Below are 175,982 nucleotides of genomic sequence, written 5' to 3' on the forward strand. Positions count from 1 at the left end.
ACCCCCTGTCTCGCCGCGCGCCGGCTCTGCCTGCTCTCTCCCGCTCCAGCTGATGTTTCTTCGCACGTCCATCCAGCTCCGCCATAGGCCCGTAGGGAAGTAGTCGGCGTGCCGCGGTCCCCTTGTCCGTGCCTGTGACCTGCCTGTTTGGCTTCAAGCGACTCGAATGGAAGGGGACTCCAAACGGGACCCGAAACGGAACCTCAAAGAGGACTCCAAACGGGACTCCAAAGGGAACCCCAAACGGAACCACTCTGTTCGCTCCCGGCCGGCGTGGTCCCGAGCCCTCCGCTTGGGGGGAGATATCTCCCCCCAAGCGGAGGAGCGGCCATGAGTCCTGCCGCCGGCCACAGGGAGGAGATATCACTCCCCCGCCCTCGGCGCTTCCTTCCTGCTCCGCGCAGCGGGGAGAGATCACTCCCCATCGCGGACGCATGCTGGGTGCCCGCCCGGTCGCCGGGGGTGGGGAGAGATCTCCTCCCCGATCGGACGCTCAGGGTGGAGGGGAGAGATCTCCCCGGACGCGCGGTCCACGGGCCGGTTCTGTTGCTTCCACGGCCACTTCCTGTCGCAGCTGTCCAAGGCGTCTTCGCAGGTGGCGGATGGACCTGTATTCGTCTGCTGCTCGTCCGTCGAGGCACGACACGCTCAGGAGGGCGAACAGCAGACAGTCTTCGGACAAGCAGTGCGCGGCCATGGGCCAGGCTCTCCCTGGCTGTAGCTGACCGGCGGGCGCTGGTAGCCCTGGCTCGGGTGGCCAGCCGTCCCGTGGGCCGGCCAGTACGGGCAGATGCCGATGCGGCGGTGCCCCAGGTCGAGACCTGGGGCACCGCCGCATCGGCATCGCAAGGGGCAGGGGTCAGCGGAGAATGCCCTGCTCTCGAGCTGCCTTGATCCACTTCGGGAACTCGCCCATCAGCTGGGAGTAGAGGTAGCTGTCCGTCAGGGCGCTGGGGTTGTCTCCGGCGGCGAAGAATCCCGCGTTGTCGACGATTCGGGCCGCGGGGACCGGCATGTCGTCCAGGCTCCGGAGGTAGGTGAACGGGTCGTTGCCGAAGCCGATGAACTGCCAGAAGATGGGGAGCTTCGCCGCCTCCTTGAGCAGCTTGGTGGTGGCGGGCTTGTCTTCCGGGGCTCCGTCGGTCTGAAAGATGACGAAGGCCGGAGCAGTGGTCTTGCTCTGCTGGTAGTGCTCGATGACCGCTTCCATCCCGCTCGCGTAGTAGGTGCGGCCCATGTGGCCGAGGCCGTTGTGGATCGCGTCGACGCGGCCCTGGTAGTTGTCCAGGGAGAGGTCGGTGGTCTTCTCGCTGCGGTGCAGCAGGCCGCGGTGGACCTTGTGGGTGTGTACTCCGGTGGAGAAGAACGTGAGGGGCACGATGCCGTCGTCGTCGAAGTGGGCGGCCAGGCCGAGCGCCTGCTCGGACAGGCGCTGGACGCTGCCGTCGTTGTAGAACTCGCGCATGGAGCCGGAGCGGTCCAGGACGAGGTAGACGGCGGCTCGTAGGCCCAGGAGGTCGGTCTTCCTGAGAGTGGCCTCGGCCGACTTGTAGGTGTCGATCAGGCCGGGTGCGGTGCCGGTGATCTTCTCCAGGCTGATGGCGGAGGTCTTGGTCAGGCTGGGGATGGACATGGTGCTCCTTGTACGTGCCGAAGACCCGCTTCTGCGGGTTCGGGCAATAGAGGTGTGCTGGTGGGGGTCGGTGTGACGCCGTTGATGAGCGGTGCCCGGCGTCCCAGCGTTGCCCGCAGGGCAAACATAACCTTAACTCACAGACTTAAGCAACTCGTGTTGTCACTCCAGGGACTCACGCAGGTCGGCAAGGCGGTAGCCCGTCGGCTTGCCCGCCAGATCGGTGAGGCGGCGCGAGGTGAGCGTGAGGCCTGAGGTGCGCAACGCTCGCGCGAGGGCCTTGCCGGCTTCGCGGAGCCGGGTGCTCTCCTCGCGGTCGTCCCAGCGTTCCCATCCCTCGGGGTCGGCCTGTCGCAGGTGGTCGAGGATCTGGGCCACGGTGAGGTGGGGCGGGTTGCCGTGCTCGGCGAAGGCGCCCAGCAGGTGTCGCGCGATCGCGGGCTGCGCCACTGCAGGGGCGCCAGTCGCCCCGGCGAGTCGGAGAAGCTCCCCCCAGGTGGGCGGTTCACTGAGTCGGTCGTCGGCGACGCCGGTGACGAAGTCCGGCAGTGGGGCGCCCAGAGCGGCGGCGAGGCTGGTCTCGTCGATCTCGACGAGACCAGCCTCAGCCCGTTCAGCTGCGCGGCGCTTCGCTTCGTCGAGGGTAATGTGGTGGATCTTGTGGATCATGGGGTCGTCCGGCATTCCGGGCGCGCCTTCAATGTAGACCTGTGCGCACTGCCGCAGGTCGTCGCCGGACTTGCCGTTGAGGCGGTGCGGAAGCCAGCCTTCGTCCATCATGCCGCCGCCGAGGGCGGCCTTGACGTCCACATCTCGGCACGGGCCGAGGATCTTCAGGGCCGGCTGCTGGGCCAGGTTGGAGCCGAGGAAGGCTGTGGTGGCGCCCTGCGCGGCGAAGACGACCCAGACCCCCTCCTTGCGGCCGATAAGCAGGAGGGATGCGACAAGCATCTTGGAAAGGTCGGTCAGCTTGGGGAATTCGTCGATGAATACAAGGACTGCTGGATGTTCAGGGGACGGTTGCCAGGCGTCACCCATACCGAGGCCGCGGCGGATGCGGGCGCGGCCGGCGGCCAGGCAGTGCAGCCACAGCAGCGTGCGCTCGATGGTCGCGGGGTCGAGGCTGGTGAGCCGGATCGCGTCTTCGTACGGACCGGGTCCGTCGCCGCTGGGGTCGAGGAAGAACGTGACCGCGTCGCGGCATGCCGTGGCGACGTCGACGAGCGCGCGCAGCAGGGTGGACTTGCCGCCGCCGGATCGGGCGATGACCTCGCCCATGAGGCCGGCCAGGGGGAAGGCGAGGGGCCGGCCGTTGGCGGAGCCGCCGTAGACGGAGGAGTCGGTGATGCTGATCGACTTCGGCGCGAGGTAGGGCGCAGGTGGTAGATCGGCGAACATGTCGCCTTGGCGTAGCAGGAGGGTCGCGCAGGCCGTGCGGTTCTTCAGCGGCTGGACGATGACGTCGCCCTTGCCGAGGTCGAAGAGCGTCTCGAGGTCGGGGGCCTTGTCGATGATCGCGGCAGGGGTGCCTTTGGAGACACGGACGGTGGACTGCCAGCCCCAGGGCTGCTGCTTGACGTCGGTGATCTCGGCGACGGGGATGTTCTCGGCTCGCAGGGCGCGCAGGATGCACTCTGCTGCTTCATCTGTGGTGGTCGCTCGGGCGATGGGGTACGGGGTGGTGTCGAGCTGGGTTGCGCCGGCTACGCCGGGGGCTGGCTCGGGCACGGGGAATCCGAGGCGGGGCGGCGGGGGGTTCAGCATGGTGGGCCGACGCCCTTGGATCCAGGCGGCTGCCCCTGCCAGCAGGACGGCGGGGGCGCCGGTGTAGGCGGCGGGGGCGGGGTTCTGTGTGGCGAGCGCGACGGAGATGGCGACCAGCACGGTGGTGCCCAGGCGCCGGTTGCGGGCCCGGGAGGTGCGGGTGGCGGCGAGGTCGGCGCCGCTGGGCGGGCGGGGGGTGAACGTTTCACCGCGGACGGCGTTCGCCTCGCGGGAGTAGAGGGCGCGCTGGCGGTGTGCCTGATGGTCGCTGGAGTTCTTCCAGTGCTTGAGCTGGGTGTTGATCTCCCGCAGGTCGGCGGTGCGGCGGTCCTTCCACTGGGTGTGCTGGTGGTTGAGGTGGAAGGCGGTCAGGTACTCCGGGGAGAGGTCCTGGGCGTTCCACCAGCGGCTCAGCTGCCGCGCGGTGTGGCGGGTCCCGGTGGCGAGGACGGAGCGCTCCCGGATGGCGATCTTGTGTACGTACGCGGTGAGGGCGGCGCCTCGGGCGGGCCGGTCCGGTAGCGGCGGCTCGTTGGGATCGTCGCGGGGGCCGGAGTCGACGGCTTCCTTGTCGGACTCGTCGAAGGATGCGGGGGAGGCGGACATGCTGCTGCTCCTGGCGGTGCCGCGGTTGCCGGCCGGGCTGGCGGCGGCAACCGCGGCGTGGATCAGTTGAAGGCGCCGGTGATCTGGATGCCGATGCCGTTGACGAGGGGGACGAGGGTGGCGGCGGCCAGGCCCGCGCCACCTGCGGACAGTCCGAGTCCGCTGCCGGAGGCGGCGCCGAGCCCGAAGTCGAGGGAGACGGACTTGGTGATCGACTTCCAGGCGGTGGCGAGGCCCACGCAGAGCAGCACCAGCACCATGGCGCCGGACGGGGTGATCACTCCGGGGTGGGCACCGCCGTGGATTGCGGGGGTGGCCGATCCGGTCGCGCCGGACAGAACCTTGTCGCCGCCCATGTTCATGATGTGGGCGACGAAGCCGAAGAGGTACCCGAGCGCTCCCCCGGTGCACAGGACGGACAGCATGCCGAGTGCTTGGCCGAGGAGGAAGGGGATCAAGGCCTTCCAGCTGCGCAGGTCGTGGCGGAAGAAGCGCACCCCGCGCCAGACGAGGAAGGAGAGGGCCACGGTGAGGCCGCCGATCGTGACGTACGTGGCGGTGGTGAACATCAGGAGGCTCCGGTCAGGGCGGTGACGATCAGGAGGAAGGTGGGTCCGTAGAGCACGGCGGCGGAGACGTTCAGGGTGAACAGCCATCGGGTGATCGCGCCGGGGTAGCGCAGCCGCCATGAGCCCGTGATCAGGGCGGCCATGAACGCCATGCCGACGGGTGCGGCCGTGCCGGCGTCGTGGGCCAGGGTGTAGAGGGCGGGCTGGATCAGCGCCCCTGCGGCCACTGCGCTCAGGCGGGCCTTGTCCGCGACGATCCAGGAAAAGTCGAACGTCCGGTCCCGGCCGGCGGTCGGGGCCTGCGTCTCGGCGTAGTAGTAGTGGTGGTGATGGACCTCCGCCCCGGGGGCGACGGCTGGGGATTCTCCTTCTCCCTCGGCGGCGGTGTGGTGGTTCCGCCGAGTCGGGGTGAGGGTGTCCGTCTCCCCCAGGGCGGCCTTCACGTAGGCCCGGGCCCTGAGCTCGTCTCCGCCGATCGCGGCGGAGTCGGCTCCGAGCTGGCTCCGGGGTGCGGCGGCGGGTTCTGCTCGGCGGCGCCCGGTCGAGATCATCTTCATCGGCGGGCCTCGCGGTCCTCGGCGGCGCGGCTGGTCAGAGGCGGGACGAGCGTGAGGTGCGGGCGTCCGACGTGTCGCGGGCGCGCGGGGACACGCGGGGAGAGCGCGGGCCGCCGGTCGGCGACAAGAGCGAGCACGTCCGCGACGTGGTCGTCGAAGGACTGGTCCGGCGTGTTGGCGTGGCTGGGCATGGCTGGGTCCTCACGAGAATTCGAGAGCTCGCGGGCGGCCGGGGCCGGCGTCCGCAGAGCGAGGCAGGTGGGGCGGGTCAGCGTCGGCCGGCGCCCGCAGGGACGAGGAGCTTCGAGCCGGGAAGCACCTGGTAGCCGTCGGCCAGGCCGGCGAGCAGGAGCTCGTCGTCGAAGGTCTGGGCTGTCGGCCGGCCCTCGGTGTCGGGTGCTTCGGGAGCCGCGTTGGCCAGAGCCAGGGCCTGGTCGACGTGCCGTTCCAGCGGGGCTGCCGTGCTGGCGCCATACCGGGTCACCGCGGCCGGAAGCCAGGTGTCCTGGGACTTGTGGAACTTGCGGGCGCGGGGTGTGCCGATGCCGACGGCGCTGGCGCACTTGTTGATGCCCCACGCGAGCTTGCCGTCGCTGCGTAGGGGCACGAGGCGGACGAACCGCTCCTCCACCTCCGCGTCCGTCAGGACGTCGGTCATACTGTCGGCGGCCCCCATACCGCTCCCCACCTGCGGTTCTTCTGGGGAGGCCGGGTCGTCCGGGGTGCCGGTATGGGTGGTGCCGGTATGAGGTGGAACGGCTCCAACAGCTCCGATCAGCGTGCTGCGCATGGCTTCGAAGGCCGCTGCGGAGCGTAGGTTCATACCGGCCCATTCCGCTTGCCGGACGCGAAGCTGCAGTCGGCCGACGACCTGTTCCAGCACGGCCGGGTCGGCGCACCGGGCGCGCTCGCTGGCGGTCTGTGCGCGGCTGTCGGCCCGTGCCTCCAGGAGCCGGTATGCCCAGCGGGTCGGTCGGCCGGCTTTGCGGACCGCTTCTTGGGCGCGACGCAGCCGGTACCAGCGGAAGGCCGCCCGGGAGACGCGGACCTCGGCGGTGGCCTCTTCCTGGGCCAGGTCCTGGCGGGCGGCCAGGAGCAGGGCGACGCGGACGGCCTCGACGGGGTGGAAGAGGCGGACCAGCGCCAGACGGCGGTCCGGGCGGGCGCGGCTGCTGCGGGCGGCGCGGCGCTCCTCCAGGGAACCGAGTTCCCACAGGACCGCGGCCAGGATCGGCCACACGGCGCGGACGACCGCGCCGAGCAGCGAGGCGGCTTCGGCCGCGGAGAACAGGGAGCTGGTGCCGGCCAGTACCCAGAAGAGGACACCGGACAGCCCTGGTCCTTCGCCCGCTCGGGCGCGGCGGCGCGCGCGCCTGCCGCAGACCATCGCGGCGACGTCGAGGGCGACGAAGGGCAAAAGGTCGAACGGGTCGCTCAGGCCCATCTGGTGACGGCCCACACGGCGGAGCCCGGTCGCCGACAGGGCCGCTGCCGCAGCGGCGATGACCATGGTCAGGCGGTCTTCGAGACGGCGTCCGTTCAGGTCGGCGGCAGCGGAGCGCTGCTTGTCGTCGAGGGCGGCGTGGACGGCCCTGCGTCGGCGCAGGGCGAGCGCCGGGCCGAGGGTGAGAACGACCGCGCCGGCGACGAACTGCCAGGAGGTGAGCAGCTCAGTGATGGGGAGCGTCGTTCCCGGGAGCTGGTCGAAGGTCACGGGCTGTCCCTCCGGGCGGCCTCGCTGGCGGCCTCGGCGGCGCGTGCCTGCAGCTCTGCGGTAGTGACGAGGGCGGGCTCCTCGGTGACCCAGGTGCGAAACGCCTCGCGCTCGAGGGCGGCCTGGTGCCACAGCGCGAGCAGCAGGAGTGTCAGCGGGCCGATCTGGTCGGTGCCGGCCGTGGCGGGGACCGGCACGACCAGGATCTGGGCGGGTTCGCGCCGGGCGAGGTGGCTGATCAGGCGGCGGTGGCGGCTGCGCAGTTCGGTCAGCTCGCGGCGGGCGGTTCGGGCCTCGTGGCGCGCGGTCGCCGCCGTCCGGAGCAGGCCGGCGAGGGTGCTCGCGCGGATGAAGCGGATCATCGGTCACCTCCGCGGCACGGCCGGCCGGTCGGCTGCTGGGTGGTCACGCCGGCGCGGTAGGGGGTCGAGGACGTCACGGCAGTGCGGGGGTCCAGGTGGTGGATCACGCCGCCTCCGTCCAGCCGGCCGCGACCCGGTGGGTGCGGCGGAGGTTGTCGCGGTGCTGGACCGCAGCGAGGATCGCGGCCGTGTTCTCGGCTCGTCTGGTGGCCGGGACGGAGGTGCCGGTGTACTGCTGGGCGATGCGCTGGACATCGGCGCCGGCCTGGATCCGGTCGGTCTGGGCGAGGGCGGATCGTGTGTCCTCGGCGCGGGCGCTCGCCAGTCGCGCTTGCTCGGTCTTGAGGCGGACGGCGAGCTTCTGCTGGGACAGGCCGCCGCGGACGCCGTGCGGGTCGTCGTCCCGGAGGGCGAGCTCGGCGCATACGGCGCGGACGGGGCAGACCGAGCAGTGGTCGCGGATGGTGGCGGCCCTGCGGCGGCGCCAGGTGGCGTCGGGCTCTTCGTCGCCCTGGTAGAAGTGGTCGGGATCGGGAGCCACCGTGTGGCAGACGGAGTGTTCCAGGGCCTTGCGCAGCTGCGGCCGGCGCAGCTCTCGGGCGATGAGGTTGCCGTCGCGGCCGGTGAGGTATCCGTCGGCGGCGAGGACGTCGATCGGGTCCGCCTGGGCGAGGTAGAGGGCGATGTCCGCCTCGTCGGTGCCGTTGGCGGTCGATCGCGTCTCGGCAGGGGCCGGCTGGCCTGCCATCATGATGCTGTTCATGGATTGTCGTCTCCTGTGAAGCGGGGGGCGGCGCGCTCCGCACGGCCTCCGGGGGTCCAGCCCCGGAGGCCGCTTGCGTGGAGCGCGCGGGTCGGTCGGGTCGGTCGGCGGTGTCGGTGGCCGCCCCGGCCCGCGCCGTGCTTGGGCACGGCCTGAGGTCAGCGCGTGGTGCAGCGCGGGTCGTTCGGGGCGACGGCGACGGAGCCGTACTTGTCGTTGCCGTGGAAGATCACGTACACGCGGTTCGGCCCGTCGCACTTCGCGCCGACGTTGGAGAAGCCGTCGCTCATCACGACGATGTCCATCGGCTGCTTGTTGATCGCGCCCTTCGGTGCGTCCATGAAGGGCTGGTCGGCCTTGCTTCCGTTCAGGGCGCAGCCGGTGGCGCCGAGGGCCAGCACTGCGGTGAGGGCGGCGGCAACGGCGGTTCGGATTCGGGCGTTCATGGCGGGCTCCATCACTCATAGGCACATCTGGCTCATCTGGCTCGTTCCAGTTGAGCCAGATGTGTGATAATGGTGCACCTGAAGATCGACCACGTCAAGGGGGATGCCCGATGAAGCGGACCAGGGCCCGGGGCCGCCCGCGCCGGTACGGCAAGATGTGCCTCATGTCGCAGCCGAGCCAGCAGGACAAGGTCACTGCCGAACTGCGCCGCGCAATCGCGGCCGGCGAGTTCGCCCCAGGCAGCTTCCTGCCGTCCAGCCGCGTGCTCGCCCCACGGTTCGGCGTGGTCCGGAACACGCTCATGGCCGGCATCGCGACGCTGGTCGAGGACGGGCTGGTGGAGTCACTCCCCAAGCGCGGCTACCGGGTGGTCGGCACCCCTTCGGCGTTCGAGGTCGTCTGGACGCAGGGCGGGCAGCTTCTGCCCGCCGGCGAGGAACAGCTCGGCCACGGCGAGGAGCTGCGCGCGGAAGTTCGCCAAGCACCGGGCGCGGTCGCCCACCTCCTCCAGGGCCCGGACGGGATGACGGTGACGGTGCGCAGCACCGTGCACCGCCACGGGGGGGCGCCCTGGGCGCTTCGGGAGTTCTTCACCCCGCGGTCGGTGGCCGACGTGGCCCGCCGGCTCCTGGAACCGGAGGCCATCGACGAGGAGCGCCTGCTCGCGGAGCACGGGATGGGGCAGGACGGCGTCCGCAGTTGCTGGTCGACCAGGGGCGCAACTGCCGACGAGGCTCGCGTTCTGAAGTCCGGCCCCGCTCCCGTGCACTTCATCCAGCGGACCGGCTTCCACGAGGGCGAACCTGTCTTCTGCGAGCTGACGGTGGTTCGCGCCGATCGCGTGCATCTGTCGCGATCAGTCGGGACTCCGCCTGAAATGCCCGAACCATGACAGGTTTTTGGTGTGTGCGCGCCATGTGCGGCGACCATCAATCGGCTGTCCACATACGACAGGTATGGGGATAAGGTGACATCCAGTCGATCTAGCATCGGCCCCGAAAATGCACGATGCCCCCGCGACCTTGAGCAAGTCGCGGGGGCTTATCGAACCGAGAACCGATAAGGCGGTGTCTCGTGGTGAAGCGTACCCGCACCCACGCGCAAGCACTCAGTCAGCCTGCTGATCGAGCGGCGTCTTCGACGTCGCCACGGCGGGCTGTTCTGCTGTGCGGCTCGCGCGATGGGCGCACCGCCCCGGTTGAGGGGGGCGGGATGTCGTAGTTCGCCGGGCGGGCGCCTTTTGCCAGGCCGCTCCTCGCCCTTCTCCGCCGGTCCCGGAGTTTGCCGCTCCTCGACCCGGCCTTCACCGCTCAGCAGGAGTTTGCCGCTCCCCTGAGCGAGGTTCAGACCTCGCGGTCTGATGATCACTGCCTCACCAGCAGCCGCCCCAAGCGGGGCTTTGTCGTACCCCGGGCCAGGCCCGGAGAGGACGGAGTACATCTTGCAGTACCGTCATGCCCTTTGTCAGCTCAGGCCCCGCCAGCGGGGTCTGATCCCGGCCACTGTCCCGGCCCGCGTGACTCGATCCGCGCGCTGCGGCTCCCCGCGCATGCCCGTCACCGGGACGCACATGCCCGCCCTGGTACGGCTTCTCGCCTCAGCCGGCACCCCTTGTCCGGCTGCCGGCGGCCTCCCACGACGCCGTCTCCGGCACACGGTTCGTCCCGCTCTCGGCTGACTCGCCGGCTCGTACGGCGGACAAGGGGAGACCGGCCCTGCCGCACCCCCTTGTCCTGCAGGTCAGCCCCTGGTTCCGGCCAGGTCCGAGAGGCGCCGAGGAGGCGGTGGGGTCCGCTGTGGACAAGGGGTGCCGAATTCTTCTGCCTTCCCCGTCACACCGAACCGGGCCCGCACACCTCTATGGCCGACACCCACCTCTGACAGGCCGAGGACCACGCCCACATCGACAACACAACAGCCCCCTCTGCGACCGGCGGGGGCTGCGAAACCCAGCGCAGCGAGCCGTGTGCCGCTGCGCCAGGAGAAGTGTGCCCACCACCGCTCTTTGCTCTGATTCACCGCTCGCCTCGGGCGAGCACCCCGCTCCGGCGGCGGCAGCGGGACCCGCCGCGGCGCACTGTGGCGCGCCCGTCCGGCGGCAGCGGGTGAAGGTGCCGATGCGGCTGGTCACCTCGCCCTTTTACGCGGACATCGCGCTGGCGGTGTACGTGAAGGTGAAGGCGCTCGGCATGCGCGAGGAGGGCTGCCAGGCGAGGTCGTCGACGATCGCCGCGTACCTGCACCTCTCGAAGGCCTCCGTGGAGAGAGGACTCGCGCAGTTGTCGCGGCCCGCTCCGGACCAGGTTGTGGAGCTGCTCTCCCAGCGGCGCACGCTGCGCGGCGGGCAAGGGACCTCGGCGCTCCGCCGGACCAGGCCCGTGTCGCGGACGGAGACCTTCGTGTGGGTGCCGGTGGCGGCCGCGGAGGACCTCACGCCCCGCCAGCTGCGTGCGTACGCGATCATCGCGTACGCGCAGGCGGTGGGGATCCCGCTGACCGAGGGGGAGCTCGCCGGCTCCCTGTTCCACCACTCCGGCAAGAAGGCCGGCCAGCAGCTGACCGTGACGGCGGCCGGCCAGGTGGTCGACGAGCTCGAGGCGGCACGGTGGCTGACGGTTCGGCGCCGCGCCGGAGCCCGCGGACGCCACCTGTTCTCCGCTCACGACATCGCTCCTACCGCTGCTCCGCGGGAAGAAGAGGTCTCCAGCCCGGCCGATCCGGCCTCCGGCGGCGACGCGGAACAGGCCCGGCAGGGGCGCACGGGCGTCCTTCCCGCTGAGGCGGACAGTCCTCCGGTTGGTGAGGGTTCGGGTCCGCTGGCTGATGAGGGATCCCTCGCGAATGAGGAAACACTTAGGACTGACCGACCGGAGGACGCGGGTGCGCTTGACTCATCCGCCGTAGGCGAGATTGAGGTAGTAGAGGGCGCAGCGCCTGTGGAAAACCCGCCGATCCCCAAGCCACGTGGCAGGACTTCGGCGGTTCTCGCGCTGCGCGCGGATGCACACAATCAGCCCGTCATCCCCAAGCCGAGGACTAGCCGATCGACGGAGGACCAGCGGACGTACAGCGGCCCCCAGCTGACGCTGAGCCCGGCGATCTACGCGGTGCTGGAGCCGGTCCACTGGCTGCTGGAGCGGGTCGACAGCGCGTTCGTCGCACGGAAGATCGCCCGGGAGGTCGGCCGACAGCTGCGCGAGGGGATGGCCGCAGAGCGGATCAGCCACCGCCTCACCATCCGCGCGGCCCGGACGATGGCCTCGGAGATCCGCGATCCGGGCCGCTGGCTGCTCGGCGTGGCTCTTCCGCGTTGGGGCTGCGGACACCAGGACTGCGAGAGCGGCGTCATGTGGTCGAACGGGCAGCGCTGCGATGTGTGTGCGGAAGTCGTCGCCGACCGGGCCGCGGCGCGTCAACGCGATCAGCGCCTGGCGGAGGGCTTGTGTCCTGAGCACGGCACCCGGCCTGGGCCTGCCGGAGCCTGCACGGACTGCGTCCTGGACCACGCCATCCGCCACCCTGTCCCGGCCCCTCGGCCTGAGCCCGTCGGACCGCCGCGCGGAGCGTGCACCGGGTGCGGTGCCCGGATCTTCCTGATCGGTCAGGCCATGGTCGACAGCTCCTGCCAGCTCTGCCGCTGCGAGGTGTCCGGGCTGCCGCCGGTCGCGGCGCGCTCCTCCCGTCCGGCCGTCGAACCCGCGACGTGCGTCGGCGGTACGGACGGTTCGGCGTGCGACCGCCCCGCGCTCCCGGCCCGCAACGTCTGTGTCCGCCACCGGATCGTGGAGATCGCCACCGCGGTCTGACGCGCACACCCGGACCTGATCCGGACCAGCCACCCCCGGACCGGGACGGCCCGGCTGGGGGCGGTGCGGCCGGTGGTGCGGGTGGTGCGGGTGCTCCGCACCACCCGCGGCCGTCGCAGGACCGCCGATCGGCCGAAGGCCGCACCACCGCACCACGGGGCCCGAGGCACGGACCGATGGTGCGGTGCGCCGGCCGGTCGGGTGCCTGCGGCTCGACCGCACCGCACCTCCGCACCAGGGGATGCGGTGCGGTGGTGCGGTGCGGTGCGGTCGAGGCCGGTTCGGACGGTGCGGTGCCCCCCAGCGGGCCGACCGCACCGCGTGTGGTGCGGTGCGGTGGTGCGGTGGTGCGGCGGGCAACCGGGCCCGTCGACAGCCCCGTGCGCGGGAGCGAACCTCCCTCCCTGCTCGGTATCGGTGACTGCGGAACGTAGTCGCCAGCCCCCTTGTCCGAGAGCGGTGCTCACTAGTCACCCCCTTGTCCAGCTCCAGGCAGCACCCCTTGTCCAGCTTGACCGCCGTCGGCCGCACCCCCTTGTCCGGGTCCCGGCAGGTGCCCGGACCCCCTTGTCCAGCGTCTGACCGCCCCCCTTGTCCTGGTCAGCCCCAGCCACGTTTCTCCTGGACAGGGTCAGCTCCCGCCCGTCCGGACGTCCGCCCGGCCCGCCCGGCGCCCGCAGCCGCGAAGGCGCCGGCCCGGGCCGGAAGCTCCTCGCCCGGGGAGAGATCTCTCCCTCCGGTCACCCTCCGCGTCCACCACGGCTCCTCCAGCCCGGGCCGTCTTGTGCCGGACCCGGTGCGGTACAGCGTCCGCACCGCACAACCGCACCACCGCACCACCGCACCGCACCCAGGACGACGCCCTGGATCGCGGTGGTGCGGAACGGCGACCGCACCTCCCGCACCACCACCACCGCACCGCACCCATCAGCGGACCGCACCCCGGTGGTGCGGTGCGGTCGGGGCCGGCGGTGCGGTGCGGACCCCTTGTCCGCGCACCGCACCGCACCGCACCCCCTTGTCCGCGCACCCCCTTGTCCAGCCGGACCGCGCCTGCGATTCCCCTGGACCGCACCGGCCGCGGAAGGCGATCAGGCCGCGGACAAGGGGGGTGCGAAGAGCGTGAGCGACATCAGCCAGATGACGCGAAAGGACGGGCACGGACGTGGCCACCAAGAACCGCACCGCCTCTGCCACTGCTCTCCCCGGGTCCGGGTACGGCGCCCTGCAGCGCATGAACCGCGACTGGGAGGTCCTCAGCCGCGACCCCCGCGCTGCCGACCGGATCGCTTGCTGGGCGGAGGAGGACGACCAGTTCGCCGGCGTCCGTACCCCCCAGGACGTCGTCGAGCGCCTGGTCCAGCTCTTCCGCCGCGGTGACTGGGCCGGACACGACCAGGCCCTGGCCGCGCTGCTGCGGCGGGCGACCACCGACGACTTCGACGGGCAGGTGGCCTGGCGGGTCGCCGTCCGCATCCTCCTGCCCAAGGCGATCTTGATGGCCAAGACCCAGCTGCGGCCCGGGGTCGACTGGGAGGTCATCTTCAGCACGGTCCTGAGCGCGCTGTTCGAGGTGGTGCGCACCTACCCGCTGGCCCGCCGTCCCCGGGCGATCTTCGCGAACCTGTCGATGGACACGCTGATGCTGGCCCAGAGCACGCTGGCCGACGACTTCGACGACCGCCGCGAGCTCCGCAAGATCACCCGGTCGCTGGCGCCGCTGGCCGGTGACCCGCAGGTGCCGCTGATCGGCACCGAGGCGCCGGACCCCCTCCTTCAGTTCGAGCTCGCCGACCTCCTGGCGCACGCCGCCGAGCTTGAGCTCGTCAGCCAGGACGAGCCGGAGCTGACCGACGGCGACGCCCGTACCGAGCTCCTGGCCTTGGTCATGTGGGCGGTCGACATCCAGGCGCTGAAGGTCTCCGACGCCCAGCGGATCACGGAGTACTACCTCAGCACCTCGCTCGACCCCGACCAGGCGTTCCGCACCACCCGCGCCATGGGGACCGAGGGCGCCAGGCTCCGCCAGCGCGCCAGCCGAGCGGTCCGCCCGCTGCGCGACGCCGATCTGAAGAACGGCTACCTCGCCACCGTCTGAAGTTCCCGGCCGCCAACCGTCACACCGCGGCCCCGATCGGCACCTCTAGTGGCGATCCGCATCCACGACCTCTTTCCGCCCCCTCCACCGAGACCGGGAGTACCACTGTGTCCACTTCCCTCGCCGGCCCGCACGGACCCTCCGACTCTCTCCTCGACGAGGACGAGACCCGCGTCGCCCGAGCCCGTCGCCAGCTGACCGAGCTGGGCACCGCGCTCGTCCTTGCCCCACTCGACCGCGGGGTGCACCAGGCCCTGCGCCGCTTCATGGAGCGCGACTCCGAGCCCGCCCTGCAGTCCTGGGAGTCGATGCTCCAGCGCACCCCCGATGAGCTGCGCGAGCGGATCCGTGCCGTCATCACGGCCCAGGCCGAGCGGAGGGCGTCGTGAAGCTCCGCCGCCGTCGGCCGGCGGCCGAGGACGAGACGTGGGACGACGTCCCTGCAGCGCAGCCGGAGCCGGACCTCGTCGACAGCGAGGACGAGACCGGCTGGCAGACCAGCACCGTCAGCCTGTCCGGCGCCGCACGGCTCGCCCGCATCGGGGCCTGGGTCCTGATCGCCTCCGGCCCGCTGCTGGGGGTCGCATCACTGCTCGGCACCTCCGCTCCGGCCCAGAGCGCGCCCGCCGCGGCACCGGCCGCGCAGTCGGTCGCCGACACCGGGCCCAGCGGATTCGCGCAGCTGTACGTGGCGGCCTACATCGAGGCCGGGCAGGGCACCGAGAACTCGCTCAGCCCCTACTTCGCCGGGTCGATCACGCTGACCAGCCAGCCGGGGACCCGCAGCACCACACGCACCGTGGCGGTGGCCAGCCGTGAGGTGCAGCCGGGGTACTGGACGGTGACCGTCGCGGCCCGGGTGGCGCAGAAGGACTCCAAGGGCGCCTGGACCGACTCCGGCCTGCAGTACTTCCAGGTCCCCGTCCAGGTGCTGGGTCCCCTGTCCGCGGGCGGGAGCAAGAAGTCCGAGGACGGGGCGGCGGGCTACGCGGCGACGGCCCTGCCGGCACAGGTCGCCGCACCGGGCGCGCTGAAGCCCAGCGGGCTCGGCTACGGAACCGACCGCGGCAGCAACCCGGCCGACCCCGCGACGCAGACGATCGCCGGGTTCCTCAGCGCGTACCTCGCCGGCAAGGGCGAGCTCGACCGGTACACCTCTCCCGGTGTCACCCTGCGGGCCATCGCCCCGGCGCCGTACGCCGGCGTCGAGATCACCGATGTCGCCGACGACTCGGGTAACGCCAGCAACACGACGGTCCCCACCGACGGCGCCGTCCGCCAGGCCCTGGCCACGGTCACCGCCAAGGACGCCTCCGGCGCGACGTACCCGCTGACCTACGCGCTGACGCTGCGCTCGCGCGGCGGCCGCTGGGAGGTCGCCTCCCTCGGGTCCGCCCCGGTGCTCCAGCGCGGAGGCGCACCAGAGCTGGCCTCCCCCTCCCCCAACTCCGGCGGCACGGACGACACGGGGGCCAGCTCCTCCCCGTCGCCGTCGCCGTCGAGCTCCTAACCCTGTGATCCAGAGAGAAGAACGATGCACACCACCACCGACCCGAACACCGTCCTGCTGGCCGGCGACATCCTCACCTGGGCCACGACCAAGACCAACCAGATAGGCACCCTGGTCAAGCTGGTCGCCGGCGTCCTGGTCGTCGTCGCCATCATCGGCGCCTACTGGCGCACTAAGAGCTGGGTCGCCACTGCCGTCGCGTTTCTGCTCGGCGCCCTTGTCCTGTGGGGCATCGCCAACATGCCCAGCCTCCAGGGCAAGGTCGGCTCCGAGATCAACGACACCGGCACCAAGGCCATCCACCTCGTGGTCCCGCCGGTGACCAAGCCGGCCGCCGTCGGCGACGGGCCCGTGCTGTGAGCGCCGACGAGGAGCAGCTGATCGGGCACTCCTACACCCGGGCGCGCAAGCATCCGTTGGTGATCGGGAAGCTCCCGGGCGCCGGTCGGCTCCCCGGCGGCCCGTACACGATCACGCAGATCGTGACGATGGTCGCCACCTTCCTGCTCCTGATCATCACCCGGCAGCTGTGGGCCCACTTCGGCGTCATGAACGTCCTGGCGATGGTCATCCTGCCCTGGGGCATGGCCTGGGTCCTGCGATACGCCCGCCTGGACGGACGCGATCCCGCCCGGGCGCTGCGCAGCCTCCTGGTCTACGCGTCGACCCCGGCCGACGGCCGGCTGGCGGGCTCGCCCCAGCACCGGAGCCGGCCGCGGCTGGCTGGCGTCACCTGCACCGTCCACGTGCGCACTCCCCCTCGGTCCGCTCAGGCCAAGCCAGTCCCGGCGGCCGTCCCCCCGGCCCGGAAGCCGGCACCCCGGCCGGCACCCGCCGCACAGCCCGCTCCGGTCGCAGCCTCGCCGGCGCCCCGGACCCGCCCGCCGGCCAGGTCCGGCCTGCAGGCACTGCTCGCCTCGCTCGACGAGCGATGACCCCTACTTCCGAAGGACTACCCGTATGAACACCATCTCCCCGGCCTCCCTCGTCCCGGCCGCCTCCTGCGAGCACGTGCGCAGGGTCGCCCTCATCGAGACGCCGTTGATCACTGATCTGGTCGCCGCGATGGCGCACCTCGAAGCGGCCGCCGCGCGGGCCGGCAGCCCTGCGGAGGAGGCCCGAGCCTGCCGCGGCCAGGTGAGCGAGGAGGTCTTCGCCTCCTGGATCACGGGCAACGCCGCGCGCGTCCGCGCCGCCCTGAACCGGATCACCGCTCCCTACGAGGCCCCGGCCGGCACCGTCCCGGCTCCCTGACCTCTTCACCACTCGCCGCGCCGGCCCGGCCTCCGGAGCCGACCGGCGCGGCACCCCCTCGTACTTCGCACCGAAAGCAGGAATCTCATGCGCCTCCCCGTCCGGCACATCAGCGGCCACCTCCTCTGGACCAAGAACGCCGCCGTGTGGGGCGTGTGGAAGGTGGACTCCGAGAACTACACCCACGCCTCGCGGGCCACGAAGAGGGAGCGGCTGGACGCCCTCGAAGCGCTCTTCAAGTCGCTGCGCGGCGAGGTCCTGCTGCTGTCGCTGTGCCCGCAGGTGGACGCGGCGTCGGTGGTCACGCGCATGACCTCCGGGGTGGACCTCGACAAGTCGCCCGAGTACATCGACCTGTCGCTGAAGGTCCTCGACCAGCTGGAGGACTGGGAGCTGACGGGCCGGGTGGACTTCATCGCGGTTCCGCTGCCGGCCGCCGACTTCAAGGAGTCGGCGAAGGCCGTGTTCGCCTCCGCCCAGGGGGAGCTGCTCTCCACGCTCGGCATGCCGGTGCCGCCGGTGAGCGTCACCGAGGAGGAGAAACGATTCGCCGATGCCCGGCGGATGGCCGCCTCCTGGCCGACCGGGATCAAGATGAGGCCGGCCACCGAGGCCGAGATCCTCTGGATATACGGACACAGCGCCCGTCGCGGCGTCAGCGAGCCGCTCCTGCCCGAAGAGGGCGCCGCCCGCTCCCTGCGCGGCCGCGGCCACACGGTCACCGCCCACACCCAGGTGATCCTGGACGAGGGGGCCCGCAGCGACAACGGGTCCAAGGCGCCGGTCAACCCGTTCCGCCGCCGCTACCTGAAGTCGTCGACCGAGCACGGCGACTCGTACCAGGCTTTCTGCGTCCTGTCCGAGATGCCGGAGAGCTTCGTCTTCCCGGGCTCCGAATACCTCAGCGCGCTCGACGACTTCGGATTTCCGGTCGACTGGGCGGTCCGCCTGCACATCGAGGCCGGCTCCAAGGCCGAGCCGCGCTCGCGCCGGCAGCAGCGCGAGCTCGCCCACCAGCGAGGCGAGTACGAGGGCGAGACGGCGGGCGTGCCGGCCTCCCTGGACAAGGCCTCGTTCCAGCTGGACGAGTACCGCGACCGCCTGACCTCCTCCTCGACCGAGGTCGAGATCCGGGCAACCGTCATGACGTGCGTGTGGGGCGCCGACGCGGACGAGGCCAACGAGAAGGCGAGCAGCCTGGCGGCCCACTTCGGCGGCAACGACTACACGCTGGTGCGGCCGGTCGGCGACCAGGCCGCGCTCTTCCACGCGATGCTCCCCGGCGTCCCTACGCCCAAGCCCGTCATGGACTACACCCAGTACCTCCTCGCCAGGGACTTCGCGATGGCGCTCCCGTTCTGCGGTGCGGCACTCGGCGACGACACCGGCAGCCTGTACGGCCTGCAGCTCAACGGCGGCGGCGTGCGGCCGGTCTTGGTCGACTTCAGCCACGGCCCCCGGGTCAACGCGAGCGCCTCCGCGGCGTTCGTCGGCGAACTCGGCTCCGGCAAGAGCGTGGCCATGAAGTCCGCCATGCACTCGATCCTGGCCACCGGCCATCGTGAGGGGACCGCGGGGAGCCGGGGCCGGGCGCTGGTGATCGACCGGACCCCACAGCAGGAATGGAGCCGGTTCGCCGCCGCGTGCCCGGGCACCACTCAGATCATCCGGGTCGACGAGACGGCCGGCATATCCCTCGACCCCCTGCGGGTCTTCCGCGGACCGCGGGCAGCGCGGTACTGCGAGTCCTTCCTGACCCCGCTGCTGGGCATCGGCTCCATGAGCGTCGAAGGCGTCACCTTGGCCGAGGCCATCGAGGCGACCCGCCTCGCCCCGAACCCGAGCATGAACGCCCTGGTCGAGACGCTGGCCCGGCGCGCCAAGACCCCCGACCCGGACGAGCCCAATGACGCCGCGGTGCGCGCCTCCGCCTCGGAGCTGGTGCGCACCCTGCGCGCGCTGGCCAAGAAGGACCTGGGCAAGGTGATATTCGACCCGACGCTGCCGGTCGTCCAGATCACCAACGCCGACAGCATCGTGTTCGCGGTCGACCGCATCGGCCTGCCGACGAAGGAGGAGCTCGCCGAGCACCGGCTCGGCAGCCTGGAGATCGAAAAGCTCTTCGGCTGGCGCCTGATGTACCTCATCACCGCGCTCTGCAGGGAGATCGCCTTCTCCAACCCGGCCGAGTTCACGGGTGTCTTCCTGGACGAGTGCTGGTGGCTGACCTCGAGCGCGGAGGGCTCCAACCTCCTCTTGGAAATCATCGCGGACGGCCGCAAACACTTCGCGGGCGTCTTCGCCGGCAGCCACGACCCGTACGACATCGGGCCGCGGAACGAGATCGGCGACAAGATCAGGTCGCTGCTGTCCCACATCTTCGTCTTCCGCCACCGCGGCAAGACCCTGGCGGGCCGCTGCCTCGAGTTCCTGGACCTCGACCCGGCCGACCCGCAGATGCTCAAGGTCATCACGGAGAACCTGAGCCCGATCAACGTCTCCGACACCGAGAGGCTGCTGCGGGCCGGCGAGTGCCTGTACCGCGACCTGCGCAAGCGGATCGGCGGCATGAAGGTCCTGATCCCGGCGGATGAGCGCGCGGCCGACGCGATCCACACCACCCCTGGCGGCAAGGACGCCGACGTCGAAGAGCTGGACGCGGTCCCGGTGCTTGAGAAGAGCTTTGCATGAGCGCCCGCCGCGCAACCGTGCGCCGCCCGCGCCCGCAGACCGGCCGTCGCCGGGTCTGGCTCCTCGCGATTCCGATCGCCGTCTTCCTCGCGCTGTTCGCCGCCCTGGCATGGGCCGACCCGGTCCCGACGCCGTCGCCGGGCCCGGCCCCCTCCGCTCCGGGCTCCACGCCGACGGCCAAGCCGACGCCGACGCCCAGCCCGACGCCGACGAACCCGATCACCGAGCCGCGGCCGGGCCTGACCCCGGCGCCGCCGGACGGCAAGCCCGTCGACGACCTGAGCACGCCACCGGCGGACGGCTCCGACGGCCTCCTTCAGCCCTTCAACGTCAAGGACCAGTACGGCGTCCCGATCTCCGCCTACACCGTCAGCGCGGACACCGGGGGCTGGACCGACATCGACCTGAAGATCTGGAACATCCTGGCGCAGTTGTTCTTCGGCGTCGCGAAGTGGTTCATCGGCTTCGCCTGCTGGTTGATCAAGTGGGCGTTGGATTTCGGCCTGGCCAAGATCCTCGTCGGCCCGGTCGACCACATCGCCACGACGATCCGCGACCAGGTGATCAACAGGTTGGGCCTGCCGGGGCTGTTCCTGACGTTCGCGGGCGTCTACGCGGGCTGGCACATCATGTTCAAGCAGAAGTCGCGAGGCTTCGCCGAGGCAGGGATGTCCCTGGTCGTGGCCGCGATCGCCACCACGGTGCTGCTCTCGCCGGCCCAGGTGCTGCTCGGGACCCAGGACCAGCCCAGCCCCGGCGGGTCGACGATGCTGCTGTCCCAGGAAGGCCTGCTGGGCAAGGCGAAGGACCTGTCCCTGCAGATCTCCAGCCTGGTGCTGTCCGAGGACCCCAGCCGTACTCAGGCCCAGACCGCCACCGTCAGCAAGCCGATCACCGACGCCCTCGTCGATGCCTTCATCGTCAAGCCGACCCAGCTGATGCTCTACGGGCAGGTCTTCGACGGGAAGTGCGCCGAGGCGTTCGCCAAGGCCAAGCTCGTTGAGTACAACTGGCAGCAGAAGGGCCTCAACTTCTGGGAGGCCACCCGGGCGAACCCCGGCGGCGCGTCCTACAGCGACCAGCTCCTCAACGCCGGCGACCAGTTCACCAAGGCGTGCCAGGGCCAGAACACGAAGATCCAGGCGAAGAAGGCGTCCGCCGACCTCACCTTCAGCGCCGCGTTCGTCGCCCTGGCCGCGATCATCGTCTCGGTCCTGGTGGTCCTGGTCACCGGCGGCTTCCTGACCGCGCAGGGCTGGATCGCCTTCGAAGGCATCCGCGGCCACTGGGCGCTGTGCGCCGGCATCCTGCCCGGCGGCGGGCGCGCCGTCCTGTGGCGCTGGGTGTCGGCGATCACCAAGGCCGTACTGGCCGTGGTCCTGTCGATCCTCTTCTTGGCGATCTTCATCCTGATCATCATCGCGCTCGTCCGCGCCGACACCGGCAGCGTCCTGGCGGTCAAGTTCATCGCCATCGACATCACCGCGATCGCCGGGCTGGCCGGGCACAAGAAGATCAAGGAGACCGCCCGGCAGATCAGCGTCAACCTCAACCGGCGCCTGGCCAACGCGCGCGTCGGCGGCTCGCGCCAGAGCGTCTTCAACACCCCTGGCCGGTACGCCGAGACCGCCCCCGGCCTGAAGCAGGTCTGGGGTGAGGCCCGCGGTGAAGCGCGGAAGGTCACCCAGCCGCTCAGCAAGGTCGGCCGCACCGCCAAGCAGCTGTGGACCGGGCCGCCGCAGGCCGGGAAGAAGGGCGGGCGGGTACGCGCGGCCGCGAGGCTGGCCACCAACGTCGCGACCGCGGTCGGCACCGGCGGCACCGCGACGGCGGCGAAGATCGCCGCACAGAACGTGGCGAAGCAGACCTTGAAGAAGCGCCTGGCCACGACCGCCGCGAACAAGATGTCCCAGACCAGGGGCGGCCGGGCCACCATGGCCACCGGCAAGGTGGCGGCCGCGGCCGGCAAGTACGGGTGGAAGGCCACCAAGTTCACCGCCCTGGCCACCGTCGGCGCACCGGTCGGGATTCCGCGGGGAGTTGCCGCGGCCAAGCGGGGAACGGCGGCCGCGAATGCCCGCAAGGACCAGGTCAAGGGCCAGCTCACCGCAGCCATGAACCGCACGTCCACCCGGGTGGACAAGAAGTTCGGCGAGGCCAAGGCGTTCAAGGACGAGTACGTGCGAAACGTCGCGACGGCCAGCCGGTTCGTGGGACGCCACGGCGCGAACATCCAACTCGGGATGGCGCAGCCCACGGCACCGCCCAAGCCGTCCACGCCGATGGGGACGAGGGTCGCGGCCACCGCTCCCCGCGTTCCCGGAACGGCCCCGCGCCCGGGCTCATCCGCGCCGAAGGCCGCGCCCAAGGCTGCTTCGAAGAGCACGCCGGCGGCGCCGCCGAAGGGCCAGCCCGCAGGCGGCCCGGCTTCGGTTCCGGCCCTGCCCAACCCGCCGAAGGCGGCGGCGCCCAAGGCGTCCGACCCGGGCACCGGCAGCACGCGGGCCGCTTCGAGCTCCAGCTCAGGACCACCGCGCCGCATGCGCCGCGCCACCCGGCCTGCCGGACCGCCGAACTCCTGATCCCGCTGGTGGGGCCCGCCCCGCGGGCCCCACCAGCCCCGCTCCCTTCTCGCGCCGTCGTCGCGCGACCACTTCGAACCACCAGACGGGGTACCCCCATGCCGCACACCGATCGCCAGCGACGCCCCCGCACCGCGGGCACTGTGGCCCTGCTCGCGGCGTCAGCCCTTCTCGCCTGCGTCGGCATCGCGCTGCTGACCCACGGACCGTCGTCCGCTCCGAGGTCGGCCTCGGCACCGACGGCGGCCGGGACCCGGGCGGAGAGCAGCACCGAGCCTTCGGGCAGCGCCCCAAGCCGCCCGGCGGCGACGCCTTCCTCCAGCGCCAGCCCCTCCCCGTCGCCGGCCGGCGACGATGCCCCGAGCGTCGCTCCGGTCCCGGAAGACGTCGCCACCGCCTCCCGCCGGTTCGTCCTCGCCTGGACCGGGCACGACGCCCGGTCGGGGAAGGACCGCTCCTACGACGACGCCGCCCGCCGCGCCGGCGCCTACGTCAGCAAGGACTTGGCCGAGCAGCTGACCACCACCTCCGCCGGCAGCGCACGCCAGTGGCAGCAGTGGACCCAGGCCCAGTCGCTCGTCGCAGCGGAGATCTCCCGCGTCGCCGTTCCCGACGGAGCCCCCGCTCCGACGGCCGACACGGCCTGGGTGCGGGTGTGGTACCGGCTGACCATCACCCCTGCGGCCGGCAAGCCGACCGGCACGGACGAACAGGTCGCCCTCAAGCTCCAGCGCAACCAGGCCGGCACCTGGCTGGTCACCGCGCTGCCCGACGCGTGAGCAGGCGGCGCAGATGAAGAAGGTCATGTTCGCCCTGACCAGCCTGGGCGCCCTCCTGATCACCATCGTCATCGCCGCGGTCGTCGCGGTCGCGATGGCCATGGGAAGCGACAACACCAGCGGCGGGATGGAGAACGCCGGCTTCGGAGGCGGCATCGCGGACAACGCACCCGTGCCCGCCGAGTACAGGGCGCTCATCCTCAACAACATCGGGAAGTACGGGTGCGCCGAGGTGACCGCGTCCTTGATCGCCGCGCAGATCTACAGCGAGAGCAGCTTCGACCCGACCGCCCAGTCCTTCGAATGGGTGGAGGACCCCAAGACGGGCGAGAAGGTCAAGAAGCCGATCGCCGACGGCATCGCGCAGTTCATCCCCACCACCTGGGCCGAGCACGGCGTCGACGGCAACGGCGACGGCGTCAAGGACGTCTGGAACCCCCAGGACGCCATCCCTGCGGCGATCGCCTACGACTGCTACCTCGCCGACCAGGTGAAGGACGTCGCCGGTGACAAGACCGACAACATGCTCGCCGCCTACAACGCCGGCGCCTACGCCGTGCAGAAGGCCGGCGGCATCCCGCCGATCACCGAGACCCGCAACTACGTCAAGGCGATCCGGGACCTGGCCGGGAAGTGGGCCGCCCTCGACAGCGGCGGGAACGTTCCCTTGCCCCAGGGATCGGGCGGCGCCGCGCAGGCGATCGCCACCGCCAAGACCGCGCTCGACACGATGTACCAGTGGGGCGGGAACTGTAAGCCGCCCTTCGACCACGGCCGTAGCAACGGCTGTGACTGCTCCTCTCTTATGCAGTTCGCCTGGGGCAGCGCGGGCGTGAACCTTCCCCGAGTCACCTACGACCAGGTTCGTCAGGGGTCGCCCGTCGCGAGCGTCAGCCAGCTCCGGCCCGGCGATCTTCTGTTCAGCCGGCCCGGCCCCTCGGGTCCCGAGCACGTCGGCATGTACATAGGGCTCAACGCGAAGGGGGAGCCGGAGGTGATTGAGGCTCCGAAGACCGGGTTGCCGGTTCGGATCAAGCCGCTCAGCGACTGGACCCCGCAGATCATCGCGATGCGGCACATCGGCTGAGTCCTCCGCTGGAGCCGGGGTCCGCACAGGCGGACCCCGGCTCCTCTGCTGTCCCACCGCGCAGCGCAGAACTTCTTTCCGCGGGCTGTCACACCCCGGGGCTCTTCAACACCTCTATGTGCATCCGCCGAACTCCGACCGATGCCACGTGGAGCCGTCCCATGCCCGAGTACCCGAACACCGCCCCGCCGAGCAGCCAAGCCGAGCGCCGATGACGACCAACGACGTGATCGACGAGCTCATCTCCGGCGTCGGTGACCTCCCCGAACTCGCCCAGCAGGCCCAGGACTGGGCCATGAACAACCTGTGGTGGGTCGCCATCTGCGCCCTCGTCATAGCCGTCGCCATCAGCTCGGTGCAGCGGCTGATGAGCCGCTCCACCCTGGGCAACCGCACCGCGTTCGAGGTGCTCCCCACCAACGGCTTCGACCCGGCGCTCGAGGACGTCCTGCGCTTCGCGAAGCAGATCGCGCAGGCCCAGCGCAGCACCTCCCGCTGGGCATTGCCGGCCCGCGGCACCGCGATGCGGGTGCGGCTGATGTCCGTCGGCGGCCCGCTGACCCTGCGCGTCGAGGGGCCCGCCCGCGCCACGACCGTGCTGCGCCACCAGGGCTACGCCCAGTGCGAGCTGCGCGCCGTCACCGGCCAGGAGAGCAAGCCCGAGCGCCCGAAGATCCAGCTCGGCGTCCACAACGACAGCACCGGCACCTCGACCGTCGCCGCCGCCTGACCGCCCGTACGAAGGAAAACGATCATGAGCAAGCCGTCCGACTCCGACGCGGCCGTGAGCCTGTCCAAGAACACCCCGCCGGCCGCCGAGCGCCGACTCTATGTCGCGCGCGCCGAACTGGCCCTGGCGCTGCCGGACCACCTGGCCCTGCGGGACGTCCCGCTGAAGCCCGACCCGCTCGAGGCCCTGGCTGCCGCGGTCGCCGATGTCCGTGCCTCCCTCCAGGAGCGAGCCGACCTCGTCCTGGACCTGGTCCCCGTCGCCGCGGGCAAGGTCGCCCGCCGGCGCAGCCGGCTGCTGGCCGCCGCCCGGCGCTCGACGAACGGTATGCCCGCCATCCCCGGGATGCCGCGCCAGGGTGGGGGCGGCTCCGGCTTCAGCCTCGACCGGCTGTCCTCGATCGGCTCGGAGATCGCCGCCGAGATGCGCGGCGCCCAGGCGCAGCGTCCTTCCGCGGGCAACCGCCCCCAGGCGCAGCGCATGCTCAACACGACCGACATGAAGGCCGCGATGGGGAAGTTCCACCCGGGCGTCAACCCGGTCTTCGACCTTCAGCTGCTCCTGCGCACCTGCTCCACCGACCCGCACCGACCGCGTCTTCTGCTGGACCAGCTCCTCGCGGCCTTGGAGGGCTGGGCGGGCGACAACTACCTGCGGCCTGTCGGGCTGAACCTCGGCCTCACCCGGCTGCGCGCCGACTCGGTTTTCTACCGTCAGCACTTCGACCGGCGCTTTGAGACGGGGCTCTTCGCCCCGCGCCGACGCGGGTGGGTGACCGGTGAGGAGATCGCCGGGCTGCTGAAGCCCCCGACCAAGCACAATTCCGCGGCGAACGTGATGCGCTCCGGCGGTGTGGTCCCGCCGCCTCACCCGGGGCTGCCCTCGTGGACCGGCCAGCCCGACCTGCTTCCGCTCGGCTGGGTCTCCCGGCCCGGCGGCGGAGAGCGCCTGGCCGGCATCCCGCTGCGCTACCTGCTCTTCGCTCTGTTCCTCGGCAAGGCTGGCTACGGCAAGACGGAGATGTCACTGGTCCAGGCGATCGCGTTGGCCCACAACGGGCACGGCATCCTGTTTCTGGATCCGCATGGGGACGGCTGGCAGAGGGCTCGCCCGTACCTCGCGCACCGTGAGCTCGCGCCGCGGATCTGGGAGATCGACCTGACCTCGCCCGACATGAACGCCATGGTCGCGTCCTGGAACCCGCTGTCGATGCAGAACCGCAAAGAGGAGGACATCCCCGACATCGTCCAGTACGTAGTCACTGGTTTCTCCAGCGCGTTGAACTGGAGTGACTCGGCGGGCCGCGCCAAGACGATCCTCACCCGCTCGGTCGAGTCGCTCGTGGAGCTGTCTCTGCTGCTCGCGAAGGCCGGAAAGCCCGAACTCGCTCCGACGATTTTCCAGATCCGCACGATCCTCACCGACGAGGAGTGGCGCGATGCGGTCGTCCCCTACCTGTCGAAGAACCTGAGGGACTTCTGGGAGAAGACCTACAAGAAGTACCCGGGCGAGGCGACGCCGGTCGTCACCAACATCATCGAGCGCCTCGACAGCAGCAACGCCGTGAAGGCCTTCCTCGGCTCGTCGCTGTCCACCTACGACATCCGCACCGCCATGGACCAGGGCAAGGTGGTCTTCATCTGCCCGTCGGGCACGGGCGACACCGACCGGATCGTTTCGTGCCTGCTGATCTACGACCTGTTCCGGGCCGGCCTGTCTCGCCGGGACATACCCGTGGCGGACCGTAAGGACTTCTACTGCTTCATCGACGAGCTCACCGCGGTCGACGGTGCGAGCAAGGGCACGTTGGCGGCGATTGCTGAGCAGTTGAGGAAGTTCCGGGTCAAGCTCTTGGCGATGACGCAGATGGCGCAGCGTCTGACCCCGACGACCAGGCAGGGGCTGCTGCAGAACTTGTCGGTGCTCTCGACGACCGCCAGCGACATCGACGAGGCGCTGCTGGTGACCCGGCGCTGGGGCAAGAAGGTCGATCCGGACACCATCACCGCCCTGCGGCCGTACAACTACGTGATGTCGGTGACCCTGGGCGACGGGCGCACAGACCCGTTCCGGGTACGGGGCGCCAGCGTCGAGGAGCTGTACGAGGACTACCACCGTCCCGACGATCTGCCGAAGCTGTCGGCGTCCGTCGACCAGAACCTGCGCCGGCGCCCGGTCCGGGACATCCTCGACGACCTCCGTCGGCTCGACAACCGCATCATGCGTGCCCTCACCTCGATCGAGGTGCAGCCGGACGATGACGAGGACGTGCCCCGCGATCAGGGGGGCGCCGCAGACAACGGCGCCCCTGCCCAGGCCGAGGACGCGGCCGAGAGCGGGCGGGTTCGGATCAGCAAGGACCCGGGCACTGTGATCAGCGGCTCCCACGACGAGGAACCGCCGTACGACGAGGAAGAGCCGCCGTACGACGAGGACGGCGGCCCGGCCGGCGGGTCGGTGGTCGTATGACCATGATCAGCGAAGCCCCCGCTCCGATCGCGGAGCAGCGCGCCAGCTTCCACTCCATCGGCACCCGGGTACTCCATGTGCTGTACCAGCACCGGGTGATGTCCACCGATCAGCTGCAGCGGCTGCTGCTGCCGGCGGCGAGCGCCTCCTACCTGCGCCGTCAGCTCCGCGGCCTCCTGGCGGCCGGCCTGGTCCAGCGCATCTGGGCCGGCCACCAGCCCCAGGCGGCCGGGCAAGGGGAGCGCAAGACGCGGCGCCCGACCAAGCCGCCGTACCTGTGGTTCCTGACCGAGGAGGGCGCGCAGTCCGTGGAGGACGGCGGGGAGCTTCACCCGCGGCCCTACCGGATCACGCCGGAGGCGGTCGCTGGTGCCCGGCAGCAGCACACCCTGGCGGTCAACGAGACGGGCATCGCCTTCGCGCGGCACGCGGCTCGGCTGGGGCACGAGTGCGGCCCCCTCGACTGGACACCGGAGGTCGCCCACCGGATCCGGGATGGGCAGCGCCGTTTCGAAGATGATCATGTCATTAGCGATGCGGTCCTCAGCTACGTGCATGTGCGCCGGGGGCAGCGGGCGATGATGACGCTGTTCCTGGAGCTGGACCGCGCCACGATGACCGCTGCCCGGCTGGCGGCCAAGATCGCGGCGTACGGCCGGATGCACGAGTACGTGCCGCAGCACCCCGACCGGGCCCGCCGGTCGGCGGCTTCGAGCCGGCCGGCGTGGCAGTACACCTACCCCGTCTTCCCCCGGCTCCTCGTGGTCCTGGACGGCAGGCCCTCGCCCACGCTCGCCTCCCGGCTCGCCGCGCGGACCGAAGACCTCTACACCCTGACCCGGGCGGATCCTCGGCTCTCGCGTCTGGCCGGCCGGCTGTCGATCGGCGTGACCACCCTGCAGCTCTTGCAGGAGCGGGGCCCGTTCGAGCCGATCTTCACGCCGCTCCTGCGCGGCACCCCCGAGCAGCGGCCTCCGCTGACCGACCTGTACCTCAAGACCGCTCAGTGAGCCGGCGCGGCCCACACGGCCGCGCCGCCACCGCACGAAGGACACCAGCTCATGACCATCGCCACGGTGGAAGACACGCCGCCCGAGGGCGGCAGCATGATCCAGCTGACCGAGATCCTGCACCGCAGCACCAAGCTGAGGCAGCGCCGCTTCGAGATGCTGCCGATGCGCGGACCGGGCAGTCCGTTCACCGAACCCCAAGGGCGCAAGCCCGGCGACGTGACCGCCCCGGAGGAGCTGTCCGACCTCATCTCGTCGATGTCGGTCGTGGGCATGCTCGAACCCGTCCTGGCAGAGGAGATCACCGTCGCCGGCCGCGCCCCGACCATCCGCTTGGTCACCGGCGAGCGCCGCCTGCGGGCCATGCGCTGGGGTGCTCAGAACCTTCCGGACAACCCGCACTTCGCGGCGCTGGCCGCCGTCGTGTGCCCGGGCCCGCTCAGCGACGAAGAGCGGCATATGTGGAGATTTGTGGAAAATTTCGCCCGGGAGCCTCTGCGGCCGGGTGAGCAGGCCGCTGCCCTGATGTACCAGCGGTGCGCCGTGCTGGTCGGCAAGCTGCTGCGGGCCGGCAAGCCCGTCCCAGGCCACGTCTACGCCATCACCGACAGCGTCGAGCGTTTCAAGGCGTTGGAGAAGATCCGCGGTACGGACCAGAGCTGCGCGGCTCCCTGGACTGAGGTCCTCGGCCGCCTCGGCCTCCAGCTCACCGAGCGCAAGGCCACCGAACTCGTTCGCGCCTTCCGGGAGCTGCCCCGGGAGCTGACCGAGGAGATGGACGAGGAGGCCGTCCGTCTCAACACCAGGATCAGGTTCGCGGCGCTGCGCCGCGGGCGGGAGGGCGCGGCGGCCGATATCTGGGCGGCGCTGAAGGGCAGCAGCCGACTGCACCTGCTGCCCAGTGCCGTCGACATCGGCCTGACGGCACCGGAGCTCGAGCCGGACGAGGTGATCGAGGCCGCGGAGGACCGTCTGGAGCGGGCAAACGCAGGCCGCCGCCGCGCGCTCACCCGCGTCCCCGAGCCCCTCAACCCCGCGGACACGGAGACCGACGGAGGGGACGACGCCCAGGGGCCCGCCGACCAGGTCGAGCGCCCAGCTGTCGCCGCCGTTCTCGCTCCCCCCGCACAGGACACGCCACCGGCTCCGCCACCGGCTCCCGCTGCGGACTCCCAGGTGGTCCGCAGCGCCCTCGACGGACTCCGCGGCCTGCTGGCCGAGGTCCGCGCGGGACGTGAAGTCGCCCGGTACGACCGGGGGTCGCTGCGCCTAGCCCTCCGCGAACTCGAACAGCACCTGGCCGACGCGGCCAACCTCACCACGACCCAAGAGAGCGAGACCGCCGCATGACCACCGTTTCCCTTCAGATGCCCCGAGTCGGCCAGCCGCTGCCCCTGCCCGGCCGCGGATGCGACTGCCGCGCCTGCGCGTTCTGGGCCGGCCCGGACGGACGGGGCGGCCCGGCGACCGTCGAACCGCTCTGCTCGGGCACCAACTCGGACTGCTCGTACTGCGGCTGCGCCGCGACTGAGGCGGGTTCACCCGCCGGTGCCTGCGGCGGCTGCCCGATCCGCTGCGGATCGCGGACGGACATCGCCCAGTGGATGGCCGATGTGGGCGGAACTCTCACGTTCGACGACATCACCATCGACGGCACCCTGCCCGAGCTTCCGGCCTTCATCCCGATGACCGACGGCTCGGCCGTCACCCAGCTGGACGCCAGCCTGCGCTGGCCCGCGTACGGGGTTGGCCTCCGCCGCGTGTTCTCCCCCGACACGCACTCGATCTACCCCCGTTTCGCCGGCAAGCAGGCCCGCGAGGTCCTCGCTCTGCGCGGGGAGCAGAAGGCCGTCCTCGTCGGCTACGGGGAGGACCCGCTGGTCGAGGCGCTCTGGACGTACCGCAAGCGTGACGGCCTGATCGAGGAGATCGCCGCCCAAGGCTGGGACCTGGTGCTGGCCCCGAACTTTTCGATCTACGGCAACTGGCCGCGGACCGAGCACCTGCTCAACATGCGCCGATGCCTGCTGATCGCCCAGGAGCTGGCCGACGCCGGTGTGCCGACCGTCCCGAACATCTACTGGTTCCGGCTGGAGGACCTGAAGCGTTACACCTCCTGGATCGAGGACGCTCCGCCGCCCGCGATCGCCGTCAACCTGCAGACCGTCAGGGAGAACTCCAACTGGGACACGTGGGCTTTGCCCGGCCTGTACTGGCTGGCGGAGAACCTGCCGGCGGACATGCCGATCATCCTCACCGGGCTGTCGCGGATCGACCGGATCGCCCAGGTGGTCTCCCTCTTCGGCAATCGTCTGACCCTGGTCAGCCAGAATCCGCACCAGTACGCGCTGCACGGCGCGATCATGACCGCGAACGGCCGTGAGGACGTCCACGCCCGGCCGGGCGACGCCTTCGCCTCCACGGTCCAGTTCATGGCCTCACTCCTGCCACCGCGGTGAACGGCCGTCACACGAAGGCCCCGCTCGGCACCTCTATTGCCGATCCCCGCCCAGAGCTTCCGCAGGCCAGCTCCACCGGGCGCCACCACGACCGCATGCCCTGCCACGCGCCCCAGCCGAAGGGACACCGACGATGAACAAGTACGACGCTCTCAGGGCCGCCCGGCCCGAATGGTTCAAGAACACCCCCGGCGGGATCGACATCGAGACCTCCCCCGAAGCTGTCGCCCGCGCCGGAGGTGTCATCTACCAGGACACCAGGCGGATCGTGCTCTGCGACGCCGTGACCTTCCCCGGCGGCGCGCCCGGGACCTACCTGCGCACGATGAGCGCCTCCCATCAGCCCGGTGCCGCTGTCCTCCCGGTGCTTCCCGACGGGACGGTCGTGCTCGTCGAGCACTTTCGGCATGCCACCCGGTCCTGGCATCTGGAAGCGCCCCGCGGGTTCGGCGCGGCGGGTCTGACCTCGACCGACACCGCGGCCAAGGAGCTGGGCGAGGAGATCGGAGCGCACGCCCCCGAGCTGCTCGCCCTCGGCCGGGTCCACCCCGACACCGGTGCCCTGGGCGACGAGGTCCGCCTCTTCGCCGCGCTCATCACCTCGGTCGGCGCACTCGCCACAGCCGAAGGCATCCGCAAGGCGATTGCCCTGACGTTCGAGGAGGCCGAAGGGATGGTCCGCGACGGCCAGATCACCGACGGTCTGACCATCGCGCTGTTGTACCGGGCCCGGCTGCACGGCCTGGCCTCCCCCGCTGCTCGCCTGTACACCGCCTCGAAGCCCGCGGGCCGGCACAGGGCGGTGGCCGGCGTGTGATCCAGCCGCCCCGCGCCCGCCCCCCGAACCCGCCCGCCGACCGGTCCCGGTCGGCGGGCGGTCGCGCTTCCTGCGGCGGGTGGAGATCTCTCCCCGGGTCTCGGTCACACGGAGGCCGGGTTCGACACCTCTATCCGTCGAACCCGAAAAAGGAGGGCTTCCGTCATGTCGACACCACCCGAGCCGCAGCAGGAGAGCACCACGCCCGACGCCGAGACCACCTGGAAGCTGTGGATCCTGATGGTCTGGCACCCCGCCCTGGGGATGCCCGTCGACCCCGTCGCCATCCTCGCGCTGGACACCGCCGAAGATGCCGAACCGGCGCAGCACGTCGTCTGGGTGCCCCTGGTCTACGACGAGGCCAACCCCTGGCGCGAGCGGCTGGCCGAGGGAGTCTCACCCGAGCGGATCGCCCGGTGGGAGTCCGAGGCTGGCGCATGCCAGATCGCCGCGGCCGACCTGCCCGAGGGCGCCCTGGACCTGCGGCACGCCGCCGATCTGCTCCTCGACGAGCTGCTCGGTGAGGTCATCCCCGCGCTGCCCCCGCGGACCGGTGCGTGATGGGCACCAACTCCAAGAGCTCCCACTCCTCCTACGCCATAGCACCGGCCGGCGCTCCGGAGACCGCCGAGGGGAGTGAGGAGCTCGGCCTGGCCGCCGCGCCGGCGGAGCCCGAGCTCAGCGACGGCCTCGTCAAGGCGACGACCGACCTGATGGTCGCCATGGACAACCTGGACGCTCTCGCCGTCGGCAACGGCGTGGCGACCGGCAACTACCCGGAGCTGCCCGACGACCCGGTCGAGCGGTACGACATCTTCGCCGACCAGATCATGGCCGCTCGGGAGGCCATCGAGAAGCTGAAGGAGGAGGGCGCCTCCGAGGAGGAGGTCAAGGCGCAGCTCGACGCCCTGCGTGCGCAGTCCCTGGCCTACCTCACCGCGCTCGACCCCGAAGAGCTGCAGCAGATCGCCGCCGCCAAGGGGTTCGAACACCCTGCCCTGGTCGGCCTGTCCGGAAAGGGCCAGCACCCCCTCGTCCACTGGCTCGACCCCTACTACAACGACGACATCCCGTCCAAGCAGAAGATCCAGGCAGCCGCGCAGACGCGGTACGCGCAGCTCGCCGCCGGGCAGACCGTCGGCGGGATGACCCTGGCGGACCTCCAGCAGATCGAGGGCACCAGCGGCGCCCCCGACGCGCCGGCCGGAACGTGGGCAGCGACGCCGGATCAGTTCAATGCCGCGGTGGACGCGTGGAACCAGGCGAGCCACGAGGCGGCCTACGCCAAGGGGGTGCTGGACAGCGACAAGCTGAAGAACCTCCTCGACGCGGAGAAGCAGGTCCTGACCGCGCACTCGCCCGACACCCCTGGCCTGGAGACGAAGAAGAACGAGATCCAGGTGTGGACCGGCGACCCCCTGGCGGTCGCCAAGATCAACCAGTCGACCGTGATGCCGCTGGTCCAGGAGGCGCTGGCGTCGGGGGACATGTCCCTGACCGAGGCCCAGCACCTCAAGCCAGTCGAGCTCGTCGGGCTGCTGCGCACGGGGACGCCCGAGGCTGAGAAGGAGGCGCTGAAGGCGACCGCTCAGGCGCGGAAGGACCAGCTCAAGGCGCTCGACAACGCGCTGGACGTCCATCAGGGCGGCAAGCAGGACATCCACACCGAGCTGACGCTGCCCGACCTGGCCGGCAGCCCCGAGGCCGCGGCCCAGGTCGCCTCGTGGGCGAAGAGCAGCGGCGAGCTGCACACGCTGCAGCAGGAGGCGCAGGGGTGGATCCACGAGACCCTGCAGTCTCCCGTCGACATCGGTTTCGCCAACCCCGCGCTCCTCAACACCCACCAGGTCGACCCGAAGGCGCTGACCACCGAGTTCAACGCGTGGGCGAAGAACCAGAAGGTCGGGGATCTGCGTGCGGTGGCCGGCGAACTGGGGATGCCGGACCCGGGCAAGGCCAACCGTGCCCAGCTCCAGGGGTACATCGCCGCCAGCTTCAACCCCGCGCTGGACAAGGACGCGATCAACGCGAAGGTCCAGGCGACGGTGGCCAAGAAGCAGGCGGCCGCGGCCGCCAAGGCCGCGTCTCCGCTCGCCTCCGACGAGGCGGTCAACGCCCTCAAGTCCAAGCTCGCGAGCAGCACGGGCACTGCGTCCTCCCCGCCCGCGGTCGCCGCGGGTGCTGCGGGTTCCGGCGGTCTGACCCAGGAGAGCAAGGTCGAGGCCGCGATCAAGATGGGCGCCAGCCCCGTGCAGGCGCAGAAGCTGGCTCAGGCCGCCGCGGCGGGACCGGCGAAGCCGATCCCGAAGGCCCCGAAGAAGCCGGCCGCTCCGGGTTCGTTCAACGGGAAGGTCCAGGCGCTGATCGCCGGCCTCCAGCAGGTCAAGGCCACCGCTCAGGACGTGCCGGCCCGGATCGACTCCGATGTCGTCGGCTCGTGGGCCTTCGGTGCCGGGACGCCTGCCAACCTCGGGGGCACCTACAGCAAGTCCCTCCACGCCGCGCCGGACGGCTCCAGCTGGCTGTTCAAGGCGGACCACAACGGCGGGGTGATCGCCCACTCGGAGGCGGCCGCCTCCCACGCGCTCTCGCTGGGCGGTGTCCCGGCGGTCCCGGTGTATGTCAAGGAAGTGGGCGGCAAGGTCGGCAGTGTCCAGCCGATGCTCAAGGGCGCCAGTCACTTCGCCTCCGACCCGCACAAGTGGTCGCAGTCGGACGTCGACTCGATCGTGCGCTCCCACGTCGGCTCATGGATCGTCGGCGACCACGACGGCCACCCGGCCAACGTGCTGCGGACCGCCTCGGGCGGCCTGGTGCAGATCGACCGAGGGCAGGCGTTCAAGCACTGGGGCAGCGACAAGCTCTCCCTCGGCTACGCCCCCTCCGGCGGAGGGTCGTACGACCCGGTCCACCAGAAGCTCTACTCCGCGGCGCTCGGCGGCGGCCTGGCCGACGGCGTCAAGGTGAATCACGCCGTCGTGCAGCCGGTGATCAAGAACTTCGAGGCGATCCCGGACAGCCAGTGGCGCTCCATGCTGCACTCCACCGCGTACGAGGGCGCGAAGGCCGGCAGCGGCGTGCACTGGGTGCCCGCGATGCGCAAGCAGGCCGCCAAAAAGCACGGCATCGCGGCCGCGAAGGTCAGCACCGAGCAGATCGCCGAGGCGTTCCTCGACCACGCCGTCGAGCGCAAGCAGAACCTCCGCAAGGCGTTCGCGGAGTTCTTCGTCAAGGACCTGAAGATGCCGCAGGCGGCGTCGCTGAAGCACGGAGCTGAGTGATGGGCACCAACTCGAAGAGCAGCCACGAGTCCTACGCTGTCTCCCCGACCGTTTCGACCGAGGCACCCCCGGCGGCGCCGAACCTCTCGGCTACCGGCCCCGAGCCGGTGAGCGAGATTGACCCGGCGCTGCTGGCGTCGATGCTGATGCCCGACTTCACCAGCGATGTGCCGCTCGCCGAGCAGGGCGGTGCATGGACAACCGACGGCGAGCCGGTGTTCGGCGGGCAGGCGGGCGGTGAGATGCCGCCGGCCGCAGAGCCCGAGGAGCAGCAGCCGGAGGCCGCGGGCGGTCCCGTGGACGAGGCTGATGAACACGAGGCCGCGCACGAGCCGGCCGAGGAGGAGAGCGCCGACCTCGCTCCCGCCGCCGAGGAGGACGCCGAAGGCGCAGCCGGAGCCGGGCCCGCGTTCGAGGAGGAGGTCGAGGACGAGCCGGAGGAGGAGCCGGAGGACGCCGATCCGCCGCTGACGCCCGTTCCGGATGCTCCGGTGGCCGGCGCAGCCCTCGGCACGCCGATCCTGGTCGGAGGCGAGGACTTCCTCAACTCGCAGGCGGCGCTGGTCTCCTACATCTCCCCCGACGGTCCCCGCGAGGTGCTGCTCGCGCACGTCAGTGAGGAGGCCGAGGGCAAGCTGCTCGACGCGCTGAGCGTGTCGGGGACCAAGATGGTGAACGTCCAGGTCGAGGAGGAGACCAAGGAGCGGCTGGCGCTGGACAAGAAGGCCCAGCTCGCCGAGCTGGTGACCGCGGCGACGACCTCGGTTCAGCACAAGCTCAAGGGCGGCGACCCGATGTCCGAGGCTTCGATCCAGAAGCACCAGAAAGCCCTCGACGCCGTCAACGCAGTCCTTGCCTCGCCGAACCTGACGGACGACGAGAAGGCCATGGCCCAGTACTACCTGGACCAGGTCAACACCGTCGGCGAGAAGATCCAGAACGGCGGTGCGCCGATGGCGCACTTCGATCCGCACGGCCTGCCGGTCACCAAGATGGTGACCAAGCAGATACCGGCGCCGGCGGACGAGCCGGAGCCGGGAATGCTCACCGCGCAACTGCGCTCCGCCAGCCGCATCCAGGCCTCGCTCGACGGGCAGAGCGGCGAGTCGTCCTGGGACGGCAAGAGCCGCAACAAGGCCAACGGGAAGGAATACGCGATCGACCTGGGCGACGGCTGGAGCGCGGTGTACCGGCCGTACGCGGCCAACGACCCGCACAGCACCGAGTTCTCGATGCGTGGCCAGCTCGAGGTCCACGCCCCGGTCGGCGCCGGCCACGGCAAGCAGCTCGTCGACCGGCTAGAGCAACTGCACCTGGTCAACGCCCCGATGACGGCCGCCGAGGGTGAATGGACCTATCTGTCCAATAATGTGACCGCACAGAACCTGGCGGCCGCTCCCGGGATGAAGGCGGCCTTCGAAGAGGCCAAGGGGCTGGAGGACCTGCAGGTCCAGGAGATCGTGCACCAGCGAGCCGAGACGCTGATCGGCCTGGGGGAGGACGAGCTCCACTACCAGGTCAAGCGCATCCAGCTGGAAGCCGCGCAGAAGGTCCTGCCGAAGAAGGTGAAGGTGCTCAGGGAGGCCATCGCCAAGGCGACCGGCTTCGACAGCGGGGACGCGCTGGCGGCCAGCGCCGGGTACGACCCCACGCCCGCGACGTCCGGTGGCTGGCTGACGTGGTCCCGGTTCGACGTCACGGGCAAGACGGCGCAGATCAAGGAGGCGTACAAGGGCCGGTCGCTGACGCACAGCATCGGCAGCGGCGACATGGTCGCCCTGTTCGGCACCGGGGTGCTGGCCTCCACGGAGAAGCGCGCGGTCATGGGCATCGGCGGCGGGATCGGCATGTCCGAGCAGGCCGACAAGTACACGGGCGGGGCGAACTCCGTCTTCCTCCGCGTCTCGAACACCCCGGCGTCGGGCTACGGCGGCCAGTTGATCTGGGACGACCCGTCCGTCCTGATGCGCCGGTCCGACTACTACGCCTACAACGGCGACAAGTACGGGGTCAGCCCGGACAAGAAAAAGGCGTCGGGACTGACCCGCGACCCTCTGAAGATCGCCACGCACAGCGCGTCCAACAACGAGATCATGTTCCGCGACGGCGTCGACTTGTTGGGCGCGGAGGCGCCCAGCCGCATCGTCTGCCACTACGCGCACCAGCGCACCGCGCTGCTGGAGTCGTTCAAGGCCCGCGGCATCACCCACCTCGGCGGCAAGCCCGTCGAGGACGTCGTCAAGAGCAACCACTGAGGCCATCGGCCCGTCCCGCCCAGAAGGAGAATGTCCACATGAGCACTACCTGGCAGACCCGGCTCGCTGATGTCATCGCCGGCCGTCACAGCAGCAGCGGGGATCCGGTCGACGCCGGCGCGCAGCTGAGGGTGTTCGACGACGAGGGCACCGAGGTGTTCCTGCAGGCCCTCGCCCGTCACCACCGCGTCGACGAGGACGACCCGCAGTTGATATGGATACGGCCGCTGGTCGGCGGCGCGGAGTCCGCGGAACTCGGCTACCTGTTCAACCTCAGCGCGACCCGGCGCCGGGGCCTGAGCTGGACGCGGGCCCACCTGGAGGAGAACGGCGACGTCGCACTGCTCCTGCGGTCCGGCGAGACCGCGATCGTGCAGCCGGCCGAAGGCGACCTCCTGGCCGAGCTGCAGCGCTGGGACCGCTTCACCGACCGGCTCACCCGCGAGGAGGAAGCACAGCTCGACGCCCTGGACTCCGACTCGTGGCACGGGCAGTTCTCGTGACCGCGGCCACGGCATCCGGCCGGCCCGGAGCGTCTTGGCATGATGGTCCCGCCGCCGGCACCTCGCTGGCGGCGCTCCGCCGGCGCCCGGGCCGGCGCCGAAGGAACGGAGGAGGTACCAGCATGCGGACCACGCGACGCGGCGTCAGCAGCTTCGACGGCCGGCGCCTGGCGCTGGCCCGCGGTGGGCGTGGATTGACACCGAGCCAGCTGGCCTCCAAGGCCGCCGTCACCGTGACGGTCCTGAACCAGTACGAGGCCGAGGAGCGTCTGCCGGATCCGGGCACGCTCTTGCGCCTGGCCAAGGCCCTCGACTGCCAGGTCGCCGACCTGTGCCGGCCGACCGTCGTGACGCTGCGGGAGCTGCGCGAGCGCTCGGGCGCCAGCCAGCCGGAGGCGGCCACGGCCGCTGGGCACAAGCGCAGCGCGTACGCGATGCTCGAGCAGGGACGCACCAAGACTCTGGCGCCGCAGGCGGCCGAGGGTCTCGCCGCGCTCCTCGGAGTGGAACGCGATGCCGTGGAGGCCGCCCACGCCGCCTCGGTGGCCGGCCAGGCATCTCGGCCGGCGCCCCTTGTCCTGGAGGGGACTCTTCTGGACGGCCTGGCGGACCACTTCGGGATGGCCCCCGAGGACCTGCTCCACCTGGCACAGCGCGTCGCGGCCGGCGAGGGCGGTGAGTCACGATGACCTACCACCGCGGTCACCCGCTGACCGTCGCCCGGCACGAGGCCCTGCTCAGCCGGCTCCCTCCCTGCGAGGCCCAGCTGCCGGTGGACACGCGTTGGCTCCGGGAGCGTGCCGAGCTGTTCCGCCAGGCGGCGGAGCGGCCGTTCGCCCTCACCTTCGACACGGCCTGGTATGCCGAGGTCACCGGCCTGGCCTTCCACCCCCACTACGTTGCCCAGGTCTACCGGGGGGAGACCGGCGCCCGCCTTGAGACGCCGCTCATGGTGATGAGCCTGAACATGGTGCCGACGAGGGAGGACGCCGATCGCGTGCTCGCCCACGAGTGCATGCACTTGAGGGTTCCCTCCTACGGGCACAAGCGGGAAGCGTTCGCCTGCGCGCAGGAGATCTTGGACCGGGTCGGTTCGCTCGCTGCATAGCCTGCGCGGCACCCCCGTGCTCGGTGGCCTCCGGCCCGCGGAGGCACCGAGCACGGCCCGGCCCGGCTCCTGGAGTGCGGACCAGCGCTGGCAGTTCCGCCGGAAACAACAGCCCCGAGCATTGCTTAATTCCATGAGTGTGCGTATAGTCATTGCTGTGAGGGCGGGAGAGCACCTCACAGCGAAAACCACTCCGTAGGAGCCGCCTCGCGCGGCTCGCCCCTCCGCCACTCCCCCCGGGCGGCGGGGCCACGAGGCCCGGACCAGGCCACCCCCTCCCGGCCGGTCCGGGCCTCGCCCCCCTTCCGTGATCCCCGTCGAGGAGACGACATGCCCGGAACCATCAGCCCTGATCTGGACGCGATAGAGGACGCCGCTGTCCGGGCCGCCATCGCCCGCGCGACCGGCCTGGAATGCGGCACCCCGTCCGGCCCGGAGCCCACGATCCTGGACTCGGACTCCGACTCCGAACTGGAGGGCGTGGCCGCACTGCTCCGCCACCGGCTCGGGCTGGACGACAGCACCCGGCTGAGCGTGTACGAGGACGCCAACCACCCGCTGTTCCCCGGCGCGCAGCACTACCGCGCGGCCCGCGTCCAGCTCTCGCACGGCCGACGGCGCTACTTCTTCATCGCCGCCTACGAAGCCGGGACCGCCCGGCTGGCCTTCAGCGCGATCGCGCCGTGCTACGCCTGCCTCTCTCCGGTCCCCTCCGTCGCGATCGACTCCCTGGCGGACTTCGGCGACTTGCTCATGCACGCCCGGGACCAGCGCGAGGCCCCGCAGTTCCGCTCCTCGCCCGTCCACCGCGCCCACTGCCCGGTGCGCGGCGACTGACCGGCTCGCCCCCGGCACCGCCCCCGGTGCCCCAGTACGTCCCAGGTGCCCTCGGCTCTTCGAGCCGGGGGCACCCTGCATGAACGGCGCGCCGCACCCCCTACGCCGGCGCATCCCATCTGGTGTGGAACCCGTCCGGGCCGCGAGCGCTGACCTGTCCCCGTCGCGGCAGCGAGCCGACGTCGCCCGCCTCCACAAGAAGCGAGAGCAGCAGTGAACCCCTCTGCCCCTGCCACCGTCGTTGTGCATGTGAAGGCGGCCCGGACCGCCCTCTACGACCTCACCCTCCTCCTCAGCCTGCCCGAAGGTTCGAGCGCCGATCGCGCGGCGATCCGCAGCTACGTCGAAGACCTCCAGCCGGGCGTCCTGTCCGCCGCGTGCACCGACACCACGCTGGACCGGGTCACCGATGTCGTGCTCGTCGACGTCCTCGGCATCGAGCCGTCAGGCCACGGCGCCGACCCGGGAGCCCGCGATGACCGGTGACTCCCACGGCCCCTTCGGCCTCGTACTTCTCGACCCCAAGGCCCGGACCGGTGCGCCGTCGGATGACGGGTTCCGTAAGCGGTTGGCCGACTGGCTGCTGTTCATGGTCCCGATGTTCATCGCGGAGCAGCGGAACGCGACTGCCGACGAGATCGACCGCGCCCGCTCCGACGCTCTGGAGCAGATCGCCTCCCATGGCGACGACCTCCAGTTCGGGGGCAGGTACCAGAGCTCGTCCCGGACCGCACTGGCCAAGGGCTTCGCCGTCCTGGCCCGCGCCGAGGGCGGGGTCACCGCGCTCGGCGTGCACGCCTGCACCGCCCCGCACCCCTACTGCCCCGGCGAGCGAGCCACCACCCCCGACCTCTGCGAGACGATGAAATGACCACAACGCTGGCAACCGCCCCGGCAAAGAAGAAGCCTGCCGAGAAAAGGCTTCTCACGCAGAATTCACAGCTACGCAAGGAGGGTATCTTCAACTGGACTCTCCCGGCCTTCGTCATCAAACTTCCCGACGGCAAGAATTTCAATGTGTGCAGCCAGGCCGGCGCGTGCGCATCTCTTTGCTACGCCCGAGTCGGGGCCTACAGGTTCAAGAACGTCCGCGCCGCTCATATTCGCAATCTTCTGCTGTGCCGGGACTCTCCGAAGGAATGGGAGGAGCGTATGGCGAAGGAGTTGACGCACTCCCGCTACGACGGCAAGTGGATTCGCTTGCACGATTCCGGAGATTTTTTCTCGGACGATTACTTGTCGGCATGGATGCGCATTATGAGGGGAGCGCCGACCGTTCGCTTCTACTGCTACACCAAGGAAATTTCCCGGTTCCGACGGCTGGTGGAGAGCGACGCCCCCGACAATTTCCTTTGGTGTTACAGCCTCGGCGGACGCGAGGATCACCTCATCGACCTCAAGAACGAGAGGCATGCCGACGTCTTCCCCGATGTGGAGGCGCTCATCGCCGCCGGATATTCCGACCAGACCGAGTCCGACCTCCTGTCGGTGCTCAGCGATTCACCCCTCGTCGGAATTCCAGCCAATCGGATTCCGCATCTTCTCAAGCTCCAGGGCGCGGACACATTCTCCAGCCGCCAGCGAGCCCTGGATGAGAAGAAAAGCCAGCGCACGACCGAGAAGGCATACCGCCTGGCAACGTGACCGGATGCCCGACACCGGCGCGAGGGCGGGTCCAGCACTCAGCTGGGCCCGCCCTCGCGGCGTTCCGTGCTGCGGGGACACAGCACGCCCCGTCACATTGCGGAAGTCTATGAGTTTGGGTAATGTCGCTGGCGGGGTCGCTCCCTGCGGCTCTCGGCCAGCGCACAAGAGCTGCCGGCGGACGGATCCGCCGGCCGTGACCACAGACAGAGCCCGGTCGCCCCCGTGGGCAGTCCGGTACTACCGCCGGCCCAGCTGGCCCGATGGAGCGATCATGATTCCCGCAGGTTACGAGCGCAAGCACACCAACTTCGACAGGATGGCGGAGCGGTACAACGTAGACCGGACGTCGGGCGCCAAATGGTCCCAGGAGGAAGGCTTCCCGGAGGTCCTCTTCACGGCCGGCCAGGGCGAACAGCAGATCTACGACGAGGACGAGGTCGATGAGTGGCTGCGCGAGCACCACTTCGGCACGTGGGTGCAGTCGCAACAGGGCAAGACGAACCCGTTCGACCTGCCCAAGGGCGGTCCTCGTGATCTCCTGACGCTGCGCCGCATCGGCGAGCTCGAGGGTCGGGCCCTGAAGCGGGACGCCACTCCGGTCACCACCCTGCGCACCTACCTGTCCAAGAAGATCCTCGCGCCGGCTGACCGCACCCCGGACGACGGCGGCCAGCCGACCGTCACCGAGCCGATGTGGTTCCGCGAGACCGCTTACGCCTACATCACCCGGCCGCGGCGCACGCGCCGGGCGACCAAGGGGGAAGCGGCCGAGCGGCCGGCCGCGCCGAAGCAGAGCGCCGACACCGGCGACCTGCTCGACCTGGACCTGCCGGCGGGTGCGGACACAGACCTGTTCACCCTGCAGGAGATCGGCGAACTCGACGGCGAGGCCCGCGGGCGGGGCAAGGCCACCAGCGTCGGCACCATGAAGAACTACCTGTCGCAGAAGCTGCTGGCGCCGGCCGACCGGACGCCGGGCGACGGGCAGGAGCCGGCCGTTGACGAGCGCAAGTGGTACCGCTCGACGGCCTACACCTTCATCCGCCGCCCCGGGCGCCTGGGAGCGGCGGCTCGTGCTCTCCGACGGGATGCCGAGGCTCCGGGGCCGCTGCGGGACGATCTGAAGCTGCCGGCGGGCGCGGACACCGATCTGTTCACCCTGCAGGAGATCGGCAAGCTCGACGGGAAGGTGCGCGGGCGGGGCAAGGCCACCACCGTGGCGTCGATGCGGACGTACCTGTACGGCGGGCTGCTGGCGCCGGCCGACCGGATGCCGGGCGACGGGCAGGAGCCGGCCGTCGACGAGCCCAAGTGGTACCGCTCGACCGCCTATACCTTCATCCGCCGTCCCGGCAAGCTCGGCGGAGCCCGCTGATGGCAGACACCGCTCCGGCCCCCGCGGTCGGCACTCGGCACGACAGGACGGTGGAGTGATGAGCACCAGCAAGTCCCCTGCGGCGCGGCTGACCCGCGCGGGGATCGGGGAGACCTACGGCGAGGGCGTGCGGACGGTCGACGCCTGGGTGAGGTTGCTGAACTTTCCCGCCCCGGTCGCTGACGGGGAGTGGGACGCGGAGCAGGTCGATGCCTGGGTCAAGGTCAGCCGGCCGCAGTCCTGGCCCGGCCGGGCCGTTGCCTCCGCGGCGGACACCCCTGCGGCCGCGCAGGCGGAGACCGCCGGCGCGGCCGGAGCGGAGGAGGCTGCCGAAGAGGTCGAGCTGCTGGGGAAGTCCGGCCTGGCGCTGCGGTACAAGGTCTCCGAGACGACGGTGGACACCTGGACCAAGGTCGAGGGCTTCCCGGACGAGGCGGAACCCGGCCGGTGGCGTTCCCACGAGGTCGACACCTGGGTTGAGGATCACCGGGCGCACGTCTGGGCGGAGTTCAAGGGCGAGGGCCCCAAGGTCGTCATCCCGCCTCCGGAGGGCGACCCGAAGGACCTCTACGACGTCAGCGGCTACGGGGTGATCCTCGGCAACGCGACCCGGGGCGAGCCGCTGCCCCGGACGACGGCGCAGAACTACAAGCGGCAAGGCCACCTGGAGCCACCGGATCGGACCCCGGGGGACCGGAAGCGGCCCGAGGTGTTCGAGGACATGTGGTACCTGGAGACGATCACCCGGCACGTGTACTCCCGCAGGGGGCAGGGACGGGTGCGTGCCGGCCGGACGCGGCGTACGAACCGGAAGAAGAGCTGACCGCTGGAAGGCGGGGCATGGAAACGGGGTGTGGCTCCCAGGGAATCTTCCCTGGGAGCCACACCCCGTTTCCGCAGCTCAGCTGCACTGTGTTTCAGCGACGGTGGATCAGCTCGCGCCACCGCGACCGCCGAGCCGGGCGGAAGGCGGCCCGCTGGGGCTCCTCACCGGCCAGCTGGAAGACCGCGTCGAGCATTTCGGGGTGGTTCGGCAGCGTCCAGTAGGTGCCGAGTGCCCGGTTGACCTCTTGCAGCGCGTCCAGGGGCGGCACGCCGTCGGCGAGGTGGCTGTACAGGGCCGCGATGGCGGGGGTGCGGCTGCGTCCGGCCACGCAGTGGAGCAGGACGCGCTTGCCCTCCTGCCGGAGCCGCAGGACCTCGCGGGCGGCCTGGTCGAGGGTGAAGTGGAGGTGCGAGTTCGCGCCGGACTTGTCGACCAGCCACACCCGGGAGTGCTCGACATGGGCGCCGATCAGGATCGGGTCGGAGCCGACACGGCATAGGGAGACCACCGCGTCGACCGGCGCGGGACCGGTGTACTCGGTCAGGGCCAGGTTGCCCAGGAAGAGCCCGGGGTCGCGGGGGTGCCGGACGGAGAACGCCTTGCCCGAGGAGAGCGGCGTGGTGACCCGGGGTGCGGAGGGCCAGCCGTCGCGGTCGCTCTGCCCGGCGCGGGCCGTCAGCACAGCGAGACGGACAAGGTCGGCGCTGGTGTTGGACGGCCAGCCGTGGACCTTTCGCTGCCAGGCCAGCGGGATGGCCGAGCAGCCCCAGCGTGCGCCGAGCAGAGCACCGGCGATGGCGGCGACGGTGTCGGTGTCGCGGCCGCTGCGCACGGCGGCCTCCAGCGCGAGCTGGAAGTGCTGCGCGGCGAAGCGGCCCTGCCCCGGCTGGTCCTCGGGCACCGGCGTGCGGACGATGGCGGACCACGCGGCCTGGAGGGCTTCGACCACCCAGCCGTTGCGCTGGAAGTGGCGCGGGGGGTGGGCCTCGGCCTCGTCCAGGCGGGCCGCCCACACGCCCCGGCGTGCCTCGGGCAGGAGCTCAAGGCCCTCGCGGACGCCATCGAAGGTGCCGGTCAGGACGGCGGTCCTGATGCCGGAGCACCACAGGATGCACGCCTCGGCGCAGTCGGGGTCGGCGTGGGTCAGCTCGCTGACCAGCTTCGCGGCTTCGGCCATGGCGTTCGCGTCGTCCAGGTAGGCGAGCGCGACGGCGCCGGTCCTCATAAGCGAGCCGTTCCCGGCGCTGCTCTTCGGGTTGGCGGCCGCGTACCGGCGAGAGACGGTCAGCATCACCTCGGAGGGTGAGTCCCCCTTGCCCCGCGCTGTGGCGCTCAGGACGCTGCGCGTCTGGTTGCCCACGTCGGCCGGTCCGCCGCCGTACCAGCGGAGGAAGTTCGTGGCGATCGCGTCCAGTGCTTCCGGGGTGCGCAGATCGGCGCCGGTCGCGGCGACCTCGGCGATGCACACGTGCATCTGGGTGTCGTCGCTGTACTCACCGGGGGCGAAGTTGAAGGGGCCGCCGCCCTTCATCTCCGGGAACTGGCTGTCGCTCATGCTGGGCTTGAACTCGTACGGGACGCCCAACGCATCGCCCGACGCCGCGCCGAGGATGACGCCGGCGACACGGTCCATGGCCTTCTCGTCCAGGCGCGGCGCGGGGTCGGTGGCTGTGGGCCACGGCCCGAGGTCGGTGTAGGGGCGGGGGGAGGCGGAGGAAGAAGGCATGGGGGTCTCTTTCTGCGGGGCCGCTGGGGCCTGGGGCGGCGACCGCACACGGGCGGAGCCGGGAAGGAAGGGGCGCGGCGCGGGAAGTGGCCGGGCGGGGTCGCGGACTGTCCGCCGCGACGCATTGACAAGTTGTCATAGCGTCACGGCGCACGTCAAGGACATTGGCGAAGTTGCGTAAATCTATGAGTCTGCGTATGGTCGAGAACATCTGGAACGGCGAAGAGCTCCCGGATGCCCCTGTAACTCAGCTGAGCGGGCTGCAACTTGCAGATACGCGAGCGGCAGTCGGCTCCTCCCGGGGGCGTTCTCGCCCCCGGCGGCTGGCTGGAGCTGTGCCGCCCCGAGATCAACCGGAGTACGTCATGCTCGTCCCCGACCTGGCCCGGCTCGTCCGCGAGGCGGACCGCGACCAGCTCGCGGCCGCTGTCCTGGCGGCCGCTGACACCGTCTCCTGGTACACGCCGGCCCCGAAGCCCGACTACGGAGACACCGACCACAGCATCACTCGCAGCGCGGCGAAGGCCGAACTGGCCGAAGAGGTCGTGGACTCCGTGGTGCTCGCCCTGAGCGCGAGCGTCATCACAGACCCCGCGGGTGCGGGGGGCAGCATCGCGCACCCGGAGTCGCCCAGCCCCTCGACGGAGGAATGACCTTGACCGCCCACTGGCGATCCATCCCCATGCCGCCGAACATCGCGCGGCTCCCGCGCAACACCGCCGGGCGCCCGGTCCCCAGAAACACGCCCTGGCACGAGCCCGCCAGCAGCGGGGGACAGCTGGCCGTCAGGTCCAGCGTCGAACTGGGCGAGCATGTGGTGTGCCCGTGCGAGCCCGGTCGTGGAACGGCCGCGTTCGGCGACCAGTGCCCGCCCCGTCAGAGGGAGTTGATGTCGCAGCGCCTCTGCGGGATCTGCGGAAGAGCGATCAAGGCGACGAGCCGCCTGGTGTTCATCGGAGGCCCGAACGCCACCTTCTACATCGAGCCCCCGGTCCATCCCCGGTGTGCGGCGTACGCGCTGATGGTCTGTCCGACGCTGGCGGCTGCCGAGGACGTCGAGCTGACGATCGCCCGCACCTACAGCCTCCGCGAGCGCCGCATGACCGGCGTCTCCGCCGAGTACACGCTCATCTACGACCTGTTCCCGTACGGGGACCCCGCCGCCCGCCGCAGGGGGCCGCTGGACTTCTACCTGGCCTTCCCCGAGAACGCCTACCGGAACGCCGCCAAGGAGTGGCTGGCCGGTCACGCCCCCACGCTGTAGCCCGCCACCGAACGGGCGCGCAGGCGCCCCTGATGACGAGAGAGCCATGACGTGCAAGTGCGGGGCCCGTACGTACGAGGGCCACCTGGCGAAGACGCGGGCCGGCTACCCCGGCCACGCCTACCGCGGCGCTGTCTGGCGGCCCGGCCCCTGAAGGTCCGCAGCCGCCCCGATCGAGAGGAAGTACCGAACGATGCGAACCCCCGCCGACTCCCGCGCGGACGCCCAACGTCTGATCGAGGCCCTGGCCGCCCCCCTGCCCCTGAACGACGGGCGCCGCGCCAACGCCGTGCAGTCCGCCCTCATGGACAGCGGGCTGCTGAACCGGGACGACCTCGGCAGCTCACCCGCCGTCGCGGCCGCCGCCCGGGACGGCCTCACCAGCCTCGCCCACCTTCTGGACGCCCGCGTCCAGGGGCAGGGAGGCGGCCGGCTGCTGTTGCTCCTCCTCGCCGAACGCGAGCGGTTCACGCCGCACCCCGTGCCTGATGAAGCCGAGCTCCGCATCCGGGGAGCAGCCAGCGCCCTGTTGCACCTCGGCCTGTGGCACGTTGACGACACGCTGCGGCTCCTGGGCGGCGCTCTGCAGGTCCACTCCGAGGAAGCGCGTAATGCCGCAGGCGGCGACGCGCCGTTCCCCGCCCCCGGGGCCGGCCTCGTCCCGGTCACGCCGGGGCTGAGCACGGACGGCAGGGAGCTGCACCTGGCCGTCGGGGCGTTCGACGCCGACGGCGCCCTCTCCGTCTGCGGACGATGGCTGTCCGAGCGAGTGATCGACGACGCCAGCGATACCGTCCCGCCCAAGTGCGACACCTGCTTCGGCCTGTCCGCGCAGGGTCCGGCGCTCATCTTCACCGGCGAGGAACACGACGCGTGGACCGCCTTCACCGGGGCTCATCGCGGGGAGGAAGCGTGAGCGCCGACTCCGGCTCCGCGATCGAGCGCCGCCTCGCGGCTCAACTGCCGGACCCGATCGCCGCCCGGCCGAAGGACGCGCGCGGCTATCCGATCAGCTTCGTCACCGCACTGGGGGCCGGAGGGATGCCGGACTTCACCGAACTCGACGGACCCCGGCGCGCCAAGGCGATCATCGAGCACCTGTGCGGCCTGTGCGGGCAGCCGCTGCCGCTGGTCCGGGCGGTGATCGGAGGGCCGCAGGTGGTCGAGCACCACCTCGCGATGGATCCACCGATGTGCGTTCCGTGCGCGGTCTTCGCCGCCACCCACCCTGCGGCCGGCTGCCCGTTCCTCCTGAATCCGAGCGCGCGCTACCGCAAGGACCGGGCCACCCGGCCATCGTCACCGCTGGTGGCCCAGGAGCGACCGCAGCGCATGTACCTGGCTCGCACCTTTGCCCATGAGGCGATCCGGCTGGCACTGCCCGACGGATCGGAGGAGGTCATGGCGCGGTGTGCCCGCTGGACCAGCCTTGAGGAGATCCGCGCCGGGCAGCTGGTCGACGTCCGGCACCTCATTAGCCGTTGATTGCTTAACGCTATGAGTTCATATATGGTTATGGAGTTAGTGGCGGCGCGCGCCCCGCCACCCATCTCCGCGCTCCACCGTCCATCCCCTGGAGTACGCCATGCCGAGCACCGTCATGTCCGAAGTCGACGCGAACAGCCTCCTCGGCCTTCTGCGCAGCGCCCCCTTCTCCGCCCCGTACCTCGGCGAGACCATCGACTGGATCCGCCGGTCGGTACAGCAGGAGGCCGAGCAGGGCCGGGGCTCGCTCGACGTTGACACCGAGGCGCTGCGCCGCCTGGACGCGTACGCGACGGGCCTGGGTTCGGGCGCCGCCGAGCTCAGGCGCAGGCTCTCCGATGTCCGCCATGCGCTGGAGGCCGTCCGGCACGACCACTACCTCCGGTTGGTGGTCGGCCAGGGCGCCGGCGGCGGCACGGCGCAGGTCTCCCGTCGCGCCGAGCTCCTCAAGCTCGCCACCGCCGTCGGCAGTTCCCGCGTCGCCGCCGGGCCCACGGGGGCGATCGTGATCACCTCTGTGGGCTCCGGCAGCGTGGTCTTCCGGCCCGTCAGCCCGGAGGTCGCCCACCAGCTGAGGGGCGCAGCCCGCGAGCGCAAGGAAGCGATGGTGCGCCGCATCGCCGCCGTCCGCGATCTGCTCGCCCAGCATGTCCGGATGGTCGACTGGAGCGATCCGCGCACGGTCGGAGTCGTGGTCGACGGCAGCGACACGACGGTGACCGTGTCGTGGTGGGAATCGCACGTGGCGGGTGGCCCGAGCCTCTGGGTCGAAGGAGGGGTGCGGCTCCTGTGCGCGGCGCTCCTTTCCGATCGCGGTTACACGGTGACCCTGGCCTGCGACGGCGCCCTCCACATCGGCGCGTGACGGGCGTCGACGCGGTTCACCCCCACGCGGCGCCGGTTCGGCGGCTCTGCGATCAGCCCGGTAGCAGCCGGCCTGGCCTCCCGGACCGCTCCGCGGCGTCGAACCTCCCAGGACCGCCGACTGCGGCGCCCTGCCCGCGCTCTACGACCGACGACGGTGTGTGGGATGAACAATCGAGATTGCTTAAGTCTACGAATTCAGGTAACGTGTCTATTGTGCCGCTGATCCATCCGCGGGCGACCATCCGGTGGTCGTCGAGCCGGATGCCGTGCCCGCGGTATTGCCGCTGATCGGCCCCGATCCCGCGCCAGCGTGGAGGAATTCTCATGCCCAGCACCATTTCCGAAGCCTCATCACAACACCCTGCCTCACCGCCGTGCCCGGCATCAGGCGGGCGCGCGGTTAAGGCCGCGGGGCCGCCGGTGCCCATCCGGTGCCGCTCCCGGCAGCGCGTGGGCGGCCTCGTCGTCCCCTGGATCTCCTACCAGCACGGTGGGTACTCCGCCTTCGGCACCATCGACGCTGTCAGGGCTCAGCAGGCACTGACCGGGCGGCTGTGCCAGGTCTGCGGAGAACAGCTGGAGGAGCGCTTCTGTCTGGCGGTCCGGCCGATGGACGTCCGGGTCGGCTTCGCGTCCGAACCCGCACTCCACCCGGAGTGCCTGGCCTACAGCAAGCAGCGGTGCCCCATGCTCAACGGGACCGCCGCGTCGTATCGCACGAGTTCCGCACTCGCCAGGCATCCGGCGGGACGTCCGTGCGAGGACCCCGGCTGCCCTTGCCGGGAGGTCTCACCGGACCAGGGCCACTCCGCGCGCTCGGGTCGTCCCGCGGACGACTTCGACGCCTGGATGATCGACGCCGCCCACTACCGGATCAAGACGGCCCCGGAGCGGCCGAGCGTGCTGCTCGGGGTGGACCTGGCGGTCCCGGTCCTCCGCATCCGGCCTATCCGGAGGAACCCCCGGCCCGAACTGGACCGGCTCCGGGCCCTGATCAGCGCCCTGGGCCTGTAGCGCCCCACGCAGCCCCGCCCGCCCCGAGATCCCGGAGATACCTCCCATGACCACGACCACCCCCGAACCCCCAACGCAGAGGGCCGTCACGCACCTCAAGACCGCGTGCTTCGACCCGAACGGCCGGCTTCCCGACAAGATCAGCATGAAGATCCTCCACGCGCTGCTGACCGACGGATACGCCTACCGCCCGGACCGCGACGGCTACCGCCTCTCGGTCAAGGACGCGCTCGCCGAGACCGCGGGACCGGTCTTCATTACGGTGGAGGGCCGCAGAGCCGTCCTGAGCACACCGCAGCTGTACGCCCTGACCCGGCACGTCGAACCGAGCGGCCGTCTGGCGCCGAACGTGACCTGGCAGACGGCAAGCTCCCTCGTCGACCTCGGACTCGCCGAGTACCGCGACGCGAACGGGAACCCCAAACCGACCGACGGCGACACCGGCGTCTCCGGTGCAGTCCACTACCCGTTCCGCACCGGCCTCGGTCAGCAGGTCGCCGAAGTTCCGGCGCAGTCCGCCCGCTGACCCGTCCTCACACGGCGCCCGGCCACCGCCAGGCCGGGCGCCAACCCCGCCCACCAGCCACCTCCAGGAGGCACTGATCATGTTCAGCCCTTGCCCGAAGTGCGGTGAAACCATTCCCTCCATCGCCACCACGGCATGGATCAACCTCGTCGACGCCGACAACCCCAGCGCAACGCGCATGGAGATCACCGACATCCAGACCGACGAGGTCCAGCTTCACTGCGCGAACTGCAGCCACGCGCTCCCGCTGCGCGAGCAGCCCGCTGCGGACCTGGTCATCTCCCTGTTCATCAGCCTGTTCGAGGCCCACGGCCTCGACCCCGACCGGATCGGCACGCTGGTCCTCTCCGAGGAGGTGATCCCTTGAACATCGAGCACAGCGCCGAAACCGCCGAGCAGATGCGCGCCGACCTCGCCGACTTCTTCGGCAAACCTGTCCGCGGCCTGCCCGTGGCCCTGGACTTCATCCAGGCCATGCACCTGAGCCGGACCAGCAAGGACATCGGGGACAACCGGCGGGCCGTCGAGCTCCACCGGGACTGGGTCCTCGAGATGGCCAAGAACCTCGAACAGGCGCAGGTGTGGGTCGCCTCGCCGTCCCTCACCTCGGCCATCACCGACCACGAGCTGGTCACCAGCCCCGACGGCTACCTCCTGGAGAACACCGACGAGGCCCCCGCGCCGGTCGGCGTCGTGCACTTCCCCGTGCCGATCACTGCCGCCTCCGAACTCCCCATTTACGGCCTGGCTTGGGAATCCGAAGGAAGCGGGGACCAGCTCCAGCTGTCCGTGACCGCGCTCACCAGCACACCCGACCTGTACGAGGCCCTTCCTCCGCCCCTCCTCCCCTCCCACTGGGCCCGCAGCCCCTACGCCCCGAACGCCATGGTCCTGGCCGTCCCTCAGATCAGCACAAAGATCCAGGGTTACGGACACCACCCCCACTGGGGCGCGGCACCGGCGTCCATCCTGGTCGGCCTCCTCCTCGCGTTCTGGTCGCTGCGGCCCGCGTTCGAGCACGACGAACAGACCGTGGCGCGGAAGACCGGCAAGGGCCGCAAGCTCCGCGTGAAGTTCCGGCCGGTCCGAGTGATCCGCGAGGTCGCGACTCGCTTCACCGGCGAGCACGTACCGGCCGAGCACGATCGCAGGTGGGCTGACGAGACGCTGCGCTGGAGCGTCGACGCCCGGTGGAGCTGGCGCTGCTCGAACCCCCGCGACCACAAGGCCATCGTCGAAGCCGGGGGGACCTGTCCCAAGATCAAGGTCCGGGTCAAGGCACACGTCAACGGCCCCAAGGGCCGAGGTCTCGACACCCGTCGTACCGCCCGGATCAGCACGATCAGCACCAGAGCAGCCGGAGCCTGAGAAGCCCCCACCCCTGGGTCTGCTGTACGAGCGGCTCGCTCTCAACGTCGACTTGAACAGTTCGGAGGCGGTCTCCGCGGCACCTGGCGCGGAGACCGCCTCCGAGCGAAAGGAACCCCGTGTCTTCTTCCGCAGCACTCTCCCCTCGGGCCTGCGAGCGCCTGATCGCCGATCTCACCGGCGAGGTCGGCGCCAAGGCCGCAGTCTCCTGGGCCCACGCGGCCGCCCTGGTCAAGCACGCCACCGCGCACGGCCTCGTCGCCGCGCTGCGCCAGGGCAGTGCCGGCCCCGATCACACCAGGCGCGTCCTGGGCGCGCTGGCCAGCTCGCACCCGGCGCTCGAACCGCTCGCCGACCCGCAGGTCGTCCCCCTCTGGGAGAACCCGATCAGCCCGGCCGGCTGGGAGCTGATCGCCCGGCTGTGGAGCGCCGCACCGATCGGCGACGACGGTCACCGCATCGACGGATACCGCTTGGGAGACGCCTACCAGGCGTTGTCGGCCGACGCCCGGAAGTCGAGGGCGCTGTGCCAGACCCCTCCCTGGGTAGCGGAGCTGCTGCTCGATCTCTCCCTCGAGCTGGCGCTCGACGACGTCGGCGCGGACCACGTCCGGATGATCGACCCGGCCTGCGGGACCGGGCACATCCTGGTATCCGCCCTCCACCGTGTCCGGGCCTACCGGCCGCGGGGGCGGGCCCCGTACGCCGGGGCGACGGTCGAGCGCTCCCTGGAGCGTGCCCTGCAGGCCGTGCACGGTGTCGACCTCGACCCCTACGCGGCCGCTCTGACGCGGTACCGGCTCCTCGCGACGACCGCCGGCATCCTGGGCGGCCCCATCGCGGCCGTGCCCGCCAGCTGGCCCGTGCAGGTCGCCGCGGCCGACGCGCTGCTCGACACCGACGAGCCGTTGCTTCAGCCGGGCCGCTACCACGCGGTGGTGGGCAACCCGCCCTACATCACGGTCCGCGACCCCCAGGTGCGCGAGCAGATCCGGCGCGCCTACCCGCAGGTGTGCAGCGGCAAGTACAGCCTCGCGCTGCCCTTCACCGCGCTGATGACCAAGCTGGCCCAGCCGGCCGGAACGATCGCGCAGCTCACGGCCAACTCGTTCATGAAGCGTGAGTTCGGCAAGAAGTACATCGAGGAGTACCTCTCCCGCCTGGATCTGACCTGGGTGATCGACACATCGGGGGCGTATATCCCCGGCCACGGGACGCCCACACTGATCATGGTCCACAGGGCGAGGCCGCCGCAGGGGGACACCGTGATCGCCATCCGCGGCAACCGAGGCGAGCCCGGGGTGCCGGAGGACCCGTCCCAAGGCCTGGTGTGGAGAGCGATCGAGGAGGCGGTCCACCAGCGACTGGCACTCGACCGCCTGCGCCGGGGGTTCGAGACGCACCGCAAGGGAGGTGAACCCATCCCGGACATTGCTTAACACTATGACTTAGATTATGGTCTTAGTTGTGCGCCACAGTGGCCCACCTTCCCCATGGAGTGATCCCCTTGAGCAAGAGCACCGCGAACATCGCGCTGGACGCCTTCCGCTATCTCGCATGGATGGCCGCCGCGGGGTTGTTCATCTACAGCCAGTTCGAACTGATGTGGCTGGCCGTCGTGGTGGCCATCGGCCTCGGCGAGTGGCAGAGCACCCATTGAGCACGCCGCCCGACGTCATCCAGCCTCCCGCGCCGCCGCCGAACAGTGCAGGCGGCGACAGGACGGGCAGGGCAGAGGGGATCTCCGTAGCCCGACTGGCCCTCAGCGAGCGCGACTCCGCCCTCCTGGACTTCGAGCACGGGCACTGGCCCAGGTCGACTCCCGCCGCCCCGGGACCAAAGGAAGCGGCGATCCGGCAGGAACTCGGCATCTCGCCGACGCGCTACTACCAGCTGCTCAACGGCCTGCTGGACAGCGAAGCGGCCCTCGCCCGCCACCCCGTGATGATCAATCGTCTGCGAGCCGTACGAGAAAGTCGGCGGATCGCGCGGCAGTAGTCCAGTCATGCCGGTCGCGGCCGGCGCCCCACGGGCGGCTCGGACGGGGAGACCTCCGGCCGCAGCCGCCCTTCGTCGACCCGCGGACATCCCGACGTTGTATTGCTTAAGTCTATGATTTTCGTTATGGTTATGGCATCACGGGGCGCCACTCCGGAAGTCGGCTGGCGATCCGAATCCGAACCAAACGACAGCACACCTGAGGAAGGCCGACGACCGTGAGCACCGACGCCGTGAGCGCCCTCGACGCTGCCCGTACTGCCCTCGTCCCCGTCGCGCAGCAGCTCACGGACGCCGTGGCCGCTGTTCTGGCCGCCCTCTACCCCGAGGCGACCTACGTCACCGTCCACGTCCACCAGGGCCAGGCGTGCATCGGCGAGGTCTACGCGGCCGATGGCCGCCGACACGGGGGGCCCTACCGCTCCGGCCGTGCGCTCTACCCGACGCACCGCATCGGCGGTTGGCCGCTCGCCCGGCTGCCCAAGCGCGCCGCCCGGCCCCACGTCGGCCCACACGCCGACGACGCCAAGCGCACCCTCGACATGCTGCTCACCGACGCCTGGCGCTGCGGGGCCCGCTTCACCCGCGGCTACATCGGCCGCCACTACGCCACGTACGTCAAGCTCCGCTGACCCGACCCCGGCCATACCGGCCAGCTTCGCGCCGATGAGCCGCAGTGGTGCCCGGCGACCGTGCCGAGGAGCGCTGCCTCCGCCGCGACCACCGCACAGCACCAACCAGGGCCAAGCCCGCCCATCACCCATCCCCACCAGTACCTTTCAAAGGAGCGCAGCCACATGAGCCTGACCATTCCGCCGGCGGTCGTCGGTCGCGGAGCGATACGGATCAATCTGGACCGCGGCATCCACCCGGCCACCCTCAAGCCGCTGTTGGAGCCCGGCACCATCACCCCGGCCTCCCGCTGCGGGACGTGCACCTTCTTGGTGGAACGGGTCGCCGGCGACGGCAAGGCGCGGATGAAGTGCGCCATCAAGGCCCAGCGTCGGCGAGGGCCGGACATCAAGCCGGACTTCCCGGCGTGCGTCGAGTTCCGCACCGCCGCCGCATAGCGGCAATCGCCATCCGACCGGCGGGGCGCGGCCATGAGGTCGTGCCCCCGGAGCCCGATCCTGCCCCAACGTCAAGAGGTGTCTTCATGGCGAGCGTCGACCGAACCCTGGGCGAGCTCATCCGCGCGTTCCCCTGTTCATACCCCACCCGGACTCAGGCCCTCCATCAGGTCTTGGTGGTGCTCGGCGCCGGGTATGAGTGGCAGGGTGGTGAGGTCGTCCAGCGGTTCGACTCGGATGAGCTCGGCTGCCTGGCCGTGCACAACCAGTTCAAGCTGTCGGAGGAGCAGATTCGCCACCTCCGTGAGCGCGGGGCGCAAGTCGCGCAGGAGCGCGTCGACGGAACCTGCCCGGCCGAGCTCCTCCGCCCGCTGGCCGCCGAGCTGGCCCGGACCCCGGCGCCGCTGGGCAGGGACCCCTATCCGGCAAGCACGCTCGCCCCGCTGTTCAACATCCCGCAGGACGCCGCCGCGGACTGGGTCGACGCGGCTCGGGAGATCGCCTCGGTGGTCGTCCCGCTCTGGGCGGACCCGTCCGACTACGAGCTGGCGACCAGGTCCTCGTTCACTCCCGGCCAACGCGCGTACGTCGACGGCGAGCGGGATCGGGCGCTGCGTCTCCTCGAACTCCGCCTCGGGCCCCAGACTCTGTTGGACGGGGGGCACTGATGGCGACCGAGCCCACCCTCTCCCGCGGTGAACCGTGCATCGGCTGCGGGGTGCAGGTCGGCGAGGAGCACTCGGCCGGCTGCCGGGAGACCCACTGCCCGCAGACCGGCCTCCCGCAGGCCATCTGCCCTGGCCGGCACGGCCACAGCGGCGGCGGCGTGTGGACCGGACTCGTACCAGGCGAGGAAGCCGCGGTGAGCTTCGGCTGGTTCGCCGCGCTCCGCCCCGGCGAGGGCTGGGTGCCAGTTGCGCCCCGACCCGACGCCGTGGACTACGGGCCCGAATACATGCCGGACCTCAACAGGGTCTTCTCGCAGGCCCGTTGGCGCCCCTCAGCCCAGAAGTGGGTGCGCCTGCGGCCTCCGGGGAGCTGAGGGAGGTGCACCACACACAAGAAGTTGCTTAACTCTACGAGTGCAGCTAGAGTGGAGGCATCGCGGCAGCCGCTCGCCGGACAGGCCGCCAGCAACCGTCGAACCCACCCCGACATCGTCCACACGGGAGACCACGATGACCTCCACCGCCAGCAAGCGATCCGCCCAGATCCACGACCGCCTCTCCGGCCGAGCCCAGCGCGCACTGGAGGACCAGAAGAAGAAGCTGGCCGAGCACTGGGACCAGTTCAAGGACATGGACCCGAAGATCATCAACGCATCCGGTCTGTTCAAGGGCCTGGAGCTGCGCCAGCGGCTCATCGAGATGTGGTCCAGCGTCGTCGGCCAGTGCGCGCTCAGGAACGCCTCGCTGGTCTTCCAGGACGCGATCGCCAACGCGGAGAGGACCGTCGACATCGGGGTGACGGGTGGCATGGGAACCCACGTGTCCAACGCCCGGCAGGAGATGTGCGTCGAGGCGTGCCAGTACTTCCGCGAGGAGGCGGAGGGCATCTACAAGGCGCTGGCCTGACCCCGCCCGCGACACCCCGCCGCTCAGCTCAGACCAACCAGACCACGAACACGGAGGACGCCATGGGCGCCATCGAGAACCACACAGCCCTGATCTACGGGTACCGCCTGGGAGGTCCGGCCGATGGCTGGGCCGGACTGGCGAGCGACCTGACCTGGTACAGCGCCGACGGTGAATCCTGGCTGATGCCGCAGGCGTCGTGGGCGACGGACGCCATGCGCGAGGAGAATCACAGCGACCACTTCGCCGCAGCGGCCGAGGAACGCCTGGCGGCCTTCGGCCTGGGCGAACTGCTGCTGCGGACGTACTCGATCGGCCCGGACGACGAAGGCCACATCCTCGCCGCCGTCGTCCGTGAGCCCGACGGGAAGCCGCTCACCCTAGATGCTGCGGCCATAAGCGCCGCTCCCCAGCACGACGCGGCCCTGGCGCGGGCGCTGTCCGCGCTGGAGGTGCATCCCCACGCCGCCAAGCCGGAATGGATCATGGCGAGCTACTACGCATAGCCCGACCTCGCCCCAGGTGCGGGGTCCACCACTTGGGCCCCGCCCTCCGCCCGGACGGAACCCGCCGGCCAGCAGCCCGCAGGTCCCGCCCACGACAACACGTTGAAGGGAATCATGGACGACACGAAGGCCGGTGGAGCGCCGCGGACTCAGGCCCGCCAAATCATCATCGGCAACAGCGCCCCACCACGCCGCCACCCGTTGCACTCCCAGCATCCGCCGTCGACGGCAGTACAGCCGTTCTTGAGCCCCGGGGCCCCTCGGGCCGAGGAACCGGGGACCCCCGACCGACCTCCGGGGGCCGGCAAACCGCAGGGGGGCACGCCCGGGAGGGGCGCCTGATGGGCAAGTCCGCACTACGGCGCACCAAGGTGACCGCGACCCGCAAGCGCGCCTGCCTCGACAAACGACGGTACTCGTCGGTGGACTTGGCACAGGAGACCGTCGAGCGGCTGGCACGCGAGTCCCCATGGAGGCATCCCAAGGTCGCCTACGAGTGCCAGTACAGCGGGCGAGCGCCGCACTGGCACATCGGCCGCCCCTTCGACATCCCGGGAAGCCGAAGGCGTTAAGCATCTTAGAGATATTGCTTAACGCTATGAGAGTAGGTATTGTTTGAGCATCGCCTGGCATCAGTAGAGCTCGCCCTGAAGGGCCCGCTCCTGGTTCGGCGCTCTCTGCTCCTCCGCGAACGGACAACCCCAATGACTTCACGACACATCCTGGTTTGCCTGCCCCCGCACACCGCCGAAGCCGCCCACACCCTCGCCACCCGAGTGCTGTGCGCTGTCGAGGACGCCGACGAGGACGACTCCACCAGCTACCAGATCTCCGAAGGCCGATACACCAGCCACTTCCCGCTGGTCGCCGGAGCGCCCGCCGACGATCCTCGCCTCGTACGGTCCGCGTCAGAAGAGCCCGGCCGGTGCGCGGGCGGCGTCCTCGGCCTCCTCGACCTCGCAGCTCTGCGGGACCAGCGCGCGGCGAAGGCGGCCGACCTCTACGACGCCTGGGCTCACGCCACCGAAGGGATGCCCCCTGCCCGGCCGTGGGCGGCGTTCGCGGAGCGCTGGGGCAACGACTTCCCCCGGGCGCTCCTCGCCTTCCGCGACCAGCCCCGGCTCAAGGCCCTGGCAGAGATCAAGGGCAGGACGGGCCCGCGGCAGCGGGACGAGGAGGCGGCGCTGATCCGCCTGGACCGGGCCGGGTTCATCGACCGGGCCCGCCGCCGGGCGGTCCCCGGCCACATCCTCCTCGAACTCGACGGCACCTGGACCGCCGACCCAGCCGGGCTGAACTCGGACGACGCCGCCGAGACGGGCAGCACCGCGTACTACGAACACGCGAACGCCTACATCGACGCCCTGCCCGCCGACTTCCTGGTCGTCGGTGTCGACTGCCGCCGCTGACGTTCGACCTCGCCGGAGACGGCCCCTCGCCGCCGGGCGGACAGCCCGGCGGCACCGCTCCCCCGAACTCCCCCTCCAGCAGCGCCCGTTACAAGGAGAGACACCCGTGTCCTGGGACCTCATCCCCGGCCAGCACATCGACCGCGCCGACATCCACGCCCGCTTCGGCGGCCGCATCCACTCCCGCATCAGCCCGTCGAAGCAGAGCCCGAACGTCCACCTGTTCGTCACACCGGACGCCGAGGCCAGCTGCTTCGACGGTTGGACCGGCGCTCATATGCACTTCGGCGGGGAGGGCGGTCTCGACGGCACGGACCAGACGCTCTCCCAGGGGAACCGCTCCGTCGTCGAACACGAGCAGGACGGCCGGGCGCTGCGCGTGTTCCTCCAGCTTCACGGACGACCGGCCCAGTACCTGGGCCAGTACCGACTGGACCCCGAGGTGCCGGTCGTCTATACCGATGGCCCCTTCGACGCGCGGCGGCCCCAGGAGGTCAGACGGGCCATCGTCTTCCGGCTGCTGCCGCTGAACGGCGCCCCGACGGGCCTGAGCACCGTCGACCCCATCGCGGAACTGAACGCCGTCCGGCCGATCGGCCCCGGCGCCGTCATGAGGACCGCCGATCCCAGCCCGGCCAAGGAGGCTGCAGGCAGGCTGCTGCGGAACTACGAGAGCTACGCCCGGTGGGCGCACCAGGCCGACCTGTCCAGCTTCCGAGTCAAGGTGGCCGGAGCCTTCGCCGAACTCCACGTCGACCTGTACGACCTCACCCGCAACGAGCTCGTGGTGGCCCGCGCGACAGCCGCCCGCTCCGTCGTGCGGGAAGCCATCGGGGAACTGCACGACCTGGCCCGCTACTTCGACGCGGAGCCGCGCCGGGCTCTGCTGCTCCCCTCGCCTCCCGACAAGGACCTGACGGAGCTCCTACACCGCCAGCAGGTGAGCGCCGTCTGGCCCTCCGGCCCCAGGGAGTTCGCCCGCTCCGAGGTCCCGGCCTGAATTCCGACCGCCCGGGTGCCCTGTCGCCGAGCGGCAGGGCACCCGTCCACGACAAGGAGAACACCGTCCCGATGACGGATCACCCGCCGCTGGCCGGCTGCGTTCCGGCGTTCGGCCGCCACCGGACCTACCCTCCGAGGCAGGGGTGGCTCTTGAAGGTCCACACCGCCGTCCAGGACGACCCGCTTGTCTTCCGCCACCCCGACGCACCCGTCGTCCTCGGCGTCGGCTCCAGCATGGTGGCGAGCATGCGGTTCTGGGCCGGCGCCTTCGGTCTCGTCGAGGAGGATGCCGCAGGAAGCGGAGCGGTGACGCCGACCGCTCGCGGCCACTGGCTGCTCGACGAAGCCGGCGCCGACCCGTACCTGGAGGACCCGGCCAGTCTGTGGCTGCTCCACTGGTGGCTGCTCAGCGGCACGCCCTGCTCCGTGCCGACCTGGTACTACCTGTTCGCGCGCGCCGGACTCTCCACGTTCACCCGGGCCGAGCTGCGCACCCACGTCCGCGGAGCAGCGGAGCGGACCGGCTGGAAGGCTCCGGCCAACGACACCGTCGGCCGCGACATCGCCTGCATCGCGACGATGTACGCCCCGCAGGTCGCTTCCCCCGACCAGCCGCGCGCCGGCGTCGAGGACGTCCTCACCAACCCGTTCCGCGACCTCAACCTGCTCTCCACCGCCGCCCCGGGGGAACATCACCGCAGCGACCGCAGTCACGTGCTCAGCTTGAACCGCGGGGCCGGCCGGCTCGCTCCCGCCGCCGTTCTGGCGTACGCCTGCCTCGACCACGCTGCTCGCCGCTGCGCGTCGGCTCCCGGCAGCATCGCCGTCTCACGGCTGGCCAACGAGCCCGGCAGCCCCGGCCGGGTGCTGCTCATCGACACCCGCTCGCTGCACAGCGCCCTCGAACGGGCCGCGCGCCGGTACCCGGCCCTGTCGGTCGTCGAGTCCGCGGCGGGAGAGGCCCTGCTCGCCTACTCGGCGCCCCCTGCGGAGCTGGCCGACGAGGTCCTGGCCGCCACTTACCGCCGCGCGGAGGGACCCGGTGACTGCTGAACCCTCCCGGCTGGGTGCCTTCGCCGGTGGGTACCAGCCGTTCCCGGCCCCGGTCTACCGGTTCGAGTACCAGCAGCTGCTCTCCGCCGGCGCCTTGGTCGACCGGGCCGGGCGGCCGGTGAGCGGCGCCCCCTGCCCGACCTGCGACTGGCTGGTGGACGCCTTCACATGCCCCGGCGCTTTGCCCTGTCCGCGCTGTTCCGTCAAGGCCGAGCAGCGGTGCATCCGGCCGAGCGGTCACGCAGCGGACCGGTTCCACACCGGCCGCGTCCGCGCCGCCGAGGCCCGGGACCGGGCCCGCGAGGAAGCCGGAGACCCGACCCTGCTCGCGCCCTGGCCCGAGCATCCGACACCCAACGAACGGCTCCTGCCATGACCGCCCCCGCCATCACGCCGACACCCGTCAGGTTCCACCTGGGCGTTCACCAGCCCGCATGGATGGAACACCTCGACTTCCCCCTGTTCGTCTCCAACCGGCGGCTGATGAACCGCAAGTCCCTGCCCCGGGCCGCCGGTCCCTGGGCTCTGGACAGCGGGGCATTCAGCGAGGTCGACCTCTACGGCCGGTGGAAGACCACCGCCCAGCAGTACGCCACCGCCGTCAACCGCTACCACGACGAGATCGGCAACCTTGAGTGGTGCAGTCCCATGGACTGGGTCTGTGAGCCCTGGATGCTGCCCAAGACCGGCCTCACCATCGAGGAGCACCTGAGGCGCACCGTCGACTCCGTCGTCGAACTGCGCTCCCTGGGCATCAAGACCCGCGTCATCCCGGTCCTGCAGGGCTGGCTGCGCCCCCACTACCTCCGCTGCGCCGAGATGTACGCCGACGCCGGCATCGACCTCCTGGCCGAGCCGCTGGTGGGCGTCGGCAGCATGTGCCGGCGCCAGAACCACTGGCGTGCCTCCCTCCTCCTGGACGAGCTCGCCCGCCTCGGCGGGCGCGGGGCGCCGCTCGTGCCGCTGCACGCCTTCGGCTTCAAGATCCAGGGCCTGACGCTGTGCCGCTCGCTGGCGTCGGCCGACTCGATGGCCTGGAGCTCGGCCGGCCGCAGGGAACGCGGGTGCAGCCCGACCCACAAGACGGAGAGCAACTGCAAGTCTTACGCGCTCTGGTGGAGGAACCACCTGATGGAGCGGCTGGAGGACGCGGGGGTGCCGTCATGCCCGGCGTGACGCCCACCCCGGCCGAGATGCACGGCATCCTCGCCGGCCGGCCGCAGGGCTGGACCCAGCGCTGGCGGTACGGCCTGCCCAGCTGGCGGCACGTGAGCGATGGCGGCTTCCGGCGCGAGCGGTACAGCGTCACCGAGATTCCCGAGGCGCTCGCCCGTTCGTTCATCGAGCGGCACCACTACCTGGCCGGCTGGCCCTCAGCTCTCCACCGCTACGGCCTGTGGGACCACGAGCCGCCGCAGGGCGAGGGAGGCCCCGGCCCCGGGGGTGCCGCCCTGGCCGGCGTACTCGTCCTGGGCTGCCCCATGAACGAACGTGTCCTGACCAGGGCGTTTCCTCGCTTGGCCCCCTATTACGAGAGCGCGGAGATTTCGCGCCTGGCGCTCACCGACGACGTCGCGGCGAACGGCGAGAGCTTCTTCATCGCGGCGGCCCTCAGACGTGCCGCCGAGCGCGGCATCCGGGGAGTGGTGAGCTTCTCTGACCCGGTGCCCAGGTCACGGCGCACGCCGAGCGGCGAGATGATCATCTCCAACGGGCATCTCGGCATCGTGTACCAGAGCTGCAACTTCCGGTTCACCGGGCGCGGGACTAAGCGAACGCTCACGCTGCTGCCGGACGGCACCGTTCTGACGGCTCGGTCCCGGGCCAAGCTGACCAGCCGCGTGCCCGAGCCCGGGGCCGCAGGGGTGGAGAGCCGGCTGGCCGCTCTCGGAGCGCCGCCCCGCACGGCCGGCGAATCCCCGGCCCAGTGGCTGCCGAGGGCCCTGGAGCACCTCGGAGCCCGCTCGATCCGTCACCCCGGCAATTTCCGGTACGTCCTACCTGTGGGCCGTACGCGGGCCGAGCGGTCGCGCACCGTCATCGCGCTGGAGGCGGCGCCTTACCCGAAGAGCATTGCTTAACTCCATGAGTATGAGTACAGTTGAGGTCACGGCGGGCGAGGTGCTCCGCCGATCCGGCCCCTTTCGCTTCCAGGAGTGTCATGTCCTACATAGCCGCCACCGCGTCCGCTCTCGCCCCGGGATACCCCGTGAGCTTCCAGGTGTACGGCGACCACCCCGTCCAGGACTACATCGCCGAGGGGACGGTCACCGCGATCAAGCGGATCGCCTTCATGGCGACCGAGGTGACCTTGGACAACGGCCGCACCTATCAACTGCCCGTCACCCGCCGGGTGCGCGTGTATGCCGCCTTCCTCAAGGCCGGGTACGCGAGGGAGGTGGCGAACTCCGGCCCTTCCGCCGACTGGCTCGCCGACGCGGCGCAGATCTGGACGGAGAGTCTGACCGACCAGCTCAAGGCGCAGCTCAAGTCCAACACCGAGGCCTTCTTCGCGTCCTACTGGCCCGGGCGGGCCAGGCTCATTGCCGCGCTGCGGGCCGCTCAGCACCGGACTGCTTGAACACCGGCGCTCACCAGACCCAGAACAGCCGCTGCACGCCTTCCGAGGTAGCAAACCCCACTTGATCAGGAGCCCAACGATGCCCACGCCCCTGCCCGTCACCGAGCGTGCCGCTCAGGACGCCGTACTCCGCGCCGCCGAAGACGACCTGAAGCGCGCCTTCGGCGCGTTGGTCACCACGTCCAAAGCCCTTCAGCCGGACCTCGGCGCCACGGCCTCCCGGGACCTTCCGCCGGACCTCGTCGCCGCGTTGCGCGCCGCCTTCCCCGTCACCCGGGGCCCTGCCCACGACGTGTACCCCCAGGTACCGGCCGAGCTGCGCACGGACCTCCGGGACGCTCTGATCGAGTTCTTCGCGGACCGCCCGGAGCACCCCGTGCCGAGCGCGGTCACGTTCATCGTGACCAACGACTACGACGACGGGCCGGCCTGGAACACATACGGCGCGACGCTCCACTACGGCCCCCACGTCACGGTCGAGGCCCCCGACTTCGACCGGACGTTCGTGGCGGACACCCTGATCGAAATCGCCGACGACGAGAAGCCCTACGGGACGCCGAGCCCCGTCCTCTTCGTCCCGCTGCGCGCCTGACCCCCGCCCAGGAGCGTGTGTGCGTGAGCACCGCGCGGCCCAGCCGCCACCACATGAGGAGATGACGATGAGTTCGGCACGCAGTCCCCAGGCCCCGGGCGCCTCCGAAAGTCAGCAGACCGTGCGTGCGCGGGTGAAGGCCCGCCTCCGCAATCCGTACTTCCCCTACAGCTCCCAGGAGGAGCGGGATGCCGTGCACGCGATCGGGAGGAAGGCCGCAGAGAAGGCAGCCGAGGTACGCGAGAAGCTCGGTCGCGATCCGATCGTCCACTACATCAAGGAGGCGGATCGCCTTCTGGGCCGCACAACATGCTGCCATGTCGGCCTCAAGGACCTGAACGAACACGACTTCGGTTCGCACCAGCGATGGCGCTGCACGTGTCCGGAGGTCAGCGCGCGGAAGAAGGCGGCCGACCGGCGACCGTAGCCAGCCCCTCGCCGCCGGCGGCCGACGGCGAGGGGCTGGCGAGGCGAGCCGCCCTAGGGGACGCCGAGCCGCGCCCTTCTCGTGCCGTTGCCCACCCGAACCCCATCCGGAAGAAGAAAACGATCATGGATGACCCCAGCGCGAACGCCGAGGGCCGCTACCGCGTCAACCGGCCCTCGGGGGCCTCCGGGCCCAGGTCGGGCGCCGCCGTGGAGGCGGGCATTCTGCTCACCAGGGCAATGCTGACCAAGGAGCGCATGAGCCCTCTGCTCCCCCTGCTGACCCGAGACGAGCTTTACGAACTCGGCAGCTGGCTGCGGGACGCGGCGGGCAGCCGGGTGGAGCAGGAGCTGCTCCAGGTGTTGCGCGCCATGTGCGCCCGCTGCCCTGGCCAGGCCGGCGGCACGGCGGCCAGCGTCGAGTTCGTAACCAGCTCGGACGACCCCGAGGGCGTGTGCTGGGACGAGGAGACGCTCTGGCTCCAGGCAGTAGACGGCCAGGAATGGCAGTACGAGGCCCCGGAACAGCCCGACGACTCGGCCACCGAGCTGGACGACAGGTTCCGGAACCTCCTCATGCTCTACGCCCGCCTTGACCGGCCGAAGCACAACTCGAACCTGACCGTGAACCTCTCCACCGGCACCTTCGAGGTCACGCCCCCGTAGCAGGCGCAGAGGCGGCCTTCCCACCTGTGCGACGCAGAGGGCCGCGAGCCCGTCACCTTCGAGCGCCCGGCGCACCAGCACCCGGCTGGTGCGCCGGGCGCCGGCAGAGCACTCAATCCCATACCGCCGCGCCGGCCGAGCCGCGCAGGGCGCCCTCACACGATCGGAACTCAGCATGACCGCACAAGTGGTGGTCTTCATCGCCTCCAAGAACTCGAACACCACCCACCGGCGGGTGCTCTGGCGGACGAGTGAAGCCGACGCACGCAAGATCTGCTCCGATGAGCGCACCTCGGGCCGGAACCACATGCTCTGCTGGACCGCGCACTCCATCGACGATCCGGAGGTCAACCGCTACGTGCGCGACAACGGCGCGTACGCGCAGGTGCTGGCCGAGCACGACGTCACGATCCTCCGCTCGTTCGGAGCGCGCCGGAGGCCGGATCGGCGGCTGGCAGCATGACGAGGCCCAGGACCACCGCTACCGGCACGCCGGTCCGGTACCGAGCGGACTACAGCGACGCCGAGCGCAGTTGGCCAATGGAACCGCTCTTCGGTGACCTGGCCACCGCGCAGCGCCGGTGCGAGGAGGAACTGCGTGCGGCCCGCGACGACGGACCCGCGTTGGAGTTCCGCTGGGAGGCGGACCGGGGATTCCCGCCGGAGAGCTGGCGGATGGAGGTGTGTACGCCCCGGCTCGGCCAGTTCGTGTCCACCGGCTACTGGGTGGCGATCGCCGGATCGTCCATGGACAGCACCGCGCCGGCCAGCCACTGTGGGCCGCGCCCTGCGCCCGAGGACGCCGGATGAGCCGACGGCGACCTTCCGGAGGTCCGTCGGCGGCTGCAGCGCGTACTTCGGCCCACCCCGTCGCCGGCTCAGGGATGCCGCTGCGCACACGGACCCGGAAGACCTGCGGCAGTTCGCCTCCGCAGCTCGACCGCCCGCTTCGTGTGCACGCCGGACAGGGATGTGGAGTCAACACATGACGAAAGTTGCTTAACACTATGAATTGACGTATGGTTTGAGTGTCGCCGTTCGATGCGGCCGAACCCCGTGCCTGGCATCCACCTCGCGTCCCGCGACGGCAGCCGGGCAGCACCGCCCCGACGACGGAACGGTCGTCAGCCACCACCGGCAAGAAGGACACGAACGTGCCGAACACCTTGGCTCCCATCACCGACGAGGACGCCTACCTCCGCGCCCTGAACCAGGCCCGGAGCGCTGCGGCCGCGTACCACGGCGGCGGTGACTCGCAGATGGACGACGCGGCCTACGACCGCCTCATCGACGCCATCACCGCCTACGAGCAGAAGCATCCGGACCAGCGCGCGGCCGACTCGCCCACCACCCTGGTCGCCGCCGGGGCACTGCCCGAAGGATCGGTCGTACACGCAACCCCCATGCTCTCGCTCGACAACGTCTTCGACGCCGAGGAGCTGGCCCGCTGGGCACAGTCCCTGGGCAAGCGCCTGGGCGGCGTGCCGCGCGGGTTCCACGCGGGTCCGAAGATCGACGGGCTGGCGGTCGCGGCGCACTACCGCGAGGGCAGGCTCGTCCAGCTCGTCACCCGGGGTACCGGCACCACCGGGGAGGACGTCTCGCACGCCATCGGCACCATCGACGGCCTGCCGGTCGAGCTGGACACGCCGGTCTCGGTCGAGGTCCGGGGCGAGGTGGTCCTGCTCCAGTCCCGATTCGAGGAGGCGAACCGAATCCGCGTCGCCCACGGAGAGGACCCCTTCTCCAACCCCCGCAACGCAGCCTCGGGCTCGCTCCGCGCGACCGGCCGGGGCTACACCATCCCCCTCAGCTTCTACGGATACGGGCTTCTGTCCGCGGCCAACGGCGAGACGGGCCGGCTGATCCGCGAGGAGATGACCCACACCGAGCTGATGAAGGCCCTGGGCAGCCTCGGGGTCCAGACCGTGGACGACACCCCGGTCGGCACGCTGACCTCTCCGCTCATCAAGGACATCCAGGCGTACGTCGGGCGGGTCGCCACGCAGCGAGCAGACCTGCCGGTCGGGATCGACGGCATCGTCATCAAGGCCGACCACCCGCAGGACCAGGCCGTCGCAGGCTCCGGCTCGCGCGCGCCCCGATGGGCGATCGCGTACAAGTTGCCTTCGCTGGAGGTGATTTCGACGCTCGCCGCCGTCACGTGGACGACCGGGCGCACGGGCAACATCGCTCCGCGTGGCGAGGTCCTGCCTGTCGAGATCGAGGGCGTGACGGTGCAGTTCGCGACCCTCCACAATCCCGGCATGATCGCCCGGTTGGGGCTGCGCATCGGTGACCGCGTCGTAGTCCGCAGGGCCGGCGACGTGATCCCGCAGATCCTCGCTCCCGTGACATCGGCGCGCACCGGCCAGGAGAAGCCGATCGAGCTGCCCACCGTGTGCCCGGGCTGTGGGGGCGAGATCGACATGAGTCAGGAGCGTTGGAGGTGCCTGAAGGGCCGCGCGTGCAACCTCCCGGCGTCCATCACCTACGCCGTGCAGCGCGACGTCCTCGACATCCAGGGCATCGGACCGAAGATCGTCGCGCAGCTGGTCGCGCAGGAGGCGGTGCAGGATGTAGCTGACCTGTTCACCCTCACCCTCGGGCAGCTCACCGAAGCGACCGGCAGCGAGAAGACCGCCACCAAGATCCTGGACCGCCTCGCCGCAGCGAAGCAGCAGTCCCTCGCCCGAGTGCTCTGCGCCCTGGGGGTCCGAGGAACCGGGCGCAGCATGTCCCGCCGGATCGCCGACTTCTTCTTCTCCATGTCCGCCATCCAGGCGGCGTCGGCCGCCGAGCTGCGCCAGGTCGAGGGGATCGGTGCGGAGAAGTCGGCCTGGGTGATCGCCGAACTGGCGGAACTGGAGCCCGTGATCGCGAAGCTCGCGGCGGCGGGCGTCAACCTCGTCGAGCCTCAGAAGAGCGCCCCGGCGGCCGACACCTCCGGCTCCGGCCAGGGCGCAGGTGCGGCGCTGCCGCTGGCCGAGATGACGGTCGTGGCGACAGGGACGATGACCGGCCGCCTCGAACGGCTCTCGCGCAACGACATTCACGAGCTGATCGAGAAGGCGGGAGGCCGGTCCGGCTCCAGCGTCTCGAAGAACACCAGCCTCGTCGTCGCCGGAGACAAGGCCGGTTCGAAGAGGACGAAGGCAGAGCAGTTGGGAGTGCGAGTCATCGGTCCGGACGAGTTCGCGCAGATGGTCAGCGCTTACCTGTGACCGTTGGGTTGGGGCCGGGCCTCGCCCTGCCCCAACCCGCCGCCCGTGGCATCGGCCGGCCCATTTCCGCAACGGAGGACACGTGAAGAAGAGCTCGATCGGCACCGCCAGGCATCTGCACCCACCGGGCACCCCCGGTGACCTGTGCCGCTGGCACAACCGCGCGGCGCTCGCCACGACGGTGGCCACCATCGCCCGCCGCCAGGGCCTGGATGCCGGCGCCGACGACGAGGAGTTCGCGGTGTGTGCGGCGGAAGCCAAGGCGGCGCCCTTGAAGGCGCCCTTGTCGGTGGACACCCTGGCCGCCATCCGTTCCGCCCTCGGCCCGGCGCTGAGTATCGGCAGTGCGCCGGCGGCTGTTGCGGAGGCGGTGTTCGGGGCGCTGCCGGACCGGCCGATCCGTGTAGTCGCGGGGGACGGGCAGGAGTTCTTCCTGGTGCCTATCCCCGTCACCCCGTAATTGCTTAACTCCATGAGTTAGGTTATGGTTATGGCATCTCCGGTGCGAACGGGTCACGCACCCGGCGCAGCCCATCGGCTGCCGCACACCGGTTCTTCCCCGGGTGGACCGCCTTTCAGCGGTCCACCCGGGATACCCCGGCCCGTAGGGCCCGTAGCCACAGGGATGGCCAGGATGAACCGCCGACACTCCCGCGCGCTCAGGAGCCGCGACATCAGCGAGGTCTTCGTCGAAGAGCTGGCCGCCCGTGAGAGCGCGCTACGCGGCAACCACCTGTGGCTCGCCCCCAAGCTCGACCAGCTCTCCACCGGGCGGCCGGTCACCCTCGGGCACACCGCGCCGCCCGGCCTGACGCTCACCAAGCAGGCCGACCTGATCGACCTCGCCAGCCACGTGGGGATCTACCGCATGTGGGCGCGGCGAGGCAGGGTCACCTACGACCTCAACCAGTACCTGGCCGCCGAGTTGTACCGCTCGACCTCCGAAACGCTGCCCGGCAACATCTTCAGCCAGATCCCGCACATCAATCCGCTCGTCGTCCTGCCCGAGCCCTGGCCGGTCCGATACAAGGAGTCGGACGGCCTGGTCCGTGGCTTCTACCTCTTCGGCTTCAACCAGACCCCTGAGCAGCAGACCTACACCGACGAGGAGATCGAAGGGCTCGGCCTGCTCTTCGTGATCGACCTCCTGGACAAGGAGACGTGGGAGGTTCGCGGCCAGACGCACATACGGATGAACATCCCTACCGGGATGGAGAAGTTCACCGTGACCCAGGCCGTGGACTTCGCCGCAGCGAGGGCGGAGGCCCACTGGAGCCGGGCCCGGGACAAGGCCGCCGCGTACACCCTGTTCGAGGAGCTGCTGCGCCCGGCCCTGAGCGTCCTGATCTACCTCTGCTGCGACAACCGGGACTTGGCCGAACCGCCCGTCGTCAAGCCGTCGAAGAAGAAGCGCCGCGCAGTCCCCAAGAACCGCGACCCGTTCTTCGTCGAGATCGGCTGGCGCGTCGGGCCCGCCTTGCACGCGGCCCGCCGGGCGGCGGGCCGCGTGCTGGACGGCGACGGCACCCCCTCCGGCGTCCAGCAGGCGCCCCACCAGAGGTGCGGCCACTTCCGCCGGTTCCGGATCGGCAAGGCGCGCCAGGGCCAGACCACCCGCTGGGTGATGCCCTACTGGGTCCGCCTGGACCTGCTCCCCGAGGACACCGACCCGATCACCACCGTGGTCCCCGTGGACGAGCAGCGCCACGACCCGCTCCGTACGCGGGGGCTGAAGAAGCGCCAGCGCCCGGACACCGCTCTCGCGGCCTGAACCGCCGCCGGGGCGGTGCTGGAGACCGCCACCGCCCCGGCCCCACCACCCGCTCACACGACAGGAGAATCGCCATGTCCGACCGCTCATCGCTCCAGCTGTACGTCTACGCCGTCCACGAGGACGAGCAGGACGCCGTGCTCAGGACCATCGCCGACGAACAGCTGGGCCTCGACTGGGGAGACACCGAAGAGCCGGACCCCGCCTCGCTGGTGCTCGGCTCGTGCTACGGCGCCCACGAGATGCCGCTCGGCAGTTCGGACCGTCTCGCGGCAACCCTCCAGGAGCAGGCTCCCACCGCTGTCTTCAAGCTCTGGCAGGACCCCCACTGGTCCGGCGCGGACGGCCACCTCGTCGCCCACGTGCCCGCAGTCGGCACCTACGAGTCCGGTTGCACGGCGGAAGGGGTACCCCATGCCGGCGTCGCGGGCCTCATCAAGCAGCTGTCCGCCGTTCCCGCAGGGACCTCGGCCCAGGACTGGCTGGCCAGCGCCGGAGACCAGGTCCTCGGCGTCAGCGTGTTCGCCGCGCTGGAGCCGTACGAGAAGAGCAACCGATGAGCCCCGAGCCCTCCACCGGACGGGCGGCCACCGCCCTAGCCGGCACCCCGGCCGAGCACCCGCCGCCCCCGGCGATCGCCTGGGACGACTACCCGCTGCTCGGCTCCGGCGACCCCGCCAAGCACGACCTTGAACTGACCCACACCGGATGCGGGCAGCACCTGTGCGACGCGGAGTCCGGTGACGTGCTGCCCACGCTGATCGGAATGGTCACCGACCACCACGCGGTGTGCGCCGGACGGCGGGCCGAGCGATGAGCAGCGCAGCCCCGGCCCTTCTCCAGCCCTGGCAGGCTTCCGAGTTCGAGTCGTTTCTGCGCACCTGCCTCGACGAGAACACGCGGAGCCAGGGGCAGGTCGCCACCTTTGCCGAGACCGGCTGTACCCACAGCCGGTACGGACTGCGGCTGACCCTCCCCACCGGCGCCGAGGTCTACCTCCAGATCGTGGCCGCCCGCCCTCCGGACGGGCGCGCCGAACCGCAGGGAGAGCCACCGCCGCGGCTGCGCGCCGCCGCGCTACCGGCCGTAGGCAAGACGCCGCTCACCGCCGTCGAGCGGTACCTGATCGGTGTGCTGACCGCGCGGCAGGACCCCTTCATCCGCCGGGTCAAGCCGCTCAGCGCGGCGAACGGCGCGATCCCCTACGGCCTGCACGTCACCTTCCACTGCGGCGCGGCCGTCTGCTGCTACGTCGCCTACCTCGTCCCCGCCGGGTACAGCCGGCCTCTCGGCGGCCCGTACCCCGCACTGCGCCAGATCTGAACCGGCCAGCGACAACGGCCGGACGGCCAACCCCTTCAACCCCTTCAAGGAACACCCCACATGAACACCATCGACCGCGAGACCGTGCGCGAGCGGGCTCGGCAGCACAGCGCCCGGGTGGCCGACTTCCGCCTGGCCCTCCTCGGCGGCGACCAGGCCACGATCGAACGTGCCCGCGCCGAGGGACAGACCGCCGCGCGCACCCTGTTCGACGCACAGCTTGAGGCCGGGCTCATCACCGCCGAGCACCACCGCCGTCGCACCGCCGCGCTGAGCAGCGAGTACCCCGGAACGGAGGCGCAGGCGTGATCCTCAAGCCGATCTCTCTGGCGTTCGCCGCTGCCCAGACGTTCGCCGAACACGTAGACCGTCTCCCGGACACCGACGACAACGGTGAGGCCATCGAAGCATGGGCGAACCGAGCGGCCGAGCTGTCCCGGGCGGCCGCCGATGCGGCAGCGGAGTACGCCGACGAGTCGTACCGACTGGGCCTGATCGCCGCCGACGTCCTGATCGGCCGCCTGATCGAGGCGGAAGCCTTCCATTCCAGGAACCAACGGATCGTCCGCGAGGGGTTGGCCGCCGTCGCCCGCGCCCGCAAGGATGTGGGACAGCCCGCCGGGACCGGGCACGACGAAGCCGAGGCAGCACCCGGAGCGCTGGGTACACGTCACCAGCCCGTGCTTCCCGGCGTGCCCGCCACCCGGCGCTGAGATTCGACCGTCGGCTGTTTTGGCATGATCCCCGTTCAGGAGCGCGATCGCGCTCCATGACCGAGGGGAAGAATCATGCGCAGCACACGGGGATGGGCCGCCGTAGTCGTGATGGCCATCGCGACGCTGTCGGCGGGGTGCGCCGGCTCCACGTCAGGGCCTGCTCCCGGCCCGGCGTCCGCTCCGGCCACCGCCGGTGCCACGCCGGCCGGGCTGCCGTCCGGGATCACCGAGCTGGGACCCGCTGTCCCCGTCGCGGCGCAGGGCTGGACCCTGGCGGTGGCTCCGTTCCAGGAGGCCGGCACCTCGTCCGGCGAGGTGCCGGCCGGCTGGGCCGTCCTTCGCACCACGGCGACGTTCACCAATACCAGCGACCGGATCACCCTGCTGCCGGACACCGCGCTCACCGTGCGCTACGGCCCGCTGGGGCGCCAGGCCGTCCCGGTCAAGGACCAGACCCTCTCCGGGCTCCCCGCGCACGACGCTGCGACGAAGGTCGCGCCGGGCGCTTCCTACACCGCCGAGATAGGCGTGGCCGTTCCCCCGCAGGGCCTGGGCCAGCGGGTCACCGTCACCGCCGAGGCCACCCAGGAGGGGATGGCGGAGGCGGACGACCTCTTCTTCGAGGGCACCCTGCCCGGGAGCGCCACCCCGGCGTCCGGCTCTCCCGAGCCCACCGGCACGACGCCGGCGTCGCCTGGCCCTGTCCTCCCCTTCGGTACGTGGTCGCCGGCGGGTCTGCGGATCTCCCCGATCACGCTCGGGCCGGACAAGGACGGCAAGCGGACGGCGACGGCCGACCTCACCGTCACCAACGACGGTCCCCGCCCGCGGCCGGGCCTGGGCATCACCCTGCGGGTGATGACCGGCGCCGGCCTGACCGACGCCGCGACCGTCACCCCGAGCCTGGACTACCCCGACGCCCCGATCGCGCCCTCGCGCTCGGCCACCGCCACCGTGCGGTTCACCCTCCCCTCCTCCGCCGTCCCCGGCCCGGTCACGGTCGAGGCCCTCGACCACGGCGACCGGATCACCTTCAGCGGCACGCTCGGCTGACGGCGAGGTGCGCCGCCGGCCGGGGCGCGCCGAACTTCTCGACACCGGTGGGGCGGGAGTGGTCACACGGATACGCCGCGCGGCACCTCTATGGGATGACGCGCACCTCCGACCAGTCAGGAGCACCACTCCATGCCCCGCCCTCTTCGCACCGCGGCCATCGGCGCCGCCCTCGCTGCGGCAGCCACGCTCGCCGCCTGCACCCCCGTCGACGTCGTGAAGTCGGCGCCCGAGGCCGCAGCCGGGCCCATGATGTCCGCCACGGCCGCCCTCCGGGAGCTCGACCAGCTCACCGTCAAGGGGAGAGCTCCCCAGACCGGGTACAGCCGCGACCAGTTCGGTCCGGCCTGGAGCGACAGCAGCACTGCGCCGGGAAGCCACAACGGCTGCTCGACCCGCGACGACGTCCTCGCCCGCGATCTGTCCGACGTCGTGCGACAGGGTCCGTGCACCGTCGTCTCCGGGGTGCTCCACGACCCGTACACCGCGCGCACGATCGCCTTCACCCGCGGCGTCAAGACGTCGTTGGCCGTGCAGATCGACCACATCGTGCCCCTGAGCCTCAGCTGGCAGACCGGCGCGCAGCAGCTGAGCGCGGCCGAGCGGCTCAGCCTCGCGAACGACCCGCTCAACCTGGTGGCGGTCGACGGCCCGACGAACGAGGCGAAGGGCGACGGCGACGCCGCCACCTGGCTTCCGCCGAACAAGCTGATCCGCTGCGGCTACGCGCAGCGCCAGATCGCGGTGAAGGCGAAGTACAAGCTCTGGGTGACCCCTCCGGAGAAGGACGCGCTGCGCCGCGTCCTGGCCAGCTGCCCCGGGCCGGCTCTGCCGGGTGAGGGGGCGTCCAAGTGATGGGCGAGTTCAGGGGCGGGCTCCGGCTGCTCCCCTACGGCGGTGACGTGGACCGCTGGCACCGCGAAACGGTCCACGCCCTGCAGTACCACCTCGCCGCGTCGGGACAGAGCCGCGCCGGCGCCGCGGCCTTCGAGTCCGCCGTCGGCGCGGTGCGGCAGGTGGAGCGGACGGAGTGGGGCTGGGTCCGGTGGGGGTACCCGCTGGAGTCGGAGGTGCGGTTCGAGGACGCCTTCCCCGCGGAGGTCGGGGTGGTCGCCCCGGCCTCGGGCGCACGGGCGGCATCGCTTCTCGCCCGTACTGTGTGGGGGCGGCGGCCGGCGCCGTTCCTGCGGAGGATCGGCGGCGCCGAGCTGCCGGCCGCGGTGAGCGTGGTGCGCTTGGCCGTGGTCGTGGCCGCGGCCCTGCTGCTCGCCCCGGCGCTGCGTGAGCACCTTTCCTCGGGAGCGGCCCTGACCACGGCCGTGGCGGCCGGCGTCGCGCTGGCTTGGGGCGGGCCGGGTCTCGCCGCGATCGTCACCCGTCGCCATGTGCGGGTCGTGGATGCCGCCGTCCCTCGGGCGGAGTGCATCCACCGGCTCCTGGCCCTGCAGCAGGAGGTGGCTGAGGCGGCAACGGCGTCGGGAGTGGCCGAGCTTCGGCGCGCTGCCGAGGCCGGACACCGGTTCCTGTGGGACGCCGCCGGCCTGGTGCTGGCCGCCGGCGAGGACGGGGCCGGTCTCGACGTCGTCCAGGAGTACGAGGCCGCCTACCGGCGGCTGGGTGTGGCGGCTGCTGCGGCCCTGGGCGAGCGGGAGCGCCTGGAGCACCGGCTGGCGGATTTGGACGAAGCGGGGCGCGGGGCCGAGGCGCCGGGTGCCTACCTCGGCAGCCGGCGGGCCCGGCTCGTCGAGGAGGCAGCGCCGGCGCAGCTCCTCGACGAACTCGCCGCGGGGCTGGACGAGCTGGCCGCCGGCCTGCGGGACGCCCAGCAGGCCGTCGCGCGTACGGCCGATGTGACGCCTCGGAGCGGGGAGCAGCGCCATGAAGGCCGGTAAGCGGTGGTCCGCGCCCGGGACCGCGCGCGAGGGTGCGCGGGATCCGCTGGCGGCCGAGCGGGCGCGTCTGGCTGCGGCGTCGTTCGCCCGGGGTGTGGTGTGGGCGGTGCTGACGGTCAGCCTGCTGGGGACCGTGGTGACGGCGCCCTACCTTCCGAGTCCCTGGGGCAGGCCGGTGTTGCTGCTCGCTCTCCTTGGCGGCCTGGTGTCCGGACTGGTCACGCTCTACCGGCTGTTCATCGCGTTCCTGGCGTTGCTCGCGCTCGGACGGGTCGCGGTTCCGGGCCGGCTGGGTGCGCGCTCGAAGCCCGCTTCGGAGCCCGCGCGTCCACATGAGGGGTCGTGATCTCCGCCACAGCGGGCACTGGGCGCCGCGGCGGCACCCAGTGCCTCGCCGGACGGGGGCGCGGGACCTTCGGCATGGCCGAAAGTACGGGGTTGTCCGGTGCGACTCCGCAGGGCAATGGGCGCTCTACCGACCGCTGCCGGACAGATGACCAGGTCAGCGCCACACTAGAACAGATCGGACATAAGCCGCAAAGCGCAAGATCATCGTCAGAATAGATCTTGACGGCCGGAAAAGGCCGTGCAAGATTCGTATAAGTTACCGGTCAGATTCAGTCACGGGGCGAGCACTATCCGCACACACGCGTGCGGTCACGGGGAGGGGGGTCGTGTGCATTTCAACGGAATGCTGACTCCCAATCAGATTTGGGGCGCAAGCCAATCCGAAGCAGCGCGGACGTACTTGGCGGCCGGGCACCACGCCGCCTCACCTTCTGCTTTCGGCTCGGGCGGGATCCCGTCCGCCGAGGGGCGCCTCGAGATCCCCGTCGGGACGGAGCAAGGTGGCAAGCCGCGGAGTAGCAGCCTTCAGCGCCGCCGCCCTGCGTCGACTGCGCACCAGGGCCTCCCTCTCGCAGGACGAGCTGGCGGCCATGGCCCGCGTGCGCGGGGCGCGGGTGGCCGGCACCCACATCTGCCTGTACGAACAGGGCCGACGAAAGCCGCAGTTGCCGACGGCGCAAGCCCTCGCCGACAGCCTGAGAGTGCCGCTGGAGTCACTCCTGTCGACCGGCAGGTCGGACGATGTACAGCGGCTTCGGCTGTTGGCCGGCTGGAGCCAGCGAGCGCTGGCGCACCGGCTGGGCGTCGCCCAGGCCCGGTGGTCGCGGATCGAGCGGGGCCTCGCGTCGCTCGACGAGTCGAAGTTCCGGCTGGCCGCCGAACTGCTGAAGGTGACGGTCGAGCAGCTGTTGCGCTCACTGGACGCCGTCACCGGCAGCCGGCTGCCACGGGGCCGTCGCTAAAAGCATGTGACGACTCCCCAGCAGGCGATTTAGGCTCCATATCCATTTGATCAACCGTTTGCGTACTGGACGCGGAATTCCGCGGTCCGCCTAATTCCCATGTCCTTTCAGCTTTCTGACCACCACTCATCAGGGGGATATGCCAGTGGCACCTTCATTCAGTGTTGAGATACGCCGGGCCGGCGTCTCCGCGGTGGTGGCCGCGGCCGCCGTGGCACTGCTGGCCGGCTGTGGGTCGGGCGGCGGGGACGCCAAGGCGAGCGCATCACCGTCCGCCTCGGCGACGTCGGCCACCCCTTCGCCCAACCCCAGCACCACCGCGACCGAGCAGGTCCTCGCCGCGTACCGGGGGATGTGGGCCGAGCAGACCAAGCTCTACAGCTCGGGGAGCTTCTCCGGCTCGAAGCTGGAGGAGTACGCAGCCGACAAGGCGCTCTCCAAGGTCAAGGCGGCCGCGCTGTACTACCAGGGCAACGGCCTGGTAGTGAAGGGCGCCCCGGTGCTGTCCCCGAAGGTCACCGACCTGTCGCTGGACACCAATCCGCGGACCGCGACCGTCGTGGACTGCGTCGACAGCTCGAACTTCGTCCCGGAGAACGCCAAGACGGGCAAGAAGTCGGACCTCGACGGTGCCAACCGGCGCCACGTACAGACCTCGAAGGCGTACTACGGCAGCAACAAGTGGCTGATCGTCGACTCCACCATCGACAAGGACAGCACGTGCTGAGCCGCAGAGGGGCGGGTGCGCTGACCGGCGCTCTCATCGCGCTGCTGGTCGCGCTCACCGTGCCCGTCGGCACAGCCAGCGCCGACGGTGGTGTCAAGTGCCCTGACCTCGTCCCTGACTGCGACATCAACGTCGGCGGCGGAGGAGGCGGAGGCGGCGGAGGCACAGGCGGCGGAGGCGGCACCGGCGGAGGCGGCGGTAGTGGTGGCGGCGGAGCTGCTACCTGCGTCATCCACTGGAAGAACCCCAACGGCAAGGAAGTCGGCGAGGTGCCCTGCTACGAGGAGGGCGTCGGCTGGTTCAACTACACGGACCAGTGCTACTGGGACCTCCTCAACCCCCAGCCCGCCCCGGACGCCCCTGACTGGCAGTGGGGCAGCGGAGCGCCTTCGGACCCAGCGGCCCGGGGCAAGGGGAAGGCGTACAACGTCATCTGCCCAGGCATCGGCCGTGAGCTGGCCGGCGGCACCAGCTGGAGCCTGAACCCGCCTCCGGGCTTCGGCGGCGGCCCCTCCCCGGAGGAGCTCGCCCAGGAGGCCATCAAGAAGATGCGGCTGCTCGGAGCCCAGATCGGCACGGCGCCGGGTACCGGCACGACCGGCATCGTCGGCATGCCCGTGTGGATCTGGAACGTGAAGACCGACCGCACCTGGGGCCCCGTCTCCGCGAGCGCCTCGGCCGGTGGCATCACGGTCAACGCCACGGCCAACGTGCAGAAGATCGTCTACACGATGGGCGACGGCGGCGGCGTGACCTGCACCAGCGCAGGCACTCCCTACAAGGAGTCCTACGGCGGCAGCACCTCTCCCGACTGCGGCTACCGGTACACCAAGACCTCCAGCGCCTTCTCCGTCAGCGCCGTCACCACCTGGACGGTGCACTGGGAGGGCGGAGGCCAGCAGGGCGACATCACCACGACCCGAGCCTCCGGAGGCGTGAACCTCGCCATCGGCGAAGCCCAGGTCGTCGCCAAGCCGTGACTCGCCCGCACACGTAAGGAACTACCCAGATGAGCACCACCACGGGGCCCGCCCCCGAGACCACCGATCAGCAGACGCCCGCTCCCAAGTCGATCGTCCGCCAGCCCGTCGTCCGCCGACGCCGCCCCGGCTTCATCGCCATGGCCGTCGCGCTGATCGCGGTCGGCGTCGGCGCCAACGCGTGGCTGTACATGTCCACGGGCAACCGCGAGCCCGTCGTCGCCATCGCGCACGACGTGCCGATGGGCGCCCAGCTCACCGCCGACGACCTCGTGGAAGCCCGGATCGCCACCGACCCGGTCCTCACTCCCGTACCGGCCAGCCAGCTGAAGAAGATGATCGGCAAGCGCACCACCGTGGGCCTGACCAAGGGCAGCCTGCTGACCACCCAGTCGGTCACCGACCAGCCGCTGATCAAGCAGGGCCAGTCGCTGGTGGGTGTCTCGCTCTCCCCGGCGCAGATCCCCGCCAGCCAGCTGAGCCCCGGCCAGAAGGTCAACGTCATCCACACGCCGAAGAACAACGCCGTTGCTGCCGACGGCGCCGCCGGCGGCAACAAGAACACCACCGTGCAGGCCGTCGTCATCGAGGTGGGCAAGGCCGACAACAGCGGCGACCGCGTCGTGGACCTGGCCGCCAACACCCTTGACGGCGCGACCCTGGCCCAGTGGTCAGCGAACGGCGAGGCCTCCCTCGTCGTCGTGCCGTCGGGGAGCTGACATGGCCGTCATCGCCTTCGCCGGCGCCAGCGGCGGCCCCGGAGTGACCGCGACCGCCCTCGCGGCGCTGCTCACCTGGCCGCTCCCGCAGGGACGCCGCGCCATCCTGGCCGAGTGCGACCCGGACGGCGGCTCGATCGCCGCGGGCTATCTCGAGTCGCGGATCCTGGGCGACTACGGCCTGCACAACCTGGAGGTCGCCCACCGCCGCCGCCAGCTCGACCAGGAGTTCTGGTACCAGCTGATCGACCTGTCCGACAAGGACACCCAGGACCGTCTGCTGCTGCCCGGCCTGACCAACCCCGCCCAGGCCGCCGGCCTCAGCCAGGTCTGGCAGCGCCTCGGCCTGCTCTTCGAGCAGCTGCAGACCCAGGACCCCGGCTACGACGTCCTGGTGGACCTCGGCCGCTCGGGGGCCACCGGCACGGCCAGCGCCCTGGCCAGGTCCGCGGACATCGTCGCCGTCGTCGTACGCCGTACCCTGCGCTCGGCCAACGCCGCCAAGCCGCGGGTCGAGGCGCTGCGCGCCGCACTCGAGGTCCGCGGCCGCGACAGCAGCCGGCTCGGCCTGGTGGTGATCGACGACGGGGACTTCCGTCCGCGGGACATCTCCGAGCAGCTCCAACTGCCCATCTTCGCCACCCTCCCCCACGACCCGAGGGCCGCGCAGGTCCTCTCCCACGGCGGCGACGGCGGCCGGTACTTCGGCCGCTCCGCCCTGTTGCGCGAAGCGCGCGCCATGTCCGAACAACTGCGCGGCCTCGCCGTCCAGGAGCAGCAGAGGCTCCTCGCGCCGGCGGCGCGTCCGCAGACCGTCCTCGACCGAATGAAGGGAGCTGTCAATGCAGCGCGGTAAGCCCCTGTACGCGCCGGGCCAGGCCTCGTACCTGCCCCAGCAGGTCCCCGTCGCGGGATTCCCCGTCGTGCCCGGCCCGGTGGCCCCGGCCCCGGTGACGGCGCAGACGCCGGCCGGGGACGGCCGCGTGGTCTCCCGCAAGTCCCTGTGGGACTGGGAGACCGTCAACAGCCTGCGCGAGGAGCTCAGCCGCCAGATGGCGCCCGAGTTCCAGGCGTACAGGGAGAGCAACAAGCGGGACATGCCCGCCGACGACTCCGAGCAGCGCGGCTGGGAGCTCATCAACGAGCTCGTCGCCCGCTGGGCTGCGGACTTCGCCGCGGCCCGGCAGATCTCGCCGGCCGAGTCGGACGAGACCACCCTCGCGCAGGCGGTGTTCGACGCCCAGTTCGCCCACGGCCGCCTCCAGCCTCACCTGGACGACCCGACGGTCGAGAACATCCTGATCAACGGGTGCGACGACGTGTGGATCGACTACACCGACCGCCCCCGGCAGAAGGTCGACCCCGTCGCGGAGAGCGACGAGGAACTCGTCGAGTTCCTCCAGATGCTCGCCCGCCGTCACGGCGCCGGCGAGCGGAGCCTGTCCAAGGCCTCGCCGACCCTGGCCCTGCGGCTGTCGGACACCTCGCGTCTGCAGGCGATGACCGAGTCCACCCCACGCCCGTACGTGACCATCCGAAAGCAGCGGATCCGCTCCGTCACGCTGGAGGACCTGGTCGAGTACGGCACCATCGACGCCGGGATGATGCACTTCCTCAAGGCCGCCATGGCCGCGGAGAAGAACATCATGATCTCGGGCACCCAGGGCGTCGGCAAGACCACGATGATCATCGCGCTGGCCCGCGAGATCGACCCCCAGGAACGCGTGGGAACGCTCGAGACCGAGTACGAGCTCTTCCTCCACGAGGTCGGGCACCTCAAGCAGGTCGTCCCGATGGAGGCCCGCGAAGGCAACGGCGAGAGGGTCGACGGCCGCGAGGTCGGCGAGATCGAGATCGCGGACCTCATCGCCCCCTCCCTGCGCATGATGCTTCGCCGCATGATCGTCGGAGAGGTCCGCTCCCGAGAGATCGTCCCCATGCTCCAGGCGATGTCCGCCGGTGAGGGCGGGTCGCTCTGCACCATCCACAGCCGCAAGGCCGAGGGCGTCTTCGCGCGCATCGCCCAGCTGTGCATCCAGCACGGCGACGGGATGACCCAGGAGCTGGCCTACCTGATCGCCGGCGCCGCGCTGGACTTCGTCGTCCACGTCAAGATGATCGACGAGACCCGCCTCGGCGGTAAGAAGGTCCGCTTCGTCGAGCAGATCCTGGAGGTCACCGGCGAGGCCAGCGAAACCGGCCTTCCCGCCACCAACAAGATCTACGCGCCGCGCCCCGGGCTCGACCCCCGCGCCGTGCCGACCGGCGTCAACCCGTCCTGCCTGGACGACCTGGTGCGCGCCGGTTTCAACCCGGAGTGGCTGCGCAACGAGAACGGCAACTGGGGCGGCCCGCTGGAGCTGAAGCGGACGGCGGTGGCCTGATGGGTCTGTTGATCGCCGGCTTCGCCGCGCTGTTCCTCATCGGGGGCCTCGTCCTGTTCGTCGTGGGCGTGCGCGGCACCGAGGTGTCCGACCGTCCGGTCAAGGTCAAGCGCACCCTCCCGCCGAAGACCAAGCGGCTGCGGCAGCTGCAGATCAGCGGCGCCGCCGTCGCCGGCATGCTGACCTGGCTGGTCTCCGGGTGGCTCCCCTCCGCCCTGCTGGTCGCCGGTGCCGTCTTCTTCCTGCCGTGGCTCATCAATCCGAACAAGGCGGCCAACGAGCAGATCGAGCGGCTGGACGCGCTCGCCCAGTGGACGAAGCGCCTCTCCGACCTGGTCCGTACCGGTACCGGCATCGAGGAGGCGATCGCGGTGTCGGTCCGCACAGCACCGCGGCCCATCGAGCGCGAGGTGGCGGACCTGGCGGTGCGCCTGCAGTCACGGGTCTCCGCAGGGGACGCGCTGACCGCGTTCGCGCGGGCGATCGGCGACCCGCGGGCGGACCTGGTCGCCGCGGCGCTGCTGCTGCGGATGAAGGACCGCGGGCCCGGCCTGGCGGACGTCCTGTCCGACCTGGCAGCCCGCACCTCCAACGTGGTCCGCCGCCGCCGCGACGTCGAAGCGGACCGCGCCAAGCACCGCACCACCACCCGCTGGATCTGCGCGATCACCCTGGTGGTGATCGTCGGGTTCTCCTTCAACAAGGCCTACATCGAGCCCTACGGCACCCCGCTGGGGATGCTCGTCCTGGTCATCCTGATGGCCGCGGTCGTCAGCTTGTTCTGGTGGATGAGCCGTCTCGGCATGGACAAGCCCCTTCCCGGCTTCATGGAGTACGACGATCGTGCCGCCGGCTCGGACGCCGACCCGGTGCTCGCGGAGGTGGCACGATGAACGAACTCACCGTCGCCCTGCTGGCCGGCGCCGGCATCGGACTGGGGCTGTTCTTCCTCGTCCGTGAACTGCTGCCCTCCGGACCCGCGCTCGGTCCCGCGCTGGAACGACTGCACGGCAAGGCCCAGGCCCCGGTCCGCCGCCGCGACGACCAGCGTCCGCTGATCGAGCGTGTCGGTGACCGGGTCGCCGAGCGGGTCAGGGACTGGCCCGGTGTCAGCGTGCCGGTCAAGAACCTCAACCTGGTCGGCGACAGCGTCGGCGAGTTCTTCGGCAGCAAGGCCCTGCACTTCGTCGTCGGGCTGCTCCTGCCGTCGTTCTTCTCGCTGGTCGTCACCCTCGCGGGTATCGACCTGCCCTTCTTCCTCACCGGCCTGGCCGGTGTGGCCGCCGGGGTGGGCCTGTGGTTCCTCCCCGACGCGCAGCTGGCCAAGCGGGCCGCCCAGGCCCGGGCGGAAGCGGCACAGGCCGTCATGGCCTACATGGAACTGGCCGCGATGGAGCGCATCTCCAGCTCCGGCGCCCAGGACACCCTGGAGCGGCCGGCCGAGGTCGGCAACGGCTGGGCCTTCCGCCGTATCCAGGCCGCCCTCGTCCGCGCCCGTCTCGACCGGGCGCCCGCCTGGGACGCGCTGCGCTCCATCGCCGACGAGCTCGACGTGCCCGCGGCCGGCGACATCGCCGACATCGTGGCCAGCGCCGGAACCGACGGCGCCGCGATCTACAGCACCCTGCGCAGCCGGGCCGAGAGCCTGGCCGACGAGCAGGCCGCCGCCGAGCAGGCCCGGGCGAACGCCGCCTCCGAGAGCCTGATCGTGCCGGTGACCTTGCTGTCCATGGTCCTGCTGGTCTTTTTCGGCTTCCCCTCCGTAGTCCGCATTTTCCTCGTCTGAACCGCACTCACAAGGAGCACATCACCATGAACACCTCTCCCGCTCTGCGCATGGCGGTCACCGCGTACACCGCGCTCGCGCACCTCCTGTCGACCGCCGAGCAGAAGTTCACCGACGCCCGCGAGGATGGCGACCGCGGCGACAACAACATCTCCACGATCATGTGGATCGTCGGCATCGTGGCGTTCGCGGCGATAGCCATCGCCGCGTTCAAGGTCCTCGGCCAGTCCAAGCTCGACGACATGAAGGGCCTGTAAGTGGCTCTTCGGGCACTCGCCCGTCGTATCCGGCAGCGGTGGCGGGAGGACGACGGCGACGCGAGCCTGCAGATGCTGATCTGTTTTCCCGCCGCCCTGCTGCTGAGCTTCATGGTGATCGAGACCTGCAACATCTACTTCGCCAAGCAGGCCGCCACCACCGCGGCCCGCGAGGCCGTCTCCGGGGCTCGCGCCTACGGCAACAGCACCGGAGACGGTGTCGCGCGGGCCAACGCCGTCTTCCAGCGCGTCGACGGCACCCTGGTCAACCCCCGGGTGAGCACGTCCGGCTCCAATGCGAACCGTGTCGTGTTCACCGTCACCGCCAAGGCACCATCCCTGCTCGGTCTCAGCATCACCGTCACCGAGCGCGCCACCGGCCCGGTAGAGAGGTGGACCACCCCGTGACCAGTCGCTTGCGGTTCCTGCGCCGCCTGCGTCGTTGCGACGACGACCGCGGCAGCGTCGCCATCGAGTTCGTGATGTGGGTCCCCGCCGCGATCCTGTTCCTCGCGATCGCGTTCGTGGCGGGGCGCATCGTCATGGCCGGCAGCGCCGTCGACTCCTCGGCCGCGGCCGCCGCGCGCGAGGCCTCGATCGCCCGCAGTCCCGGTGAGGCACAGACCAACGCGCGCACCGCCGCCGAGGTCGCGCTCTCGGACCAGAAGCTCAAGTGCGCCAACACCAGCGTCAGCGTGGACACCTCCGGCTTCAGCGCCCCGCTGGGGACCTACGGCGCGGTCACGGTGCGGGTCAGCTGCACCGTGCAGCTGAACGACCTCGGCTTCTCCATCGGGACCAAGACCGTCCAGTCCAGCTTCACCTCCGTGATCGACAGGTACAGGCAGCGATGAGCACCACCACCTCCGCCTCCCGCCTCGACTGGCTCCGCGACGACCGCGGCTCGCTGTCGATGTGGTGGCTCCTGATGGTCATTCCGATGTTCGTCATGCTCGGCCTGTGCTTCGACCTCGGCGGGAAGCTGCGCGATGTCGAGCGGGCGGACGCAATCGCCGCCGAGGCCGCGCGCGCCGGCGGCCAGGCGATCGACCCGGCGAAGGCGATCGCCGGAACGGCCGTCGTCCTGGACCCCGGTGCGGCGCAGCAGGCGGCCTACCAGTACCTCAACTCCGCCGGAGTCCGCGGCACGGTTACGGTCAGCGGCGACGGTAAGAGCATCAACGTCCACGTCACCATTCAGCACAAGACGATTTTCTTGCAGGTCATCGGCCAGTCCTCGCTTTCCGTCGAGGGTCACGCCAGCGCTGAGCTCCTGCACGGCATCGGCGCTCCGGAGGGATGATCCGCGCCATGACACCGACTCGCCCCCACACCGCCCGGCGCCGCCTCCGGGCGGTCGATGTCGTCCGCGGCCTGGTCAGCCTGGTGGTCCTGATCGCCCTCCTCGCGGGACTGCCCGTGCTGCTGTGGGCCCTCACCGGCGTGCTGCTGCCCGAAGGGGTGTCACTCGACGAGATCACCTCGCTGCTGACCAGCCACCAGCTGGGCGCGCCGTTCTTCGCCGTCGTCATGGCGATCGGCTGGATCGGCTGGTTCACGTTCGCCCTGTCCACCCTGCTGGAGATCCCCGCCCAGTTGCGCGGGCGCCCCACCCTGCGCCTGCCGGCCCTCGGCCTCCAGCAGCGGATGGCCGGCGCCCTGGTCAGCGCCGTCCTGGTGCTGCTGCCCGTCGGAACCGCCATGGCGGCGCCGGCCTCGGCCGCACCGGTCGTGACACACTCCCCCACCGCCGTCACCGCCCCGGCGACCGTGCAGGCGGGCACGACCGCCGACGCCCCGGCCGCCGCGGCGCGCACCGCCGACAAGCAACCGGGGACCTACACCGTCGAGGCCCGCGACAGCCTGTCGAAGATCGCCCTCAAGCAGCTCGGGGACGCCTCCAGATGGCGGGAGATCGCCACGGCCAACGACGGCAAGACCATGGTCGACGGGACGACGTTCTCGACCCGCAGCGCCCTCCAGCCTGGCTGGAAGCTGGCGATGCCGGGGGACTGGAACCCCACCGACCGTGAGCACCGGGTCCAGCCCGGCGAGACGCTGTCCTCGATCGCGGAGAAGGAACTCGGCAGCGCCGCCGACTACCCCAAGCTCGCCGAGCTGAACGAGGGCGTGCAGCAGCCGGACGGCCGGACCTTGACCGACCCGGACAAGATCTATCCCGGCTGGGAACTGCAGCTGCCGCACACCGCCGCCGCCCAGCCCTCCGGCGACACATCCGTCCCGGCGCAGACCCCGGACGCGGGAGGTGGCGGTCAGTCCGCCAACGGCACCGGGAACGGCCAGGGCACCGGATCGACCGCCGACACCCCCGCACCCCACACCGGCGACGGTGCGGGCCAGAGCAGCACCCCGACGGCGGAGCCCACCAAGGAAGCCCCCAAGTCCCCGGCGATCCCGGGCGCCGGCGCGGACCACAGCCAGCCGGCGGCCACCCCGAGCACCGCGCCCACGCACCCGCAGGCCGAGCAGCCCCAGGCCCCCGTAGCAGCGCCGGCCGACGATGCCGACGAGTCCTCCATTGCGTCGGTGGTCCTGGCCGTCACCAGCATGTTCGCCGCCGCCGTCCTGGCCGTCCTCGGCGGCCGACGCGCGCTCCAGCAACGCCGCCGCCGCCCGCGGCGGCGCATCCCGATGCCGCAGCAGGCCACCGCCACGGCCGACCTGGAGAAGCAGCTGCGGGCCGCGTCCGACCCTGAGGGCCTCGACCTGGTCGACGTCGCCCTGCGCACCCTGGCGGCCAGCTGCGCCAAGGCCGGCCAGCCGCTCCCGCCGCTGGAGGCCGTCCGTGTCACCGCCCGGGGCCTGGAGCTGTACCTGTCGGCGCCGACCCCGCAGATCCCCCCTTTCACCGAGATGGAGGAGGGCCCGGACCGCTGGTGGTGCCCGGCCCGGGGCGCCCAGCTCCTGGACGAGGACCAGGCCCACGACACCATGCCCCCCTACCCGGCGCTCGTCAGCCTCGGGGAGACCGAGGAGGGCGAACCGGTGCTCGTCAACCTCGAGTCCGTCGGCGCGCTGCGCCTGAGCGGCACCGGCACCGACATCCGCGCCGTCATGCTGGGCATGGCCGTCGAGCTGGCCTCCTCCGGCCTGTCCGACGACACCACGCTGCTCTTGGCCGGCCTCGGCGAGGAACTCGCCGGCGTCTTCCCCGTCCGTGTCGAGCACCAGGAGGATCTGGCTCAGGCCCTGCCGGAGTTGCGCGCGCACGACGCCCTGCAGCGCCGTGCTCTGGAGGCAGGCGACTTCGACGGTCTCGGCCAGGCCCGCCTGTCCGAGGACGGCGGCGACACCTGGATCCCCAAGGTGCTGATCGCCCCCACCGCCCCCAGCGGCGACGAGGCGGAGGCTCTTGCCGATCTGCTGTCCTCGCGGCCCCGTACCGCGACCGCGATCGTCACCGAGGCCGGAGACGAACTCGAGGTCCCCGGCGCGTGGACGCTTGCGGCCGCGCCCGGCAGCCTGGTGCAGCTGCCCGGTCTGGATCTGACAGTCACCCTGCAGAGGCTGGAGGACGAGGCATACCTGCCGCTGGTCCAACTGCTCGCCACGGCCGCCCGCACCGACGACGTCCCGGCCCCCGCCTGGACCCACGCGCCTGACGGCACCTCCGTGCCGAACGGCCCGAGTCCGGTCCCGCAGCGAGGCGACTCCGCCCTCGCACAGGACACGACGGAAGACGGCGCCGACGACGAGGACTCCACGCTGGAGGACGCCGACGAGCAGCCGCCCGCCGCTCTGCCGGCCGCTCCGATCGTGCAGGTGACGGTCAGCCCCCTCCGGTCCTCCTCGGCCACCGCGGTGCCCGACCTCGGCCTCAGCGCCCTGGCCCCCTCGGTCACCGGCGCGGCAGGCGGCGACCTCGTGGAGGAAGCCGAAGACGGAATCGCACCGGAGGTGGAGGCGTTGCCCAAGGGACTCTTCGACGAGACGCTCCAGCAGGTCCTTGACGAGCGCGGCGAGGAGGTCGTCGAGGAGGGCGAGGCACCCGAAGGGGGCGAGGAGCCCGAGGACCTGGACGAGCTCGCCGCCGGGCAGCCGCCGGAGGGCTCAGCCCTGTCCCCGGAGGCCCTGGGCCAGCCGGAGGACCACCCGGTCGAGCCGGAAGCCGCGCGTCCCGTACGTCCGGCCGCCCGGGTCACCGCCGTCACCTCCGGCGTGCTGGCCGCCCTGAACACGCCCCCGGACCCCCCGTCTGCCCCGCAGATCCGCGTCCTTGGACCCGTCGACGTGATCAGCACCCTCGGCAAGGTCGAGTCCTACCGCCGCAACGCGCTCACCGAAATCGCCGCCTGGCTGGCCCTGCACCCGGGCAAGTCCCGCCACGAGCTCGACGAAGCGGTCTGGCCCGGCCAGCGGATACTCGCCGACACCCGCAACACGGCGATCTCCAAGCTGAGGGCCTGGCTCGGCCGCGACCCCCTCCTGGAGGCCGCCGACCCGTCCGGCGCCTACCTGCCGACGATCAGCGGCGGCATCTACAGCTTCAACGACCAGGTCACCAGCGACTGGCAGGAGTTCCAGGCGTACTACCGGGAAGGGATGCACTACTCCGGTACGGAGGCCGACACGGCGCTGGCCAACGCGCTGGCGCTCGTCCGCGGCCGGCCTTTCAGCGACATCAACCAGTCCAAGTACGCCTGGGCCGAATACGACATCCAGGAGATGATCTCGGCGGTCGTGGACGTCGCACACGAGCTCGCCACCCGGCGCCTGGCCGTACGCGACTACCGTGCCGCGCTGGCGGCGGCTTCCCGCGGGCTGGTCTGCGACACGATGAGCGAGCTGCTCTACCGGGATCTGTTCACCATCTACAGCGCAACCGGTGACCGCCAGGGGATGGAGCGGACGGCTCATCAGCTGACGCGCATCGAGATCGAGAGCGGCTCCGATTCCGCGCCCGAGACGGTGGCCCTGATCAACGCGCTGATGGACGCGAACCGCATCGCGTCCGCCTGACCGGGCACGCGATAGGGGCCTGTCCACACCGGAAGTCCGGTATGGACAGGCCCCTATCGCTTCGAGCCCGTGCCTCTTCGGTCAGACGTCGGCCGCGACGCTGAGCGCCGCCCCGAGGGCTTGTTCGAGGAGAGGAAGAGGGCTCCCCTGGCAGGTGCCAAGCGTTACAGGTCGCTCGGCCGGAGTGGCCAGGTCCCAGCCGTGGGGCTGGAGACGAAGTACGAGACAAGGCTGGGGATGGTCGCCGAACCGCAGCGGCCCGGTACGGGGCGGCATGACGCGCACTCGCAGACCGGACAGCGGCACGTCCTTCGATCGAGCGGTGCGTACCGCAGCGCCGATGTGGTCGAGTTCCCGGGCAACCGCTACCACCTCTTCCGGGGTTGGCGTGCGCTCAACCCACCAGTTGATGTTGACGGGTTCCTTGCCCGGCTGGCTGTCCAACCACGCCAGTGCGGGGTGCACGCTCTGCATCCACGCGCGCATCGCGGTCCATGCGTGGCGCCGGTCGTCTCCACGGCGCCGCTCCGTCCACCAGCGGAAAATACCTTCCGTTCCCCCGTGGGCCAGAGCCGCGGCACTCTGGGCCGCGATGGTCCGCTCTTCCAGGTCCCTGACCTCGTCCTCCAGGGTCTTCACCCGGGCACGCGCGGTGTCGAGCTCGGCTCGGGCGACGTCGAGCCGCTCGCCGAGGCGGGCCGGATCTTCGGTCAGGTTCACTGAATCAGCCATCTGCTGCTGCCTCTTCTTCCGAGTCGGGTGCCAGCACCTCCTGGTGCAGAGCGCCGAGCTCCGATCGTTGTCCGTACGCATTGGGTTCGGCCCGGGACCGTTCACCGAGGAGGGCTGCTCCATCCGGCGTTTACCTGGCGGGTTAGGCCCGGGGCAGGCCGATAGCTAGAGATTAACCTTACTCGTAGACTTAAGCAACAGACTCTTTCGTGTTGGCGTCCCGTGAGGGCAGCCGGTCCCGGATGGGGCCGCCGTCGGTTCCGCCCGGCCGTGGCTGCCGGGCGCTGTTCTGCGAGGATCGGCGGCGTGGAAGAGACGCGAGCCCGTCCCGGGTGGAAACAGGTCCCGGTGCCGCCGGCGGTGGCCGGCCTCCCCCGCGACGGGCGGGGATATCCGGTGGGCTGGGCGACGCTGTGGGAGCCCCGCGACTCTCCGGGCCGGCCTTCGGTGATCCGCAGCCCCGAGGAGGGTGCGGTGCTGTGGTGCTACTGCGCGACCGGCACCGGCGCCCCGCTGCTGGGACAGGTGTGCCCGCGGCGTCAGCGCACGGCGATGGCCCGGCGGCGCTGCCAGCTGTGCGGTACCTCGATCAGCCGGGACGTGAAGGCGGTCTTCATCGCCGGCTGGTCGGAGGGGAAGGCCGCCCAGCTCGTACGAGAGCCACCGCTGCACGCGGCCTGCGCCGCCTACGCCGCCCGCGTCTGCCCCCGCCTGGCGGTCGGGGACCGTGCAGGGGCGCTGCACGTCGCCGAGGCATCGTCCTACGAGCTGTTCGAGGAGCGGGTCCGACCCAGCGGTCCGGACCCGGTGGCGGACATGCTCAGGGAGGTGTTCCCCCTCGGGAGTCGTTCGGCGCTGCGGTTCGGCGCGCTGGAGAACCTGTTGGCCGCTCCCGCGGGTACCTGGGTGCCCTTCGCCACGTGGTTCGCCGGCCTTCCCTCGTCCGGCTCCCCGCGTTGACCCTGCGGGTTCGCGGCGGGCACGGTCAGGGGCCGCGCCAGTCGGAACGGACCTCGTCCAAGATGTGCCCGAGCCACCACAGGCGGGCTGGGTTCTTCCGCCAGTACTTGCGGGCCAGCCACCGGTACCGGCCGGGGCGGAGCCGTCCCACCGGCGCGGGCAGGCGCAGCCGCGTCATCTGCTCCAGCGGGCGCTCGCGGTACTCGTGGGAGGCGTTCCAGGCGTCCAGCTCCGCATCGCCGGTCGGGTAGCGGGGGAAGGCGGAGATCCCGCGCCGGGCGCAGAAGCCGCTCCAGGCGCGGAGCAGCTCGGCGTCGTAGGTCTCGGGGGCGCCGCCGTGGTGGAAGCGGAATCGGGGCATGGGCCTTTCCTCGGCGGGTGGTTGGGGCGGTTGCCCGGTCGCGGTCAGCGGTCCTGGCTCTGGGCGGCTTGGGCTCGGCGGGCGGTTTCGCAGAATGAGGGCAGGCACGGCACTTCCCGTACTCGGTAGCGGCTCCAGAGGAGGCGGTGATCGCACAGGTGGCGTTTCGTGTCGCCGTGGATGCAGCGTTCAGCGATGTGCAGGTGGGGCGGCATGGCGGCTCCTGTTGGTGCGGCGGGGCCCGGCGGGGGTAGTCGCCGGCCGGGCCCGGTGGGGGTCAGTACCGGAGGCGGGTGCCGTCGAACACGGCGTCGGCCGGGAGAGAGGCGCCGGGCACCAGGCCGGTGATGACCTGATGGGGAGCGCCGGGTACGTCGGCGAGGCGGACCGCCGGGTGCAGCGGCTTGGCCGACATGCGGGTGTCGTCCGTGGTCATGCCGATGAGGCGCTGCTGCGGGAGGTGGACCAGGAGGGCGTCCCCGATGGTGTAGCCGTGGCGGCGGTAGAAGTCGTCCAGGGCAGGCTCGTGGTTGACCGTCATCAGGCCGTACCGGGCTCGTGCGAACCGCTGTTCGGCGGCGTCGATCAGGGCGGCGGCCACTCCCCGACGGCGGTGGCCGGGGTGGACGGCCATGCCGTTGATCATGCCCATGCGGCCGACCAGCCGCTCCAACAGGGGAAGGCTGTCGATGCCGGGGTGGGTGAACAGCCACCTCGGCGGGCCGCCGAACAGCACGCCGATGAGGTTGCCGGTACGGCTGTCCTCGGCGACCAGGGCCAGGTTCCGGTCGTGGGAGAGGGGCGGCAAGGGCGGTGAGGCCAGGACGTCACGCGCCAGGCCGAAAGGGTCCGGGTCGAGGGGATCGGCGAGGGCGATCACCGGCATGAAGGCGTCGGTGTCGGCGGGGCGGGCGTCGCGCACGGTGAACGCGGCGCCGTCGGACGAAGGTCGGGGGACGGAAGACGGTGCCATGACAGAGGGCTCCAGGGGAGGGGAAAGGAGGGTGAGCGTGGTCAGCGGGAGGCGCGGCGGTCCAGGGCGCGGACCACGCTGGCGAGGGCGTAGTCGGAGACGGTGCGCATCGGGTCGCGGGTGGTGCCGCGCTGGGGGTCGTAGGCGTACACCCGGGCCTTCGCGTCGAAGGAGCGCATCAAGGTGACGGCCGCCTCCAGAAGCTGCGCCTCGTCGGGCAGGCTGCCGAAGTCCGGTTCGGTGTGCAGAGCAGCGAAGCGGCGCCGGTCCGCGAACGGGAACTCGCCCCGGTGCATCCGGCCCGGGACGAAGCCCCACTGCTCGTGGAAGCCGTCCCAGTAGGCATGAACGGCGGCGGAGGGGTGGCCCTCGTAGAGCTCGCGGGTGATCGTGGCGCCGGGGTCGCCGAGCAGCCAGGTGATGCGGTGGGGCTTGTCCCACATGGCGCCGCTGTCGATGAAGAGGCTGTTGGTGGGGGCCGTGGCCGTCCAGACCTCCGGCTCGGTCCACTCCCCGCCGTCCGCACCGGGAAGTTCCTTGGGGCCCACCCCGGCGACGACTGCCGTACTCGTTCCGTCGCCGTTGTCGCGCAGCCAGGCGTATTCGCCGGCGGTGGCGGTGAACCCGGGCCCGGGGCTCCACTGCGGGGCGTCGGGGAACGCCGCTTCGGCGAAGGAGAGCACGACCGTGACGCGGCCGCGACGGTCGAGGCGGCGGGGGTTCCAGGTCTGGTTGATGGCGGCCTCGATGTGGCGGCGCAGGCTTCGCTTCATGTGCGGGAACTCCTCGGCTGGAACAGGGCGCGGCGCGGGACGAGCGGACGCGCGCCGGTGAGGGCAGGCCGGGCCGAGAAGGGTCATCGGCGTTCGGTCGGCTGCCGCCTCGTTCGGCGACATCCACACAGTAACCCAGATTCGTAGAGTTAAGCAATCTCGCCAAGACTCTTGACCTTCATTAATCTCACTCATAGAGTTAGGCAATCACGCCGGGGCGTCTTCGCCTCGTACTCTCAGCACGCCGCCGGGCCGCCGGACCTCCGCGCAGGCCCTGCCGCCCTGGCACACACCCCTGAGGACCCTTCTTCATGCTCTCCGTGCACCCCTGGGATCACGACCAGGCCATCGCCGCGCTCGCAGCGCCGGGTGGTACGGGCGACCGGCACCGCTGGCAGGTCGCCGACACCGGCCGCACCTTCGCCGTCCACGGCTCCCACGCCTTCCCCGGACACCCCATGTACGACATCTACGAGACGACCGACGGCGCCCCGCCGGTCCCGGCCGCCCGCCTCGCGCAGCTCCACTCGCTCATGCGGGCCCGGCTGCTGATCGCCAAGCTCGCGCGCCCCGCCTTCACCGCGAACTGGACGGTGTGGGAGACGGCCCTCGTCGTCGGCGAGGGCATCGACCTTGCCACCGCTCCCGTCCGCGAGCGCGGCACCTGGACCTTCACCTTCGACTACGCCCTGGACACCGAGCGCGAGGGCTACCGGTACGACGCACAAGGTCCCCTCCTCGAAGCGGCGTTCCAGGCCGCCGCCGACTTCTTCCACGACAACGAAGTGACCGACCCCGAGGCCAGCGAGGACGGCGTCCTCGGCATCGTCCTGGCCTCCTACGCCCGCCGCGGCCCCGTGCCCGGCCGGACGGCCGGAGCCCAGACGTGACGGCCCGCTGGCGGCGGATGGACCGCACCGCCATGACCGGCTCCCTGGTGAACTGGCCGATCCTCCTCGACAGCTACGGAGGCTGCGGCACCAGCGTCTACGCCGTGTGGCCCGAGGCGCCCGACGAGCCGATGCTGGTCTGCTCCCCCGGCCTGCTGCTGCACGCCCAGCTGCAGGAAGAGCCCATCGGCGAACCCGGCCCGTGGGCGGCAGTCTTCCCCGACCTCGACAACGGCGACCCCGAGGCCGCCGAGCGCTCGACCGGCCTCCTGGCCGCCCTCCTGCTGGGCACCACGGGCGCGAGCTGGGCGCTGCGCGAACCGGACGCTGACCCGGCCACACCGATCGCCGAGTGCTTTGCGGGCTTCTGGACCGCGAGCCCGCAGGACCTCACCGCCGCAGGCCGCGCGGTCGTGGACGCCCTCACCCAGTCCTACGGCCGTCCCCCGGTGCTCCTGACCGCCCAGGACACCTGACCCTCCCCCAACTCCCGACCGGAGAACCGAACATGATCCAGCAGCCCACCCCCGAGACCCGCCCAGCCGCGACGCCTTTCGTCGAACTGATCGGCATCAGCGCCTCGTTCACCCCCCTCGAACTGGAGGGCCTCGTGCGCACCGCAGCCGAAGCCGTCCACGGCGACCTGGACGATCTCAGCACCCGCCAGCACGAGCTGGCCGCCCGCGCCCACGCGCTGATGGCCGAGGAGGCCGAGCAGGCCGCCGACGCCGACGCCGACGAGGAGTCACCGGCCGCCGGCTACACCCGGATGCTCGCCCTCCAGGAGTTGCTGCGCGTCGAGGCCGAGGACGCCGCCGAGGAGTTCACCGCACTCCTGCGCGTCCTGTTCCCCCACGCCGCGCACGTGGTGCTGCAGGTCCGCGGCAACGACACCTTCACCCTGGACCGCGCGGTCACCGCCGACGGGACGATCATCCACGACTTCGACGAACCGCTCCCCGCCCTGCCCGAGGACCTGGCCCGCGCCTGGGGCAAGGACCCGCGCTACTCCCTCGACCTGGACCACATCGTGGGCGACCTCAAGGCCGCCGGAGTCACCTTCGGCGACCTGCCTGAGACGGCCCGCGACCTCGACGTCGACGACCGGTACGAGTACCTGCCCTCCATCGACCTGGGAACCGGCGCATGACGAGATCACCCCTCGCGCCCCCAGCCGTCGGCACACCGCCCACCGGTCCTGCTCCGTCAACCGCAGCATCGTGATCCCGATCCGGGCCGCGCGCTGCACCCGCGCCTCCTTCTTCCGCCGCTTCCCCTCCGTGGGTGGCGCTTCGTGTTCCCGTTCCACCACCTTGTGAGAGGACCAACTGTTGTGACCCGCCTGATCAATACCGGAAGCCACGCCCGCCAACTCCTGAGCCAGGACGCCCGCGTCGCCATCGGGGCCGCCCTGGTCGCGCTGGAACATCAGTTCCACGAGTCCGTCGCCTGGGGCAGCCTGCCGGTCACCTGGATGCAGATCCGCCTTCCGCATCCGGAGATGGTCGATCCACAGCCCGCCAGCCACGCGGTCGCGGTCGAGGACATGGACGTCCCGGCCTGGGCCCGCGAAGGCGGGCCGAAATTCGAGAGTGCGATGGAGGAGTACGGGCAGGCACTGCTCGACGAGTCCGCAGGTCTGGGCGCAGATTCCAGGAGCGACCCGATGGGCCCGGTCGTAGGGCTGCTCGCCCTGGCCGAACGGTGGGCGCTCGACCGGGGCGGACTCATCGAAGGCGTGGACATTCTGGACACTCCCGGGGCCAAGCAGCAACGCAACCTGACCGCGGTGCTGGCCGACGGTACGGTCCTGGTCGTCACCCGCACCGCGGGTGAGCCGACGACACACCGCTCCCAGAACCACATCTCCCGGTGTACCCGCGGCCGCACTCTGGCTCCCGCGCTGTGGCTGATGGGACAGGGAACGGGCGTCTTCCCGCTGGAGATGCCCCCGCCGGTGGAGCGCGTGTAGAGGGGTCGTCCGGCCCGGGGCGCTGGAGCGCCCCGGGTGTGGGGCGAAGTCCGGGGATCGTCTGGTGCCGGGCTTGTCCGAGCGGCAACAATGACGGCATGCGTTTCGACCTGACCGATCTGCTGCACGCGACCGCCGAGGTGCTGGACGCAGCCGGCCCGCTGGAGCCCCTGCGGCTCGCGCTCGCCGGCCGAGACGTGCAGGTCACCTTCGCGGAGTTCACCACGATGGCGGACCAGCGCAGCAGCGTCGACCGGCTGGCCGCGGCGACCGGGGCCGACCCGGTGCTGTCCGAGCTCGGCGCGCGTGCCTACACCTACACCCTGACCGCGGACCTGCCCGGCGGGATGGTGCTGGTCGCGGGAACGCACCCGACCCTGAACCGGTCCCGCCCCGAACGCTCGACCTCCACCGCCGCCACCGCGGCGCTCCTGCGGGCCCTTGTGCCCTGGGCGCAGACCCTGGCCGGCCTGCCGGTCTCGGTCAGCGGGCTGGAGGTCACCGACACCGCGCACCGGTTAGGAGTACAGCTGCTCGTCGACGGCGCCGACGACCCCAAGGCGGCGATGGTCGCGGCCTCGACGGGGGTCACCGCGCTACGCACCGCCCCCGCCGTCCCGTTCGGGATCGACGGCCGCGGACGCCTGCCGTCCGGGCACCCGGTGCTGATCAGCGTCATGTAGAGGAGCCTCGGCCACCCGCCACGCGGAAGTGTGTACCTGAGTGGACACTCGACAGGGCCGTGTGTACCTTCATGCTCACTTACCGTGAACATGCGAGGTGGCTGTGCCCGTACCCTTCGACCAGGTCCTGCCCGCCGGGGACATCCCCGATCTCGAGGACGCCCCGCTGTGGCGCGATACGCGGGGCCGGCCCCTGCACAGGCAGTGGGGCGGTGCGATCTACGAGGTCCGCAACCACCTCGACGGCTGCATCGTGGTGTGCCGCACTGCCGAGCCGACGGCGACCAACTACCCGCTGGCGCAGGAGGCCGAGTACGCCTTCTACCGCGCCCTGGCCGGTACCGTGTTCGCCGACGCGGCGGTCAGCAAGGGCTGGGACGCGGACAACCGGGCGGCGGCCGGCGCGGAGTCCGGCGGGGACCGGTGGGCCGCGGCCTGGGTCAGCAACGGGGTGCCGGGCTTCACCGAGCACGACACCTGGGACGGCGCCCACCGCGCCGCGGCCGAGCGGCTGGACGAGATGGCCAACGGCCTTGTCCTGACGGGGGACACCCTCACCGCGCAGATCGCCAGCGCCCACCTGAGGCGCTGCGCGAACCAGGTCCGGGACGTTGTGCTGACCGCCGAGCTGGGTGACGCGGTCCGCCGGGGCAAGGCCTGGATGCAGGAGGAGCGGCTCGTCAAGCAGATCGCCGCCGGCCTGGAGATCAACCGCCGCTTCCTCTACCGGGTGTTCGACGGCACGGAATGGCGCCGGCGGTGACCGGGCCGGGCCGGCCCCCTGCACGTCCGGCCTCAACACCGGCCGGCCGCGCGCGCCGGCAGGAGGCGGACCGCGCCGCCCTGGACCGGTTCCTGTACGGCATGCCGTACGCCGATCTGCTCGCACACGGTCCCAAGCTGCCCCTGAACACCGCCTGGCGGCGGCTGCTGCACCGCACCGGCGCGGCGGACGCCGTCCGGGCGGCGTGCGGCGGATGGGCCCCGGCCCTCGACGCCCCGGAGTCGGAGCAGACGATCGCGGCGCTGGTGCCCAGCACGGGCCCCCGGGCCGACACCGTCGTCGACGTGGTCGCCGTGGCGGGCGGCGCCATCGCCGATGCCCGGGGGCGTGACGAGACCTTCGCCCGCTACGACGAACGGTGGGCCGCCGGCCGCGGCGCCCTGCGCGACCTGGCACCCGCCGACATCGGCGCGGTGCGCAGCCGGCTCGCCCCTCCCGGCGCCCTCCTGGCCCACCACGGCCTGGCGACCCCTCACCATCTGCAGGACGGGCGCCTGCTGCGCGTCTCGGCCGGCCTGGCCGCGTACAGCTCGGTGCCGCACTTCGTCCCCGGCCCGCTCGCCGAGGACGCCGCGACCACCGCGATGATGGACGCGCCGACCCGCGCGGAACTGACGCTGCCCGCCCCGTCGGTACTGCTGTTCCACGACGGTGTGCCGTTCGACGCGGTGGCCAACGACAGCGACCTGGCCGAAGCCGCCGGTGAAGGACGCCTGCCGCTGGGCGATGCGCCGGTGGTGATGGGCGGCGTGCTCACCGCCCGCGAAGACGGGCACCTGGACGAGGGGCTTGGGTGGCTCCTCACCGCGGCCACCGACCGGCGCAGCGGCATCCCGCTCTACTCCCTGGTGCCCGTGCCCTACGGCGCGCACCCGGCCGGGCGCGCCCTGTACGGCTACGCGGCGCTGCTCGCGTTCGAGAACTGGCGGCCGCCGCCCGAGCTGCCCCGGCGGGACGGGTCGGGACGCCGGGACAGGGAGATCAAGAAGCTCGCGCGAACCTGGCAGGCCCGCGACGGCGCTTTCCACGGCGTCCACCTGCTCGACTACGTGCCTCCGCCGGAGGAGCCGGCCCCACGGACGCGCTCTGCCGCAGGGGCGGGCGAGCTCGCGGCCGGCACCTGGCGTCGCGCCCACGTCCGGCCGCGCGTGCGCTACGGGATCCGCGACGGCAACGGGCGCAAGGTCGGGCCGGTCTACAAGGAGAACGCGGTGCTCGGGGCGACCTACGAGTACCGGCACCGGTGGGTGGCGCGGACCCGGATCAGGCCGGACCTGCCACTGGCCGACCGGGAGACGGTATACGCGCTGGGCGGCCTCGGCCGCGGGGTGTAGGGCCTGGTCGAGAGCCGAGCCTGATGCGCACGACCTTGACCCCGCCGGTCAGATGTCACTCCCGGTCGGCTGCAAGCCGCACGATCAGCGCTTCACTTGCCATCGAGTCCAAGCTGATGCCGGGCGCCTTCGGGATCGGCTCGGACAGCGGTGGCCGCGATCTGCATCCCTGCCGTGTCCAATGCGCGGTATAGGCCGTGTTCGGCCGTGACGAACCTGGGGTTGTCCAGGTTGTCGCGGGGTGCGAGTCGGTAGCCGGGCGGCAGCGAATCACCATGCGCGGGCTGTTCGACGCACCACAGTCGCCAGACCGTGCCGTGCGGGTCCTCGGCCTCGAACGTGCCGCTGTCGTAGCCCCCAACCACGTCCCACTCCGGCAGGGGGCCGCGCGTATAGCTCACGAAGCGTTCCTCTCATGTCATGTACACAGGCATGTCGCGACGGGCGGACTGAACTCTTCGGCGCCGCACTGGAGAGCCTACTGAAACTCTTCGGTGCGCTACCGAAGTCCTCGGTGAGATCCGGTAGGGGCGCCAGGCGAGGAGGTGCCCAGAGACAGATATTGCTTAAATCCATGAGTTTGCGTATGGTGGTGATCACCGGGCCGGTTGCAGTCCGGCCGCCCCGAACCAGGGAGTCACAGTGATCACCACCATGGCGATAGACGGATTCAAGTCCTTCCAGGACTTCGAACTCGGGTTCCCGGCGGGGCCGCTCACCGTGCTGACCGGCCCCGCCGGCACCGGCAAGACCAACCTTCTCGACGCCCTCACCCTGGTCTCCCGGACCCTCACGGACGGCTGGGAGGCGGCCACCGCCTCCAGCTCCCGGCTGGCGCCCGACGCTCTCCTCCTCCAGAGCGCGCACGAAGGGCAGCACCGGACCGCGCAGACGATGCGGATCACGGTGCAGACCCTGGTTCACGGCGCGAGCGGACCGGTCTCGGTGGAACTCGCCGCGCTTCGGCACTCCGACGGCCGCACGGCCGTCCTCGACACAGCCAACAGCGGCGTGCGGATACCCGCACCGGCCGGGACGGCGCAGCGCCTGATTCCGCTGGACGGCACGGGCGCGCTGATGGACACCCTCCGGGAGCAGGCCAGGGGCTGGCAGGCGGTCTCCGGCGGCGCGGATGACACCGCTTCGATGCTGCTGCGGCTCGACGCAGAGTCGGCGACCCGGCTCGACGCCGACCTTGCGGCACTGGTGCACGGCTCCTCCGGCGTCCGGGCCACCCACGGGCGGATCGAGGTTCGGATGACGCACCGGGGCTGGGTGCCGGTGGACATGATGCCCGCCGGTGCGCTGCGGACCTTGGAGGCCCTGGCCGCCTGGCACACCCGGCCCGGCGTGCTGGTCCTGGACGGGATCGGGGAAGGGATGCACCCGAAGTCCGCCGCCGAACTCGCCCGGCGGATCGCCCGGCGGCTCGGTACCTCCTCCTCCCCCTCCCAGCTGATCGCCAGCACGAACACCCTGGACCTGGTCAACATGCTGTCCGACGGTGACCACTCCAGCGTGGTCGTGATCGAGCAGGCCGACCGGGTCGACCCCGCACAGCGGACCATCACACCGGTCAGCGTCGCCCTGCCTGTCCGCGAGCCCCGGCCGGAGGAGGCGCCGGGGCACTACATCCGGCCCTCCCGGCTCGCGCGGATGCTCACCGCCGCATGAACCCCGCCGCCGTGCCGGGCCGCCCCCCGGCACGGCACCCCGGTCCGTTCCTCCCTGGTCGGCGCAGGCCCGGCCACCACCATCCCCGCGTACTGAAAGGTCAGCCATGCCCCCGCCCGTCCTGGTGCCCGGCCTCGGCCCCACGCGCCGCAGCCCGTTCGGCGACCTCACCCCCCACCGGTACCTGGAGCTGCTCCTGGAGGAGATCCGGGAGTTGTACCTGGCCGACCAGGTGCCCTGGGTCATCGGCTACAGCGGGGGCAAGGACAGCACCCTGATCGCGGCCCTGACCTGGTGGGCCCTGGCCTCCCTGTCGCCGGAACAGCGGACCAAGACCGTCCACGTGATCTCCACCGACACCCTGGTGGAAAACCCTCTGGTGGCCGCCTGGGTCGGCCGGTCCCTGGACGCGATGCGCGAGGCCGCCGCCGCCCAGCAACTGCCGATCGAGGTGCACCGCCTCACGCCGGCCGTCGAGGACTCCTTCTGGATGTGCCTGATCGGACGCGGCTACGCGGCACCCAGGCCGAAGTTCAGGTGGTGCACCGAGCGGCTCAAGATCAAGCCGTCGACCCGGTTCATCCGCTCCGTCGTCGCCGCCCACGGCGAGGCGATCCTCGTGCTGGGCATCCGCAAGGCCGAGAGCGCGGCACGGGCCAAGTCCATGGCCCGCCACGAGAAAGGCCGCGTGCGCGAGCGGCTCTCACCCAACGGCGACCTGCCCAACTCGCTGGTCTACAGCCCGATCGAGGCGCTGACCAACGACGAGGTGTGGATCTTGTTGATGCAGTACGACAACCCGTGGGGCCACAGCCACAAGGACCTGCTCGGCCTCTACCAGGGGGCGAGCCCGGACTCCGAGTGCCCACTGGTGGTCGACACCACCACCCCCTCGTGCGGCGACAGCCGCTTCGGGTGCTGGACGTGCACGATGGTCAGCCAGGACAAGTCCCTCAACGCCATGATCGCCAACGACGACGACAACGTCTGGATGCGCCCGCTGCTGGAGCTGCGCAACGCGCTCGACATCGACGACGACCGGCATCTGCGGGACTACCGCAGGTCGAACGGCTCCCTCATGCTTTTCCACGGCCGGCTGGTGCACGGCCCCTACACCCAGGCCGCCCGGGAGGACTGGCTGCGCCGGCTGCTGCGCGCCCAGCACCAGATCCGCACCCGCGGGCCCGAGTACGTGCGCGACCTGGCCCTCATCAGCGTGGAGGAGCTGCACGCGATCCGGCACGAGTGGGTGGTCGTCAAGCACGAGGTCGAGGACATCCTCCCGGCCATCTACCAGGAGGAGACCGGCGACCCGTTCCCCGGCCCGGCCGTCCTGGACGGCGGCTTCGGCTTCGACGCCGACGCCATGGCCGTACTGCGGGAGGTCTGCGACGGCGACGAGAGCCAGTACCAGGGAGTCCGCGCGCTGCTCGGGGTGGAGCGCTGCTTCCGCACCGCCGGGCGCCGCTCTGGGTACTTCGAGGCCCTGGAGAAGACTGTCACCAAGTACATGTTCACCGACGAGGAGGACGCCCTCCAGTACGCGATCGCCCGCGAGCGGATCCGCTCCGGCCTCTACGATCAGAGCCGTCCCGAGCCCCCGGGCGCAGGTGGGGACGACGACAACCCGTACGGATCGAAGGAGAGTTCGTGACCGAGCCGCCGCCGGCCGCACCGCATCCCGACCACCGGGGCCTGCCCGCGCTGTACATGGCCGAGCTCGCCGCGCACCGGGAGCGCTGGCAGCTGATCGTCGTCGCACCGGGCCCCGAGGTCGTCGTCGACGCGGTCGCCCTCGGGCCGGCCGACACCCTCGCCGTCTCCGACCCGGACGGCCCCGGGCGCCACCTGATCGCCCCGAGCCCGGAGCCCCAGCCTGTTCCGCCGCTCACGGACGCGACCAGGCTGCTCCCCACGGTGGGCTACACCGTCGACCCGGCGGCCGGGGCCGACCCGGCCAAGCTCCACGGCTGGACCCAGGTCACCCACACCATCTGGACCGCCCCTTGCCACCCGGCCGCGCCCCCGGCGCAGCGACTGTAGCGACCGGGCCCCCGAAGACCTTCAACGAGCAGGAGAGCGACGGCATGACGACCACCGAGCCCGACCCGGCCTGCCCGGACTGCGCCGAGCAGCTGGAGTACGACATCGCCAACGCCGTCTTCGTCTGCGGCAACGAGCAGTGCGCGTTCCTCGGGATGGAGCAGCCGGTGTGGAGCGCGCTGGAGGAGGCCCGGATGCTGCTTGCCCCGGTCACGGGGCTGCCCCGGCCGACGCGCCAGGGCCTGCCGGTGCCCTGGGTGACGCCGTGGAGCGCGGCACGGGTGTGGTGGCGCGCCATGGACTCCCGGCTCCTGGCCCGCGCCCACAACGAGTGGCGCTGTCAGGTGTGCGGAAACCTCCTCCCCGAGCAGGCGTGGGTGCTGGCCACGCCCTCCGGCGTGGTGCTGCAGGCCGCGCTGCACCAGGTGTGCAGGGATCTGGCGCGGGCGTCCTGCCCGCACCTGTCCGGCCCGGCCACCCGCAGCAGCGCCTACCTCGTCACCCGCGCCGAGCTGACCTGCGACGGCCGGCCCCTGCTCCAAGCCCCGCCCTCCGACCCGTACTTGCTCCAGCAGTGGGAACTGGCCGCGCACGCGGTACACACCGAGCACGACGACACCCCTTCCGACCCGGCGGCCCGGGCCGCGGCCCCGGCCTGACGCCCGCCCCGGGCAAACCGACCACGCAGGAGAGCACGATGAACCAACGGTCGCCCGACGCGGCCGGCCGCGACCGGCCCGGCCCCGCCGCGGGACCCACCGGACCCGCCCCGGCAGCCGACGGCCTCCTGGTCCCCGCCGAGACCACCTTGATCCGCTACCTCCGGCAGCGCGCCGCAGAGGTCGACCCGACCTCCGAACCGGTCCTGGACGGGTGGAGGTACCCCTCCCCCTTCCACCTGCTCCTCGACGTTGGCCGGCTCTTCACCCCGGCCCCGCTCCCGCCCGGAGCCGGCCCGCTCATGGTGACCTTCTGCTACACCAACGCCGCTCAGACGATCGAGGACCAGGAGGACCCGGCCCTGGTGTACGTCGAGGGGTACGGCAGCTGCACCATCGACAGCGCCGTCCACCACGCCCCCCATGCCTGGGCCACCGGCGGCACCCACGCCATCGACCCGATCTGGCCCGCCGATTCCGGCTGCGCCTACCTCGGCATCCCCTTCGCGGACCCCGAGAGGTGGCCGCCCCCCTGTACGGCGACGGAATCCTCCGGAAGCACGCCACCCTGCTGCCGATCCTGCGCGACGGGCTGCCCGCGGACGCCGTCGCCGACATCGGCCGACCGCTCCCGCACCCGATACGCCCGGCATCCACCCGCCGCGCCGAATCCGCAGGGCCGCTCAGCCCCGCCCCCTCCGTCTGATCCCCGACCCCCGCATCCGCCGTCCGTCCGCCGAGAGCCGAATCCCCGACGCAGGCAACTCCGTTGGACACGATGCGAAAGACGGACTGCCCCGACGGGGGCACCCTCACCGCCGAACCCACTTTCGTTCAGGAAGGACCCGAACCGTTGTCCCACCTTCTGCCCGCCGAGCCCCCCGTCCTCTCCGCACGGGCCCCTGCCGTCATGATCGACCGCCCCGGCTCCGTCGACCGCGACGACGCCATCAGTGTCGAGCGCGTCGACGACGGCTGGCGCCTGACCGTCTACGTCGCCGACGTGGCCTCCGGCATCGCGCCGGGCACTACGGCCGACCAAGACGCGTTCGCGCGCCGCGAGTCGGCGTACGGGGGCTGGCGCGGAACCCAGAAGATGCTGCCCCAGCCGGTGGAGGCCCAGCTGACCCTGGCCGAGGGGAGGCCGTGCGCCGCGATCGCGATCCGCGTGCACGTCCTCCCGGACGGGGAGGTCGGGCGCGTCGACGTCGAGCGCGCGACGGTGAGCGGCCTGGTGGCACTGAGCCACTCCCAGGCCGCCGAGGCGGTCCGCGACCGCGCGCATCCCCTCCACCAGGTCCTGCGTGAGGCGGCAGCGGTGAGCGAGGTCCTGCTCGCCCGCCGGCGCCGGCAGGGGGCGCTTGCCCTGTACGACCTCCTCAGCGGGTGGGCGACCAGCGAGGACGGCGTCGTGGTCCGGCTCGCCTCCTTCGAGCGGACCATCGGCTACAAGATCGTCCAGGAGTGCATGATCGCCGCGAACACTGCGCTGGCCTCCTGGGCCGCGGAACGCGACCTCCCGCTGCTGTTCCGCAACCACTCCGCCGCCCGGGTCACCGCCCCGCGCCAGACCCTGCTGGACGATCTCGACCTGGCCTTCACCGACGGGTCCGCCGCCCGGCTGGAGGCACTGCGCGAACGCACCCTGATGACCCTCAAAGCCGCGGAGTACGCACCGTTCATGGGCGGCCACTGGGGCCTGAACCTGCCCGGCTACGTCCACGCCACCTCACCCCTGCGGCGCTACGCCGACCTGGTCGTGCAGCGGGTCATCTCCAGCCACCTGGACGGCGACGGCTCCCCCTACGGGCAGGACGCCCTACTCGCGATCGCCGAGGCGCTGAACACCGGCGCCCGCCAGGACCGCGACGCCGAACGGGACTCACGCAAGTCCGCTGCGCACTCCGCCGCCCGCCGCGGTGCCGCGGCGACGGAGGCCGACTACGCCGGCCTGGACGCCCGGGCGTTCCACGCCCTGCTCAAGCGCGGCTGCAAGGAGGACATCGCCGGTGCGCCCCTGGTCGCCGAGACGGCCCGGCGGGCCGTCGGCGGACTACTCACCTCGCTGGAGCTCCAGATGGTGCTGCTCGTCGCCGGCGGGCCCGGGTGGGAGGCGGGGCGCAGCGCCTGCCTGAACGCCATCGCGGCCGCGCCCGAGACGGCCGTGTCCATCCTGTCGGTCCACGCGGAGGTCAACGGCCTGCCGCCGGTCGAGTTCACGGTCCAGACCTTCGGCCAGGCCCCCACCACCGTCTTCGCCGCGCAGGCGTCGTGGCCGGCGGGCGGGAGCCCCGTTGAAGGAGCCCGGCGGTCCGCGTCGACGAAGAAGGCGGCCCGGCACCAGGCAGCGCTCAGCCTGCTCGCCGTGCTCGCCGACCTGCCCGACCCCGCCCTCGACCTCGCGCAGCCCGCCCCCGAGACCACGCAGCTCCCGGCATCCGAACTCGGCGCCGAAGCGGTGGAGGGCCGCTCGCCCATCTCGGTCCTCAACGAGTACCAGCAGATCAAGGTCATCAGCGGCCTGAAGTTCACCATGAGCGCCGCGGGCCCCAGCCACCTTCCGACGTTCACCTGCACCGCCCAGGCCACCCGCGAGGGCGGAACCGTCCTCGCCTCCGCGTCGGCCTCGACCAAGGCGGGGGCCAAGACGGCAGCGGCGGCCGGTCTGCTGGAGCGGGTCGACGCAGCGCGGGCCGAGCACGCCGGTTGATGCGTTGATGCCGGGCCCGGTACTGCGCGGGCCGGGCCCGTACGCGAGGGGAGGCGGGACATGACGGCAACGGCCGTGGCAGATCCGTGGCCGCTCGTGGTCCGGGTGACCGGCGGCCGGATCAACCACCGGGCCCGTCCTCGTGTGACCCGAGCAGGCCGGCCGACCGGGTGGCTCGACCTCGCCTGTGGTGGCAGCTGCCTGGCCAGCGCGATGGACAACGACCTGCGGGAGGCCGAGTGCGCCCGGTGCGCCGAGCGGGCCGGGCGGGACCGCGACCCCGAGCGGTGGCGGACCGCTGCCGCCGAGCGTCGTGCGCAACAGGCGGCGGACCGAGGCCAACACCCGCTGCTGTTCGCGGTATGACGACGGGACAGCCCATCGGTCTTCCGCGCGATCCCCGAGAGGGGCGGGGGTCTCGGAACCGGCCCGGCGGCCGTGCTCCGGACCGTACGATGGGCCGCAGCCGGCCGGTGACTTGTGACCGGCGCGATTCCTAGGGGGCATGGTGACCGCGCAGCCGTCAGCCGTTGGCAGGGACTACCTTTCGCCCGACGGGCGCCGGGGTGTCGTGGCGGGCCTGGAGTCCGCCACCGTCGCAGAGCTGCGCGCGGGCACGCCGGTCCACCTCGACCTCGCCCGGTTCGATGTCTGCCCGAGGCCGCTGGCCCTCCTCGACGGGGACTGGATGGCGGCCAACCCCGACATAGGCCTGATGGCGATCGGCCCCGTGCTCGAGCTCACCGGGCCGGAGTTCGACGAGCTCGCCGCCGGCCGCGTCGTGGAGCGGGAGGTCGGCGGGACGGCGCTGTGGGAGGCGTTCCCCGTACGGATCGCCCAGGCCGAGACCACCGGCGAGCTTCAGGAGCGCTTCGCCGCGCTCGACGAGGGACGCGTCGACTCACAGGCCGGCCAGCAGCTCTAGGCCGTGTCGTGATGTCAACGTGCACACTGACGGTTTCCCGTTCGACCGAAGGACTGAGCCGTGCCCGACCGACCTGAGATTGTCTGCATCTGCGGCTCTATCAAGTTCATGGACGAGATGCGTGCGGTCAACCGTGATCTGACCCTCGCAGGTGTCATCGTCCTCGCGCCAGGCGAAGCGGACGAGGCGATCACCGACGAGCAGAAGACCGCGCTGGGCGTCCTCCACCTGCGCAAGATCGACCTCGCCGACCGGGTCAGGGTCGTCAACCCCGGCGGATATGTCGGCGAGTCCACGAGCAGGGAGGTCGCATATGCCCACGCCACCGGCAAGCCTGTCTCGTACACCGATCCCGTCTGACCAGTAGACGCTTCGTGAGGCCGAGGGCGGGTTCAGCAGCCGTGCGATTCCAGGATCTGCCGGGCCTTCGCATCGGTGGGGGTCAACGCGTGCAGCCCGCCGCGGACAGCGTGGTCCAGCACCAGCGGCGGGTAGGTTCTGTCCAGCGGGGTGACCGTCATCCGGCCCGGGGCCTGGTTGTCGTAGGTGATCTGCGAGGACTTCGGGAACTCCCGGTCGCTGCCGTACGGGGTGTCGTGCAGGCACTGGCCCGGACCGCCCAGCTCCCGGTGGTAGCGCTCCATCTGGTCGGGGAACACGTACGCGGCGGCCTTCGGAGCCGCCGCACCCACGCAGCACAGCACCACGGTGGCGAGGATGACGTGCCACCAGTGGGCACCGAAGCGGCGGAAGAACGCCCTGGCCGCGAGAAACACCCCGAGCGACGCGATGACCGTCACGGCGCATACCACGGCGAGCGCCACGTTGCGGTGGTCGTGCAGGAGCCGGGACTCCAGCGCGAAGTACATGGCCGAGATCATGACGACCCACATCGCGCCCACCGTGATCCCGCCCGCCAGCACGGTGTAGTCCGGCTTGCCGTGCGCGTCCGGCGAGACCTCGATGCGCGAGCTGAAGGTCACTTCTCCCCCTGGGCCCGGCCGGGCCGGCTCCTCTGTTTCTACTGGCCGTAGCACCCTACGGCACCGCACCGTCAGGCCCGGCCGGAATCCCGGAGCTGGGCTGTCCGCCATTGCACACCCCTCCAGGAAGCGGCGTGTAGTGCCCGGCGGGGTGGGGGTGGGGCGGCGCCTGTGGAAGGCGGTCCGGGCGTGGGCGCGGCCCGCGCGCCGGCACGAGGCGGCGGGCGGGCCGCGGCGGGGGTGCGTGGGTCAGGTCTCGCGGGCGCTGAGGATCAGTGCCCGTTCGCGTACGAGGTCGCCGTGGACTGCGGGGTCGGTGTCCACCGGCAGGGTCTCCATGGCCTTGCCGATGGAGACCAGGGCTTCGTCGAAGCGGCGCAGGCGGCGCAGCGCCGCGGCCTGGCGGAAGAGCGCGACGGAGTCCGGGCCCTGGTCGAAGGGCGGCCGGCCCAGGAGGTCGAGAATCCGGTGGGGCTGGCCGGGGAGGTCGTGGCCGAGCCACAGGCCGTGCAGCAGCGCGTGGGCGACCTTGGGATGGTTCCCGGACTCCTCCAGCAGCGGGTCGATGAGGTCGAGCGCGGCCGGATCGGAGCGGCCGAGGAGGGCGAAGGCGTGCAGGGACCGGCTGAAGGGGTCCAGGTCTGCGGTCCGGCCGCGGCGGGCGAACAGGTCGGTCAGCGCCTGGCAGCGGAAGTCGTAGCGCAGGCCGAGGCCGTACAGGTGCAGCCGGGTCCGCGCGGTGAGCGGCGGCGCGGCGCCCAGGACCTGCTCGGCCGTCAGGTGGGCGAGCGCGCTGCTTCCGGCCCGGCGGCCCTGCCAGGCGAGGTCGGTGAGAAGCTCGGCGGACTCCTCCCAGGAGGGGCGGATCACCTCCGCCCAGTGCTCCGCGCGGGCTGTCCACGGCCGATCGAGGTGGTCCGCGATGTCGTAGCCGGCGATCTCCAATACCGCGCCCCGGGTGAGCGAGGTGAACGCGGCCCGCTCGAGGACGGGGCGGATGTTGGGCGAGCGCAGCAGCCGCCGAGCGGCTTCCCTGCGGGCCCAGCCCGAGGAGGCGGGCAGCCGGGAGTAGGCGATCACGGCCGCGACGGCGTCGTCGAGCCAGTCCTCGGAGCTGGGAAGGTCGAGCACGGTGTCGGTCATGAAAGAGCCCTTCGTCCGGTGGGTGAGGAGCGGTACGCCCACTAGAGGTGTGAGAAGGGCCTGCGGTGTGACCAGCTGTCCGCGGCCCGGCGGTGGACGGGCCCTGGGCGGTGTCGGTACCGATCGCTATGCTCGGCTCAGCGCACCTCGCTGTGCGCGCCGGCCCGGGCCCACCCCTGGGATTTCGGTGAATCGTGCTGCCGCGCGGGGGCGAGCGACGACCGGTGCCTTCTTCCGAACCGCACCCTGGCCTGCTCGTGGTGGGACGAATCGCAGCGCCAGGACGCGACGAAGGAGAAGCGGTGGCCCCGTCCTCGCCCAACACCAGCAACCACCAGCGCATCGCCCGCGCGCTGAACAGCTCGACCGGCTGCGGCTACCAGAGGGCCCTCCAGCGTGTGAAGGCCGCGGCCGACGCGGGCCGGCTGCCCGCCAGGCTCGACCAGGCGGGCCGTGACGAAGCCGTGCGGATGCTCACCGAGAGCCACCCCCAGCCCATCCCGGCCCCGACCGCCGCGGCGAGCGCTCCGCCAGTGGACACGAAGCCCTCCGCCATGATGCTCGGGCTGGTCCGCGGGGGCCTGGACAAGACGGTCGCCGTGAGCGACGTCGGTACGTTGGCCCGGCAGGGCCACCAGGTGCTGCCGGTCGACCTGGGCGACCTGTCGCCCACCGAACTGCTGCTCACGGTGCACGGGGCGATGGAGAGGCGCCGGGCCTTGCAGCAGAAGGAGCGGGTCGTCGAGGCGATGCGCGCGGAGCGGGACCGGAAGCTGAACCCGTTCCTGCTCCCCGCTGTGCCGGAAGGTCTGCGCGAGCAGGTGGAACGGCTGGCGGCGCAGACCCGGCAGAAGCCGCGGAGCGGCGGGCCGCGGTGAACCGCCGCCGGCCGGGCACCCTCAGGACTTCCGCAGGATGCTCGTGCCGGTCCGCAGAACGGCCCCGTCCCCGGCGCGGTGGCCGGGGGCGGGGGCGGGGGCGGGAGCGGGAGCGGGCCGGGCTATGCGCCGGTGGCGGCCCGCTTGACTCCCCCGCGTCGGCCGAGGCCGTAGACGACCCGGTAGACGTCGGGCATGTCGAGCTGCCCGCTGGTACGGCGGCTCATCACCCCGGCGTCGATCAGCTCCTCCAGCAGCTGCGGGAGGCTGGCGGGGCTGCGCGGGCCGGTCCGGGACCGGCCTGTGCCGCTCCCGGCCTCCCGCGCCGATTCCTGGAGCCGCTCGGCCAGGCTGCTCTGCTGCCACAGGCCGAAGACGTCCTCTTCCCAGATCGGGACCTGCTGCCCGGCCAGCGGCTCCATGGCGAGGCGGACCCACGGCAGCGCCTGGTGAAGCTCCGTGGCCCGCGCCCCGCAGCGCACACTGCGACGGAAATCGTCGTGGTGCAGCGGCCGGTCGTGTCCGGGGTGGTTGCGGCCGGTGTCCTCAAGGGCGGTGGCCAGCGCGGTGAGGAAGGGACGCGGGGTGATCGCTCCCAGCGCGTCCTGAAGGTGGTTGGGCAGGCAGTTGTAGGTGTAGCCCGTGCGGGCGTTGGCGCCCATGAACCGGCCGGCGAGGGTGGTGAAGAACTCCTCCTGCGTCTTCGGGTCGCCGCTCAGCCCGGAGGGTGCGAGGTACCGGCCGTCCTGGCTCTGCTCCCAGGTGTGCCAGGCCGCGCGGAAGGCGGCGGCCTGCGCGCTGTCGTGGTTGCCCAGGAGGTGGATGAACAGGCCGTACAAGTCGGTCCTGCCGGTGCGGCCGAGGTAGTCGGACCGGCCCCAGGAGAGGTCGGCGGCACGGCCGGTCAGGAACCCGCGGTCCGGGCGCGGGACACCGGCCAGGGCTCCGTCCAGCATGTCCGGGCGGATGAAGACCTTCGCGCGCAGCCGGGTGGTGCGGCGGGAGAGGGTGACGGCGAGGTTGAGCATGCCGGAGGCGAGGTGCTCGGCCAGCGCGCGGTCGGGGTGGAGCTGGTCCAGGGCGTCGAACAGGACGAGCCGCACGGTGTCGGTGGTCCGCGCGGCGGCTTCGAACTCGGCCAGGGACCGCTCGGTGGCCCCGGGGTTGCGGGTCAGCCAGTCGACGCGCTCGGTCCAGGTGGTGAGGGCGGCCAGGTCCGGCACGCCGAGCGCGGTCAGCGCGACGGCACTCCACAGGACGGTCGGCTGCACACCCCACCCCGTCAGGGCACGCAGTTCCCCTGCGGTCGGCTGGCCGGTGTCCGGGCGCGCCCCGAACGCGGTGACCGCCTCCGTCCGCTCCAGTCTGGGCATGCGGTACTCCCGCGCGGCGATGGTGCGCAGCTGCGGGTCCGTCAGGGCCCTGGCCCAGAACGTCTTGCCCTCGCCCGGCCCTCCGCGGACGACGGTGCTCTCCAGGTACAGAGCCGGGCGGTGGACGCCCGGGGTGTACATCAGCGGAGCCGGGAGGGTGAGGGCGTCGGTGGCGAGCGCGGCCGAGAGCGCGTCGTGCAGCAGTGTCCGGAGTTCTACGATCGGGAGAGTGAGGGACATCGGGGCCTTCCAAGGTGGGTTCCGTGGGTCGGTCTTCGTTCCGTTCCGGTCACCACCAGTGCCGGAACAGGAAGTCGCCGCGCGGGATTTCGCCGCGACGGATGAGATCGGCCAGGACCAGTTTCAGCGACGGTGAGAAAGCGCGATCGGCGAAGAATCGGTCCTCGAACACGGCGTTCTCAAGGTCTTGCGTTTCAGGCGGGTTCGCCTCGACAGTGGCTGGCGTGTTCTCGTCAGCGATGCGGATGCTCAGCCAGTAGTCCAGCTCAGTCATGCCGGTCTTGACGACGCTCTCGCGGGTACGGGAGTCCCAGCCCAGATACACCTCGGTGTCGTCGAACGCTTCGAGTGCTTCCAGGTAGTCCTCGTCGGAGGTGAGTTCGTACCGCTTCTCGCTGTCATTGCGGATGTGCTCGTCGTCCCGCTGACATCCGCGCAGCGAGCTGTACGGCTTGCCGTAGACGCGCTCGGCAATGGCTCCGATCGGGATGTAGCCGTTCTCGGCGGTCGCATAATCAGCGTGTGGCTCCAGCACGTAGATGCTGTAGGACGTGTATTCGGGTACATCGGGCATGACGGATCTTCCTCATGGGTGGGGAGTGCGTGATTGCCGGGAGGAGCCCGTGCAACTCGGGAGCTGTTCCTCCCCAAACATAAGGCAACTCATAGAGTTAAGCAACCTGCGTGATGCCCCGGCTCCTCCCTTGCCGTCGACGACCGCCCCGCACGCCGGGAAGCGACACCGGCGGCCAGCGCCGCGCCGGACACTGTAACCGCAGCGCCCGTACGCACTCGCCGCCGCCGACCGAGCGCAGCGCCACTGGCCAAACGGGAGGCCGGCCGCACAGCGTGCCGCCGGCTGGGCGCGGCGAGGACCCGAGGGGAGGCGGGCCTCGACATCGAGAATATTGCTTAACTCCCTGAGTCTCTGTATTGTTTGGAGTGTCGCCGGGTGAACGAGTGCCCCATCCGGGCCCGGGCCGTGCGACTCCCGCCCCTCCGCTGCGCCTTCTGGCCCGCCCACTTCTGGAGGCATCCGTGCCCGAGACCGTCCGCCGCCCGGCTCACGCTGGCCGGACCCCATCCAGCCGCTGGTGGCGCTGGAGCATCCTGTGCGCCGCGCCCAGCGTCGCTGTCGCCCTCGGCAGCTCCTGGCTCTACGAGCCGCACACCGCCGCCGACGCCCTGATGGCCGCCACCCTCTCCAGCGTCGCGGTCTACGTCTTCGCCACCACCATGCCGCTGCGCCGCCGCACCACCACATACCCGGTGCGCCAGGCCACCCTGGCCATCGCCGAAGCAGACCCCGACCCCGACGGCGGCAGCCCCAGCGACACCTACGAGCTGCGGGTCTACGGCGTCAGCGTGCTGGTACGACTCCGCCAGCACTGGAAGGGCGAACACCTGGTCCCGTACGTGCACATCGACCACGAGGCCGACCGGCCACGGCTCCTGCTCGTCGAGATCGACAACAAGGGCGAGACCGAACACCGCTGAACCCGACCCGCCACCGCGCCCGCGGCCGGGCCGCCCGCAGCGCCCGGCCGCCTCACCGAAGGAGCAGACGTGCAGCCTGAGTTCACCTCCGGAGACCGCATCAAGGTCGTCCTGTGCACCGACGAGCACGACCCCGTCCCCGCTGGGGCGACCGGCACCGTCACCCACTGGAATCCCCGCCCGCTCCTCCGGCAGCTCGGCGTCGCCTGGGACGCCCCGCACGACCACCGCCGCCTGATGCTGACCCTCACCGACGGCGGCGACCGCGTCACCCGCATCTGATCCGCCCCGCTGCCGGGCGGCCCGAGTCCGCCCGGCAGCACCCCGCCCGTCCGTCCGATCACCCCGAACCCCTTGAGAGACGCTCCCATGCCCGCGAACACCCCCGCTCCCGCAGCCCTTGCCGAGGTCCGCGCCGCAATCGACCTCGAGTCCGAGTACGTCGTCCACTTCCGCGACGGGAACACCTGGGTCCGACCCGAGTCCGCCGAGCACCGCCAGCTCCACGGCGTCGACGTCTGGCACACCGCGCGGCGCTCCGGCCGCTACGAAGCCGTTGTGCACCTCTTCGAGGAGGGCGTCCTCACCCTCACCAGCCCCAGCGCGGCCATGCGGTTCATCCCGACCGCGACCTACGAGGAGCGCTTCTGCTCGGCCGAGGACTGCGAGGAATCCACCGCGGACGGCGAAGGGTGGGAGGGGTTGTGCGGCAACTGCGCCGACCGCGCCGAACGCGAAGCAGAGACCGAGGCTGCCGACGCCGGCACCCCGCCGGGGCCGCCCGCGCTCCCGCCCTACACCACCGCCGATCTTCGCCACGCCGCCGCCACCGTCCACCACATGCTCCTGCTCGCCCTCGACTCCCAGTCCGGCGTCGGCGAGAGCCTCTGCGACCAGCCGATCCCCCACACCGCAGACACCGACGAGCCGCGCACCTGGCAGTCCCTCGGCGACGAGGCGGCCAGCACCGCCTACAACGCTGTGGGGAAGCTCCTCGACAAAGCACCCGACCTCGCCGGATGGGCCGTCGGGCTGGCCACCGAAGACCTGGTCCCCGAGCCCGAGCCCCTCACCCGGTGGAAGGACGACGAAGCCACCGTCCGCGTCCACCTCGCCTTCGCGGACCACGTCCCCGCCGACCGGCGCGCCGCGATCTACGACGCGCTGCGCCTGGTCCTGCGTTCCGACCTCTGACCCCCGCCGGCCCGCGGCCGCCCTCACACCTCGGACCCCGACCTCCGTGAACACACCCGAGCACCGTGTCCCACTCCCCGGCGACCCGCTCCCGCGAGACCAGTTACCCGTCCCGCGCTCTTCCCGCCGCTGCCCAGCTCCACCAGAGCGCCGACGACGAGCACGGGAAGGGGGCGGCAACGGCGCCCCGGCGCGTCCCGTCGCCCCCGCCCCGTCACCAGCCCGCACCCACCACCCTGGAGACCTCCGTGACCACCCCCCATCCCCTGCCGGACCAGTGGGCGATCAACGTCCACCCCGTCGCCAACCTGGTGATCCTCACCCTCCTCGACGCCGACGGGGCGCACCGCGAAATCGGCTTCCACCCCCTCACCGCGCCCGGAACCGCGAAGCGCGCCGTCCACGCGCTGGCCGAGATCACCGACTCCGAACTCCGCGCCAGCGCACAGAAGCTGATCGGCAGCTTCTACCAGCGCACCGCCCAGGCCAAGGCCAACGCCGACGCCTTCGGCACCGCCGTCCCCGACCAGCAGCACCTCTTCGACCGGCTGCGCTCCGAACTCCCGGGCACCCCGGTCGACCTCGGCATCGACGACGAGGCGCTGACCATCGTGCTCAAGCTCACCGCCGCAGGGCCCACCGCCGGAGCACTGCTCGCCCTGATCGCCCGCTGGCCCGGCACCACCTCCCCCACCGGCTTGGCGTACGGCGTCACCCAGGACCTCGCCGACGACGGCACCCTGACCGTCACCTTCGACCAGCCACACGCCGAGAAGTTCCTCACCTGGTACCGCGACCAGCCCTGACCTCCGCGCAGGGCCCCGACCGCCAGCCCCGCACGAACACCACCAGCCCCCGAAGGAAGCACCACATGGAGAACTGGGAGAAGCGCACCGTCCTCATGCCGGCCGCACCCCTCGGCCTCTGCGCGGACAAGATGGCCGACGTCATGGCCACCGCCCTGGCCGCCATCGAGCAACGAGAAGGAGAACGCCGGGGCTGGGGCAAGCCCGCCCGGCTGTTCACCGTCCACCTGGCCGACCTCGACTCCCGCTCGATCGAACTGCGCGTAGTCCCGGCCCGGCTCTGGGGCGCCCAGGTCCGCAACCCCGCCGACGCGATCGCCCACACCGCCCGGCGCCTGCCTGCCGTGCCGCCCGCAGTGAAGCACCGCGCGTACGCCGACGCCCCCATGGCCGGCATCGCCGCGATGTTCGAAGGCTGGGGCCGGCCCGCCGACCGGGAGCCGACCGAACACGAGAAGCGCTCGAACGCGCAGGGCTGGCGCGTCAACCACCTCGCCCCCGACCGGATCGAGGCCCGTCTCGTCTACGCCGTGGACATCAACCAGGAGGAGTTCTACGTCCGACGCCGCCGCGGCCACCGGCCTCAGGTGCTCTCCACCGCACAGCACGACCAGACCACGGTGGGCACCGGGCTCGTCCCCCTCGGCCTGGGCCGGATCGCCCACGCGCTCCGCGACGGGCACCCCGTCTTCTGACCACCCCCTCCAGGCTGCTCCGGTTCCGCGACCGGAGCAGCCGCGGCCATCGGCGCAGATAGGCAGATCAGACCCCAAAGAGAATTGCTTAACACTATGAATATGGGGTAGGGTGTACTCATACCGGCCGTGACCACCCGGCCCTCCCCCGGCGCAGACCGCCCGGCGCGCCCCATCGCCCGGCCAGCATCCGCCGGACCCCGCCCGCCCTCTCGCCGGGCCGACAGAGAAGAGCGATCATGCAGTCCTGGGAGAAGCGCACCGTCCTCATGCCGAGCAAGCCCCTGGGCCTCTTCCAGGACGATCTCGCCGACGCCATGGCCACGGCGCTGCACGCCATCGAGGCGAGGGAGGGAGAACGGCGCGGGTGGGATCGGCCTGCCCGCCTGTTCACCGTGCACCTGGAAAGCGTCGACTCACGCTTGATCGAGCTGCGCATGGTCCCCACCCGGTCATGGAACGGCCGGGACATCAACCCCGCCGACGCACTCATCAACGTCGCCAGAAACCTCCCCCACCCCCCGGCTGACCTCCGGCGGCGCGAGTATGCCGACTCCCCCGTGGCTGGCGCGGCGCTGATGTTCGAAGGCTGGGCACGCCCCAACAACCGTGAGCCCACCGAGTACGAGCAGCGGGCGGCAGAACTGGGAATGAGGGTTAACCACCTCGCGCCGGACCGGGTCGAAACACGGTGCGTCTACGGCGTGGACATCAATCAGCAGCAGTTCCACGTCTTCCGCACCCGAGGCGGAGAGGCACGAGTGCACTCCAGCTCGGAAGCTGATGCAGACGGTTCAACTAAGGGGTCCGGGCGCATCCCGGACGCCTTGAATCGGATCGTCCACGCACTCCGCGAAGGTCACCACCTGTTCTAAGCATCCTCATACCACCGGGCCCGGATCCACTGCGGTCCGGGCCCGAAGGAACGGGATCACAGGTCGAGCAGGAAGTCGAAGTCCGTGTCCTTCGCGCCGAGCAGCCACGCCTTGGCCTCATCCGGGGTGAAGACCCCAGGCAGGCGATCGGGGTTCTGCGAATCGCCGATCAGGACGTATCCGTCCACGACGGCGATTCGAACGCAGTTTCCGCCGCCGCCGCTGTATTTGGAAACCGTCCATTCGACCGACGTCAGGTCGAACGAGGACGGGTCCGGCTTGCGGGTTCCGCCGCCGCTGTGCTTGGACACCGTCCATTCGACCGACGTCAGGTCGAACGAGGACGGGTCCGGCGTTTCTGTCACTGTTCTAGCTCCTTGATCCTTTTCTTGAGACGCCTGCGCGTCTCGTCGGGGTCCAGCGCTCGCTCCCACAAACTGGTGAAAGCCGCTGTGTAGCGCTGCACATCTTCTTCCCCGTCGAAGTACAGCGAACTGACCATCGTCTCCACCCACACGACCCGACGGGCAGCCTCGGGAAAACCCATGACGACGTAGGGGCCGGCAGACCCCGGGTGCAGCCCGATTGCCTCCGGCAGGACGCGGATAGTGTTCCGGGGGTCCTCAGACTCCTGGAGCATCCGCTCCAGTTGCCGTCGCGCCACCGCCGGGTCGTCCACGACGAGGTGGAGCGCACGCTCGTCCACGAGGGCACGCAGCTCCGCAAGTGCGCCTTCTCTCACCTGCTGCTGCCGGTCCATGCGGACATCGACGAGGGCCTTAACTTCGGAGCGACGCAGATCGGGCCGCATCAGGGCGATGACGAGGTAGGCGTACTCCTCGTTCTGATGGAGCCCAGGCCAGACATCCCGTTCGTAGTTCCACAGCAAGGCGGCCCGACGCTCCATCTTCAGGAAGCCCTCGAACTGCATGGGGCCGAGCAGGTGGGCATTGCGCCGCCACAACGCGGGGCGGGGCCGACCGGCGGGAGTGGTGTCGGCTCCCAAGAGGGCCAGAATCTCGGAGCTCTCAGCGGCATTGGCCTGGTAGACCTCAAGCAGGGCTTCGACGAGGTCGCGGGCGACACGTCGGCGCTGTCCGCGCTCCAGCCGGCTCAGCCCGCTGTTGTCGATCTTGATGCCCCGGCGGCGCAGCACTTCGCGACCTGCGACGTCTCCTTGGGTGAGACCGCGGCGTTCCCGCAACTCCTCAAGCCGCAGGCCGACTTCGCTGAGGGTCAGCGACCACGGCGTCTTCGCTTCTGGCATGGTGGCCAGTCTGACGGCTCGCCACGCCGCCTACAAGCAATATGGTCGAGCAATTTGCTCGACCATATTGCTAACGGCTCGCCTGAGGGAGCATCCTAGCGAGGGTCACGAAGTGTGCAGCCCCTGTCGCCATGCGTGGACGTAGGGTCGCTGCTCTGCTGCCCGTACACATCCAGGGGAAGGGCTGTCGCGATGAGTCCGACGCTGTTCAGCCTCCTGTTGAAAGAACAGAAGCTGACCACCTGGGAAGTGTTCTGCGTGCCTTACACCGCAACCGGGCGAAGGCTCGCCCAGGAGACCAACAACCGTCGTCTCGCCACGGTTGGCCTGGGGCGCACCACCTTCGACCGGTGGTCCTCCGGTACCTGGTTCGGCAGGCCCCGCGGTGAGGCAGCACAGATCCTGGAGCGGATGTTCGAACATCCCGTTGACGTGCTGTTTGCCCCTGCGCCCGACGTGGACGAGCCCCCGGTGGCCATGGGGTCAGTGGCGGCACAGGTCGGATCCCGCTGGCCCACCTCCAGCCTGCTGATCCCCGCTGGCGGCCCGGCCGGGACCTGGGAGATCACCGGGCGCCACCGTCTGGACGGGACGAGTGCCGCAGTACATCTTCTCCCCGTCACCAAGCACGGCGAAGAGGTAAACCCTGAGGCGCTGCACCAGGATGCCCAGCGTGACCTGGAGGGGTTCTTACGTCCGGCGCGCCGCGGGTTCCTCGTAGGGGTGGAGGAGCGTCTCGGCAACTTGGAGCTGTACGTCCGCGAAGCTGCATCCGCCCGCCGGGCAGCCCGCCCGGGGCCGCAGTCAACCGGAGCCCTGTCGATTCCCTCAGCCTATCTCCTGGACGACCTCACCTACGGCATCCTCTGGGCGCTCACGCAACTCGACGACGGTCTGCTGGCGGACGACCAGGTCCTCGACAGCGAGCGCCACATCATCAGCACCTACCTCTCCTTGCCGAGATCGGCCCCCAGCCAGTTCCTCGTCGACCTGAGCGCTGCGGGAAGCAGCTGGATGGGGTCTGCGTTCTGCGCCCAGCACATCGAGCAGGAACTGGCCGGGGCTTCAGTGGTGCCGATGTTCTGGACGCGCGAACAGAGCGGAGAGGAAGCGGCCCCTTGGCTGTTCTTCAAGCACAAACTCGACTACCTCCAGACGCTCACGCGCTTCCACAGCAGCTCAACGCAGACCGTGCGGGTCTTCTGCCTGCCTGAGAACGAAATCGCCCGCTCAGAGCGCTACGAGAGGGTCCTTCTGCTGTTGGCAATCGCTCTCATGGAGCGCCTCGGAATCCGGGTGCGGGTGATACCGAAGCCGGAGTACGCCGAGGTGGACGGCGTGGCCCTCGTACCCGGCCACCGAGCCGTCGTGGCGAACTGGGTGCGGGCTCCCGGCGGCGCACTCTGGGCCGCCGGCAGCACATCGGCCCGGGGCGACCTGCGTACATACGCCTCGGCGTTCGCCGACGCCCAGAGCAACGACGTCCTCGCGGGCTCCTCGGACCCGGCGGGCCGGCTGCGGATCCTCTCCGGCTACCTGGACCTGGACTGGGACTGGTTGACCTCCCGGTGCCGCTCGCTCGGCGAGTACGGTGTCGCAGGCCTCGTACGCCCGCGCAGTCGCCTGCTGACGGTGCAGGCCCTGGACGAAACCCTGCTCTTCCTCGGCAAGCTCACCTCCGACCGATGAGTCCTGTCCACGCTGTCCCCAGAGATGAAAGGCCCTTCGTGTCCCCCGCTGAGCAGCACCGCTCCGTTCTCGTCCTGGCCCTCGGTGGCACCATCGCCATGACCCCCACCACCTCGGCATCGGGCGTCGCACCCACGCTGACCGGTTCCGATCTGGTGGCCGCCGTGCCCGGTCTCCAGGGCACCGCGGTCAGCACGGAGGACTTCCGCAAGCTGCCCGGCGCGTCCCTGACGATCAGCGACATCGTCGACCTGGTGCACAGGTTGGAGCAGGCCGATCGTGAGGGCGTCGACGGGATCGTGGTCACCCAAGGCACCGACACCCTGGAAGAGACCGCGTTCCTGACCGACCTCTACTACCGGGGCAACGCACCGGTGGTCTTCACCGGCGCCATGCGAAGCGCCACGGCAGCGGGCGCTGACGGGCCGGCGAACATCCTTGCCGCCGTGCAGGCCGCCACCAGTGAGGGGGTGCGTGAAGCCGGCGTCTTCGTCGTCATGGGCGACGAGATCCATGCCGCCCGGTACGTCCGGAAGATGCACACGACCAGCCCGGCCGCCTTCACCTCCCCCGCAACGGGCCCTGTCGGTCACCTGGTGGAGGGAACGGTCCGGCTCCGGCATCCGCTGAAGCGCACCGCACCCGTGACGCTGCCCCTCACACCCGAGCCCACCCCGGTCGAGGTGGAGATCGTCACCGCGTCCCTCGGCAGCAGCGGGATCCTGCTGGAGGGGCTGGAGGGCCGGGTAACCGGCTTGGTCGTGGCTGCCTTCGGCGTCGGCCACGTACCCCAGACGTGGGTCCCCCGGCTGGCCTCCCTTGCCGAGGCCATGCCCGTCGTCCTCGCATCGCGCATCGGAACGGGGCCCGTACTCACCTCGACCTACGCCTTCCCCGGCTCCGAGAGCGACCTGCTGGCCCACGGCCTGATCGCCGCAGGCCCGCTCGACCCGTACAAGGCCCGCCTCGTCCTGGCCGCCCACCTGGCCGCGGGAACCCCCCGCAAGGCGATCACCAAGGCCTTCCTCGACTACGCCTGATCCCACAGCAACGATCACGAAGGACGTCCTTGCCCATGCGCTTCGCCCAGGTCCGTACCGGCCGGCAGTTCGTACTCGCCCTCGATCACGGAGAGAGCTTCCTCGAAGGGCTCGCGAAGTTCTGCGAGGAGCAGGACATCCGGTCCGGCTACATCCCCACCTTCGTCGGCGGGTTTCGCTCGGCGCGGCTCGTGGGTTCCTGTGAGCCGCTCGCCGACCCCGAGGCCCCGCTGTGGGAGGAGATCACGGTCGAGACGCTCGAGGCGCTCGGCGGCGGGACGCTCGCCTGGGACCCGGACAAGGACTGCCTGGCGCCCCACATCCATGTCGCCGCCGGCATCAAGGGTGCGGGGGCCGAGGGACGGGTCTCTCACCTGCTCGGCGCGACCGTGCAGTTCATCTCCGAGATCCCCATCATTGAAGTCCTCAGCGACGCGGCGGGCCCGGCCCTGACACGGCGCCGGGACCCCTCCCTGTACGACGTCCCGCTCCTCGGCTTCGGCACAGGCCTCTGAGCGGGGGCGGCGATGCGCAGGGCGATCCTCTTCCCGAAGGCGGTCGCGGAGCGGCGCATGCACGTCTACGAGACGTTCACGGTGCACTTCCAGCGGGCTGCCAAGGCGGTGGCTCAGCTGGACGGCGACCCTTCTCTCGCCTCGGTGTACGTCTCCCGGTCCACCTGGGACCGGTGGATGGCCGGGGACATCAAAGGGCTCCCTCGCCACCCGACCTGCCGGGTCCTGGAGCACCTGCTCGACGAGTCGGCCGAGCGGCTGTTCGGTCCGGCCGAACCGGACGCCGGCGGTCGGACCGAACCCGAATCGGCGGCGAGAGGCGAGCGCCCGCCGGGAAGCGGCGAAGGGGCGCCGCACGTAGCTGCTCTGGAGTCGTTCCGGCTTGCCGACCGTCAGCTCGGTGGAGGCCACGTCTACCGGTCCGTGGTGCACTACCTCACCACCGTCGTCGCCCCGGGCCTCTTCGGCTCGACGGAGTCCGGCGAGGACGGCGAGGGAGTTTTCGGGGCCGCGGTCGTACTCACGGAGATGGCGGCGTGGATGGCTCACGATGCGGGTCGGGATGACCTGGCCTCCGGGCACTTCGACCGCGCACTCCGGCTGGCTCAGAGCCTGACCGACGTGACCGCGGGTGCGAACGTACTGGCAGGCATGAGCCACCTGGCCTTGCAGACCCAGCAGGTGGACATCGCGGCCGACTTGGCTCGCAGTGGTTTGGCGCGGCTTTCCGCCGGCCCACGGATCCCGGCCCTCTCGGCACGCCTTCACGCCATGGAGGCCCGGGCACTCGCCCGGCGCGATGAGGGGCGCGGTGCACGTCAGGCTCTCGACTCCGCACGCGACGCCTTGTCCCTCGCGGCCTCCGTTCCGATGTCGCCGTGGGTCGCCCCGTTCGACGAAGCGGCCCTGGCCAGTGAGGCGGCCTCCGCGTTGCTGGATCTCGGCGCGCTTGGCGTCGCGGCTGAGGAAGCCGCGCGTGCACTGGCGCTGCGTGACGCGAGCCGGGTGCGGAGCCGGGCGTTCGGGCAGGTCACGCTTGCGCGGGTCTTGCTGGCTCAAGATCATGTCGACGCAGCGTGCCAGGTCGGCGTGGAGTTGCTGACCGCCGGCCAGTCCGTGACGTCGCTGCGGCTGAGCAGCCAACTCGCGCTTCTGCAGAGCGATTTCGAACGTCATCGCCAGGTTCCGGAGGTCGGTGACCTGCTCTCGCGGATGGCCGCAGCTGCTCGGCACCGTAGATTGCTGCTCGGCAGTCTCGCCCTCCCGGAAGGTCCTCAGTGAACGATGTACCCAGGCCAGGAGAGCCGGGCCGCGACGCCTACCTGGCTGAAGGGAACGCCAAGCAGGCCCGGAAGAGGGCGGCCGCCGATGCCCTGGTGCGGGACGAGGAAGGCCGGCTGCTCTTGGTGAACCCGACCTACAAGGAAGGCTGGGACCTGCCCGGGGGTATGGCTGAGGCGAACGAACCTCCGGATGAAGCACTTCGCCGCGAGCTCCGTGAGGAGCTCGGTCTGAGCATCACCAGCCTGCATTTCCTGTGCGTCGACTGGGTCGAACCGCATGGCCCGTGGGACGACTACCTCGGCTTCGTCTTCGACGCCGGGGTGCTTCCGCCCGGACAGGCCGCCGAGCTGAAGTCCTGCGACGAGGAGATCTCCGAGCACGGCTTCTTCGACGTGCCCAAGGCGCTGCAACTACTGCCGGCCCGGCAGCGAGCCCGGGCGGAACAGGCTCTGCAGGCGCTGAACGACGGGATCCCGCGCTACCTCCGCAACGGTGTGTCCGGCTGAGCCGGAAATGCCCCACGTCCAGCCGGGTCGGTCGTCTCTACGATCACTGTGCGAGCTTCGGGAAGGCGCATCGCGTTCCGGATGAGCTGGAAGACCTCCTCGATCACCGCCAGGTCAGTGGCGCACAGGGGCCCGTCGAGACAGTCGAAGTACCGGCTGACCTCTGTCCGGTCGCCCACGCCGACGGCCACCACGGCGTTCTGCGCCTGGTGGAGGATGAACCGCAGGGCGACTCGGAGCCGGGCATCGGCCGAGGGGCCGAACCGGTCGGCCAAGACGGCCAGGCTGCGGTCGATTGCTGCGGTCTGCTCTTTCGCCTGGTCCGTCGCCCGGGTCTCCATACGTGGGCGCCTGCCGGCGAGGATGCCGTTGGCCAGTGGAGAGGCGATCAGCAAGCCGACGCCGTGGCGGTCAGTGAAGGTTCCCAGGTCCTCGCCGTCACCGATGTCCGGCAGCGGGAGCAGCCCGTTCGCCCGTGTCCAGACGACGTCGGGGCGGATCTCGTCGAAGAGCTCCAGGAAGCGGCGAACGTAGCGGTGGGAGGAACAGCCGTCCGGGCCTCGCAGGCCGATGGCTCGTATCTGGCCGAGATCCCGAAGGGTCCGCATTTGCTCGACGACGGGGGCGAGGTAGCGATCGCCGTTGCCGAAGTCGTACGACTCCAGTGTGTAGACGGCGAGTTCGGCGAGGTACAGATTCTCCAGCGTCTGTTCGAGCTGATGGCGCACACGCGGGCCGGCGTACGGGTGAGGAGCAGAACCCAGCACACGGCCCACGGTGCTGGACACCTGCACCCTGTGGCCCCGGTTCTCTTTGAGGATCTTGCCGACGAGCCGCTCGGCGTGCCCGTGAAGATGGCTGTCCGCCGTGTCGACGAGTTCCACGCCTGACTCCACGGCGCAGCGCAGGCCGTCGAGGAGCTTCTCGTCGTCCGGCCGGCTCGTGCCCACGGACCACCGTGAGGTGCCCGTTCCGACACACAGGGGTTTCAAGAGCAAGCCCGGCGCCACGGGACGGCGGGGAAGATCGCGGGGCAGCATCAGTGCATGCCACCCGCTCGATAGAGGAAGACAGCGACGACTCGTTTCCCCGCCTCGTCGCTCTGCACACGCCAAGCACTGGCCAATTCGTTCACCAGAAACAGGCCTCTCCCGTTCACATCCTCATCGCCGGCCGGTGCCGACTCCCGGGGCACCGCGGCCGTGTCGCGGTCGCGGTCGCGGACCTGGACCACCATCCCCCACGGGTACAGGTCCAGGGAGACGTCGACAGCCTCCCCGGCGTGCGTGACCGCGTTGCCCACCAGCTCGTCGGCCACCAGGACCACGTCGTCCATGAACTCCGCCGGTGCCCGGGTGAGCGCACGACGGACTATGCCGCGAGCAGCGCTCTGCGGCGCGTCGAGGCCACGGAGGTCGAGCACGGCGTGCGTCAGCGGACGACCGAGGCTGCATTCCTGGTTCTCTTGCAAGGCGGTACTGGGACCAAGCACGGGGGTCACTCCTCGCTGCATTCACGATGCCCGGGGGGACGGACTGGCGAGTCCTGGTGAATACGGTCGCTGATGACGTGGCGCTGGCAACAGAGAAAGCCGACCCCACTTCTCCCCACTTCATCGCCGAGAAGGCGGCCTTCCGGGCATCAGCACGGGCCACGGAGGGCCGAATTCGCACACGCGCTCTGGCTCCGCATGGCCACTCCAGCACGACAGCCACCAGCGCGACGTCTCCCAGCACCCACCACAGCCGAAGGAACCGTTTCGAAGAGAGGCGTCAAAACCGACCCCTACCTGGCAGAACGTAGAAAATGGCGGCTCCATACCCCACAGACCCGCCAAGCGGGCGCATTATCACGGTACATAAAACACGGTCAAGCGATTCCGGCGAAGTGGGGTGAAGTGGGGTGGCGGGGGCGGCGCGACCGCCGGACCTGTCGCGCACGTCTCAACACACCAAAGAATGAACCCTTTTGACCATTTTGCCGATGGGATTGGCGCGGGGAGTCGGCAAGCAGAGACCACTCCGCAGCACCGAAGTGGGGAGAAGTGGGGGTGGCTTTTTGCTACCGGCAAGGCTCCCCAAGGGCAACGCTATTCACAGCTTCACGCGATCCCAGGAACACGCAATTCGGCTGCGCAGCCCCTGGGTGACGCACAGGTTCACAGCGGTGAACCCTGCTGCCGGGTCAGTGATGCACCGTTCACCAAAGGCTCGCAGGGCGCTGTCGCACCCCGCCCTACACACCCCAGAAGGGAGTAGTTGATGATGGCCCACCCCGCCGCCGAACGCCCCACGATCAAGGTCTTGGCCACGGCAGAGGCCACCGTCGACCACCCCAGGAACGGGGCGAGCTCCAGCGCACGGCACAGGCCCCCCGTGCACGCCCTGCGCTGCCTTGCCCTCGGGCTCCGCGCTTCAACCGGGAGTTGCCCGGTGCTGCCCCAGCACCGCGGCTCCCACAAGGCCGGAGCGAGGCACCCGGGCACGGCGCCCACGCCTCCCGGCTGCCGCGGCGAGGGACTCCCCCGCGGCAGCCGGTCATCCCTTTCATCGCCGCTCGAGTTCATGCCTCTCCAGCGCCGCTTCCCTCAAGGAATCGCCATGTGTCAGCACGCGCCCGCCTGCCCCTCCGCCGATGCCCCCGACCACGAGGCCGCCGTCCTGGTCTCGGCGCATCCCGATCAGGGATGGGCGCTCCGCTGCAACGGGGTACTGACGTTCGACGACACCGGTGAGCTGCTCCCCGACGGCACGATCATCGCCCCGCATCGGCCGGCCGCGATGGCGAGTGCAGCCGCATGACCGCTCGTCGGTACACACATGGTGGCCTCCCGGTGCCGGATGTGGCCGCGTGGAGCGCGGAGACGCCACGTGTGCCGGCCGTGGTTCGTCACCGGACCGGGCAAGGGATCGCTTTCGCGGACGAGGGCCCGTTCGACCGTGATGTGGACGGGGCGCTGTGGATCCGCCAGCCCATCGCTCGGGGATCCGGCCGTCCCCTGTTCCCCACCGTCCACGCCTTGCGTCAGCGTCGGGCCGTCAGCCGAATGCTGTGCCAGGTGTGCGGCGCCGACACCCTCGAGCAGGATCCGGAGCGGCAGTTGTTCGTCCTCAAGGACGTCGGCCGGCCGGTCGGAGAGGGAGAGCTGACCACCGCGGCCCCGGTCTGCCCCCCGTGTGCGCTGATCGCGGTCGAGCACTGCCCGCACCTGCGCAAGCACGTCGCGGCCTGGGTCGAACGGCCGCTGCCGTGGGGCGTCGCCGGAATCCCGTACGACAGGCACACCCTTCTGCCCGTCCCCGGCGACGACCTCACCAAGGTCGCCTACGACGATCCCGCCCTCCGCTGGATTGTGGCCACCCGTCAGGTGCTGTCCCTCAACGGCTGTACCGCCGTGTTCAAGGACTCCGGGTACCTCCTGCCGTCCGGTGTCGTCGACCCTCAGCGGCCGCTGCCGCGCGAGGCGGTGACGAGGTGACCCCCTTCCACTCGCGTGCCGAGCAGCTCCTGGGTGTGCAGCTTCTCGCCGCGACGGCCGCCCACGACTACGAGTACTGGAAGAGCCGGCTCGCGAACCCCGGCCTCTTGCTCGACGCGGTAGCCGTGGCTCTGTATCGGCTTCCGCTGCTGGCGGTCCCGGTGGGCACGGATCGCCGCGGCGGGTTCATGGACATGGCCGACCCGGGCTTCGCTGAAGCACTCGCCGACGCCCTGCGGGGACGTCCCGGCTTCGACCGGGTCACTGCCTCCGGGCAGGTCGTGCACTGGGGCGAGCCGATGCCGGAAGGCCTCGCCCCGGATGCCCGCCGCCGCTTCCAGGGCCTGCGGGAGGAGCCCAGGTACGGGCCCTGTATACGGCCCCCCGCCGGACACGGGGGGCGTGACTCAGGCGTGAGGAGCTGGCCTCTCGTGCCCGGGTCACCGCCCGAACGGCAGCCCGCCTCCCCCTGGGCTGTCGTCGCGGCCGGCGCCGCGCCCGCCTGACAGCCGCGGCGCGCTGTCCCCGCTCTGGTGCCGTGCCGGCCATCCCCGCCGCGGCGCGGCACCAGAGCCCCGATCACTCGCTGGAGACCAACCTCATGACCTTACGCAGTGACTACCTGTGGCACATCGCTCTCGGTGAGCAGCCGCCGACGAGGCTTCCCTCGGACCTGGCTTCGGTGCGGGTAGGCCTGGCGCTCGGCCTGCCCGCGATCGAGGCCCTCGTCGGGGAGGGCACGGGTGTCGGGCCGGTGAAGTACTGCCTGGCCCATCGCCAGCTCGTGGTGCCGGTGGAGGCCGAGACGGTTCACCGGTGGAGAGCCGCGCACTCCGACTGCGTCCCCTCGGCGGGGTCCCGGAGCTGTAGTGCGGGCGGCTACCGCGGCTGCATGGGCCTGTGGGTGACCCGCCCCGGCCCGGCCCGGACCGCGGTCACCCCGGCCGGCGCGCTGCACGAGGCACTCAGCCTCACCCGCGCCCGCCTGCGCACGGCTGGCACGCACTACCCCCGTCACCAGGAGGCCCGCTGTGCGTAGACCGGCGTCCGAGAGCAGCGCCTGGTGGTCGTGGCGGCCCGGCCGCGGTCACCTCCGCGTCCTGGCGTTCGCCCTCGCCGAATCCGTGCCGAGGCAGTGGTGACTGCCACCGGACTGGTCATCACCGGCCTGATCGTGCTGGTCATGGCCGTCCTGGTGCTCCTCGGCCCCCGGCTGACCGCTCGGCGGCCCCCGCCGGAGACGGATGACCCTGCTCCGTTCCCACCCCTCGACCTTCCCTGACCACCCGAACACCCACGCGAGGACCTTTCCCATGCTTCACGCTGTTCCGTCGCCGCCGGCTGAGGTGCCGCAGGCGCCCGCCCGGATCGTGGCGGGCCTCTACCTGCGGTGCCTGCGCGAAGCGCAGCACATCAGGCTGGAGCAAGCCGCCCGCGCTGTCGGGGTGTCCGAGCCGGCGGTCAGCCGGTGGGAGCGGGCCAAGTCCCCCATCCGGCTGGACGCGCTCGGCACGCTGCTGCGGCTCTACGGGGTGGCGGGCGACCACGCGAGATTCCTGGAGAGGAGTCTTCCGCCGCAGGGCTACAACCGCGGGAAGCATAAGGAGCAGGGTGGGGGCCGGCGCGCCCCGCACGACTGCTGGGTGGACGTGGCCCTCGACGAGGCGACGGCTCGTCACATCGCGGTGATGCGCTTGGCGAGCGAGGTCGTCCAGTACTGCCGGCAGGTGCCCGCCGGGCTGCGCACCGAGGGATACCAGCGGTTCGTGCTGGACCCGGAGGTGTGCATCGCCCCTGATGAGCCGGTGCTCGGGCTGCCGTCATGGGTGCACGACGTGGACTGGGCCGAGCGACAGCGGCGGACCGTGCTGCTGGACGAGACCGTGCTGGCCCAGGGACGCGGCGATCGCCCCGCGATGGTGGCCGACCAGTTGCGGCACCTGGCCCAGCTCGTGAGCCGGGAGAAATGCGAGGGGCAGGGCCTGACCATCCGCATCCTGCCGAAGGAACGGGTGCTGTTCATCCACACGGTGGGCGCGACCGCCGAGGTGACCCTCCACGAGCACCGCATGACGGTGGCCTTCGGTCTATCCCCCACCTACGAGACCGGCTCCGGCGCCGCGCGGATCATCAGCGCCGGACTGCGCGAGGCCGCCGACGCCGCGTGGAGCCGTGAAGCGACGTACGAGGCGCTCGTGAGCGCGGCCGAGGGCATGGAGCGGAGGGCCGCCTCATGATCGCCATCATTCGGCTCCTCGCAGTCCTGCTCGGCACCACACCGCCGGAGGAGCCCATGAGCAGGCTGCTCGCTCTCGATGAAGCCGCCTTCGCGAGCTGCGTCCGGGATCGGCGTTCCGAGAGCGCGGGTCGCAACGTCCCGGGCGTCGGGCACGGCCTTGCCCATGTGGGGGTGAGCGCATGACCTCGCTTCCCGACGGCTACTTCGAGCGACCGACTGTCCCTCGGGTGCAGGACCACCTCGACGGCGGCACCGACAACTACCGGCCCGACCGGGACTTCGCTCGTGACCTGATCACGGCGGCGCCGTGGCTGCCGGCCAGCGTGCGCGTCAACCGCGCACACGGCCCACGGGTCCTGACCTGCCTCACGCGGGAGTACGGCATCGACCAGGTCATCGACCTGGGATGCGGTCTGCCGCACGACGACAACCGCGACGTGCCCGACGAGGTGCGCCGCATGGTGTACGTCGACTCCGACCCCGGGGTGGATGCCCACGCGCGGATGGTTCTGGCCGAGCGGCACGGCACGGCGTCGTTGCGAGCGGATCTCGAGGACATGCCGGCCCTTCTGGCTGCCGGACCGATCGTGCAGCTCGACCGCGATCGTCCTATCGGGGTGCTGCTGCACGACGTCCTGCCGTGGATCGGCGACGAGACGGTGTACACCGTCCTGGCGGCGCTGAGGTCCTGGCTTCCGGCCGGCTCGGTGCTGTCCGTCACTCACGCCACCACGGACATGGCTCCCGAGGCGATGACCGCCCTCACCCGTCTCTACGAAGGGGCGGGCATCGGCTTCTGGCCCCGGTCCGGGCAGCAGATCCGCGATCTGCTCACCTCCTGGGCACCGCTGGAGACGGGCGAGCTGAGGACCACCGCCGCCTGGCGACGCCCCACGCACGTGCACTCGCGCTTCGACCACTCGCACGCCTACGCCATCATCGCTTCGCCTGGAGACCGCACCTCATGACCACTTCGCCGCCTCGCACTCACACCCCGGCCGTTCGCGCGCCGCGCATCGAGGACTACGCGCTCATCGGCGACATGCAGACCGCTGCTCTGGTCTGCCGGGACGGAAGCGTCGACTGGAACTGCCTGCCGCGCTTCGACTCGGCCGCGGTCTTCGCCGGCCTGCTCGGCACCGACGAGCACGGGTTCTGGCGGATGGCTCCCGCTGTCCCGGCCGGTGTGCCCGCGCCGTACGCGGACCGGTGCCGCTACGTGGGCGACAGCCTCCTCGTCGAGTCCGAGTGGGACACCAAGACGGGCACGGTCCGCGTCCTCGACTTCATGCCACCCCGGGACGGACACGGCCCGCAGCTGATCCGGATCGTCGAGGGCGTCAGGGGCACGGTGGACATGATCTCGACGCTCGCCCCGCGCTTCGGCTACGGCCGGCTGATGCCGTGGATCTCCGACAAGGACGCGCGGATGGCCGCGGTGTCCGGCCCGGACGCGCTGTGGTTCGACACGTCCTTGCAGGGTGAGGAGAAGGACGGCGCCGTCCACCACTCCTTCACCGTCGCGGCCGGCGCCCGGGTGGCCTTCGCCATGAGTTGGGCGCCATCCCACGCTCCCGCGCCCGAGGTTCCCGACGCCGAGGCGGCGCTGAGGGAGACCGCCGCCTTCTGGGAAACGTGGGCGGGCCAGCTCGTCTACGACGGCCCGCACCGTGATGCGGTCGTCCGGTCTCTGATCACGCTGAAGGCGCTCACGCATGCCCCCACCGGCGGGATCGTGGCCGCGCCGACGACCTCCCTGCCCGAAGACCTCGGAGGGGAGCGCAACTTCGACTACCGCTACGTATGGCTGCGGGACACGGCGGTCACGCTGTCCGCGCTGCTGCGGACGGGGTGCCGAGACGAGGCGGTCGCGTGGCGGCAGTGGCTGCTGCGCACGATCGGCGGCGACCCGGAGAACCTGCAGATCATGTACCGCCTCGACGGCCGCCGCGAGATGCCCGAGCGGGAGCTCAACTGGCTTCCCGGATACGAGAACTCCAGCCCGGTCCGGATCGGCAACGGCGCGGTGGACCAGTTGCAGCTGGACGTGCCCGGCGAGGTCATCGAGATGCTGGTCCTGGCGCACCAGCTCGGCGTTGCCCGATGCGAGAACACCGAGCGGTTGATGCTGCGGCTGGTCGACTACGTCCGCAAGCACTGGCGCTTGCCGGACGACTCGATCTGGGAGGTCCGCGGCGGCCGCCAGCACTTCACCTACTCCAAGGTCATGTGCTGGGTGGCCATCGACCGCGTGGTCGGCCTCGTCGAGCAGGGCGTGGTCGTCGCCGACCTGGAGGCCTTGGTGGCCCTGCGTGCAGAGATCCACGCTGAGGTGTGTGCACGGGCCTTCGACGAGAAGCGCAACACCTTCACGCAGTCGTACGGCTCCAAGGAGCTGGATGCCTCGCTCCTGCTCCTGCCACAGACCGGGTTCCTGCCGGCCGATGACCCGCGGGTGATCGGCACGGTCGACGCTGTCCGCAGGGAGCTCTCTCCCGACGGCGTCCTGGTCCACCGCTACCACACGGACGGCCGGCAGGTGGGCATGGACGGCTTCTCGGGGGACGAGGGCGCGTTCCTTCTGTGCTCGTTCTGGGCCGTCGACGCTCTGGCCCTCACCGGCCGACTGGACGAAGCCGAGGCCCTGTTCGAGCGGCTGCTGAGGCTGCGAAGTGACCTGGGCCTGCTCGCGGAGGAGTACGACCCGGCCACCGGGCGCCAGGTGGGGAACTTCCCGCAGGCGTACTCGATGCTCGGGCTGGCCAACAGCGCCGTCCGGCTGTACGAGCTGCGCAAGGTGGCGTCGGTGACGGTGATCGCCGCGTGAATGCACCGCAGAGCACCGCCTCCGGTACGGGCGCCCGGCGGCTCCGTCCCGGCCCGTTCACCGGCCGCGCGGCGGGACGGGAGCACCGCCTCTCCCCCATCGCTCTCCGCCCGCAGCCGACCCCTATGTGTCAGGAGTCCCCATGCTCGATCCTCAGGTAACCGCAGCCGTGCTCGGCGCCGGGTTCGCCGTCACGTCGGTGGGTCTCCTCGCGCAGACCCGCGCCAAGCGCGCTCTGGCCGCGCGCTGCACGCGGCTGGAGCAGCAGCACGAGGCTGACGGCACGCACATAGCCGCGCTCGAGGCCGAGGTGCGGCACTTCGCCGAGGCGGTGATGCCCGCTCTGGTGGATGTCCTGGCGCGCGGGTACCGCGGTGTGCCGGTCCCCGGGCTCCGCCAGGAGCAGCTGGCCGGCACCGTCGTCGACCACGCGCACCAGGCCGTGAGACGGCTGCTGCAGGAGGCTGTGACCGTCACCCGCGAGCACATCGGACGCGCGGCCAGGTCTTCGGTACGCGACATCATCGACGAGGCGCAGACCGGTCTGCACCGTTGTCAGCTGCGCGTGGTCGAGGAGATGGAGCATCACCCCGACGGTACGGCGTATCACCAGAGCCTGATGGCCTTCGATCACCTGGTCACCCAGTCCTTGCACACGCTGCAGCGCATGCGGATCTTGACCGGGTCGTGGCCGGGTCTACAGCGAGCGGACTGCACGGTTCGCGAGGTCGTGGAATCAGCCCGCGGGCGGATCAGCGACTACCTGCGGGTCAGCTACACCTACGAGCAGCGCACCGGGGAGACCTGGTTGGAGGGGCGGGTCGTCGAGCCGGTCACCGTCGCGCTCACGGAGCTGCTGTCCAACGCGGCCGCGTTCTCCGACGGCAAGGTGTTCGTCGAGGTGCAGGCGTTCCAAACGGGGTACTGCATCGTCGTCGACGACGGCGGCCTGAGCATGAACCACTTCCAGCGCGAGGAGGCGGCCAGGCAGCTGGGGCAGCGTGGAGTCCTGGACGTCACCACCGTGCAGGACACCGGCCAGCTCGGATTCGCGGTCATCGGCCGCCTCGCCGGCGAGTACGGATTCTCCGCGGACGTCACCAGTACCTCCCCGTACGGCGGTGTGCGGGCCGTACTGCGCATCCCTCAGGAGCTGTTCGGGCACGGCCCGACCGACGAGGAGATCGAGGCCGACCGCCAGGCGGCAGCGTCCCGTGCCGGGTACACGCCCCTCCCCCTGGGACCTGCTGCGGCCGCCGGAGCGGCAGACGCAACTTCCGGAGAGCCGACTTCTGGAGGTCTGCCTCAGCGGCGGCGGCGCTCGCCGGTTGCCCCTGCGCCGGCCCGGGACAGCGAGCCCGCGCCGACGGACGACCCCGATGCGTTCTCCGCCAGCCTCGCCCAGCTGGGGCGGACCATCCACCACACCGAGAACCCCCTTGAAGGAGACCAGCTTCATGACTGAGCAGCAGCAGCCGACCGCCGACACCCACGACATGACCTGGGTGCTCAACCGCCTCGCCGAGTCGAAGGGCGTCGAGCACGTGGCTCTGTTCACCAGCGACGGCCTGGTGCTGGCGCACTCCGAAGGGCTGCACCGCGACGTGGCCGACCGGACCGCCGCCAGCTCCTCCAGCCTGTTCTCGCTGGGCCGCGGCGTCGGCGAGTTCGCGCCGACGGCCGACGACACGACCCCGCGCAAGATCATCATCGACCTTCCCGGGGCGTGCGTCCTCGTCTTCGCCGCCGGCCACAACACCGTGATCGCCGTCTCGATCGGCGCGGAAATGACCGACGCCAAGGTCGCGGTCGCGTCCGCCGAGACGATCAAGGCCATCAAGGGCCTGGCCCCCGCGCTGTCCGCGCGCGCGAGGGCCCGGACCTCGTGACGCCCCGCGGCCGCCGGCGTGCCGGGATGGTGCGGCCCTACACCCCCACCGGGGGAAGGGCCGAACCAACCCGCCGCACTCTGGACGTGGCCACGCTGCTGATCGCCGATCCGAACAAGCCGCTGGCCGGGCTGGACGCTCACTCCCACCGCCTGATGCAGCACTGCCTGCCCGGCGTGCTGTCGCTGGCCGAGGTGAGCGCCGACCTGCAGCTGCCGGCGGCCGTAACGAAGGTCTTGGTCGCCTCCCTCGTCGACAGCGGCCACCTCGTCAGCCGCAGCCCCGTCCCCGCCGCTCAGCAGACCGACCGTCATCTGCTGGAGAGGATTCTCGATGCGCTTGAAAAGCTCTGAGGGCGACTACCTGGCCCCCGGGGTCGAGCAGTCCGTGAAGGTCGTCGTGCTCGGACCGTTCGCCGTCGGCAAGACCACCCTGGTCGGCGCCGTGTCCGAGATCCGTCCCGCCTCGACCGAAGAACGCCTGACGGAGGCCGGCAAGGCGGTCGACACCCTGCGCGGGCTGTCGGACAAGACCACCACCACCGTGGCGCTCGACTTCGGCCGGCTCACCCTGACCGACGACATCGTGCTCTACCTGTTCGGCGGCCCCGGCCAGCCCCGGTTCAGCTTCATGGTCGACGAGCTGATGCGGGGAGCGCTGGGCGGCGTGGTCCTGGTCGACACCGCGCGGATCACCGAGTCCTGGGACGCCATGGGGCGCATGGAGGAAGCCGGCCTGCCCTACGTGGTCGCCGTCAACACCTTCCACACCTCGCCCCGCTACGGCGAGACCGAACTGCGCCGCTCGCTGGACCTTGCCCCCTCCACGCCGCTGGTCGAGTGCGACGTCCGGCACAGGGAGTCGGCGAAGAAGCCGCTGATCGCGCTCATATCCCACCTGCTGTCCCGCCCCAGCCTGGAGCCCGTCTCATGACCACGCCGCCCCCGCTCTCCACCAGCGGCTGCCCCATGCTGCACGGCGACGCGTTCGCCGCCCAACCGAACGCCGTCTACGAGCAACTGCGCGCCCAGGGCCCGGCCGGATGGGCGGAGATCGCCCCCCGCGTGCATGCACTGGTCGTCACCAACCACCGGGCCGCCGTCACCCTCGTCAACGACACCAACACCTACTCCAAGGACTCGCGCCTGTGGGCCGACCTGGCAGCCGGCCACGTCCCCCAGGACAGCCCGGTGCTCGGCATGATGGCCTGGCGGCCCTCCGTCCTTTACACCGACGGCGACGACCACGCCCGCCTGCGCTGGGCCATGGACGACTGCATCGCCCGGATCAGCCCCCACTGGCTTCGGGACATCACTCGACGCAACGCACTGAAGCTGATCGCCCGGGTCATCACCCGCGGCCGGGCCGACCTGATGGCCGACTTCGCCGACATGGTGCCCATGCTCAACTTCGCCGAAATCCTCGGCTGCCCGCCCGAGATGACCGACCAGATGGTGCGCGCCTGCCAGGCCCTCATCAGCGCCGGCCCCGAAGCCGTCCAGGGCGCCGCGGACTTCGCCGGCCTGCTGTACGAACTCATCCAACTGCGCCGGACGCGGCCCGGCCAGGACCTCACCTCCTGGATGATCAACCACGCCGCAGCGCTCAGCGACGACGAGATCCTCAACCAGCTGTTCTGCGTCACCGGCGCCGGCCTCATCCCCACGGCCGCCGCCACCGCCTGGACCCTGCACCTGCTGCTGCGGGACGACGAATACGCCGGCAGCCTCGCCTCCGGCACGCTCACCGTGCGCCGGGCTCTGGACAAGGCGCTGTGGGAGCGCGCCCCCATGGCGAACTTCTCCGTCCACTTCGCCCGCCATGACACCTATCTCCACGGCGTTCACGTACCGGGCGGTGTCCCGGTCCTGATCTCCCACGCCGCCGCGAACACCGACCCCTCACTGCCGAGCGGCCGCAGTTACGACAGCCAGGCTCACCTCGCCTGGTCGGCCGGGCCGCATCGCTGCCCCGCGATCTCCCAGGCCACCACGATCGTGCAGACCGCCGTCGAGACGATCCTCGACCAGCTGTGGGACATGACGCTGACCGACGAGAGCGCCGAACCCCTCTTGCGGCACGGTCCCTTCCACCAGTGCCCGCAGACGATGCCCGTCACCTTCCGTCCCAAGTCCGCCGACCGCATTCCCGCCTTCGCAGGAGGAACCTCGTGACCAGCAGCACCTCTCCCACCGCGACCGTCACCCTCGACAGCAGCGGCGGCCGCGCACTGTTCGCCCAAGCCGATACCCTCCGCGCCGCCGGGCCCGCCGTCCGCGTCCGCCTGCCCGGCGACGTCACCGCCTGGGCCGTCACGCGCGGCGCCGTCGCCAAGGTGCTCCTCACCCACGACGACGTCTCCAAGGACGCCCGCAAGTCCTGGCCGTCCCACACCCCCGGATCCATACCGTGGCTGTACCCGTGGGTGGACGTGGTGTCGATGTTCACCTCCGACGGCGGTGATCACCAGCGTCTGCGCCGGCTGGTCGACCGCGCGTTCACGCCCGCCCGCATCGAGGCGATGCGCCCCGCCATCCACGCGATCGTCACCGACGTCCTCGACCAGCTGGAGACGCTCGCCGCCACCGGTCCCGTCGACCTGCGCGCGCACTTCTCCTATCCCATCCCGACCCGGGTGATCTGCGACCTCTTCGGCGTGCCCGCCGAGCAGCGGCCCGAGATGCTCCGCGTGATCGACTCCGTGCTCGCCACGGACGTCGCCCCCCAGGAAGCCGAGGCCATCAAGCGCGATCTCGGCCGGGCCATGCAGGCCCTGATCGACACCAAGCGCAGCCACCCGGGCGAGGACATGACCAGCCTGCTGCTGGCCACCCACGAAGAGGACGGCGACCGCCTCAGCCACACCGAGCTCGTCTCCACCCTCATCCTGATGATCGGCGCCGGCAGCGAGACCGCCGTCGCCCTCATCAACGCCCTCGTCCGTGAACTCCTCGCCCACCCCGACCAGCTCGCCACTGTGCTCGCCGACCCGGCGCGCTGGAGCGACGCCATCGACGAAGCCCTCCGCCTGCACCCACCAATCATGTACATGCCACTGCGATACGCCACGGCGGACATCGACCTGGGCGACGACGTCGTCATCCGTCAGGGAGACGCGATCATCATCGGCTTCGGCGCCCACGGCCGTGACCCGGACATCCACCAGAACCCCGAAGCCTTCCGCATCGACCGGGACGACAAGCAGCACCTGGCCTTCGGCTACGGCATCCACTACTGCCTGGGCGCCCGCCTCGCCAAGCTCGAAGCCGAAGAGGCCCTCCCCGCCCTGTTCCAGCGCTTCCCCCAGCTCGCCCTGACCGGCGACGTCAACGACCTCGAGCCGCAGCGGTCCTTCATCGGCACCGACGTCACCGCGCTCCCCGTCGCACTGCACCCCACGCCGTAACCGCACCCGAGCGCGGGCCAGGGCAGCCCCTGGTCCCCGGGCCCGCGCCGACCGCCTTCCGCCACCCCCTCCTTCCTCGACCCAGGACCGACGATGCCCACCACCGATACCCCGCCCACCGTCCTCACCCCGGACCAGCACCGCGTCGCCGCACGACTCGTCTACGGCGCCTCCAACCAGCTGATCGCCCGCCAGGAGCACCTGGCCGTGTTCACAGTGGCCAGCCACCTCGCTGCGGTCCGGCGGAAGTTCAACCGCCCGGGCTCCTCGCGCGCTGTCCTCACCCACGCCCTGCTCACCGCCCGGGAAGTGCAGCCGCCCGCCACCACCGGGCCGACCCCGGAGTTCACCGCGCGCGACCGGCAGGTCATCCGGGCCGTCGCCGAGCACAACCTCAACCCTGCCATCGGCGACGCGATCGGGGTGCGGGCCGATGACGTGCGGGCGGAGATCGACGCGGTCACCGTCAAGGCGGGCGCCCAAAACGCGGTCCACCTCGTCGGTCTGGGCCACGCCTGGGGAATCTTCGGGGAATCCGCACCGGCCAGCGCCCTCAGCCAGCCCGCGCTCGCCGCGTCCACGGCGGGAGCGGCGTGATGGGCGACGCCGGCACACCCGTGTACGCAATGCTTCCGGTCCGCACCGGCGCGGCGAGAGCCGAGGCCGCAGCGCTCGCCCAGGTGGCCACCCACATGCTCGCTGACCAGGGCATCGACCATCCTGCTGATCAGCTGGTTACCCTCATCCGGTCGCAGGCCACCGTCACCGGTCTCTACGACGACGGCGAGCTCGCCGGATGTCTCGTCGTGCACCCCGGCGAGGACCTGCCGCACTGGAGCCACGACTGCCCCGGCCCTGGCATCTCGGTGTCCATGGTCCCGCCGGTGCCGGGACACGACGACCAGGCGGCACGACTGCTGACGCTGTGGCTAGCCGACCACGCGGCACAGCACGGACTGGAGTGGATTTGGTGGGAGATCCCGGCCACCCACCAGCCGCGGGCGGCGCTGCTGGCCTTGCTGCGTGACCTCGGATGGGAAGACCTGCCTGCTGTCCGCCGCGCCGACGGCGAGCGTGTCACACCCCTGCGACTGCGGACCGAGCTGCGCCCCGCGCCCACCGTGGCGATCTCCGCTTCCGCAGACGCACTCCCCTTACCGACGGTGAGCGCCCGATGAGCACACATGCACCCACCCTGTCTGCCGCCGCCGACCCGCCGTCGCGCCTGCGGCCGCCCGACGACGTCCGGACCCTCACGCCTCGGGCCCGCGGCCAGCGCCCCGCACCCGCGCCTCCGTGGCGCCCCGCAGGAGCACAGGCTCTCGCCCAGCAGAGGGCCGCCATCAACCAGGCCGCACTGCGCCACGCCGACGGGCCGCCGCACGTGGTCCTGTACGCCCTCACCCGTGCAGACCGGGACCCGCACGACGACCTCGCCGCCGACCAGGGACACGCCGCCCGGCACTCCTTCACCGTCGCCGACCGGATCGTCGACACGCTCGACGGCCACGGGGACGGCGACGACCCCACCCTGCGGCGCGGCTACGCCCGCGCGCTGCGCCTCCTCGCCGACCCTGACTCGCCCGTACGCGGCCTCGTAGCCATCAGTAGGACTTCGGTATCCCCCATCGACCAGATCTACGAGACGCAGCTGCACTGGATCGCCGCTCGCTCGGGCGGGCTGTGGCTGGTGCGCGCCGAGACCGAAATCTGACAGCCGGACCGATCGAGAGGCAGGCACATCACGATGACTACGCCCGGGAGCCCACCCAACTGGGGCGCCATCGGCCGCGATCTGATCGCGCGGGCAGACACCGCCAGGGAGTCGTGGCGGACGCCCGCCCACCGCCGGGCCGCCGCGCCTGCGGAGGTGTTCGCGGCGGCCCGGAAGGCCGACGCCGACAACGCCCTCTTCTTGGCGGACATCGTCACCCAGCACGGCTGGCCGGGACGGTCCCGGATCGGCGAGGAAGGATGCCGGGCCGCGGTGGCCATCGCCGTCCACGCCGACCAGGACCGTCAGCTTCAGAGCCGGTTCCTTGCGGCCTTGCGCGAGGCGGCGCAGCAGGGTGAGGCGACGCCCGCCCAGTGGGCCCATGTGCACGACCGCGTGCTCATCAACACCGGTCAGCCGCAGTTGTACGGCACGCAGTACGTCTACCGGCCGGCCGGACCGGGCGGGCTTCTGGAGCTGCTGCCGGTCGCCGAGCCGGACGCGCTCGACCGCCGCCGCGCCCAGGTCGGCCTTCCCGTTCACAGCGAGCAGGCCCGGCTTCTGCGCCGGCGGCATCTCGCCTCCTTATCCACCACCCCGGTCGTCCGGCTCGTAGAGAGGCCCGCGGCATGAAGACGATCACCGTCGTGAACTGGAACCTGGAGAAGAGCATCAACCTTCGCTCCGGTGCCCGCTGGGTCCGCGAGCAGCGCCCCGACCTGTTCTTCCAGCAGGAGGTCCAGCCGGACCAGCTCGCCGAGCTGGAGGAACTGCTCGACATGGACGGCCACATCGCCGTTCCCAGGCCGGGCAGCTCCAACGACAACGCGATCTTCGTGCGCCGTGGTGGGCCGCTGGTGTGCACCGAGGAGTACCCGCAGGCATGGGCGCCCTGGCACGCGCCGGCGAACATCGCCGTCCGGCTCCGCGGCGCCGACGGCACCCTCAGCCCCCGCCAGATCAGCTGCGTCAGCATGCACACCTGCTACTGGTCCCCCGAGCACCGGCTGACCGAGGCTCGCTGGTGCACCACTCTCGCCAAGCCCGGCTGGCTGGCCATGTGCTTCGGCGACTGGAACAGCTACCGCGTCGGCACCGAGCACGCCTGGGATCCGTATGCGGACCGGGCCTTCGTCGCCAACCGGACCTACGAGGAAGCCGGCCGCCGTCACACCGACGTCCGGCCCGACCGCGAGCTCTTGGCGGCCGGCTACATCGAGATCGCCCGTCACGCCGCCGAGCACCTCGGCCGGCCCGACGCCATGAACGCGACGGCCGGCTACCGCGACCACCCCGGCCGCCCCAGCGGCCCCGGGTACTGCATCGACCGCGGCTACCTGAGTGCCGAACTCGCGGCCGCCCTGGTGGACTTCTCGGTCTGCGACACCCCGGACCTGCGTCGGATGTCCGACCATCTCCCCCTGATGACCGCCTTCGACGCCGCCGAGCTGCGAACGATCTTGCACCGGAAGGCCGAGGTGTACGTGCCGGACGGCCAGAGCCTCGCCAATGCGGACGGGCAAGGAGGAGAGTGCGCATGACCGACAGCAGACTCACCGAGCCCAGGTCCGGCGACGGTCAGGGTGTCGCCCCCACGCCCTGGCCGACCGGCGCGGATGCTGGGATCGACTTCATCGCCGGCCTGCACGCCAGCGTGTGCGAAGAGCTCGCCGGCGTTGCCCAGCGGTGCATCGCAGGGTACAGCGACGACCGGCCGGTCAGTGCCTCCCTGGTGCGCTCGCGGCTGACGAACGCGCTGACCGGGGCGCCGCCGGTGCTCGCCGTGGCCCGGGACGGGCGGGAGGTCCTCGGCTGGTGTGCCGTCCGCCGTCCGGAGCCCGGGGAGCAGAGGGCGCGGCTGTGGGGTCCGGTCGTGGATCCGTCGGCGCGCCGGGCGGGTCTAGGCCGCAAGCTGCTGCAGACGGTGGTGGAGGCGGTGGAGTGGCCGCTGGTGACCACGGACGTGCCCGTCGACCGGGACGGCGCGACCGACTTCTTCGCCCATTCTGGGTGGGAGGTGCTGGACACCATCACGGTGCTGCACGGCGCCCCCGCCGACGGCCTGCTCGGTGCCGTCACCGGCGCCGAGATCGCAGAGCCGGAAGCGTACGTCGCTGCGGCCGCCCGCCGGTTCGCCGGACTGGAGGCGTCGTTCGCCGCCTCGACGTGGCCGCGGTGGCGGGACGACACGCGCTTCCATCCGGAGACGTTGCTCCTGGACCCGCCGACCGGGTCCCTGCTGCTGGCCCTGGCCCAGAAGAACGCCACGAGCAGTGAGCTGCTGCTGGCTGAGGTGTGGGCTGCTGACGAGGAGGTCCGCAGGCGGCTGATCGCCGAGGCGCACATCCTGGCCGGCGCCCGGCAGGTGGCGACCGTGCGCGCGGTAACCCGGCTGGACCCGGCCAGCTTCGTCGCCTGCGGCATGGGCGTTACCGGCCGCTGCCACACCTTCACCCTTCCCGGCGAGCGCTAAGCCCCGAGCCTCCGTTGAACCATCACCCCTTTTCCGACAGGAGGGCATCGATGCCCGCATCCGTGAAACCGCCGCTCGTCCACGCGGTCGACGTCATCGCCACACCGGACGAGGCCAGCCATCTGGCAGGCTCCCTCGCCGCCCGGCTCGCCGTCAGCCCGGACGTGCAGAGCATGGACTGGGACGAGGCGACGGCGTCGTGGCGGTGCGTGCTCGTCGACGGCGGCCGCGGCCGGCTGACGCTGGCCGCCCCCGCGGACCCGGCCGCGGCGGCCGCGAACACCCACCGGCTCGTCGCGACGTTCGAACAGGGCAGCCCGGCCGCGGCCGAGGCGTTCTTCGCCGCAGCTCGGCATCTGCCGTTCACCGACACCGAGGTCGCCGCAGCCGTGGCCGAGCTGCCGCTGACGAGTCGGCTTGCCGACCGGTGGCCGGACAAGCCGCTGGCCGGCACCGGGGTGCTGCTGACGATCCACCACATGCGGGACTTCCTCGTCCTGGTCGACAGCCTCCTCGCCCTCGGCGTGGACCCGGCCCACATGACCGTGATCGACAAGGAGTACCCCTACGCGCACACCCACCGCGTGGACGCGCACCTGGTACAGCGGCACGGCATCGCGGTGTGGCGCTACCGGGACCTGCGTGAGGGGATCGAGGACCACATCGAACGGGTCGCCGCCGCGGGCAAGCGAAGCGTGGTCATGGACGACGGCGGCTACGTCATGCCCACCGTCCTTCGCGAACTGCCGGAACAGGCAGGTCACTTCACAGGGCTGGTGGAACAGACCACCTCCGGCATCCGCAAGGTGGAGGAGCTCGACCTGCCGCTGCCGCTGTTCAGCGTCGCCGAGAGCGACATGAAGGGCATGATCGAGTCGTACGGCATCGCGGATGCGGCCGTCCGCAATACGCTGCGGCTGCTGCCGGACGAGAAGCTCGAAGGCCAGGCCGCGCTCGTGCTCGGCTTCGGCCGGATCGGGCACGAGGTCGCCCGCGTCCTGGAGAACCGGCGCATGCGGGTCGCGGTGTTCGACTCCGACATCACCCGCCTGGTCGCCGCGCACGAGGAAGGGTTCCTCACCGGCCGGTCGCTGGACCAACTGGTGCGCACGCACCGGCCACGGCTGGTCTTCGGCTGCGTCGGCAGCCGCAGCTTCGGCGCGCGCGAGGCCCGGCTCCTGCCTGACCGGTCGTTCCTGGTCAGCACCACCAGCAGGAACTTCGAATTCGACCTCGACGAACTGCGCAAGGGCAGCACCCAGGTCACCGACCGGGGCGTGCTCGGCACCGGCTACCAGCTCGCCGGCGACAGCCCTGAGATCGTCGTCCTCGGGCACGGCATGCCGATCAACTTCCACTACGCCGAGTCCCTGTCCAACCGGTACGTCGACCTGGTCCTGGCCGGGCTCGCGGTCGGTGCGGTGGCCCTGGCCCGCGCCGATGCACGGCTGCGGCCCGGACACAACGTTGCGGCGACCAACCTGATCCTCGCCGAGGCCGGCATCGTCGACGACTACTACCGCCTCTACGGCCCGGCTGTCGGCGGCGGACGTGGCTGAGCGGATCTTCACCCTCGACGACCTCACGGGCACCCGTTCGGTGTGCGGCTGCCTGGGGTGCAACCTCGGCGCCGTGTTCGCCGACCACCTGACCGCCCTGCGCACCGACTACCCCGGCATCGTCACCACGCTCGGCCACCGCGGCGCCTCGCCCGGGACGACCGCGGTGCCGCACTTCCTCGCCGTACGCCTGGGCGACGGGCTCGCGGACGTCGTGGTGTGGGAGGAGATGCGCCCTCAGCAGCTGGCGGCCTGGCTGCCTGCCGCCGACGCCCGGGCCCGGGTGCCGGGACTGGCGGCCCGGATCCCGAGCCTGGTCCGTATCCGCCAGGCGCTGCGCGCCGGCACCTTCACCCCCTCCGGAGCAGCCGGAGAAGCCTTGTCCACCGGCGCCCGTTACCCCTCGTTCCGCTATCTCGTCGAACACTGGCCCACCCTCAAGAAGGAGTTCACCCCATGACCACAACGCCCTCCTCCGACTTCGCGACCGTCGGTACCGGCTACGCCGCGTACTCCAGCGGCGGCCGCGGCCGGCTGCGCCACGACATCACCGCGCGCCGGGTCCTCGCCGAGCTCGGCGAGCGCCCCGCCCGCGTGCTGGACGTCGGCTGCGGCGACGGGGAGATGGTGCTGCGCCTCGCGGCCGCCGGACACCACGTGACCGGCGTGGAGAAGTCGTCCGGCATGCTCACCTCCGCGGCCGACCGGGTCGCCGCCGACCCGGAGATCGCCGAGCGGGTGACGCTGACCGTGGGCGACATCTACAACCTGCCGTTCGAGGACGGCGCGTTCGACGCGGTGGTCTGCCACGGCGTCGTGATGTACCTGCCCGACTCCGTTGCCCCGCTCGCCCACCTCGCCCGTCTCGTCGCCCCCGGCGGCGTCCTCAGCGTGCTGACGAAGAACCAGCTGGCCGTGGGCGTGCGCGAGGCCCTGTCCGGCAACTACGCATCGGCCCGTGCGCAGATCGAGAGCGGGCAGGCCGCCAGCGTGGGCAACCTCGGCATCACCACCCGGGGCGACGCGCCCGAACACCTGGACGACCTCGCCCGCGCGAACGGGCTCACGCCGCTGCCGTGGCAGGGCGTGCGGATCTTCCACGACCACCGCAACGACTGGAAGCCCACCGAGACCGAGTACCAGGAGGCGCTCGAGACGGAGTGGGCGGCCTCCAGCCGCAGCCCGTACCGGGAGCTGGGCCGCCTGGTGCACGCCGTGGCCCGCCGCGAGGCCACTGCATGAACACGCCATCGGCCATCGCACCGCTGACGATCGGCCACCTCGCCCGGGACCTCGCGTCCCGGGCGGGGCAGCCCATGCCGGCCCTGCGCTGTTACGAGTCGCTGGCCGCCCTGTGGATCCGCTCTTGCGACACCGGCCTGCCGGGAGCGGGGGCCTTGCGGGACATGACCCTGCGCGCGGGCCGACGGCTCGCGGCTGGCGAGGACACCCTCATCGCGCCCGAGGTCGACCGCATCCCCAACCGGCTGGCGAGGGACGATTCGTTCGTGCGTCTGCCGGCGTCCCTGGCCGTCCAGGGAGTGGAGTGGCAGGACGCGGTCCGGCTGGCCCGGACGTGGCTGGAGGGCCGGGACTGGTCCGGCCCGGTCGTCGTGGCGGGTGTGCGGACCGGCGGGGCGTACCTGGCGCCGCTGGTCGCCGCCGGCCTGGAGGCCGCGGGCGTGGATGTGCGGGTGGCTAGCGTGCGGGCCGGTGAGAGGCCCGAGGTCGGCGATCGGCGGGTGCTGCTGGTGGACGACCCGCCGCTGACTGGCCGGACGCTGCTGGCTCTCGCCCGAGAGGTCCCGGGAGCGGCAGGGGCCGAGGTGCTGGTGCCGGTCTTCGATGCCACGGACGTGGAGGGACTGCGCCAGGCGGGGATTACGGTCACCGTGCTGCCGCGCGATCAGTGGCAGTCCACCCGCCGTCTGGAGCCTGCTGCCCTTTCCGCCTACCTGACGGCCGAAGCCGACTGGCCGAGCGCGGAGGGGGCGCCGGTTGTGGACGGCCTCGTGCCCGGGCGGGAGAACTCCGCCCTGATCCCGTGGCCGGGTGTCCGGCGCCGCTCGCCGGCCCGGGCCGCCATCCGGCTGCGCACCTCCGGCGGCATCCGGCACGCGGTCGCCGGGTGGGTGCCGCCGGGGATCTTCGGCGACGCGGCCCGCGCCGCGGCCACCGCACTGCGCAGTCCCCTTCCTCCGGCCACCCTCGCCGTGGCCCCCTCGCTCGTGGTCACCGAGGACCTCGTCCCCACGGCCGCACTGGGCCCGGAGCCGGCACCGCACCTGCTGGAAGAGGCGGTGGACTACGTCCTCGCCCGCGCCCAGCAGCTCACGGTGGAGCCCGCCCGGCCCGGCAGGCCGATCCCCACGGTCGTGCGCACGGTGGCCCAGGCCCTGACCGGAGCGGACGAGGAAGCCTCCGCCGTGCTGCTGCACCGTCTGCTGTCCGGCCTCGCCTCAGCGCTGCCCGACAACCGGTGCGAGGCGGAGAAGTGGTTCCTCGACCACGGCGGACGCCTACGCAAGACCGGCCACCTCGCCCACCCCTACCGCCGCGACAACGAGCTGCTCACCCCGCTCCTCGACCTGGCGGCTCTCGCCGTCGCGTTCGGCGGCGGCCTGGAAGCCGTCACCCAGAGTCTCGCCCGGCGCCTGCCCGGTGGCCACCAGTTCTGGTACTCGACGCTCGCGGTCGCACTGCTGTGCTACGGCACGGCCCGCGGCGGCCAGCTCCCGCGCACCTACAACGCCCAGCGCGCGACCGAGACCGCCGTGGAGGCGTACCGGCTTCAACGCGGCATGTCCCAGGCGGCCGCCGTCGTCCAGCACATGCTGACCGACACGGTGGCCGGCAGTGAGGCGGCCGCCCCGGGTGTCGTCCACCGGTGGGCGCAGCAGCCCGGCGCGCTGGTGGAGCCGACACTGCCCTTCGGCGGAACCCCCGCCGCCGAACTCGACCCCGGCCCGACGGGCGAGGAAACGGAGTTGACGCTGAAAGCCGTCATGCAGTGGACCGAAGGCGGCATCTTCCACCCGGTCCGGGAGGGGAACACGCTGCTGCTCGCCCCGCTGGGCGCACCGTCGACCTGGCCCCGCGCCGGGGAGGCACTGGTGGAGCTTGCCCGGCTGCTGCCCCGCCCCGGGCTGCTGGGCTGGTGCGGCGTGCCCGTCGTATCCCTGAGCGGGGTGTGCTGATGCTGGCCTTCGACTTCGACGGAGTCCTGCACGACTCCCGCGCCCGGGCCTGGCGCTGCTACCAGGACGCCCGACAGGAGATGGAGCTGGACAAGCTGCCCGACCTGGCCGGCCCGGACGACCTGCCCGTCGTCTACCAGGGCGTGCTGAGCGCCTCGCTGACCCGCTGGATCGACTTCGAGACCGCCGAGCGGTTCTGGAAGCGGCACGCCGAGCTGACCGCCCGGTCCGCCGCCGACGAGCCGCACGGCGTCATCGGGGAGATGGTCGGCCCGCTGGCCGAACTGGCCGCCGGGCCCGGGTACGCCGTGGTCACCGGAAGCCACCACACCACCGTCCACGGCCTGCTCGCCCGTGACCTTCCCGCCGAGTCGATGCCCCGAATACTGCTCTCCCGCGACGAGCCGGGCAGCAAGACCGACAAGCTCCGTCTCCTGCGCACCAGGCACAGAGCCACCGCGTACGTCGGCGACACCGGCAGCGATGTCCTCCACGCCCACGCCGCCGGCCTGACGGCGATCGCCGTCGCCTACGGCTACGCGAGCCGCGAGGACCTCGCCGCCGCCGCACCGGACCGGATCCTGACCACCCCAGGCGACCTGGCTGCCTACTGCCAGGCCCGCACCACCTGACCCGTACACCCCAAAGCGCCCGCCCACCCCCTGGGGATCTCCTGATGCCCCGGGGGCTGCTGGGCCCTGCCCTGAAGGACCTTGCCCATGGCCGTCACAACCACCGCGGTGTTCAACCGCCCGGCCTGCCCAGTCACCACGACGCCATCCGGCAGCCACCCGCTGACCAACGCGGTCGGCTCCACCCTCGCGCCCGGCGGCTTCGCCGTGGGCTGCTGCCCGGTACGGCGCCGCAACGACAAGCACGCGCCGGAACGCCAGCCCCTCCGGTCCGCCGCGACAAGCAGCCCCCCGACCTGGAGCTGAGCACACCGGCCCACGATCCGCACTCTCTGAAGGGCACTCCTGATGAACAACTCCCCGGTCCGGGAAAAGGCCGTACGGCTGGCCACCGCCCTGGAGCACGCCTTCCCGTCGGCGCCGCCGATTGACCCCGGCGACAGCCAGGAGATCGGTGCTCTGGAGCTCCTGCTCCTGACCCCCAACGACCTTCGCACCTTCATCGAGGACCGCTACGCCGAGCACGCCCTGCGGGTCCGCGTCACCGGCACCCTCGACCGCCGGCTGGTGCTCCTGGAGACCGGAGGCGGCTGGTGGACCCTGGCCGACCTGTCCGGCCAGCCGCACTCCGACAGGGCCTGGCCCGAGTGGACCAGCTCCCGGCTCCTGATCGACCAGCCGGACTCCTGGCTCTCGGCCGCCGTGCTCGACGAAAGCGCGGTGGAACGCCTCAGCAAGCCCGACGTGCTGCTCGCGGCGCTCTACCACCCCGAGAACTTCCCCCTGCCCCGCTTCCCGCTCGGCATCAGCGACGTGGCCCGAGCCGCGCGTGCCACCATGACCGGCACCGTCACCCTGCTCGACATGCAGCTGGGCACCACCCTGGAGGACCTCCTCAAGCAGGTCACCACCGCGCCCCCAGACATCCTCGGCATCAGCGCCACCTTCGGCCAGCACGACCTCCTCGAAGAAGTCCTCGACGCGGCCTACGCGTTACCCGAGCCGCCTCTGGTGATCGCCGGGGGCAGTCTGGTGGCCCGCAACGAAGGCCTGCTCCTGGCGAAGTACCCCAAGCTCCTCATCGCACGGTCGGCCGGCGAGCCCACCATGCAGGGCCTCCTGGCCTACTGGCACGGCGAGATCCCCCTCACCGACATACCCGGGCTCGGCTACAACGGCGCCCCCCGCGGAGGCGGAATCGGCATCGCCGCCCGCCGGACGGCCAAGCTCCGCGCCGCCGTCGCCGCCGCCGACATCCTGCCCGAGCTCGACCTCCTCCGCCTCACCCTCCAGATGCACGGGGTGGCCCAGCTGGAGATGAGCCGGGGCTGCACCAACACCTGCAGCTTCTGCCCGCGGGGGCACAAGGGCATCTGGAACGGCCCCGACCCGCTGGCCGGCTGCTGGATCCTGGCCTGGATCCGCCGCGTCTTCGACGAGTTCCCCCAGGTCTCCCGGACCGCGTACCTGGTCGACGAGGAGATCATCGGCCGCGGCGAACAGGTCGTGCCCCGCATCCTGGCCCTGGCCGCCGCGTTCCACCGGGCGGGCTTCCGCTGGGAGTCGAGCTGCCGCATCGACCAGGTCACCCACCCCGACATGGACGAGACCTGGCACATCGAGCGGGTCGCCATGTGGCGCACCCTGATGGACCTGGGGCTGCGCCGGATGCTCTTCGGCGTGGAGTCGGGCGTGGACTCCATCCTGGACCGGTTCAACAAGGAGAACACCGCCGAGCAGAACGCGGTCGCGATCCGCACCCTGTCCGCGCTGGACGTGCCCACCCGCTACACCTACATCACCTTCGACCCGCTGATGACGCTGGAGGAGCTGAAGGAGACGCACGCCTTCCAGGGCCGCACCGATCTGCTGCTGCGGCCGCAGCCCGGACTACCGGCTGCCGACATCGTGCGCGGAGTCCGCGACGAGGCATGGGTCGCCGAGCACACCACCGGCCGGGCCCTGCACACCGGGATCAGCTACATGCTCGTCAGCATGGAGTCCCTCATCGGCGCCGCCTACACCCGGATGGCCGCCGCCGAGGGCCTCACCGGAGCGGAAGAGCCGCTGATGGGCCGGGTCGCCTGCCGGTACCTGGACTGGCGCATCGGCGTGGCCAGCAACTGGGCCCAGCGCTGGGTGGACCGCCACTTCTCCCTCGACTACACCTTCAAGAGCCTGGAGAAGGTCCTCGACGACGCACCGCGGCATGCCGTCCGGCAGGCCCGCGTCGTGCTGAAGGACGCCGCCTACCAGGTCCTGGGCGACCTGATCGCCGCGATCGAGCAGCACGATTTGGAGCAACCGGAGCAGGAACAGGTGCTCGCCTCGCGGATCGAGGCGGCGCTGGAGGCGCGGGCCGGGAGTCTGCGCGGGCTGATGGCGTCCACGGTGCGCGAGGTCACGACCTACCTCACCGGAGAGCACGCGGCCACGCTGGCCCGGGTGTACAGCCGGTGGGAGGCGGCGGCCGGCTGGGAGCTGATCAACGCAGGGGACTCGTGCGCGGACTGAGCCGGCGCCGCGCCTGGGTGCCCCGCCGCGCTGCCGCGGGCGGGGCCCCCAGGCCGTCGCGCTCACGCGCCGGCGGTCTTCTCCGGGATCGGCACCCAGTTGAACTCCGGGCAGAAGCGGGCGTACGTCGTCAGCTTCCAGGTCGCGTACTCCTCGGTCCGGCCCGAGCTGCGCAGCACGTGCTTGACCCAGGTGTGCGCGATGCGCTCGTCCAAGGTCATGGTCACGTCGATCTGATCGAGCATCCGGCAGGCGACGGCGAAATCCTCGACCTCGAGCGCGCTCAGGTCGATCTCGATGCCATCCAGCGTGAAGGAGAAGACGAGCCGGGAGGTGGAGTAGCGGGTCTTGCGCTCGCCCAGGAACGTCGTGTGCGGCGCGAGGGCCGCCCGCAGACGGTCGCGGTCCTCGACCGGGTAGCCGATGCCCAGATCCAGGTCCGAGGTCTCCAGGTTCAGGCGGGTGCCGAAGCTGCCGACGTCGCGCGGCTTGTGCCCGGTCCACTCGCTGATCATGGCGGCCGCGTCGGCGCGGACCTGCTCCAGGCGGTCGTCGTGGACGCGCATCTGCCCGTAGAAGGCGCGGGCGCGGTCGAACTCGGCGTCGGTGAAGTCGCCTCGGTCGACCCAGTGCCGCTCGGTGATCGCGTTCAAGTCAAGTTCGGTGAAGGGGGGTTGTGTCGTCACCCGAGGCACCATACTCACTCCCCGAAGCGATTCATCAGTGTTTGCTACTAATTGAGAGTTAAGAGGTACTTCCTGTGAGTGCTCCCTCCTCCATCGCGCGCCGCACGCTCGCCCGCGGCTTGTCCGTTCATCCGATCGGGATCGGCGCCTGGGCCGTGGGCGGCTCCGATGACAACCTCGGGCTGCCCATGGGCTGGTCCACGGCCGACGACACCGCCTCGCGACGCGGCCTGGAGAGGGCCTACGAGCTCGGCGCCAACCTCATCGACACCGCCGACGTGTACGGGCACGGGCACTCCGAGCGGATCATCGGTGATCTCGTCGCCACCGTCCCCCGCGACACCGTGGTGCTGTCCTCCAAGGTCGGCTACCACCGGGGCACCGCCCGGCACGCCTACCTCCCCGCGGCCATGCGCCGCCAGCTCGAGACGAGCCTGGAGAACCTGCGCACCGACCGTCTCGACATCTACTTCTTCCACAACGCCGACTTCGGCGACGACGACCGCTACCTGGAGGAGGCTGTCGCCCAGATGCGCGACTTCCAGCGCCAGGGCCTGGTCACCGCGGTCGGGATGCGCGGCCCGCACCGCCACGCCACCGAGCGGGTCACCGTCGCCAAGGAGAAGCGCGAGGACAAGTACGCCCGGTTCGCCTACCTCGCCGAGCAGATCCGCCCCGACTACCTCGCGGCCCGGTACAACGCCCTGACCCCGCCGCCCGCCGACGGTCAGCCCGACATCTTCGCCCTCGCCTCCTCCCTCGGCGCGAGCGTGCTGATCAACAAGCCGCTGGCCCAGGGCCTGCTCACCGGCAAGTACGACCCCGAGCACCCGCCCGTCTTCACGCCCGGCGACCACCGGCTGCGCAAGGCATGGTTCACCCCGCAGGCGCTGCGGATCATCCAGGACGGTCTCGGCCCGCTCCGGGAGCGCTTCGGCGACAGCCCGGCCGCCCTGACGCGTGTCGCGCTCCAGGCGTGCCTGCAGCGGGCCGAGAACGCCGCGGTCCTCGTCGGCTTCACCCGCCCCGAGCAGGTCACCGAGAACCTGACGGCCGTCGGCACGCCGCTGACCGGCGACGAGCTCGCCTTCGCCCTCGACACCCTCGGCCGCCTCCAGAAGACCCTGGACGCGCACAGCGAGGTCTTCCTCGACGAGAAGGAAGCCGGCCGATGACCCCCGCCGCGGAGCAGTTGTCCCTGCTCGCCACCGACGAAAGCGCCCACCAGCCGGCCACCGACGCCGTGCGGCTGCTGCTGTTCAACGCCCAGCACGCCTCTCCGGAGCGCTCGCGCCGCCAGGCCGAATGGATCGCCGGCCAGGAGGACGCCGACATCGCCGTCCTCACCGAGGTGTCCTCCGCTCAGGGCGGCGACGCCCTCGTCACCGCGCTCACCGAGCGCGGGTACGCCACCGTGATCGCTCCCCAGCCGTCCACGCCCGACTACCGCACGGTCATCGCCTGCCGTACCGGCGGCGTCCGGCCGGTCCCCAGCCCGGTCACCGTCACACCCCATCGCGCCCCGGCGGCCCGCGTCACCGTCGGCGGCCACGACATCGGAGTGCTGGGCCTGTATGTGCCCTCTCGCGGCCCGAAGGCACAGCGCAACGTTGCCAAGCGTGCCTTCCAGGAGGCGGTCACCGAGAGCCTGCCGCGGCTGCGCGCCGCCTTCCCGGACATGCCCGTCATCGTGGCTGGGGACCTCAATGTCATCGAGCGCGGGCACCAGCCCCCGCACAAGGTGTTCGGCGAGTGGGAGTACGCCTTCTATGACTCGTTCCAGGCCGCCGGCCTCATCGACGCCTTCCGCCGTCTCCACCCCGACGAGGTCGCCCACTCCTGGTTCGGGCTCACGGGTAACGGCTTCCGCTTTGACCACCTTTTCGTCTCCACACCCCACGCCGACCGCGTCCTGGCCTGCGACTACCACCAGCAAGCCCGCGAAGCGGGGCTGACCGACCACGCGGTCATGACGCTGCGCCTGGGCCTGCCGTCCACCCCGGGCGAACACGGCGAAGCACCAGCGACGGGCGCTGGCTGACAGCCGACCGCCGCAGAGACCGAACGTCGGCGTTTCGGCCAATCGCCCCGAGCCTCGGGCCCTTGCGCGGCAAGGGTCGGTGCACTGCGCACCTTCGGAAATCCGCTGAATCACAGGGCGCACAACGCGTCCGAAAGGAACAGGTGCTCGAAATCATGCGGCGTCGTTGAACACGGCGACGCCACCGCCACGTCCACGAGGGGGAACACATTGACGCCAGTCGAACCAGACAGCGACAAGGTCGCGAGCGGCCCGAAGGTCGGAGCAACGGACAACATCTCGGACGCCGAGCGGGAGCTGTACGGGGGCCGGCTGCGCTACGACCAGTCCTACGTCCGGCACGAAGGCCCTCTAACGCGGCTGAAGTTCGGGCACATGGCGGCCGCGCTGCCGCACATGGTGGGCATGGTGCTGCGCACCGGCTGGAAGGCGGACCAGCGCGCGCTGATGGGTGTGGTAGCGGCCGAGCTCGGGCAGGGCGTGACGGCCGCGTGGGGCCTGGTGGCGGTAAACGGCGTCCTCGCGCAGCTGTTCGCCGACGGTCCGACCGTGGATAAGCTCCGCGACGCTCTGCCGTCCCTGGTCGTACTCGCGGTCGCGGCGGTGGCCGGCGCCGTGCTGTCGGCGTGGTCGACGGCGATGTCGGGGCGGCTGGAGCCGCAGGTGGAGCGGGCGGTCTCCGCCCGCTACTACAGGGCCGTCACCGGTGTGGAGGTGGAGGCGACCGAGCGGCCGGAGGTGCAGCGGGTCCTGGAGGCGGGGAAGTTCGGCACGGACTCGGCCCGCAGCATGCTGAGGCTGTCGGTCGGCGTCGGCAACGTGGTGATCGGCATGGCGGCGGCCGCGGTCGTGCTCGCGGCGCTGCACTGGTCGCTGTTGCCGATGCTGCTGGCGATCGCCCTGCCCAAGGGGTGGGGCGCGGTCCGCTCCGCGCGCCGTGACTACCTCTCCCGGATGAACTGGGTCGACCACCGCCGGGCGATCGCATCCCTGCTGGCCTACTTGACCCGCCCGCACGCCGCCGGGGAGCTCCGCGTGCACGCCGCCGGCGTGAAGCTGCTGTCCAGCTACGAGGAGATGTCGCGGCAGACGGAGGCGGAGCAGCGGCGCCTGGCCCGGGCGCAGGCGTCGACGGACCTGGTCGCGGGCGGGTTCGCCGGTGTGGCGTCGCTGGCCTGCTACGGGGTGCTGTGGTGGCTGCTGTCGACCGGTGGTCTGCCGCTTGCCGTCGGCGGGACGGCGGTGATCGCCATCCGTACGTCGACGGCGCGGCTCACGTCGCTGGTGCAGCAGGTCAACCGGCTGTACGAGGAGCTGCTGTTCCTCACCGACACCGAGGACGCGATCAAGGTGGCAGGCGAGAACGCGATCCCGCTTACCGGTGCCCGGCTGCCCGCACCGGTGCGGGAGGTGAGGACGGAGGCGGTGTCGTTCACCTATCCGGGCGCCGACGGTCCTTCCCTGAAGGGCGTGAGCGTGTGCGTGCCGCGGGGGAAGGTGACGGCCCTGGTGGGTGCGAACGGCTCGGGGAAGACCACCCTCACGAAGGTGCTGGCCGGGCTGCTGCTCCCTGCCGAGGGGGACGTGTGGTGGGTGGGCGAGTCGGGCGAGCGGGTCGAGCTGCGTGAGGCCGACCGCGCCCAGATCTTCGCCGAAGTCGGCGTGCTGGCACAGGACTTCCCGCGATGGGAGATGACGGCGGCCGCGAACGTGGCCATCGGTGCCGGAGACCGTCCCCGGGACATGGACCGCGTTCGCAAGGCCGCCGGTGAGGCGGGCGTGCTCGAGCTGGTCGAGGGCCTGCCGCACGGCTGGGACTCGATCGTGTTCAAGGGCTACGAGCGTGGTGTCCAGCTCTCGGGCGGGGGGTGGCAGAAGCTGGGGTCCGCTCGAACAAGGTATCGGCAGGCGCCGTTCCTGCTGGTTGACGAGCCGACCAGCGCCCTCGACCCGCATGCGGAGATCGCCGCGTTCGAGGGGCTGTGGTCCCTGGCCGAGGAGGGGCACGCGGTCGTGCTCGTTACCCACCGGCTCGCCGCGACCATGCACGCCGACCACATCTACGTTCTCGATCAGGGCTGCGTCGTTGAGGACGGCACCCACGAGGACCTGATGTCCCGCGCGGGGGGTCTGTACCAGGGGATGTTCATCGCCCAGGCCGCGCAGTACGGGATCGCGGCGGCATCCGACGGCGTTCCCGGCCCCCGCGGCGCCCAGCCGTCCGGCCACGAGACGGCGAGCTGATCCACCCGAGCGCCCCTTTGCCCTCAGCCTGCCCGCCACCCCGTTCTCACGACTTCGAAGGCGAGACGACGCCCATGTCACCCAGCTCCACCGCGATCCGCAGGACCGTCGAGGCGTACCTCGGCCGGCACCCCGGCGAGCGTGACGCCCTGGCCGGGCTTCTCACCGCGCTGGACCGGCCCGTCGACGCGACCGCCCGGACGATGCTGCCCGGGCACGTCACGTGCAGCGCCGTTGTCATCGACCGGCAGGGCCGGGTCCTGCACATCCGGCATCGGGCCACCGGCGGCCTCATGCTCGCCCCGGGTGGCCACATCGAGCCCGAGGACCGCACGCTGCTCGCCGCGGCGCTACGGGAGGTGTCGGAGGAGGCCGGGATCGCGCCGGGCGCCCTGTGCCTGACCCGGCAGCTGCTCGGCTCTCCGATCGACATCGACGTCCACGACATCGACGCCAGCCCGTCCAAGGGCGAGCCGGCTCACCGCCACTACGACTTCCGCTACGTCTTCTACCTCGCCGGCGAGGAGCTGCCGACGATCGCGCTGCAGGAGGAGGAGGTGTCTGGTGCCCAGTGGATCCCGCAGCCGGAAGTCACCGCGCCGACGCTGCGCGCGAAACTCCTCGCGGCGGGCCTGGACGGCCGGCCGGAGCCGGTGAACGCTTCCGCCCTGATCCACGACGGGACCGGTCGGTATCTGCTTCATCTGCGTGACCACAAGCCCGGCGTCATCTGGCAGCCGGGCGCGTTCGCCCTTCTCGGCGGCGGCCGTACCCACGACGACGAGAGCCTGGAGGGCACGCTGCTGCGGGAGCTGTCCGAGGAGGTGCCCGACCTCCGCCTTGAGGACGTGAAGCCCTACGCCGTGGAGTCCGCCACCAGCGTCGACGGCCTCAGCGTCCCGGTCCGGGTCTTCGTTGGCCGGTGGCGCGGCAACCCCGACCGTCTCCGGCTGCACGAAGGTGTGCTTCTGCGCTGGTTCGCGGTCGACGAACTGGACCGGCTGCGCCTGAGTCCGGCCACCCGGGACCTGATTCGCCGGCACGCGGCCGAGAATCCCGCGGGCAGCGAGCCGGCCGTGGCTCCTCCCGTGTGGGACGGCGGCAGCCGGGTGGTGTTGAACGGTGTCGGAGTCCACCTCCACCTCGAAGACCCCGAAGGCCGGGTGCTTCTCGGCCTGCGGCATCCCGATTCGAAGTACGCGGGCGACACCTGGCACTACCTCGCGGGGCGGTGCGAGCAGGAGTCCGCGCTCTCATGTCTGGTCCGCGAGGCGTGGGAGGAAGCAGGGCTGGTCATCGACCCTGCGGACGTGGAGCTCGCGCACGTCGTCCACGTCGTCGACACCCCGGGCAGCCTGCCCCTGCTGCAGCTCATCTTCCGGGCTCGCCGGTGGGAGGGCACCCCCGAGGTGCGCGAGTCCGACAAGTGCCTGACCTGGCAGTGGTGGCCGCGTGACGAGCTGCCGGACCCGATCGTCTCCTACACCCGTACGGCCATCACCGCGATCTCCGAAGGCCACCTCTATTCCCAGCTGGGCTGGTGAGCAGGGTGAGCACACCCGCCGGTAGCGCACCCAGCCGACGGGCCCAGACCGAGCCCCCGCACCTCAAGCGGGAGCGCCTGGCGGAGCCGAAGGAGGTACTCCGTGCCGCCCTCCACTGAGCCCCCCTCCGCCACCGGCACCTCGCTGTGGCGGCACCGGGACTTCCGCCGGTACCTGACCGGCCAGGCCGCGAGCGTGGCCGGCAGCTCGATCACGCAGATGGCGCTGCCGGTGCTGGCCGTGCTCCACCTGGACGCGACCACCGCCCAGGTCGCCTGGCTGGCGTTCCTCGGACAACTCCCTCCCGCCCTGCTCGCCCTGCACGCCGGCGCGCTCGCCGACCGGCACTCCAAGCGCCGGCAGATGATCACCGGCGACCTGGTCAGCGCCGCGGTACTCGCCACCGTGCCGGTGGCGGCCGCACTGGGCACCCTGACCCTGACGCAGCTCATGATCGTCGCCGTGGTGCAAGGGGCGGCGAGCGTCCTCCACGACGCGGCGGCCATCAGCCTGCTGCCCAGCCTCGTCGACCGGTCCTTGATCCAGCGGAGCAACAGCCGCGTCGGCGCGCTGTTCGCGGTCGCCGCGACCGCCGGAAGCCACCTCGGCGCCGCGCTGACCGCGCTGCTCGGCCCCGCCCGGGCCCTGCTCGGCGACGTCGCCTCCTACCTGATCAGCGCCGTATGCACCGCCCGCATCCAGACTGCCGAACCCACCAGCGCCCGCACGAAGTCCCGCCGGCTGCGCAGTGAGATCGGCGAGGGCCTGCGGTACGTGCGCGGCGATGACCGGCTGTGGACCCTGACCCTGGTCAACGCCACGACGTCGTTCGCACTCGGGCTGCTCAACACCCTGTGGGCCCTGTACCTGTTGAGGTCTCTGACGATGAGCGCGACCGCGTTCGGTGTGGTGCTGGGCCTCGGCGCGCTGGGCGCAGCCGCCGGCGCGCTCACCGCCCCGGCGTTGTCCCGCCGGTACGGGCCGGGGCCGATGATGCTGGCCGCGCTCGCTATCACCCCGCTGACCCAGCTCCCGCTGCTGCTCGCCTCCCCCGGCCTTGCCTGGCAGATCACGATCGGGGCGGCACTGTTCCTGCAGCTCGCCTGCGCCGGTGCCGCGGGCACCACCCAGCGATCCATCCGCCAGATCGTCACCACGGCCGGGATGCAGGCGCGGATGCAGGCAGTGAGCACCTGGCTGACGTCCGGGGCCCGGCCCGTGGCCGCGCTCCTCGCCGGCGCACTCGGCACATGGCTCGGTGTCCGGCCTGCCCTGACCGCCGGAACCCTCCTGCTGCTCGTCCCGCTCGTCGTCCTCGCCCGCTCCCCGATCCGCGCGCTGCGGCAGATGCCGGACCCGCCCGCCACCACCCTGCCATCGCCTCCCGCAGCCCGGACCGCCGCTCCCACCGTGCCCACTGCAGCGTGCACGGACGACGGGCAGCACGACCGCTCACTCGGAGGCGATGCCTCGTGAACCAGGTGCCGAACTCGACGGCGACTCCAGCTGCCGCACCACCCGATCCCCTGGAGAACCCCGTGCGGACCGACAACACCGGGCCCGCCGCGCTCCTCCTTCCGCCGCAGCCCGCCGCCGACACCTCCGAGACTGCGGCGGCCCGGGCGGCGATGGTCGCCCGGCTTGAGGAGAGCGGAGAGCTCGGCCGCGGTCCCGTGCGAGAGGCTCTGCTCGCACTGCCACGCGAGATCCTGCTCCCACACGCGTACGTCCGGGTCAGCGGCCCTGGCGCGGACCCGATCGACTGGCGCCTCCTCGACGGCTCCCACCCCGACGACCGGCAGGAGTGGCTCGAGCTGATCCACAGCAACGAGTCGATCCTGCTCCAGCGCGACGGCGAACCCCTCGACGCTCTCCCCCGCGGGCCGATCACCGGCGGACACATGACGTCCATGTCCACCTACACCCCCGCCACGGTCGAAGCTCTCCAAGCCATGGAACTCGATTCCGGGCAGCGGTATCTGGAGCTCGGGCCGGGCCCCGGCGTCTCCCTCGCACTCGCCGCCGCCATCACCGGCCCCGGACTCGCCACCGGCGTGGAGCGGGACGGACCCATGGCGGCCTTCGCCCAGCGGAACCTGGACCACCTTGGCGTCGGCGCGGTGGTAATCGAGGGTGACGCGCTCGAAGGGCACGAGGCGAGGGCGCCCTACGACCGGATCCACTCCGGCATCGGCGTCCCCTGCGTTCCGGAGCCGTGGGTGGAACAACTCGCACCGGGCGGCCGGCTGCTCACCACGCTCGCGACCCGTACGCCGAGCTGGCCCGGACAACTCCTCGTCACCCGCACCGCGGCCGGCACAGTCGAGGCGGTCCTGCGGGGCCGGCCGCGCGGGTACCGGCCCCTGCTCGGCTACCGGTGGCTCAACGCCCTGGACCACCGCGCCCGCATCAAGGACGACCCCGGCACGGCACGGTCCACGCGGCTCGCACCGCCGCCGGACGACGCTTACGGCTTCTGGCTCGCCGCCGCCTACCTCGCCCCCGGTCTGGTCCGGGACTTCCAGGCCGAGACGATGACGATCGTCGCGCCCGAGGACGATTCCTGGGCCGTGGCCGGCCCGGGCGACGGCACCGTCCGAGTCCATGGGCCGCGTGATGTGTGGGCCGAACTCGAGGATCTCCACGCTCGCTGGGAGCAGGCCGGACGGCCCGAGTGGTACCGGGTCGACCTCCGCGACAGCTCTGGGGTCCAGCACGTCACCTCCGGCGCGGGCCCGAAGGCCCTGGCATGGACGCTTCCTCCGCTCGCAGCCGTGCCCCGGCAGGCGCCGTGACCGCGCCTTCTCGGATCGCCGTGATGCTGCACGCCCCGGACCCCATCTGCCGGGCGGGGGTGGTCAGCCTGCTCAGGCCCCGCCCCGAGATCACCCTCGTCGACGCCGCCGGACCTGCCGTGGACACCCAGGTCGCGCTGATCGTCACCGACGCCGTCGAGGAGGCGACGCTGCGTCTGCTGCGGGAGATCAAGCACACGAGCACGGCACGGTCCGTGCTCGTCGTGGCGGACATCGACGAGACGAAGCTGATCGACGCGGCCGAGTGCGGCCTCGCCGGTCTCCTGCGTCGCGCCGAGGCGACGCCGGACCGACTCGTCCAGGCCATCACAACAGCCGCTCGCGGTGACGGATATCTGCCGGACGACCTCGTCAACGCCGTGCTGGAGGCGTTAAGCCGCTTGCGGGCGCGCCTGCCCGGCCCCGTCGAGCAGCGGCTGACCGAGCTGAACGACCGCGAGGTCGACAATCCTGCGATGCCTGGCCGACGGCCTCGACACAGCAGAGACCGCCCAGAAGGTCGGCTCCGCCGAACGCACCGTCAAACACGTCATCCACGGCCTGCAGACCCGGCTGCAGCTGAAGAACCGGGCGCATCTGGTCGCCTTCGCCTACCAGCACGGCTACCTCTGACAGGCCCCGCCCCCCACCGCTCCACCAGCCGCACAACAACAAGGAGTTACGGGTGCCCCAGCCACCAAGCCCTCTTCACCCCCAAGCGGTCAGCCCCGCCGCGCCGTCCGGCTGGCCCGAGACCTTCCTCCGCCACCGCGCCGGCGACGGATGCCCCATGTGCGCGAACGACTACTCCGCAGACGACATCGGCTGGGGCCTCCTGCTCCGCCGCGGTGAAGTGGCCAACGCCTACCTGTGGCGAAGCGGACGCCTGCGCGGCTACTGCGTCCTCATCCACCGGGGTGCCCCGCACGCGGCCGAGCCCACCGACCTGTCCGAAGCCGACGCCGCCGCCTACTGGCGCGACACCCTCGCGCTCGGCAGAGCCCTGACGGCCTTCTACGAACCGATCAAGCTGAACTTCTCCACGCTCGGCAACGTCGTACCCCATCTGCACAGCCACATCTGCCCCCGGTACGCCGGTGACACCGACCCGGCGCCGGGCGGGCCACTGCCCTGGGACGTCCTCGACAGCGGGCGCCAGATCGAGGCACAGCTACAGGCCGACGCCGCTGCGCTGCGGAAACTGCTGGAGGACGCATGACCACCCCACCGCACAACGAGCCCAAGGAACTGTTCACGTCGACGGCGGCGGCCTACGCCCGCCACCGCCCCAGCATCCCGCCGGAGGCCGTCGCACTCCTCGCCGACACGATGCGGAAAGCCGACCGCCCGGCCCTCCTGGACCTCGGCTCCGGCACGGGCCAGGTGCCTGCCGCTCTGCTCCCGGCCGTTCCCCGGATCGACCGCGTGGACCTGGTCGACCCGGACCAGGACATGCTCCGCCAGGCCACCGCCACTCTCGAACCCCTGCTGGGCGGCCGTCCGGCCGGCTTCCACCTGGTGGGGGCCGAGGACTTCACGCCCCCGTTCGACGGCTACCGGGCGGACCTGATCACCTGCGCGCGGTCCTTCCACTGGATGGACCGGTCCGCCGTCCTGAAGATGGCCGACCGTGCCACCGCTCCCGAAGCCACGGTGGCGATCATGGGGGACGGCAGCCTGTGGACCTACCGGGCGGACTGGACGGCCGCACTCAAGCACCTGATCCAGTCCTACCTGGGCGAGGCACGCCGCGCGGGCACGGGCGGCGTGTATGCCGGACCGGGCCAGCGGTACGAGGACGACCTCGCCGCATCGCCGTTCAGCCAGGTCACCGAGCACCGAATCCCTGTCCGCCGTGTCTGGAGGCCGGCTCAGGTCCTCGGCTACCTGCGCAGCACCAGCTTCGCCCGCCCGGACCTCTTCGGCGACCGCCACGGCCGATTCGAAGCCGAAGCCCTGGAGCTGCTGGAGCGGCACAGCGAGCCCGGCGGCCTTGTCGAGGACGCGGTGTTCACCGTGCTGCTCGCGCGCCGCCCCGGCGGTGACGCGTGAGCGGCACCCAGCGGCACACCGAGCCGCTCGACGTCCACCTGCTCGCCGTACGCGACGGCGCGGCGGGACCCGAGGTGCTGCTATCCCGGCGGGCCGGGAACGTGTACGCGCCGGGCTGCTGGCATCTCGTGTCCGGGCACTTGGATGGCCCGTGGGAGGACATGGTCACCGCCCTGGTGCGCGAGGCCCGGGAGGAGTCCGGCGTCGTCATCGACCCGGCCGATGTCCGGGCGGCCGTCACCCTGCACCACCGCGCCCCCGCCGGCGGCGCCCGGATTGGGTTGTTCTTCGAGGTGAAGCGGTGGGAGGGCACCCCGGAGGTCATGGAGCACCATGTGTGCGACGCCATGGGGTGGTTCTCCTTCGACGCCCTGCCGGAGCCGATGGTGGCGTACTGCCGGGCCGGGTTGGACGCCTACCGGGCCGGCGCGCGGATGGCCGTGCACTTCCAGGAGCCCGGCGACCCGATCGCCTACGACCGGTCCGTCGACCGGCTGGTCCTGGTCCCCGAACCTGCCGCGCGCAGCGCGGTCCCGGAGCAGGCGGTGCGCACGTTCGGTGAGCAGGCGGTCGGGCGGATCACCGCGTGGACGGACGTGTCCTGGGCGAGGGAGCAGAGCCGTGTCTGGCGGGCGGTCGGCGCCGAGGGCGGCGAGTGGTACGTCAAGATCCACCAGAACGACAACTTCCACCATCGTGAAGTGGACGCCCTCCGCAGCTGGGTCCCCGGCCTCGGAGCGGCCGCACCCCGGCTGGTGGCCGCCGACCCCACGCTGCGGGCCGTCGTGCTCACCGCGGTAGGCGGCCGAACCCTGCACGGCGCCGTCCACCCGCCCGAGCAGCAGCGCCTCATCTTCCACCGCATCGGGCAACTCGCGGCGGCCATCCATCACAGCGGCCCACCCCGGCCCGCCGCGGACGTCCTGCCGCTGGGGAAGCTGGAGCGGCACCTGGCCGGGGCCCTGCCCCACCTCGCGCCCGGCGACGAGAGGTTCATCCGCGCCACCGCCGAGAGGGCCGCCGGCCTGGCCCCTTTGCAGACGGTGCCCACGCACGGTGACTTCCAGCTCCGTAATCTGCGCTGGGACGAGGCCGCCGACACCCTCTACGTCATCGACTTCGAACGGTCGGAAGACGGCCCGGCCGTGCGGGACTTCGTACGGCTCTCCGACGCCTGGCACGGCCGGCCCGACCTCCTCCAGGCCGTGATGGACGGCTACGGCCGCACCTTCACCCCGGAGGAAGAGGCTCAGCTCACGGTCTTGTCCGTCCTCGACGCCGTCTCCGGCATCTCCTACGGCACCGCCCACGGCGATCCCGAGCTGGTCGAGCGCGGCCTGCGCACCCTGGCCCGGCTGCGCACCGAACAGCGCCCCTGATTCCCACCCCACCGACCACGAGGAGCAGCACGTTGATGTACACAGCCCGCGAGGAGTGGGAGCAGCACTACGGAGAGGGGAAGGGGTGGCGCCTGCTCGGTGAGCGCGAGCGGGAACTCCTTGCCGAGCACGCCCCGGTACCCGAGGGCGGGGGCCGGGCCCTGGATGTGGGCTGCGGGACCGGGGAGCTGGCCGCCCACCTGGCCGGCGTCGGCTACACCGTGGACGCTGTCGACCTCACGGACAGCGCGATCGCCCGGGCCCGCGAAGAGCACGCCGACGTCGACGGGGTGCGCTGGCTGCAGCTGGACATCGAGCGCGACGACCCGGCCGCGCTGCACGAGGAGGGGTATGACCTGATCACGCTGCGGCTGGTGTACCCGTTCGTGGGGGATCGTGGCCGGGTCGTTCACGGGCTGGGCAAGCGGCTGCTCGACGGCGGCGCACTCGTCGTCATCACCCCGACCGTCGAGAACACCCCTGCTGAGCGGCGTGGGATCGCCCTCGACGAGGACGAGATCACGCTGCTCGGTGCGGGCTGGAAGACGGTGGAGCGGGCGGACGCGGACGGCCTGGCCTTCCTGGTCCTGCGCGGGCCGTGCCACCTCGACACCCGGGCCGTCGAGAAGCGGCCGACCACCGGCCACGCCCTGACCGGCGCCCTCGCCGTCGTCACCGACGACGCCGGCCGGGTCCTGCTGGGCCGCTCCCGGCGCGGCATGCTCGAGCTACCCGGCGGCAAGACCACCGGCCCGGAGGACTTCGCCACTGCGGCGGTGCGCGAACTCGCCGAGGAAACCGGGCTGATCGCCGATCCGGCCGACGCGCACGTGGTGACGATGCTGGTCGACGACAGCCACGGTATCCCGCGGCTCACCGCCGTCGTCCGCATCACCGCCTGGACGGGCACTCTGGCCAACCCCGAGCCGGACAAGTTCGACCGCTGGGAGTTCGTCGACCTCCACGCCCTCGCCTGCGTCGGGGACGTGTTTGTCCCAGCCGCTCTCGCGATCGACGCCGTGTGGCCCGGCATCCTTCCCGGCCTGCCGCCGACGACCGCCTACCCCATCGCCGCCGACCAGCCGCCCGTGCCGGGGGAACCGGCGGAGGCCGCCAGGCTGCGCGCGTCGATGACCCAGATGGTCATCGACGGCGGCTGGGCCCCCTCGGAGCGCGTCCGGGAGGCGCTGCGGACCGTGCCCCGCCACCGCTTCGCCCCCGAGGTGAACCTCGCGGCCGCGTACGACGGCGGCGACCGGGCCGTCATCACCCGCTACGACGAGACCGGGACGGCGATCAGCTCGGTATCCGCGGCCTGGCTCCAGGCCGACATGATCGAGCACCTGGGCCTGAAGCCGGGCGCGGTCGTGTTCGAGGCGGGATCCGGCGGCTACAACGCCGAGCTGATCGCCCACGTCACCGGACCCGACGGACGCGTCGTCACCGTCGACATCGACCCGTGGGTCGTGCGCCGCACCCGCCGGTTCCTCACGGAGGCCGGCAGCGGACGCGTCACCTCCGTCGAAGCCGACGCCGCCCTCGGCGCACCCGGGCACCTCGTGCCGCGCGGCGGCTTCGACGCCAGCATGATCACCTACAACTGCTGGGACATCGCCCCGGCCTGGCGGGAGCAGCTGGCCGAGGGCGGCCGCCTGGTCCTGCCGCTGGAGATGGGCGGCTACACCCGGGCGGTCACCTTCGAACGGCGCGGGCAGGTGCTGCACGCCCGTCACTTCACCTACTGCGGTTTCGTCCGCGACCAAGGACAACAGGCCCGCAGCATTCCGGTCGTCCCCCTCCTCGACGGGGGCCTGACACTGCGCTTCGAGCACGGCACGGCGGCCGAGACGACGGGCCTGGAGGAGGCGCTACGCGGGCCGCGGCACGAGGTCGCCACCGGCATCACGATGGGGGCGACGAACTCCTATTTCGGTTCCCTGCAGCTGTACGCGGCCACCACCCTGCCGGGCTTCTGCCGGCTGGCCGCCCACCAGGAACCCGAGGAGGGCGTGACCGGCATCGCGAAGGACCGCGACGCCCCCGCGATCGTCGGCGACGCCTCGCTCGCCTACCTGGTCCACGTCCAGACCACGGACGGCGACAGCCCGCAGGGCAAGGCGTGGGAATGGGTCGTCCACGCCTTCGGCGCGCAGGGCCCCGAGCTGGCCGAGCGGCTGGCGGCCACGGTCCGGGCCTGGGACTGCCACATCCGCGCCGACGACAACGACCAGCACGCCGATCCCGTTCTGACGGTCCACCCGGCCGGCACGCCCGACGATGCGCTGCCCGCCGGCGACGTCCTGGAGAAGGAGCACTGCCGTCTGGTTTTCCGGTGGCCGGGGCGTGACGTGGTGCTGCCCGGGCCCGTTGAGCGGCTTGAGGCCGCGGTCGTGGCGGAGGGGGTGTGACGGTGGAACGGGCCGTGCAGGAGGCGATGTTCGTCGCTCCGGCGGAGCGAGACGAGCGGGAGCGTATGCGGCGCGCGCACGCGGCCGCCGCGCAGCAGCTCCAGGTGTCCGCGTCGGGGCCGGAGGTGTGGGGGTGGCAGGGCCGCACCCTGGGGCGCCGGGCCGGGGACTGCTGGCTGCGCATCGTCACCGCCGAGGCGGACAAAGCGGGCGGACGGCTGTGGGAGGGGACGGCGACCGCCGACACGCACGTGCCCCGGTCGGTACCGCGGCCCCGGCTTCGCGGCGTCCTCGACTGGACCTCCCGGGACGCCGCGTTCCGGGCCGAGCTCACCGAGTACGTGTCCGTCCCGCCGGTCACCAGCGGCACTCCCGCCCTCGACCAGGACATCGCTCTGCCCGACTCGTGGTGGGCGGAGCTGAAGTCCGCGCTCGGCGCGCTCGCGACGGTGCCCACCTGCCGGGAGTCGGTACGACAGAACTGGGTCGACCGGAACCTCCGCCGCTTCCTCGGCATCGACCCCGTCCGGATCCGTGAGACGACGACCGGGCACGCCGATCTGCACTGGGCGAACCTCACCCGCGTGCCCCTGGTCCTGCTCGACTGGGAGAACTGGGGCCGCCTGCCCGTCGGCTACGACCTGGGTCTGCTCCACGCGTACTCGCTGGCCGCACCGGCGACCGCCGCCCGGATCCGGCGCGAGTTCGCCGACGTCCTCGACACGGACGCCGGCCGGACCGGGGAGCTCATCGCCCTCGGGCAACTCCTCCAAGCGTGCTCCCGGGGCGTCCACCCTCACCTCGCCCCGCTCATCGCCCGCCAGGCCGAGCACCTCACCGGCATGCCCGTCCCCACGCCCTGACCGCTGCCCGGCCCCGACGGCCTGGAGGAACCCATGCCCCGCCCACGCGTCGACGTCGTCGTTCTGACCATGAACGACCGCCCTGCCGAGGAAGCAGCCGCGCAGGCGACGCTTCTTGCCCAGAACGGCGTCGACGTGCGGGTGGTGGTGGTCGGAAACGGCCGCAAGCCCGAGGTCGTGCCACCCGGTGCGCTCACCGTGTCCCTGCCCGAGAACATCGGTATCCCCGGCGGGCGCAACGCCGGCGCCGCCGCGCTGCGCGACGCGGGCGATCTGGCCGACTGGCTCTACTTCCTCGACAACGACGCCAGCTTCCCCCGCCCCGACGTCCTGGCCCGACTCGTCGCCGAGGCCGAGCAGCACCCACAAGCCGCCTGGGTACAGCCCCGGCTGACCGGCCCGGACGATGTGACCACGCCACGCCGCTGGGTCCCCCGGCTGCGAGCCTCCAACCCGGGGCGGCCGGGGAAGGTCGCCTCGATGACCGAAGGCGTCGTCCTGATCCGGCGCGACGCCTTTGACGCAGTGGGCGGCTGGGAAGATCAACTATTCCTGTATCACGAAGGGTTCGACCTGGCCTGGCGGCTGTACGAGGCGGGCTGGAGCGGCTGGTACGCGGCCTCGATCCGCATGCACCACCCACTCACCGAACCCGCCCGCCACGCGCTGTACCACCGGCTCGCCGCCCGCAACAGGATCTGGATCGCCTACCGCAACCTCCCCGCCCCGCTCCTCCCCGTCTACCTGAGCGTGTGGACCACGATCACCCTGGCCCGGGCCGTGCGCGGCGGCGGACTCGGCCAGACACTGCGCGGCATGCGGGAAGGGTGGACGTCCCGGCGTACCCAGCGGAGGCGTCCGATGAGCTGGCGCACCGTCTACCGGCTCACCGCCGCCGGGCGGCCGCCGATCATCTGACCTCTTCGCCCTGTCCGCCACATCAAGGAGTCCTCTTCGCCATGAACCAGCCGTCTGTGCCCTCGCTGATGGGGGTGTTCGCCCATCCCGACGACGAGAGTCTGCTGGCCGGCGGTGTGCTCGCGCAGCACCACGCCGCCGGCGCCCGCACCTGCGTCGTCACCACCACCTGGGCGCCGACGAGCCACCGCGCCCCCGAACTCGCCGACGCCCTCGCAGTTCTGGGGGCCGGGGGCCCGCGGCTACTCGGCTACGCCGACGCCCGCAACCCCGCCTCCACGCCCGGCGGCGCCGTACGCCTCGTTGACGCGCCTCTCGACGAAGCCGTCGGCCGCCTGGTCGCACACATCCGCGAGTTCCGGCCCGACACCGTGGTCGGTCACGACGCGCTGGGCCAGCTCACCGGGCACCCGGACCACCGGCGCGCCCACCAGATCACCCTCCTCGCCGTCGAGGCCGCCGCCCTGCCGCACCTGTACCCCGACGCCGGGGAGCCCTGGCAGCCGGCCGCGCTGTACGCGGCCACGCACTCGGAATCCGGTGTGGGCCGTCTCGGGCCGCTCCTTCAGAGCGTGGGCAAGTCGCTCCTCGCGGTGCCGGACGCGTACGTGACCACGAGCGTCGACGTCTCACCGTGGGCAGCGGTGAAGTGGGATGCGATCTGCGCCCACCGCAGCGAGGCCGCCCGCCCGCGGCCCCTGCCCGGCCTTCTCGCCCGCCTGCCCGAACCGGAACGCACCCAGATCATCAGCACCGAGCAGTTCACCCGGCTCTCCCCCGGCCCCACGCCGGGCGACCCACACCAGCTCGTCGCCTGACCGGCCCACCGTCCGCATGGTCCCGCCCGCACGATCGGAGACGAGATGACCACCACGCCCTCCCCTGACGCCTCACCCGGCACGATGATGACCGACGAGGCGTACGGGGCCTTACGCGCCTCGGCCGCCCTGTGGGCCGGAACGTCCGTGCTGATCACCGACCAGCGCGGCCGGGTCCTGATCCAGCGCGTCGACTACCGCACGACCTGCCTCCTGCCGGGCGGCGCCGTCGACGCGAACGAGGCCCCGGCCCAGGGAGCCTCGCGGGAACTGCGCGAGGAACTCGGAGTCACCCTGACCGTCGACCGCGGGCTCGCCGTGGACTGGGTCAGCGCCGACAGCCTCAACGCGCCCGCCGACATGCGCTTCCCCGGCGAGATCCTGCACGTCTACGACGGCGGCACGTGGAACGACGAGCAGATCGCTGCCATCCAGCTGCCCGACCGCGAGATCACCTCCGTCGAGTTCGTCGAACCCGCCCGGCTACCGGACCTGATGTCCCCCGGCGACGCCCGCCGGGCCCTGTCCGCCCTGCGCGCCCGCATCAACTCCGCCGGCCCCGCCCTGCTGGGAAACGGCCTCCCGATCGCCCCCACCGTCCTGGACCGGGCTGGCGCCCTTCGCACCGCCCGCGCCCGGCACCACCTCCCCTTCCACCCCGGCCCCGCCCCGGAGCAGCTCTCGGTGGCTCAGGTCTGGGGATGGCTTCTGGGACCCGACGGCCGAGCCTTGGTGCTGCTGGAACCGGACACGGGCGCGGCCTGCCTGCCCGGCGGCACCCCCGAACCCCCGGACCGCGGCAACCCGCTCGTCACACTGCGCCGGGAGGTACGGGAGGAAGCCGCGGCTGAGTTCGGCGAACCGCTGTTCCTCGGCCACCTCTCCGACCCCGACGAGCCGTACGCCCGCCTCCGCTACGCCGCGCCCCTCACCCGTCTGGGCCCGCCACCCGTCGACCCGGCCACCGGCCGCACCCACATCCGGGTCCTGGCGACACCCGAGCAGGCCCTGGAGCTCTTCGACTGGGGACCCCCGGCGGCCGGCCAGCTCGCCGCCCTCCACCAGGCCCGAGCGCGGCTCGGGATCCCCCGTGCCGCGCTGCAGCCCCTCACCGAACTGCCGGACGCCACCGACCTCACCCTCTCGTAGCCCACCCGGGCCCATCTCGAAGCGAGGACTCACATGAGCGACACATCACCCGCCCTCGGCACGCCCCCCGTGCCCACTCGGCCCCTGCCGGCCACACGAGCCGCATCGAACGCCCCGGCCCCGGTTCGAACCGGCCACTGCCAGTGCGGCCGGATCTCCTACCAAGTCGCCGGCAACCCGGACGATCCGCACTTGTGTTCGTGCGACCACGAGACGCGGATCTCCGGCGGACCCGCAGTGCTGTGGGTGGGCTTCCCCCGGGACTCCCTGACCTGGACCGGGCCCGGCGGCGAGCCGAAGTGGTACTCGACCTACGCGACCCTCCACCGGGGCTTCTGCCCCGACTGCGGCACCCATCTGGTGTCCGTGGCAGACGGCTCCAGCACCGTCATGGTGACCGGATTCAGCCTCACCGACCAGAGCGGCATCGAACCCCTCGGGCACTCCTTCCGCGAGAACGCCGCGCCCTGGATGCAGATCACCCTCGCGCCGGAGCCTATCGTCCTGATGTCCGACCCGCGTGTGGCGGCCATCCCCATTGCCGACTGCGGCGAGCCGCTCATCGACGTGCGCGGAACGCTGCTGGTCGACGAGCGCAGGGCCGACACGACCGGCTCGTACGCCCATCTGCGCCGCGGCGTCCTCGACCGGCTCGTCCACGCCCAGTCGCTCCTACCCGACGGGCTCCGTCTGCTCTACGTCGAGGGCTACCGCCCGCCCGACCTGCAGCGGCGCTACTTCCAGGAGTACGCGGACGAACTTCGCGCGGCCAATCCGGCCTGGCCCGACGACCAGGTCCTCGGGGCCGCCAGCCGCTATGTGTCTCCGCCGGAGATCGCCCCCCACAGCGCCGGCGCCGCCGTCGATCTCACCCTCGTGGACGCCGACGGCACCGAACTCGACATGGGCACGCGCGTGAACGCAAACCCCGAAGAGAGCGACGGAGCCTGCTACACGGACGCCGCCTCGATCAGCCCCCAGGCCCGCACGAACCGGGCCCTGCTGGCCTCCGCCCTCTCCACCGCCGGGTTGATCAACTACGGGACGGAGTGGTGGCACTGGAGCTACGGCGATCGGTACTGGGCCCTGATGACCAACCAGCCGACGGCCCTGTACGGGCCCCGCACCCTTCGCTGAACAGGTCGCGTTCGTTCGCGGCCGAAGGCACGGGCACCGGCTCGCTTCGGGTGGGGAGCGCAGCGGGAAGCCACGGCCTCACGGCTCTGCCTCGGTCAGCCAACGCTCCGGCGGGCGATGCCGGTGCCCTCCGCCGAGGTGTTACAAGCTCTCGGCCGAGATGCCCGCTGCCTGGGGACCAACGGCGCCCGCGGTGCGGGACCTCTATGCGACGGCCGAGCAGCCGGTCACCCACTGCCTGGATCCCGCCCGCGCCTCAGAGCCAGCCCGGCTCCACGATCTCCTCGCCCTCGCCCTGAGGCTTCTCAAACCGGGCGAAGAAGTCGTCCAGGGCCTCCGGCGTGACCAGCAACGAGTTCGCGTCCCCACGCTCGTTGCGCTCCTCGAGCCGGCGCAGCAACTCCTCCCGTTCCACCGGGAAGTACAGCAGCCTCCACCGCCCGCCGGCCGACTCCACCAGCTCCTTCATCGCCTCGCGGTCCTTGCGCGGCCACAGCCCGTGGTCCCACACCACGTCCCGGCCCTCGGCGATCAGCTCCGCCAGTCGCTGGTGCATCTCAGCGACGACGGGGGCCTCCTTCTCGAAGTAGGTGTCCTCCCGGTAGTCGACGCCGTACCGGCCGTGCCGTTCGAAGACCACCTCGTCCACCGACAGCCGCACCGCGCCCCGGGGCTCCAGCACCCGCTGGGCATACGTCGTCTTGCCTGAGCCGGTGAGCCCCACCAGCAGGAACACCACCGGAGTCTCGGCCACCGTCAACTTCTTCCACCATCCTCAGTGTTCCCCGGCAGTCTGCCACCGCTGGCCCATCCGGATCTCCCAGATCCAGCCGCCGCCACCCGAAGGAGCCACCCGTGTCCGCCCCGTACTCGCCCGCGCGCTGGGTGCCTACGCCCGCCACGCCCCCGGCACCCTCGGCAGGGTCCAGACGCATCGGGTGCTCGCCCTGAACAGCGACGAACGCGCCCGGCCGCTCGCCAAGGGGCGGTGCCGAGCGCAACGCCGCCGAACGCCTCGTCAGGGGTTGCTGGCCAACCTCTGGCTGCTCCGCACCACGACCGTGACTACACTCCAAGGTCATCCGGCAACGGACGCCCGTACGCCACGGTCACAGGCACCCACCAGCACGTTCTCCCTCCGGAGGCCACGCCATGACCGCCCCCCTGCTGCTCGTCGACGGCCATTACCTCCTGCACCGCGCCTGGTACGGCTTCCCCACACGCATCACCAGCCGCGACAACACCATCGACCGCACTGGCGTGTTCGGCTTCGCCGCGCTCCTGCGCAAAGCCCAGGCCGAGCATGCCGAGAGAGCCGAGATCTTCGTAGCCTTCGACTCTGAGAACGGCTCCCAGTCCCGCGCCGGGCAAGACAGCGCCTACAAGGCCCAGCGGCCCACCCCCGAGCCCGGCCTGATCAAGTCACTCGCCCTGGTCAAGAAGGCCCTCGACCACACGGGCGTCCGGTGGCTCGAGCAGGACGGCTGCGAGGCGGACGACGTCATCGCCACCCTGACCACCAGTGCCTGCGCCGAAGGCCGCGCGGTCGACATCATGACCAGCGACAAGGACTACATCCAGCTTCTGTCCGACCTCAGCGTGCGCTTGCTGAACACTGGCGTAGCCATGGAACGCCGCTACACCGCGGGCGCGCACATCCTCCCCCGCTACGGTGTCCTCGCCGAGCAGTGGCCGGACTTCCGCGCCCTGATGGGCGACCCCGCCGACAACATCCCAGGCATCCGCGGCATCGGCGCCAAGACCGCCGCCCGGCTCCTGACCAACGGGCGCCGGCTCGAGAACGTCCCTGACGAGGAACTACGCCCGGCCTGGACGGCGCAGTGGCAGCAGGTCCTGCGCTGGCGCGAGATGATCAAGCTCGACACCAAAACCGCTGTCCCCGACAGTCTCCTCACCACCACCCCCACTACACCGCTGCCCATGGCCGGGCAGGTCCTGGAAGCGCTGGACCTGTGGTGATGACCAAGGTCGCGGCATCGCCTGAATCTGTCCGGGCGGGTGTGTTCACAGGAAGCCGGCGAAGACCTGGCGGTAAGCGTGAACGAAGCCGTGCTCGCGGCGGCTCCATGCAATGCGTTGGGCGATGACATCAGCGCTGGCAGAAACGCCGTCCGGGCCCAGTCCCTGCTCCGCCCAGAACCGAGCGTTTCGGATTTGCCTCTCCAGGATGGAGTCGACGAGCGCGCCGCGCCCCTGGGCTTCAAGCCCGTACGCGTCCGCGAGGACTCGGACCTGAGCTGCCTGGTTCTCGACGGCGGGTGCCGTCGGCCTGGTACTGATGCACCAGGTCCACGCCATATAGCCGAGGTCCTCCAGCGGGGATCCGGGGGCTGCGGTGTCGAAGTCGATGAGAGCCATCGGGACCTCGTCGCGGAAGACGACATTGTTCGGTCCGGGATCGTGATGGCAGACCACCGGAAACCGGCCAGCAAGGTCGCTTCCTCTGGTCGCGTCGTGGAATGAGCGCAGGAGCGCCCCGGCGGCGCTGACCTGCTCGTCTGACCAGGTACGGAATCGCTGGGGGACCTCTCCAGGAAGGAAGTCGAGGATGTCGGTCGCTCCCTCGCGCCGAAGATATCGCGGCGCGCCGTCGAAGCCCCTGGAGTGCAGCAGCCCGAGCAGGGCGGCGACGAAGGGGGAGGCTGGCGTGGAAGGGCGCCGGACTGTGCCGCCGTCACGGACGATGCCCGTCGTCATGCGCCCGCCGGTCAACGCCACGGCGCCGGGGAGCGCCAGCGGTGCGTCGGTAATCGGACGGCCGGGCCGGTCAGTGTGGTGGACGGCGCCCTCGGCGACCAGCAGCGAGGCAAGGCCGCCGACGTAGAGGGGTAGGTGCGCGTCAGCGGCGGGGAGCGGGACCCAGGCCGCTTCGACGATGTCCTCGTCCCCGGTGGCCGCCGGCTCGCCGTGAACGTAGGTCGCACGGAAGACCGCGAAGAGGTCGTGGACACTGGCGATCCGTTCGCCGACGTGGACCAGGGGGCCGACGGCCACGACCACACCGGCTTCCTCCAAGGTCTTGCGGGCGGCGGCTTCGGGGAGGGCCTCACCGTCCTCACGTCGACCGCCGGGCAGTCCCCACTGTCCGCTTCGACAGTCTTTGACAAGGAGGACCCGCTGGGTCGATGTGTCGGTGACCAAGGCGTAGGCCACGTCGACTCGTTCCCGGGCGGCCGGCATCAGTCTTCCCTTCGTCGGGGATGTTTCAGTCCGGGCGTGGCCTCGCCGGGGAAGTCAGGGTCTGAGGGAGGTGGTCGGCGACGGTGAGGGCTGCCTTTGGAGGAAGCTCCCTTTCCGGTTATGGCCGTGCCGACCGTACGGCGGCGGTCAGTTCACGGACGCCGCGGGTGTGGGGGTGATGCTGTGCGAGGTCGGTGACGATGGCGCGGATGCTGGGGCGGTCGCGCACCTCGGCGGGGGCGGTGCGGTGAGCCGCGAGGAGAGCCTGCGCGGTCTGCTCGGCCTTACCCCACCGCCACCAGGCGCGGGCCATGTCTGTGTGGAGTCGACCGCGTCGTTCGGCCGTCGCGAATTGCTCCGGACGAAGGTTCTGACCCGCGTGGACGGCTGCGCCAGCATCGCCGAGGGACCATAGGACGCCGACCTTGTAGAGAGTCACGGAGGCCGGGGTGACTGAGAAGGTAGGCGTGCCGGGCTGTTCGGGGAGGAGTGCGGCAGCGCGCTCGGCGTCCCGGATCATCTCCAGGGCACGGTCGCGGTCGCCGGCCTCGGCGGCGGCGTAGGCGACGGTGCAGAGCATCTGCGCGAAGGTCCGGGCCTGGGCGGCAGTGGTGAGTCCGGTGGTTTCGACCTGGGCGGCGGCGTGGAGGGTGATGCGCTGTGCGGTGGCGGCGCGGCCGGCGTGGCGGAGGACGATGCTGAAGGCGCGGGCGGACGCGGCGCCGGCCAGGGGGTCGCCGGAGATGCGCGCGTAGGTGTTGGACCGGTCAGCGGTGATCCTGCTGGCGTCGTAGCGGCCGACCTTGGACAGGGTTTCCGTGGCCAGGTCGTAACAGGCAGCGAGCCGGGCGTAGTCGGCGGCATCACCTTGGTCGGCGCAGGCCTCGGCGGTGGCCAGGAGGTCGGGGAGCGCCTCAATCAGTTCGGCATGGATTCCGCGGTTGAACTGCGCACGTGCCTCGCGGTACTGGGCCATCAGGCGGTTCGCGCTCGGGGCCGATGTGGGTGCGGGTAGCAGTGCGAGGGCCTCGTCGAGGCGCTCGAGAGCGAGCGCAGGTACGGCCAGGCCGGCGGTGAGGAGGGACCGGCGTTTCATCGGATCCTCCCCGGAAGTGTCCGTGCGCTGAGCGTTAGCAACTCTAGTGGCCCGGGGTGGGGTTACGCCGAGAAGTGTGGCAAGTACCCCCGGAGGGATGACGAGGGCATCGGCGAACCGCTTGAGCATGTCTAAATCGGTCGCGGGCCGGTCGGCGGTCTCTAGGCGGCTGACGGCCGAGGCGGAGTAGCCGGTCGCCTTGCCGAGGTCGATCTGTCGCCAGCCCTGCTGCTGGCGGGCCCAGCGGATCAGGCCCCCGACGTCGCCGTCGCCGATGAACTTCTGGGCGCGCGGAGAGTTCCAGTCCGGTACCTGAGCACGCATGGCCGCCCCCTCCGGGAACACCGGACATCAGCCTGCTCACGGTAGCCGGACGGTGACACCCGGTCGAGGCCGTGTGCGCAGCACGCAAACGGCTTGCGCGCGGCGGGAGATTTCTCGGCATCCGATCGGGCTCGCGGTGTCCTGGTGAGGCACCACCCGCCGGGCACCGCTCGGCGGCAACCATCTGTACTTCCGTATGGAGGGAGTCGTCATGGACGGCCAGAACGCACACCTCACCACCGCCGTGTCCTCGCTGCCCGAGGAGGAGCTCGTCGAGATCGGCGGCCTCGTGGCCCTGACCCAGGGCCAGGGCGGCGGCCAGAGCGAGGACAAGCGCCGCGCCTACAACTGCGCCTGACCGACAACCTCGTGCGGTGCGGCATCCCCGGATCCCGGGGATGCCGCACCGCACGACCAGCCACACCGGACCAGGAAGGGGTTCATCGTGATCTTCGGAGGGTTCACGCGCGGCTGCGGCGGGGTCCGGCCGGCCGGAGCCACATGTCTCCGCCCGGACGGACTGCTCTGGCAGACCGGAACGCCCAGCGCCCGATCGTTCAGTTCACCGGACGGGGTCCAGGTCGCGGTACTGGGGTGGTGCGGCGCCGCCGACGCCGAGCTGCGCAGCTTGGCCCGTCGGCCGCTACCCGAGGACGTCTCCTGGCAATGGTCCGGCGCGTACGCGGTAGTCGAGCAGCACGAACAGCACACGGTGGTACACACCGATCCGGCTGGAGCACTGCCGCTGTACGCCACCAGGTACGAAGGTGGATGGGCCTGGTCGAGTTCGGCGCGGGCCCTGGCCGACCTCACCGACGCCGACGTGGACCCGGTGCGGGTCGCCATCGCCGTGTTTCTCCCGCATGTCCCCGCCGCAGTCGGGACCCGTACGTTCTTCACGGGCGTGCAGCAGCTCCCGCCCGGCGCCCGAATCGAGCTCACCGCTGGCCGGGATCTGCGGTGCGAGACGGTGTGGCGCCCCGATCACGCCCCGGGCCCGGCCCACCACCGGCTCCGCTCGGCCCTGGAGGGCGCCGTCCGGCTGCGGGCGGCGGCTGATCCCGATCTGACGTGTGATCTGTCCGGCGGCCTGGACTCCTCCTCTCTCACCCTGCTCGCCGCGAGGGCCCAACCCGACGGCGGGGCGCTGAACGCGGTCACCATCCACCCCGCCAGCCAGACCGACGGCGCCGACCTTACGTACGCGCGGCTGGCCGCCGCCCATCACCCGCGCCTCGTCCACCACCTTCTCCCCCTGGGCGCCGAGCACCTGCCCTACACCGACATCACCGCGGTCCCGGTCACCGACGAGCCCGCACCGTCGACCCTGACCCGGGCCCGGCTGGAAGGGCAGCTGCGCTGGATGCACGACAAGCTCGGCAGCCGCACCCACCTGACCGGCGACGGTGGCGACAGCGTGCTGTTCGTGCCTGCCGCGCACCTGGCCGACCTGCTGCGCCACCGCCTCTACCGGCGGACCGCCGCGGAAGCCGCGGGCTGGGCCCGGCTCCGCCACAGCCCCGTCTTCCCACTACTGTGTGAAGCGCGCGCCCTGATACGAACCAGCCGCGCCCACGCCCTGGCTGGCCTCGCCACCTCACTGGAGCGTGGGGTCTTATCGACCGGGCAGGGAGACGTCCGCTGGTTTCCGACACTGCCGCTGCCCCGCTGGGCCACGGCCGATGCCGTCGGAATGCTGTCCAACGCCGTCCACCAAGTCGCCACGGTGGCCGATCCGCTGCCCGGTCTGGACATCGCGGTGCGGATCCTGGTGGACGAGATCCGCGAGGTCGCCCGGACCGCAGCCGCCGATACTCAGCTCGCCGCCGCATCCGGCATCGAGCTGCACAACCCGTTCCTCGACCCCCGCGTCCTTGACGCCGTACTGCGCACCGAGGCCCGAGCCCGGCCCCCGGTCCATGCCTATAAGCCGGTGCTCGCCCGGGCCATGGCCGACGTCCTGCCGGAGGCCCTCGCCTCGCGGACCACCAAGGGCAGCTTCAACGCCGACCACTACACCGGACTGCGAGCCAACCTGCCCCAGCTGCAGCACCTGGCCGACGGCCGTCTCGCCGCTCTCGGCCTCGTCGACCCGGCCGCGCTCCGGGGGCATCTCGCTCAAGCCGCCGCCGGAATCCCGATGTCCCTGGCACCGCTGGAGCAGGCACTGGCCACCGAAGCGTGGCTCCGCACCCTCGACCGAACGGCCAGCACCTGGTCGAGCAAACGCGAAGGAGATCGCCATGGATGAGCTGCCCACGTTCGTCACCTGCCCGCGGGCCGTCCGCGCGGTCGACTTCGGCCACGCCTTGGTCCTCATCGACTACCGAACCGGCAACGTCCAGGCCCTCCAGCCCCTGGCCGCAGACCAGTGGAAGGCAACCTCCCGCACCGGGGCCATCGACCACATAGCCCCCGCTCTCGCCCGCCACTTGCTCGCCCTGGGCCTGCTCACTCCCGTCGGCGGCCCGGGACCGTGGGCACCTGCGCTGACTGTCCCCTCGGCCCATGCCAGTTGGGGCAGCACCGAACATCCTGCGGGCGTCACCCGGCCGCCCCGCGGCCCGCTCACCGGAACACTCACGGCCGCGGCGGCGCTCACCGTCGCCTTCGCCGCCACCCGCCGACACAGCACCGGCATGCGGCACGCCCTCACACTCCTGACCGCCGCCACTGCCCGGACCAACCGGCCTGCGACCCTCCAGGAGGCGATCCGCGCCGTCACCACGGTGCGCCGCGCCGGCTGGTACTCCCCCGGCCGCACCGCGTGCCTGGAGGAGTCCGTTGCCGCCGTCCTGCTGCTCGCCTCTCGCCGCCTCGGCGTCCGCTGGTGCCACGGCATCGCGTCCGACCCGATCCGGCTCCACGCCTGGGTGCAGACTATGAGCGGCGACGACGTCGCCGAGCCGTCCTCGACTCACGCCTACACCCCTGTGCTCACCATCGGAGACCGCCATCACCAGCCCCGCTGACCCGATCCTCTGGCTGCGCACCGAGACCTGCGGACTCGGTCCCTACCGCACCGACCTCGTCGAGACGTACTGGCGCTGGGAGCAGGACCCCGCGCTGCTGGTCGGCTACGGACGCCAGGCCCCCGAATCCTTGGAGGCCCGCACCGAAGGCATGGCCCACCAGCAGCGCGGCGAGAACATCCGCTTCACCATCTACGACCTCACCAGCGACGAGCCCATGCCGGCCGGCGTAGCGACCCTGCTGCCCGACCACGGTGTCCGTACGGCCGAATTTGTAATCATGCTGGGGCCGGAAGTCCGCGGCCGGGGACTGGGCACCGCCGCAACCCGACTCGCCCTCGACTACGCGTTCCACGTCACGAACCTTCGGATGGTCTGGCTCAAGGTCCTCGCGCCGAACACAGGCGCAATCCGCGCGTACGAGAAGGCCGGCTTCCAGAAGGTCGGCTCGATCCGTCAGGCTGGGTACTGGCTCGGGCAGGTGTGCGACGAGGTCGTGATGGACACTCTGGCCTCGGAGTTCAGCGTCCCTTCAGCAATCACCCCTACGGTTGCCACACCTGGCTGAGTACCTTCGCGCGTGGTGTGCCTCGGAGCGGCCGCGGCCGCCTCGTACGACCGCGAGGGCGCGAGCCCTCCCCCGGGTCGGCGAACCGGACAGAACCCGCGCGGATCCGGCCGGTCCACCCGGAGCTTCGGACCGGGGTGGTGGGGATCCCGTAGCTTCGGCGCCATGGCGAGGACATTGCGGCTGGCCGTCGCGCAGAGCACCGTGCCGGAGGACCCCACAGACCGCGGCGCGCTCCGGGAGGCCGGGAAGGAGATCCGGGCCCTGATGGCCGAGGCCGCCGGGGCGGGGGCGCGGCTGGTGCAGTTCCCCGAGGGGGCGATCACCTATCCGAGCAAGCACGTGATGGCGACCGGCCCGGACGGCGAGCTGGTCCCGGCCGACTGGAGCCGGGCCGCCTGGGACGTCATGCGCGAGGAGGCCGAGTCGATCGCCACGCTGGCCGGGGAACTACGGATGTGGACGGTGTTCGGGTCGCTCCACCCGCTCACGCCACCGAACCGGCCCCACAACAGCCTCTTCGTCATCTCCGACCGCGGCGAGCTGGTCGCGCGGTACGACAAGCGGTTCCTCTCGCACACCGAGGTCTCCTACCTGTACACCCCGGGGCGCG

At 71.3% G+C, this 175,982-nt stretch carries 193 protein-coding genes and 1 pseudogene; 166 read left to right on the forward strand and 28 right to left on the reverse strand.

Going from position 1 to position 175,982, the window contains the following annotated elements; all coding sequences use genetic code 11:
- Window positions 1-859: 859 nt before the first annotated feature.
- The 9 genes from NBY69_RS30480 to NBY69_RS30520 all read right to left on the reverse strand — a co-directional run bounded on the left by NBY69_RS30480 (window position 860) and on the right by NBY69_RS30520 (window position 8,414).
- Entirely contained in the window at window positions 860-1,633 is a 774-nt protein-coding gene (locus NBY69_RS30480; protein ID WP_250305123.1) for a VWA domain-containing protein, read from the reverse strand.
- Between the two features lie 162 nt (window positions 1,634-1,795).
- Window positions 1,796-4,003, reverse strand: coding sequence for a hypothetical protein (locus tag NBY69_RS30485; RefSeq protein WP_250305124.1), 2,208 nt, complete (start codon window positions 4,001-4,003; stop codon window positions 1,796-1,798).
- A 62-nt stretch (window positions 4,004-4,065) separates the two neighbouring features.
- The gene (locus tag NBY69_RS30490) at window positions 4,066-4,572 is read right to left on the reverse strand and encodes a hypothetical protein (RefSeq protein ID WP_250305125.1); all 507 of its coding nucleotides are present in this window, start codon (window positions 4,570-4,572) and stop codon (window positions 4,066-4,068) included.
- The gene (locus NBY69_RS30495; RefSeq protein WP_250305126.1) at window positions 4,572-5,129 is read right to left on the reverse strand and encodes a hypothetical protein; all 558 of its coding nucleotides are present in this window, start codon (window positions 5,127-5,129) and stop codon (window positions 4,572-4,574) included. Before NBY69_RS30495 ends, NBY69_RS30490 begins: the two co-directional genes overlap by 1 nt.
- On the reverse strand, window positions 5,126-5,320 hold the full coding sequence (locus NBY69_RS30500) for a hypothetical protein (RefSeq protein ID WP_250305127.1): 195 nt from the start codon (window positions 5,318-5,320) through the stop codon (window positions 5,126-5,128). Before NBY69_RS30500 ends, NBY69_RS30495 begins: the two co-directional genes overlap by 4 nt.
- Before the next feature lie 77 nt (window positions 5,321-5,397).
- The gene (locus tag NBY69_RS30505; protein ID WP_250305128.1) at window positions 5,398-6,843 is read right to left on the reverse strand and encodes a hypothetical protein; all 1,446 of its coding nucleotides are present in this window, start codon (window positions 6,841-6,843) and stop codon (window positions 5,398-5,400) included.
- A complete protein-coding gene (locus NBY69_RS30510; RefSeq protein WP_250305129.1) occupies window positions 6,840-7,205 on the reverse strand; it encodes a hypothetical protein in 366 nt (121 codons plus the stop codon). The genes NBY69_RS30505 and NBY69_RS30510 overlap by 4 nt, the downstream gene beginning before the upstream one ends.
- Window positions 7,206-7,308: 103 nt before the next feature.
- Complete coding sequence (locus NBY69_RS30515; RefSeq protein WP_250305130.1) at window positions 7,309-7,968, reverse strand: WhiB family transcriptional regulator; 660 nt, start codon at window positions 7,966-7,968, stop codon at window positions 7,309-7,311.
- A 158-nt stretch (window positions 7,969-8,126) separates the two neighbouring features.
- A complete protein-coding gene (locus NBY69_RS30520; protein ID WP_250305131.1) occupies window positions 8,127-8,414 on the reverse strand; it encodes a hypothetical protein in 288 nt (95 codons plus the stop codon).
- A 164-nt stretch (window positions 8,415-8,578) separates the two neighbouring features.
- Between NBY69_RS30520 and NBY69_RS30525 the strand changes: the two genes are divergently transcribed.
- The 30 genes from NBY69_RS30525 to NBY69_RS37445 all read left to right on the forward strand — a co-directional run bounded on the left by NBY69_RS30525 (window position 8,579) and on the right by NBY69_RS37445 (window position 43,536).
- Window positions 8,579-9,307 carry a GntR family transcriptional regulator gene (locus NBY69_RS30525; protein WP_250305132.1) on the forward strand — a complete coding sequence of 243 codons (729 nt, stop codon included), beginning with the start codon at window positions 8,579-8,581 and terminating at the stop codon, window positions 9,305-9,307.
- 1,096 nt (window positions 9,308-10,403) lie between these two features.
- Window positions 10,404-12,221, forward strand: a complete 1,818-nt coding sequence (locus tag NBY69_RS30530) for a hypothetical protein (protein ID WP_250305133.1) — start codon at window positions 10,404-10,406, stop codon at window positions 12,219-12,221.
- 1,165 nt (window positions 12,222-13,386) lie between these two features.
- Window positions 13,387-14,319, forward strand: coding sequence for a hypothetical protein (locus tag NBY69_RS30535; protein ID WP_250305134.1), 933 nt, complete (start codon window positions 13,387-13,389; stop codon window positions 14,317-14,319).
- Window positions 14,320-14,426: 107 nt separating this feature from the next.
- Window positions 14,427-14,708 carry a hypothetical protein gene (locus NBY69_RS30540; RefSeq protein WP_051709007.1) on the forward strand — a complete coding sequence of 94 codons (282 nt, stop codon included), beginning with the start codon at window positions 14,427-14,429 and terminating at the stop codon, window positions 14,706-14,708.
- The gene (locus tag NBY69_RS30545) at window positions 14,705-15,829 is read left to right on the forward strand and encodes a conjugal transfer protein (protein WP_250305135.1); all 1,125 of its coding nucleotides are present in this window, start codon (window positions 14,705-14,707) and stop codon (window positions 15,827-15,829) included. Before NBY69_RS30540 ends, NBY69_RS30545 begins: the two co-directional genes overlap by 4 nt.
- 24 nt (window positions 15,830-15,853) lie before the next feature.
- Window positions 15,854-16,189, forward strand: coding sequence for a hypothetical protein (locus NBY69_RS30550; protein ID WP_250305136.1), 336 nt, complete (start codon window positions 15,854-15,856; stop codon window positions 16,187-16,189).
- A complete protein-coding gene (locus NBY69_RS30555; protein ID WP_250305346.1) occupies window positions 16,186-16,764 on the forward strand; it encodes a conjugal transfer protein in 579 nt (192 codons plus the stop codon). The genes NBY69_RS30550 and NBY69_RS30555 overlap by 4 nt, the downstream gene beginning before the upstream one ends.
- Before the next feature lie 25 nt (window positions 16,765-16,789).
- Window positions 16,790-17,083, forward strand: coding sequence for a hypothetical protein (locus tag NBY69_RS30560; protein WP_250305137.1), 294 nt, complete (start codon window positions 16,790-16,792; stop codon window positions 17,081-17,083).
- An 87-nt stretch (window positions 17,084-17,170) separates the two neighbouring features.
- Window positions 17,171-19,774, forward strand: coding sequence for an ATP-binding protein (locus NBY69_RS30565; protein ID WP_250305138.1), 2,604 nt, complete (start codon window positions 17,171-17,173; stop codon window positions 19,772-19,774).
- Entirely contained in the window at window positions 19,771-22,356 is a 2,586-nt protein-coding gene (locus NBY69_RS30570; RefSeq protein WP_284349730.1) for a hypothetical protein, read from the forward strand. Before NBY69_RS30565 ends, NBY69_RS30570 begins: the two co-directional genes overlap by 4 nt.
- Window positions 22,357-22,454: 98 nt before the next feature.
- Window positions 22,455-23,135 (forward strand): hypothetical protein, encoded by a 681-nt coding sequence (locus NBY69_RS30575; protein ID WP_250305139.1) that lies wholly within the window; start codon window positions 22,455-22,457, stop codon window positions 23,133-23,135.
- Window positions 23,136-23,148: 13 nt separating this feature from the next.
- On the forward strand, window positions 23,149-24,222 hold the full coding sequence (locus NBY69_RS37440; RefSeq protein WP_284349733.1) for a bifunctional lytic transglycosylase/C40 family peptidase: 1,074 nt from the start codon (window positions 23,149-23,151) through the stop codon (window positions 24,220-24,222).
- 211 nt (window positions 24,223-24,433) lie between these two features.
- Window positions 24,434-24,952 (forward strand): hypothetical protein, encoded by a 519-nt coding sequence (locus NBY69_RS30590; protein WP_250305140.1) that lies wholly within the window; start codon window positions 24,434-24,436, stop codon window positions 24,950-24,952.
- A gap of 24 nt (window positions 24,953-24,976) precedes the next feature.
- Complete coding sequence (locus tag NBY69_RS30595) at window positions 24,977-27,421, forward strand: ATP/GTP-binding protein (RefSeq protein WP_250305141.1); 2,445 nt, start codon at window positions 24,977-24,979, stop codon at window positions 27,419-27,421.
- Window positions 27,418-28,431: a replication-relaxation family protein gene (locus NBY69_RS30600; RefSeq protein ID WP_250305142.1), complete on the forward strand. Its 1,014-nt coding sequence runs from the start codon at window positions 27,418-27,420 to the stop codon at window positions 28,429-28,431. Before NBY69_RS30595 ends, NBY69_RS30600 begins: the two co-directional genes overlap by 4 nt.
- Before the next feature lie 51 nt (window positions 28,432-28,482).
- Window positions 28,483-29,781 carry a ParB N-terminal domain-containing protein gene (locus tag NBY69_RS30605; protein WP_250305143.1) on the forward strand — a complete coding sequence of 433 codons (1,299 nt, stop codon included), beginning with the start codon at window positions 28,483-28,485 and terminating at the stop codon, window positions 29,779-29,781.
- A complete protein-coding gene (locus tag NBY69_RS30610; RefSeq protein ID WP_250305144.1) occupies window positions 29,778-30,890 on the forward strand; it encodes a DUF4417 domain-containing protein in 1,113 nt (370 codons plus the stop codon). Before NBY69_RS30605 ends, NBY69_RS30610 begins: the two co-directional genes overlap by 4 nt.
- A 133-nt stretch (window positions 30,891-31,023) precedes the next feature.
- On the forward strand, window positions 31,024-31,707 hold the full coding sequence (locus NBY69_RS30615) for an NUDIX hydrolase (protein ID WP_250305145.1): 684 nt from the start codon (window positions 31,024-31,026) through the stop codon (window positions 31,705-31,707).
- Between the two features lie 165 nt (window positions 31,708-31,872).
- Window positions 31,873-32,268 carry a hypothetical protein gene (locus NBY69_RS30620; RefSeq protein ID WP_250305146.1) on the forward strand — a complete coding sequence of 132 codons (396 nt, stop codon included), beginning with the start codon at window positions 31,873-31,875 and terminating at the stop codon, window positions 32,266-32,268.
- A complete protein-coding gene (locus NBY69_RS30625) occupies window positions 32,268-34,988 on the forward strand; it encodes a hypothetical protein (RefSeq protein WP_250305147.1) in 2,721 nt (906 codons plus the stop codon). Before NBY69_RS30620 ends, NBY69_RS30625 begins: the two co-directional genes overlap by 1 nt.
- Window positions 34,988-37,243 (forward strand): hypothetical protein, encoded by a 2,256-nt coding sequence (locus tag NBY69_RS30630; protein WP_250305148.1) that lies wholly within the window; start codon window positions 34,988-34,990, stop codon window positions 37,241-37,243. Before NBY69_RS30625 ends, NBY69_RS30630 begins: the two co-directional genes overlap by 1 nt.
- Before the next feature lie 38 nt (window positions 37,244-37,281).
- The gene (locus tag NBY69_RS30635) at window positions 37,282-37,746 is read left to right on the forward strand and encodes a hypothetical protein (RefSeq protein WP_250305149.1); all 465 of its coding nucleotides are present in this window, start codon (window positions 37,282-37,284) and stop codon (window positions 37,744-37,746) included.
- A 122-nt stretch (window positions 37,747-37,868) separates the two neighbouring features.
- Window positions 37,869-38,435 carry a helix-turn-helix transcriptional regulator gene (locus NBY69_RS30640; protein WP_250305150.1) on the forward strand — a complete coding sequence of 189 codons (567 nt, stop codon included), beginning with the start codon at window positions 37,869-37,871 and terminating at the stop codon, window positions 38,433-38,435.
- Window positions 38,432-38,854: a hypothetical protein gene (locus NBY69_RS30645; RefSeq protein ID WP_250305151.1), complete on the forward strand. Its 423-nt coding sequence runs from the start codon at window positions 38,432-38,434 to the stop codon at window positions 38,852-38,854. Before NBY69_RS30640 ends, NBY69_RS30645 begins: the two co-directional genes overlap by 4 nt.
- Window positions 38,855-39,184: 330 nt before the next feature.
- On the forward strand, window positions 39,185-39,691 hold the full coding sequence (locus NBY69_RS30650; RefSeq protein WP_250305152.1) for a hypothetical protein: 507 nt from the start codon (window positions 39,185-39,187) through the stop codon (window positions 39,689-39,691).
- 213 nt (window positions 39,692-39,904) lie between these two features.
- The gene (locus NBY69_RS30655) at window positions 39,905-40,177 is read left to right on the forward strand and encodes a hypothetical protein (protein WP_250305153.1); all 273 of its coding nucleotides are present in this window, start codon (window positions 39,905-39,907) and stop codon (window positions 40,175-40,177) included.
- Window positions 40,167-40,562 carry a hypothetical protein gene (locus NBY69_RS30660; protein ID WP_250305154.1) on the forward strand — a complete coding sequence of 132 codons (396 nt, stop codon included), beginning with the start codon at window positions 40,167-40,169 and terminating at the stop codon, window positions 40,560-40,562. Before NBY69_RS30655 ends, NBY69_RS30660 begins: the two co-directional genes overlap by 11 nt.
- Window positions 40,559-41,335, forward strand: coding sequence for a GP88 family protein (locus NBY69_RS30665; protein WP_250305155.1), 777 nt, complete (start codon window positions 40,559-40,561; stop codon window positions 41,333-41,335). Before NBY69_RS30660 ends, NBY69_RS30665 begins: the two co-directional genes overlap by 4 nt.
- Before the next feature lie 274 nt (window positions 41,336-41,609).
- Window positions 41,610-42,713 carry a hypothetical protein gene (locus NBY69_RS30670; protein ID WP_250305156.1) on the forward strand — a complete coding sequence of 368 codons (1,104 nt, stop codon included), beginning with the start codon at window positions 41,610-41,612 and terminating at the stop codon, window positions 42,711-42,713.
- Between the two features lie 58 nt (window positions 42,714-42,771).
- Window positions 42,772-43,536 carry a hypothetical protein gene (locus tag NBY69_RS37445; protein WP_284349743.1) on the forward strand — a complete coding sequence of 255 codons (765 nt, stop codon included), beginning with the start codon at window positions 42,772-42,774 and terminating at the stop codon, window positions 43,534-43,536.
- Window positions 43,537-43,630: 94 nt separating this feature from the next.
- On the opposite strand, the gene NBY69_RS30680 is transcribed toward NBY69_RS37445, so the two are convergent.
- On the reverse strand, window positions 43,631-45,265 hold the full coding sequence (locus NBY69_RS30680) for an ADP-ribosylglycohydrolase family protein (RefSeq protein ID WP_250305157.1): 1,635 nt from the start codon (window positions 45,263-45,265) through the stop codon (window positions 43,631-43,633).
- A 365-nt stretch (window positions 45,266-45,630) separates the two neighbouring features.
- On the opposite strand from NBY69_RS30680, the gene NBY69_RS30685 reads away from it, so the two are divergent.
- The 56 genes from NBY69_RS30685 (at window position 45,631) to NBY69_RS30960 (ending at window position 87,788) form a co-directional block, all read left to right on the forward strand.
- Entirely contained in the window at window positions 45,631-45,918 is a 288-nt protein-coding gene (locus tag NBY69_RS30685) for a hypothetical protein (protein WP_250305158.1), read from the forward strand.
- Window positions 45,915-46,529 (forward strand): hypothetical protein, encoded by a 615-nt coding sequence (locus tag NBY69_RS30690; RefSeq protein ID WP_250305159.1) that lies wholly within the window; start codon window positions 45,915-45,917, stop codon window positions 46,527-46,529. Before NBY69_RS30685 ends, NBY69_RS30690 begins: the two co-directional genes overlap by 4 nt.
- Before the next feature lie 193 nt (window positions 46,530-46,722).
- Window positions 46,723-47,445 (forward strand): hypothetical protein, encoded by a 723-nt coding sequence (locus NBY69_RS30695; protein ID WP_250305160.1) that lies wholly within the window; start codon window positions 46,723-46,725, stop codon window positions 47,443-47,445.
- Window positions 47,442-48,014 (forward strand): hypothetical protein, encoded by a 573-nt coding sequence (locus NBY69_RS30700; RefSeq protein WP_250305161.1) that lies wholly within the window; start codon window positions 47,442-47,444, stop codon window positions 48,012-48,014. Before NBY69_RS30695 ends, NBY69_RS30700 begins: the two co-directional genes overlap by 4 nt.
- Window positions 48,015-48,114: 100 nt before the next feature.
- Entirely contained in the window at window positions 48,115-48,879 is a 765-nt protein-coding gene (locus NBY69_RS30705) for a hypothetical protein (protein ID WP_250305162.1), read from the forward strand.
- A 422-nt stretch (window positions 48,880-49,301) separates the two neighbouring features.
- Window positions 49,302-49,895 carry a cell envelope biogenesis protein OmpA gene (locus NBY69_RS30710; protein WP_250305163.1) on the forward strand — a complete coding sequence of 198 codons (594 nt, stop codon included), beginning with the start codon at window positions 49,302-49,304 and terminating at the stop codon, window positions 49,893-49,895.
- Between the two features lie 46 nt (window positions 49,896-49,941).
- Window positions 49,942-50,421: a hypothetical protein gene (locus tag NBY69_RS30715; RefSeq protein ID WP_250305164.1), complete on the forward strand. Its 480-nt coding sequence runs from the start codon at window positions 49,942-49,944 to the stop codon at window positions 50,419-50,421.
- A gap of 79 nt (window positions 50,422-50,500) precedes the next feature.
- The gene (locus tag NBY69_RS30720) at window positions 50,501-50,788 is read left to right on the forward strand and encodes a hypothetical protein (protein WP_250305165.1); all 288 of its coding nucleotides are present in this window, start codon (window positions 50,501-50,503) and stop codon (window positions 50,786-50,788) included.
- Window positions 50,785-51,789, forward strand: coding sequence for a hypothetical protein (locus tag NBY69_RS30725; RefSeq protein WP_250305166.1), 1,005 nt, complete (start codon window positions 50,785-50,787; stop codon window positions 51,787-51,789). Before NBY69_RS30720 ends, NBY69_RS30725 begins: the two co-directional genes overlap by 4 nt.
- Before the next feature lie 119 nt (window positions 51,790-51,908).
- Complete coding sequence (locus NBY69_RS30730; RefSeq protein ID WP_250305167.1) at window positions 51,909-53,228, forward strand: Eco57I restriction-modification methylase domain-containing protein; 1,320 nt, start codon at window positions 51,909-51,911, stop codon at window positions 53,226-53,228.
- A 68-nt stretch (window positions 53,229-53,296) separates the two neighbouring features.
- Window positions 53,297-53,449, forward strand: a complete 153-nt coding sequence (locus NBY69_RS30735) for a hypothetical protein (protein WP_250305168.1) — start codon at window positions 53,297-53,299, stop codon at window positions 53,447-53,449.
- Window positions 53,450-53,529: 80 nt separating this feature from the next.
- The gene (locus NBY69_RS30740) at window positions 53,530-53,787 is read left to right on the forward strand and encodes a DUF3263 domain-containing protein (protein ID WP_374211360.1); all 258 of its coding nucleotides are present in this window, start codon (window positions 53,530-53,532) and stop codon (window positions 53,785-53,787) included.
- A gap of 218 nt (window positions 53,788-54,005) precedes the next feature.
- Complete coding sequence (locus tag NBY69_RS30745; protein WP_250305170.1) at window positions 54,006-54,419, forward strand: hypothetical protein; 414 nt, start codon at window positions 54,006-54,008, stop codon at window positions 54,417-54,419.
- 165 nt (window positions 54,420-54,584) lie between these two features.
- Entirely contained in the window at window positions 54,585-54,857 is a 273-nt protein-coding gene (locus tag NBY69_RS30750) for a hypothetical protein (protein ID WP_030230621.1), read from the forward strand.
- A gap of 86 nt (window positions 54,858-54,943) precedes the next feature.
- Complete coding sequence (locus NBY69_RS30755) at window positions 54,944-55,525, forward strand: hypothetical protein (protein WP_250305171.1); 582 nt, start codon at window positions 54,944-54,946, stop codon at window positions 55,523-55,525.
- On the forward strand, window positions 55,525-55,899 hold the full coding sequence (locus NBY69_RS30760) for a hypothetical protein (protein WP_250305172.1): 375 nt from the start codon (window positions 55,525-55,527) through the stop codon (window positions 55,897-55,899). The genes NBY69_RS30755 and NBY69_RS30760 overlap by 1 nt, the downstream gene beginning before the upstream one ends.
- 136 nt (window positions 55,900-56,035) lie before the next feature.
- Entirely contained in the window at window positions 56,036-56,431 is a 396-nt protein-coding gene (locus NBY69_RS30765) for a hypothetical protein (RefSeq protein ID WP_250305173.1), read from the forward strand.
- Between the two features lie 62 nt (window positions 56,432-56,493).
- On the forward strand, window positions 56,494-56,937 hold the full coding sequence (locus NBY69_RS30770) for a hypothetical protein (protein WP_250305174.1): 444 nt from the start codon (window positions 56,494-56,496) through the stop codon (window positions 56,935-56,937).
- 341 nt (window positions 56,938-57,278) lie between these two features.
- Window positions 57,279-57,509 carry a hypothetical protein gene (locus tag NBY69_RS30775; RefSeq protein WP_250305175.1) on the forward strand — a complete coding sequence of 77 codons (231 nt, stop codon included), beginning with the start codon at window positions 57,279-57,281 and terminating at the stop codon, window positions 57,507-57,509.
- Between the two features lie 132 nt (window positions 57,510-57,641).
- Entirely contained in the window at window positions 57,642-58,346 is a 705-nt protein-coding gene (locus NBY69_RS30780; protein WP_250305176.1) for a hypothetical protein, read from the forward strand.
- A gap of 106 nt (window positions 58,347-58,452) precedes the next feature.
- Window positions 58,453-59,346 carry a hypothetical protein gene (locus tag NBY69_RS30785; RefSeq protein WP_250305177.1) on the forward strand — a complete coding sequence of 298 codons (894 nt, stop codon included), beginning with the start codon at window positions 58,453-58,455 and terminating at the stop codon, window positions 59,344-59,346.
- Between the two features lie 71 nt (window positions 59,347-59,417).
- Window positions 59,418-60,401, forward strand: a complete 984-nt coding sequence (locus tag NBY69_RS30790) for a DUF4007 family protein (RefSeq protein WP_284349756.1) — start codon at window positions 59,418-59,420, stop codon at window positions 60,399-60,401.
- On the forward strand, window positions 60,391-60,777 hold the full coding sequence (locus tag NBY69_RS30795; RefSeq protein ID WP_250305179.1) for a hypothetical protein: 387 nt from the start codon (window positions 60,391-60,393) through the stop codon (window positions 60,775-60,777). Before NBY69_RS30790 ends, NBY69_RS30795 begins: the two co-directional genes overlap by 11 nt.
- Window positions 60,774-61,577, forward strand: coding sequence for a hypothetical protein (locus NBY69_RS30800; RefSeq protein ID WP_250305180.1), 804 nt, complete (start codon window positions 60,774-60,776; stop codon window positions 61,575-61,577). The genes NBY69_RS30795 and NBY69_RS30800 overlap by 4 nt, the downstream gene beginning before the upstream one ends.
- A complete protein-coding gene (locus NBY69_RS30805; protein ID WP_250305181.1) occupies window positions 61,565-62,482 on the forward strand; it encodes a hypothetical protein in 918 nt (305 codons plus the stop codon). The genes NBY69_RS30800 and NBY69_RS30805 overlap by 13 nt, the downstream gene beginning before the upstream one ends.
- 80 nt (window positions 62,483-62,562) lie before the next feature.
- Window positions 62,563-62,982, forward strand: coding sequence for a hypothetical protein (locus NBY69_RS30810; protein ID WP_250305182.1), 420 nt, complete (start codon window positions 62,563-62,565; stop codon window positions 62,980-62,982).
- 79 nt (window positions 62,983-63,061) lie between these two features.
- A complete protein-coding gene (locus NBY69_RS30815; protein ID WP_250305183.1) occupies window positions 63,062-63,574 on the forward strand; it encodes a hypothetical protein in 513 nt (170 codons plus the stop codon).
- 67 nt (window positions 63,575-63,641) lie between these two features.
- The gene (locus NBY69_RS30820) at window positions 63,642-64,001 is read left to right on the forward strand and encodes a hypothetical protein (RefSeq protein ID WP_250305184.1); all 360 of its coding nucleotides are present in this window, start codon (window positions 63,642-63,644) and stop codon (window positions 63,999-64,001) included.
- Window positions 64,002-64,126: 125 nt separating this feature from the next.
- Window positions 64,127-64,666 carry a hypothetical protein gene (locus NBY69_RS30825; protein ID WP_250305185.1) on the forward strand — a complete coding sequence of 180 codons (540 nt, stop codon included), beginning with the start codon at window positions 64,127-64,129 and terminating at the stop codon, window positions 64,664-64,666.
- A 175-nt stretch (window positions 64,667-64,841) separates the two neighbouring features.
- Complete coding sequence (locus NBY69_RS30830; RefSeq protein ID WP_250305186.1) at window positions 64,842-65,129, forward strand: hypothetical protein; 288 nt, start codon at window positions 64,842-64,844, stop codon at window positions 65,127-65,129.
- Window positions 65,126-65,476: a hypothetical protein gene (locus NBY69_RS30835; RefSeq protein WP_250305187.1), complete on the forward strand. Its 351-nt coding sequence runs from the start codon at window positions 65,126-65,128 to the stop codon at window positions 65,474-65,476. The genes NBY69_RS30830 and NBY69_RS30835 overlap by 4 nt, the downstream gene beginning before the upstream one ends.
- A gap of 344 nt (window positions 65,477-65,820) precedes the next feature.
- Window positions 65,821-67,890 carry an NAD-dependent DNA ligase LigA gene (gene ligA, locus NBY69_RS30840; protein WP_250305188.1) on the forward strand — a complete coding sequence of 690 codons (2,070 nt, stop codon included), beginning with the start codon at window positions 65,821-65,823 and terminating at the stop codon, window positions 67,888-67,890.
- Window positions 67,891-67,972: 82 nt separating this feature from the next.
- Window positions 67,973-68,350: a hypothetical protein gene (locus NBY69_RS30845; protein WP_250305189.1), complete on the forward strand. Its 378-nt coding sequence runs from the start codon at window positions 67,973-67,975 to the stop codon at window positions 68,348-68,350.
- Between the two features lie 174 nt (window positions 68,351-68,524).
- Window positions 68,525-69,661 (forward strand): hypothetical protein, encoded by a 1,137-nt coding sequence (locus NBY69_RS30850; RefSeq protein ID WP_250305190.1) that lies wholly within the window; start codon window positions 68,525-68,527, stop codon window positions 69,659-69,661.
- A gap of 74 nt (window positions 69,662-69,735) precedes the next feature.
- Complete coding sequence (locus tag NBY69_RS30855; RefSeq protein WP_250305191.1) at window positions 69,736-70,221, forward strand: hypothetical protein; 486 nt, start codon at window positions 69,736-69,738, stop codon at window positions 70,219-70,221.
- Window positions 70,218-70,478, forward strand: a complete 261-nt coding sequence (locus NBY69_RS30860) for a hypothetical protein (protein ID WP_250305192.1) — start codon at window positions 70,218-70,220, stop codon at window positions 70,476-70,478. Before NBY69_RS30855 ends, NBY69_RS30860 begins: the two co-directional genes overlap by 4 nt.
- On the forward strand, window positions 70,475-70,984 hold the full coding sequence (locus NBY69_RS30865) for a hypothetical protein (RefSeq protein ID WP_250305193.1): 510 nt from the start codon (window positions 70,475-70,477) through the stop codon (window positions 70,982-70,984). Before NBY69_RS30860 ends, NBY69_RS30865 begins: the two co-directional genes overlap by 4 nt.
- 60 nt (window positions 70,985-71,044) lie before the next feature.
- Window positions 71,045-71,293 (forward strand): hypothetical protein, encoded by a 249-nt coding sequence (locus NBY69_RS30870; protein WP_250305194.1) that lies wholly within the window; start codon window positions 71,045-71,047, stop codon window positions 71,291-71,293.
- A complete protein-coding gene (locus NBY69_RS30875) occupies window positions 71,290-71,697 on the forward strand; it encodes a hypothetical protein (protein WP_250305195.1) in 408 nt (135 codons plus the stop codon). The genes NBY69_RS30870 and NBY69_RS30875 overlap by 4 nt, the downstream gene beginning before the upstream one ends.
- 75 nt (window positions 71,698-71,772) lie before the next feature.
- Window positions 71,773-72,753 carry a hypothetical protein gene (locus NBY69_RS30880; protein ID WP_250305196.1) on the forward strand — a complete coding sequence of 327 codons (981 nt, stop codon included), beginning with the start codon at window positions 71,773-71,775 and terminating at the stop codon, window positions 72,751-72,753.
- 132 nt (window positions 72,754-72,885) lie between these two features.
- Complete coding sequence (locus NBY69_RS30885; RefSeq protein WP_250305197.1) at window positions 72,886-73,608, forward strand: HNH endonuclease family protein; 723 nt, start codon at window positions 72,886-72,888, stop codon at window positions 73,606-73,608.
- Window positions 73,608-74,645 (forward strand): hypothetical protein, encoded by a 1,038-nt coding sequence (locus NBY69_RS30890; RefSeq protein ID WP_250305198.1) that lies wholly within the window; start codon window positions 73,608-73,610, stop codon window positions 74,643-74,645. The genes NBY69_RS30885 and NBY69_RS30890 overlap by 1 nt, the downstream gene beginning before the upstream one ends.
- Window positions 74,632-74,991 carry a hypothetical protein gene (locus NBY69_RS30895; protein WP_250305199.1) on the forward strand — a complete coding sequence of 120 codons (360 nt, stop codon included), beginning with the start codon at window positions 74,632-74,634 and terminating at the stop codon, window positions 74,989-74,991. The genes NBY69_RS30890 and NBY69_RS30895 overlap by 14 nt, the downstream gene beginning before the upstream one ends.
- Window positions 74,992-75,493: 502 nt before the next feature.
- Window positions 75,494-75,955, forward strand: coding sequence for a helix-turn-helix transcriptional regulator (locus NBY69_RS30900; protein WP_250305200.1), 462 nt, complete (start codon window positions 75,494-75,496; stop codon window positions 75,953-75,955).
- A 145-nt stretch (window positions 75,956-76,100) separates the two neighbouring features.
- Window positions 76,101-76,682: a hypothetical protein gene (locus NBY69_RS30905; protein WP_250305201.1), complete on the forward strand. Its 582-nt coding sequence runs from the start codon at window positions 76,101-76,103 to the stop codon at window positions 76,680-76,682.
- Window positions 76,676-77,662, forward strand: a complete 987-nt coding sequence (locus NBY69_RS30910) for a hypothetical protein (protein ID WP_250305202.1) — start codon at window positions 76,676-76,678, stop codon at window positions 77,660-77,662. The genes NBY69_RS30905 and NBY69_RS30910 overlap by 7 nt, the downstream gene beginning before the upstream one ends.
- A 29-nt stretch (window positions 77,663-77,691) precedes the next feature.
- Complete coding sequence (locus tag NBY69_RS30915) at window positions 77,692-78,381, forward strand: SAF domain-containing protein (RefSeq protein WP_250305203.1); 690 nt, start codon at window positions 77,692-77,694, stop codon at window positions 78,379-78,381.
- A 1-nt stretch (window position 78,382) separates the two neighbouring features.
- The gene (locus NBY69_RS30920; protein ID WP_250305204.1) at window positions 78,383-79,237 is read left to right on the forward strand and encodes a hypothetical protein; all 855 of its coding nucleotides are present in this window, start codon (window positions 78,383-78,385) and stop codon (window positions 79,235-79,237) included.
- Complete coding sequence (locus NBY69_RS30925; protein WP_250305205.1) at window positions 79,224-80,765, forward strand: CpaF family protein; 1,542 nt, start codon at window positions 79,224-79,226, stop codon at window positions 80,763-80,765. Before NBY69_RS30920 ends, NBY69_RS30925 begins: the two co-directional genes overlap by 14 nt.
- A complete protein-coding gene (locus tag NBY69_RS30930; protein WP_250305206.1) occupies window positions 80,765-81,658 on the forward strand; it encodes a type II secretion system F family protein in 894 nt (297 codons plus the stop codon). Before NBY69_RS30925 ends, NBY69_RS30930 begins: the two co-directional genes overlap by 1 nt.
- Window positions 81,655-82,551 (forward strand): type II secretion system F family protein, encoded by an 897-nt coding sequence (locus tag NBY69_RS30935; protein ID WP_250305207.1) that lies wholly within the window; start codon window positions 81,655-81,657, stop codon window positions 82,549-82,551. Before NBY69_RS30930 ends, NBY69_RS30935 begins: the two co-directional genes overlap by 4 nt.
- Window positions 82,552-82,577: 26 nt before the next feature.
- Complete coding sequence (locus NBY69_RS30940; protein ID WP_250305208.1) at window positions 82,578-82,808, forward strand: hypothetical protein; 231 nt, start codon at window positions 82,578-82,580, stop codon at window positions 82,806-82,808.
- Window positions 82,809-83,216 carry a TadE/TadG family type IV pilus assembly protein gene (locus NBY69_RS30945; RefSeq protein WP_250305209.1) on the forward strand — a complete coding sequence of 136 codons (408 nt, stop codon included), beginning with the start codon at window positions 82,809-82,811 and terminating at the stop codon, window positions 83,214-83,216.
- On the forward strand, window positions 83,213-83,662 hold the full coding sequence (locus NBY69_RS30950) for a TadE/TadG family type IV pilus assembly protein (protein WP_250305210.1): 450 nt from the start codon (window positions 83,213-83,215) through the stop codon (window positions 83,660-83,662). Before NBY69_RS30945 ends, NBY69_RS30950 begins: the two co-directional genes overlap by 4 nt.
- On the forward strand, window positions 83,659-84,111 hold the full coding sequence (locus tag NBY69_RS30955) for a pilus assembly protein TadG-related protein (RefSeq protein ID WP_250305211.1): 453 nt from the start codon (window positions 83,659-83,661) through the stop codon (window positions 84,109-84,111). The genes NBY69_RS30950 and NBY69_RS30955 overlap by 4 nt, the downstream gene beginning before the upstream one ends.
- Window positions 84,112-84,119: 8 nt before the next feature.
- Window positions 84,120-87,788 carry a LysM peptidoglycan-binding domain-containing protein gene (locus NBY69_RS30960; protein ID WP_250305212.1) on the forward strand — a complete coding sequence of 1,223 codons (3,669 nt, stop codon included), beginning with the start codon at window positions 84,120-84,122 and terminating at the stop codon, window positions 87,786-87,788.
- An 81-nt stretch (window positions 87,789-87,869) separates the two neighbouring features.
- On the opposite strand, the gene NBY69_RS30965 is transcribed toward NBY69_RS30960, so the two are convergent.
- Window positions 87,870-88,520, reverse strand: a complete 651-nt coding sequence (locus NBY69_RS30965; RefSeq protein WP_250305213.1) for a hypothetical protein — start codon at window positions 88,518-88,520, stop codon at window positions 87,870-87,872.
- Between the two features lie 306 nt (window positions 88,521-88,826).
- On the opposite strand from NBY69_RS30965, the gene NBY69_RS30970 reads away from it, so the two are divergent.
- Window positions 88,827-89,480 (forward strand): hypothetical protein, encoded by a 654-nt coding sequence (locus NBY69_RS30970; protein ID WP_250305214.1) that lies wholly within the window; start codon window positions 88,827-88,829, stop codon window positions 89,478-89,480.
- Between the two features lie 25 nt (window positions 89,481-89,505).
- Here the strand turns inward: NBY69_RS30970 and NBY69_RS30975 are convergent, their stop codons facing one another.
- The 3 genes from NBY69_RS30975 to NBY69_RS30985 form a co-directional block, all read right to left on the reverse strand.
- Entirely contained in the window at window positions 89,506-89,841 is a 336-nt protein-coding gene (locus tag NBY69_RS30975; RefSeq protein ID WP_250305215.1) for a hypothetical protein, read from the reverse strand.
- A 277-nt stretch (window positions 89,842-90,118) separates the two neighbouring features.
- A complete protein-coding gene (locus NBY69_RS30980; protein ID WP_250305216.1) occupies window positions 90,119-90,814 on the reverse strand; it encodes a GNAT family N-acetyltransferase in 696 nt (231 codons plus the stop codon).
- Window positions 90,815-90,855: 41 nt separating this feature from the next.
- Window positions 90,856-91,587 (reverse strand): hypothetical protein, encoded by a 732-nt coding sequence (locus NBY69_RS30985; RefSeq protein WP_250305217.1) that lies wholly within the window; start codon window positions 91,585-91,587, stop codon window positions 90,856-90,858.
- A gap of 311 nt (window positions 91,588-91,898) precedes the next feature.
- On the opposite strand from NBY69_RS30985, the gene NBY69_RS30990 reads away from it, so the two are divergent.
- The 7 genes from NBY69_RS30990 (at window position 91,899) to NBY69_RS31020 (ending at window position 97,250) form a co-directional block, all read left to right on the forward strand.
- A complete protein-coding gene (locus NBY69_RS30990) occupies window positions 91,899-92,477 on the forward strand; it encodes a hypothetical protein (RefSeq protein WP_250305218.1) in 579 nt (192 codons plus the stop codon).
- Entirely contained in the window at window positions 92,474-92,953 is a 480-nt protein-coding gene (locus tag NBY69_RS30995) for a hypothetical protein (RefSeq protein ID WP_250305219.1), read from the forward strand. The genes NBY69_RS30990 and NBY69_RS30995 overlap by 4 nt, the downstream gene beginning before the upstream one ends.
- A 32-nt stretch (window positions 92,954-92,985) precedes the next feature.
- Complete coding sequence (locus tag NBY69_RS31000; RefSeq protein WP_250305220.1) at window positions 92,986-93,627, forward strand: hypothetical protein; 642 nt, start codon at window positions 92,986-92,988, stop codon at window positions 93,625-93,627.
- A 183-nt stretch (window positions 93,628-93,810) separates the two neighbouring features.
- Window positions 93,811-94,449, forward strand: coding sequence for a hypothetical protein (locus NBY69_RS31005; RefSeq protein ID WP_250305221.1), 639 nt, complete (start codon window positions 93,811-93,813; stop codon window positions 94,447-94,449).
- 98 nt (window positions 94,450-94,547) lie between these two features.
- Window positions 94,548-95,132, forward strand: a complete 585-nt coding sequence (locus tag NBY69_RS31010; protein ID WP_250305222.1) for a hypothetical protein — start codon at window positions 94,548-94,550, stop codon at window positions 95,130-95,132.
- A 97-nt stretch (window positions 95,133-95,229) separates the two neighbouring features.
- On the forward strand, window positions 95,230-95,895 hold the full coding sequence (locus NBY69_RS31015; protein WP_250305223.1) for a hypothetical protein: 666 nt from the start codon (window positions 95,230-95,232) through the stop codon (window positions 95,893-95,895).
- A gap of 101 nt (window positions 95,896-95,996) precedes the next feature.
- Window positions 95,997-97,250 carry a hypothetical protein gene (locus NBY69_RS31020; RefSeq protein WP_250305224.1) on the forward strand — a complete coding sequence of 418 codons (1,254 nt, stop codon included), beginning with the start codon at window positions 95,997-95,999 and terminating at the stop codon, window positions 97,248-97,250.
- Between the two features lie 92 nt (window positions 97,251-97,342).
- Here NBY69_RS31020 and NBY69_RS31025 read toward each other — a convergent pair whose 3' ends face one another.
- Window positions 97,343-97,651: a hypothetical protein gene (locus NBY69_RS31025; RefSeq protein ID WP_250305225.1), complete on the reverse strand. Its 309-nt coding sequence runs from the start codon at window positions 97,649-97,651 to the stop codon at window positions 97,343-97,345.
- Between the two features lie 241 nt (window positions 97,652-97,892).
- Here NBY69_RS31025 and NBY69_RS31030 point away from each other — a divergent pair, with 241 nt between their 5' ends.
- The 4 genes from NBY69_RS31030 to NBY69_RS31045 all read left to right on the forward strand — a co-directional run bounded on the left by NBY69_RS31030 (window position 97,893) and on the right by NBY69_RS31045 (window position 101,626).
- Complete coding sequence (locus NBY69_RS31030) at window positions 97,893-98,924, forward strand: AAA family ATPase (protein WP_250305226.1); 1,032 nt, start codon at window positions 97,893-97,895, stop codon at window positions 98,922-98,924.
- Window positions 98,925-99,030: 106 nt separating this feature from the next.
- On the forward strand, window positions 99,031-100,578 hold the full coding sequence (gene dndC / locus NBY69_RS31035; protein WP_250305227.1) for a DNA phosphorothioation system sulfurtransferase DndC: 1,548 nt from the start codon (window positions 99,031-99,033) through the stop codon (window positions 100,576-100,578).
- On the forward strand, window positions 100,575-100,967 hold the full coding sequence (locus tag NBY69_RS31040; RefSeq protein ID WP_250305228.1) for a hypothetical protein: 393 nt from the start codon (window positions 100,575-100,577) through the stop codon (window positions 100,965-100,967). Before dndC ends, NBY69_RS31040 begins: the two co-directional genes overlap by 4 nt.
- 44 nt (window positions 100,968-101,011) lie before the next feature.
- Window positions 101,012-101,626, forward strand: coding sequence for a hypothetical protein (locus NBY69_RS31045; RefSeq protein ID WP_250305229.1), 615 nt, complete (start codon window positions 101,012-101,014; stop codon window positions 101,624-101,626).
- A 331-nt stretch (window positions 101,627-101,957) separates the two neighbouring features.
- On the opposite strand, the gene NBY69_RS37450 is transcribed toward NBY69_RS31045, so the two are convergent.
- Window positions 101,958-102,080: a hypothetical protein gene (locus tag NBY69_RS37450; protein WP_284349777.1), complete on the reverse strand. Its 123-nt coding sequence runs from the start codon at window positions 102,078-102,080 to the stop codon at window positions 101,958-101,960.
- A 66-nt stretch (window positions 102,081-102,146) separates the two neighbouring features.
- Here NBY69_RS37450 and NBY69_RS31050 point away from each other — a divergent pair, with 66 nt between their 5' ends.
- The 5 genes from NBY69_RS31050 to NBY69_RS31070 all read left to right on the forward strand — a co-directional run bounded on the left by NBY69_RS31050 (window position 102,147) and on the right by NBY69_RS31070 (window position 105,621).
- Window positions 102,147-102,332, forward strand: a complete 186-nt coding sequence (locus NBY69_RS31050) for a hypothetical protein (RefSeq protein WP_250305230.1) — start codon at window positions 102,147-102,149, stop codon at window positions 102,330-102,332.
- A 72-nt stretch (window positions 102,333-102,404) separates the two neighbouring features.
- Window positions 102,405-104,336 (forward strand): RNB domain-containing ribonuclease, encoded by a 1,932-nt coding sequence (locus NBY69_RS31055; protein WP_250305231.1) that lies wholly within the window; start codon window positions 102,405-102,407, stop codon window positions 104,334-104,336.
- A 60-nt stretch (window positions 104,337-104,396) separates the two neighbouring features.
- The gene (locus NBY69_RS31060) at window positions 104,397-104,702 is read left to right on the forward strand and encodes a hypothetical protein (RefSeq protein ID WP_250305232.1); all 306 of its coding nucleotides are present in this window, start codon (window positions 104,397-104,399) and stop codon (window positions 104,700-104,702) included.
- A 139-nt stretch (window positions 104,703-104,841) separates the two neighbouring features.
- Complete coding sequence (locus NBY69_RS31065; RefSeq protein ID WP_250305233.1) at window positions 104,842-105,261, forward strand: hypothetical protein; 420 nt, start codon at window positions 104,842-104,844, stop codon at window positions 105,259-105,261.
- A 60-nt stretch (window positions 105,262-105,321) separates the two neighbouring features.
- Entirely contained in the window at window positions 105,322-105,621 is a 300-nt protein-coding gene (locus NBY69_RS31070) for a hypothetical protein (protein WP_250305234.1), read from the forward strand.
- Between the two features lie 32 nt (window positions 105,622-105,653).
- Here NBY69_RS31070 and NBY69_RS31075 read toward each other — a convergent pair whose 3' ends face one another.
- Both NBY69_RS31075 and NBY69_RS31080 read right to left on the reverse strand, forming a co-directional pair.
- Window positions 105,654-106,244, reverse strand: a complete 591-nt coding sequence (locus tag NBY69_RS31075) for a hypothetical protein (protein WP_250305235.1) — start codon at window positions 106,242-106,244, stop codon at window positions 105,654-105,656.
- A 249-nt stretch (window positions 106,245-106,493) separates the two neighbouring features.
- The gene (locus NBY69_RS31080; protein ID WP_250305236.1) at window positions 106,494-107,387 is read right to left on the reverse strand and encodes a hypothetical protein; all 894 of its coding nucleotides are present in this window, start codon (window positions 107,385-107,387) and stop codon (window positions 106,494-106,496) included.
- 302 nt (window positions 107,388-107,689) lie between these two features.
- Here NBY69_RS31080 and NBY69_RS31085 point away from each other — a divergent pair, with 302 nt between their 5' ends.
- On the forward strand, window positions 107,690-108,265 hold the full coding sequence (locus NBY69_RS31085; RefSeq protein WP_250305238.1) for a hypothetical protein: 576 nt from the start codon (window positions 107,690-107,692) through the stop codon (window positions 108,263-108,265).
- A gap of 122 nt (window positions 108,266-108,387) precedes the next feature.
- Here the strand turns inward: NBY69_RS31085 and NBY69_RS31090 are convergent, their stop codons facing one another.
- Both NBY69_RS31090 and NBY69_RS31095 read right to left on the reverse strand, forming a co-directional pair.
- The gene (locus tag NBY69_RS31090; RefSeq protein WP_250305239.1) at window positions 108,388-109,878 is read right to left on the reverse strand and encodes a hypothetical protein; all 1,491 of its coding nucleotides are present in this window, start codon (window positions 109,876-109,878) and stop codon (window positions 108,388-108,390) included.
- A 49-nt stretch (window positions 109,879-109,927) separates the two neighbouring features.
- Window positions 109,928-110,452, reverse strand: a complete 525-nt coding sequence (locus NBY69_RS31095) for a hypothetical protein (protein WP_250305240.1) — start codon at window positions 110,450-110,452, stop codon at window positions 109,928-109,930.
- Between the two features lie 464 nt (window positions 110,453-110,916).
- Here NBY69_RS31095 and NBY69_RS31100 point away from each other — a divergent pair, with 464 nt between their 5' ends.
- The 6 genes from NBY69_RS31100 (at window position 110,917) to NBY69_RS31125 (ending at window position 114,945) form a co-directional block, all read left to right on the forward strand.
- Complete coding sequence (locus NBY69_RS31100) at window positions 110,917-111,375, forward strand: hypothetical protein (RefSeq protein WP_250305242.1); 459 nt, start codon at window positions 110,917-110,919, stop codon at window positions 111,373-111,375.
- Window positions 111,376-111,444: 69 nt separating this feature from the next.
- Window positions 111,445-111,657 carry a hypothetical protein gene (locus tag NBY69_RS31105; protein WP_250305244.1) on the forward strand — a complete coding sequence of 71 codons (213 nt, stop codon included), beginning with the start codon at window positions 111,445-111,447 and terminating at the stop codon, window positions 111,655-111,657.
- 87 nt (window positions 111,658-111,744) lie between these two features.
- Window positions 111,745-112,569 (forward strand): hypothetical protein, encoded by an 825-nt coding sequence (locus tag NBY69_RS31110; protein WP_250305247.1) that lies wholly within the window; start codon window positions 111,745-111,747, stop codon window positions 112,567-112,569.
- 65 nt (window positions 112,570-112,634) lie between these two features.
- Window positions 112,635-113,375 carry a hypothetical protein gene (locus tag NBY69_RS31115; RefSeq protein WP_250305248.1) on the forward strand — a complete coding sequence of 247 codons (741 nt, stop codon included), beginning with the start codon at window positions 112,635-112,637 and terminating at the stop codon, window positions 113,373-113,375.
- A gap of 65 nt (window positions 113,376-113,440) precedes the next feature.
- Complete coding sequence (locus tag NBY69_RS31120; RefSeq protein ID WP_250305249.1) at window positions 113,441-114,070, forward strand: hypothetical protein; 630 nt, start codon at window positions 113,441-113,443, stop codon at window positions 114,068-114,070.
- Between the two features lie 239 nt (window positions 114,071-114,309).
- Window positions 114,310-114,945 (forward strand): hypothetical protein, encoded by a 636-nt coding sequence (locus NBY69_RS31125; RefSeq protein ID WP_250305251.1) that lies wholly within the window; start codon window positions 114,310-114,312, stop codon window positions 114,943-114,945.
- 56 nt (window positions 114,946-115,001) lie between these two features.
- Here the strand turns inward: NBY69_RS31125 and NBY69_RS31130 are convergent, their stop codons facing one another.
- Together NBY69_RS31130 and NBY69_RS31135 are read right to left on the reverse strand one after the other, a co-directional pair.
- Entirely contained in the window at window positions 115,002-115,310 is a 309-nt protein-coding gene (locus NBY69_RS31130; protein ID WP_250305252.1) for a DUF397 domain-containing protein, read from the reverse strand.
- On the reverse strand, window positions 115,307-116,212 hold the full coding sequence (locus NBY69_RS31135) for a DUF5753 domain-containing protein (protein ID WP_250305253.1): 906 nt from the start codon (window positions 116,210-116,212) through the stop codon (window positions 115,307-115,309). Before NBY69_RS31135 ends, NBY69_RS31130 begins: the two co-directional genes overlap by 4 nt.
- 192 nt (window positions 116,213-116,404) lie before the next feature.
- Between NBY69_RS31135 and NBY69_RS31140 the strand changes: the two genes are divergently transcribed.
- From NBY69_RS31140 to NBY69_RS31160, 5 genes are read left to right on the forward strand one after another with little or no spacing between them, the layout of a single operon-like run.
- The gene (locus NBY69_RS31140; RefSeq protein WP_250305256.1) at window positions 116,405-117,901 is read left to right on the forward strand and encodes a hypothetical protein; all 1,497 of its coding nucleotides are present in this window, start codon (window positions 116,405-116,407) and stop codon (window positions 117,899-117,901) included.
- Window positions 117,902-117,939: 38 nt separating this feature from the next.
- Window positions 117,940-118,941, forward strand: a complete 1,002-nt coding sequence (locus tag NBY69_RS31145) for an asparaginase (RefSeq protein WP_284349789.1) — start codon at window positions 117,940-117,942, stop codon at window positions 118,939-118,941.
- A 35-nt stretch (window positions 118,942-118,976) separates the two neighbouring features.
- Window positions 118,977-119,456, forward strand: coding sequence for a PPC domain-containing DNA-binding protein (locus NBY69_RS31150; RefSeq protein WP_250305258.1), 480 nt, complete (start codon window positions 118,977-118,979; stop codon window positions 119,454-119,456).
- A gap of 12 nt (window positions 119,457-119,468) precedes the next feature.
- Window positions 119,469-120,737, forward strand: coding sequence for a hypothetical protein (locus tag NBY69_RS31155; RefSeq protein ID WP_250305259.1), 1,269 nt, complete (start codon window positions 119,469-119,471; stop codon window positions 120,735-120,737).
- The gene (locus NBY69_RS31160; RefSeq protein ID WP_250305260.1) at window positions 120,734-121,246 is read left to right on the forward strand and encodes an NUDIX hydrolase; all 513 of its coding nucleotides are present in this window, start codon (window positions 120,734-120,736) and stop codon (window positions 121,244-121,246) included. The genes NBY69_RS31155 and NBY69_RS31160 overlap by 4 nt, the downstream gene beginning before the upstream one ends.
- On the opposite strand, the gene NBY69_RS31165 is transcribed toward NBY69_RS31160, so the two are convergent.
- On the reverse strand, window positions 121,219-122,286 hold the full coding sequence (locus tag NBY69_RS31165) for an aldo/keto reductase (protein ID WP_284349792.1): 1,068 nt from the start codon (window positions 122,284-122,286) through the stop codon (window positions 121,219-121,221). The genes NBY69_RS31160 and NBY69_RS31165 overlap by 28 nt on opposite strands.
- A complete protein-coding gene (locus tag NBY69_RS31170) occupies window positions 122,286-122,738 on the reverse strand; it encodes an ATP-binding protein (RefSeq protein ID WP_250305262.1) in 453 nt (150 codons plus the stop codon). Before NBY69_RS31170 ends, NBY69_RS31165 begins: the two co-directional genes overlap by 1 nt.
- 1,108 nt (window positions 122,739-123,846) lie before the next feature.
- Here NBY69_RS31170 and NBY69_RS31175 point away from each other — a divergent pair.
- The 28 genes from NBY69_RS31175 (at window position 123,847) to NBY69_RS31310 (ending at window position 147,174) form a co-directional block, all read left to right on the forward strand.
- The gene (locus tag NBY69_RS31175) at window positions 123,847-124,047 is read left to right on the forward strand and encodes a DUF5999 family protein (RefSeq protein WP_070201760.1); all 201 of its coding nucleotides are present in this window, start codon (window positions 123,847-123,849) and stop codon (window positions 124,045-124,047) included.
- A gap of 218 nt (window positions 124,048-124,265) precedes the next feature.
- A complete protein-coding gene (locus NBY69_RS31180) occupies window positions 124,266-124,724 on the forward strand; it encodes a hypothetical protein (protein WP_250305264.1) in 459 nt (152 codons plus the stop codon).
- Entirely contained in the window at window positions 124,721-125,230 is a 510-nt protein-coding gene (locus tag NBY69_RS31185) for a DUF6302 family protein (protein ID WP_250305266.1), read from the forward strand. The genes NBY69_RS31180 and NBY69_RS31185 overlap by 4 nt, the downstream gene beginning before the upstream one ends.
- A 95-nt stretch (window positions 125,231-125,325) precedes the next feature.
- Window positions 125,326-125,763, forward strand: a complete 438-nt coding sequence (locus tag NBY69_RS31190; protein WP_250305267.1) for a hypothetical protein — start codon at window positions 125,326-125,328, stop codon at window positions 125,761-125,763.
- Between the two features lie 99 nt (window positions 125,764-125,862).
- Window positions 125,863-126,006, forward strand: a complete 144-nt coding sequence (locus NBY69_RS31195; RefSeq protein WP_250305268.1) for a hypothetical protein — start codon at window positions 125,863-125,865, stop codon at window positions 126,004-126,006.
- Between the two features lie 31 nt (window positions 126,007-126,037).
- A complete protein-coding gene (locus NBY69_RS31200; RefSeq protein ID WP_250305269.1) occupies window positions 126,038-126,961 on the forward strand; it encodes a Scr1 family TA system antitoxin-like transcriptional regulator in 924 nt (307 codons plus the stop codon).
- Window positions 126,958-127,146: a hypothetical protein gene (locus NBY69_RS31205; RefSeq protein WP_250305271.1), complete on the forward strand. Its 189-nt coding sequence runs from the start codon at window positions 126,958-126,960 to the stop codon at window positions 127,144-127,146. The genes NBY69_RS31200 and NBY69_RS31205 overlap by 4 nt, the downstream gene beginning before the upstream one ends.
- Window positions 127,143-127,931, forward strand: a complete 789-nt coding sequence (locus NBY69_RS31210) for an SAM-dependent methyltransferase (protein ID WP_250305273.1) — start codon at window positions 127,143-127,145, stop codon at window positions 127,929-127,931. The genes NBY69_RS31205 and NBY69_RS31210 overlap by 4 nt, the downstream gene beginning before the upstream one ends.
- Window positions 127,928-129,790, forward strand: a complete 1,863-nt coding sequence (locus tag NBY69_RS31215) for a glycoside hydrolase family 15 protein (protein ID WP_250305274.1) — start codon at window positions 127,928-127,930, stop codon at window positions 129,788-129,790. Before NBY69_RS31210 ends, NBY69_RS31215 begins: the two co-directional genes overlap by 4 nt.
- A 142-nt stretch (window positions 129,791-129,932) precedes the next feature.
- Complete coding sequence (locus tag NBY69_RS31220) at window positions 129,933-131,255, forward strand: ATP-binding protein (RefSeq protein WP_250305275.1); 1,323 nt, start codon at window positions 129,933-129,935, stop codon at window positions 131,253-131,255.
- Window positions 131,248-131,679: a roadblock/LC7 domain-containing protein gene (locus NBY69_RS31225; protein ID WP_250305278.1), complete on the forward strand. Its 432-nt coding sequence runs from the start codon at window positions 131,248-131,250 to the stop codon at window positions 131,677-131,679. The genes NBY69_RS31220 and NBY69_RS31225 overlap by 8 nt, the downstream gene beginning before the upstream one ends.
- A gap of 26 nt (window positions 131,680-131,705) precedes the next feature.
- Window positions 131,706-132,032 (forward strand): DUF742 domain-containing protein, encoded by a 327-nt coding sequence (locus NBY69_RS31230; protein ID WP_250305279.1) that lies wholly within the window; start codon window positions 131,706-131,708, stop codon window positions 132,030-132,032.
- Window positions 132,013-132,612: an ATP/GTP-binding protein gene (locus tag NBY69_RS31235; RefSeq protein WP_250305280.1), complete on the forward strand. Its 600-nt coding sequence runs from the start codon at window positions 132,013-132,015 to the stop codon at window positions 132,610-132,612. The genes NBY69_RS31230 and NBY69_RS31235 overlap by 20 nt, the downstream gene beginning before the upstream one ends.
- Window positions 132,609-133,853: a cytochrome P450 gene (locus NBY69_RS31240; protein WP_250305281.1), complete on the forward strand. Its 1,245-nt coding sequence runs from the start codon at window positions 132,609-132,611 to the stop codon at window positions 133,851-133,853. Before NBY69_RS31235 ends, NBY69_RS31240 begins: the two co-directional genes overlap by 4 nt.
- Window positions 133,850-135,085 carry a cytochrome P450 gene (locus NBY69_RS31245; protein ID WP_250305282.1) on the forward strand — a complete coding sequence of 412 codons (1,236 nt, stop codon included), beginning with the start codon at window positions 133,850-133,852 and terminating at the stop codon, window positions 135,083-135,085. The genes NBY69_RS31240 and NBY69_RS31245 overlap by 4 nt, the downstream gene beginning before the upstream one ends.
- A 93-nt stretch (window positions 135,086-135,178) precedes the next feature.
- The gene (locus NBY69_RS31250; RefSeq protein WP_250305283.1) at window positions 135,179-135,682 is read left to right on the forward strand and encodes a helix-turn-helix transcriptional regulator; all 504 of its coding nucleotides are present in this window, start codon (window positions 135,179-135,181) and stop codon (window positions 135,680-135,682) included.
- Complete coding sequence (locus NBY69_RS31255) at window positions 135,682-136,263, forward strand: hypothetical protein (RefSeq protein WP_250305285.1); 582 nt, start codon at window positions 135,682-135,684, stop codon at window positions 136,261-136,263. Before NBY69_RS31250 ends, NBY69_RS31255 begins: the two co-directional genes overlap by 1 nt.
- On the forward strand, window positions 136,260-136,799 hold the full coding sequence (locus NBY69_RS31260; RefSeq protein ID WP_250305286.1) for a hypothetical protein: 540 nt from the start codon (window positions 136,260-136,262) through the stop codon (window positions 136,797-136,799). Before NBY69_RS31255 ends, NBY69_RS31260 begins: the two co-directional genes overlap by 4 nt.
- 33 nt (window positions 136,800-136,832) lie before the next feature.
- Complete coding sequence (locus NBY69_RS31265; protein ID WP_250305287.1) at window positions 136,833-137,432, forward strand: DUF6624 domain-containing protein; 600 nt, start codon at window positions 136,833-136,835, stop codon at window positions 137,430-137,432.
- A complete protein-coding gene (locus NBY69_RS31270) occupies window positions 137,429-138,340 on the forward strand; it encodes a hypothetical protein (RefSeq protein WP_250305289.1) in 912 nt (303 codons plus the stop codon). Before NBY69_RS31265 ends, NBY69_RS31270 begins: the two co-directional genes overlap by 4 nt.
- Window positions 138,337-139,272 carry a GNAT family N-acetyltransferase gene (locus NBY69_RS31275; protein WP_250305290.1) on the forward strand — a complete coding sequence of 312 codons (936 nt, stop codon included), beginning with the start codon at window positions 138,337-138,339 and terminating at the stop codon, window positions 139,270-139,272. Before NBY69_RS31270 ends, NBY69_RS31275 begins: the two co-directional genes overlap by 4 nt.
- 50 nt (window positions 139,273-139,322) lie before the next feature.
- The gene (locus NBY69_RS31280) at window positions 139,323-140,831 is read left to right on the forward strand and encodes an NAD(P)-dependent oxidoreductase (protein ID WP_250305291.1); all 1,509 of its coding nucleotides are present in this window, start codon (window positions 139,323-139,325) and stop codon (window positions 140,829-140,831) included.
- Window positions 140,824-141,291, forward strand: a complete 468-nt coding sequence (locus NBY69_RS31285) for a hypothetical protein (RefSeq protein WP_250305292.1) — start codon at window positions 140,824-140,826, stop codon at window positions 141,289-141,291. Before NBY69_RS31280 ends, NBY69_RS31285 begins: the two co-directional genes overlap by 8 nt.
- Window positions 141,288-142,073, forward strand: coding sequence for a class I SAM-dependent methyltransferase (locus NBY69_RS31290; protein ID WP_250305293.1), 786 nt, complete (start codon window positions 141,288-141,290; stop codon window positions 142,071-142,073). Before NBY69_RS31285 ends, NBY69_RS31290 begins: the two co-directional genes overlap by 4 nt.
- Window positions 142,070-144,028 carry a phosphoribosyltransferase gene (locus NBY69_RS31295; protein WP_250305295.1) on the forward strand — a complete coding sequence of 653 codons (1,959 nt, stop codon included), beginning with the start codon at window positions 142,070-142,072 and terminating at the stop codon, window positions 144,026-144,028. The genes NBY69_RS31290 and NBY69_RS31295 overlap by 4 nt, the downstream gene beginning before the upstream one ends.
- On the forward strand, window positions 144,028-144,660 hold the full coding sequence (locus NBY69_RS31300; protein ID WP_250305298.1) for an HAD family hydrolase: 633 nt from the start codon (window positions 144,028-144,030) through the stop codon (window positions 144,658-144,660). Before NBY69_RS31295 ends, NBY69_RS31300 begins: the two co-directional genes overlap by 1 nt.
- An 87-nt stretch (window positions 144,661-144,747) precedes the next feature.
- Entirely contained in the window at window positions 144,748-144,966 is a 219-nt protein-coding gene (locus NBY69_RS31305) for a hypothetical protein (protein WP_250305299.1), read from the forward strand.
- 42 nt (window positions 144,967-145,008) lie between these two features.
- Window positions 145,009-147,174, forward strand: a complete 2,166-nt coding sequence (locus tag NBY69_RS31310) for a radical SAM protein (RefSeq protein WP_250305300.1) — start codon at window positions 145,009-145,011, stop codon at window positions 147,172-147,174.
- 62 nt (window positions 147,175-147,236) lie between these two features.
- On the opposite strand, the gene NBY69_RS31315 is transcribed toward NBY69_RS31310, so the two are convergent.
- The gene (locus NBY69_RS31315; protein WP_250305302.1) at window positions 147,237-147,860 is read right to left on the reverse strand and encodes a hypothetical protein; all 624 of its coding nucleotides are present in this window, start codon (window positions 147,858-147,860) and stop codon (window positions 147,237-147,239) included.
- 74 nt (window positions 147,861-147,934) lie between these two features.
- Here NBY69_RS31315 and NBY69_RS31320 point away from each other — a divergent pair, with 74 nt between their 5' ends.
- The 17 genes and pseudogenes from NBY69_RS31320 (at window position 147,935) to NBY69_RS31400 (ending at window position 167,208) form a co-directional block, all read left to right on the forward strand.
- Complete coding sequence (locus NBY69_RS31320) at window positions 147,935-149,035, forward strand: aldo/keto reductase (RefSeq protein ID WP_250305303.1); 1,101 nt, start codon at window positions 147,935-147,937, stop codon at window positions 149,033-149,035.
- Window positions 149,032-149,901 carry an endonuclease/exonuclease/phosphatase family protein gene (locus tag NBY69_RS31325; protein ID WP_250305306.1) on the forward strand — a complete coding sequence of 290 codons (870 nt, stop codon included), beginning with the start codon at window positions 149,032-149,034 and terminating at the stop codon, window positions 149,899-149,901. The genes NBY69_RS31320 and NBY69_RS31325 overlap by 4 nt, the downstream gene beginning before the upstream one ends.
- 210 nt (window positions 149,902-150,111) lie before the next feature.
- Window positions 150,112-152,145 carry an ATP-binding cassette domain-containing protein gene (locus tag NBY69_RS31330; RefSeq protein WP_374211359.1) on the forward strand — a complete coding sequence of 678 codons (2,034 nt, stop codon included), beginning with the start codon at window positions 150,112-150,114 and terminating at the stop codon, window positions 152,143-152,145.
- Between the two features lie 74 nt (window positions 152,146-152,219).
- The gene (locus NBY69_RS31335) at window positions 152,220-153,689 is read left to right on the forward strand and encodes an NUDIX domain-containing protein (protein ID WP_250305308.1); all 1,470 of its coding nucleotides are present in this window, start codon (window positions 152,220-152,222) and stop codon (window positions 153,687-153,689) included.
- 102 nt (window positions 153,690-153,791) lie between these two features.
- Entirely contained in the window at window positions 153,792-155,165 is a 1,374-nt protein-coding gene (locus NBY69_RS31340; RefSeq protein WP_250305309.1) for an MFS transporter, read from the forward strand.
- Window positions 155,162-156,484 (forward strand): methyltransferase, encoded by a 1,323-nt coding sequence (locus NBY69_RS31345; protein WP_250305311.1) that lies wholly within the window; start codon window positions 155,162-155,164, stop codon window positions 156,482-156,484. Before NBY69_RS31340 ends, NBY69_RS31345 begins: the two co-directional genes overlap by 4 nt.
- Window positions 156,485-156,964: 480 nt before the next feature.
- Window positions 156,965-157,117: a LuxR C-terminal-related transcriptional regulator gene (locus NBY69_RS31350; protein ID WP_250305343.1), complete on the forward strand. Its 153-nt coding sequence runs from the start codon at window positions 156,965-156,967 to the stop codon at window positions 157,115-157,117.
- 52 nt (window positions 157,118-157,169) lie between these two features.
- On the forward strand, window positions 157,170-157,703 hold the full coding sequence (locus tag NBY69_RS31355) for an HIT family protein (protein ID WP_250305313.1): 534 nt from the start codon (window positions 157,170-157,172) through the stop codon (window positions 157,701-157,703).
- Window positions 157,700-158,536 carry a trans-aconitate 2-methyltransferase gene (locus NBY69_RS31360; RefSeq protein ID WP_250305314.1) on the forward strand — a complete coding sequence of 279 codons (837 nt, stop codon included), beginning with the start codon at window positions 157,700-157,702 and terminating at the stop codon, window positions 158,534-158,536. Before NBY69_RS31355 ends, NBY69_RS31360 begins: the two co-directional genes overlap by 4 nt.
- Window positions 158,533-159,915 (forward strand): phosphotransferase, encoded by a 1,383-nt coding sequence (locus tag NBY69_RS31365; RefSeq protein WP_250305317.1) that lies wholly within the window; start codon window positions 158,533-158,535, stop codon window positions 159,913-159,915. Before NBY69_RS31360 ends, NBY69_RS31365 begins: the two co-directional genes overlap by 4 nt.
- Before the next feature lie 35 nt (window positions 159,916-159,950).
- Entirely contained in the window at window positions 159,951-162,323 is a 2,373-nt protein-coding gene (gene fxlM, locus NBY69_RS31370) for a methyltransferase, FxLD system (protein WP_250305320.1), read from the forward strand.
- Complete coding sequence (locus NBY69_RS31375; RefSeq protein ID WP_250305321.1) at window positions 162,320-163,186, forward strand: hypothetical protein; 867 nt, start codon at window positions 162,320-162,322, stop codon at window positions 163,184-163,186. Before fxlM ends, NBY69_RS31375 begins: the two co-directional genes overlap by 4 nt.
- Before the next feature lie 33 nt (window positions 163,187-163,219).
- Window positions 163,220-164,104, forward strand: a complete 885-nt coding sequence (locus tag NBY69_RS31380) for a glycosyltransferase family 2 protein (protein ID WP_250305323.1) — start codon at window positions 163,220-163,222, stop codon at window positions 164,102-164,104.
- Window positions 164,105-164,145: 41 nt separating this feature from the next.
- Window positions 164,146-164,922, forward strand: coding sequence for a PIG-L deacetylase family protein (locus tag NBY69_RS31385; RefSeq protein ID WP_250305327.1), 777 nt, complete (start codon window positions 164,146-164,148; stop codon window positions 164,920-164,922).
- 45 nt (window positions 164,923-164,967) lie between these two features.
- Complete coding sequence (locus NBY69_RS31390; RefSeq protein ID WP_250305329.1) at window positions 164,968-166,071, forward strand: NUDIX hydrolase; 1,104 nt, start codon at window positions 164,968-164,970, stop codon at window positions 166,069-166,071.
- A gap of 33 nt (window positions 166,072-166,104) precedes the next feature.
- A pseudogene (locus NBY69_RS31395) lies at window positions 166,105-166,509 on the forward strand (GFA family protein); the annotation flags it as partial.
- A 69-nt stretch (window positions 166,510-166,578) separates the two neighbouring features.
- Window positions 166,579-167,208: a M15 family metallopeptidase gene (locus NBY69_RS31400; RefSeq protein ID WP_250305344.1), complete on the forward strand. Its 630-nt coding sequence runs from the start codon at window positions 166,579-166,581 to the stop codon at window positions 167,206-167,208.
- 256 nt (window positions 167,209-167,464) lie between these two features.
- Here NBY69_RS31400 and NBY69_RS31405 read toward each other — a convergent pair whose 3' ends face one another.
- The gene (locus NBY69_RS31405) at window positions 167,465-167,962 is read right to left on the reverse strand and encodes an ATP-binding protein (protein WP_250305331.1); all 498 of its coding nucleotides are present in this window, start codon (window positions 167,960-167,962) and stop codon (window positions 167,465-167,467) included.
- 398 nt (window positions 167,963-168,360) lie between these two features.
- On the opposite strand from NBY69_RS31405, the gene NBY69_RS31410 reads away from it, so the two are divergent.
- Window positions 168,361-169,188 (forward strand): 5'-3' exonuclease H3TH domain-containing protein, encoded by an 828-nt coding sequence (locus NBY69_RS31410; protein ID WP_250305332.1) that lies wholly within the window; start codon window positions 168,361-168,363, stop codon window positions 169,186-169,188.
- 45 nt (window positions 169,189-169,233) lie between these two features.
- Here the strand turns inward: NBY69_RS31410 and NBY69_RS31415 are convergent, their stop codons facing one another.
- Complete coding sequence (locus tag NBY69_RS31415) at window positions 169,234-170,382, reverse strand: NUDIX domain-containing protein (protein ID WP_250305333.1); 1,149 nt, start codon at window positions 170,380-170,382, stop codon at window positions 169,234-169,236.
- A 145-nt stretch (window positions 170,383-170,527) separates the two neighbouring features.
- Complete coding sequence (locus NBY69_RS31420) at window positions 170,528-171,829, reverse strand: helix-turn-helix domain-containing protein (RefSeq protein WP_250305334.1); 1,302 nt, start codon at window positions 171,827-171,829, stop codon at window positions 170,528-170,530.
- 211 nt (window positions 171,830-172,040) lie between these two features.
- Between NBY69_RS31420 and NBY69_RS31425 the strand changes: the two genes are divergently transcribed.
- The 5 genes from NBY69_RS31425 to NBY69_RS31445 all read left to right on the forward strand — a co-directional run.
- Window positions 172,041-172,187, forward strand: coding sequence for an albusnodin family lasso peptide (locus tag NBY69_RS31425; protein ID WP_250305335.1), 147 nt, complete (start codon window positions 172,041-172,043; stop codon window positions 172,185-172,187).
- Between the two features lie 87 nt (window positions 172,188-172,274).
- Window positions 172,275-174,080, forward strand: coding sequence for an albusnodin/ikarugamycin family macrolactam cyclase (locus NBY69_RS31430; protein WP_250305336.1), 1,806 nt, complete (start codon window positions 172,275-172,277; stop codon window positions 174,078-174,080).
- Complete coding sequence (locus tag NBY69_RS31435) at window positions 174,073-174,801, forward strand: lasso peptide biosynthesis B2 protein (RefSeq protein WP_250305337.1); 729 nt, start codon at window positions 174,073-174,075, stop codon at window positions 174,799-174,801. The genes NBY69_RS31430 and NBY69_RS31435 overlap by 8 nt, the downstream gene beginning before the upstream one ends.
- A gap of 13 nt (window positions 174,802-174,814) precedes the next feature.
- Window positions 174,815-175,369 carry a GNAT family N-acetyltransferase gene (locus NBY69_RS31440; protein ID WP_284349819.1) on the forward strand — a complete coding sequence of 185 codons (555 nt, stop codon included), beginning with the start codon at window positions 174,815-174,817 and terminating at the stop codon, window positions 175,367-175,369.
- A gap of 165 nt (window positions 175,370-175,534) precedes the next feature.
- Window positions 175,535-175,982: carbon-nitrogen hydrolase family protein (locus tag NBY69_RS31445; RefSeq protein ID WP_250305338.1), on the forward strand; the 448-nt coding region annotated here is incomplete at its 3' end.

The organism is Streptomyces sp. A 4/2 (assembly GCF_940670765.1).
In the GTDB taxonomy this organism is placed as follows: domain Bacteria; phylum Actinomycetota; class Actinomycetes; order Streptomycetales; family Streptomycetaceae; genus Streptomyces.

Coding starts and splice junctions, on each gene's coding strand:
- NBY69_RS30480 (WP_250305123.1), bottom strand. CDS start 1,633: ATGTCCATCCCCAGCCTGACCAAGACCTCCGCCATCAGCCTGGAGAAG.
- NBY69_RS30485 (WP_250305124.1), bottom strand. CDS start 4,003: ATGTCCGCCTCCCCCGCATCCTTCGACGAGTCCGACAAGGAAGCCGTC.
- NBY69_RS30490 (WP_250305125.1), bottom strand. CDS start 4,572: ATGTTCACCACCGCCACGTACGTCACGATCGGCGGCCTCACCGTGGCC.
- NBY69_RS30495 (WP_250305126.1), bottom strand. CDS start 5,129: ATGAAGATGATCTCGACCGGGCGCCGCCGAGCAGAACCCGCCGCCGCA.
- NBY69_RS30500 (WP_250305127.1), bottom strand. CDS start 5,320: ATGCCCAGCCACGCCAACACGCCGGACCAGTCCTTCGACGACCACGTC.
- NBY69_RS30510 (WP_250305129.1), bottom strand. CDS start 7,205: ATGATCCGCTTCATCCGCGCGAGCACCCTCGCCGGCCTGCTCCGGACG.
- NBY69_RS30515 (WP_250305130.1), bottom strand. CDS start 7,968: ATGAACAGCATCATGATGGCAGGCCAGCCGGCCCCTGCCGAGACGCGA.
- NBY69_RS30520 (WP_250305131.1), bottom strand. CDS start 8,414: ATGAACGCCCGAATCCGAACCGCCGTTGCCGCCGCCCTCACCGCAGTG.
- NBY69_RS30525 (WP_250305132.1), top strand. CDS start 8,579: ATGTCGCAGCCGAGCCAGCAGGACAAGGTCACTGCCGAACTGCGCCGC.
- NBY69_RS30550 (WP_250305136.1), top strand. CDS start 15,854: ATGCACACCACCACCGACCCGAACACCGTCCTGCTGGCCGGCGACATC.
- NBY69_RS30560 (WP_250305137.1), top strand. CDS start 16,790: ATGAACACCATCTCCCCGGCCTCCCTCGTCCCGGCCGCCTCCTGCGAG.
- NBY69_RS30565 (WP_250305138.1), top strand. CDS start 17,171: ATGCGCCTCCCCGTCCGGCACATCAGCGGCCACCTCCTCTGGACCAAG.
- NBY69_RS30570 (WP_284349730.1), top strand. CDS start 19,771: ATGAGCGCCCGCCGCGCAACCGTGCGCCGCCCGCGCCCGCAGACCGGC.
- NBY69_RS30575 (WP_250305139.1), top strand. CDS start 22,455: ATGCCGCACACCGATCGCCAGCGACGCCCCCGCACCGCGGGCACTGTG.
- NBY69_RS37440 (WP_284349733.1), top strand. CDS start 23,149: ATGAAGAAGGTCATGTTCGCCCTGACCAGCCTGGGCGCCCTCCTGATC.
- NBY69_RS30590 (WP_250305140.1), top strand. CDS start 24,434: ATGACGACCAACGACGTGATCGACGAGCTCATCTCCGGCGTCGGTGAC.
- NBY69_RS30595 (WP_250305141.1), top strand. CDS start 24,977: ATGAGCAAGCCGTCCGACTCCGACGCGGCCGTGAGCCTGTCCAAGAAC.
- NBY69_RS30600 (WP_250305142.1), top strand. CDS start 27,418: ATGACCATGATCAGCGAAGCCCCCGCTCCGATCGCGGAGCAGCGCGCC.
- NBY69_RS30605 (WP_250305143.1), top strand. CDS start 28,483: ATGACCATCGCCACGGTGGAAGACACGCCGCCCGAGGGCGGCAGCATG.
- NBY69_RS30610 (WP_250305144.1), top strand. CDS start 29,778: ATGACCACCGTTTCCCTTCAGATGCCCCGAGTCGGCCAGCCGCTGCCC.
- NBY69_RS30615 (WP_250305145.1), top strand. CDS start 31,024: ATGAACAAGTACGACGCTCTCAGGGCCGCCCGGCCCGAATGGTTCAAG.
- NBY69_RS30620 (WP_250305146.1), top strand. CDS start 31,873: ATGTCGACACCACCCGAGCCGCAGCAGGAGAGCACCACGCCCGACGCC.
- NBY69_RS30625 (WP_250305147.1), top strand. CDS start 32,268: ATGGGCACCAACTCCAAGAGCTCCCACTCCTCCTACGCCATAGCACCG.
- NBY69_RS30630 (WP_250305148.1), top strand. CDS start 34,988: ATGGGCACCAACTCGAAGAGCAGCCACGAGTCCTACGCTGTCTCCCCG.
- NBY69_RS30635 (WP_250305149.1), top strand. CDS start 37,282: ATGAGCACTACCTGGCAGACCCGGCTCGCTGATGTCATCGCCGGCCGT.
- NBY69_RS30640 (WP_250305150.1), top strand. CDS start 37,869: ATGCGGACCACGCGACGCGGCGTCAGCAGCTTCGACGGCCGGCGCCTG.
- NBY69_RS30645 (WP_250305151.1), top strand. CDS start 38,432: ATGACCTACCACCGCGGTCACCCGCTGACCGTCGCCCGGCACGAGGCC.
- NBY69_RS30650 (WP_250305152.1), top strand. CDS start 39,185: ATGCCCGGAACCATCAGCCCTGATCTGGACGCGATAGAGGACGCCGCT.
- NBY69_RS30660 (WP_250305154.1), top strand. CDS start 40,167: ATGACCGGTGACTCCCACGGCCCCTTCGGCCTCGTACTTCTCGACCCC.
- NBY69_RS30665 (WP_250305155.1), top strand. CDS start 40,559: ATGACCACAACGCTGGCAACCGCCCCGGCAAAGAAGAAGCCTGCCGAG.
- NBY69_RS30670 (WP_250305156.1), top strand. CDS start 41,610: ATGATTCCCGCAGGTTACGAGCGCAAGCACACCAACTTCGACAGGATG.
- NBY69_RS37445 (WP_284349743.1), top strand. CDS start 42,772: ATGAGCACCAGCAAGTCCCCTGCGGCGCGGCTGACCCGCGCGGGGATC.
- NBY69_RS30680 (WP_250305157.1), bottom strand. CDS start 45,265: ATGCCTTCTTCCTCCGCCTCCCCCCGCCCCTACACCGACCTCGGGCCG.
- NBY69_RS30685 (WP_250305158.1), top strand. CDS start 45,631: ATGCTCGTCCCCGACCTGGCCCGGCTCGTCCGCGAGGCGGACCGCGAC.
- NBY69_RS30690 (WP_250305159.1), top strand. CDS start 45,915: ATGACCTTGACCGCCCACTGGCGATCCATCCCCATGCCGCCGAACATC.
- NBY69_RS30695 (WP_250305160.1), top strand. CDS start 46,723: ATGCGAACCCCCGCCGACTCCCGCGCGGACGCCCAACGTCTGATCGAG.
- NBY69_RS30705 (WP_250305162.1), top strand. CDS start 48,115: ATGCCGAGCACCGTCATGTCCGAAGTCGACGCGAACAGCCTCCTCGGC.
- NBY69_RS30715 (WP_250305164.1), top strand. CDS start 49,942: ATGACCACGACCACCCCCGAACCCCCAACGCAGAGGGCCGTCACGCAC.
- NBY69_RS30720 (WP_250305165.1), top strand. CDS start 50,501: ATGTTCAGCCCTTGCCCGAAGTGCGGTGAAACCATTCCCTCCATCGCC.
- NBY69_RS30750 (WP_030230621.1), top strand. CDS start 54,585: ATGAGCCTGACCATTCCGCCGGCGGTCGTCGGTCGCGGAGCGATACGG.
- NBY69_RS30755 (WP_250305171.1), top strand. CDS start 54,944: ATGGCGAGCGTCGACCGAACCCTGGGCGAGCTCATCCGCGCGTTCCCC.
- NBY69_RS30760 (WP_250305172.1), top strand. CDS start 55,525: ATGGCGACCGAGCCCACCCTCTCCCGCGGTGAACCGTGCATCGGCTGC.
- NBY69_RS30765 (WP_250305173.1), top strand. CDS start 56,036: ATGACCTCCACCGCCAGCAAGCGATCCGCCCAGATCCACGACCGCCTC.
- NBY69_RS30770 (WP_250305174.1), top strand. CDS start 56,494: ATGGGCGCCATCGAGAACCACACAGCCCTGATCTACGGGTACCGCCTG.
- NBY69_RS30775 (WP_250305175.1), top strand. CDS start 57,279: ATGGGCAAGTCCGCACTACGGCGCACCAAGGTGACCGCGACCCGCAAG.
- NBY69_RS30780 (WP_250305176.1), top strand. CDS start 57,642: ATGACTTCACGACACATCCTGGTTTGCCTGCCCCCGCACACCGCCGAA.
- NBY69_RS30790 (WP_284349756.1), top strand. CDS start 59,418: ATGACGGATCACCCGCCGCTGGCCGGCTGCGTTCCGGCGTTCGGCCGC.
- NBY69_RS30800 (WP_250305180.1), top strand. CDS start 60,774: ATGACCGCCCCCGCCATCACGCCGACACCCGTCAGGTTCCACCTGGGC.
- NBY69_RS30805 (WP_250305181.1), top strand. CDS start 61,565: ATGCCCGGCGTGACGCCCACCCCGGCCGAGATGCACGGCATCCTCGCC.
- NBY69_RS30810 (WP_250305182.1), top strand. CDS start 62,563: ATGTCCTACATAGCCGCCACCGCGTCCGCTCTCGCCCCGGGATACCCC.
- NBY69_RS30815 (WP_250305183.1), top strand. CDS start 63,062: ATGCCCACGCCCCTGCCCGTCACCGAGCGTGCCGCTCAGGACGCCGTA.
- NBY69_RS30820 (WP_250305184.1), top strand. CDS start 63,642: ATGAGTTCGGCACGCAGTCCCCAGGCCCCGGGCGCCTCCGAAAGTCAG.
- NBY69_RS30825 (WP_250305185.1), top strand. CDS start 64,127: ATGGATGACCCCAGCGCGAACGCCGAGGGCCGCTACCGCGTCAACCGG.
- NBY69_RS30830 (WP_250305186.1), top strand. CDS start 64,842: ATGACCGCACAAGTGGTGGTCTTCATCGCCTCCAAGAACTCGAACACC.
- NBY69_RS30835 (WP_250305187.1), top strand. CDS start 65,126: ATGACGAGGCCCAGGACCACCGCTACCGGCACGCCGGTCCGGTACCGA.
- NBY69_RS30850 (WP_250305190.1), top strand. CDS start 68,525: ATGAACCGCCGACACTCCCGCGCGCTCAGGAGCCGCGACATCAGCGAG.
- NBY69_RS30855 (WP_250305191.1), top strand. CDS start 69,736: ATGTCCGACCGCTCATCGCTCCAGCTGTACGTCTACGCCGTCCACGAG.
- NBY69_RS30860 (WP_250305192.1), top strand. CDS start 70,218: ATGAGCCCCGAGCCCTCCACCGGACGGGCGGCCACCGCCCTAGCCGGC.
- NBY69_RS30865 (WP_250305193.1), top strand. CDS start 70,475: ATGAGCAGCGCAGCCCCGGCCCTTCTCCAGCCCTGGCAGGCTTCCGAG.
- NBY69_RS30870 (WP_250305194.1), top strand. CDS start 71,045: ATGAACACCATCGACCGCGAGACCGTGCGCGAGCGGGCTCGGCAGCAC.
- NBY69_RS30880 (WP_250305196.1), top strand. CDS start 71,773: ATGCGCAGCACACGGGGATGGGCCGCCGTAGTCGTGATGGCCATCGCG.
- NBY69_RS30885 (WP_250305197.1), top strand. CDS start 72,886: ATGCCCCGCCCTCTTCGCACCGCGGCCATCGGCGCCGCCCTCGCTGCG.
- NBY69_RS30890 (WP_250305198.1), top strand. CDS start 73,608: ATGGGCGAGTTCAGGGGCGGGCTCCGGCTGCTCCCCTACGGCGGTGAC.
- NBY69_RS30895 (WP_250305199.1), top strand. CDS start 74,632: ATGAAGGCCGGTAAGCGGTGGTCCGCGCCCGGGACCGCGCGCGAGGGT.
- NBY69_RS30915 (WP_250305203.1), top strand. CDS start 77,692: ATGAGCACCACCACGGGGCCCGCCCCCGAGACCACCGATCAGCAGACG.
- NBY69_RS30920 (WP_250305204.1), top strand. CDS start 78,383: ATGGCCGTCATCGCCTTCGCCGGCGCCAGCGGCGGCCCCGGAGTGACC.
- NBY69_RS30925 (WP_250305205.1), top strand. CDS start 79,224: ATGCAGCGCGGTAAGCCCCTGTACGCGCCGGGCCAGGCCTCGTACCTG.
- NBY69_RS30930 (WP_250305206.1), top strand. CDS start 80,765: ATGGGTCTGTTGATCGCCGGCTTCGCCGCGCTGTTCCTCATCGGGGGC.
- NBY69_RS30935 (WP_250305207.1), top strand. CDS start 81,655: ATGAACGAACTCACCGTCGCCCTGCTGGCCGGCGCCGGCATCGGACTG.
- NBY69_RS30940 (WP_250305208.1), top strand. CDS start 82,578: ATGAACACCTCTCCCGCTCTGCGCATGGCGGTCACCGCGTACACCGCG.
- NBY69_RS30955 (WP_250305211.1), top strand. CDS start 83,659: ATGAGCACCACCACCTCCGCCTCCCGCCTCGACTGGCTCCGCGACGAC.
- NBY69_RS30960 (WP_250305212.1), top strand. CDS start 84,120: ATGACACCGACTCGCCCCCACACCGCCCGGCGCCGCCTCCGGGCGGTC.
- NBY69_RS30965 (WP_250305213.1), bottom strand. CDS start 88,520: ATGGCTGATTCAGTGAACCTGACCGAAGATCCGGCCCGCCTCGGCGAG.
- NBY69_RS30975 (WP_250305215.1), bottom strand. CDS start 89,841: ATGCCCCGATTCCGCTTCCACCACGGCGGCGCCCCCGAGACCTACGAC.
- NBY69_RS30980 (WP_250305216.1), bottom strand. CDS start 90,814: ATGGCACCGTCTTCCGTCCCCCGACCTTCGTCCGACGGCGCCGCGTTC.
- NBY69_RS30985 (WP_250305217.1), bottom strand. CDS start 91,587: ATGAAGCGAAGCCTGCGCCGCCACATCGAGGCCGCCATCAACCAGACC.
- NBY69_RS30990 (WP_250305218.1), top strand. CDS start 91,899: ATGCTCTCCGTGCACCCCTGGGATCACGACCAGGCCATCGCCGCGCTC.
- NBY69_RS31000 (WP_250305220.1), top strand. CDS start 92,986: ATGATCCAGCAGCCCACCCCCGAGACCCGCCCAGCCGCGACGCCTTTC.
- NBY69_RS31010 (WP_250305222.1), top strand. CDS start 94,548: ATGCGTTTCGACCTGACCGATCTGCTGCACGCGACCGCCGAGGTGCTG.
- NBY69_RS31020 (WP_250305224.1), top strand. CDS start 95,997: ATGCCGTACGCCGATCTGCTCGCACACGGTCCCAAGCTGCCCCTGAAC.
- dndC (WP_250305227.1), top strand. CDS start 99,031: ATGCCCCCGCCCGTCCTGGTGCCCGGCCTCGGCCCCACGCGCCGCAGC.
- NBY69_RS31045 (WP_250305229.1), top strand. CDS start 101,012: ATGACGACCACCGAGCCCGACCCGGCCTGCCCGGACTGCGCCGAGCAG.
- NBY69_RS37450 (WP_284349777.1), bottom strand. CDS start 102,080: ATGGCGTGGGTGCCGCCGGTGGCCCAGGCATGGGGGGCGTGGTGGACG.
- NBY69_RS31055 (WP_250305231.1), top strand. CDS start 102,405: ATGCGAAAGACGGACTGCCCCGACGGGGGCACCCTCACCGCCGAACCC.
- NBY69_RS31060 (WP_250305232.1), top strand. CDS start 104,397: ATGACGGCAACGGCCGTGGCAGATCCGTGGCCGCTCGTGGTCCGGGTG.
- NBY69_RS31065 (WP_250305233.1), top strand. CDS start 104,842: ATGGTGACCGCGCAGCCGTCAGCCGTTGGCAGGGACTACCTTTCGCCC.
- NBY69_RS31080 (WP_250305236.1), bottom strand. CDS start 107,387: ATGACCGACACCGTGCTCGACCTTCCCAGCTCCGAGGACTGGCTCGAC.
- NBY69_RS31090 (WP_250305239.1), bottom strand. CDS start 109,878: ATGTCCCTCACTCTCCCGATCGTAGAACTCCGGACACTGCTGCACGAC.
- NBY69_RS31095 (WP_250305240.1), bottom strand. CDS start 110,452: ATGCCCGATGTACCCGAATACACGTCCTACAGCATCTACGTGCTGGAG.
- NBY69_RS31110 (WP_250305247.1), top strand. CDS start 111,745: ATGCCCGCGAACACCCCCGCTCCCGCAGCCCTTGCCGAGGTCCGCGCC.
- NBY69_RS31120 (WP_250305249.1), top strand. CDS start 113,441: ATGGAGAACTGGGAGAAGCGCACCGTCCTCATGCCGGCCGCACCCCTC.
- NBY69_RS31125 (WP_250305251.1), top strand. CDS start 114,310: ATGCAGTCCTGGGAGAAGCGCACCGTCCTCATGCCGAGCAAGCCCCTG.
- NBY69_RS31135 (WP_250305253.1), bottom strand. CDS start 116,212: ATGCCAGAAGCGAAGACGCCGTGGTCGCTGACCCTCAGCGAAGTCGGC.
- NBY69_RS31140 (WP_250305256.1), top strand. CDS start 116,405: ATGAGTCCGACGCTGTTCAGCCTCCTGTTGAAAGAACAGAAGCTGACC.
- NBY69_RS31150 (WP_250305258.1), top strand. CDS start 118,977: ATGCGCTTCGCCCAGGTCCGTACCGGCCGGCAGTTCGTACTCGCCCTC.
- NBY69_RS31155 (WP_250305259.1), top strand. CDS start 119,469: ATGCGCAGGGCGATCCTCTTCCCGAAGGCGGTCGCGGAGCGGCGCATG.
- NBY69_RS31165 (WP_284349792.1), bottom strand. CDS start 122,286: ATGCTGCCCCGCGATCTTCCCCGCCGTCCCGTGGCGCCGGGCTTGCTC.
- NBY69_RS31175 (WP_070201760.1), top strand. CDS start 123,847: ATGTGTCAGCACGCGCCCGCCTGCCCCTCCGCCGATGCCCCCGACCAC.
- NBY69_RS31190 (WP_250305267.1), top strand. CDS start 125,326: ATGACCTTACGCAGTGACTACCTGTGGCACATCGCTCTCGGTGAGCAG.
- NBY69_RS31200 (WP_250305269.1), top strand. CDS start 126,038: ATGCTTCACGCTGTTCCGTCGCCGCCGGCTGAGGTGCCGCAGGCGCCC.
- NBY69_RS31205 (WP_250305271.1), top strand. CDS start 126,958: ATGATCGCCATCATTCGGCTCCTCGCAGTCCTGCTCGGCACCACACCG.
- NBY69_RS31210 (WP_250305273.1), top strand. CDS start 127,143: ATGACCTCGCTTCCCGACGGCTACTTCGAGCGACCGACTGTCCCTCGG.
- NBY69_RS31215 (WP_250305274.1), top strand. CDS start 127,928: ATGACCACTTCGCCGCCTCGCACTCACACCCCGGCCGTTCGCGCGCCG.
- NBY69_RS31220 (WP_250305275.1), top strand. CDS start 129,933: ATGCTCGATCCTCAGGTAACCGCAGCCGTGCTCGGCGCCGGGTTCGCC.
- NBY69_RS31225 (WP_250305278.1), top strand. CDS start 131,248: ATGACTGAGCAGCAGCAGCCGACCGCCGACACCCACGACATGACCTGG.
- NBY69_RS31230 (WP_250305279.1), top strand. CDS start 131,706: ATGGTGCGGCCCTACACCCCCACCGGGGGAAGGGCCGAACCAACCCGC.
- NBY69_RS31235 (WP_250305280.1), top strand. CDS start 132,013: ATGCGCTTGAAAAGCTCTGAGGGCGACTACCTGGCCCCCGGGGTCGAG.
- NBY69_RS31240 (WP_250305281.1), top strand. CDS start 132,609: ATGACCACGCCGCCCCCGCTCTCCACCAGCGGCTGCCCCATGCTGCAC.
- NBY69_RS31250 (WP_250305283.1), top strand. CDS start 135,179: ATGCCCACCACCGATACCCCGCCCACCGTCCTCACCCCGGACCAGCAC.
- NBY69_RS31255 (WP_250305285.1), top strand. CDS start 135,682: ATGGGCGACGCCGGCACACCCGTGTACGCAATGCTTCCGGTCCGCACC.
- NBY69_RS31260 (WP_250305286.1), top strand. CDS start 136,260: ATGAGCACACATGCACCCACCCTGTCTGCCGCCGCCGACCCGCCGTCG.
- NBY69_RS31265 (WP_250305287.1), top strand. CDS start 136,833: ATGACTACGCCCGGGAGCCCACCCAACTGGGGCGCCATCGGCCGCGAT.
- NBY69_RS31270 (WP_250305289.1), top strand. CDS start 137,429: ATGAAGACGATCACCGTCGTGAACTGGAACCTGGAGAAGAGCATCAAC.
- NBY69_RS31275 (WP_250305290.1), top strand. CDS start 138,337: ATGACCGACAGCAGACTCACCGAGCCCAGGTCCGGCGACGGTCAGGGT.
- NBY69_RS31280 (WP_250305291.1), top strand. CDS start 139,323: ATGCCCGCATCCGTGAAACCGCCGCTCGTCCACGCGGTCGACGTCATC.
- NBY69_RS31290 (WP_250305293.1), top strand. CDS start 141,288: ATGACCACAACGCCCTCCTCCGACTTCGCGACCGTCGGTACCGGCTAC.
- NBY69_RS31295 (WP_250305295.1), top strand. CDS start 142,070: ATGAACACGCCATCGGCCATCGCACCGCTGACGATCGGCCACCTCGCC.
- NBY69_RS31300 (WP_250305298.1), top strand. CDS start 144,028: ATGCTGGCCTTCGACTTCGACGGAGTCCTGCACGACTCCCGCGCCCGG.
- NBY69_RS31305 (WP_250305299.1), top strand. CDS start 144,748: ATGGCCGTCACAACCACCGCGGTGTTCAACCGCCCGGCCTGCCCAGTC.
- NBY69_RS31310 (WP_250305300.1), top strand. CDS start 145,009: ATGAACAACTCCCCGGTCCGGGAAAAGGCCGTACGGCTGGCCACCGCC.
- NBY69_RS31325 (WP_250305306.1), top strand. CDS start 149,032: ATGACCCCCGCCGCGGAGCAGTTGTCCCTGCTCGCCACCGACGAAAGC.
- NBY69_RS31335 (WP_250305308.1), top strand. CDS start 152,220: ATGTCACCCAGCTCCACCGCGATCCGCAGGACCGTCGAGGCGTACCTC.
- NBY69_RS31360 (WP_250305314.1), top strand. CDS start 157,700: ATGACCACCCCACCGCACAACGAGCCCAAGGAACTGTTCACGTCGACG.
- fxlM (WP_250305320.1), top strand. CDS start 159,951: ATGTACACAGCCCGCGAGGAGTGGGAGCAGCACTACGGAGAGGGGAAG.
- NBY69_RS31380 (WP_250305323.1), top strand. CDS start 163,220: ATGCCCCGCCCACGCGTCGACGTCGTCGTTCTGACCATGAACGACCGC.
- NBY69_RS31385 (WP_250305327.1), top strand. CDS start 164,146: ATGAACCAGCCGTCTGTGCCCTCGCTGATGGGGGTGTTCGCCCATCCC.
- NBY69_RS31390 (WP_250305329.1), top strand. CDS start 164,968: ATGACCACCACGCCCTCCCCTGACGCCTCACCCGGCACGATGATGACC.
- NBY69_RS31400 (WP_250305344.1), top strand. CDS start 166,579: ATGTCCGACCCGCGTGTGGCGGCCATCCCCATTGCCGACTGCGGCGAG.
- NBY69_RS31410 (WP_250305332.1), top strand. CDS start 168,361: ATGACCGCCCCCCTGCTGCTCGTCGACGGCCATTACCTCCTGCACCGC.
- NBY69_RS31420 (WP_250305334.1), bottom strand. CDS start 171,829: ATGCGTGCTCAGGTACCGGACTGGAACTCTCCGCGCGCCCAGAAGTTC.
- NBY69_RS31425 (WP_250305335.1), top strand. CDS start 172,041: ATGGACGGCCAGAACGCACACCTCACCACCGCCGTGTCCTCGCTGCCC.
- NBY69_RS31435 (WP_250305337.1), top strand. CDS start 174,073: ATGGATGAGCTGCCCACGTTCGTCACCTGCCCGCGGGCCGTCCGCGCG.